Source organism: Halorubrum tibetense, from assembly GCF_055396225.1.
In genome coordinates this window covers 1,335,654-1,560,204 of sequence record NZ_AP043742.1, presented here as the reverse complement: position 1 = coordinate 1,560,204, position 224,551 = coordinate 1,335,654, and the positions used below count along the sequence as shown (strand labels likewise).

General features: G+C 67.2%; 215 protein-coding genes, 4 tRNA genes, 3 rRNA genes, 1 other RNA gene and 3 pseudogenes (2 of these 226 only partly in view). 107 read left to right on the top strand and 119 right to left on the bottom strand.

What is annotated here, in order from left to right; genetic code table 11:
• Positions 1-265, top strand: partial view of an ABC1 kinase family protein gene (locus ACZ5TV_RS07875; protein WP_379782344.1) — the end only. The gene continues 1,409 nt to the left of window position 1, outside the view; the window shows 265 of its 1,674 coding nt (coding positions 1,410-1,674); its start codon lies beyond the left edge, outside the window; the stop codon is at positions 263-265.
• Between the two features lie 48 nt (positions 266-313).
• Here the strand turns inward: ACZ5TV_RS07875 and ACZ5TV_RS07870 are convergent, their stop codons facing one another.
• The 4 genes from ACZ5TV_RS07870 to ACZ5TV_RS07855 all read right to left on the bottom strand — a co-directional run bounded on the left by ACZ5TV_RS07870 (position 314) and on the right by ACZ5TV_RS07855 (position 4,051).
• Complete coding sequence (locus tag ACZ5TV_RS07870) at positions 314-1,465, bottom strand: site-2 protease family protein (protein WP_379782346.1); 1,152 nt, start codon at positions 1,463-1,465, stop codon at positions 314-316.
• Positions 1,466-1,620: 155 nt separating this feature from the next.
• Positions 1,621-1,884 carry a DUF7123 family protein gene (locus ACZ5TV_RS07865; RefSeq protein WP_379782348.1) on the bottom strand — a complete coding sequence of 88 codons (264 nt, stop codon included), beginning with the start codon at positions 1,882-1,884 and terminating at the stop codon, positions 1,621-1,623.
• 378 nt (positions 1,885-2,262) lie between these two features.
• Positions 2,263-3,105, bottom strand: a complete 843-nt coding sequence (locus ACZ5TV_RS07860) for a molybdopterin synthase (RefSeq protein ID WP_464384321.1) — start codon at positions 3,103-3,105, stop codon at positions 2,263-2,265.
• Between the two features lie 88 nt (positions 3,106-3,193).
• Complete coding sequence (locus ACZ5TV_RS07855) at positions 3,194-4,051, bottom strand: 3-hydroxyacyl-CoA dehydrogenase family protein (RefSeq protein WP_379783428.1); 858 nt, start codon at positions 4,049-4,051, stop codon at positions 3,194-3,196.
• A gap of 193 nt (positions 4,052-4,244) precedes the next feature.
• On the opposite strand from ACZ5TV_RS07855, the gene ACZ5TV_RS07850 reads away from it, so the two are divergent.
• Positions 4,245-5,048 (top strand): class I fructose-bisphosphate aldolase, encoded by an 804-nt coding sequence (locus ACZ5TV_RS07850; protein ID WP_379783430.1) that lies wholly within the window; start codon positions 4,245-4,247, stop codon positions 5,046-5,048.
• Positions 5,049-5,051: 3 nt separating this feature from the next.
• Positions 5,052-6,026, top strand: a complete 975-nt coding sequence (locus tag ACZ5TV_RS07845) for a class 1 fructose-bisphosphatase (RefSeq protein ID WP_464384320.1) — start codon at positions 5,052-5,054, stop codon at positions 6,024-6,026.
• Between the two features lie 75 nt (positions 6,027-6,101).
• Here ACZ5TV_RS07845 and ACZ5TV_RS07840 read toward each other — a convergent pair whose 3' ends face one another.
• The 4 genes from ACZ5TV_RS07840 to ACZ5TV_RS07825 all read right to left on the bottom strand — a co-directional run bounded on the left by ACZ5TV_RS07840 (position 6,102) and on the right by ACZ5TV_RS07825 (position 9,090).
• Positions 6,102-6,776, bottom strand: coding sequence for a phosphate ABC transporter permease (locus tag ACZ5TV_RS07840; protein WP_464384319.1), 675 nt, complete (start codon positions 6,774-6,776; stop codon positions 6,102-6,104).
• A gap of 83 nt (positions 6,777-6,859) precedes the next feature.
• Entirely contained in the window at positions 6,860-7,138 is a 279-nt protein-coding gene (locus tag ACZ5TV_RS07835; RefSeq protein WP_379782891.1) for a zinc ribbon domain-containing protein, read from the bottom strand.
• Positions 7,139-7,196: 58 nt separating this feature from the next.
• On the bottom strand, positions 7,197-7,382 hold the full coding sequence (locus tag ACZ5TV_RS07830) for a sensor histidine kinase (RefSeq protein ID WP_379782889.1): 186 nt from the start codon (positions 7,380-7,382) through the stop codon (positions 7,197-7,199).
• Positions 7,339-9,090 carry a PAS domain S-box protein gene (locus ACZ5TV_RS07825; RefSeq protein WP_379782887.1) on the bottom strand — a complete coding sequence of 584 codons (1,752 nt, stop codon included), beginning with the start codon at positions 9,088-9,090 and terminating at the stop codon, positions 7,339-7,341. The genes ACZ5TV_RS07830 and ACZ5TV_RS07825 overlap by 44 nt, the downstream gene beginning before the upstream one ends.
• A gap of 183 nt (positions 9,091-9,273) precedes the next feature.
• On the opposite strand from ACZ5TV_RS07825, the gene ACZ5TV_RS07820 reads away from it, so the two are divergent.
• The 3 genes from ACZ5TV_RS07820 to ACZ5TV_RS07810 all read left to right on the top strand — a co-directional run bounded on the left by ACZ5TV_RS07820 (position 9,274) and on the right by ACZ5TV_RS07810 (position 12,455).
• Positions 9,274-10,803, top strand: a complete 1,530-nt coding sequence (locus ACZ5TV_RS07820) for a DNA polymerase Y family protein (protein WP_464384318.1) — start codon at positions 9,274-9,276, stop codon at positions 10,801-10,803.
• A gap of 48 nt (positions 10,804-10,851) precedes the next feature.
• Complete coding sequence (locus ACZ5TV_RS07815; RefSeq protein ID WP_379780725.1) at positions 10,852-11,397, top strand: NUDIX hydrolase; 546 nt, start codon at positions 10,852-10,854, stop codon at positions 11,395-11,397.
• A gap of 80 nt (positions 11,398-11,477) precedes the next feature.
• A complete protein-coding gene (locus ACZ5TV_RS07810) occupies positions 11,478-12,455 on the top strand; it encodes a CPBP family intramembrane glutamic endopeptidase (protein WP_379780727.1) in 978 nt (325 codons plus the stop codon).
• 5 nt (positions 12,456-12,460) lie between these two features.
• On the opposite strand, the gene ACZ5TV_RS07805 is transcribed toward ACZ5TV_RS07810, so the two are convergent.
• The 3 genes from ACZ5TV_RS07805 to ACZ5TV_RS07795 form a co-directional block, all read right to left on the bottom strand.
• Complete coding sequence (locus ACZ5TV_RS07805; RefSeq protein ID WP_379780729.1) at positions 12,461-12,787, bottom strand: NifU family protein; 327 nt, start codon at positions 12,785-12,787, stop codon at positions 12,461-12,463.
• A gap of 144 nt (positions 12,788-12,931) precedes the next feature.
• The gene (locus tag ACZ5TV_RS07800) at positions 12,932-15,022 is read right to left on the bottom strand and encodes a cation:proton antiporter domain-containing protein (RefSeq protein WP_379780731.1); all 2,091 of its coding nucleotides are present in this window, start codon (positions 15,020-15,022) and stop codon (positions 12,932-12,934) included.
• 82 nt (positions 15,023-15,104) lie between these two features.
• Entirely contained in the window at positions 15,105-15,704 is a 600-nt protein-coding gene (locus ACZ5TV_RS07795) for a 2Fe-2S iron-sulfur cluster-binding protein (protein ID WP_379780733.1), read from the bottom strand.
• A 179-nt stretch (positions 15,705-15,883) separates the two neighbouring features.
• Here ACZ5TV_RS07795 and ACZ5TV_RS07790 point away from each other — a divergent pair, with 179 nt between their 5' ends.
• The gene (locus ACZ5TV_RS07790) at positions 15,884-16,366 is read left to right on the top strand and encodes an RNA-binding protein (protein ID WP_379780735.1); all 483 of its coding nucleotides are present in this window, start codon (positions 15,884-15,886) and stop codon (positions 16,364-16,366) included.
• 30 nt (positions 16,367-16,396) lie between these two features.
• Here ACZ5TV_RS07790 and ACZ5TV_RS07785 read toward each other — a convergent pair whose 3' ends face one another.
• Complete coding sequence (locus ACZ5TV_RS07785; RefSeq protein ID WP_379780737.1) at positions 16,397-16,597, bottom strand: dodecin; 201 nt, start codon at positions 16,595-16,597, stop codon at positions 16,397-16,399.
• 123 nt (positions 16,598-16,720) lie between these two features.
• Here ACZ5TV_RS07785 and ACZ5TV_RS07780 point away from each other — a divergent pair, with 123 nt between their 5' ends.
• Positions 16,721-17,773: a radical SAM protein gene (locus tag ACZ5TV_RS07780; protein WP_379780739.1), complete on the top strand. Its 1,053-nt coding sequence runs from the start codon at positions 16,721-16,723 to the stop codon at positions 17,771-17,773.
• 54 nt (positions 17,774-17,827) lie between these two features.
• Here the strand turns inward: ACZ5TV_RS07780 and ACZ5TV_RS07775 are convergent, their stop codons facing one another.
• The 9 genes from ACZ5TV_RS07775 to ACZ5TV_RS07735 all read right to left on the bottom strand — a co-directional run bounded on the left by ACZ5TV_RS07775 (position 17,828) and on the right by ACZ5TV_RS07735 (position 23,464).
• Positions 17,828-18,166 carry a DUF7116 family protein gene (locus ACZ5TV_RS07775; RefSeq protein WP_379780741.1) on the bottom strand — a complete coding sequence of 113 codons (339 nt, stop codon included), beginning with the start codon at positions 18,164-18,166 and terminating at the stop codon, positions 17,828-17,830.
• Positions 18,167-18,265: 99 nt separating this feature from the next.
• Positions 18,266-18,511, bottom strand: a complete 246-nt coding sequence (locus ACZ5TV_RS07770) for a DUF5816 domain-containing protein (RefSeq protein ID WP_379780743.1) — start codon at positions 18,509-18,511, stop codon at positions 18,266-18,268.
• Positions 18,512-18,618: 107 nt separating this feature from the next.
• Positions 18,619-18,990, bottom strand: a complete 372-nt coding sequence (locus ACZ5TV_RS07765; RefSeq protein WP_379780745.1) for a HesB/IscA family protein — start codon at positions 18,988-18,990, stop codon at positions 18,619-18,621.
• An 88-nt stretch (positions 18,991-19,078) separates the two neighbouring features.
• Positions 19,079-20,356 (bottom strand): histidinol dehydrogenase, encoded by a 1,278-nt coding sequence (gene hisD, locus ACZ5TV_RS07760; protein ID WP_464384317.1) that lies wholly within the window; start codon positions 20,354-20,356, stop codon positions 19,079-19,081.
• A gap of 81 nt (positions 20,357-20,437) precedes the next feature.
• Complete coding sequence (locus ACZ5TV_RS07755) at positions 20,438-20,647, bottom strand: hypothetical protein (RefSeq protein WP_379781854.1); 210 nt, start codon at positions 20,645-20,647, stop codon at positions 20,438-20,440.
• A 30-nt stretch (positions 20,648-20,677) separates the two neighbouring features.
• Complete coding sequence (locus tag ACZ5TV_RS07750) at positions 20,678-21,643, bottom strand: phytoene/squalene synthase family protein (protein ID WP_379781856.1); 966 nt, start codon at positions 21,641-21,643, stop codon at positions 20,678-20,680.
• A 300-nt stretch (positions 21,644-21,943) separates the two neighbouring features.
• Positions 21,944-22,093, bottom strand: coding sequence for an HVO_2523 family zinc finger protein (locus ACZ5TV_RS07745; RefSeq protein WP_379781858.1), 150 nt, complete (start codon positions 22,091-22,093; stop codon positions 21,944-21,946).
• Positions 22,094-22,118: 25 nt separating this feature from the next.
• Positions 22,119-22,763, bottom strand: a complete 645-nt coding sequence (locus ACZ5TV_RS07740; RefSeq protein WP_379781860.1) for a hypothetical protein — start codon at positions 22,761-22,763, stop codon at positions 22,119-22,121.
• A 122-nt stretch (positions 22,764-22,885) separates the two neighbouring features.
• Positions 22,886-23,464 (bottom strand): cysteine hydrolase family protein, encoded by a 579-nt coding sequence (locus ACZ5TV_RS07735; RefSeq protein ID WP_379781862.1) that lies wholly within the window; start codon positions 23,462-23,464, stop codon positions 22,886-22,888.
• A gap of 156 nt (positions 23,465-23,620) precedes the next feature.
• On the opposite strand from ACZ5TV_RS07735, the gene ACZ5TV_RS07730 reads away from it, so the two are divergent.
• Together ACZ5TV_RS07730 and ACZ5TV_RS07725 are read left to right on the top strand one after the other, a co-directional pair.
• Positions 23,621-25,336 carry an Hvo_1808 family surface protein gene (locus tag ACZ5TV_RS07730; protein ID WP_379781864.1) on the top strand — a complete coding sequence of 572 codons (1,716 nt, stop codon included), beginning with the start codon at positions 23,621-23,623 and terminating at the stop codon, positions 25,334-25,336.
• 88 nt (positions 25,337-25,424) lie between these two features.
• On the top strand, positions 25,425-26,582 hold the full coding sequence (locus ACZ5TV_RS07725; protein WP_464384316.1) for a nicotinate phosphoribosyltransferase: 1,158 nt from the start codon (positions 25,425-25,427) through the stop codon (positions 26,580-26,582).
• A 90-nt stretch (positions 26,583-26,672) separates the two neighbouring features.
• Here the strand turns inward: ACZ5TV_RS07725 and ACZ5TV_RS07720 are convergent, their stop codons facing one another.
• Positions 26,673-27,275 carry a TIGR00296 family protein gene (locus ACZ5TV_RS07720; protein ID WP_379783244.1) on the bottom strand — a complete coding sequence of 201 codons (603 nt, stop codon included), beginning with the start codon at positions 27,273-27,275 and terminating at the stop codon, positions 26,673-26,675.
• A 189-nt stretch (positions 27,276-27,464) separates the two neighbouring features.
• On the opposite strand from ACZ5TV_RS07720, the gene rnpB reads away from it, so the two are divergent.
• Positions 27,465-27,829: RNase P RNA component (gene rnpB / locus ACZ5TV_RS07715), an RNA gene on the top strand.
• A gap of 409 nt (positions 27,830-28,238) precedes the next feature.
• Here rnpB and ACZ5TV_RS07710 read toward each other — a convergent pair.
• Complete coding sequence (locus ACZ5TV_RS07710; protein WP_464384315.1) at positions 28,239-29,684, bottom strand: ribonuclease FAU-1 family protein; 1,446 nt, start codon at positions 29,682-29,684, stop codon at positions 28,239-28,241.
• A 106-nt stretch (positions 29,685-29,790) separates the two neighbouring features.
• Between ACZ5TV_RS07710 and ACZ5TV_RS07705 the strand changes: the two are divergent.
• Positions 29,791-30,768: pseudogene (locus ACZ5TV_RS07705) on the top strand (PrsW family intramembrane metalloprotease); the annotation flags it as partial.
• 221 nt (positions 30,769-30,989) lie between these two features.
• Here ACZ5TV_RS07705 and ACZ5TV_RS07700 read toward each other — a convergent pair.
• Together ACZ5TV_RS07700 and ACZ5TV_RS07695 are read right to left on the bottom strand one after the other, a co-directional pair.
• Positions 30,990-31,970, bottom strand: a complete 981-nt coding sequence (locus ACZ5TV_RS07700) for an ROK family protein (RefSeq protein WP_379783078.1) — start codon at positions 31,968-31,970, stop codon at positions 30,990-30,992.
• Between the two features lie 84 nt (positions 31,971-32,054).
• A complete protein-coding gene (locus ACZ5TV_RS07695; protein WP_464384314.1) occupies positions 32,055-32,852 on the bottom strand; it encodes a hypothetical protein in 798 nt (265 codons plus the stop codon).
• A 106-nt stretch (positions 32,853-32,958) separates the two neighbouring features.
• Here ACZ5TV_RS07695 and ACZ5TV_RS07690 point away from each other — a divergent pair, with 106 nt between their 5' ends.
• A complete protein-coding gene (locus ACZ5TV_RS07690; protein ID WP_379779557.1) occupies positions 32,959-33,582 on the top strand; it encodes a histidine phosphatase family protein in 624 nt (207 codons plus the stop codon).
• A gap of 154 nt (positions 33,583-33,736) precedes the next feature.
• Here ACZ5TV_RS07690 and ACZ5TV_RS07685 read toward each other — a convergent pair whose 3' ends face one another.
• Positions 33,737-34,120: a DUF5611 family protein gene (locus ACZ5TV_RS07685; RefSeq protein ID WP_379779555.1), complete on the bottom strand. Its 384-nt coding sequence runs from the start codon at positions 34,118-34,120 to the stop codon at positions 33,737-33,739.
• Between the two features lie 139 nt (positions 34,121-34,259).
• Positions 34,260-35,624: a DUF7093 family protein gene (locus ACZ5TV_RS07680; RefSeq protein WP_464384313.1), complete on the bottom strand. Its 1,365-nt coding sequence runs from the start codon at positions 35,622-35,624 to the stop codon at positions 34,260-34,262.
• Between the two features lie 178 nt (positions 35,625-35,802).
• Here ACZ5TV_RS07680 and ACZ5TV_RS07675 point away from each other — a divergent pair, with 178 nt between their 5' ends.
• Positions 35,803-36,117 (top strand): 2Fe-2S iron-sulfur cluster-binding protein, encoded by a 315-nt coding sequence (locus tag ACZ5TV_RS07675; RefSeq protein ID WP_379779559.1) that lies wholly within the window; start codon positions 35,803-35,805, stop codon positions 36,115-36,117.
• Between the two features lie 150 nt (positions 36,118-36,267).
• Here the strand turns inward: ACZ5TV_RS07675 and ACZ5TV_RS07670 are convergent, their stop codons facing one another.
• Positions 36,268-36,462, bottom strand: coding sequence for a cold-shock protein (locus ACZ5TV_RS07670; protein WP_023499165.1), 195 nt, complete (start codon positions 36,460-36,462; stop codon positions 36,268-36,270).
• A 209-nt stretch (positions 36,463-36,671) separates the two neighbouring features.
• Between ACZ5TV_RS07670 and ACZ5TV_RS07665 the strand changes: the two genes are divergently transcribed.
• The 4 genes from ACZ5TV_RS07665 to ACZ5TV_RS07650 all read left to right on the top strand — a co-directional run bounded on the left by ACZ5TV_RS07665 (position 36,672) and on the right by ACZ5TV_RS07650 (position 40,296).
• Entirely contained in the window at positions 36,672-37,199 is a 528-nt protein-coding gene (locus tag ACZ5TV_RS07665; protein ID WP_379779551.1) for a hypothetical protein, read from the top strand.
• A 132-nt stretch (positions 37,200-37,331) separates the two neighbouring features.
• A complete protein-coding gene (locus ACZ5TV_RS07660) occupies positions 37,332-38,906 on the top strand; it encodes an HTTM domain-containing protein (protein ID WP_379779549.1) in 1,575 nt (524 codons plus the stop codon).
• A gap of 275 nt (positions 38,907-39,181) precedes the next feature.
• Complete coding sequence (locus ACZ5TV_RS07655) at positions 39,182-39,727, top strand: winged helix-turn-helix domain-containing protein (protein WP_379779547.1); 546 nt, start codon at positions 39,182-39,184, stop codon at positions 39,725-39,727.
• A 332-nt stretch (positions 39,728-40,059) separates the two neighbouring features.
• Entirely contained in the window at positions 40,060-40,296 is a 237-nt protein-coding gene (locus tag ACZ5TV_RS07650) for a hypothetical protein (protein WP_379779545.1), read from the top strand.
• 269 nt (positions 40,297-40,565) lie between these two features.
• On the opposite strand, the gene ACZ5TV_RS07645 is transcribed toward ACZ5TV_RS07650, so the two are convergent.
• From ACZ5TV_RS07645 to ACZ5TV_RS07600, 10 genes are all read right to left on the bottom strand, one after another.
• A tRNA-Phe gene (locus tag ACZ5TV_RS07645) sits at positions 40,566-40,639 on the bottom strand.
• A 117-nt stretch (positions 40,640-40,756) separates the two neighbouring features.
• Positions 40,757-40,827, bottom strand: a tRNA-Pro gene (locus tag ACZ5TV_RS07640).
• Positions 40,828-40,907: 80 nt separating this feature from the next.
• Complete coding sequence (locus tag ACZ5TV_RS07635) at positions 40,908-42,767, bottom strand: SLC13 family permease (protein ID WP_379779543.1); 1,860 nt, start codon at positions 42,765-42,767, stop codon at positions 40,908-40,910.
• A 153-nt stretch (positions 42,768-42,920) separates the two neighbouring features.
• Positions 42,921-44,975: a DEAD/DEAH box helicase gene (locus ACZ5TV_RS07630; protein WP_379779541.1), complete on the bottom strand. Its 2,055-nt coding sequence runs from the start codon at positions 44,973-44,975 to the stop codon at positions 42,921-42,923.
• A gap of 140 nt (positions 44,976-45,115) precedes the next feature.
• Entirely contained in the window at positions 45,116-45,646 is a 531-nt protein-coding gene (locus tag ACZ5TV_RS07625) for a 50S ribosomal protein L16 (RefSeq protein ID WP_379779539.1), read from the bottom strand.
• 92 nt (positions 45,647-45,738) lie between these two features.
• Positions 45,739-46,590, bottom strand: coding sequence for an endonuclease NucS (nucS, locus tag ACZ5TV_RS07620; RefSeq protein ID WP_379779537.1), 852 nt, complete (start codon positions 46,588-46,590; stop codon positions 45,739-45,741).
• Positions 46,591-46,660: 70 nt separating this feature from the next.
• Complete coding sequence (locus tag ACZ5TV_RS07615) at positions 46,661-46,813, bottom strand: hypothetical protein (RefSeq protein ID WP_379779535.1); 153 nt, start codon at positions 46,811-46,813, stop codon at positions 46,661-46,663.
• Between the two features lie 182 nt (positions 46,814-46,995).
• Positions 46,996-48,285, bottom strand: a complete 1,290-nt coding sequence (locus ACZ5TV_RS07610) for an adenosylhomocysteinase (RefSeq protein WP_379779533.1) — start codon at positions 48,283-48,285, stop codon at positions 46,996-46,998.
• 71 nt (positions 48,286-48,356) lie between these two features.
• Positions 48,357-49,388 carry a hypothetical protein gene (locus ACZ5TV_RS07605; protein WP_379779531.1) on the bottom strand — a complete coding sequence of 344 codons (1,032 nt, stop codon included), beginning with the start codon at positions 49,386-49,388 and terminating at the stop codon, positions 48,357-48,359.
• 134 nt (positions 49,389-49,522) lie between these two features.
• Positions 49,523-50,842, bottom strand: coding sequence for an amidohydrolase (locus ACZ5TV_RS07600; protein ID WP_464384312.1), 1,320 nt, complete (start codon positions 50,840-50,842; stop codon positions 49,523-49,525).
• 184 nt (positions 50,843-51,026) lie between these two features.
• On the opposite strand from ACZ5TV_RS07600, the gene ACZ5TV_RS07595 reads away from it, so the two are divergent.
• Complete coding sequence (locus tag ACZ5TV_RS07595; protein WP_379780322.1) at positions 51,027-52,220, top strand: LEA/WHy family protein; 1,194 nt, start codon at positions 51,027-51,029, stop codon at positions 52,218-52,220.
• A 68-nt stretch (positions 52,221-52,288) separates the two neighbouring features.
• Positions 52,289-52,666 (top strand): dihydroneopterin aldolase family protein, encoded by a 378-nt coding sequence (locus ACZ5TV_RS07590; protein ID WP_379780324.1) that lies wholly within the window; start codon positions 52,289-52,291, stop codon positions 52,664-52,666.
• A gap of 25 nt (positions 52,667-52,691) precedes the next feature.
• Here the strand turns inward: ACZ5TV_RS07590 and ACZ5TV_RS07585 are convergent, their stop codons facing one another.
• On the bottom strand, positions 52,692-54,314 hold the full coding sequence (locus ACZ5TV_RS07585) for a GTPBP1 family GTP-binding protein (protein ID WP_379780326.1): 1,623 nt from the start codon (positions 54,312-54,314) through the stop codon (positions 52,692-52,694).
• Positions 54,315-54,490: 176 nt separating this feature from the next.
• Here ACZ5TV_RS07585 and ACZ5TV_RS07580 point away from each other — a divergent pair, with 176 nt between their 5' ends.
• Positions 54,491-54,634, top strand: coding sequence for a hypothetical protein (locus ACZ5TV_RS07580; protein ID WP_379780328.1), 144 nt, complete (start codon positions 54,491-54,493; stop codon positions 54,632-54,634).
• A gap of 305 nt (positions 54,635-54,939) precedes the next feature.
• Here ACZ5TV_RS07580 and ACZ5TV_RS07575 read toward each other — a convergent pair whose 3' ends face one another.
• The 4 genes from ACZ5TV_RS07575 to ACZ5TV_RS07560 all read right to left on the bottom strand — a co-directional run bounded on the left by ACZ5TV_RS07575 (position 54,940) and on the right by ACZ5TV_RS07560 (position 57,192).
• Positions 54,940-55,308, bottom strand: coding sequence for a rhodanese-like domain-containing protein (locus ACZ5TV_RS07575; protein ID WP_379780330.1), 369 nt, complete (start codon positions 55,306-55,308; stop codon positions 54,940-54,942).
• A gap of 123 nt (positions 55,309-55,431) precedes the next feature.
• Positions 55,432-56,019 (bottom strand): magnesium transporter, encoded by a 588-nt coding sequence (locus ACZ5TV_RS07570; protein ID WP_379780332.1) that lies wholly within the window; start codon positions 56,017-56,019, stop codon positions 55,432-55,434.
• Positions 56,019-56,588: a magnesium transporter gene (locus tag ACZ5TV_RS07565; protein ID WP_379780334.1), complete on the bottom strand. Its 570-nt coding sequence runs from the start codon at positions 56,586-56,588 to the stop codon at positions 56,019-56,021. The genes ACZ5TV_RS07570 and ACZ5TV_RS07565 overlap by 1 nt, the downstream gene beginning before the upstream one ends.
• 61 nt (positions 56,589-56,649) lie before the next feature.
• A complete protein-coding gene (locus ACZ5TV_RS07560) occupies positions 56,650-57,192 on the bottom strand; it encodes an NADPH-dependent FMN reductase (RefSeq protein WP_379780336.1) in 543 nt (180 codons plus the stop codon).
• A gap of 113 nt (positions 57,193-57,305) precedes the next feature.
• Between ACZ5TV_RS07560 and ACZ5TV_RS07555 the strand changes: the two genes are divergently transcribed.
• The 3 genes from ACZ5TV_RS07555 (at position 57,306) to ACZ5TV_RS07545 (ending at position 59,989) form a co-directional block, all read left to right on the top strand.
• Complete coding sequence (locus ACZ5TV_RS07555; protein WP_379780338.1) at positions 57,306-58,685, top strand: phosphoglucomutase/phosphomannomutase family protein; 1,380 nt, start codon at positions 57,306-57,308, stop codon at positions 58,683-58,685.
• Between the two features lie 197 nt (positions 58,686-58,882).
• Entirely contained in the window at positions 58,883-59,152 is a 270-nt protein-coding gene (locus ACZ5TV_RS07550; RefSeq protein ID WP_379780340.1) for a hypothetical protein, read from the top strand.
• A 93-nt stretch (positions 59,153-59,245) separates the two neighbouring features.
• Positions 59,246-59,989 (top strand): DNA polymerase sliding clamp, encoded by a 744-nt coding sequence (locus tag ACZ5TV_RS07545; protein WP_379780342.1) that lies wholly within the window; start codon positions 59,246-59,248, stop codon positions 59,987-59,989.
• A gap of 70 nt (positions 59,990-60,059) precedes the next feature.
• On the opposite strand, the gene ACZ5TV_RS07540 is transcribed toward ACZ5TV_RS07545, so the two are convergent.
• Positions 60,060-61,361, bottom strand: coding sequence for an O-acetylhomoserine aminocarboxypropyltransferase/cysteine synthase family protein (locus ACZ5TV_RS07540; RefSeq protein ID WP_379780344.1), 1,302 nt, complete (start codon positions 61,359-61,361; stop codon positions 60,060-60,062).
• Positions 61,362-61,570: 209 nt separating this feature from the next.
• Between ACZ5TV_RS07540 and ACZ5TV_RS07535 the strand changes: the two genes are divergently transcribed.
• Entirely contained in the window at positions 61,571-62,809 is a 1,239-nt protein-coding gene (locus ACZ5TV_RS07535) for an SPFH domain-containing protein (RefSeq protein ID WP_464384311.1), read from the top strand.
• A 157-nt stretch (positions 62,810-62,966) separates the two neighbouring features.
• Here ACZ5TV_RS07535 and ACZ5TV_RS07530 read toward each other — a convergent pair whose 3' ends face one another.
• The 3 genes from ACZ5TV_RS07530 to uvrB form a co-directional block, all read right to left on the bottom strand.
• On the bottom strand, positions 62,967-63,542 hold the full coding sequence (locus ACZ5TV_RS07530) for a hypothetical protein (RefSeq protein WP_464384310.1): 576 nt from the start codon (positions 63,540-63,542) through the stop codon (positions 62,967-62,969).
• 35 nt (positions 63,543-63,577) lie between these two features.
• Positions 63,578-64,102: a hypothetical protein gene (locus tag ACZ5TV_RS07525; RefSeq protein WP_464384309.1), complete on the bottom strand. Its 525-nt coding sequence runs from the start codon at positions 64,100-64,102 to the stop codon at positions 63,578-63,580.
• A 106-nt stretch (positions 64,103-64,208) separates the two neighbouring features.
• Positions 64,209-66,263: an excinuclease ABC subunit UvrB gene (gene uvrB / locus ACZ5TV_RS07520; protein ID WP_379782304.1), complete on the bottom strand. Its 2,055-nt coding sequence runs from the start codon at positions 66,261-66,263 to the stop codon at positions 64,209-64,211.
• A 137-nt stretch (positions 66,264-66,400) separates the two neighbouring features.
• Between uvrB and ACZ5TV_RS07515 the strand changes: the two genes are divergently transcribed.
• Both ACZ5TV_RS07515 and hisG read left to right on the top strand, forming a co-directional pair.
• On the top strand, positions 66,401-66,805 hold the full coding sequence (locus ACZ5TV_RS07515; RefSeq protein ID WP_379782306.1) for a hypothetical protein: 405 nt from the start codon (positions 66,401-66,403) through the stop codon (positions 66,803-66,805).
• A gap of 313 nt (positions 66,806-67,118) precedes the next feature.
• Positions 67,119-68,009, top strand: a complete 891-nt coding sequence (gene hisG, locus ACZ5TV_RS07510) for an ATP phosphoribosyltransferase (protein WP_379782308.1) — start codon at positions 67,119-67,121, stop codon at positions 68,007-68,009.
• 14 nt (positions 68,010-68,023) lie between these two features.
• Here the strand turns inward: hisG and ACZ5TV_RS07505 are convergent, their stop codons facing one another.
• Both ACZ5TV_RS07505 and larB read right to left on the bottom strand, forming a co-directional pair.
• Positions 68,024-68,284 carry a GIY-YIG nuclease family protein gene (locus ACZ5TV_RS07505; RefSeq protein ID WP_379782310.1) on the bottom strand — a complete coding sequence of 87 codons (261 nt, stop codon included), beginning with the start codon at positions 68,282-68,284 and terminating at the stop codon, positions 68,024-68,026.
• Entirely contained in the window at positions 68,281-69,060 is a 780-nt protein-coding gene (gene larB, locus ACZ5TV_RS07500; RefSeq protein ID WP_464384308.1) for a nickel pincer cofactor biosynthesis protein LarB, read from the bottom strand. The genes ACZ5TV_RS07505 and larB overlap by 4 nt, the downstream gene beginning before the upstream one ends.
• 187 nt (positions 69,061-69,247) lie before the next feature.
• Here larB and ACZ5TV_RS07495 point away from each other — a divergent pair, with 187 nt between their 5' ends.
• Positions 69,248-69,415 (top strand): DUF1931 family protein, encoded by a 168-nt coding sequence (locus ACZ5TV_RS07495; protein WP_004047560.1) that lies wholly within the window; start codon positions 69,248-69,250, stop codon positions 69,413-69,415.
• 114 nt (positions 69,416-69,529) lie between these two features.
• Here ACZ5TV_RS07495 and rpiA read toward each other — a convergent pair whose 3' ends face one another.
• From rpiA to ACZ5TV_RS07480, 3 genes are all read right to left on the bottom strand, one after another.
• A complete protein-coding gene (rpiA, locus tag ACZ5TV_RS07490) occupies positions 69,530-70,231 on the bottom strand; it encodes a ribose-5-phosphate isomerase RpiA (RefSeq protein WP_464384307.1) in 702 nt (233 codons plus the stop codon).
• A 94-nt stretch (positions 70,232-70,325) separates the two neighbouring features.
• A complete protein-coding gene (locus ACZ5TV_RS07485) occupies positions 70,326-71,453 on the bottom strand; it encodes an ORC1-type DNA replication protein (protein ID WP_379783647.1) in 1,128 nt (375 codons plus the stop codon).
• A 108-nt stretch (positions 71,454-71,561) separates the two neighbouring features.
• Positions 71,562-72,659, bottom strand: coding sequence for a methyltransferase domain-containing protein (locus ACZ5TV_RS07480; RefSeq protein ID WP_464384306.1), 1,098 nt, complete (start codon positions 72,657-72,659; stop codon positions 71,562-71,564).
• Between the two features lie 134 nt (positions 72,660-72,793).
• Here ACZ5TV_RS07480 and ACZ5TV_RS07475 point away from each other — a divergent pair, with 134 nt between their 5' ends.
• Both ACZ5TV_RS07475 and ACZ5TV_RS07470 read left to right on the top strand, forming a co-directional pair.
• Entirely contained in the window at positions 72,794-73,354 is a 561-nt protein-coding gene (locus ACZ5TV_RS07475; RefSeq protein WP_379780056.1) for a TATA-box-binding protein, read from the top strand.
• A gap of 152 nt (positions 73,355-73,506) precedes the next feature.
• The gene (locus ACZ5TV_RS07470) at positions 73,507-73,878 is read left to right on the top strand and encodes a DUF7473 family protein (RefSeq protein ID WP_379780054.1); all 372 of its coding nucleotides are present in this window, start codon (positions 73,507-73,509) and stop codon (positions 73,876-73,878) included.
• Positions 73,879-73,950: 72 nt separating this feature from the next.
• On the opposite strand, the gene ACZ5TV_RS07465 is transcribed toward ACZ5TV_RS07470, so the two are convergent.
• Positions 73,951-76,140: an ATP-dependent DNA helicase gene (locus ACZ5TV_RS07465; RefSeq protein ID WP_379780051.1), complete on the bottom strand. Its 2,190-nt coding sequence runs from the start codon at positions 76,138-76,140 to the stop codon at positions 73,951-73,953.
• A 226-nt stretch (positions 76,141-76,366) separates the two neighbouring features.
• Here ACZ5TV_RS07465 and ACZ5TV_RS07460 point away from each other — a divergent pair, with 226 nt between their 5' ends.
• The 17 genes from ACZ5TV_RS07460 to ACZ5TV_RS07380 all read left to right on the top strand — a co-directional run bounded on the left by ACZ5TV_RS07460 (position 76,367) and on the right by ACZ5TV_RS07380 (position 94,520).
• Complete coding sequence (locus tag ACZ5TV_RS07460; RefSeq protein WP_379780048.1) at positions 76,367-76,963, top strand: PAS domain-containing protein; 597 nt, start codon at positions 76,367-76,369, stop codon at positions 76,961-76,963.
• Between the two features lie 105 nt (positions 76,964-77,068).
• Positions 77,069-77,539, top strand: coding sequence for a histidine kinase (locus ACZ5TV_RS07455; protein WP_379780046.1), 471 nt, complete (start codon positions 77,069-77,071; stop codon positions 77,537-77,539).
• 68 nt (positions 77,540-77,607) lie between these two features.
• Positions 77,608-78,108 carry an amino acid-binding protein gene (locus ACZ5TV_RS07450; protein WP_379780044.1) on the top strand — a complete coding sequence of 167 codons (501 nt, stop codon included), beginning with the start codon at positions 77,608-77,610 and terminating at the stop codon, positions 78,106-78,108.
• 344 nt (positions 78,109-78,452) lie between these two features.
• Positions 78,453-79,484: a DNA repair and recombination protein RadA gene (gene radA, locus ACZ5TV_RS07445; RefSeq protein WP_379780042.1), complete on the top strand. Its 1,032-nt coding sequence runs from the start codon at positions 78,453-78,455 to the stop codon at positions 79,482-79,484.
• 449 nt (positions 79,485-79,933) lie between these two features.
• The gene (locus tag ACZ5TV_RS07440) at positions 79,934-81,616 is read left to right on the top strand and encodes an ammonium transporter (protein WP_379780058.1); all 1,683 of its coding nucleotides are present in this window, start codon (positions 79,934-79,936) and stop codon (positions 81,614-81,616) included.
• A 159-nt stretch (positions 81,617-81,775) separates the two neighbouring features.
• A complete protein-coding gene (hemL, locus tag ACZ5TV_RS07435; protein ID WP_379780040.1) occupies positions 81,776-83,113 on the top strand; it encodes a glutamate-1-semialdehyde 2,1-aminomutase in 1,338 nt (445 codons plus the stop codon).
• A 414-nt stretch (positions 83,114-83,527) separates the two neighbouring features.
• Positions 83,528-84,772: an argininosuccinate synthase gene (locus ACZ5TV_RS07430; protein WP_379780038.1), complete on the top strand. Its 1,245-nt coding sequence runs from the start codon at positions 83,528-83,530 to the stop codon at positions 84,770-84,772.
• 4 nt (positions 84,773-84,776) lie between these two features.
• Positions 84,777-86,249, top strand: a complete 1,473-nt coding sequence (gene argH / locus ACZ5TV_RS07425; protein ID WP_464384305.1) for an argininosuccinate lyase — start codon at positions 84,777-84,779, stop codon at positions 86,247-86,249.
• Between the two features lie 271 nt (positions 86,250-86,520).
• On the top strand, positions 86,521-86,709 hold the full coding sequence (gene lysW, locus ACZ5TV_RS07420; protein WP_379780636.1) for a lysine biosynthesis protein LysW: 189 nt from the start codon (positions 86,521-86,523) through the stop codon (positions 86,707-86,709).
• 41 nt (positions 86,710-86,750) lie between these two features.
• On the top strand, positions 86,751-87,647 hold the full coding sequence (gene lysX, locus ACZ5TV_RS07415; protein WP_379780634.1) for a lysine biosynthesis protein LysX: 897 nt from the start codon (positions 86,751-86,753) through the stop codon (positions 87,645-87,647).
• On the top strand, positions 87,644-88,741 hold the full coding sequence (gene argC / locus ACZ5TV_RS07410; RefSeq protein ID WP_379780632.1) for an N-acetyl-gamma-glutamyl-phosphate reductase: 1,098 nt from the start codon (positions 87,644-87,646) through the stop codon (positions 88,739-88,741). The genes lysX and argC overlap by 4 nt, the downstream gene beginning before the upstream one ends.
• Entirely contained in the window at positions 88,738-89,715 is a 978-nt protein-coding gene (locus ACZ5TV_RS07405) for an acetylglutamate/acetylaminoadipate kinase (RefSeq protein ID WP_379780630.1), read from the top strand. Before argC ends, ACZ5TV_RS07405 begins: the two co-directional genes overlap by 4 nt.
• Positions 89,712-90,839, top strand: a complete 1,128-nt coding sequence (locus ACZ5TV_RS07400) for an aspartate aminotransferase family protein (RefSeq protein ID WP_379780628.1) — start codon at positions 89,712-89,714, stop codon at positions 90,837-90,839. The genes ACZ5TV_RS07405 and ACZ5TV_RS07400 overlap by 4 nt, the downstream gene beginning before the upstream one ends.
• Positions 90,839-92,020, top strand: a complete 1,182-nt coding sequence (locus ACZ5TV_RS07395) for a [LysW]-lysine hydrolase (RefSeq protein WP_379780626.1) — start codon at positions 90,839-90,841, stop codon at positions 92,018-92,020. The genes ACZ5TV_RS07400 and ACZ5TV_RS07395 overlap by 1 nt, the downstream gene beginning before the upstream one ends.
• A gap of 83 nt (positions 92,021-92,103) precedes the next feature.
• Complete coding sequence (gene argF, locus ACZ5TV_RS07390; RefSeq protein ID WP_379780624.1) at positions 92,104-93,003, top strand: ornithine carbamoyltransferase; 900 nt, start codon at positions 92,104-92,106, stop codon at positions 93,001-93,003.
• A gap of 159 nt (positions 93,004-93,162) precedes the next feature.
• Complete coding sequence (locus ACZ5TV_RS07385) at positions 93,163-93,516, top strand: hypothetical protein (RefSeq protein ID WP_379780622.1); 354 nt, start codon at positions 93,163-93,165, stop codon at positions 93,514-93,516.
• 89 nt (positions 93,517-93,605) lie between these two features.
• A complete protein-coding gene (locus ACZ5TV_RS07380; RefSeq protein ID WP_379780620.1) occupies positions 93,606-94,520 on the top strand; it encodes an HFX_2341 family transcriptional regulator domain-containing protein in 915 nt (304 codons plus the stop codon).
• A gap of 344 nt (positions 94,521-94,864) precedes the next feature.
• Here ACZ5TV_RS07380 and ACZ5TV_RS07375 read toward each other — a convergent pair whose 3' ends face one another.
• A complete protein-coding gene (locus tag ACZ5TV_RS07375; RefSeq protein WP_379780618.1) occupies positions 94,865-95,791 on the bottom strand; it encodes a transcription initiation factor IIB in 927 nt (308 codons plus the stop codon).
• A gap of 162 nt (positions 95,792-95,953) precedes the next feature.
• On the opposite strand from ACZ5TV_RS07375, the gene ACZ5TV_RS07370 reads away from it, so the two are divergent.
• The gene (locus tag ACZ5TV_RS07370; RefSeq protein WP_464384304.1) at positions 95,954-96,475 is read left to right on the top strand and encodes a DUF7858 family protein; all 522 of its coding nucleotides are present in this window, start codon (positions 95,954-95,956) and stop codon (positions 96,473-96,475) included.
• 70 nt (positions 96,476-96,545) lie between these two features.
• Here ACZ5TV_RS07370 and ACZ5TV_RS07365 read toward each other — a convergent pair whose 3' ends face one another.
• From ACZ5TV_RS07365 to rnz, 4 genes are all read right to left on the bottom strand, one after another.
• The gene (locus ACZ5TV_RS07365; protein ID WP_464384303.1) at positions 96,546-97,325 is read right to left on the bottom strand and encodes an AAA family ATPase; all 780 of its coding nucleotides are present in this window, start codon (positions 97,323-97,325) and stop codon (positions 96,546-96,548) included.
• Between the two features lie 53 nt (positions 97,326-97,378).
• Complete coding sequence (locus ACZ5TV_RS07360; RefSeq protein ID WP_379781432.1) at positions 97,379-97,798, bottom strand: HIT family protein; 420 nt, start codon at positions 97,796-97,798, stop codon at positions 97,379-97,381.
• Positions 97,799-97,879: 81 nt separating this feature from the next.
• Positions 97,880-98,452: a hypothetical protein gene (locus tag ACZ5TV_RS07355; RefSeq protein WP_379781434.1), complete on the bottom strand. Its 573-nt coding sequence runs from the start codon at positions 98,450-98,452 to the stop codon at positions 97,880-97,882.
• A 135-nt stretch (positions 98,453-98,587) separates the two neighbouring features.
• Complete coding sequence (gene rnz, locus ACZ5TV_RS07350; protein ID WP_379781436.1) at positions 98,588-99,520, bottom strand: ribonuclease Z; 933 nt, start codon at positions 99,518-99,520, stop codon at positions 98,588-98,590.
• A gap of 182 nt (positions 99,521-99,702) precedes the next feature.
• On the opposite strand from rnz, the gene ACZ5TV_RS07345 reads away from it, so the two are divergent.
• The 3 genes from ACZ5TV_RS07345 to ACZ5TV_RS07335 all read left to right on the top strand — a co-directional run bounded on the left by ACZ5TV_RS07345 (position 99,703) and on the right by ACZ5TV_RS07335 (position 102,521).
• Positions 99,703-100,134, top strand: a complete 432-nt coding sequence (locus tag ACZ5TV_RS07345) for an SHOCT domain-containing protein (RefSeq protein WP_379781438.1) — start codon at positions 99,703-99,705, stop codon at positions 100,132-100,134.
• Between the two features lie 59 nt (positions 100,135-100,193).
• A complete protein-coding gene (locus ACZ5TV_RS07340; RefSeq protein WP_379781440.1) occupies positions 100,194-100,499 on the top strand; it encodes a DUF7538 family protein in 306 nt (101 codons plus the stop codon).
• 78 nt (positions 100,500-100,577) lie between these two features.
• Entirely contained in the window at positions 100,578-102,521 is a 1,944-nt protein-coding gene (locus ACZ5TV_RS07335) for an ABC transporter ATP-binding protein (RefSeq protein WP_379781442.1), read from the top strand.
• 44 nt (positions 102,522-102,565) lie between these two features.
• Here ACZ5TV_RS07335 and ACZ5TV_RS07330 read toward each other — a convergent pair whose 3' ends face one another.
• Complete coding sequence (locus tag ACZ5TV_RS07330) at positions 102,566-102,964, bottom strand: DUF5789 family protein (protein ID WP_379781444.1); 399 nt, start codon at positions 102,962-102,964, stop codon at positions 102,566-102,568.
• 115 nt (positions 102,965-103,079) lie between these two features.
• Between ACZ5TV_RS07330 and ACZ5TV_RS07325 the strand changes: the two genes are divergently transcribed.
• Positions 103,080-103,841 (top strand): creatininase family protein, encoded by a 762-nt coding sequence (locus ACZ5TV_RS07325; RefSeq protein ID WP_464384302.1) that lies wholly within the window; start codon positions 103,080-103,082, stop codon positions 103,839-103,841.
• Between the two features lie 32 nt (positions 103,842-103,873).
• On the opposite strand, the gene ACZ5TV_RS07320 is transcribed toward ACZ5TV_RS07325, so the two are convergent.
• Positions 103,874-104,278 (bottom strand): DUF5790 family protein, encoded by a 405-nt coding sequence (locus ACZ5TV_RS07320; protein ID WP_379782514.1) that lies wholly within the window; start codon positions 104,276-104,278, stop codon positions 103,874-103,876.
• A 165-nt stretch (positions 104,279-104,443) separates the two neighbouring features.
• Between ACZ5TV_RS07320 and ACZ5TV_RS07315 the strand changes: the two genes are divergently transcribed.
• Positions 104,444-104,929: a hypothetical protein gene (locus ACZ5TV_RS07315; protein ID WP_379782516.1), complete on the top strand. Its 486-nt coding sequence runs from the start codon at positions 104,444-104,446 to the stop codon at positions 104,927-104,929.
• Positions 104,930-104,970: 41 nt separating this feature from the next.
• Here ACZ5TV_RS07315 and ACZ5TV_RS07310 read toward each other — a convergent pair whose 3' ends face one another.
• Positions 104,971-105,768: an aldo/keto reductase gene (locus tag ACZ5TV_RS07310; protein WP_379782518.1), complete on the bottom strand. Its 798-nt coding sequence runs from the start codon at positions 105,766-105,768 to the stop codon at positions 104,971-104,973.
• A gap of 107 nt (positions 105,769-105,875) precedes the next feature.
• On the bottom strand, positions 105,876-106,790 hold the full coding sequence (gene mdh / locus ACZ5TV_RS07305; RefSeq protein WP_379782520.1) for a malate dehydrogenase: 915 nt from the start codon (positions 106,788-106,790) through the stop codon (positions 105,876-105,878).
• 121 nt (positions 106,791-106,911) lie between these two features.
• Between mdh and ACZ5TV_RS07300 the strand changes: the two genes are divergently transcribed.
• The 3 genes from ACZ5TV_RS07300 to ACZ5TV_RS07290 all read left to right on the top strand — a co-directional run bounded on the left by ACZ5TV_RS07300 (position 106,912) and on the right by ACZ5TV_RS07290 (position 110,830).
• Positions 106,912-107,505, top strand: a complete 594-nt coding sequence (locus tag ACZ5TV_RS07300) for a DUF7474 family protein (RefSeq protein ID WP_379782522.1) — start codon at positions 106,912-106,914, stop codon at positions 107,503-107,505.
• Between the two features lie 62 nt (positions 107,506-107,567).
• Positions 107,568-108,995, top strand: a complete 1,428-nt coding sequence (locus ACZ5TV_RS07295) for an MFS transporter (protein ID WP_464384301.1) — start codon at positions 107,568-107,570, stop codon at positions 108,993-108,995.
• Positions 108,996-109,069: 74 nt separating this feature from the next.
• Complete coding sequence (locus ACZ5TV_RS07290; RefSeq protein WP_464384300.1) at positions 109,070-110,830, top strand: histidine kinase N-terminal 7TM domain-containing protein; 1,761 nt, start codon at positions 109,070-109,072, stop codon at positions 110,828-110,830.
• A 189-nt stretch (positions 110,831-111,019) separates the two neighbouring features.
• Here ACZ5TV_RS07290 and ACZ5TV_RS07285 read toward each other — a convergent pair whose 3' ends face one another.
• The 4 genes from ACZ5TV_RS07285 to ACZ5TV_RS07270 form a co-directional block, all read right to left on the bottom strand.
• Positions 111,020-111,835, bottom strand: coding sequence for an ABC transporter permease subunit (locus tag ACZ5TV_RS07285; protein WP_379782949.1), 816 nt, complete (start codon positions 111,833-111,835; stop codon positions 111,020-111,022).
• Entirely contained in the window at positions 111,832-112,815 is a 984-nt protein-coding gene (locus ACZ5TV_RS07280; protein ID WP_464384299.1) for an ABC transporter ATP-binding protein, read from the bottom strand. Before ACZ5TV_RS07280 ends, ACZ5TV_RS07285 begins: the two co-directional genes overlap by 4 nt.
• 111 nt (positions 112,816-112,926) lie before the next feature.
• On the bottom strand, positions 112,927-115,092 hold the full coding sequence (gene ligA / locus ACZ5TV_RS07275) for an NAD-dependent DNA ligase LigA (RefSeq protein WP_464384298.1): 2,166 nt from the start codon (positions 115,090-115,092) through the stop codon (positions 112,927-112,929).
• Between the two features lie 70 nt (positions 115,093-115,162).
• Positions 115,163-116,359, bottom strand: a complete 1,197-nt coding sequence (locus ACZ5TV_RS07270; protein WP_464384297.1) for a metal-dependent hydrolase family protein — start codon at positions 116,357-116,359, stop codon at positions 115,163-115,165.
• A gap of 137 nt (positions 116,360-116,496) precedes the next feature.
• On the opposite strand from ACZ5TV_RS07270, the gene ACZ5TV_RS07265 reads away from it, so the two are divergent.
• Positions 116,497-118,161, top strand: a complete 1,665-nt coding sequence (locus ACZ5TV_RS07265; protein WP_464384296.1) for an HVO_2922 family protein — start codon at positions 116,497-116,499, stop codon at positions 118,159-118,161.
• 48 nt (positions 118,162-118,209) lie between these two features.
• Positions 118,210-119,091 (top strand): endonuclease/exonuclease/phosphatase family protein, encoded by an 882-nt coding sequence (locus ACZ5TV_RS07260; protein ID WP_464384295.1) that lies wholly within the window; start codon positions 118,210-118,212, stop codon positions 119,089-119,091.
• Here ACZ5TV_RS07260 and ACZ5TV_RS07255 read toward each other — a convergent pair.
• Positions 119,058-119,771 (bottom strand): DUF1028 domain-containing protein, encoded by a 714-nt coding sequence (locus ACZ5TV_RS07255; RefSeq protein ID WP_379782126.1) that lies wholly within the window; start codon positions 119,769-119,771, stop codon positions 119,058-119,060. The two genes, ACZ5TV_RS07260 and ACZ5TV_RS07255, sit on opposite strands and share 34 nt — an antisense overlap.
• A gap of 598 nt (positions 119,772-120,369) precedes the next feature.
• Here ACZ5TV_RS07255 and ACZ5TV_RS07250 point away from each other — a divergent pair.
• The 5 genes from ACZ5TV_RS07250 to ACZ5TV_RS07230 all read left to right on the top strand — a co-directional run bounded on the left by ACZ5TV_RS07250 (position 120,370) and on the right by ACZ5TV_RS07230 (position 129,154).
• A complete protein-coding gene (locus tag ACZ5TV_RS07250; RefSeq protein ID WP_379782124.1) occupies positions 120,370-122,445 on the top strand; it encodes a PrkA family serine protein kinase in 2,076 nt (691 codons plus the stop codon).
• A 35-nt stretch (positions 122,446-122,480) separates the two neighbouring features.
• Positions 122,481-124,880: a kinase anchor protein gene (locus tag ACZ5TV_RS07245; RefSeq protein WP_464384294.1), complete on the top strand. Its 2,400-nt coding sequence runs from the start codon at positions 122,481-122,483 to the stop codon at positions 124,878-124,880.
• The gene (locus tag ACZ5TV_RS07240; RefSeq protein WP_464384293.1) at positions 124,880-126,211 is read left to right on the top strand and encodes a DUF444 family protein; all 1,332 of its coding nucleotides are present in this window, start codon (positions 124,880-124,882) and stop codon (positions 126,209-126,211) included. Before ACZ5TV_RS07245 ends, ACZ5TV_RS07240 begins: the two co-directional genes overlap by 1 nt.
• Positions 126,212-126,263: 52 nt before the next feature.
• Entirely contained in the window at positions 126,264-128,309 is a 2,046-nt protein-coding gene (locus ACZ5TV_RS07235; protein ID WP_464384292.1) for a SpoVR family protein, read from the top strand.
• A gap of 86 nt (positions 128,310-128,395) precedes the next feature.
• Positions 128,396-129,154, top strand: a complete 759-nt coding sequence (locus tag ACZ5TV_RS07230) for a hypothetical protein (RefSeq protein WP_379783360.1) — start codon at positions 128,396-128,398, stop codon at positions 129,152-129,154.
• 67 nt (positions 129,155-129,221) lie between these two features.
• On the opposite strand, the gene ACZ5TV_RS07225 is transcribed toward ACZ5TV_RS07230, so the two are convergent.
• Positions 129,222-129,893, bottom strand: a complete 672-nt coding sequence (locus tag ACZ5TV_RS07225) for an alpha/beta hydrolase (protein ID WP_464384291.1) — start codon at positions 129,891-129,893, stop codon at positions 129,222-129,224.
• Positions 129,890-130,504, bottom strand: a complete 615-nt coding sequence (locus ACZ5TV_RS07220) for a VOC family protein (RefSeq protein ID WP_379783045.1) — start codon at positions 130,502-130,504, stop codon at positions 129,890-129,892. Before ACZ5TV_RS07220 ends, ACZ5TV_RS07225 begins: the two co-directional genes overlap by 4 nt.
• A gap of 118 nt (positions 130,505-130,622) precedes the next feature.
• On the opposite strand from ACZ5TV_RS07220, the gene ACZ5TV_RS07215 reads away from it, so the two are divergent.
• Positions 130,623-131,189, top strand: coding sequence for a metal-dependent hydrolase (locus tag ACZ5TV_RS07215; RefSeq protein WP_379783043.1), 567 nt, complete (start codon positions 130,623-130,625; stop codon positions 131,187-131,189).
• A gap of 64 nt (positions 131,190-131,253) precedes the next feature.
• Positions 131,254-131,415, top strand: coding sequence for a hypothetical protein (locus tag ACZ5TV_RS07210; RefSeq protein WP_379783041.1), 162 nt, complete (start codon positions 131,254-131,256; stop codon positions 131,413-131,415).
• A 74-nt stretch (positions 131,416-131,489) separates the two neighbouring features.
• Here the strand turns inward: ACZ5TV_RS07210 and ACZ5TV_RS07205 are convergent, their stop codons facing one another.
• The 8 genes from ACZ5TV_RS07205 to ACZ5TV_RS07170 all read right to left on the bottom strand — a co-directional run bounded on the left by ACZ5TV_RS07205 (position 131,490) and on the right by ACZ5TV_RS07170 (position 138,859).
• Complete coding sequence (locus ACZ5TV_RS07205; RefSeq protein ID WP_379783039.1) at positions 131,490-131,699, bottom strand: hypothetical protein; 210 nt, start codon at positions 131,697-131,699, stop codon at positions 131,490-131,492.
• A gap of 62 nt (positions 131,700-131,761) precedes the next feature.
• Entirely contained in the window at positions 131,762-132,604 is an 843-nt protein-coding gene (locus ACZ5TV_RS07200) for a hypothetical protein (RefSeq protein ID WP_379783037.1), read from the bottom strand.
• A 90-nt stretch (positions 132,605-132,694) separates the two neighbouring features.
• Positions 132,695-132,770, bottom strand: a tRNA-Cys gene (locus tag ACZ5TV_RS07195).
• A 108-nt stretch (positions 132,771-132,878) separates the two neighbouring features.
• Positions 132,879-133,000, bottom strand: a 5S ribosomal RNA gene (rrf, locus tag ACZ5TV_RS07190).
• Between the two features lie 147 nt (positions 133,001-133,147).
• Positions 133,148-136,067 (bottom strand): 23S ribosomal RNA (locus tag ACZ5TV_RS07185).
• A 231-nt stretch (positions 136,068-136,298) separates the two neighbouring features.
• A tRNA-Ala gene (locus ACZ5TV_RS07180) sits at positions 136,299-136,370 on the bottom strand.
• Positions 136,371-136,545: 175 nt separating this feature from the next.
• Positions 136,546-138,016: ribosomal RNA gene (locus ACZ5TV_RS07175) — 16S ribosomal RNA — on the bottom strand.
• Together the 16S, 23S and 5S rRNA genes with 2 tRNA genes alongside form the textbook arrangement of a ribosomal RNA operon.
• Positions 138,017-138,529: 513 nt before the next feature.
• Positions 138,530-138,859 carry a non-histone chromosomal MC1 family protein gene (locus ACZ5TV_RS07170; RefSeq protein WP_379778731.1) on the bottom strand — a complete coding sequence of 110 codons (330 nt, stop codon included), beginning with the start codon at positions 138,857-138,859 and terminating at the stop codon, positions 138,530-138,532.
• A gap of 258 nt (positions 138,860-139,117) precedes the next feature.
• Between ACZ5TV_RS07170 and ACZ5TV_RS07165 the strand changes: the two genes are divergently transcribed.
• Both ACZ5TV_RS07165 and ACZ5TV_RS07160 read left to right on the top strand, forming a co-directional pair.
• On the top strand, positions 139,118-139,321 hold the full coding sequence (locus tag ACZ5TV_RS07165; RefSeq protein WP_379778734.1) for a hypothetical protein: 204 nt from the start codon (positions 139,118-139,120) through the stop codon (positions 139,319-139,321).
• A 99-nt stretch (positions 139,322-139,420) separates the two neighbouring features.
• Entirely contained in the window at positions 139,421-140,479 is a 1,059-nt protein-coding gene (locus ACZ5TV_RS07160; RefSeq protein WP_379778737.1) for a quinone-dependent dihydroorotate dehydrogenase, read from the top strand.
• Positions 140,480-140,503: 24 nt separating this feature from the next.
• Here the strand turns inward: ACZ5TV_RS07160 and ACZ5TV_RS07155 are convergent, their stop codons facing one another.
• From ACZ5TV_RS07155 to ACZ5TV_RS07140, 4 genes are all read right to left on the bottom strand, one after another.
• Positions 140,504-143,164 (bottom strand): valine--tRNA ligase, encoded by a 2,661-nt coding sequence (locus ACZ5TV_RS07155; RefSeq protein WP_379778740.1) that lies wholly within the window; start codon positions 143,162-143,164, stop codon positions 140,504-140,506.
• Positions 143,165-143,404: 240 nt separating this feature from the next.
• Complete coding sequence (locus ACZ5TV_RS07150; protein WP_379778743.1) at positions 143,405-144,082, bottom strand: class I SAM-dependent methyltransferase; 678 nt, start codon at positions 144,080-144,082, stop codon at positions 143,405-143,407.
• Between the two features lie 83 nt (positions 144,083-144,165).
• Positions 144,166-144,681, bottom strand: a complete 516-nt coding sequence (locus ACZ5TV_RS07145) for a magnesium transporter (protein WP_379778799.1) — start codon at positions 144,679-144,681, stop codon at positions 144,166-144,168.
• A 293-nt stretch (positions 144,682-144,974) separates the two neighbouring features.
• Positions 144,975-145,547 (bottom strand): magnesium transporter, encoded by a 573-nt coding sequence (locus ACZ5TV_RS07140; protein WP_379778746.1) that lies wholly within the window; start codon positions 145,545-145,547, stop codon positions 144,975-144,977.
• Positions 145,548-145,671: 124 nt separating this feature from the next.
• Between ACZ5TV_RS07140 and ACZ5TV_RS07135 the strand changes: the two genes are divergently transcribed.
• Positions 145,672-146,259 (top strand): DUF7090 family protein, encoded by a 588-nt coding sequence (locus tag ACZ5TV_RS07135; RefSeq protein ID WP_379778749.1) that lies wholly within the window; start codon positions 145,672-145,674, stop codon positions 146,257-146,259.
• Positions 146,260-146,316: 57 nt separating this feature from the next.
• On the opposite strand, the gene ACZ5TV_RS07130 is transcribed toward ACZ5TV_RS07135, so the two are convergent.
• Positions 146,317-147,207, bottom strand: a complete 891-nt coding sequence (locus ACZ5TV_RS07130; protein ID WP_379778752.1) for a DUF7089 family protein — start codon at positions 147,205-147,207, stop codon at positions 146,317-146,319.
• Complete coding sequence (locus ACZ5TV_RS07125; protein ID WP_464384290.1) at positions 147,207-147,305, bottom strand: hypothetical protein; 99 nt, start codon at positions 147,303-147,305, stop codon at positions 147,207-147,209. Before ACZ5TV_RS07125 ends, ACZ5TV_RS07130 begins: the two co-directional genes overlap by 1 nt.
• Before the next feature lie 151 nt (positions 147,306-147,456).
• Here ACZ5TV_RS07125 and ACZ5TV_RS07120 point away from each other — a divergent pair, with 151 nt between their 5' ends.
• Positions 147,457-147,966 carry a hypothetical protein gene (locus tag ACZ5TV_RS07120; RefSeq protein WP_379778755.1) on the top strand — a complete coding sequence of 170 codons (510 nt, stop codon included), beginning with the start codon at positions 147,457-147,459 and terminating at the stop codon, positions 147,964-147,966.
• Positions 147,967-148,035: 69 nt separating this feature from the next.
• On the opposite strand, the gene ACZ5TV_RS07115 is transcribed toward ACZ5TV_RS07120, so the two are convergent.
• From ACZ5TV_RS07115 to ACZ5TV_RS07100, 4 genes are all read right to left on the bottom strand, one after another.
• Positions 148,036-149,217 (bottom strand): aspartate kinase, encoded by a 1,182-nt coding sequence (locus ACZ5TV_RS07115; protein WP_379778757.1) that lies wholly within the window; start codon positions 149,215-149,217, stop codon positions 148,036-148,038.
• Between the two features lie 351 nt (positions 149,218-149,568).
• Positions 149,569-150,336, bottom strand: a complete 768-nt coding sequence (locus ACZ5TV_RS07110; RefSeq protein WP_379778760.1) for an OapC/ArvC family zinc-ribbon domain-containing protein — start codon at positions 150,334-150,336, stop codon at positions 149,569-149,571.
• 7 nt (positions 150,337-150,343) lie between these two features.
• Positions 150,344-150,751 (bottom strand): DUF2073 domain-containing protein, encoded by a 408-nt coding sequence (locus ACZ5TV_RS07105; protein ID WP_379778763.1) that lies wholly within the window; start codon positions 150,749-150,751, stop codon positions 150,344-150,346.
• The gene (locus ACZ5TV_RS07100) at positions 150,751-151,392 is read right to left on the bottom strand and encodes an Era-like GTP-binding protein (protein ID WP_379778766.1); all 642 of its coding nucleotides are present in this window, start codon (positions 151,390-151,392) and stop codon (positions 150,751-150,753) included. The genes ACZ5TV_RS07105 and ACZ5TV_RS07100 overlap by 1 nt, the downstream gene beginning before the upstream one ends.
• Positions 151,393-152,259: 867 nt before the next feature.
• On the opposite strand from ACZ5TV_RS07100, the gene ACZ5TV_RS07095 reads away from it, so the two are divergent.
• The gene (locus tag ACZ5TV_RS07095) at positions 152,260-154,152 is read left to right on the top strand and encodes a Cdc6/Cdc18 family protein (protein WP_379778769.1); all 1,893 of its coding nucleotides are present in this window, start codon (positions 152,260-152,262) and stop codon (positions 154,150-154,152) included.
• A 169-nt stretch (positions 154,153-154,321) separates the two neighbouring features.
• Here ACZ5TV_RS07095 and ACZ5TV_RS07090 read toward each other — a convergent pair whose 3' ends face one another.
• The 4 genes from ACZ5TV_RS07090 to ACZ5TV_RS07075 form a co-directional block, all read right to left on the bottom strand.
• Positions 154,322-155,401, bottom strand: a complete 1,080-nt coding sequence (locus ACZ5TV_RS07090) for a S26 family signal peptidase (RefSeq protein WP_379778772.1) — start codon at positions 155,399-155,401, stop codon at positions 154,322-154,324.
• Positions 155,402-155,533: 132 nt separating this feature from the next.
• Positions 155,534-155,830, bottom strand: a complete 297-nt coding sequence (locus tag ACZ5TV_RS07085) for a DUF5808 domain-containing protein (protein WP_379778775.1) — start codon at positions 155,828-155,830, stop codon at positions 155,534-155,536.
• A 53-nt stretch (positions 155,831-155,883) separates the two neighbouring features.
• Positions 155,884-157,689 carry a bifunctional N(6)-L-threonylcarbamoyladenine synthase/serine/threonine protein kinase gene (locus tag ACZ5TV_RS07080; protein WP_379778777.1) on the bottom strand — a complete coding sequence of 602 codons (1,806 nt, stop codon included), beginning with the start codon at positions 157,687-157,689 and terminating at the stop codon, positions 155,884-155,886.
• A 9-nt stretch (positions 157,690-157,698) separates the two neighbouring features.
• Complete coding sequence (locus ACZ5TV_RS07075) at positions 157,699-158,001, bottom strand: 30S ribosomal protein S24e (RefSeq protein ID WP_379778780.1); 303 nt, start codon at positions 157,999-158,001, stop codon at positions 157,699-157,701.
• 132 nt (positions 158,002-158,133) lie between these two features.
• Between ACZ5TV_RS07075 and ACZ5TV_RS07070 the strand changes: the two genes are divergently transcribed.
• Together ACZ5TV_RS07070 and ACZ5TV_RS07065 are read left to right on the top strand one after the other, a co-directional pair.
• The gene (locus ACZ5TV_RS07070) at positions 158,134-158,721 is read left to right on the top strand and encodes a hypothetical protein (RefSeq protein ID WP_379778783.1); all 588 of its coding nucleotides are present in this window, start codon (positions 158,134-158,136) and stop codon (positions 158,719-158,721) included.
• 206 nt (positions 158,722-158,927) lie between these two features.
• Positions 158,928-161,318 carry an amino acid permease gene (locus tag ACZ5TV_RS07065; RefSeq protein WP_379778786.1) on the top strand — a complete coding sequence of 797 codons (2,391 nt, stop codon included), beginning with the start codon at positions 158,928-158,930 and terminating at the stop codon, positions 161,316-161,318.
• A 120-nt stretch (positions 161,319-161,438) separates the two neighbouring features.
• On the opposite strand, the gene ACZ5TV_RS07060 is transcribed toward ACZ5TV_RS07065, so the two are convergent.
• From ACZ5TV_RS07060 to ACZ5TV_RS07040, 5 genes are all read right to left on the bottom strand, one after another.
• Positions 161,439-162,008 carry a GTP-dependent dephospho-CoA kinase family protein gene (locus ACZ5TV_RS07060; RefSeq protein ID WP_379778789.1) on the bottom strand — a complete coding sequence of 190 codons (570 nt, stop codon included), beginning with the start codon at positions 162,006-162,008 and terminating at the stop codon, positions 161,439-161,441.
• A 12-nt stretch (positions 162,009-162,020) separates the two neighbouring features.
• On the bottom strand, positions 162,021-162,218 hold the full coding sequence (gene spt4 / locus ACZ5TV_RS07055) for a transcription elongation factor subunit Spt4 (protein ID WP_379778792.1): 198 nt from the start codon (positions 162,216-162,218) through the stop codon (positions 162,021-162,023).
• Positions 162,218-162,799 (bottom strand): DNA-directed RNA polymerase, encoded by a 582-nt coding sequence (locus ACZ5TV_RS07050; protein ID WP_379778795.1) that lies wholly within the window; start codon positions 162,797-162,799, stop codon positions 162,218-162,220. Before ACZ5TV_RS07050 ends, spt4 begins: the two co-directional genes overlap by 1 nt.
• Positions 162,800-162,949: 150 nt before the next feature.
• Entirely contained in the window at positions 162,950-163,402 is a 453-nt protein-coding gene (locus ACZ5TV_RS07045) for a twitching motility protein PilT (protein ID WP_464384289.1), read from the bottom strand.
• A 1-nt stretch (position 163,403) separates the two neighbouring features.
• Positions 163,404-164,648 (bottom strand): translation initiation factor IF-2 subunit gamma, encoded by a 1,245-nt coding sequence (locus tag ACZ5TV_RS07040; protein WP_379782152.1) that lies wholly within the window; start codon positions 164,646-164,648, stop codon positions 163,404-163,406.
• A gap of 601 nt (positions 164,649-165,249) precedes the next feature.
• Between ACZ5TV_RS07040 and ACZ5TV_RS07035 the strand changes: the two genes are divergently transcribed.
• The 4 genes from ACZ5TV_RS07035 to ACZ5TV_RS07020 all read left to right on the top strand — a co-directional run bounded on the left by ACZ5TV_RS07035 (position 165,250) and on the right by ACZ5TV_RS07020 (position 168,958).
• On the top strand, positions 165,250-165,855 hold the full coding sequence (locus ACZ5TV_RS07035) for a DUF5810 domain-containing protein (protein WP_379782150.1): 606 nt from the start codon (positions 165,250-165,252) through the stop codon (positions 165,853-165,855).
• Between the two features lie 37 nt (positions 165,856-165,892).
• Entirely contained in the window at positions 165,893-166,330 is a 438-nt protein-coding gene (locus tag ACZ5TV_RS07030) for a DUF5809 family protein (protein WP_379782148.1), read from the top strand.
• Between the two features lie 481 nt (positions 166,331-166,811).
• The gene (locus ACZ5TV_RS07025; protein ID WP_464384288.1) at positions 166,812-168,104 is read left to right on the top strand and encodes a glucose-6-phosphate isomerase; all 1,293 of its coding nucleotides are present in this window, start codon (positions 166,812-166,814) and stop codon (positions 168,102-168,104) included.
• 44 nt (positions 168,105-168,148) lie between these two features.
• Positions 168,149-168,958 carry a lysostaphin resistance A-like protein gene (locus ACZ5TV_RS07020; RefSeq protein WP_464384287.1) on the top strand — a complete coding sequence of 270 codons (810 nt, stop codon included), beginning with the start codon at positions 168,149-168,151 and terminating at the stop codon, positions 168,956-168,958.
• A gap of 79 nt (positions 168,959-169,037) precedes the next feature.
• On the opposite strand, the gene ACZ5TV_RS07015 is transcribed toward ACZ5TV_RS07020, so the two are convergent.
• Positions 169,038-170,330, bottom strand: a complete 1,293-nt coding sequence (locus ACZ5TV_RS07015) for a DNA double-strand break repair nuclease NurA (protein WP_464384286.1) — start codon at positions 170,328-170,330, stop codon at positions 169,038-169,040.
• Positions 170,331-170,483: 153 nt separating this feature from the next.
• On the opposite strand from ACZ5TV_RS07015, the gene ACZ5TV_RS07010 reads away from it, so the two are divergent.
• Complete coding sequence (locus ACZ5TV_RS07010) at positions 170,484-172,403, top strand: methyl-accepting chemotaxis protein (protein ID WP_379782959.1); 1,920 nt, start codon at positions 170,484-170,486, stop codon at positions 172,401-172,403.
• A gap of 169 nt (positions 172,404-172,572) precedes the next feature.
• On the opposite strand, the gene ACZ5TV_RS07005 is transcribed toward ACZ5TV_RS07010, so the two are convergent.
• Positions 172,573-172,959 carry a hypothetical protein gene (locus ACZ5TV_RS07005; protein WP_464384285.1) on the bottom strand — a complete coding sequence of 129 codons (387 nt, stop codon included), beginning with the start codon at positions 172,957-172,959 and terminating at the stop codon, positions 172,573-172,575.
• Entirely contained in the window at positions 172,959-173,411 is a 453-nt protein-coding gene (locus ACZ5TV_RS07000; protein ID WP_379781719.1) for a DUF2240 family protein, read from the bottom strand. Before ACZ5TV_RS07000 ends, ACZ5TV_RS07005 begins: the two co-directional genes overlap by 1 nt.
• A 196-nt stretch (positions 173,412-173,607) precedes the next feature.
• On the opposite strand from ACZ5TV_RS07000, the gene ACZ5TV_RS06995 reads away from it, so the two are divergent.
• Positions 173,608-174,594, top strand: a complete 987-nt coding sequence (locus ACZ5TV_RS06995) for an NOG1 family protein (protein WP_379781717.1) — start codon at positions 173,608-173,610, stop codon at positions 174,592-174,594.
• A gap of 140 nt (positions 174,595-174,734) precedes the next feature.
• Here the strand turns inward: ACZ5TV_RS06995 and ACZ5TV_RS06990 are convergent, their stop codons facing one another.
• A complete protein-coding gene (locus ACZ5TV_RS06990; RefSeq protein WP_379781715.1) occupies positions 174,735-176,750 on the bottom strand; it encodes a formate/nitrite transporter family protein in 2,016 nt (671 codons plus the stop codon).
• 123 nt (positions 176,751-176,873) lie between these two features.
• Positions 176,874-178,148, bottom strand: a complete 1,275-nt coding sequence (locus ACZ5TV_RS06985) for a TIGR00341 family protein (RefSeq protein ID WP_379781721.1) — start codon at positions 178,146-178,148, stop codon at positions 176,874-176,876.
• A 181-nt stretch (positions 178,149-178,329) separates the two neighbouring features.
• Here ACZ5TV_RS06985 and ACZ5TV_RS06980 point away from each other — a divergent pair, with 181 nt between their 5' ends.
• Positions 178,330-178,581, top strand: a complete 252-nt coding sequence (locus tag ACZ5TV_RS06980) for a hypothetical protein (protein WP_379781713.1) — start codon at positions 178,330-178,332, stop codon at positions 178,579-178,581.
• 255 nt (positions 178,582-178,836) lie between these two features.
• Entirely contained in the window at positions 178,837-179,727 is an 891-nt protein-coding gene (locus ACZ5TV_RS06975) for a homoserine kinase (RefSeq protein WP_464384284.1), read from the top strand.
• 101 nt (positions 179,728-179,828) lie between these two features.
• Here ACZ5TV_RS06975 and ACZ5TV_RS06970 read toward each other — a convergent pair whose 3' ends face one another.
• Positions 179,829-180,236: a CopG family ribbon-helix-helix protein gene (locus tag ACZ5TV_RS06970; RefSeq protein WP_379781125.1), complete on the bottom strand. Its 408-nt coding sequence runs from the start codon at positions 180,234-180,236 to the stop codon at positions 179,829-179,831.
• Positions 180,237-180,335: 99 nt separating this feature from the next.
• Between ACZ5TV_RS06970 and ACZ5TV_RS06965 the strand changes: the two genes are divergently transcribed.
• The 7 genes and pseudogenes from ACZ5TV_RS06965 to ACZ5TV_RS06935 all read left to right on the top strand — a co-directional run.
• Positions 180,336-181,544, top strand: coding sequence for a GTP-binding protein (locus tag ACZ5TV_RS06965; protein WP_379781123.1), 1,209 nt, complete (start codon positions 180,336-180,338; stop codon positions 181,542-181,544).
• Between the two features lies 1 nt (position 181,545).
• Entirely contained in the window at positions 181,546-182,859 is a 1,314-nt protein-coding gene (locus ACZ5TV_RS06960) for a CobW family GTP-binding protein (RefSeq protein ID WP_379781121.1), read from the top strand.
• Positions 182,856-183,419: a MogA/MoaB family molybdenum cofactor biosynthesis protein gene (locus tag ACZ5TV_RS06955; RefSeq protein ID WP_379781118.1), complete on the top strand. Its 564-nt coding sequence runs from the start codon at positions 182,856-182,858 to the stop codon at positions 183,417-183,419. The genes ACZ5TV_RS06960 and ACZ5TV_RS06955 overlap by 4 nt, the downstream gene beginning before the upstream one ends.
• A pseudogene (locus ACZ5TV_RS06950) lies at positions 183,416-183,679 on the top strand (SAM-dependent methyltransferase); the annotation flags it as partial. The gene ACZ5TV_RS06955 and the pseudogene ACZ5TV_RS06950, both read left to right, overlap by 4 nt.
• Positions 183,680-183,810: 131 nt before the next feature.
• Positions 183,811-184,242, top strand: a complete 432-nt coding sequence (tnpA, locus tag ACZ5TV_RS06945; protein WP_379781116.1) for an IS200/IS605 family transposase — start codon at positions 183,811-183,813, stop codon at positions 184,240-184,242.
• Positions 184,239-185,513, top strand: a complete 1,275-nt coding sequence (locus ACZ5TV_RS06940; RefSeq protein ID WP_379781114.1) for an RNA-guided endonuclease InsQ/TnpB family protein — start codon at positions 184,239-184,241, stop codon at positions 185,511-185,513. The genes tnpA and ACZ5TV_RS06940 overlap by 4 nt, the downstream gene beginning before the upstream one ends.
• Positions 185,514-185,559: 46 nt before the next feature.
• Positions 185,560-185,979, top strand: a pseudogene (locus tag ACZ5TV_RS06935) (cobalt-factor II C(20)-methyltransferase); the annotation flags it as partial.
• A 79-nt stretch (positions 185,980-186,058) separates the two neighbouring features.
• On the opposite strand, the gene pdxS reads toward ACZ5TV_RS06935, so the two are convergent.
• Complete coding sequence (pdxS, locus tag ACZ5TV_RS06930) at positions 186,059-186,967, bottom strand: pyridoxal 5'-phosphate synthase lyase subunit PdxS (protein ID WP_379781112.1); 909 nt, start codon at positions 186,965-186,967, stop codon at positions 186,059-186,061.
• Positions 186,968-187,094: 127 nt separating this feature from the next.
• Here pdxS and ACZ5TV_RS06925 point away from each other — a divergent pair, with 127 nt between their 5' ends.
• Positions 187,095-187,790: a molybdenum cofactor guanylyltransferase gene (locus ACZ5TV_RS06925; protein WP_464384283.1), complete on the top strand. Its 696-nt coding sequence runs from the start codon at positions 187,095-187,097 to the stop codon at positions 187,788-187,790.
• A gap of 500 nt (positions 187,791-188,290) precedes the next feature.
• Here the strand turns inward: ACZ5TV_RS06925 and ACZ5TV_RS06920 are convergent, their stop codons facing one another.
• Entirely contained in the window at positions 188,291-188,863 is a 573-nt protein-coding gene (locus ACZ5TV_RS06920; RefSeq protein WP_464384282.1) for a J domain-containing protein, read from the bottom strand.
• Between the two features lie 92 nt (positions 188,864-188,955).
• Between ACZ5TV_RS06920 and mutS the strand changes: the two genes are divergently transcribed.
• The 3 genes from mutS to ACZ5TV_RS06905 all read left to right on the top strand — a co-directional run bounded on the left by mutS (position 188,956) and on the right by ACZ5TV_RS06905 (position 195,425).
• Positions 188,956-191,778 (top strand): DNA mismatch repair protein MutS, encoded by a 2,823-nt coding sequence (gene mutS / locus ACZ5TV_RS06915; RefSeq protein ID WP_464384281.1) that lies wholly within the window; start codon positions 188,956-188,958, stop codon positions 191,776-191,778.
• The gene (mutL, locus tag ACZ5TV_RS06910; RefSeq protein ID WP_464384280.1) at positions 191,768-193,639 is read left to right on the top strand and encodes a DNA mismatch repair endonuclease MutL; all 1,872 of its coding nucleotides are present in this window, start codon (positions 191,768-191,770) and stop codon (positions 193,637-193,639) included. Before mutS ends, mutL begins: the two co-directional genes overlap by 11 nt.
• A 91-nt stretch (positions 193,640-193,730) precedes the next feature.
• Complete coding sequence (locus ACZ5TV_RS06905) at positions 193,731-195,425, top strand: DNA-directed DNA polymerase II small subunit (RefSeq protein ID WP_379782881.1); 1,695 nt, start codon at positions 193,731-193,733, stop codon at positions 195,423-195,425.
• A 156-nt stretch (positions 195,426-195,581) separates the two neighbouring features.
• Here ACZ5TV_RS06905 and ACZ5TV_RS06900 read toward each other — a convergent pair whose 3' ends face one another.
• The 4 genes from ACZ5TV_RS06900 to ACZ5TV_RS06885 all read right to left on the bottom strand — a co-directional run bounded on the left by ACZ5TV_RS06900 (position 195,582) and on the right by ACZ5TV_RS06885 (position 198,412).
• Complete coding sequence (locus ACZ5TV_RS06900) at positions 195,582-196,211, bottom strand: IMPACT family protein (protein ID WP_379782883.1); 630 nt, start codon at positions 196,209-196,211, stop codon at positions 195,582-195,584.
• A gap of 67 nt (positions 196,212-196,278) precedes the next feature.
• Positions 196,279-196,815: a hypothetical protein gene (locus ACZ5TV_RS06895; protein ID WP_464384279.1), complete on the bottom strand. Its 537-nt coding sequence runs from the start codon at positions 196,813-196,815 to the stop codon at positions 196,279-196,281.
• A gap of 4 nt (positions 196,816-196,819) precedes the next feature.
• Positions 196,820-197,425, bottom strand: coding sequence for a PspA-associated protein PspAB (gene pspAB / locus ACZ5TV_RS06890; protein ID WP_379781385.1), 606 nt, complete (start codon positions 197,423-197,425; stop codon positions 196,820-196,822).
• 81 nt (positions 197,426-197,506) lie between these two features.
• A complete protein-coding gene (locus ACZ5TV_RS06885; RefSeq protein ID WP_379781383.1) occupies positions 197,507-198,412 on the bottom strand; it encodes an MBL fold metallo-hydrolase in 906 nt (301 codons plus the stop codon).
• A gap of 137 nt (positions 198,413-198,549) precedes the next feature.
• On the opposite strand from ACZ5TV_RS06885, the gene ACZ5TV_RS06880 reads away from it, so the two are divergent.
• Both ACZ5TV_RS06880 and ACZ5TV_RS06875 read left to right on the top strand, forming a co-directional pair.
• Positions 198,550-199,485, top strand: coding sequence for an NAD(P)H-binding protein (locus ACZ5TV_RS06880; RefSeq protein WP_379781381.1), 936 nt, complete (start codon positions 198,550-198,552; stop codon positions 199,483-199,485).
• Positions 199,482-200,156, top strand: coding sequence for a DUF7530 family protein (locus ACZ5TV_RS06875; RefSeq protein ID WP_379781379.1), 675 nt, complete (start codon positions 199,482-199,484; stop codon positions 200,154-200,156). Before ACZ5TV_RS06880 ends, ACZ5TV_RS06875 begins: the two co-directional genes overlap by 4 nt.
• Before the next feature lie 72 nt (positions 200,157-200,228).
• Here ACZ5TV_RS06875 and ACZ5TV_RS06870 read toward each other — a convergent pair whose 3' ends face one another.
• Positions 200,229-200,396 (bottom strand): DUF5786 family protein, encoded by a 168-nt coding sequence (locus tag ACZ5TV_RS06870; RefSeq protein WP_379781387.1) that lies wholly within the window; start codon positions 200,394-200,396, stop codon positions 200,229-200,231.
• A gap of 126 nt (positions 200,397-200,522) precedes the next feature.
• On the opposite strand from ACZ5TV_RS06870, the gene ACZ5TV_RS06865 reads away from it, so the two are divergent.
• The gene (locus ACZ5TV_RS06865; RefSeq protein WP_379781377.1) at positions 200,523-201,572 is read left to right on the top strand and encodes a DUF5784 family protein; all 1,050 of its coding nucleotides are present in this window, start codon (positions 200,523-200,525) and stop codon (positions 201,570-201,572) included.
• Between the two features lie 147 nt (positions 201,573-201,719).
• On the opposite strand, the gene ACZ5TV_RS06860 is transcribed toward ACZ5TV_RS06865, so the two are convergent.
• Positions 201,720-202,004, bottom strand: a complete 285-nt coding sequence (locus tag ACZ5TV_RS06860; protein WP_379781375.1) for a DUF5789 family protein — start codon at positions 202,002-202,004, stop codon at positions 201,720-201,722.
• Between the two features lie 134 nt (positions 202,005-202,138).
• Here ACZ5TV_RS06860 and ACZ5TV_RS06855 point away from each other — a divergent pair, with 134 nt between their 5' ends.
• From ACZ5TV_RS06855 to hemB, 3 genes are read left to right on the top strand one after another with little or no spacing between them, the layout of a single operon-like run.
• A complete protein-coding gene (locus ACZ5TV_RS06855) occupies positions 202,139-202,978 on the top strand; it encodes a PHP domain-containing protein (protein WP_379781373.1) in 840 nt (279 codons plus the stop codon).
• A 45-nt stretch (positions 202,979-203,023) separates the two neighbouring features.
• Entirely contained in the window at positions 203,024-203,188 is a 165-nt protein-coding gene (locus tag ACZ5TV_RS06850) for a DUF6757 family protein (protein WP_379781371.1), read from the top strand.
• Between the two features lie 56 nt (positions 203,189-203,244).
• On the top strand, positions 203,245-204,225 hold the full coding sequence (hemB, locus tag ACZ5TV_RS06845; RefSeq protein WP_464384278.1) for a porphobilinogen synthase: 981 nt from the start codon (positions 203,245-203,247) through the stop codon (positions 204,223-204,225).
• Positions 204,226-204,249: 24 nt separating this feature from the next.
• Here the strand turns inward: hemB and ACZ5TV_RS06840 are convergent, their stop codons facing one another.
• Positions 204,250-204,492 carry a ferredoxin gene (locus ACZ5TV_RS06840; protein ID WP_379782627.1) on the bottom strand — a complete coding sequence of 81 codons (243 nt, stop codon included), beginning with the start codon at positions 204,490-204,492 and terminating at the stop codon, positions 204,250-204,252.
• A 96-nt stretch (positions 204,493-204,588) separates the two neighbouring features.
• Here ACZ5TV_RS06840 and ACZ5TV_RS06835 point away from each other — a divergent pair, with 96 nt between their 5' ends.
• Positions 204,589-204,843: a DUF7967 family protein gene (locus tag ACZ5TV_RS06835; RefSeq protein WP_379782629.1), complete on the top strand. Its 255-nt coding sequence runs from the start codon at positions 204,589-204,591 to the stop codon at positions 204,841-204,843.
• Positions 204,844-205,365: 522 nt separating this feature from the next.
• Positions 205,366-207,495, top strand: a complete 2,130-nt coding sequence (locus ACZ5TV_RS06830; RefSeq protein ID WP_464384277.1) for a BspA family leucine-rich repeat surface protein — start codon at positions 205,366-205,368, stop codon at positions 207,493-207,495.
• A 250-nt stretch (positions 207,496-207,745) separates the two neighbouring features.
• Here the strand turns inward: ACZ5TV_RS06830 and ACZ5TV_RS06825 are convergent, their stop codons facing one another.
• A complete protein-coding gene (locus ACZ5TV_RS06825) occupies positions 207,746-208,744 on the bottom strand; it encodes an IS110 family RNA-guided transposase (RefSeq protein ID WP_209486850.1) in 999 nt (332 codons plus the stop codon).
• A 302-nt stretch (positions 208,745-209,046) separates the two neighbouring features.
• On the opposite strand from ACZ5TV_RS06825, the gene ACZ5TV_RS06820 reads away from it, so the two are divergent.
• The 4 genes from ACZ5TV_RS06820 (at position 209,047) to ACZ5TV_RS06805 (ending at position 215,677) form a co-directional block, all read left to right on the top strand.
• Entirely contained in the window at positions 209,047-211,566 is a 2,520-nt protein-coding gene (locus tag ACZ5TV_RS06820; protein WP_464384276.1) for an ATP-dependent DNA helicase, read from the top strand.
• A complete protein-coding gene (gene cgi121 / locus ACZ5TV_RS06815) occupies positions 211,563-212,195 on the top strand; it encodes a KEOPS complex subunit Cgi121 (RefSeq protein ID WP_464384275.1) in 633 nt (210 codons plus the stop codon). Before ACZ5TV_RS06820 ends, cgi121 begins: the two co-directional genes overlap by 4 nt.
• A gap of 544 nt (positions 212,196-212,739) precedes the next feature.
• Positions 212,740-213,327, top strand: a complete 588-nt coding sequence (locus ACZ5TV_RS06810) for an IMP cyclohydrolase (protein ID WP_379781106.1) — start codon at positions 212,740-212,742, stop codon at positions 213,325-213,327.
• An 82-nt stretch (positions 213,328-213,409) separates the two neighbouring features.
• Positions 213,410-215,677 (top strand): S9 family peptidase, encoded by a 2,268-nt coding sequence (locus tag ACZ5TV_RS06805; protein ID WP_464384274.1) that lies wholly within the window; start codon positions 213,410-213,412, stop codon positions 215,675-215,677.
• A gap of 83 nt (positions 215,678-215,760) precedes the next feature.
• On the opposite strand, the gene ACZ5TV_RS06800 is transcribed toward ACZ5TV_RS06805, so the two are convergent.
• The 4 genes from ACZ5TV_RS06800 to ACZ5TV_RS06785 all read right to left on the bottom strand — a co-directional run bounded on the left by ACZ5TV_RS06800 (position 215,761) and on the right by ACZ5TV_RS06785 (position 217,386).
• Positions 215,761-216,168 (bottom strand): helix-turn-helix domain-containing protein, encoded by a 408-nt coding sequence (locus ACZ5TV_RS06800; protein WP_379781102.1) that lies wholly within the window; start codon positions 216,166-216,168, stop codon positions 215,761-215,763.
• A 31-nt stretch (positions 216,169-216,199) separates the two neighbouring features.
• On the bottom strand, positions 216,200-216,439 hold the full coding sequence (locus ACZ5TV_RS06795; protein WP_379781100.1) for a hypothetical protein: 240 nt from the start codon (positions 216,437-216,439) through the stop codon (positions 216,200-216,202).
• 1 nt (position 216,440) lies between these two features.
• Positions 216,441-217,127, bottom strand: a complete 687-nt coding sequence (locus tag ACZ5TV_RS06790; RefSeq protein ID WP_379781098.1) for a DUF5828 family protein — start codon at positions 217,125-217,127, stop codon at positions 216,441-216,443.
• A gap of 97 nt (positions 217,128-217,224) precedes the next feature.
• Positions 217,225-217,386, bottom strand: coding sequence for a hypothetical protein (locus ACZ5TV_RS06785; protein ID WP_379781096.1), 162 nt, complete (start codon positions 217,384-217,386; stop codon positions 217,225-217,227).
• Positions 217,387-217,571: 185 nt separating this feature from the next.
• Between ACZ5TV_RS06785 and upp the strand changes: the two genes are divergently transcribed.
• The 3 genes from upp (at position 217,572) to thrC (ending at position 220,004) form a co-directional block, all read left to right on the top strand.
• Positions 217,572-218,249, top strand: coding sequence for a uracil phosphoribosyltransferase (upp, locus tag ACZ5TV_RS06780; RefSeq protein ID WP_379781094.1), 678 nt, complete (start codon positions 217,572-217,574; stop codon positions 218,247-218,249).
• Between the two features lie 147 nt (positions 218,250-218,396).
• Positions 218,397-218,615, top strand: coding sequence for a DUF7569 family protein (locus tag ACZ5TV_RS06775; RefSeq protein WP_379781092.1), 219 nt, complete (start codon positions 218,397-218,399; stop codon positions 218,613-218,615).
• A gap of 105 nt (positions 218,616-218,720) precedes the next feature.
• The gene (gene thrC / locus ACZ5TV_RS06770; RefSeq protein ID WP_464384273.1) at positions 218,721-220,004 is read left to right on the top strand and encodes a threonine synthase; all 1,284 of its coding nucleotides are present in this window, start codon (positions 218,721-218,723) and stop codon (positions 220,002-220,004) included.
• Positions 220,005-220,029: 25 nt separating this feature from the next.
• On the opposite strand, the gene ACZ5TV_RS06765 is transcribed toward thrC, so the two are convergent.
• Both ACZ5TV_RS06765 and serA read right to left on the bottom strand, forming a co-directional pair.
• The gene (locus ACZ5TV_RS06765; protein ID WP_379781248.1) at positions 220,030-220,836 is read right to left on the bottom strand and encodes an N-acyl homoserine lactonase family protein; all 807 of its coding nucleotides are present in this window, start codon (positions 220,834-220,836) and stop codon (positions 220,030-220,032) included.
• Between the two features lie 127 nt (positions 220,837-220,963).
• On the bottom strand, positions 220,964-222,568 hold the full coding sequence (gene serA, locus ACZ5TV_RS06760; RefSeq protein WP_464384272.1) for a phosphoglycerate dehydrogenase: 1,605 nt from the start codon (positions 222,566-222,568) through the stop codon (positions 220,964-220,966).
• 271 nt (positions 222,569-222,839) lie between these two features.
• Between serA and ACZ5TV_RS06755 the strand changes: the two genes are divergently transcribed.
• Positions 222,840-224,225 carry a hemolysin family protein gene (locus ACZ5TV_RS06755; protein WP_379781244.1) on the top strand — a complete coding sequence of 462 codons (1,386 nt, stop codon included), beginning with the start codon at positions 222,840-222,842 and terminating at the stop codon, positions 224,223-224,225.
• 15 nt (positions 224,226-224,240) lie between these two features.
• On the opposite strand, the gene thpR is transcribed toward ACZ5TV_RS06755, so the two are convergent.
• Positions 224,241-224,551, bottom strand: partial view of an RNA 2',3'-cyclic phosphodiesterase gene (thpR, locus tag ACZ5TV_RS06750; RefSeq protein ID WP_379781242.1) — the 3' portion only. Its footprint extends 304 nt past the window's final position; only the last 311 of its 615 coding nucleotides appear in the window; the start codon falls outside the window, past its right edge; its stop codon occupies positions 224,241-224,243.

Below are 224,551 nucleotides of genomic sequence, written 5' to 3'. Positions count from 1 at the left end.
CCACGTCGAGGTGTCGCTCGACGACGACTCGCGGGTGCTCGACAAGCTCGCGGTGCGGATCGCCTACTCGGTGTTGCTGGCGGTCGGCGTGCTCTCGGCGACGATCCTCTACTCGTTCGCCGACGAGTGGCGGCTCGCCGTCGTCGTCCTCCTCCTCGCCTCGCCGCTGGCGATCGGCCTGTACCGGTCGTTCCGGAAGAAGCGGACGATCCCCGGCAACCCGCAGTTCACGAGACAGGGGATGAAAAAGCAGCGCGAGGACTGACCCTCACACGGTGACGGAAGGGGAGCGCACGTCGGGCGGAGAGGGAGCTCACGTCGACACGACCTGTATCGGGACGAGCAGGAAACACAGCGCGCCGACTGCGAACGTGAGGACGCCGACGAGGAAGCGCGGCCAGCCCAGGCGACGTTCGTCGTCCGGGTTCGCCGGGCCGTTGGCGGCGATCACCATCGCGAACACGCCCCAGAACGCCCACAGGCCGACCGACTCGTTCAGACCCAGCCCGCGCCAGTAGTAGAGGTACGCCGCGATGGCGAACAGGCCGGCGGGGACGAGCGCGGCGAGCGTCTCCTGTCGCGGGCCGGCCATCGCTCGGACCATGTGACCGCCGTCGAGCTGGCCCACCGGGAGGAGGTTCAACAGCGTGAAGAACATCCCGACCCACCCCCCGATGACAACGGGGTGCGTCGAGAGCGTCGGGTCGTCGTAAGTGGTTGGCTGTCCCAACAGGTCGGCGATGAGACTCAACAGGGGTGGGTTGTTGAACCGGATCATCGTCCCGGAGCCGTTGGCGAGCTCGGCCGGGACGCGGATCGGGTCGAGCGACAGGCCGATAGCGGTGACGGCGACGGTCGCGACGAGTCCGGCGATGGGCCCCGCAGCTCCGATGTCGAAGAGCACCTTACGGGAGGGCATCCGTCCCCGCATCCGGATCACGGCCCCGAGCGTCCCGAACGGGAAGACGAACGGGATCACGTACGGCAGCGACACGTCGACGCCGTGGTAGCGCCCGGCGACGTAGTGGCCGAGCTCGTGGACCATCAACACCCCAAGGACCGCGGCGGTGAACGGCCACGCCTGAAGCATCGCGAGCGGGTTCGCGCGGATCTCGGCGAGCGGGACGTAGTACCAGCCGTACGCGCCGACGAACAGCGTCGACAGCACCGTCGTGACGAACAGGACGACGTTCACCCACGGGACACCCTCACGACCGTGGTCGAACGGGGTGACGACGACGACGTGTCCCCCCTCGAGCGTTTCGAGATCGACATCGTAGCCCGCCTCCCGGAACGCAGGGGAGATCTTCCGCAGCAGGGTGCGTTCGGGGATGTACGACTCGCCGACGAACCGGACTCGACCGTCGTCTCGTCGGACCTCGTCGACCCGGAAGAACGTTCGGAGGGACTCCGGACGGGGGACGTCGTCGTCCGCCGACGCCGACCCGTCCTCGCGTGCTGGCATCGTTCCGGGTTAGCCGGCGGCGAGTATAAACCCCGCGTCGCCGGCCGAGAGGGGATCGGGAGTCGGGGCCGTCACCAAGGGGACTGCGGAAGAAGAACGTCGATCGAGGGTCGCAGCGAAAGCGCGTCGATCGGGGACCGTCCGATCCGGCGGGATCAGTTCGCGGGCTCGACTCGCCACGTCGTCGCGCCCGTGTACGACCACTTCTCGACGGTGAGCTCCGTCGCGGAATCCCGGAGCTTCACCATCAGTGCGCCGATCTCCTTCGGGGAGAGGTCGACGTCGTCGGAGATGAACTTCCCCTTGAAGTACATCTCGCCGTCCTGCGCGCGGTCGAGCAGGTACTGTTTCAGCCGCTCTTCCTTGCTCTGAGAGTCGTTCGCGCTGACGTCGGTGGAGGGGGTTGCAGTCGCGCTCATGGTACACTCACCGCTTGTGGACGGAGGGTGTTATAAAGCCGAGACCGTTGGACGGTGTTCGTGAGGATTCAAGCCCTTTCACCGCCGCCGCGACGAAAAAACGTGTCTGACGGACCGTTCAAAACGGTTTCAAAACCGCGTAGATCGTTTACAAAGTGATCTAAGGCCGCGATACTGATATATACGAAAGCAGAAACTAACGCCCGCCAGTACCCGCGATCGAGCCGGAAGGGCGGGACAAAACGGGGGGATCGAGTCGGGCGCGCGCCAGCCGCGTCACGCGTCGGAACCGGCTTACGGGTCGCGCGGGCCGCCCGTAGATCGTACCGCAGCGGCTTACGGGTCGCGCGGGCCGCCCGTAGATCGTACCGCAGCGGCTTACGGGTCCCGCCGGTGGAGCCAGAACTCCTCGCGTTCCGTCGTCTCCTTTTTAAATATCGGCACCTCGTCCTTGAGCCGATCGATCCCGTCCTCGACGGCGCGGAACGCCTCGGGTCGGTGGCCCGCGAGCACGACGACGAACACGATGTCTTCGCCCGCCTCGATCACGCCGGTACGGTGGTGCATCGCGACGTCGAGGACGCCGTCGCGATCGGTGAGTTCGTCGGCGATCCGGTCCATCCGGTCGCGGGCGACCCCCTCGTACTTCTCGAACGCGAGGTGGGTCGTACGGTTGTCGTCGGGGCTGTCTCGCGTACGGACGCGTCCGGTGAACGTCGCGATAGCGCCCGACCGCTCCGCGCGCGGCGACGCTTCGACCCGCCGGACGAGCGTCTCGCGGGTGATCCACGGCTCCGCCGCGTCAAGCGCGTCGACGAGCGCGTCGAGGTCGACGTCGTCCGCGTTCGCCCCGGTCGCGATCACGTCACCGGGCGTGTCCGCGGCGTCGGCGTCGGGACCGAGGAGGACGGTCGGAAGTCGAAGGCGGTCGTACCCGACTGCGACGAGGTAGTCGTGGTCGGGCGCGAGCCCGTCGAGGAGGTCGTCGAAACCGTCGACCACGCCTCGCCCCTGCCAGACGCCGTCCCCGGAGAGCGAGAGGGCGGTGTCGGGGTCATCGGCCGTGGCGGGCGCGGCGGAGTGGTCGGCGGTCGCGCCGACACCGCCGTCGGCGACGGGGTCGTCGTCCGCGCGGACGACCGCGACCCGCCCGTCGAGACGGGCGACGAGTGCCCCGGCGAGCGCGTCGGCGTCGGGACCGCGTATGGAGATCGGTTGCATACCCGAACCCGGGGGGCGAGCGGCTTAGACGTTTCCCGACGGGACGGGCGCTCCGACGGAAACGACACCGAGGGGATCCGCCGCGGACTCAGTCGTACTGATAAAACCCTTCACCGGTCTTCTTCCCGAGGTCGCCGGCCGCGACCTTCCGTTTCACGAGATACGCGGGCTGGTACCGGTCGCCGAGCTCCTCGTGGAGGGTTTCGCTGGCGTCGAGGACGACATCGAGTCCGATGTGGTCGGCGAGCTCGAGGGGCCCCATGGGGACGTTGGTGCCGAGTTTCATTCCGCGGTCGATGTCGCGTTTGCTCGCGACGCCCTCGTCGTACGCGCGGACGCCCTCGTTTATCCACGGCATCAGGATCCGGTTGGTGACGAAGCCGGGTTTGTCGTCGGACTCCCAAGTCTCCTTGCCAAGCGCCTCGGCGAAACCGTGCGCGAAGTCGACGGCGGCGTCGGCCGTGCGCTCGCCCACGACGACCTCGACGCCGTCCATCACCGGAACCGGGTTCATGAAGTGGAGCCCCACGACCGCGCCCGCGCGGTCGGTGGCGCTCGCGATCTCCGTCACCGACAGCGTCGAGGTGTTGGTCGCGAGGACGACCCCCTCGTCGACGACCGCGTCGAGGTCGGCGAAGATCCCTTTCTTGACTTCCATGTCCTCGACCGCCGCCTCGACGACCACATCGGCGGACGCGAGGTCGTCGAGGTCGGTCGTCCCCGTGATCCGCGACCGGATCGTCTCGGGGTCCGCGGGGAGCGCGTCCTTCGCGTTCAGCCGGTCGAGGCTCGATCGGACCTGTTCGAGCCCGTTCTCGACGTACGTCGACTCGATGTCGCGCATCACCACGTCGTAGCCGGCGGTCGCCGCGACCTGAGCGATCCCGTTGCCCATCGTTCCCGCACCGACCACGCCAACCGTTTCGACGTCGGATAGCTCGCGCATGTGCGTCGCTGCCGGGCCGGCGGTGGTAAGTATTGCGAAGCGCGGCATGAAAGATAACATCAGTTGTAGTAAATTATTTTTCGTTATCGACGCCGGCAGCGGGGGGTTCAGGCCGTAACCAGCCGTTTACCGACGAACGATCGGGAGAAACCGACCCCACGCTTTTTTGCTCGTGTGAGTGGAGTAGTAGTCGATGCTTCCCCACGCCACCGACGCGATCTCGCGGGACGGAAAGTCGTTGATCCTCGCGTACGACCACGGATTAGAGCACGGGCCCGTCGACTTCGACCCGAACCCCGACACCGCAGACCCCGAGCGGGTGTTCGAGCTCGCGACCCACGACGCGGTGACGGCGATCGCCGTACAGAAGGGGCTCGCGGAGGCGTACTACCCCGACTACGCGGACGACACGGCGCTCGTCGTGAAGGTGAACGGCACCTCGAACCTCTGGATGGGCGAACCCGACACCCCGGTGAACTGTACGCCGGAGTACGCCGCCGGGCTCGGCGCGGACGCCGTCGGGTTCACGCTGTACGGCGGCGCGAACAACGAGATCGGGATGGCCGAGGAGTTCCGCGAGGTCCAAGAGAGCTCGCGCGAACACGACCTAGGCGTCGTCATGTGGGCGTACCCGCGCGGACAGGGCGTTCGCAACGAGACCGACGACCGGACGATCGCCTACGCCGCCCGGATCGCTCACGAGCTCGGCGCGGACATCGCGAAGGTGAAGTATCCGGGATCCCCCGAGGCGATGGCGGAGACGGTCCGGATGTCCGCGCGGACGAGGGTCGTGATGTCCGGCGGCTCGAAGACGAACGACGAGTCGTTCCTCCGAACCGTCGAGGAGTCGATGAACGCGGGCGCGAAGGGGCTTGCGGTCGGCCGGAACGTGTTCCAGCGCGACAACCCGATCGAGATCCTGGACGCCTTGGAGCTCGTCGTCTTCGAGGGAGCCTCGACCGAGGAAGCGATGGCCGAGACCGGAGCGGGCGAGTAACCGATGTCGGACGGTTCACACGGCGACACCGACGGCAGTGACCCCGTCGTCGAGGCGGTGTTCGACGCGGTCGCGGCGACCGCGCCCGCGATCCGAGACGCGCTGCCGGGGCGGCGCGTCGAGAGCGACGCGGAGAACCCCTCCGGCGAGACGACGCTCGCCGGCGACATGTACGCCGACGAGCTGCTCGGGGAGGCGCTGACAGCCATCGACGGGGTCGGCGCGTACGTCAGCGAGGAGCGCCCGGAAGCGACTGACGCCGGCGAGGGGTACTCGGTCGCGGTCGACCCCCTCGACGGCTCCTCGAACCTCCGGTCGAACAACGCGATGGGGACCGTCGTCGGCGTGTACGAGGGGTCGTTGCCGGCGACCGGACGCGAGCTCGTCGCCGCCGGGTACACCCTGCTCGGCCCGATCACGACGATGGTCGTCGCCGACGAGTCCGGCGTTCGCGAGGAAGTCGTCACTCGCGCCGGCGACGCTGAGGGGGACAGAGGCCACGAAAGCGGCGGAAACGGCGGGGTCAAGGAGGGAGACGGGAGCGAGGAGGGAGACGGGAGCGGGGTGGTTCGGTCGGTCGTCGACGACGACCTCACCCTCCCCGAGGATCCGACCGTCTACGGCTTCGGCGGGCGGGTGCCCGACTGGCCCGACGCGTTCCGCGGGTACGCCCGCGAGGTCGAAGACGAGCTCAAGCTCCGCTACGGAGGGTCGATGGTCGGCGACGTGAACCAAGTCGTGACGTACGGCGGGGTGTTCGCGTACCCGGCGCTCGTGGACGCGCCGAACGGGAAACTGCGGCTCTCCTTCGAGGCGAACCCCATCGCGTACATCATCGAGGCGATGGGCGGGGCCGCCTCCGACGGGACCCGGCCGATCCTCGACGTCGAACCGGACGGCCTCCACGACCGTGTCCCGCTGTACGTCGGCAACGAGGGACTCATACGGCGGCTCGAAGCCGCGCTCGACGGCGAGTAGCACGTTCCGGGTCGAGAGCGGGAGCGACAGGGCGGAAAACGGAACCCGACGACGGTCGTTCCGGCGTCGGCCGGATCAGGCCGGCGTCCCCTCGTCGTCGTCGCTCGCGGTCCATCGTCGCGCGCCGGGGAGGATCCCCGCGAGCTTCGTCACGTAGCCCAGCTTGAACAGCCCGAACTGCGAGAGGACGCCGAGCGCGAAGACCGCGAGGAACGGGATCGCGGTCGGATCGAAGAGGATCGGGTCGAGCGCGAGCTCCTCGGCGGCCGTCGAGAACGCTTCGGGAGTGAGCGACCGGGTCCCGAGCGCCGCGCCGATAAAGGCCGTCGAGACCACGAGAGTCGTCCGCGTGAGCACGAACCCGAAGAGCGCGCCGACGGCGACGCCCGCGAGCGTCGCGCCGACGAGCAGGGCAGTCCCCTCGAATCCGGCCGCATCGGCCGCGTATATCGGGCCGACGGCGAACCGGCCGACGAACCCGCCGACGGTCCCGCCGATGACGAGCACCGCGAACGAGAGCCCGGCGTACGCGAGGAACCCGCCGATCGCACCGCCGAGGAGGACGCCGGCGCCGGAGAGCACCAGCCCGTCGACCGCGATGAGGCCGACGAGGTTCGGGGCGGCGAGGTAGCCGGCACCCGCACCGATCAGGAACCCGGTCAGCGTCACGGCGTACACGGAGACCGCCGCGCCGACGAACGCGAGCAGGAGCCCGGCGACGACGACCCCGATGTCGAGTGGCGTAACCATACGGCCACGTGTGCGGTGGGTGGACTTAAAAGGTCACGACCGAGGCGGGAACGGTGTACGACCGAGCGCGCTCGCCGAGCGGATCACCGCCGACGCCGCCCTGCCTGCCGGTCGATGTAGCGCGTGTAGCCGCCGACCGAGAGCCCGAAGCCGAGGACGACGAGCGTGAAGCCGGCGAGTCTGGTGGTCCCGATCGTCATCACTGTGAGAATGACGCCGAACACGAACGCGAACACGCCGGTCACGACGACGCCCACGTCGAGAAGCGGCGACGGCTGTACCGTCTCACAGTGGGGGCAGAACCGGGCGTCCTTCGGGATCGGCTCGTGGCACTCGACACAACGGACGCGATCGCGGGGCACGGCCGTCGTTGGTGTCGGGGTAACTTATATACTCCAGTCCGGAGTGCCGGAAGTCGGTTCAGCGACTGCCGATGGGGAGTGCCGGCCGGTCGACCCCACGGATCTCGAACCGCGCCCCGCCCGTCTCGGAGTTCGTGGCCCGGATCTCCCAACCGTGAGCGTTGGCGATCTCCTTGACGATGGCGAGTCCGAACCCGGTGTTACCCTCGGTCCCGCTCTTTCCCGGTTCCGAACAGTCCGTCACGGACCTCCTCGGGGACCCCCGGACCGTCGTCCGCGAGGTAGAAACCGTCCTCGAGGTCGCCGACGTGGACCGTAACGCTGTGGCTGTCGGTCGTCTGCCCGTGTGCCAAGCTGTCGTCGGGCTTCGTTCGACCGCTTGTGGACCCGTGCTCGACGCTGTCACCGGACTGCGTCCGGTTGCTCGTGGACCCGTGTTCCACGCTGTTGCGCATGAGGTTCTCGAAGAGGTTCCGGAGTCGTGCGGGGTCCGCGGAGACGGTTCGGTCGGCGAGCACTTCGAGCACCGCGTCACCCGTGTCGACCGTCTCCCAGCTGTCAGCCGCGATCTCGGCGAGTTCGACGGGTTCGGGGTCGCCGACGCTCTCCCCCTCGCGGGCCAGCGTGAGGGTGTGTTCGACGATCGACTCCATCCGGTCGAGAGCGTCGGCCGCGGCGTCGAGGTGTTCGGAGTCCGTCGCCGCACGGGCGAGGTCCACGCGGCCCTGTGCGACGTTGAGCGGGTTCCGAAGGTCGTGGCTCACGATGCCGGCGAACTCGTCGAGCCGTTCGTTCTGCCGCCGGAGCGCCGCCTCGCGCTCCTTGAACGCCGTGATATCCTCTTGGAAGCCGACCCAGCCGGTCACGTCGCCGTCGTCCTCCTCGCGGATCGGGGCGACGCTGACGCGGTTCCAGAACTCGGTGCCGTCCTTGCGGTAGTTCAACAGCTCGACGGTAGCGGGCACCTCGGCGTCGATCGCCTCGCGGAGCCGTTGTACGGGCTCCTCATCGGTGTCCGGTCCCTGAAGGAACCGGCAGTTGACGCCGATCGCCTCGTCGCGGCCGTATCCGGTCATCTCGACGAACTCGTCGTTGACGTACGTCATCGGGTTGTCCGGCAGCGTCGGGTCCGTGATCGTGATACCGACCGGCGCCTCCTCCAACGCCCGGCGTTTCGTCTGGAACTCCTCACGCTCTTTGACCTCCTCGGAGATGTTTCGGAGGATCCCGACGCTCCCGTCGAACTCCTCGCCCTCGTACGGTAACACCGCCATGTGGTCACGACACGGGATCGGGTCTCCCTCCTTCGGGATGATGTCCACGCGAAACCGCTGGAGGTCCGGCCCTGAACTGGACAGGATCGACCCGAGCCGCTCCTCGGCCTCCCGGACGGCCGGGTCGTCCTTTATCAGTCCCGGCTTGCTACCGATGATCTCCTCGCGATCGTAGCCGGTCAGCTCGGCGAACGGCTCGTTGACGTACTCGAACGTTCCCGTCTCGTCGACGACGTAGATCGGGTAGCCGAGCGCCTTCAGAACCGTCGAGTAGCGTTCGGCCGCTTGCTGCGTTCGATACTCCGTCGCAGCCTGATCCACCCGGTTCGCGAGCCGCTGGAGCTGTTCGGGGCCGCCCTTCTGGAAGTAGCCGGTGACGCCAGCGTTGATCGCCCGGCTCGCGATCTCCTCGCTCCCCTTGCCGGTGTACAACACGAACGGGACCTTCGGGTGGTCCTCGCGCAACGCCTCGAAGAGCGAGAGCCCGTTCATCCCGGGCATGTCGTAGTCGCTGACGAGACAGTCGAACGACTCCCCGTCGATCCGCTCCAGCGCCGTTTCCGGGTCGGTCACGCTCGTCACCGACACCGACTCCAGCTCCCGTTCGAAGTACGCCTCGGCGAGATCCAACACCGAGGGGTCGTCGTCGACGTGTAACACGTCGATCCGTTCGCTCATACCGGACACACACGGCGACACAATAAACGCGTATCGGCCCGAGTATCAGGGTTGGATCCGGTCGGCGACGCGACGCCGCCCCGGGCCCGACGACCCCCTGCTCACACGTCACGGCTCCGCCGTCGTTTCACCTCCACTCCGCGTGGCGCGCGCTTAAGGGCACGGCCCACCGATCGGCGACCGATGAACGGCGGGACGCTCCCCGGGATGGACGACGCACACGGGCCGGCGGATAGCGGCCCGGACCGCGTCGTGTTCCACGTGGACATGGACTGTTTTTACGCGTCCTGTGAGCGGTTGCGCGAGCCCGAACTCCGCGGCGAGCCCCTCGTCGTCGGGATGGGGTACGAGCCCGGGGAGACCGCCGGCGCGGTCGCGACCGCGAGCTACGAGGCTCGCGAGTTCGGCGTCGAGAGCGCCATGCCCATCTCCGAGGCGCTCGAACTGCTGCCGCGGCGGGCGGGGGCGGGCGAGGGAACTGGCTGTGAGGCGACGGACGACGGCAAGGAGCCCGGAACGGGGGAGACGGAGCCCGGAACGGGGGGGACGGAGACCGGCCGCTACCGCCCCGTCGATCTCGAGTTCTACGAGTCGGTCGCCAGCGAGGTCAAAGCGGTGTTGCACGACTGCGCCGACGTCGTCCGCGAGGTGAGCATCGACGAGGCGTATCTCGACGTCACCGACCGAACCGCATGGGACGCCGTCGATGCGGGAAACGGGTCGGATCCCGACGGCGACGACGGCCCCGCACCGAGCACCGCGGCGGGGCCGGCCGACGCCCGGACGGTGGCCGAGGGGTACGCGAGACACGTCAAAGACCGGATCGAGCGGGAGGCCGGCGTTCCCGCGAGCGTCGGCGTCGCACCGAACATGTCGGCCGCGAAGGTCGCGAGCGACGCCGACAAACCCGACGGGCTGGTCGTCGTCCCGCCGGGGACGGTGGCCTCGTTCCTCGCGCCGCTGCCGACGGCTGCGCTCCACGGCGTCGGCCCGGTGACGGAGCGGACCCTCGCGGATATCGGGATCGAGACCGCGGGCGACGTGGCCGAGGCCGACGCCGAGACGCTGGTCGCCGCGCTCGGGGACCGCGGACGGCTGCTCTCCCGGCGGGCGCGCGGCGAGGACGACCGGGAGGTGACGCCCCGCGGGCTCCCGAAGAGTCTCTCCCGGGAATCGTCGCTCCCGGCGACCGCGGACGAGGCGACGAAGCGGGAGACGGTGGCCACGCTGGCCGCGGACGTGGCGCGTCGCGCCCGCGACCGGGGCTGTCTCTACCGTACGATCGGGATCAAGGCGGTCGAGCCGCCGTTCGACGTCAACACGCGAGCACGGAGTCTTCCCGGTCCCGTCGACGACCCGTCCCTGGTCGAGTCCGTCGCGCTCGATCTGCTCGACGAGTTCGCCGACGCGCGGGTCCGCAAACTCGGCGTTCGAGTGTCGAAGCTCGACTTCGCCGCGGGCGACCAGGCGACCCTCGAGGGGTTCGCGGAGGAGGATACCGACGGCGAACCGACGGCCGGAGGAGGGACTGACCGACCCGACGGAGCGCCGACCGGAACGCGGCCGACAGGCGAGGAACGGGAGCGAATGACGCTCGCGGACTGGGCTGAGGCGGACGTGGAGACCGGTCTCGACGACGCGACACGGCACGACGAGGAGAGCGGGGACGAACGCCCGGACGGACAGGCGTCGCTCGGCGACTGGTCGTCGTGAGCGCGTCGTGACACCGGGGCTTTAGGTCGCCGGCCACCACGCAGGGGTATGGACGACCTCGTGTGGGAGACGCTCGGCACCGAGATCGACTACCGCTGTCCGGGGTTCGACGTGCGCCGTGACGAGGTACAGTTCCCCGAGGGTGAGACCGACGGCTACCACTACGTCGACGAGCCGCCGGCGGTCGTGGTGCTCCCGTTGACGCCCGACGGCGACGTCGTCGTCATCGACGAGTGGCGTCAGGCGGTCGGCCGAACCAACCGCGGGATCCCCGCGGGGACGGTCGAACCGGAGGACCGCGACGACCTGAAACGAGCGGCCGCCCGCGAGCTGGCCGAGGAGACCGGCTACGAGGCGGACGGCTTCGAGCGACTGACGACAGTCGAGCCCGCCAACGGGGTGACGAACGCGGTCCATCACCACTTCCTCGCGACGGGGTGTGAGCCGACCGCCGAGCGCGACCTCGACGACAACGAGTCGATCGCGGTCGAAACGGTTCCGTACGACGATCTACTAGAAGCGGTGATCGACGACGGGCTCCGTGACGGGCGGGCGGTCACCGCGGTGACCTGGTACGAGTTACTGTATCGATAATCGAGTTCGACGCGGAACGAACACCGGCAAGCCGACGGTGGACGAACAAGCCTTTCACCGAACGACCCGTATCACGACCGATGAGTGACCCCTCCACGGACGACGGGGCCGAGCCGAACGAAACCGGACGGGGAGACGCCGACGCGCCGGACGCGACCCCGACGGCGGACGGATCGGACGGGACCCCAGCGGCGGACGGATCGGGCCGGACCGCGACCTCGGCAGGGGAGGATCCCGACCCGACCACGACCGCCCCGCCGAACGACCCCGAGCCGAGCGCCGTCCCCGACTCCCCGCTTCGTGCGGTGGGGGTTGCCGTCGGGCTCGGCACCCTCGGGATCGCCTTCGTCCTCCTCAGCAGTCTTCTGGTGTTCGGCATCGACGCCGCCGTCGTCGAGCTCCCGCTCGCGGTGAACCTCGGGCTCACGCTGGTGTTGGGACAGTACGTCGCGTTCGGCGGGCTCGCGCTCGCGTACCTGCTGTACCGCGGGTTCGACCGGTCGGGGATCGTCTCGTATCTCGGGATCCGGCGGCCGAGCCTCACTGAACTCGGCCTCGTCCTCGGCGGCTGGGTGGTGATCCTGATCATGGTGGTCTCGATCTCGACGCTGCTACAGGTGATCGGGGCCGAGACGGCCGCGAACCAGAGCGCCGAGCTCGCCGTCCAGAACCCGGCCGTCATCCCGCTACTTATCGCCGCCTCGTTCCTCGTGATCGGCCCGGCCGAAGAGGTGCTGTACCGCGGGATCGTTCAGAGCCGGCTTCGCGAGTCGATCTCGGCCGTTCCGGCCATCGCCATCGCGTCCGCGATCTTCGCGTTCGTTCACGTGATCGCGTTGACCGGGGGGATACAGGGACGGCTCACGACGATCGCCGTCCTCTTTTTCCCGAGCCTCGTGTTCGGCGCGGTGTACGAGTACACCGACAACATCGTCGTCCCGGCGCTGTTACACGGGCTCCACAACGCCGTCCTCTTCACGCTGTTGTACGTCGCCGTGGCGTACAGCGACGAGCTCGAGGAACTCGCGGAGGGCGGGATGGCGCTCCTCCCGGTGTAAGGGGATTAAAAGTGTCCGGCGGACTCCGTCTCGTACTGGAGGTCGCCGCCGCGCCCGCCTTCGACGGTCGAAGCGCCCTGATCGCCGGTCGAGGGGACTTTCACGTGAACCTCGGAGACCTCGTCGAAGTCCATGATGAGGTCGCGACGGATGTTCTCGGCGGTGACGTTCGAGATGCCACAACCGGAGCAGGTACCGCCGAGCTCGACGACGACTTCCCCCGTCTCCTCGTCCGCCTCGCGCACGACGCTCGTCCCGCCGTGCATCTGGATGATCGGCATCTGGCCGACCATCCACTGCTCCACTCGCTCCGCGAGGCTCTTGTCGCTCATTACTCCTCGTACGACGCCGAACCTTTGGAAGGTTCCGGTTTGCCACCGGTTGACTCGACTGAAAGGAACTGTCTCACCGTCGATCAGGAGGGACGCGACCGGTCGCGACCCCCGATGTGATCGGCCACTCGATCTGACGAGCCCTTACTCGATCGTGAGGAAACGAGCGGCGTATCCCGGCTCACCCTGTCGTGGCGTCACCACGATGAACGATCCCGGAGGGAGCTCGGCGAGCTGCTCCGGCAGCGCCGTCAGCCCCGGGTCCCAGCCGACGCTCCCCTGTCGCGGCGAGATCGGGACGACGAGGTCGTTTTCGTCGGTCTCCCGACGGAGTGTGGACTCCAGCTCCGACCAGCCGCGAACGCGTTCGAAGCGCCCCTCGAGCTCGGGCTCGACCATGCCGAACAGCCGTTCGTACTGCCGCTCGTTGCCGTCGACGACGTACACGTGCAGCTCCGCGCCGAGTCGCTCGGCGAGTCGCTTGACGACGTGGACCGCCTCGTAGAACCCCTCGTGGTGATCGACGCCCGGCGGCGCGACAACGAACACCCGCTCGGTCGTGTTGATCGGGTGGCCGAGCCGCGAGACGAGCACCGGAACGGTCGTCCGGCGGAGCACCTGGTCGATGATGCTTCCGAACACCCGGTTACTCAGCGACTGCTGGGCGTCCCACCCCATGACGATCAGCTCGGCGCGCGTCTCCGTGCTCGCGCGGACCACGCCCGAGGCGATACTGTGGTTCACCCGGGTCTCCGTCCGGGCCGGGACCTCAGCGGCGTCCGCGATCTCCGCCGCGCTCTCCAGCCCGGCCTCCGCCTCGGCGACGGCGCTCTCGTCCGTTCCGGAGCCGTCGGGCTGGACCACCGTGAGGAGGTGGACCGGGCTCTCTGGACGCTCGTCCTTGAGGGCGAACGCGAGCTCGAGGAGGTGTCGCTGGCGGTCCGCGTCGGTCGACAACGGCAACAGGATCCGCGGGTCGACCGCGCCCGACTCGCCGGGTTCGACGTCGTCGTCCAGCGCGAGTCGCGTCCCGTACCGCTCCGTGAGCCACGGGCTGACTACCGCCGCGATGAGCATCATCACCACCACCGCGTTGAGCACGTCCGCACCGAACAGCCCCGCGTCGAAGCCGACGAGCGTGATCGCCAGCGCGGCCGCCGCTTGCCCGACCGACAGCCCCGTGATCACACCGAACTCGTTGCGGTCGTACCCCTGTATCGCCGAGACGATCCCCGCTGCACCGACTTTCGAGAGGAACATCGTCGCGACGATCACCACGGCGACGAACAGCGTCCGTGGCCCGTCGAGGATGACGCCGGGGTCGACCAGCATCCCGACGTACAGAAGGAAAAAGGGGACGAACAGCGCGTTGCCGACGAACTCGATCCGGTTCATCAGAGGGCCGCCACGCGAGACGAGCCGGTTCAACGCGATCCCGGCGACGAACGCGCCGAGGATGTCGGAGAGCCCCAACACCTCCGCGAAGCTGGCCGCGCCGAAGATGGCGGCACCCACGAGCAGGAACTCGAAGTAGCTCTCCTGGCTCGTGTTCCGGAAGAACCACCGGGCGATCGGCGGGAGGACGAACCAGATCCCGGCGAAGAGGACCGCGATCGACGCGAACACCTGCCCGAACAGCATGAGCGTCAGCTCTCCGTCGGCCTGTCCGAGAACGATCGCCAACACGACGAGCGCGAGCGTGTCGGTAAAGAGGATACCGCCGAAGACGGCGGTGACCGCCCGGTTCTTCGTCACGTCCAGCCGGTTGACCACGGGATACGCCAGCAGCGTGTGCGAGGAGAACACCGCCGCGAGCAGGAACGACGCCCACGGGTCGAGACCGAGCACGTATATCCCCACGGCGGACCCGACACCGAACGGCAGAAAGAAGCTCGTCAACCCGAACAGCGCCGCGTTCTCCGGTGCCGCGAGGAATCCGCGGAGGTCGAGCTCCAGCCCAACGGTGAAAAGCAAGTAGACGAGTCCGACGTTCCCCAATAAGACGATCGCATCCGTCTCCGCGAGCACGCCGGCTCCGTTCGGCCCCAACGCCGCACCGACGAGAACGATACCGACGATCCCCGGGAGGCCGGCACGCTCGATGAGCAGCGGGGCGACAAGGAACGTCGCCAACGCGATCGCGAACACGATCACCGGCTCCTCGATCGGGACGGTCGGGATCCCGCCAGTCAGCACTGAAAAGAGCAGTACAGCCGAGAACGAAGTGAGAAACATTCGAGGTGAGAACGGGTCGTACGGGAGGGCGTTCGGTCGGTGAACCGTCTCCGAGACGGGTCAGCCGGCTGGCGATCGGTCGTCAGGGAGCCTCGCCGGTTTCGAGGGTGAACGAGTCACGGGGGTACGCGACGCAGGTGAGCGTGTAGCCGTCCTCGAGCTCGGCCTCCTCGAGCATCTGCTGGTTGTCGTGCTCGAGGTAGTCCTCGGAAGGGCCGTCGGTCACTCGACCGGCACAGGAGACACACTGCCCCTGCCGACACGCGTACGGGAGGTCCCAGCCGTGGTCCTCGCCCTGGTCGAGGATCGGCTCGTTGTTCGCGAGCTCGATCGTCTCGCCCTGCTTGGCGAACTCGACCTCGTAGTACTCGATCTCGTCTTCGGGGATGTCGCCGGGGCCGGCGCTCGCCGTGCTCCCGTCCTCCAGTTCGCCCTCGTCACCATCGCCGCCGGCCGGGATCGCGCCGCCGCCACCACCGCCGCCGATCGCGCGGTTACCCGGCTCCGGGAACTCAGTCTCCGGGACGGAGCTCGCACGTCGCTCGTGGATCTCCTCCGAAATGTCCGTCGTGGGCTCCCATCCCGTCCCTTTCAGCAGGCTAAAGAGGACGACCGCCAGCGTCGCGATCACCGCCAGCCCGGGGGCCAGCGGTTCGGCTCCGATCCCCAATGGAGCGTACATACACACGCCTATGGAGAGGTGGTTTAAGGCCGTTTTGATCGGGCCAACGGCCGCCTCCCGTCTGCTCGGGGACGAACAGCGGCCGTACACGCGTCGAACCCGTCGCGGGGCGTCGAGGCGCGACTCGGGTCACGCGAGGGAGCGGTCCCTTTATCGGCGCGCCGACCGAGCGGGCGCGTATGCAAGTGAAATCCCGCCACCACCTCCGAAGCGACGATATCCGCGACATCCGCGAGGCGATCGCGGACCACCTCGGCGTCGACATCGACGGGGAGACGTTCGAGTCCGTCGAGTTCGTCGACGCCGAGTACCAGCTCGTCCTCGTCGACGGCGACCCCGCCGTGTTTTACGTCGATGACGACGAGCCGTTCCTCACCGTCCGCGGCGCGAACAACACGGAACCACAGACGGGCGTCGTCACCGTCGACGCCGGCGCGATCTCGTTCGTCTCCGACGGGGCGGACGTGATGCGCCCGGGGATCGTCGAGGCGGACGCGTCGATCCGTGACGGCGACCTCGTCGTGATCGCCGAGGAGACGCACGGGAAGGTACTGGCGGTCGGGCGAGCGATGGTGGACGGCGACGAGATGGTCGGCGACAGCGGAAAAGTGATCGAGTCGATCCACCACGTCGGCGACGAGCTCTACGAGTTCGCGGCGTGACGGACCAAACGTCGGCGACACACCGAGCGGTCAGTCCTCCAGCTCGAACGCGACTTCGACTTCGGCCTGGTACTCCCGTTCCGGCGCGTTCTTGATCTCGACGCCGAACTCCTGTACCTCCGCCCAGTAGACGTTCTCGAGGGTGTCTTCCGCGCGGTCGATCGCGTCGTCCGCCGCCGCGTCGAAGCTCTCGTCGCTCGTTCCGATCAGCGTGATCTTTTTGAACACCATGGGTTTGGGAGTTGGACGCATGCCACTATAAAACCCACCACGGTTGGACGGGGCGGCAGCCGGGCGCCCCGAACACGTTCGATCCATCACTAAAGGGCGATGAGATCGTAGCTAAACCGACGGATGTTCGACGACCTCGACACGGACCGACGTCCACTCGTGCTCATCTGGGAAGTTACACGGGCCTGCGAGCTCGCCTGCCGGCACTGCCGGGCGAACGCACGCCCCGAACGGCATCCCGAGGAGCTGACGACCGCGGAGGGGAAACGCCTGCTTCGGGAGGCCGCCGCGTTCGGCGACGGACAGCTGGTCGTGCTCTCCGGCGGCGATCCCCTCGCCCGCGACGACCTCCTCGAACTCGTGGCGTACGGGACCGAACAGGGGAACCGGATGACGATCACGCCGAGCGGCACGCGGTCGCTCACGCCGGAGCGCGTCCGGGCGCTGTCCGACGCCGGGATCCGACGGATGGCGCTCAGCCTCGACGGGGCGACCGCGGAGACACACGACGCGTTTCGCGGCGAGCGGAGCTTCGAGGACACGATCGACGCGGCCGAGGCCGCGGCCGACGCCGGCCTGCCGGTACAGGTCAACACGACGGTCTGTGCGGAGACGGTCGACGAGCTCCCGGCGATCCGCGATCGGGTTCGGGAGCTCGGCGCGGTGCTCTGGTCGGTGTTCTTCCTCGTGCCGGTCGGACGGGGGCAGCTGCTCGACCCGATCCCGCCGGAACGCGCCGAGCGCGTGATGACATGGCTCCACGACGTCGACGCGGCGGAGCCGTTCGGCGTGAAAACCACCGAGGCACCGTTCTATCGTCGGGTCGGACTCCAGTCCGATCGGGCCGACGGGGCGCGGCGCGGCGGGATCACCGCTGGGCGTGGCTTTGCGTTCGTGAGCCACGTCGGCGACGTCTACCCATCGGGGTTCCTCCCGAAAGCGGCGGGAAACGTCCGCGATCGATCCGTGACCGATATCTACCGCAACAGCGACCTGTTCGAACGGCTCCGGGACCCGGACGCGCTCTCGGGGAAGTGCGGCGCGTGTGGGTTCCGGACCGTCTGTGGGGGGAGTCGGTCGCGTGCGTACGCACACACCGGCGATCCGTTCGCGAGCGATCCGCTGTGTCCGTACGTCCCGGACGGGTACGACGGAACGCTCCCGACGGCGGACTGACCGCGTCTGGGGACCAGTCGTGCAAAATCGCGTCGGTCGGCGCTCCCCGCCCGCTCAGGGACTGCCGGGAGCGCCTTCCATCACGGCGAACTCCTCGCCGTCGCGCTCGACGCCGATCACCGCCCAGTCGTACGGTGGTTTCAGGTCGGTTAGTCGGTCGCGGAGGTCGCCGGCGTTGTCGTGCCACGTGACGAAACAACGGAGTCGCGGCGTCTCGCCGCCCGCCGCCAGATACGGGTCGAGGTCGTCGGTTTCCATACACAGCGCCGTAACGAGCACGCGGCGCCACTTCCGCTCCGCGACGAACTCGCGTCCGCCGTCGGAAACGGTGTAGCCGAGTTCACGAAAGACGTCCCTGGCCTCCGTCGTCGGGGGGATGCTCGCAGTGGCCATCTGCTCGGCGATTGGTCGCGATCCGTGATAAACTTTCTCACGGATCGCGAGAACCGATCGGTCGTCGAAACCATGGACGATACGCGGCCGGCCGTCGGTTCACTCGTGGGCCGCGTCCCACTCGTCCGGCTTCCGGAGGTTGCCGCACTCGGTACACTGGATCCGGCCCATCGTGTCCATCGCGGTGTCGAGCGAGCCGCAGCTGCCGCACGCGAACCCCCATCGGTCCCGGGCGTCGGCATCGGCAAACACGACGTAAAACGGCCCTTCAGCCCCCCGCTCGGCCAGGCCGCGATCGATGTACACCCGCTCGCCGTCCGCGGTCGTCGACGCGTCCAGTTCCATACCCGACGATAGTCGGTCGAACGACTTAAAAAGAGACACACGGACCGATGTCGTGCCGTCGACTCCGTTCCGGTGATCGTCGCGATGTCCCATCGCCGCCGCGGCCATCAGGTCCGGAACGACTCGCCGCAGCCGCACTCGGAGACGACGTTCGGGTTCTCGACGTGGAAGCCGGCGGCTTGGAGCCCGCTCTCGTAGTCGAGCTTGCTCCCGCCGATGTAGTTCCGGCTGGCGGGGTCGACGAACACCCGTAACCCGTGGTGTTCGACCACGAGGTCGTCGCCTTCCGGCTCCGTGTCGAACCGCATCCCGTACGAAAGCCCGGCACAGCCGCCCTGCTGGACGAACAGTCGAAGCCCGGCCTCACCGGTGTCGAGCCCCTCGCCCTCCAGAAGCGAGAGCGCCTCCTCGGCGGCGGCCGGCGTCACCTCGATCGCGGGGTCGTCGCCGTCGCCTCCCTGGACCGATCCCGTACTCATGTGAACCGATACCGCCCGCAGGATGAAAACCCTGACGCCCGGACGAAACCGCCGACGGTTTCGCGGTTCCGCGAGCGGGTCGCCCCCGTCAGTCGAACCGCTTGCGGACGCTCTCGGCGTGCGCCTCCAACCCCTCCGCCTCTGCGAGCGTCGTCACCGTGTCCGCGATCCCAGCGAGCCCCTCGCGGTCCAGCCGCTGCACCGTCGACGAGCGGAGGAACGTGTCGACGGAGAGCCCCCCGTATCGCCTCGCGCCGCCGTTAGTCGGGAGGACGTGGTTCGGGCCGGCGGCGTAGTCGCCGGCGGCAACGGGGGAGTGGTCACCGAGGAACACCGATCCAGCGTTGGTTATCCGCTCCAAGAGCGCCTCGTCGTCGTCGGCCATGATCGAGAGGTGTTCGGCCGCGTACTCCTCCGTGAACAGGACCGCTTCCGACATCGACCGCGCGTGGAGGACGCCCGACGCCTCGTTGTCGAGCGCGGCCCGGATCGTCTCGGCACGGTCGCGCTCGTCGATCGTCGCCTCGACCGCCTCGGCGACCGACGCCGCGAGGTCGGCGTCGGCGGTGACCGCGACCACGGAAGCGTTGGGGTCGTGTTCCGCCTGTGCGAGCAGCTCGGCCGCGACGAGCTCGGGGTCCGCGGTGTCGTCCGCGAGCACCAACACCTCGCTCGGGCCCGCGAGGAAGTCGATCTCCACGTCGCCCTGCACCTCCGCTTTGGCAGCGGTCACCCACTTGTTGCCCGGGCCAACCACCTTCTGGACGTTCGTCACGGACTCGGTGCCGTACGCCAGCGCCGCGATCGCCTGTGCGCCGCCGACTTGATACACCGCGTCCGCGCCGGCCTCGTGGATCGCCGCGAGCGTGGCGGCCGATATCTCGTCGGCCGGCGGCGTGGCGACCGCGACGTGGTCGACGCCCGCCACCGTCGCCGGGATCACGCCCATCAGCGCGCTCGACGGGTACGCCGCCGCGCCGCCTGGGACGTACACCCCGGCACGGTCGATCGGCCGGAACCGGCGACCCAGCTCCCGGCCGTCGAACGACTCGCGCCAGTCGTCCGGCCGCTGCCGCTCGTGGAACGCCCGGATGTTGTCGGCCGCGTCCCGGATCGCCGCGAGCACCGGGTCGTCGGCGTCGGCCAGCTCGTCGTGCGCCCGAGCGGCCTCGTCCGTGATGTCGAGGTTCCCGACGCTTACGCCGTCGAACTCCTCGGCGAACTCCCTGACGGCGACGTCCCCTTCCTCGCGCACCCGTCCGATTATTCCTCGCACGTCCTCGCGGACCGCCTCGACGCCCGCGTCGCGCTCGAAGAAGGCGCGTCGCTCCGCGGGCGAGAGGTCGGCGACGGCTCGTACGTCCATACGCCCACTCGGCGGCGGACGGAAAAGGGCGTTCCGGCTCGTCCCGGGGGCCGTCCGCGATCGGATCGCTCCGGGCGCGGGTCACTCCAGCGGGCGGAGCCCCACGAGGTCGAGAAACGCGAGGACGACGAGCGCCGCGAGGAGCGCGGCGGCGGTGAAAAGCAGCGGTGCCGAGAGGACGACCGCGAGCTCGTACGGGGCGAGGAGACGGGTCGTTCCACGAACGACGAAAGAGGCGAACACGAGGCCGAACGCGAGGAGGGCCAGCTGAACGAATCGGGCTCTGTCCATCGATTCGGGTCGATCGGGTTGGCGGGGGAATCAGTCGGTTCGGATCGCCGTCGCGTCCGGTGGACTGTGCCCGTGACGACCGTGCTCGCTGTCGAACCCGTGGCTCATCTCGTAAAACACCGCTTCGGGGTCCTTCTTCCACTGCCACTTCCAGCGGGTGCGGACGAGCAGCGAGATCTTGCGGGTGAACGAGAGCGCCGGGGTGGTCGACACCGTGTCGTAGCCGAGATCGCGGATGAGCCGGTGGTGATCGGCGTACAACACCGCCGCCAGCAACACGGCGAGCTGGCAGTCCTCCGGGAGATACTTGATCCCTGCCACTCCCTCCTCGTAGAGCCCTTCGGTCCGGACGAGCTCCTCGCGGATCGCGGCGGCGACGTCGTCGTCGAACTCCAGCTGCAGGATCTGCTCCTCGCTCACCCCGTGTCGGCGAAGCGTCTCCAATGGCAGGTAGATGCGATCGCGCTCGACGACGTCCTCGCGGACGTCCCGCAGGAAGTTCGTCATCTGGAACGCTTCGCCGAGCTTTGTCGCATGGGGGAGCGCGGTCGCCTCGGTCTCGTCGTCGAGACCCATGATCGCCGTCATCATCCGGCCGACCGCGGAGGCCGAGCCGTCCATGTACGCCTCCAGGTCCGCGTACGCCTCGTAGCGATCGGTGTCGATGTCGCTCTCCATCGCGTCGACGAACGCGTGGATGTCCTCGTCGGGGATGTCGTGTTCGGCCCGGACCGACGCGAACGCGTCGAGTACGGGGTCGTCGGTTTCGGTCTCGCCGAGGGCGGCACGACGGAGCCGGTCGAGCTCGGCCCGTTGCTCGTCGGGCGGCGCGGTGTCTTCCGCGTCGACGACCTCGTCGGCGATCCGGAAGAACCCGTACAGCACGTACGTCGGATGGCGGATCCGCTCCGGAAGCAGTCGCGTGGCGACGTGGAACGTCTTGCCGGTACGCCGCTGGATCCGCTTGCTCCGGGCAACCTGTGTCTGCTCTACCATGGTGACCCCTGCATGTCGGTGGGGAGGATCGAGAGCGGGTCGCCCATCATAGGTGATATTTCGGACCGAAGGACTATAACAGTTCTCACATACTGAGTTTCTTCCACCGGCAACTGGGAGAGGAGATCGGTATGTGGCGGCGACTGCACCGGGGCGCGAGGGCGGCCGGATCGCCCGGCTCGGCGGTCTCGGAAGGCTACCGACGGTGGCGACCTCGGATGGGAGGGTGGCGGCCACGTTAGGGGGTGGCGCTGGCGCCTGAGCGCGCGAGCAGCACGGCCCCGGATCGAAACTCACCGATCAGTAGAACGTGTCGCTACAGTCGTACACCACCCCGTGAACCGGACACACGTACTTACAGTGTCGGTGGTTCATCGGGGTCCCACAGCGGGGGCATGGTCGCCCGCCGTGGGCTGTCTCTTCCGCGCCGTCGTCGCTCGGATCGCTCACGCTCACCGCGAGGGCGGCAGGGCGCTTAACCGCTTTCCTCGGCTTCCGGATCGGCGTCGGCCGCCGCCAGCGACTTGTACACGTCCTGAGCGACGGGCTCGGTTCCGAACGGCAGCTCCAACACGCCGCCCCACTCCTCGTCGGTCAGCGCCGCCACCGTGGGAGCGTCGAGGTCGACACGCCGGACCTCGTCGTCGGCGAGCGTCATCGACACGGCGAACCGCTCCGGCTCCGCGGTCGCGCCGGCGTCGGCGAGCCGATCACGGAAGTCGGCCCGCCCGTCGTCCGACAGCGACACGTACACGAGGTGTTCGTCGGAGTCGTCGCCGTCGCCCGCCGCCGCCTGGACGCGGTCGAGGTCCGACGCGTCGAAGAGGAACGGGGCGTCGTCGGTGTCGTCAGTTCCGTCGGTGTCGTCGGTGTCGTCGTCGGTTCCGTTCCCGTCAGCGGGGACGAGTCTCGCCTCGAACGGCGCGTCGGGGTCCACCGGAACGGACGCCGTGTCGCTGTCGGCGGTTCCGGAACCGCCGTCGTCGCCGTCACTATCATCCCCTGTACCGTCGTCGAGCGCCCCACCGTCCGCCACGGTCGCAGCCCCGACGAACCCGACGGAAGCGACGCCGCCGGCGACGCCGAGACCGGCCAGAATACCGCGTCGAGAGAGTTCCATACCCATCGGTCTCGGAAGACTCCACAAAAGGCTTACACGCCGATACTCGCCCGTGATAATCGCTTTGGACGGTTCACCGCGAATCGATCTGCCGATCACTCTACTGCGAGCCGATCTGCCGATCACTCCACCGCGAACGAGACGGTGTCCAAGTCCGTCGTCTCGCCGAACAGCCAGTCGGCGTGATCGACCGCGTACTCGCGGTGGTCCTCGGAGATGTAGCCGAGCGCGTCCGACACGACAACCGGACGGTAGTCCCGGAGGCCGGCGCTACCGGCGGTGTGGAGGACGCAGACGTTCGCGAGCGTCCCGCAGATCAGGAGGTCGTCGACCCCGCGAGCGTCGAGGTACCCCTCCAGTTCGGTCCGGTAAAAGGCGTCGTAGGTGTGTTTCTCGACGACGTGGTCGTCGGGACGAACGTCGAGATCATCGACGAGTTCGGCGTCCCACGACCCCTCGACGACGTGTTCACCCCAGCGGTCGAACTCGTCGTAGTAGTGGGTGTCGTCGAACTGCTCGGGCGGATGAACGTCACGGGTGTACACGACACGAGCGCCCGCGTCGTGCGCCCGAGCGACGAGGTCGGTCACGGGGTCGATCGCGGCCTCGCTCGGCTCGGCATAGAGGCTCCCGTCGGGGTGGCAGAACCCGTTTTGCATGTCAACGACGATCACCGCGGTGGTGTCCGGATCGTACGCCATGCCGCTCGGTTCGGGCGGCCCGAATAAAAGGTCGACTCCGACACACGAGGTCGACTCCGACACGCGACGACGAAATAAAAGGGTCCTACGACGGTGCTACGGCGTGGCGATTCGTGAACGGACAAACTACTTATCCGACCACTCGTAACTGGGGCTATGCGACGGGTTCTCACCCTCTCAGCGGTGGTCGCTGCGACCGTGCTCCTCGTGTTCGGCGCCGCCGGGGCCGCCGGGGCCGTAGCGGCGCCGGGGGACCTCACGACGCCGGAAGCAGGTAACGTCGTCAGCGACGTCGCGGTCGCGGAGACATCAGCGGAGTGTGAGTCCGCGGCCGACAACGAGCTGGTTGGGTGTTGGAACGGGTACCATTACAGCGACGATCTCGACATCGACCAGGGCGACGGCCTGACGGAGGCGGAGCTCGAATCACTCACGTTCCGGAAGATGGCCCGGATCGAGCACCTCCGTGAGCGGCCGTTCGAGAGCGAGGTCGACGTCGACACGCTCACGCGCGAGGAGTTCCAAGCGGACTGGGAGGGTGACGGCGAGGAGACGGACGCCGAAGCCGAGTTCAACCGATGGAACGACGGGGTGTGGAAGGCGCTGTTCGTCGTCGGCGAGGACGAGTCCTCCGCCGAGGCGATAGACTCCGTGTTCGGCGGCGCGGTCGCCGGCTTCTACTCGCCCGCCGAGGAACGGGTCGTGATCGTCACCGACGAGGACGAGGAGCTGCAGATCAGCGGATCGACGCTCGTTCACGAGCTCGCCCACGCGATGCAGGACCAGTACCACGACCTCGGCGACCAGCGATACACGGGTGCGACGCAAGACGCCGACCTCGCCGTCGACGGGATCGTCGAGGGGGAGGTCGTCTACCTCGAGGAGCGGTACGACGAGCGGTGTGACGGGAACTGGACGTGTCTCGGCGAGCCCGACTCCGACGGCGGTGGGGCCGGGGCGGGGGACCTGAACTTCGGGATCCTCCAGACCGTCCTCCAGCCGTACTCGGACGGACCGTTGTACGCGGCCGACCTGTTCGAGGCGGACGGCTGGGACGCCGTCAACGAGACGATGAACGACCCGCCGGAGACTACGTCCGAGGTGATCCACCGTGAACCCGACTACGAGACGGCCGAGATCGCGTTCGAGGACACGGCGACGAACGGGTGGGAAACGTATCCGAACCAGGGTGTCGACGGCGCGGAGACGGCCGGGGAGGCCTCGATGTTCGTGATGTTCTGGTACCAGGCGTTCGAGTACGGGGCCCCGACGCTCGCCGCCGATCGGGAGTCGGCGGTGAACGTCCACCTCGACGTCGACGAGGAGCTCCGGACGCGAACCGCCTACAACTACGCGCACGCCGCGACCGACGGGTGGGCCGGCGACGAGCTGTACCCGTACCGGAACGACGCGGACGACGGGGAGCGCGACGGCTACGTCTGGGTGACCGAGTGGCGGACAGAGGAAGACGCCGCGGAGTTCCACCAGACGTACCTCCGGATGGTCGAACACCACGGCGCGGAGCGGCTCGACGACGGCGTCCTCGACGTCGAGGACGGCGAGTTCCGCGGGGCGTACGGCGTCGAACACGAAGGGACGACGGTGACGATCGCACACGCCCCGACCGCCGACGACGTGTTCGACCTCCGACCCGGTCTCGACCCCACGGAGGCCGAAACCGACGACGGCGACGAGAACGGTGCCGACGACGGGACTGACGGGGACGACGAGACCGACGACGACATCACGACGCCCGGCGAGGCCGACGACGCGGCCGACGACGAGTCGTTCGACGGACAGGCACCAGGGCTCGGCGTCGTCACGGCGCTGGTCGCGTTTCTCGTCGCCGCGCTGCTCGCCCGGCGGGAGTGAAGTGACCGTGGCGGACTGAGTCGGCCGTACGGATCCGCCCGGTGGCGACACGGATGGCTTTTCGTGGTCCCCGGCCGAACCGTTCGGTATGACCGAGTTCGACATCGTCGACGCGGCCGCGATCCGGGACGGCCGGGCGACCGACGCGTACTTCGACCGGACGACCGCGGCGTTGGAGCGTGCCGGTCGGGACCCGCACGTCGTCGCCGAGGTGACCGCCGACCAGTTCCCCGACGGCGAGTTCGAGCTGTTCGCCGGGCTGAAAGACGCGGTCGCGCTGTTGGCGGACCGCGACGTCGACGTCCACGCGATCCCGGAGGGACGGCTGTTCGACGGCGGTCCGGTGATGCGTATCGAGGGGCCATACCTGTCGTTCGCTCGGCTGGAGACGTCGCTTCTGGGCTTCCTCTCGCACGCCTCCGCGATGGCCACCGCCGCGCTCGACTGCCGGGTGGCGGCCCCCGACTCGCAGCTGCTCTCGTTCGGGGCGCGGCACGTCCACCCGTCGATGACGGCCGCCGTCGAACGGTCCGCCCTGCTCGCGGGGTTCGACGGCTTCTCGCACGTCGCGGCGGGCGACCTGATCGGCCGTGAGGCGTCGGGGACGATGCCGCACGCGCTCGCGATCTGTTTCGGGCGGGGGAACCAGGAGGCCGCGTGGCGGGCGTTCGACGAGGCCGCCGACCCCGACACTCCCCGGATCGCGCTGTGTGACACCTACACCGACGAGGTCGACGAGACGCTCCGAGCGGTGGAGACGCTCGGCGACCGGCTCGACGGGATCCGCCTCGATACCACCGGGTCGCGGCGGGGGGACTTCGAACATATCGTTCGCGAGGTCCAGTGGGAGCTCGACGCTCGGGGCCACGACGACGTCGACGTGTACGTCTCCGGCGGGCTGGGTCCGGCGGACCTCCGCGAGCTCCGCGAGTACGTCGACGGGTTCGGCGTCGGCGGCCACGTCTCGAACGCGGACCCGGTCGACTTCGCGCTCGACCTCGTCGCGGTCGACGGCGAGCCGGCGGCCAAACGCGGCAAGCTCTCGGGTGCGAAACAGGCGTACCGGACCGCCGACGGCGGCCACGCGGTCGGGCTGGCCGACAGAGAGGGTCCGGCGGACGCCGAGCCGCTCTTGGAGCCCGTGATCCGCGACGGAGAGATCGTCAACGGAGAGACGTTCGACCTCGACAAGGCGGCGGAGCGGGCACTCGCGGACGCGGAACGCGTCGACTACGGGTCGGCGTGAGATCGGAGACCGCGCGGAGAGTAAGAGTACAACGGGAGAAACGGAACGCCGACGGGAGGAGGAGAACCGCAGCCCGAAGGGATCCCCGGGTTACAGCTCCTCGACCGCGCCGCCGTCGGGGCGCTCGCGGAACACCTGCCCCTCGATGAGCGTCACCATGGTGTCGTCATCCTGCCACGCGTTCGGGGGGAGTTTGGCCTTCCGGCAGGCTCGCGAGAGGAACTCCGCGCCGGACCAGCCGTTCTCGACGGGGACGGTCGGATAGAGCCAGCCGTGGTCGTTCCCACCGTCGACGGCGACGCCGTGGGTGCCGATCTCGAGGTCCTCCAGCGGGTCGTTGGTGAGGACGGTGTTGGAGACGGCGAACACCGAGACGGTGATGTTTTCGAGCTCTTTCGGTTCGACCTCGGAGCCACACGAGTCGCCGGAGGCGGCCTTGATCGCGGCCTCGACGATGGCGTGGCCGAGCTGGTCGGAGTCGTCCCATGCGCCGGCACAGCCGCGCAGTCTGCCCCGACCACGGGTGGATTCGAGGCGGACGAACGCGCCCGTTCTGGCGTAGAACGCCTCGCGCATGCTGCCGGGTTGCTCCCGTTGTCCGTGTCGGACGAACGACTCGACCGCCTCGCGTGCGAGTTCGACCGCTCGTGCCCCGTCGTCGTACGACAGCTGAACGGTCTGTGCCTCGGACATGAAACCTAGTAACACGGCTGACGACTTGAACGCTTCCCTTGGGCGTGAGGATCCGTGATCGACCGATAACCACGGGTTTGAGCCGGTCTCACACGGGTTCAGGCGGGGCCGAACGCGGAACGGTTCCTGACGTATCGATAACCCCGCCGACCGAATCGCTTATTCGCCGGCGGCGGCTACGATCGGCCGGACAGAGGGAGCCCGACTCCCGTGCCCTCGGCATGAGGAAAGTCCCCCCACCGGCCGGACGGGCGACCGGGCACACGCCCGGAGTCGGAGACGGCTGGCGCTGGAACAGCAACGACACCCCCCACCCCGACCGATGAGTCGCGTGTGGTCGCCTCGGCGACCGACGTCGATCGCGGGGTCACCCGCGACCGAGCGAACCGACCCGTAAGGGAAGGGAGTTAACCCGACGAGGGGAGACAGGTGGGGACGGATGGAACGGCGAATCCTCGCCGGTGCAAGTCCGCGGCCATCAGGTAGTCCGGCCACGGCCACGGACGCTTAGCCGAATGTCGGGACGAACCGAAGGGGGCTTACTCCCCTCAGTCCACGCACACCGAAACACGAGGAGCCACGGCCGTGCGCGTCGATATCGTCGTCACCGTCGTCATGGTCGCCCACTTATATACTAGATCGCCGTCGTTGCGAGCGGCACTTTATATACTAGATCGCCGATTTTGCCGACGAGGAGTTTTCGTCCTGTTCAGTCACCGACGGTAGCGGTGAGTTATATACGACAGCACGGGGAGTTCCCCTTATATACGACAGCACCGCGACCTTCGTCGGTTACTTATATACGATCGTGCCGCTATCTCCATCAGAGATCGACCACCGAGATCACTGCCGGGCCGGTCGAGCGGACGGATCGAGTCACCACTGACAAGTATCCGTGTACCCCGCGTCGTGATCCACCGACGGCCGAATCGGGACCCGGGAATCGACCCCGAACCGGTCGCCTCACAGCGCGTTCGTCAGCGCCGACGCCACACTTCGTGCCTTCTCCGCCAGCGGTTCGGGGGTGTCGCCGCGCGACACCGACGCGTCAAGGACGTCGTCGTCGACCCGCTCGACCGTCCCGTCCGGGTGTTTCACCACGTCGACGTGGAGGTCGACGTAGCGGGCCGCGTCCGGGAACACCTCGACGGGCGTACAGACGTTGACGTACGTCCCCTTCACCGTCCCGTCGGCGGCGCGGTACGTCGTCGGATACCACCGGCGACCCTCCGACAGGCTCGTCACCGCCACGTCGCCCGCCTCGCGACGGCCGCCGAGACCGTCGTAGCTCCCGCCCGGACTCATCTCCCGTTCGACGGTGACGCCACCGTCGGCATCGACCTCGGTCACCCTTCCCTCGCCAAGCGTGATGAGCCGGCCGTCCGGCTTCCCGTGTTCGATCCGGAGCGTGTCGCCCTCGGCCGGGCCGAACGACTCGCGAACGACGGTGAAGGGGAAAGCGGCGTCCGGGTCGTCGGGATCGGGATCACACAGCGCCTCCGCGAAGTCGACGGCAGCCGACGCCGAAGCGGAGCCCGCCTTCACGCGGTGGTGTCCCGGCATCGTGGCCTCGACCGTGCGACGGGTGTCGTCGAGCGCGAACCGGGACTCCCGACCGAACCAGACCCAGAAGCCGGCGTTCGGCCGAGCGATCGGGGCGGTCGCCGCCGTCGCGTCGGCGTCGAGAACGCCGGTCTCGCCCGCGGCGTCCGCCAGTTCCTCGGCCGCGTCGACGGCGCGGTCCAGCCCCGACTCCAGCGCGTCCATCCCGGCGTCGAGCGCCGCGGGACCCCACACCGCGCGCCAGCCGTCCGGCGGTTCCACCCCGAGGAGGTCGACCATTCCCGCGAGCTCGCGGGCCGCCTCGTCGTCGCGGACGTCGACGCGGGTCCCCGACCCCGGTTCGAGCGCGACGAGCCCGCCGCCGACACGGAGGGTCGCGTCGAGCTCGGGACGAGGCGACACCCACGGGGCGGCGGACTCGCGCACCTGTACCCGGACCCGGTCTCCCGTCTCGACCCTGGCGTCGACGCTGCCGTACGGGAGGTACCCCTCCGCGACCCCGTTACTGTCCCCGACCACGAGCTCGACGACCGCGCCGCCGCCGAGCGTCTCCGTCACCTCGCCGTCGAGAACCGTTCCGGGCGGCGTGGGATCCGTCCATGCGAGCGTGTCGACTCCGACGTCGGCGAGCAGCGGTCGAAGCGAGGCGACCGCCGCCGGGTCGCCGGCGATGCCGACTCCCTGCCGGTCGGTCGAGGTAGCGATCCGGGCGTCCGGCGGGGCCGTCGGGAACGACTCGCCGAATCGGCGGCGGATCGGCGGGGAGGCGTCGACGACGTCGTGGCCGGCGTCGAGGAGGAGGCGGGTCAGCGCCGTGGTGTAGATCCCGCGGATGCGGACGTTCACGCCGCGACACCTCCGAGGTCGACGCCGGGTCGTGGGTCGAGCTGGACCGTCATGGGGAACGGTTACGACGCCGACGGCTTAAGTCGGATCGAACCGAAGGCGGCGTATGGCATCACGGTCGGACCCGATCGAGGAGGCCGCGGACGACGACCGCGACCTCTACGACATCGCCACCTGGGAGGAGCGGACCTCCTTGGACGGGCTTTCGGTCGCGCTATACTGGCTTCTCACCCGGTCGGCGAAGGCGTTCATCGTGCTGTTGGCCGGGGTCATTCTCCTCGCTATCCTCGCGTCGTTCGGGTTGGGACTCCTCTTCGACCCGGCCGTCGCCGCGCTCGTGGCACTGTCGGCGCTGCCCGCGTTCGGCCTCGCCGCGTACGTGTACGTGTCCGATGCCACGACCGCCGAACCGCTCTCGCTTCTGGTCGCGACGTTCCTGCTGTCGGTGTTGACGGCGACGTTCGCGGCGGTGCTCAACGACCTCGCACGCCCCCTGTTCGCGCCGTTCGGCTTCCTCGGCCTCGTCCTGTTCTTCTTTATTATCGTCGGGCCGGTCGAGGAGACGGTGAAACTGCTCGCCGTTCGGCTGTACGCGTACACCGACTCGCGGTTCGACTCGGTGATCGACGGGGCGGTGTACGGGGCGATCGCGGGGCTCGGCTTCGCCGTCATCGAGAACCTCGTGTACATCGCACAGAACGTCGACCTCGAGGCGCTCACGTTCGGCGTGGCCGCGCTCGGTGCCGGTGACGGGATCGCGGCGCTACGGGCGCTCGCAGGCCCCGGACACGTTATTTACTCGGCGTTCGCCGGCTACTACCTCGGGTTGGCGAAGTTCAACCCGGAACACAAGGGGCCGATCGTCGTCAAGGGGCTCGTGATCGCGGCGACGATCCACGCGCTGTACAACAGCCTCGTCGGCCCGTTCACCGTCGTGATATCGGTCGTCACTGGGATCCCCCAGGTTCCCGCGCTGTTCGTGTTCGTCCTCGGGTTCCAGGGGTTCTTCGGCTACCTGCTCCTCCGAAAGCTCCGGCGCTATCGGGACGTCTACACGGCGACGCGGGGGGACGACACCGACCCCGGCTCGACGACGACGCGGGAGGACGCCGACGAGGCGACCGTCCCGGATCACGACGGCGGGAGCCCGACGAACGGCCGCGACGAGACGAGCGCACGCGACGATCCGCCGACGATCGAGCGAGGCGATGCGGACGGGCGAGTCGATCTCGATGAAGCGGACGGGCGAGTCGATCTCGATGAAGTAGCCGATGTCGACGAACCAGTCGACCCCGACGAGCGAGCCTAAGGAGGTGATTCGACGCGGGACCGGTCGCCGGTACCGCCGGTGAGCGCGCTCGCGAGCGCGCCTTTGACGACGACCTCGTCGCCGAGGTCGGTCAGCCGGATCTCGGGGACGTTGATGAACACCATGTCGGGCAGCTTTTCGCGGACGGGATCAAGCAGTCGGTCGGGGTTGTTGAGCGCGACCGCGCCGCCGACGCTGACGACGAGCGGGGCGTACGCGTGGATCACGTTGGCGATCCCCATCGCGTTCCAGTGGGCGAGCTGGGCTATCACGTGATCGGCGAAGGTGTCCTCTCCGGCCGCCGCGAACACGTCGACCGCGGAGAAGTCGGGATCGTCGATCGGAAGCTCGGTGTCGATAGGGTCCTCTTCGTGGAGCTCGCGGGCGTATTCCGGGATGTTGTTGCCTGAGCAGTACGCCTCCCAGTGGCCGTCGTGACCGCAGCCGCAGGTCATGAACCCGTGCGGGTCGACGGTCATGTGGCCGACCTCCCCGGCGTTGCCGTCCCAACCGGAGAGCACCTCCCCATCGACCGCGACGCCGGCACCGATCCCGGAAGAAACCGTGAGATACACCATGTCATCGGGGTTGCGCTCGGCGTGGAACCGTTCGCCGATCACCCCCGCGTTGGTGTCGTTGTGGAGGTGGACATCGTCCGTGTCGAGCAGTCGCGAGAGCGGGCCGACGAGGGGGATCCGCTCGACTGTGTCCGGGAGGTTGGCGGGCCCCAACACGACGCCGGCCGCCAAGTCGAGCGGGCCGATCGATCCGATGCCCGCGGCGACGACCTCGCTCGGGTCGACGCTGGCCTCGGCACACGCGTTTCGAGTGACTTCGAGGACCGCCTCGGTGACAGCGATCCCGTTCGGGCCGCGAGGGGTTCCGCGCTCGTCGGATCCGAGCACGGTCGCCGTCTCGTCGCCGACGACCGCACGGACGTTGGTCGCGCCGAGGTCGACGCCAACGTAGTAAGCCATCAGCGAACACAGGGTCCCATTGCCACTTAATCGGGACGGTTCCGGTGGGACGGTTGTGGGACGAACGACGCCGAGAACGGGAGATCAAAACGACGGGCGATCCGTTCCGCCCGGTGGGTCGACGAACAGCGGCTCGCCGGGCGGACGGCCGTAATCGACGATCCAGAACCGGTCGTCGTAGACGCCCACGTTCTCGGGTTTCAGCTCGTCGAAGTGGAACGTCCCCGCGTGTGCCGCCAGCGACTCTCGAACCCGGTCGAGTGCGGTCTCCCGTGCGGGTTCCGGCGGCGGAACCGTCGCCCGCGGCATCACGACCCAGTCGCCGCCGTCTTCGGCGTCGACGACATCGCGACTCGCCGCGTCGCTGTCGTCACCGACCGCTACGTCGCTGTCGTCACCGACCGCTACGTCGCTGTCGTCGCGGTCATCCCCTCCCGAGCCGTCCGCGTCGAGGACCGGGAGGAACGGGTGCGAGCCGATCTGATCCCATGTCCGACGTTCCCGTCGGTTCTGTGTACGGCCGTCCCCCATCTCGGCCGAGGGGCCATAGCGCGCCAGCTTCGCGACGAGTCCGTCGTGGTCCTCCGGAGACGTGACGCCGTCGGCCGGCAGCGCCACGGCGACACGGCCGGTACCGACCGCGAGCGCCCTGAGCCCGTGTGCCGTCTCGGCGGCTTCGAGAACGGCGGCTTCCCCCGGAGCCAGACCGCGGAAGTACGTCATCTCCTCCCCCGCGGGCCACGACCACGTCCGGCCCGCGTACTCCCACTCCGTCTCCTCGACCGCGACCGCGGCGAGCGCCTCGCGACGCGCGGCCTGGAGCGACTGCGCGGTCCGCGAGAGCGCCGACGCCAGCGACGGCGACACCGTGGCGTTCCTCATCGGGTCCCCTTGCTCGCGACGACTCAATAGTGTGCCGCCGACGAGACGGAGCCATGTGCGGCTTCGTGAGGGCAATCGGTATGTCCACCCCGGTCGTATTCCACTCGTGAGCACGACGCTGTTCGTCAGACACGGCACGACGACGTGGAACGAGACGGGACGCATCCAGGGCTGGGCCCCCGTGAGCCTCACCGAGGGGGGCCGTGAGGAGGCCGCGGCGGTCGCCGACCACTTGGCCGCCGCACGCGACGTGGACGGACTCGTCACGTCGGACCTCGACCGCGCGGTAGAGACCGCCGAGGCGATCGCCGACGCGACCGGAACCCCGATCGAGACCGACTCACGGCTGCGCGAGCGTGACTTCGGCGTGTTCCAAGGGCTCGAAACCGGCTCCTTCTTCGACGACTACCCGGCGTTCGATCTGCTGGAGAACGGTCACGACGCCGCGGTGGCGACCGCCGATAGCGGCGAGAGCTGGCTCGACGTGCGGAGTCGCGTTCTCGACGCCGCGGCCGATCTGGCCGACCGCGACGGGACGGTCGTCGCGGTGAGCCACGGCGGCCCGATCCGCCTCGTTACCGGACACCACCGAGGGCTCGACCCCGAGCGGGCACTCACGGAGCTCGCCGTCGACAACTGTTCAATCACCGAGATCGGCGCCGGCTCGGAACCAGACGCCGAGGGGGAGCGGTCGCTCGTGCGATCGAATGCGACGCCGTTTCGGGAGTGAGTGAGGGCGGGAGCGTTTGGGGAGCGAGCGAACGCGACCGATCGGCAGCATCGAAAGGCCGGGCGGCGGTGAGAGACGGCGAAAGAGACAGCGGGGTCGGGACGGGAGCGGGCAATCCGGACGAGCGTTTGCCTAAGACGGTATCAGAGCCCGATCAGTAGTCGGGGGCGTCGTCCTCGACTTCGCGTTTGAGCGAGTCGCGCCGGGACTTCGCGTCGCGACCGGTCGCCTCCAGGAGGAACTCGTTTTTCGCGTCGACGGCGTCGGCGGCGGCGTCCGCGTTCCCCTCAGCGATGACGTCCTCGGCGGGACGCTCCTCGAAGTGGACCGCGAGCTTGTCCTTCTTGCCGCTATACGCCGCCGCCCCGGCGAGGATCCGATCGAACACGGGGTTATCGGGATCCTCGACCACGTACAGGTCGTGGCCGTTGTGTTCTTCGGTTCCAGTGACTTCGCCGAAGTACTCCTCGATCGACCCCTTCAGGTCGGGCATACGGTCGTCGAGATGCTCGCCGCGGCGCATCTTGTACTCCTTCATGTCGCGACCGTTCGACAGGAGCCCCTAAACCAGTTTCGTCACGGGCGGGTCGGCGGACATCGGCGTTTCAGAAACGCTACAACCGGATCGGTAGATGAAAAGCGGAGGGGCCGTAGAGCGACTGCGCGGCGATCCACTCTCAGATCGGTCGTTCGTCGATGTAGCCACGCTTGCAGTCGGGACAGATGTCGCCGGGACGCAGCGAGTTCCCGTCGATCTCCCTCGTCATCCCACACGCCGGACAGTAGTACTCGGATGCGACCGGTGCCTCGGGACGCTCGAAGTCGGGGCTGTCCCCGTGGGCGATCCCCGAGCCGGCGTCGGGCGACGTCCCGTCCGCGTCGGCGTCGATGTCACGCGAGCTCCGGTCGTCGGACGCTGTCGAGGCCCCGCTACCGGTCCCGGTGGCGATGCCGTCGTCCGGCGCTTCGACGTACTCGGTGTCCGGGTCGGACTCGGCCGTCGGGTCGGCGGGTTCGGGAGTGAGCCCGCCGCCGAACTCGACATCGGCGTCGCCACTGCCGCCGACTTCGGCGCTGAACCCCTCGTCCTCCCCGCGCTGTTCTGGCCAAGGGGTGTGATCCCCGCCGCCCGTCGACCCGTCGTCCGTCTCCGCGTCGTCCGTCTCCGCGTCGTCCGCCGGCCACGCGCCGTGGGCTCTATCCCCGTCGTCGGCCGTGGTATCGTCGTCGAGGATCACGCCGTCGTCGTCCTCGGCGCTCGTCTCGCCGCCCGTCGCCGCCTCCGAGCCCGCGGCGTCGGACTGGTTGTCGGCAGCGGCAGTCGCCCCAGTCTCGGTGGCGGCCGTTCGCGCCGTGTCATCGGAGCCGTTCGAGTCGATCAGCTCGGCGTCCTCATCGTCCGCCGCGAGATCCGAGGCGGAGTCGGAGTCGGAAGCGGAGTCGGCGGCCGCCCCGGACGTGGGATCGGTGGCCGGCTCCGAGGCGGAACCCGCCGCATCGACAGACGACGCAGACTCGGCAGCGTCGGCCGGATCGGTCGGTTCCTCGTCGATCGGTTCCTCATCGGTTGGGTCCGGATCTGTTGGCCCCGGATCGTCGTCCAGGATCACCGCGTCGTCTTCAACGCCACTGGCAACGTCGTCGGCCGTCCGGTCGAGGTCTGGTGTCTTCGAGACATCGACCCCGTCGCCAGCCGCGATCCCTCCGGAACCTGTAGCATCGACGGCGTTCCCGGTATCACCGGCATCGCCGGTATCGCCGACATCGCCGGCATCGCCGGCAGCTGCTGTACCCGTCTCGGCCACAGCGCCCGTCGCCGTCTCCGTCGCGCCCCTATTCGTCCCTTCGTCGCCCGCCGCGTGGTCCGCGAGCTGTTCGATCGTCGTGACTTCGGTGTTCTCGCTTACGACCTGTGTCTCGCCACAGCGGCTACAGGTCTTCACCTCCCTGACGGTCGTGACGACTTCTCGGCCGTCCTCCTCCCGTTCCTTTTCGATCTCAGGCTCGGAGAAATCGTGTCCGAGCAGACACCTGAGTCCCATTACACCCCTCTGCGGTGCCGAGGGTAAAAAACGCCCCGTCGCTGTCGGACGCTCGGCACACGCGAACCGGGCGGGCGATATGGAGCGTGACCGGGCGGCCGGCACGGAGCGTGACCAGGCGGCCGTCCCGACGGACAGACGCCAGCACCTATGTGGCTCCATCGCGTACCGGAGCCACATGCCGACCGTATACTACGAGGGCGAGGAGATCGAGTGTGAGGAAGGTGCCGTGTTGCGCGACGTGCTTCGGGAGGCGGGTCTCTCCGTGTACAATGGGAAGTCCGAACAGTTCAACTGCCGGGGGATGGGTTCGTGTGGAACCTGTGCCGTCAAAGTCGAGGGAGAAGTGAGCGAACCGGGCAAAAAGGAGAAGGCCCGGCTCTGGTTCCCACCACACCACCCCAGCCACGACGTCCGACTCGCGTGTCAGACGCGCGTCAAGGGGGACGTCACGGTGACGAAGGGGCGCGGCCTCTGGGGTCAGCACGTCTGAGCGGAACGATCGTCCCCGAGAGACGGACCCGTCGCTCGAAGCGTGGATAACTGCCCGGGACGGACCGAAGTCCGAACCGCGGGAAAGAACTCGTTTTCGCGTGTCAGAGTCGCCGCCGGCGTGAACCGGACCGACCCACCTGGTTCCGGATTACTGCCGAACGACGTTCGTCGCGCGGGGACCCTTGGGCGAGGACTCGATGTCGAACTCGAGCTCCTGACCCTCTTCGAGGTCCGGACCGCCAACGTCCTCCATGTGGAAGAACACGTCGTCGTCCTCGTCCTCAGTCGAAATGAAACCGTAGCCGCCAGTGTCGTTGAAGAAATCAACCTTGCCTGTCGCCATTGCAATCGTACAAACGGGCGTTTCGGGCATAAGACTTGCGAGTGTACAGTTACCACGGGTATCGGTGGACGATCGTTTTTCGGTACTGTCAGAATATCTCGCATCCGTGAACGGACAGTCGGTTGGACGAACCGATACCGACCGAACAGTCGGTTTTTGTCCGGTGTGGTCACGGCGGGTTTATCCGGGCGGCCGACCGAACCGGAGTCGTGTTCCGACCCATCCGTGAAAACGGCCCGGCACTCTTGGTGCCGGCCGCGTGGACCGTCGTTGCCGGTGCGGTCGCCGGGATCGTTTCCGAACACGCTCTGTTCGTCGCGCACGTCGTGATGAGCGCCCTACTCGTCGGGTTCGTCGCGGCATCCTGGAACGAGATGTCGTCAGGGACGCTCCGCGCGTGGAAGCTCGTTATCCTCGCCGGAACGCCGGCAACGATCGCGGGCGTGCTCGGCTTTCTCGCGCTCAACGGGACGATCGGGCTCCCCGCCGAGCCGCTCCTGGCGCTCGCGCTGTATGCGTGGATCCTTCTCCCGGCCGTGGGACTGATATACACGGGACGACGCGCGGAGGAGACCGCGCTGGCCTACGACGTCGGTGGAGTCTGCTCGCTGGCGGGGGCGGTCGGGGTGACGCTCGCGGCGGCCCCGATCGAGGTCGTCGCCGGGATCGGCGTCGTCGGCGTCGGACAGACGATGGGGATCGTCGCGGCGACCGTCGTGGAGTCACGGGTCGAGTGATCGCAGACGGAGGAGAGGACAGCCGGAGAGTCAGGATCCACGAGATGACTGAAACGACCGCCGTAGCCTCCAACAAATATACATACGCGCTGCTCGTGGCTCGACGCACTCAGCCGAATCGCTGACGGACCGATGGTATCAGGATCCCTCACTACCCCCGTCGCCCGTGTCTTCGACGCCTGTACGCAGCTATGGCTGCGCGCCGAACCCGTCCGCGACCGGGTCCGCGCCCGGTTCACGGTCGACGCTCGGTCGCTAGCGGCGATCCGGATCGCGCTCGGGTTGATCCTGATCGTCGACCTGGTACACCGGTTCGGGTCGATCGAGATGTTCTACACCGACAACGGAGCGTACCCGTTCGCCGCCTACGAGCTCACCTACACGCAGTACAACGGGCTCTCGGTCCACGCGCTCTCCGGTGACCTCTGGTTCCAGCAGTTGCTGTTCGTCGTCGCCGCGCTGTTCGCGGTCGCGTTCGTGTTGGGGTACCGAACGCGGCTCGTCGGCGTGGTCTCGCTCGTGTTGCTGTTCTCGCTTCACGCGCGCAACCCGGCGGTGCTCAACGGCGGTGACCGGCTCCTTCGCGTCCTGCTGTTCGTCGCGCTCGTGACACCCCTCGGCGAGCGGTGGTCGATCGACGCGTTGCGCCGCGGCTCCGCCCGGCGGACGGTGGCGAGCTTCGGGACCGCCGCGCTCCTCGTCCAACCGCTCGTCGTGTTCACCGCGAACGCGATCGAGAAACACGGCGGCGACACCTGGTACGCCGGCGAGGCGCTGGGGATCGCGCTCGCTAACGACGTGATGACGGTGTATCTGGGCAACGTGCTCGTCGACTACCCGCCCGTGCTCACCGCACTCAACTACGCGTGGGTGACGCTGCTCGCCGGATCGGTCGTCTTCCTCCTGCTGCCCGTCGGGCGCGTTCGGGCGGTGACCGCGCTCGCGTACATCGTCGCGTTCCTCGGGATGTTGACCGCGATGGCGGTCGGGATGTTCCCGCTCGCGCTCGCCGCCTCGGTACTTCCGTTCCTCCCGGCGGTCTTCTGGGACACGCTCACCCGGTACGTCCCCGACCGCTGGGCGGCTCGGCTCCCCGACGCCGCCACCCTCGGACCGCTTCGGAAGCAGCCGGTCGAGCACCGACTCCTCGACCGCCTCCGAAACGAGGGGTACGAAGAGGTCTCGTCGTACGCCGTGGCGTACGGTCGCTCGCTCGTGACCGTCGTCGGGTTCCTGGTTCTCGTGTGGATCCTCGTGTTCGCCGGGAGCAACGTCTCCGGCTACGACGTGCCGGACGAGATCGACCACAGCCACGTCGACCAGCAGAGCTGGGGGCTGTACGCGCCGGACCCCTCCACGACGTACAGCTGGTACGTCCCCCAGGTCGACCTCGCGAACGGCTCTAGCATCGACGCGCGAACCGGCGGCGAGGTCGATCTCGACCGGCCGCCCGACGCCTCCGCCGAGTACGACACGTTCCGCCACCGGAAGTTCATGCAGGCCGTACGCGACTCCGACGGAGGGAGCATCTCGCAGGGGTACGCCGACTGGATGTGTCGACAGGCGAGCCAGAACTACGACGTCGACGCCGAACACATCCGCGTCTACCGGCTGATCCAGTCGAGCCCCGTCGACGGAGCGTTCGAGGACGAACCCAGACGGCAGATGGCGATCCGGACCGACTGCGCGGACGCGGCACCCGAGTGACCAACGTCTCCCGTGAGAGGACCTCGAATGTGGAACAGATGAAGGAACACTGCCGCCTCCCGGATCGTGAACCACTCTCCACGAAAAAACGGTTCACGTCGAACCGAACAGTTCGATGAGCTGCGAAACGCTACACGGCATGACCACTCCCGTACAGAAACGGCCTGTCGCGTTGATCTACCCCAAAGTCGAGATGGTGACTGTGAGAGGATCGAAACAAACGCAATAATTTGCGGGGAGATAGAATTATTACGCACAAGTGACTACTTTGGCGTATGTCGCCCGAAAGTGTGTCCGGGGACGAACCGGAGTGGGAGAGGACGTGGAAAGGGCACGCCTCGGCGTTCGACCGGGTGAAGTCGGTCACGATGACGCTTTCGGAGTCCCGACCCGCCTCTTGGATCGCTGAAGAGGCAGCCGTCTCTCCGAACACCGCGCGGGACCATCTGCGTCGACTCATCGATCTCGGTGTCGTGATGGCAACCGAGCAGGACGGAGTCCGCCACTACTATCCGGATCCACTGTACACACGACTTCGAGACGTCCGGGAGGTACTCGAAGGCACGACAAAACGGGAACTCGCAGAGCAGGCAGCGGCGTTGAAAACGGATATCGCGGAGTGGAGCGCCGAGTATGACGCGGACTCCCCCGACGCACTCCGTGAACAAGCAGCCGTGGACGACGTCCCTGCCGAGATGGCATACGAACTTACGCGGGCAGCAAGCGATTGGGAACTCGCCCGGTATCGGCTCTCGCTCGTGCAGGACGCGATAAAGAACTACGACAGTTGGACGTCCGACCCGTCGTCGATCACCGCATGACCGGCGACCGGGGCACGCCGAGGAACCGGTCCGGCAACAGCGCCTCCCGGCGTGTTTCTCCTGACTCCTCCCGAGGACGTGTTCGCTTCGATGGGGGTTCGGATCGGGGTCGTGATCGACACCGCATTTTGCGCGAGTTACGTGGCGAACTGGCGCGACACTCTGCCGTTCGATCCATTGAGGGGGAACCACCGGACGAGTACCGGGAAGTACGGGCCACGCTCGATCCATCGTGGTTCGGTCGCCCGGCAGAGACCGCGTCTCTCCGGGTGACGTGGGTCCCGAATCCGTCACCCAGTCCCGAAGCGTCCGACCGGACGAACGATGCCTGGATGCGGACCCCGATACAGGCGTACTACACCCTCCATTACGGCGAATCGGATGGGCTCGACTGCGGGTTCCACTGTGAACCGAACCCCCACGTCGATGGACTACTGCACTATCAGGAACGCGATGATACGAACGACGCGTACACGTACGAGCCGGTCTCGTTCGATACACGCTCGGTATCCGGGCTCCTGTGGGAGATGATGGACGCGCTCGCCGACCGGCTTGACGACTTTGAGTGACGCCCATACCGATCGGTTGCCGAAACGACGCGCGGTTCGAACGGCCTCTGTTCAAAACCTAGAAGATCTGACTAGTTCCTACTGCACACACGCAAAGCTCGCAGGCATTTGAACCGTGAGTATGATGCCGCCTCCCGGATTTGAACTACCGAAAGGCTCGCTGTCGCTCGCCTTTCGACTCCCCGCTCGCTCCGCTCGCGAGGACGGGGACAGTTCGATCTTCAGTCGAATTCGAAAGCTCTTCGAATGAAAATCGCGTAGAAACCGGATGCCGCCTCCCGGATTTGAACCGGGGACAGCTCGATCTTCAGTCGAGTGCTCTCCCAGTCTGAGCTAAGGCGGCTCGCACTCGCATCAACGCCGATTCGAGACAAAAGGATTTCGAAAGACGGCGGTCGGCTGGGGGATTCGAATCCGACGCACGGCTGCGGCGCTCGTCAGGGTGATCGCGCCACAAAAGTGGGACCGCCCGGATTCGAACCGGGGTCACGGGCACCCAAGGCCCGAAGTATACCACTAACCCACGGTCCCGCATCGGTACATACCCGGATGCAGCGGTAAAACGTTTCGTTCGGCGACGGGAAGCGGTGCCGGGACGGCTCGGAGGCGGGTTAGACCTCCCAGAAGTACACGATCCCGAGCGTGGTCACCACGGTGAGGACCAGCTGGAGCGGCGCGCCGAGCCGGAAGTAGTCGGTGAACTTGTACCCGCCCGGTCCGTACACCATCAGGTTCGTCTGGTAGCCGATCGGGGTGAGCATCGCGGTCGAGGCCGCGAACGTCACCGCGAGCACGAACGAGAACGGGTCGGCCCCGATCGCCTCCGCAGTGTCGATGGCGACGGGGATCATCAACACCACGCTCGCGTTGTTGCTGACGACGTTCGTGATCAGCGCGGTGAACAGGTAGAACGCGCCCAACACGACCACGGTGTCGAGTCCGACCGCGTTGACGACGATAACGCTCGCGAGCCACTCGGCCGCGCCCGTACGCTCCATCGCAACGCCGAGCGGGATCAGCCCCGCGAGGAGGAAGATGACGCTCCAGTCCACCGAGGAGTACACCTCGTTCGGCTTCACGCACCCGGTCGCAACCATCGCGACGATCCCGCCGAGCGCGCTCACGAGGATCGGGAGGATATCGAGCGCCGCGAGTGCGACGACGCCGGCGACGATCCCGATAGCGAGCGGTATCTTCTCCGTCCGGAAGTCCGGGCGGGTGAGCCGCCCGCCGACGACGAAGTCCCGGTCGTTGCTGAAGCGAGTGATCGTGTCCTCCGTCGCCTGTAACAGGAGGGTGTCGCCGGCACGGAGCCCCCGCTCGTCCATGCGGGCGTGGATCACTTTTCCGCCCCGACGGATCGCGAGGACGGTCGCGTCGTAGCGGTTCCGGAAGTTCAGGGTCTCCAGCGTCTCGCCGATCAGCGGGGCCTCCGGAGAGATGACGACCTCGACGAGGTTCTGTTCGGCCTCCGCTTCGATCGCGTCGTCCTCCGTCGTGAGCTGCTCCTCGCTCACGTCCGCGTCGGGCGCGAGGTCCAGTCCTTCGGCGTCGACGAGCGACATGAGGCTCCCGCGGTCGGTCCGCAACACGAGCACGTCCCCCTCGCGCACCTGTTTTCGCGCGAGCGGCTCCGTGAACACCTGGTCGTCACGGACGAGCTGGACGATGTCGGCGTCGACGTCGAGGCTCTCTAGACACTGATGGACCGTCTTGCCGACGAACGGGGAGTCACCGCGAACGACCACCTCGGTGAGGTACTCGGTCATCTCGAACCCCTCGATCAGCCGGTCGTCCATCCGGATCCGCTCGGGGAGGAGGTACCGGCCGACCGTCGCGAGGTACACCCCACCGGTGAGGAGAACGATGACCCCCAGCTGCGTGAACTCGAACATCGAGAACGGCCGGTCGAGCAGCCGCGCGGAGACGTCGGACGCGAGGATGTTCGTGGAGGTGCCGATGAGTGTGAGCATCCCGCCGAGCATCGCCATGAACGAGACGGGCATGAGCAGCTTCGACGGGGAGACACCCGTCTTCTCGGAGATCGCGTTCACCATCGGGATCATGATAGCGACGACCGGGGTGTTGTTGATGAACCCGGCCGTCCCGCCCGACAGACCGAGCACCGCGAGCAGCTGTTTGAACGGGCTGTCCCCGAAGCGATCGGCGATCCACGCCCCGATCTTGTTTATCAGTCCGGACTGGCGTATCCCCTCGCTGAGGACGAACATCGCGAGAACCGTGATCGTTGCCGAGCTCGAGAACCCCCCCACCCCGGTGGCGGCGTCGACCTGCGTCCACGGCTCCAACACGATCAACACCACCATCACGCCGATCGCGGTGATGTCGATCGGCACCGGCTCGGCGACGAAAAACACGAGTGCGAGCGCGATGATAGCAAAGATCACGAGGATCTCTGTCGTCAAGGGCGGGACCGTCGTCCCGACCGCCAGTGCGCCGAGAACGACCATACGAGACAGGGCATCCGGACGACGAAAAGGGTTGAGGTATGTCCCGCGTCCCCTCGGGCCGCGCACATATCACTCCGCGATGAGCTCGAGACGACCGTCACGATCGGTCACTTAGCCCGGATGATCGTGGACCGGTCGTGGCGGCCGCGCCGGCTACCCCTCGTCGTCGCGCAGTTCGAGGTCGGCAACGACGTCATAGGGGTCCGTCCCTTTTCGAATCGCGTCGAGGATGAAGAACGCCTCGTCGGGCGCGAGGAAGTGTCGACACACCGCCCGGCCGAGCGGGGTCGGGGAGAACCCGTCGATGAACTGCCACTCCAAGAGTTTCCCGATCGCGTGTTTGGTGGGGACCTCGCCGATCATCCGATCGTTGAGTCGTTTGGCCTTCTTGCCCGCGACGACGATGTTCGCCAGCGTTTCCTCGACGGCCGCCGTCTCGTCGTAGTGGGTTGAGACGTCCTCCATCTCGCCTTTCAAGAGGGTGAACGCGACCTCGTCTTCGGTCCGGTCCATGGAGTTGTGGTACACCGCGTCGGGCTCGACGAGGAGATAGACGCGCCCGCGGTCGTGGTAGTCGGGACGACCGGCCCGCCCGAGCATCTGTGAGAACTCCTGGACGGAGAGCCACTCGATCCCCATCGCCAACGAGTCGAAGATCACCTGCGAAGCGGGGAAGTCGACGCCGGCCGCCAGCGCCGCGGTGGTGACGACCGCCGACAGCTCCTGGTCGCCAAACATGCGTTCCACCTTCTTTCGGCGACCGTAGTCGAGTCCGGCGTGGTACGGCGCGGAGTCGTATCGGAGCTTCCGGCTGATCTCGTGACACCGGCGGCGGGAGTTCGTGAAGACGATCGTCTGGCCGCGATACCCCTTCGAGGATTTCGTGTCGAACTCGCGTTTGACGAGCTTGTCCGCGATCTGCGCTTTCTCGCGGCCGTCCGCGAACGTGACGTGTCGTTCGATCGGGACCGGCCGTTCCTCGAACTCGATCAGCGTCGCCCGAAGGCGCTTCGCGAGCCACTCAGGGTTGCCGACGGTCGCCGAGAGATAGACGAACTGGGTGCCGTCGTACCCCGAATGGGTCTCCATCCGGTTCTCGCTGTAGTATTTGAGTCGAGAGATCAGCCCGTCGAGGCGGTGACCACGTTCGCCCTCCTTGAGAGTGTGAACCTCGTCGATGACGACGGTCCCGACATCACCCAAGTCCTTCCCGGTCCGGAGGGCGTGGTCGATCCCCTCGTAGGTCCCGACGATCACGTCCGCGTTCGGGTCGAACCGGTTGCCGTCGTCGGCGATCCGGGAGGAGCCGACCCGGATCGAGACGTCGAGCAAGTGGCCGTACCGGTCCTCGAAGTCCTCGTGTTTCTGGTTGGCGAGTGCGACCAACGGCACGAGGAACAGCAGCTTCCCGTCGCCGCGTAACGCCCGGTCGATCCCCGCGAGCTCACCGACGAGCGTCTTCCCCGTCGCCGTGGCGCTCACCACGAGCTGGTCGTCGCCGTCGAGCAGCCCGTTCCGTACGGAAAGGCTCTGAACGGGGAGGAGCTCCTCGAACCGGCCCTGGAGGTGGTCTGCCAAGTCGGGGTGGAGGTCGAGCTCGTCGGTTCGAACCGCGGTCACGTCGTCGACGTTGGCCGACACCTCGTCGAACTTCGTGAGGTCGGGGTCGAGCCCGCCCGACAGCAGGTTGATGATCCGGTCGAGGTCCTTCGACTCGTACAACAGCTCCTCGAGCCGCTCCTCCGCCGCGCCCGTGAACTCGCCTTTGTACGACAGTTCGCGTTCGAGCTCGCGGCGGGCGCAGTCGGGACAGACGTGTTCGTCGTTGTGTTCGATCGCGGTCTCCGACGTGATCGGCCCGTAGCGGCCGTCGTTCGCACAGCGGCGGCATGTCCGGACCGTCATCGCCTCCAGCTGATAGCCGTCGAGCATCGCTTCCAGCCGGCTCCGTCCCTCCGACGAGGTTTGCTGGGAGATCCGGATCCGCTCGGCGGCCCGCGCGAGCTCGACGAACTCGTCGGGTCGGCGGGGATGGTCCTCGCCGTCACGGACCACGCGGAACTTGCCCGGGCGGGGGCCCGCCGAGGTGTCCTTCAACTCGAGACGCCCCCGAAGCACCCGGGTTCCGTCCCGGTTCGCGACTACGGTGTAGTCGCTCCGCGCCTCGTGTAAGAACAGCGTCTCGACCGCTCCCAGCTGCTGTGACACTGGTCGCCGGTACGTCGTTCGGGTATTTCAGGGGTTCGACTCACGGGACCGCACCTCGGCGCGGTCGGGACTGTTCGGGCGATATCGGGAGAGCGGGGTGAGAACCGAGAAAGAACCGAACGCGTCTACGCAGCGAGCGGTTACGCGACCAGTAGCTTCTCGCCGCGCTCGACCGTGATCCGGCACGGCGGAGAGAGCTTGTTGTACGCGCGTCGGAACGCCTCCTTCACGACGGGGGCCTGCTCGACATCGCAGTACGCCGTGAACACGACGTCGCCCTTGTCGAGCCGGGCGGCCGTCCCGACGGGCTTGCCGAACGCCTGACGCATTCCGTCGGAGACACGGTCCGCGCCCGCACCGGTCGCCTGCTTGTTCTCGCGGATGACTTGGTGGGGGAACTTGCGGAGGGTCATCTTGTAGTTGCCCTCGCCGAGCTCCTTGATCAGGTGGCGGTTCGCCGATAGGCGCGCGCTCTCAAGCGAGCCGTGGCGGATCTGGAGCTCCTCCTCGACGCGGAGACTGATCTGGACGGGGTAGTCGTCCGGCTCCGCGGAGAGGTCGCCCATGTTGTGCTGTGCGATCTTCGAACCGGGGATCCCGGTGATGTACTCCCGCCGGGTGTACGACGGCTTGTCGATCTCCCGGTACATGGAGGCGGGTTTGTCGGACATGGTTACTTGTCCGATGTAGCCGCCGCTGCGTCAATAAACCCGTCGATACCGCGACGGAAGCGACTACGCGTCGGGACGCACCGCCGCACCCCTCACTTCCCCCCAGTCGCCTCGAGCGCGACGTGCTCGAAGCCCCGGTCGGCGAGCCGTTCCGCCGCCCGATCCGTTATCGAGGGGGCGACGAGCACACCGCGGACGCGGGGGGCGTCCGAGCCGTCTGCTACATCCGAGCCCGTCGAACCGTCTAGCCCGTCCGAACTATCCCTCCCGTCCGAACTATCTCTTCCATCCGAACTATCTCTCACATCCGAACTATCTCTCCCGTCTGGATCCGCCCCGAGTTCCTCCCGGAGGGCCCGGACGTACCGCGCCAGCTGCCCGACCGCGTCCGGCCCCACCCGCCGCCGTTTCAGCTCGACGACGACCGGCGTTCCGTCGGCGTCGACGCCGAAGACGTCCATCGGGCCGGCGCTGGAGGGGCGCTCCGTCTCCCGCGGCTCGAACCCGTCCTCGATCAGCGACGGTCGTTCGAGGATCCGGGTCCGGAGATCCTCCTCGCTGCCGTGAAGCGTGAGGTCGCGACCGCCGGTGACGGGCATCGCCGACAGCTGATGGACGTCCGAGAACCGGACGAGCAGGGTCTCGTCGGGGTTCTCTCGGGTCGACGTGACCCGGAGACGACCCTCGCGGACCGTCGCGCGGTGTTCCGATCCCGGGGGCTGCCAGTTGACCGGCGTCCGGCCCTCGTCGGTGTGGACGAGCGCCGCCCCGTCGGGTTTCAACAGGAGGAGCCGGTCGCCAGCACCCAGATCCGAGGCGGCCCGGCCCTCGTAGGAGACGGTACACCGGCCGAACACGCTTATCAGGTCACCGCGGTCGAACGCCGCCTCCAGCTCCCACAGCGCCTCGCGGTGGCTCGGGTCGTGGAGGCTCGTGACTGTCACGGTCGAAGTACGCGGTCGGGGGACAAAAACCGTGTGTCAGCCACGTGTGGCGGTGTTCGACTCACGATCGCTACTCGTCGCCGCGTCGTGCGACGACGATACCGGCGACGAAGAGCGCGACACCGATCCCGAACGCGGCGACCCGGATCGTCGTGTCGGATGCGAGGATCCCGACAAGGAGCATGACGCCGAACCCGGCGTGAAAAACGGCGGTGAGGTTCATACGTATCGTATGGGTGGGAGCCACAAAAGCCGGTCGAACACACGAGACACGGAAAAGGCGGGAGGGAACGAACGTCCGGGACGGGACGAACGCCGAAAGCCGAACGAACGTCCGGGACGGGACGAACGCCGAACGCAAGCGGTCAGTGCTGGTCGACCGGACGACGCTCGGGTCCTTCGCGATCAGGTCCCGTGTTCCCAGCTGCCCATGTACTCGCGCTGCTCGTCGGAGAGGGAGTCGTGGGCGACGCCCTCGGCGGCGAGTTTGATCTCGGCGACCTCGCGGTCGAGGTCATCCGGAACGTCGTGAACGCCGGGTTCGTACGCCTCGCCGTTCGCCGCGAGCTCGCGGACGACGACGGCCTGGACGCCGAAGCTCTGGTCCATCACCTCGACCGGATGGCCGAGTGCGATGGGCGCGGCGAGGTTGACCAGGCGACCCTCGGCGAGCACGTTGAGCACGCGACCGTCGGGCATCTCGAACCCCTCGACGCCGTCGCGGGCTTCGAACCGATCGACGGCGAGGTCGTCGAGCTCCTCGAGGTTGATCTCCACGTCGAAGTGGCCGGCGTTGGCGAGCAGGACGCCGTCGGACATGACCTCGAAGTGCTCGCGGGTGATCACGTCGCGGTTGCCGGTCGTGGTGACGAACACGTCGCCCTTCTCCGCGGCCTCCGCCATCGGCAACACCTCGTACCCCTCCATGTGGGCTTCGAGCGCTTTTCGCGGGTCGACCTCACAGACGATCACGTTGGCGTTCTGACCCGCAGCCTTCTTGGCGACGCCCTTCCCGCAGTAGCCGAACCCGCCGACGACGACGTTTTTGCCCGCGAACGAGAGGTTCGTCGTCATCGCGATGGTCGCCAGCGAGGACTCGCCGGTGCCGTGAACGTTGTCGAACAGCCGCTTCATCGGCGTGTCGTTGACGGCGAAGACGGGGTAGTGGAGCTCCCCCTCGTCGTCCATCGCGCGCAGGCGGTGGACGCCGGTCGTCGTCTCCTCCGCGCCGCCGACGATGGAGTCGATGAGTTCGGGATACTCCTCGTGGACGAGCTTCACCATGTCCATCCCGTCGTCGACGGTGATCGTCGGCTCGTGGGCGACGACCGCGTGCATCGCGTCGTAGTACTCCTCGTCGCCGACGCCTCGCACGGCGTAGGAGGTGATCGAGTCGTGCTCGTTCAGCGCCGCGGAGACGTCGTCGTGGGTCGACAGCGGGTTGCACCCGGTGATCGCGACCTCCGCGCCGCCGTCGGCGAGCAGCTCGACCAGGTTCGCCGTCTTCGCCTCGACGTGCATCGCCATCGCGATCACTTCGCCGTCGAGGGGCTGTTCCGCGACGAACTCCTCGCGCAGTGACTCCAGGATCGGCATGTGCTGAAGCGCCCACTCCATCTTACGCCGGCCCTCCTCGCGGGCCGTCTCGGGGTCCGATAGGTGCTGTGTGACCGGTGGATACGTGCTCTCGCTCATACCCATATGTTCGCTCACCGCGCACTAAACGCTGCCGACACGGGCGGGAGCAGCGGAGCCGTGACGGCGGTTCAGTTACCCGGCGGACCGTTGCCGTTACCCGCGCCGTTCCCGGGGCCATTCCCGTCGTCCGCACCGTTGCCGTTGCCCGCGCCGGTCCCGTCGTGCGCGTCGCTCCCGTTACCGGAGCCACCGCTCCCATCGGGAGCGTCGCTCGCCTCGGTTCCGGCATCGGAGCCGTCATCGGTCTCCTCGGCGTCAGTGGCATCGTCGCTTCCGTTACCGGTGTGATCCGGGGGCCCCTGGCCCGCATCGCTTCCGTTACCGGCGTGATCCGGGGGCCCCTGGCCCGCACCGCTTCCGTTACCGGCGTGATCGGGGGCGTTACCCGGATTGTTCTCCGTCACGTGATCGGAGACCGCCGCGCCGATACCGCCAGCGCGGTCGTCAAAGGACGCGATGAACTCACGGACGAGCTGGCCGAACGACGCCGGCTCCTCGTCCGCCGCCGCGATCAGTTCGGCGGTCGTCGACGCGGTCGCACCCTCGGACGCCGCGGTCACGTCGACTGTGACGTTCGTCTCGGGGACCGGAAGGTCGACCGTGCCGTTCGCGTCGGTACTGTAGTTCCCGACGCCGGCGTACGTCGCGTTCTCGTCGACCGTCTCGACCGTGACCGACGCGTTCTCGACCGTCTCGTTCCCGTCGGTCACCGTGACGATCGGGTCGTCGTCCGCCCCGTCGACGGCGACATCGAGGTCGATCGGCGCGGTCAGGTCGACTGTCGTCGTCGCCGTCTCGTTCTCGTACTCGGCCGTGATCTCGACGGTCACGTCCTCGTCGGCAGCGGGGAGGACGACGGTACCGTTCTCGGCGGTGACGTACGTCTCGTTCTCACCGGCGTAGGAGGCGTTCTCCTCGACCGTCTCGACGGTCACCTCGGCGTTCGCGACCGCGGTGTCGTTCTCGGTCACCGTGACGGTCGGTTCGTCGTCGAGGTCGTCGACCGTGACGGAGAGTCCGCCGTCCGCGGCCGCGACCCCGGCCGCCGCACCGAGCGCGACGACCGCGATCAACAGGACGTGTATCGTTCGTGTTCGCATGACGGTCGGGACACGGGGTGTGACTTACCTAAAAGGGGAAGTCGGTTAAGCCGGATTACGGCCGATTCATCCCGGTTCGTCCCGGCTAAACCGCACCGAGACGACGGGAGGACGGGACGGTGCGCGATCCGTGGTCACTTGCCGTCTTCCGCGCGGGCGACGGCGTCGGCCGCGGCCGCGGCGGCCCGCTCGCGGACGGTCTCGACATCGAACGGGAGGACCTCGCGGTCGCGCATGAGGACCCGGCCGTCACACACGGTGTGTCGCACGTCGCTCCCGCGCGCGGCGTACGCGAGGTGTGAAACGGGGTCGTGAACGGGCGTCAGGTGAGGCGCGTCGAGGTCGACGACCGCGAGGTCGGCCGCCGCTCCTTCGGCGATCCGGCCACCGGGAAGCCCGAGCGCGTCCGCGCCCGCCGCGGTCGCCATCTCCACGACCGCCTCAGCGGGCACCGCGCTCGCGTCCTCGGCGGCGAGCTTACCGATCATGGCGGCGTCGCGCATCTCGTCGAACAGGTCGAGGTCGTTGTTCGAGGCCGCACCGTCGGTACCGAGCGCGACCGTGACCCCCGCCTCGCGAAGGCGTTGGACGGGGGCCATCCCGCTCGCGAGCTTCATGTTCGAGGCCGGACAGTGGACGACGGCCGCCCCCGACTCGGCCAGCAGGTCGATCTCCGTGTCGTCGACGTGGACGCCGTGTGCGAGGAAGGTCGAGTCGTCGAGCGCGCCGAGGTCGTCCGCGTACGCCAACGGGCGCTCGCCCTGCTCCGCGACGATCGGGTCGACCTCGTCGAGGGTCTCGTTGGCGTGGAGGTGAACTGGAACACCGGCCTCGCGGGCGTCCGCGATCCCCGCACGGAGGTGATCCTCGCCCACGGTCGTCAGCGAGTGGGGCATGAACGCGGTACGGATACGCCCGTCGGCCGCGCCGTCCAGCTCCGCGGCGACCCGAAGGCTCTCCGCTACGTCGGCGGCCGCCGCCTCCTCGTCTTTCCCGACCGTGACGACGCCGTGTCCGAGACGAGCGCGCAGGCCCGCGCGGTCGACGACGTCGGCCACGCGGTCCATCGCGAAGTACATGTCGGCGAACGCGGTCGTTCCCGACCGGATCATCTCGACGACGCCGAGCGCCGCCCCCGCCTCGACGTCGTCCGGGGAGAACGCGCCCTCGACCGGCCAGATGTCCTCTCTGAGCCACGTGTCGAGCGGTTTGTCGTCGGCGTACCCCCGCAGGAGCGTCATCGCGACGTGGGTGTGCGCGTTGACGAGCCCGGGGATCACGAGCGACCCCTCGGCGTCGAGCGTCTCGGCCGCCGCACCGGCCGCGTCGGCGACCTCGTCGGGGGAACCGACCGCACGTATCGTTCCCGCATCGCGGTCGATCAGGACGTCCGCCCGCTCCACGCGGCCGTCGGGGCACAGGACCCGGCCGCCGGTGACACACAAGGAGTTCATACGGTTCGATCCCGGCACGCCCACCAAACACCTTCGGTTCGATCCCGACACAGCCGCCAAACGCCTTCGGTTCGATCCCGTGTCGAACAGCCCCGACGCGGCGTGGGCGTCGTGAGTGTCGGTTCCAGCGTCCTGTTAGCGATCCAAGCAACACGGTTTTTAGATGCGACCGAAACACACGGGTATGAATTTCGGCAGCGTCGGGTCCGCGCTCGTCGCGAGTAAGCTCCGAGTCGCGCTCGTCGGCCTCCTCGTCGTCGGCGCGGCCGTCGGTGGCGCGCTCGCGCTCGGCGTTCTCGGTGCGCCGAGCGTCATGGCCGTCGACAACACGTTCGGCGACGTGACGGAGGAGACAACGGTTATCAAGACGGATCTCGTCGTCTCGAACCCGAACCCGATCGGCGTCGGTCTCGACGGCGTCTCGGTGAACTATACGGTGTCGATGAACGGGATCGAGATGGCTCACGGCGAGCGCGAAGGCGTCAGCGTCGCGAGCGGGAACTCGACGATCGACCTCGAAACGGCGCTCGAAAACGAGGCGATCCCGCCGTGGTGGACCAGCCACGTCCGGAACGACGAGCGGACCGTCGTCGCGATCGACGCGACGGTCTCCTCGGAGCTGCTCGGACGGAGCGCATCGTTCGAGCGCGAACACGAGATAGAGACGGACGTGATCGGCGCGTTCGACTCCGAGGAGACCCGCCCGGTGAACGCCGACAGCCCGCTGACGAGCGACCCCGTCCTCTACATCAACGAGACCCGTGGCGAGTGGGGGGCGGTCACCGACGACGAGATGCCGATCGACATGGCGTTCGTGGTGTACAACCCGAACCTCGAACCGTACGTGATCACGGAGCTCGGCTACGACGTCACGATGAACGACGTCGAGATGGGGTCAGGCGCGACCGAACGGGAGTACGTCATCCCCTCGCATAGCACGGAAACCGTCGCACTGACGACCGTTCTCGATACACCGCGGCTCGACGATTGGTGGGTGACACACCTCGACGAGGAGATCAACGGACACCAAGTGAGCGACCTCCGGATCGAGTTCTACGCCGTGATCGAGCTCCCGACAGGCGACGAGCTCACGGTCCCGCTGGACGAGCTCACCTACGAGGAGACCATCGAGACCGATGTCTTCGACGAGGGAGGCGAGGTCGGCGAAGCGGCCGAGTCGGGTGGCGACGGAGAAGCGGACGACGAAGGGACCGATGACGGCGATGGAAGCGACGACGACACGGGAAACGACGACGACAGCACTGACGGAAGCGACGACGACACCGACGGAAACGACGACGACAGCACCGACGGAAGCGACGACGACACGGGAGACGATGACGACGATGACGACGGCGGCCTACTCGCGATGACGTGACCTCGACCGCGACGCCCCCACGCCGGTCGTCTCCGAACCTTCTTACGCCGACGACACCCCGATTCGGTATGGCAACCGATGCACAGCAGGCGTGTTTCGAGGCCGGGATCAAGTTCGGCTCGCTGTACCACCAGTTCGCGGGGACGCCGGTGAGCCCGTCCAGCACGCGGAGCCTGGAGACCGCGATGGCGGAGGCGATCGAGAACCAGCCGTTCTGTGAGTCGGTGACCGTCGAGATCCACGACGACCGCGTCGCGGACGCGATCGACCACGAGAACGGGTACACGGAGCTCACGGGATCGCTGATGGACGTCGAGATGCGGATCGACCACGAGGGCGTCGTCGTCGACACGCGGATGACGATGCGGGACGGCTACCCGCTGATGGAGCTGGTGTCGGTCGACGCGGACGGGTCAGCGGGTGCGGACGGGTCGGGAGGGCGGTGAAACACCTCGAGACGGAGCTATTCCATCACTCCACGTCGCGGACGGTGCCGACCCCCTTGCTCGACCCCTCGCGGAAGACGAACCGTTGACCCTCCTCCACCAGGTACGGGCGGAACTTGAACCGGAGGCGGGCGCGACCGGTGTCGCCGGGGAGCAGTCGTCCCTCGTCGGGATCGAACACCGCGGCCTCCGAGAGCGTCTCGAGGTGGACCACCGGCTCGTATCCCGCCTGAATGCGCGTGGGGTGGTTGAGCACCATCACCTCGGCGTCGAACTCCCGGACCGGCGTGGGGTCGGCGTCACGCGGGACGAGCGCCATCCCGCGTTCGATCTCGGCCTCGTCGACCCCTTTGAGCGCGATGCCGACGATCCGGCCGGCAGTCGCCTTGTCGACTCGGTGGTAGTGCATCTCGATCGAGCGGACTTCCACCTCGCGGAACGAGCCGTCGGCCATCGGCCCCAACAGGAGCTCGTCGCCGACTTCGACCGTCCCGGAGTTGACCGTTCCGGAGGCGACCGCGCCGACACCCGTCACCTTGTAGCTGCGGTCGATGTACATCCGGAACGTCTCGCGTTCGGGGGTCGCCCGCTTCGGGAGCGACTCGAACAGGCGGTCGAGCGTGTCGATCCCCTCGCCGCTCACCGCGCTGGTCCGCAGGAGTGGAACGACGCCGTCGCCGACCTCCGCGACCGCGACGTCGACGCCGTAGCGGTCGACTAACAGCGGGGTCTGGCCGGCGTCACGCAGGGTCGACTCCACCTCGCGTTCGACCGCCGCGAGCCGCTCGTCCGAGACCGCGTCCGCCTTCGTGATCGCGACGATGGTCGGCAGCTCCGTCGCGAGCAGGATCCCGAGGTGCTCTCGGGTCGTCTCCGTCGGCCCGTCGTCGGCGGCGACGACGAGCAGCCCGTAGTCCAGCTTCTGGCCGACGAGCCCGCGGATCGTCGTCCGGAGCCACGGCTCGTGGCCGACCGTGTCGACGAACGAGACGAGCCGGTCGGCCTCCTCGACGATCCGCGCCCGATCCGACTTCCGATGCGGGTTGTCCATCCGGACCGGCTCGTCGGCGTCGTCCGCGAACCCGTACACCGCGTACGAGAGGTCCGCGGAGAGGCCGCGTTCGACCTCGTGGGGCTGGACGTCGAGGAATCCGCGAGTCCCGCCCTGGCCGTCGTCGGCGCGACCGGTGACGAGCGTGCCGACGAGCGTCGACTTGCCGTGGTCGACGTGGCCGGCCGTGCCGATCACGAGGTGGTCGTCGTCCGTCTCGAACATCCCTCCTTCGCGGACGGTGGCGAGGCCGACGAGTCCCGCGTCGTCGCCGTTGCCGTCCGCGCCCGCGCTCCACGTCTCCACGTCGGCGATGTGGGCGTCCGCCTCCTCGGCCAAAAGCGAGAGGACGTCCATCGTCTCAGAGAACGACTCCGGGGCGACACCGGCCAGCCCGCCGTCGTCGGTGACGCCGAGGACGTAGGTCGCCTCGCCGTCGCCGGAGAGGACGCGGTGGCGCAGCTGGGCGACGAGCGACTCCATACGGCCGTCCGCCAGGTGTACCTCGCGAGTGAGTCGCTCTTTGAACTCGATCGCGCCGCCGTCGCGTTCGCCGCGCTCGATGGCCCGCCGTAACGCGGACCGGTCAGCGCTCATACCCGTTTGTACGCGACAGCCGGGCTTAACGGTTTTCGTGGTAGCACCCCCCACGTGTACGGACCGCTGTGGGGCCGCAAGCCGGGGCGGGAGCGAACCAGTTTCGCTCCGCGGATTTCCGTCTCTGGTCTCATATATAACCGAACAGATATCCCAATACGGACCTGACACAGCGTATGGTTCCCCTCCTCGTTCCCGGCGGTTGGTTCGGATCACTGATCCTGATCCTCGGAGTGTTCATGATCGTGGCTTCGTTTTATATTCTTTATAAGCTGGTGCAGGGTTTCGAAGCGTTCGCAGACGGCTGGAGGAAAAGTTAGCCAGCAGCGCCGTGGATTGGGGACTGAAACCACGGAATACGCCTGAACGGAACGTCAACGGATCAGGGGGTTCTTTTATACACAGTTACGAAGACGGTGGCGCGCCGGTTCGCGTCTTATAAAGCGCGAACCGACCGCGAGGGCCGCGACGAGCGCTGAAACCGCGAGTCGCAAGGCTGGGGAGGTGTGAGGTGCGGTGCTGTGCGGGGCGGGACAGGGCGACTTAAACGGGAATACGGCGGCTTCGTCGCCGACGACTGGAACGTTAGAGAGCTTCACCGCGCCGGCAACTGCTCATAAACCAATCACCGAAGTTTCCACCACAGCGACCGGATCTTGTACCCCAGCGACCCCGTTTGATACCCGTTCCAGCCGCTCATCCCGCCGGCGAGCGTCGTCGCGTCATACCCCTGTTCGTCGAGGAAGCGCGTCGCCCGCTTCGCGACGATCCCCATCTTACACACCACGACAACCGCCTCGTCGTCCGGGATCTCACCGAGACGCTTCCGGAGCCCGGAGTCGTCCCCGCGTTGGAGGCCGGTGTACACGGGAACGTTGTGGCTCCCCTCGATAGCGTCCGCGGCGTAGTCGTCTTCCGGACGGATGTCGAGGAGGAACGGCCGGTCGCCGGCGTCGAGACGCTCGTCGAGCTCGTCGGGACGGATCCTACTCATCACACGTATATTGTAGTATACATACAAAACCGTGGCGTTTCGTCCGGGAGCGCGAGGGGTCGGAGCCGAACCGGATCGAACCGCGGCAACGGGAAGAACCGACGCTCGGACCTCAACGCCGGATCAGATCGCCGGCAGCCACCACGCCGAGACCCCGATGAATATCACCATCCCGAACACGTCGACGACGTTCGTCACGATGGGGATCGTCGTATCGTCCGGGTCGATCCCGAGCCGATAGGAGCCGTACGTCGCCGCGAAGCTGAACACGACCGCGATCACCGCCACCGACATACCGCTTATAAGCGAGATGACGAGCAGGTCGGCGAGGGCGAGCGCCTCGATCGCGCCGATGACCTGACCGATCGCCCACGCCCCGATCGCGAGGGCGGTGAAGATCGTCACCGCGAGCCCGAACACGGCCCCGACGTTGGCCCACAACACCCGATCGCGGACGTCGAAATCGGTCGTCCCGAGATGCATCCGCGTCGAGAGCCGCGAGCTGAGGATCGCGCCGAGGTTCCCGCCCATATCGACCATCGTGGGGACCATCACCGCGAGCAGCCCGTATCGCTCGAGCAGCTCCTCGGCGTCCTCGAGCGTGATCCCCGCCCAGAGGACGATGACGGAGAGGACGACCAGAAGCGGGAAGGTGTTGGTCACGATCTGTCGCGTCTCCCACGATCCGAGCGATCCGCTTGGAACCACCATCAGAGGATCACCTCGACGACCGCGACGGCGAGAAAGAGGAACGCCATTCCGAACACGTCACCCAGCGTGGTGACGATCGGCCCGACGAGGTTGTCGGGGTCGTAGCCCGCCTTGTACCCGGTGAAGATGAGCAGAAGGAGCCCGAATATCAACACGACGGACGTGAGCACGCCGGCGATGAGCATGATCCCGACCAGTTCGCCGAGCGCCGCTGATTCGCGCCCGAGGAGCGCCAGTGCGCCCCAGGAGATGAAGCCGATGACGATCGAGATGCCGATCCCGTTGATGAAAGAGGCGAGCACGGCGTTCACGAGCCGTTCGTTCCGCTCGAACCGCGGCTCGATCAACCCCTGATGGAGGCCGCTGGCGATCCGGCCGCCGAGCGCGCCGTACACGTTCCCGCGCGTCGCGAGAAAGACGGGGACCATCACGAGCAGCCCGGGGAAGCGTTCGACGCTCTCGAGCATTCCCTCGAGAACGAGCCCGGCGAACAGGCCGCCGGCCAGTGCGATACCCAGAACCGGGAGTGTCTCGCGGTAGATCGACCAGAAATCGCGGCGGACACTCATGGGAGCAACTGATCGAATTTTCGCTTAAAAGTACCGGAAGTGACGACCGTTCCCGAGCGTCTCACCCATGTGTCTCTGGAAGCCGTTCGGCGTGTTCGAGGACCATCCGTCCGAGCCGTTCGGTGCGGTCCCGTAGGGAGTCGTCGTGAAACGTCCCGTCGTCGGCGATGGCCGAGGACGCGCCGCGGATCCCGACTTCGTGGGGGACGACCCAGGCGTGAACGTTCCGGAACGTCGACCGGAGGTGTTCGAGCGTCCCGCCGTAGGAGCCGCCGCCGGCGGTCGTCAGGAGGCCGACCGCCGTGTACTCGTACTCCTCGGAGCCACAGAAGTCGTGGAAGTTCTTGAACGTCGACGAGTAGGAGCCGCGATACACCGGCGAGCCCGCGATCACGCCGTCCGCCTCACGAACGAGCCGCGTCAACCGTTCGCTCTCGCCCTGTTCGTCCTCGTCGGGGTGGTATAAGGGGAGGTCGACGGCCCCGAGGTCGATGAGCGCCGTCTCCGCACCGGCCTCGGCGGCCGCGTCCAGCGCGACCCGAAGCGCGGCCCGCGTCGTGCTGTTCGCCCGCCGGCTGCCGGAGATCGCAACGATCCGCGTCATACCCGATTCTCGTGTGGGGCTGACAAAAGCGCGGCGAGTTCCTGCTCGGGGAGTTCCATCAGATATCGACGATGACACCGCCCATTATGGTTCCAGCCGTAGAGGGTGCGCGTATGGACCGGATCTCCTTCGGGACCGACGGCTGGCGAGCAACGCTCGACACGTTCACCGACGACCGCGTTCGGATCGTCGGCCAGGCGGTCGCGGACCACCTCGACGCCGCCGGCCACGACGACCCAGTCGCTGTCGGCTACGACGCGCGTGAGACGAGCGAGGGGTTCGCCGAGAGCCTCGCCGAGGTGCTCGCCGGCAACGGGTTCGACGTGCTTCTCCCCGAACGCGACGTACCGACCCCCGTGATCGCTTACGGGATCGTTAACGAGGGCCTCTCCGGAGCGTGTATGGTGACGGCCTCACACAACCCGCCGGAGTACAACGGCGTGAAGTTCATTCCGAGCGACGGCGCACCGGCGCTCCCGGCAGTGACGGAGGACATCGTCGACCGCCTCGCGGAGCCCGACCTGCGCCCCGAGGCGGAGCGAGGGGTGATCCGACGACACGATTTCGTTTCCGCACACGCCGCGGCCGCTCGCGAGCTCGTCGACGCCGACCTCGACGGACTCACCGTGGCGTACGACGCGATGCACGGCAGCGGCCGCGGCGTCACCGACGCCCTCCTCGAGTCGGCTGGCGCGGAGGTCCGGCGGCTCCGCTGTGACCGCGATCCCACCTTCGGCGGGGAGTCACCAGAACCGAGCGCGGAACACCTGAGCGAGCTCGAAGCCCTCGTCACTGACCCCGACAACGGGATCGACCTCGGCGTCGCCAACGACGGCGATGCCGACCGGATCGCGGTGGTGACGCCCGATCGCGGCGTACTCGACGCTAACCTGTTTTATGCCGCCTGCTACGACCGGCTGTTGGAGACCGACAGCGGCCCCGCGGTTCGGACCGTCTCGACGACGTTCCTCGTCGACCGGATCGCGGAGGCACACGGTCAGGAGGTGTTCGAGACGCCGGTGGGCTTCAAGTGGGTCGCCGAGGCGATGGGGGAACACGACGCGCTGTTCGGCGGCGAGGAGTCCGGCGGGTTCTCGATCCGCGGACACGTCCGCGAGAAGGACGGCGTGTTGATGTCGCTGCTCGCGGCCGACGCGACGACCGCGGAACCGTTCGACGCGCGCGTCGACCGGTTGCTCGACGAACACGGCCACATCGCGGCCGGAAAGGTGTCGATCGACTGTCCGGACGACCGGAAGGCGGGCGTGCTCGACGAGCTCGAGGACCACATCCCGGAGTCGGTCGACGGGCACGCGGTCGCGAAGGTCGTCACCCTCGACGGGTTCAAGCTCCTCTTGGAGAACGGGTCGTGGCTGCTCGTCCGCCCGTCCGGGACGGAACCGAAGCTCCGAGTGTACGCGGAAGCCGACGCCGACGAGCGCGTCGAGTCGCTGTTGGTCGAGGGGCGTGAGCTCGTCGAACCGCTGGTCTGAGACGCGCCGGATCGACACTACCGGATCGACACCGCCGGATCGACGCTGTCGAGTGACGACCGGCGCGGCTGTCGGGGTCGTCGAAGTCGTCCAAAAACGCGTCGAGTACGTTTTACTTTCACCCTGCGTCTGACTCGATTATATACGACGTACGTGCGTAGCCGACGTCGTGGTCGGGCGGCGGCCACGTGGTGACCATGATTCACGACCCAGGACGGCCGTCGAAGCGGCCGTGCCCTCCGAAAGACACGAACGAGAACGACCGGAACACGGACGGCGACGAGGTCGACAGCGACGAGGACGACGGCGAGCGTGGCGGGGCCGACATCGACCGCGACCACGAGGACGGCGGCGCTAACGACGATGACGACGAGTCCTGTCCGGATCGGCGGACCGCGTGGCTTCGACTCGCTAGGGCGGTCCTGCTCGTGATCGTCGCGGTGGCCCGGCTCGTCCGGGCGCTGTGAGCGTCGCGCCGGCGTCGATCAAGTATTCGTCGCCGGTCACCTCGGCATCCGATTGGGTGCCTTTTTAGGGGATACCGCCCTAGCCGAACGTATATGTTCAAGGCCATCGTGAGCGCGTCGACGCTACAGGACGCGCTCGATTCGGTGAGCGTGCTGGTCGACGAGTGTAAGATCCGCCTGAACGAGGAGGCGCTCTCGATCCGCGCCGTCGACCCCGCCAACGTCGGCATGGTCGATCTCACCCTCGAAGCCGCCGCGTTCGAGTCGTACGACGCCGACGGCGGCGTCATCGGCGTCAACCTCGCCCGGCTCGAGGACATCGCCGGCATGGCTAACTCCGGTGACCTGATCCACCTCGAACTGGACGAGGAGACCCGCAAGCTGCATATCGAGACGGACGGCCTCTCGTACACCCTCGCGCTCATCGACCCCGACTCGATCCGCCAGGAGCCCGACATCCCGGATCTCGACCTCCCCGCAGAGATCGTCGTCGAGGGCGCACAGCTCGACCGCGGGGTCAAAGCCGCGGACATGGTCTCGGATCATATCCGCCTCCGCGTCGACGAGACCGACGAGGCGTTCTTCATCGAGGCCGAGGGCGACACCGACGACGTCGACCTCGAACTGACCCGCGAGGACCTCATCGCGCTCACACCCGGCGCGGCGGACTCGCTTTTCAGCCTCGACTACCTCAAGGACATGAACAAGGCGATCCCGGGCGACGCCGAGGTCACGATCGAGCTCGGCGAGGAGTTCCCGGTCAAGCTCCACTACAGCTTCGGCGAGGGGCTCGGCCAAGTGACGTACATGCTCGCGCCGCGCATCCAGAGCGACTGAACCCCGGACGACGCCCCCGTGAGGGACGCGCTCTAGCGTCCCCGGACGACTCGGACGCGTTCTTCGACACCTACTCCGTCGCCGCCTCGATCGCGGCTTCCAGATCCGCCACGACGTCCGCCGGGTCCTCGATCCCGACCGAGAGCCGTACCATGTCGCCGGTGACGCCGGCAGCCTCCTGTTCCGCCTCCGTCAGCTGCTGGTGGGTCGTCGAGGCGGGGTGGATAACGAGCGTTTTCGCGTCGCCGACGTTGGCGAGCAGCGAGGCGAGCTCCGCGTTCTCGACCGTCCCCTTGGCGGCCTCGTAGCCACCCTCCAGCCCGAACGTGATCATGCCGCCGTAGCCGCCATCGAGGTACTCACTGGCTTCCGCGTGTGTCTCGTGGCTCTCCAGTCCGGGGTAGTTCACCCAGGCGACGTCGGCGTGCTCGTCGAGGTACTCCGCGACGATCGCGGCGTTCTCACAGTGACGGTCCATCCGGAGGGGGAGCGACTCCGTCTGCTGGAGCGTGTTCCACGCGTCGAACGGCGACTGCTGATCGCCCAAGTCGCGCAGGCCGCGGGTGACCGCCGCGAAGGTGAACGCCGCGTCGCCGAACGCCTCGACGAAGTTGATCCCGTGGTATGCGGGATTGTCCTGTGCGATCTCCGGGAACTTCTCGGGGTACTCTCCCCACGGGAAGGAACCGCCGTCGACGAGAACGCCACCGACGGTCGTGCCGTTGCCGGTGAGCCACTTCGTCGTGGACTCCCAGACGAGGTCCGCGCCGTGATCGAGCGGCCGGCACAGATACGGAGTGGCGAACGTGTTGTCGACGAACAGCGGGACACCGTGGTCGTGGGCGATATCGGCGATCCGCTGGATGTCGGGCGTGACGAGGGCCGGGTTCCCGATCGTTTCGAGGTGGACGTAGGCGGTGTCCTCGTCGATGGCGTCGGCGTACCCCTCGTAGTCGAGCGGGTCGACGAACCGCGTCGAGATCCCGCGCCGCTCGACGGTGTGGGTCAGGTACGTGTAGGTGCCGCCGTACAGGGCGGACGAGGAGACGATGTTGTCGCCCGCGCTCGCGAGCATGAACGTCGCCAGGTCGAAGGAGGCCATCCCAGACGAGGTGGCGACCGCGCCCACCCCGTTCTCTAGGGAGGCGATCCGCTCCTCCAAGGCCGCGTTCGTCGGGTTCATGATCCGGGAGTAGACGTTGCCCGCCTCCTCGAGGGCGAACAACCGTGCGGCGTGTTCGGCGTCCTCGAACTCGTAGGAAGTGGTCTGGTAGATCGGCGTCGCCCGAGCACCGGTCGCCGGGTCCGGGCTCGATCCGGCGTGGACGCTTCGCGTGTCGAACTCGTGGGACGTCTCGCTCTCGTCAGTCATACGTTGGCCTCCGCGCGCCGACGGGTTAAATCCGCCCGCCATCGACAGACGCTGCCGAAGGCTCGGACACGTGTGCAGACGTCGACCCGACACGGGGCGAACACTGACGGACGCGGAACGCGGCATCCGGGCGGGCGGCGGATAGCGCAAGCCGCCTGAGCAGGCGAACTCGTGCGAACTGTTAACGTCGTTGAACCGTAACTCCGTGTATGGGAACACGAGGTCCGCAAGACGACCCTCCGGAGCTCGGGGATCTGGCCGGCGAGATCCCGGACGCCGTCTGGCAGTACACGGCACTAGCCGTGGCGCTGCTCGTCGGCGTCGTCGTGTTGAGCCAGAATCTCTTCCTCGGCGTCGGGGTGTTGGCGATCCTGCTCGCGCTGGTCACGCTCGCGAGCGCGGTCGAGATCGTCGACGCCTATGACAAGGAGGCGCTCACCGTCTTCGGCGAGTATCGGGAGCTGTTGGAGCCGGGCGTCCATCTCGTTCCGCCGTTCGTGTCGCGGACGTACGCGTTCGATATGCGGACACAGACGCTGGACGTGCCGCGACAAGAGGCGATCACGCGGGACAACTCGCCGGTGACGGCGGACGCGGTCGTGTACATCAAGGTGATGGACGCGAAGAAGGCGTTCTTGGAGGTCGACGACTACAAGAAGGCCGTCTCGAACCTCGCACAGACCACCCTTCGTGCCGTCCTCGGCGACATGGAACTCGACGAAACGCTCTCCCAGCGCGACCGGATCAACTCGAAGATCCGCCGCGAGCTGGACGAGCCGACCGACGAGTGGGGGATCCGCGTGGAAGCCGTCGAGGTTCGCGAGGTCAACCCCTCCCAAGAGGTTCAGCGGGCGATGGAGCAGCAGACGTCGGCGGAGCGTCGTCGTCGGGCGATGATACTCGAAGCGCAGGGGGAACGCCGCTCGGCGGTCGAGCAGGCCGAGGGTGACAAGCAGTCGAACATCATCCGCGCACAGGGTGAAAAGCAGTCGCAGATCCTCGAAGCGCAGGGTGACGCCATCTCCACCGTGTTGCGGGCCCGCTCGGCGGAGTCGATGGGCGAGCGCGCCATCATCGAACGCGGCATGGAGACCCTCGAAGAGATCGGCAAGGGCGAATCCACCACGTTCGTCCTCCCCCAGGAACTCACCAGCCTCGTGGGCCGATACGGCAAGGCGCTCTCCGGCTCCGACGTCCAGGAGATGGAGGGGTTAGAGAGCAAGGCGTTCGACGAGGAGACGGAACGGCTCCTCGGGCTCGACGACATCGAGGCGTCGCTCGAACAGCTCAACAGCGTCGCGGACGACGACCTCCGGACGGACGAGCGCCGCGATTCCGACACGGCCGCCGACGCCGCAGCCGCCGCCGATGCCGCAGCCGCCGACCTCGACCGCGAGGCGGACCGTGACATCGAACTGGAGTCGGAATCGGAACGACCGGGGCGGTAGCGCGGAGCCCGGCAGCGGCTACCAGTCTGGCGAGCCGCCGGACTGATATCCGTCACCTGCCGTTCGAAGGGGTTCGTTTGAGCTGAGATCGGCCGCTTCCGGCATCCACGGGAACGGGGTTGCCGTGCCGGACGCTCCATCCATCTCGGGCTGAGGGTCAAGGTCGCCACGTGTCGTCCACGATCAGCAGTACGGCGACCGCCGCGACCCCGCCGATACCTCCCGTGACGAGCGGCAGCGCCGCGGCCGACGCGGTCGCGACCGCGGCGAGTAACAGTCCAGCGGCGGCGAGCAGCGCGACGGTGTCCCCGGTTATCGCTGCGCGGACTACGGGTGCGACGGTTGCACCGACGACCGTGCCAGCGACGACCGCACCAGTATGGCCGTCGAGCGCGACGACGATCAACTCGGTTCCGGCGGTCAAGACCGCCGGGTCGGTGAGGCTCACACCGAAGACGAACGCGGCGAGGACGCCGACCGCGGGGGCGGCAAACGCGCCGCGTGCGGAGAGCTCGGCGCCGACCAACGCGGCGACTCCCGCGGTCAACAGGACGGACCCGGCAGCGAGCAACGCCGGCGTGAGCACGAACGAGAAGGGCGACGGCACGAGCGCCGTCGGCGATCCGGAACCCACCGCCGGGGCGATCGCGGGCGTGAAGCGGGCCGCGAGGACGAGTAGGGCGGCGGCAGCGACGAGGAGGGCAATACTGAGGAGGCGGCGAGGCGGGTTCATGTGAGAGACAAGCGTATCGAAGGACAAGTCCCTTTTCAGATCGTGACACCGACGCGGTCGCCCTCGACGGAGACGACGACCCGGGCGGGCGGACCGCGAGCATCGGTCAGGCGTACCAACAGGGTCTGGATCGCCGGGTCGTCGTCGCCCGGCCGGTGGCCGACCTCGTCGACAGCGACCCGAAGCGAGCGGTCCCCGATCCGGTTCACCGATCCGAGTCGAAGGTCGACGCCGGGCGCGGTCAAACGCTGTGCGACGACGAGGACCGACTCGCCGCCGTCGTCGAGGAACGCGGTCCCGTCGGCGAACGACCGTGCCGCCGGGGCGTCGGACCGGAACACCCCGCCGGCCTCCCCCGCGGACCGGATCGAGACCGCGTGTGTGACCATCCCCGCGGGGCGAGCCCGAACGCTCTCGGCGGCGACGAGCGGGTCCTCGGGGACGTACCGGCTCCGGACGCCGAGGTCCCGCGGCGTCGACGCCGCCAGGTCGTGGACCCGATCGGTACACCCCGCGGTCGCGACGGCGAACGTACCGGCGACGACCGCGCGGCGGCGCATGGGTACCGGTCCGTCAGTTGCCGATAAAAACCGCCCGGGCCCGTAACCGCGACTGATAATCGGCGTCGAGGGCGAACGGGAGGGGAAGGACTGCCGGGCGGGACGGTTACTCGTCGATCATCGGGGCGGGCACGCCCTCGTCGTCGCCGTCCAGCTCGAACGCGCGACGGAGCTCGGCGATCCGGTCGCGGATATCGGCGGCCAGCTCGAACTCGAGGTTGCTCGCCGCCTCGTTCATCCGGTCTTCGAGCGCCTCGATCCGCGCTTCCGCCTCCTCCTCGCTCTCGACGTCGCCGACGCTGACCGAGGAGGTGTCCGTCTTCGACCCGGGGAGGTTCGTCTCGCCGACCGGTTTGTCGATGGTTTTCGCCTCGTACCCGTGCTCTTCGTTGTACGCCAACTGGATCTCGCGGCGGCGCTGGGTCTCCTCGATCGCGGCCTCCATCGAGTCGGTGGTCCGGTCGGCGTAGAGGACGACCTCGCCGTTGACGTTGCGGGCGGCCCGCCCCATCGTCTGCACGAGCGTCGTCGTGGAGCGGAGGAACCCCTCCTGATCGGCATCGAGGATAGCCACGAGGCTCACCTCCGGGATGTCGAGCCCCTCGCGAAGGAGGTTGATCCCGACGAGCACGTCGATGTTGCCGAGTCGGAGATCGCGGATGATCTCGTGGCGCTCCAAGGTGTCCGTCTCGTCGTGCATGTACGCGACGTCGACGCCGGCCTCCTCGAAGTACTCCGTGAGGTCCTCGGCCATCCGTTTCGTGAGCGTGGTGACGAGGACGCGCTCGTCGCGCTCGATCCGCTCGTCGACGCGATCGAGGAGGTCCTCCACCTGCCCGGTCGCCTCCCGAACCTCCACCTTCGGGTCGACGAGGTGGGTCGGCCGGACGATCTGTTCGACGATCCGGTCCGAGGTCTCGCGCTCGTAGTCGCCGGGTGTCGCGGAGACGTAGAGGGTACGATCCGTCTTCTCCTCGAACTCCTCGAAGGTGAGGGGCCGGTTGTCGTACGCGGTGGGGAGCCGGAACCCGTTCTCGACGAGCGAGTCCTTCCGCGATTTATCGCCCTCGTACTGGCCTTTTATCTGGGGGATCGTCTGGTGGGACTCGTCGACGACGGTGAGGAAGTCGTCGGGGAAGTAGTCGAGGAGGGTGTACGGCGCGTCGCCCGACTCGCGGTCATCCATGTGGACGGAGTAGTTCTCGATCCCGGAGCAGTAGCCCGCCTCCCGGAGCATCTCGATGTCGAACGTCGTCCGTTCCTCGATACGCTGAGCCGCGACGAGGTCCCCCTGTCGCTCGAAGTACCTGACGCGTTTTTCCATCAGGTCCTCGATCTCAGCGATCGCCTGCTCCAGCTTCTCGTCGGGGATCGAGTAGTGCTCGGCGGGATGGAGCATGACCGCGGGCTCGTCGCTTACGACCTCGCCTTTCATCGGGTCCACCTTCCGCATCCGGTCGATCTCGTCGCCCCACAGCTCCACCCGAACCGCGTACCGGCCGTACATCGGATAGATCTCGACGGTGTCGCCGCGCACGCGGAACGTACCCTGCGTGAAGTCCACGTCGTTGCGCTCGTAGTTCAGGTCGACGAGCCGGGCGAGCAGCTCCTCGCGGCCGACCGCCTCGCCGACCTCTAGGCGGAGCGCCATCTCCCGGTAGTTGGCCGGGTCGCCGAGCCCGTAGATCGCGGAGACCGAGGCGACCACGATCACGTCGTCGCGGGTGAGAAGCGAGCGCGTCGCGGAGTGGCGCAGGCGGTCGATCTCCTCGTTTATCGACATCTCCTTGTCGATGAACGTGTCCGTCTGCTCGACGTACGCCTCCGGCTGGTAGTAGTCGTAGTAGGAGACGAAGTACTCGACCGCGTTGTCCGGAAAGAGCTCCCGGAACTCCTCGTACAGTTGGGCCGCGAGCGTCTTGTTGTGCGCCAACACGAGCGTCGGCTGGTCGAGCTCCTCGGCGACCCACGAGACGGTGTTCGTCTTTCCGGACCCCGTCACGCCGAGTAGCGTCTGTTTGTCCGCGCCCGACTCGAACTCCTCGACCAGGCCCTCGATCGCCTCCGGCTGGTCGCCCGCAGGCTCGAACGGGGCGTCGACGCGGAGCGGTCGGTCGACGGTCGGACGGTCCTCCGAGAGGGGGGAGTCGGCGTCGCTCACGATACGCGTCGTTGGCGGCGGAGACACTTGAGCGGCGCGGCTACGTTGGTGACTGCGGCGAGATCGGTCTCGCGCGGACGGTTCCGCTTTCTCCCGACGGGGGAAGACCGATTACCGATCGGGCTGAACGCACATCCGTGTCCCTCCTCACACCGGCCGTCGCGTTCGGCGCCGCCCTCGTCCTGTTCGTCTGGCTCGCGTCCGGCGTCTGGGTCAACTTCGACGCCCACGCACGCGGGAGCGACTATCCGGCCGTTTGGGGCGTTCTTGCGCCCCTCTCGGGAATCATGTTGTTCTACTACCTGCTGTGGTGGCGTCGCGGACGGTCCCGCGAGTACCCGCCGTCTCGGTGGGAGCGAGCCGCCGCCGTCGTCGTCGTCGCCGGTCTCGGCGGACTGGTCGTCGGGAGTCTCGTGTCGCCGCCGGATCCGGCCTCGCAGTTGACCACCTGGCCGGTCGCGTTCGCCGGCTGTCTCCCCGTCGCGTACTGGGTGGTCAGAAAGAGGTTTGGCACGGTCGAGAGTGTGTCTACCGGTCGTTGAGGTGGACCCTCAAAAGTGTCAGTCGTTCACTTATAAACTGATGACGTTGGATCGACGGTGAATGCCTCCAAAGCCCCAGCCGCGAGGATGCCCCTTTGAGTCCCACCCGACCGCAACCGCACCGCACAGCCTCACGCCTCCCCAACCTCGCGGCTCCCTTCGGTCGCCGCGTCCCTCGCGCGTGCGACTCGCCCCCGAAGGGCGCTCGTCGGCACGCGCCACCGCATCGATCGTTTATAAGCGATCTCGCGACGACGCTCGTCACCGCTCCCCGGACGAAAACGTTTCCCCGCCTCCCCGCGACTTCCCGCACATGCGCATCGCCGTCCCCAACAAGGGCCGCCTACACGAGCCGACACTCTCGCTTCTGGAACGAGCCGGGCTCCACGTCGAGGAGACCGCCGACCGCCAGCTGTACGCCGACACCGTCGACCCCGACGTCTCGGTCCTTTTCGCGCGCGCGGCTGACATCCCTGAGTACGTCCGTGACGGCGCGGCCGACCTCGGCGTCACCGGGCTCGACCAGGCCGCGGAGTCCGGCGGCGTCGTCTCGTCCGCGAGCGAGGCGGGCGACGACGACCTCGTCGACCTGCTCGATCTGGACTACGGCTCCTGCAAGCTCGTCCTCGCCGCGCCGGAGGACGGCGACATCTCGACCGTCGACGACCTCGTCGGCAAGACGATCGCCACCGAGTTCCCGAACGTCACCCGAAACTACCTCGACCGCGTGGGCGTCGACGCCGACGTGGTCACCGTGACGGGCGCGACCGAGCTTACCCCGCACGTCGACATGGCCGACGCCATCGTCGATATCACCTCGACGGGGACGACCCTGAAGGTGAACCGCCTCGCCGTGATCGACGACGTGCTCGACTCCTCAGTCCGGCTGTTCGCGCGCCCCGACGTCGTCGACGACCCCAAAGTCGAGCAGGTGCTGACCGCCTTCGAATCCGTGCTCGCCGCCGACGGTCGGCGTTACCTGATGATGAACGCCCCCAAGGAGCGGCTCGACGAGGTGAAAGACGTGATCCCCGGGCTCGGCGGCCCGACGGTGATGGACGTCGAGGCCGACGAGAACGGCAACGGGATGGTCGCGGTCCACGCGGTCGTCGAAGAGCGCGACGTGTTCGCGACGATCACGGAGCTGAAAACGGTCGGTGCGAGCGGCATCCTCGTCACCGAGATCGAGCGGCTGGTGGAGTGACCGCAGTCGCCCTCCTACTCCTCGCCGACCAGGCGTTCCTTCTCCCGTCGCGATAGCGACTTGATCGCGTGCTCGCGGGACATCGCCGCCGACCGCGAGTCGAACGACTCGACGTGTCGCAGCGTCACGGGGGTTCGCCCGCGAGTGTATTTCGCCCCCTCGCCCGCGTCGTGTTCCGCGACCCGTCGGTCGACGTCCGTGGTGTACCCCGTATAAAAGGTGCCGTCCGCACACTCGAGCACGTAGACGTGGTGATCGGTCGCGCTGCCGGTCATGCCCCGTCTATCGTGCGGGCGATCAACCCCGCCTGTGCGCCGGCGACGAAGCCGGCGTCGACGTTCACGGTCGTGAGGACGGTACACGACTGGAGCGCACCCGACAGCGCCGCCGCGCCCGCGCCACCCTCGCCGTACCCCGTCGACACCGGAACCGCGATCACGGGCGCGGCGACTAACCCCGCGACGACAGTGGGGAGCGCCCCCTCACGGCCGGCCGCGACGACGATCACGTCCGCCTCGCGGATCCTATCGATCTGGTCGAGCAGCCGGTCGAGGTTGGCTACACCCACGTCCGCGATCCGGTCGACCGACGCGCCGACCTCGCGAGCGACGAGGGCCGCCTCGCCCGCTACCGGCGCGTCGGCGGTTCCGGCGGCGACGACCGCGACCGTGGCGTCGAGCGCGGGCGGCTCGAATCCCGCCGCGTGCGCGACTACAGTCCGGGTGGTTTCGTCCGTCTCGACGGTCGCGTCCGGGGCGGCGTCGGCGAGCGCGTCCTGAACCGCAGCGGCGTGCTCGGGGCTCGTCCGCGTCACGAGCGCACGCCCGGTGGTTTCGAGGGCGGTCGTCGCCAGCGACGCCACCTCCGCGGGTCGTTTTCCCTCCGCCAGCACCGCCTCCGGGATCCCGCGGCGACGCTCGCGATCGGCGTCGAACCGCCCGGACTCCGTGGTCACGTAGCCCGCTAACCGGGACTCCGCCTCATCGACGTCGATCTCGCCGGCCGCGAGCGATTCGAGTGTGTCGCGCGCGCCGGATCGCTCCTCTCGCATACCGATCCGTCCGTGCCGCAGGGGTTCGTAGCCGTCGATCCGCGCCGCCGACCGACCGGATCGGGAGGGTACCGACAAAAGACTTAAATACAGCGCCGAGAGGAGACCCCCGTGAACCGCCAGCACGGCGTCCCTCGCGGGGGAATTCAGGAACTCTTATTAACTATCGCGGGATACTGCCGATCGCATGGCAGACCTCATTGTCAAAGCGGCAGTCAAGGAAGCGCTGGACGACAAGAACGTCGCTTCGGACTTCTACGACGCGCTGGACGACGAAGTGGACGAGCTGCTCGAAGACGCCGCACGCCGCGCCGAGGCTAACGACCGGAAGACGGTCCAGCCGCGCGACCTGTAAGGCGCTCAGTCCTGCCGTTTTATTTCGACGCGCTCCCCGGCGAGCGGCCGCCACGTCGCACGAGCGACGGAGGCCCGAAGACGGCTGATGTGAGTCGTGAGCGTCCGGTTCGGATCACGGGCGTTCGATCCGGATCCCGTCGGCCGTCCCGATGTGGATCTCGTCGGCGAGGTCGACGAACAGCCCGTGTTCGACGACGCCCGGGCTCGTCGACAGCGCCGTCGCGAGCCGCTCTGGGTCGTCGATCTCCCCGAAGTCGCAGTCGAGGACGAGGTTCCCGTTATCGGTGACGACCGGGCCGTCCTTCCGCTTGGCGCGACGGAGCACCGGGTCGCCGCCCAGCTCCCGTACCGCCGCCGCCACGGGCGAGCGCGCGGCGGGGAGCAATTCGACTGGAACGGGACGGTCGAGAGTCGCCGACAGCTTCGAGGGGTCGGCGACGACGAGGAACCGATCGGCGGCCGCGTCGACGATCTTCTCGCGGGCGTGTGCGGCCCCGCCACCCTTTATGAGATCGCCGCCGGCGACCCGGTCCGCCCCGTCGACGGCGACGTCGATCCCGGGGGCGTCCGGGCCGACCACCTCGTCGAGGTCGAGGAGGGGGATCCCTGCGTCGAGCGCGAGCTCGCGGCTCGCGAACGACGTCGCCACGCCGCGAACATCGAGCCCGGCGTCGATCCGGTCCCCGATCTCCCGGATCGCGTGGGCCGCCGTCGACCCCGTTCCGAGCCCGACAACCTCGCCGTCGGCGACCGCGTCGGCCGCCGACTCGCCGGCTCGTCGCTTCGCCGCGTCGCTGCCGCCGCTCGTCTTCATGCGTACGGGTGTGAGCGGCGGGGTTGAAAAGGCGTCGTACGGTCCACAAACGGGATCGATCGGACGAGCGACTCCGTCCCCGACGACCGCCCGCTCACTCCAGCCGATCGAGGACGGCGTCGGCGTCGTACGCCAGGGAGAGCTCCCGGGATCGACCACGCCCCTCGACGTCCGCATACTCGGCGTCGATGACGCCCAGCTGGTCCAGCTTGTTGATGATCTCGGAGTAGCGGGTGTAGCCGAGGTCGGTCTCCTCGTGGAACGCCTCGTACACCGGGCCCGCGCGCTCGCCGTCGTTCGCGGCGAGCACCCTGACGAGGGCCTGTTCCGACTCCGAAAGGCCGCGAAGCGACCGCGAGAGGTGGACGTGTTTGGACTTGTCGTAGGCGTCTTCGACGTCGTCGGTGGTGATCGTCCGCGAGGCGCGCATCTCGGCGTTGAGTCCGGCCCGCCGAAGGAGATCGATCCCGACGCGGAGGTCGCCACTGTCCGCGGTGAGGTCGGCGACGCGCTCCAGCTCGGCGTCGCCGATCACGCCCTCGTGGAAGCCGCGTTTCGCGCGCTCGCCGAGGATGTCGTATATCTCCGTGGCGTCGTACACCGGGAAGTACACCTCCTCGGGCCGAAAGACCGACTGGACTCGGGTGTCGAGGTCGTCTATCACGTCGAGCGAGAGGTCCGAGGAGACCACGATCACCCCGATCTTCGCCCCCGAGTGGGCCTCGTGGGCACGCAACAGCGAGTACAGCGAGTCCGACGCCTCGTTCTCGTAGAAGAGGTAGTTCACGTCGTCCAGCGCGACGACGAGTACTTCGTCCTCCTCGACGAGTCGGTCCGTGATCTGACCGAACAACTTCTTAAATGAGATCCCGGACGAGGGCGGCTCGTACTCGAATATCCCCTCGAATAGCCGGGAGAACACCGCGTATCGCGTCGAGTCGACCTGACAGTTCACCTGGACCGTCCGCACCTCGGTGCGGGCGCGCAGCTCCGAGAACAGCTTCTGGACCGCGGTGGTCTTCCCGGTCCCCGGCGGGCCGCGAACGACCGTGTTCAGCGGTCTGGATCCACGGACGGCCGGGCGCAGGGCGTACTTCAGGCTCTCTAACTGGCTCTCGCGGTGGCGGAACGTCTCGGGGACGTAGTCGATCTCGAACACCGACTCGTCGCGGAACACCGACTCGTCCCACGAGAGCATGTCGTCGTCGGCGTCCCCGGGCATGGAGGAACCACCTCGCGCCGTCCACTTAACCGTTGCCCGCGCCCTCGGCGGAAGTGAAAACAGCCGGTACTCCCGTCAGGATGCGGTATGAAGTGCGCTCCGGTTTCACTACCGGGTCGGTCCTGGCGGTGCCTGTCTATCGCCGAGAGCGTCGGTTCCGCCGGTGTCATCCCTCCTGTCCCCCGTCCGGCGTACCACGAGCACGTGTCTGGTGAGCGATCGGTGGACGCGGCGTTCGAAGGCGGCGTCAACCCGCCACCCGGCCTCGCGGGCGGGGGCGCGCCAGTCGCGGTCGGCGATCAGCACGGCGCGCGGGGCGACCCGGGCGGCCTCCGCGAGCGCGCCGCCGACGAGGTCGGCGAGGGCGTGTCCGGCGACCTTGGACTGTCGGCCGTACGGGGCGTCGAAGACGACGCCGTCGACTGCGTCGTCGACGAGGGGCAGGTCGGTCGCGTCGCCGCGGGCGACCTCCCAGGTCGGGTCGGGGCTGGGAACGTACTCGCGAAGGTTCTCGCGGGTCCCGCGGACCATTTTCTCCTGTGCGTCACAGGCGATGACGTCGCTGCCGACCAAGCCGGCTTCGAGCGGGAGCCCGCCGGTGCCACACATCGGGTCGAGCAGCACCCGACCCGGGGCCGCGCCCGCGAGGTTGACGTACGCTCTCGCGTCCGCGGGCGCCATACTCCCCGGCTGGAAGAACGGGCGGTCGGTCGGGTCCGGGGCGAACTCGCGACGGGCTTCCCGATCGACCCATCCCAGCGCGCACACGGCCCCGTCTTCACCGTCCGCGCCGGCGACCGCGTCGTGGTCCGGCCGACGCCCCTCGGCGAACAGCGCGCGTAGGACGTGATCGGGGTCGTCGAGATCGACGTCGAACCCGCGGTCGACGAGGACGCCCCCGAGCGCACGCTCCGCCTCGGCGGTCGAGACGGTCGTCGTGTTCCGAACGTTACGGGCGCGGACCGCCACGCTCCCCTCGCGGTCGATCGGGGCCGCTCGCAGGGCCGCGACCGCGCTCGCGAGGTCGGCGTCGGTTCGGGCGACGGCCTCGTGGGCTGCACGGGTGTACGCGAGGTCGACGACACCGGTCGCGACGCTCCCGGCACGCGCGACCCCCGGAGCGAGCAGTTCGACACCGGTCGCGGCGGTCGACGCCTCGTAGGCGGCGAACGCGTCGGTTTCGCCGGCCAGTTCGAGCCAGTACACGGGACTCCGTCCGGCCGCCCGCCGCATGAGCGTAGCGGATCCGAGCGACGGAACACGGCGGGACCCCGTGAGACGGGACGGTCGGATCGGTGCCGACAACCTTTTTACTCTTTTAAATCAGTATTTATGTAGTGATGGCCGATCCGAAGGATACGATCTCGATAGAGAACGTCGTTGCCTCGACCGGGATCGGACAGGAGCTCGATCTCCAAAGCGTCGCGATGGACCTCGAGGGGGCCGACTACGACCCCGAACAGTTCCCGGGACTCGTCTACCGGACCGCGGAGCCGAAGTCCGCGGCGCTGATCTTTCGATCCGGGAAGATCGTCTGTACCGGCGCGAACTCCACCGAGGCGGTTCACGAGAGCCTCGGGATCGTCTTCGAGAAGCTCCGGGCGCTACAGATCCCGATCGACGATGACCCCGAGATCACGGTCCAGAACATCGTCACGTCGGCCGACCTCGGCGAGAGCCTCAACCTCAACGCGATCGCGATCGGACTCGGACTGGAACACATCGAGTACGAGCCCGAGCAGTTCCCCGGGCTCGTGTACCGGATCGACGATCCGGACGTGGTCGCGCTGCTGTTCGGCAGCGGGAAGCTCGTGATCACCGGCGGTACCGACCCCGACGACGCCCGCGAGGCGGTGGACGTCATCGTCGAAGAACTGGACGGACTCGGCTTACTGGCCTGACTCGCGGGCGCGATCGACGCCGAACACACAGCGAACGCCACGTCCAGACGAACCCCGCCCGACCCAGCGAACGCCATGAGTCCCGTCGGACGGCCGTAGCCGGACCGGACCGATCCCGCGGTCCCTTTTAGGTCGTGGCACGTACCACCGGTATGTCCGTGGTGACCGCACAGACGGCGACGCCGACGGCGGTGTTGGGAACGACCGTCCTGTTCGCGCTGTTCCTCTCGCTCACCGCACACCTCGCCGCCCGCAACGTCCTCGATGGGGCCGATCCGCGACGGGCGCTGTACGTCGGGCCGCTACCGGCGGTCGTCGGGGTCGTCGGCGGCGCGTTCGCCATCCCGACCGCGGTGACGGTTCCGGTCGCGCTCGCGATCGACGCCGCGATGTTCCGCTGGAGCTATGAGATCGAGAGTCGTCGAGTACTCGCCGCCGTGACAGCCGTCCACGTCGTCGTGACCGTGCTCCTCGGCGTCGTCCTTGGCGGGATCACGCTCCTACTCGCGACCAGGCCGGGATAACCGTCGTTCCGGCGGTTGCCCCGCCCACGACGAGGTACGGCGACCGCGGGTTTCGGAATCGCCGGTCACGACTCACGGCGTCGGCGGATCACCGTCGTAGGCGTCGTGGTCGCCGTAGAAGTTCAGCATGGCGAACTTCAGCTTCTCCGGGTCGACGTCGAGTAGCTCCTCGCGCTCCTCGGGCGGGAACGCGCCCCGGACGGAGTATTTCCCCATATCCGCGGTCGTGTATCGGCGATCAGCGAGGATCCGGACGCCGAAATCGTCGGGGCCGCGGACAACGCGGCCGACTGCCTGGCGGGTCTTCCGGATCGTAGGGATCTCGACGGCGTACGCCCATCCCGGATCGCGGGCGCGGTCGCGGTCGGCGAACGCCCGGTCGTACGCCTCCTGGACCGCTTCCATCCGGTCCGAGAGGTGCGGATACGGCACGCCGACGACGACGACCGTCCGGGCGTCGTCGGCGTCGAAGCTCACGCCCTCCGCGAGCGTCCCCCACAGCGAGGTGAACAGCGTCCCGTTCTCGCTCGCGACGAACTCCCGTCGAAGCCGCTCCTCGTCCGTGCCCGAGCCGTCGAGAAACAGCGATCCGAGATCCGCGTCGGCGACCCCGGAATCGCCGCCGAGTCGTTCGTAGTACCGCTCCGCCTCGCCGTACGACGGAAAGAAGGCGAGCGTGTTCCCCGGGGTGAACCGGATCGCGTCGCGTAACAGGCCGGCGACCGCTTCCTGCGTCTCGGGGTCGTTACGTTCGGACGCGAACAGCGGCGGGATATCGACCGCGAACGTCCGTCGGTTCCTCTCGGGGTACGCCATCCCGTACGCGAGCGTGGCGACGTCCTCCAGTCCGAGCACGTCCTCCGTCACGTCGAACGGGCGGAGCGTCGCGCTCATCAGGACTGAAGCCGCGACCTCGTCGAACAGCGCCGACGTGACCGACCGCGGGATACAGGTGTACAGCTCCGCGCGGCCGTACACCTCGTCCGTCCCGGCGTCGCGGCGCACCGAGACGACCGGGTACTGGCCGAGTGCGGTCCCTTCCTCCATCCACGTCGCGACGAACCGGGCCGCCTGGAGGGTGGCCGACTCCTTTCGGCTCGTCGTCTCGCCCTCACGGTACTGTCGTTCGTACTCCTCGTCGAGCGCCCCTCCGAGCTGGACGGCGAGCTCGGTCTCGGTATCGATCCCCCGCCCCGCGTACCGGTCGAGGAACGCCATGGTGAGATCGTCGCGGCGGTTGTCGTTGGCGACGGAGACGTCCTCCCAGTTCTCTCCGACCCCTTCGCGCGCGCCGAAACCGAGGGCGTCGTCGTACGTGTCGACGAGCGCGTCCCGGAACGCGGTGAGCACGTTCTCGGCGGCTGCCGCGCGGGAGTCGTCGCTGTCGGCGAGCTCTTCAACCGCCGAGTCGAGCGTGTTCTCCGTGAGCGTTCGAGTCGCGTGCTCGCGGGCGGCGTCCTCGACGTTGTGCGCCTCGTCGAACACCGTGACGATGTCGGCGGGATCACGGTCGATCCAGCGGAAGAACTGCTCGCGGATGTTCGGGTCGAGGAGATGATGGTAGTTACAGACGACCAAGTCGACGCCCTCCATCCCCTCTTTCAACAGCTCGTACCCACAGAGGTCGCGCTCGTCGGCGTACGCGTACACGTCGTCGGGCGTGCGGACGTCCTCGAACAGCCACCCGAAGAACTCGTCGGTGTCGCGGGTGAGGTTGTTGTGATAGTGCTCACACACGTTCGCCGTCTCGAACTCGTCGAGCTCGCCCTCGACGTCGTCGAGCTCCTCCATGATCGCTTCGCGGGCCTCCGCAGCCCCCGCATCGCCCTCGCGACTCTCCGCGAGCAGCTCGCGCTGGCGCGCTTCCAGCTCGGCGACATCACGTTCGGTCTCGACGAGGTCACGGGTCGTATCGCGGAGTGTCTGACACTCCTGATAGTCGACGTCGATGTGACACATCGACGACTTCCCTTTGAACACGACCGCGCGGATCGGCTCGGTGCGGGTGATCGCCCGCGCGTCCTCGACGAACTGTCGCATCTGCTGGTGGACGTTCGTCGTGATGACGACCGTCCGATCGTGTTCGCGCGCGTGATCGAGCGCCGGCACGAGCGCCGAGAGGGTCTTCCCCGTCCCGGGCGCGCCCTCGAACAGCACGTCCTGGCCCCGGTCCAGGGCGTTGGCGATGCGGTCCATCGCCTCGCGCTGGTTCGGGTACGGCTCCTCGTACGGGAAGAACCGAAGATGCGACGACTCTGACACGGGTTCCGGTTCGTCGTCACCGCTCAAAAGGAGTCGGGTACCTCGGCGGAAGTGGAACGTGGCGGCCCTCCTCGTCGCTGGGGTCGGCCTCGGTCGCCGGGACGACGGCTCCGACCCGAGTCTCGTCGCCTGACCGTGGCGGAACGCGATGGACTCCGTCGCCGACTATGGGCGAGCGGGAGACGAGAACACGTCCGGTTATACGATGTCAGCTCCAAGGAGTCCCGTGGACGACTCCCCTGGGCCTCGACCGGAGTTACGTGCGGCGCTCGAAACGACACTCACCGCGGACGTCGGGTCGTTTCGTGAGACGGTCGACCGGCTCGGGACGGAACACGGATTCGGCACGGAACAGCTCACCACGACACCGGACACGTTCGATCCGAAAGGGGGCGTCACGGGCATGTCGGTTCGCGACCGGGAACTCGTGTGGCGTGCCTGGACGCTGGAGGCCGCGCCGATCGGGGTCGTACTCACCGGCCCGGCGTACCAGGACAATCCGGTGGTATACGCGAACCGCGCCACGTGCCGGCTCACCGGCTACTCCTTGTCGGAGTTGCGGGGCGGGAACCTCCGGCGACTACAGGGCTCTCGAACCGATCCCGATCCGGTCGGGACGCTTCGGGAAGCGATCCGCGGCTGGAGCAGCGTCACGGTCGAACTATATAATTACCGTGCCGACGGCACCCCGTTCGTCAATCGGGTCTCGATCGTTCCCGTTTCGGACGCCGACGGAACCGTGCAACACTGGTTCGGGTTACAGGCGGCCGTCCCGGACGAGGAGAGCGCGTCCGGCGTCCGTGTGCCATGTTCTCGCGACTAATCCCTTTGATTTGAAATTTAGAGTATATAAACTCTGGTGACACCGGTGTTACCAGCGCACGACCGAGGTAGGTATTCATGCCGACCCGGCGAGCTCCCAGCCGTTATGGCAACCGAAACCGCGACGGCAGCGAACGTATCGACGGAAACGGGCGACTGGCAGGCCGGCGTCGCCGGCGGACTGGTCGGGGGACTCGTGTTCGGTGCGATGATGTCGGTGATGACACCGCCCGTACTGGAGATGGGGATCCCGGCGATGTACGGGATCGAGGGTCCCGCCGGCGCTATCGGGTGGGCGATCCACATGTCCCACGGCGCGGTCATCGGGCTCGGGTTCGCGGCGATCGCGGGCCTGAAGCCGGACGTGAGCGAGTCGATCGGAACGAGCCTCGGCGTCGGCGCGGGCTACGGCCTCCTCGTCTGGGTCGCGCTCGCGGTGGTCGTGATGCCGATCTGGCTGGGCGCAGTCGGGTTCGGCGGCGCGCCACCGCTCCCGAACATCGGCGTCGAAAGCCTCGTTGGCCACGTCGTCTACGGCGTCGTCCTCGGCGGCGTCTACGCCGCGGTCGCGAACTGAGCGCCGCCGTACACGCCGGTCCGTCACCCCGCTTTTTAACCGGTCACGGCGTAGACGAGTAGCAACGAATGTTCGACGAGATCCTAGAGAAGTTCGAAGGATCACCAAGCCAGCAGGCCGTCATCAGACTGTTCTTGGAGCGCGGATTCTCCGTCAACGAGGAGGGACGGGTCGTTTCGGGCGGGATCGAGATCCCGTACACCGGGATCGCCCGCGAGCTCGACGTCGATCGGCGCGTCGTCGACTCGACGACGGACGCGATCCTCGCCGACCCCGAACTGAAACGGATCTTCACCAACATCTCTTCGGTGCCGAGCCTGATGGATCTGGCTCCCGTCCTCGATCTGACCGTCCTCACGATCGAGGTGGCGTCCGCCGGGGAGGCCGGGATCGTCGCCGAGGTGACGGGGATCCTTGCGGACCACGGCGTCTCGATCCGCCAAGTGTTGAGCGAGGACCCGGAGTTCACCGACGACCCCAAACTGTACGTGATCACCGACGCGGACCTCTCCGGGGAGCTGCTCGTCGAGATCCGGGAGCTGTCGTACGTTCGCCGCGTAGGCTTCTGATCGCGGGACGGTCCCCGCGTCGAAGGAGGCCGACCGTTTGGAACGGGTACCGACTCGTCGTCCGGTTTCGGGTCCCGACCGTCGTTCGGTTCCGTGTCTAGCCGTCGCTTCGCGTCTCCCCGTTGCCTCGCCTCTTCCCGTCGTTCCGCGGATTACCGTCGCTCCGCGGATTCCCGTCGCCTTGGCTCTTCCCGTCTTCAGTTTCGCGCCGAGACCGATCGGCGGAACCGGTGTGGTGCCTTATGAACGAAGACGAGCCAATCGAGGACGTCGACGGGTGAATTTTTACTTTCACTAGGGTGTTAACCAGGCTTTATATCCGAAGGGGAACAACGGTCGTGTACATGCCAGAAGACGAACTCGAGGACCTTCCCGGAGTCGGCCCCGCGACCGCGGACAAACTCGTCGAAAACGGATTCGAGAGCTACCAGTCGATCGCCGTCGCGAGCCCCGGCGAGATGTCGAACACGGCCGACATCGGCGAGTCCTCGGCCGCCGACATCATCAACGCCGCCCGTGACGCCGCCGACGTCGGCGGCTTCGAAACCGGCGCGACCGTGCTCGAACGCCGTCAGGAGATCGGCAAGCTCTCCTGGCAGATCGACGAGGTCGACGACCTCCTCGGCGGGGGTATCGAGACCCAGTCGATCACCGAGGTGTACGGCGAGTTCGGGTCAGGGAAGTCGCAGGTGACCCACCAGATGGCCGTCAACGTCCAGCTCTCGAAGGAAAACGGCGGCCTCGAAGGCGGCTGTATCTTCGTCGACTCCGAGGACACGTTCCGGCCGGAGCGGATCGACGACATGGTCCGCGGCCTCGATGACGAGATCCTCGCCGACGAGATGGAGCGGCGCGAGATCGAGGGGACACCGAGCGACGAGGAGGCGATGGAGGAGCTGGTCGCCGCGTTCCTCGACCAGATCCACGTCGCGAAAGCGTTCAACTCCAACCACCAGATCCTCTTAGCGGAGAAGGCGAAGGAGCTCGCGGGCGAACACGAGGAGAGCGAGTGGCCCATCCGGATCGTCTGTGTGGACTCGCTCACCGCCCACTTCCGCGCGGAGTACGTCGGCCGTGGCGAGCTCGCCGACCGCCAACAGAAGCTGAACAAACACCTCCACGACCTGATGCGGATCGGCGACCTGTTCAACACCGCCATCCTCGTCACCAACCAGGTCGCCTCGAACCCTGACTCCTACTTCGGCGACCCGACACAAGCGATCGGCGGAAACATCCTCGGACACGCCTCCACGTTCCGGATGTATCTCCGGAAATCGAAGGGGAACAAGCGGATCGTCCGTCTCGTCGACGCGCCGAACCTCGCCGACGGCGAGGCCGTGATGCGTGTCGAGGGTGCCGGCCTGAAACCGGAGTAGTCGGGATCGCGGAACGAGCGACGCGTCGTGAGAAACGCTTTACGAACGTCAATTTCCGCCGATATCGCTTGAGACACCCGATATCGCCGGTTTCGAACCGTGTACGCGATATCGGACGCACCGCCGATTGCAATTTTCGCCAGTAATCGGCGCGCCCGGAGTCGAGCGGGCCGATATCGAGTAGTCTGGCAGTAATTGACGGGAAGACAACAACACGTTCGTCCGGTTTTATCGCAACTATTGCCGGATCGTCGTCGGGAGAACGACCTTATATACCATCCATCCATCCTTATATTGGACGAGTTCAGTATTATTAGGTCTCTTTGTTGTGAAACCCAACTCGAACGTTTATATATTCGTATTCCCCGCAGTCGATACGTGATTCAACACATGAACACGAGCGAAACTGGCTGTCTAGAAGACATGCGTTCAGTTGAGGTGGTGTGGTCGTGACGACCGGCGTACTGGCGACGGTGGACCCGAGCGTCCTCGTGGAGGGGATCAACCTGATGTGGGTCGCCGTGGTCTGTTTCCTCATCTTCTTCATGCACGCTGGCTTCGCGATGCTGGAGGCAGGGCAGGTGCGTGCGAAGAACGTCGCGAACCAGCTGACGAAGAACTTACTGACGTGGGGTGTCGGGATCATCGTCTACTTCCTGATCGGCTTCGGTATCGAGGGGATCATTGGGGGCGGCGGCGTCTCCGTCGATGCACTCACGGCCGCCCTGACGGCGTCTGACGCCGGCTGGATCGGCTGGTTGTTCGGTGCCGTCTTCGCGATGACGGCAGCGACCATCGTCTCCGGTGCGGTCGCCGGCCGTGCGAAGCTTCGTGCATACGTCGCGTACGTGATCGCCATCTCGGCGATCATCTACCCGGTCGTCGCGGGGATCACCTGGGGCGGCGGGTTCCTCGCCGACCTCGGCTTCACGGACTTCGCCGGCGGCATGATCGTTCACGGTGTCGGCGGTATCGCCGGCCTGACGGCGGCGTACATGCTCGGGCCGCGCATGGACCGCTACGCCGAGGACGGTTCAACGAACGTCATTCCCGGACACTCGATGACGTTCGCGGTGCTCGGAACGCTCGTGCTGGCGTTCGGCTGGTACGGGTTTAACGTCGGGACGACCGCGACCGTCTTCGCGGTCGAGGACGGCGCGCTCACGCTCGACGGCTTCGCGGTGGTCGGTCGCGTCGCGATGGCGACGACGGTCGGGATGGCCGCCGGCGCCATCGGGGCGGCGATCGGGTCGCTGTACCTCACGAAGAAGGTCGACACGCTGTACGTCGCGAACGGGCTCCTCGCCGGGCTCGTCGCGGTCACCGGTATCGCCGACCTCGTCACCTGGTGGGGCGCCATCCTGGTCGCGCTGATCTGCGGCCTCCAGCTCCCCCTCGTCTTCGAGTTCGTCTCCGACAAAATGAAGATCGACGACGTCTGTGCGGTGTTCCCGGTCCACGGCTCCGCGGGCGTCATCGGCGTCTTGGCGCTTCCGTTCGTCCACGTCAACGGCTTCTCCATGGACCTCCTCGTCTCGCAAGTCATCGGGGTCGTCGTCATCACCGCGTGGACGGTGCTCGCGACGGGGGCCGTCTTCGGGGCGTTCAAGGCCGTCGGGCAGGCCCGCGTCACTCCTGAACACGAACGCGACGGGCTTGACGTCAGCGAACACGGCGTCGATACGTACCCCGAGTTCGGCAAGCCGAGCGTCGCGACCGACGGCGGCTCCTCCGTCGTCGACACCACCGAGGGCTCCCCGCGCGCCGACGGCGGCGAGGAAGCCGGCTCCGAGATCAAGATGGTCACCGCGGTCGTCCGTCCGGACAAGCTCGGAGCGATCAAACAGGCGCTCGCGGAGATCAACGCGCCCTCGCTCACCGTGACGAACGTCTCCGGTCGCGGGAGCCAGCCCGCGAAGAAGGGGCAGTGGCGCGGCGAGGAGTTCACGGTCGACCTCCACCAGAAAGTGAAAGTCGAGGTCGTGGTCGCCGACATCCCGGCCGACGAGGTCGCCGAGGCGATCGCCGACGCCGCCAAGACCGGCGAGCCGGGCGACGGAAAGGTGTTCATCCTCCCGGTCGAGGACGCCATGCAGGTGCGGACCGGGGCGACCGGGCCGGAGGCGGTCTGAAACACGGTCGAATCCACTGCCCGCGTGATCGGGGGGATCGACGCGAACCGAATAACGCGAACCGAATAACGCGAACTGAACGACGCTCGCGATCGGCGTCGAACCGCCCGGGCGACCGGGTTGCCAACGACTATTATTCCGGCGACGCAACCGACGCACATGGATCACGAACGCTCCCGTGAGCTGTACGACCGGGCGCTGTCGGTCATGCCGGGCGGAGTCAACTCCTCGGTCCGTGCGACGATGCCGCACCCGTTCTTCATCGAGCGGGGCGACGGCGGCCACGTGATCGACGCGGACGGTAACCGATACATCGACTGGGTGATGGGGTACGGCCCGCTGTTGTACGGCCACGAGATGCCCGATCCCGTCTCGGCGGCGGTCCAGTCGCACGCGGCCGCGGGCCCGATGTACGGCGCGCCAACGGAGATCGAGGTCGAACACGCGGAGTTCGTGGCGCGGCACGTCCCGAGCGTCGAGTCGATCCGGTTCGTCAACTCGGGGACGGAAGCGACGGTGTCGGCGGTCCGACTGGCGCGCGGGTACACGGACCGCGACAAGGTCGTGATCATGCAGGGCGGCTACCACGGTGCACAGGAGTCGACGCTCGTGGAAGGGACGCCCGAGAGCCACCACCCGTCGACGAAGGGGATCCCCGAGTCGTTCGCCGAACACACCCTACCGATCCCGTTCAACGACCCGGAGGCGGCGAAGGCGGTGTTCGCGGAACACGGCGACGACATCGCCGCGGTGCTCGTGGAGCCGATCCTCGCGAACACCGGCATCGTGATGCCCATCGACGGCTACCACGGGACGTTGCGGGAGCTGTGTGACGACCACGGGTCCCTGCTGATATTCGACGAGGTGATCACCGGGTTTCGGGTGGGGGGGCTCGGCTGTGCACAGTCGAAGTTCGGCGTCACGCCGGACGTGACGACGTTCGGCAAGATCATCGGCGGCGGGTTCCCGGTGGGCGCGATCGGCGGCCGTGCGGAGATAGTCGAGGAGTTCACGCCCGCGGGTGACGTGTTCCAGTCCGGCACGTTCTCCGGACACCCGGTCACGATGGCGGCCGGAAAGGCGTACCTGGAGTACGCCGCCGAGAACGACGTGTACGAGCACGTGAACCGGCTCGGGCGGCAGCTCCGTGAGGGGATCACGGAGATCTGCGCCGACCGCGCTCCGGAGTACACCGTCGTCGGGACCGACTCGATGTTCAAGACCGTGTTCACCCGGGAGGCCCCCGACGACGACGCCGACTGTTGTATGAGCGGCTGCCGGCAGGACCCGTCGTGTTCGCGGTACGAGTCGTGCCCCAAGACGGGGGCCGACGTCGCCGCCGCGGAGACGGATCGGTGGGAGCGCGTGTTCTGGCAGGGGATGAAAGACGAGGGCGTGTTCCTGACCGCCAACCAGTTCGAGTGTCAGTTCACCTCGTACGCGCACACCGAGGCGGACGTCGAGCGGACACTCGAAGCGTATCGAGCGGTGCTCTGACCGCCCTGGTCGTATCCCGAACGCCCGGACAGGCCCGTGCGCTTGCCGGCCGGCCGGATCGGCGGCCGGCGGCGCGATCGGGTTCGAAACCGTGACACGGGAAGGCGTGTGACGGAACGTTTTTATACGACTGATCAGTTATGTGTTCGTAATGACCGCGGCGGCTCGTCCGGCGGCCACGCTCTTCCGAGGCCGACGAGCCCCGCGACCGCGACGAGGCGTCCGACCGCGACCGGTTTCCGGCGCGGCGCGACGACCGGCCCCTCGAGGCCACTAACTTCACTTCCCTCGTCGCGTTCGCGCCGTTTCGTTCCGTAGAGTCACTGCTGTGTCCGTCGGTAGCGTCGTCTCTGCCAATTCTTTTCAATTACTAGATCGACGAATTTAAGGTCGTAAGCGTACTGTACTCTCGTAATGGCAAGCGTTGCACTCGCGTTCAGCGGGGGGCTCGACACCACGGTTTGTGTACCACTACTGAAAGAGGAGTACGGCTACGACGAGGTGATCGGCGTCAACGTCGACGTCGGACAGCCGACCGAGGAGTTCGACGAGGCGGAGGAGACCGCCGAGGCGCTGGGGCTCGATCTCCACGTCGTCGACGCGAAAGCGGAGTTCGCGGACCTGTGTTTCGACGCCGTAAAGGCCAACGCGACGTATCAGGGCTACCCGCTCGGGACGGCTCTCGCGCGCCCCGTCATCGCGGAGGCGATCCTCGGCGTCGCCGAGGACGAGGGGTGTGACGCGATCGCACACGGCTGTACGGGCAAGGGGAACGACCAGCTCCGGTTTGAGGCGGTCTGGCGTGGTTCCGATCTCGAAGTGATCGCCCCTGTCCGCGAGCTCGGGTTGACGCGGGAGTGGGAGATCGAGTACGCCGCCGAGAAGGAGCTGCCCGTCGAGGCGGGCGACGGTGGCGTCTGGTCGATCGACGAGAACATCTGGTCGCGCGCGGTCGAGGGCGGGAAGCTGGAGAACCCGAACTACGAGCCGCCCGAGGACATCTACGAGTGGACCGCCGAGCCGGAGGGGGAGACCACCATCGAGATCGAGTTCGAGGAGGGCGTCCCCGTCGCCGTCGACGGCGAGGCGATGGACCCCGTCCCGCTCATCCAGTACCTCAACGAGTACGCCGGCGGCTACGGGATCGGCCGCACCGACGTGATGGAGGACCGCATGCTCGGGCTGAAGGTGCGCGAGAACTACGAGCACCCGGCCGCGACGGTGCTGCTCACGGCACACGGGGCGCTCGAGGACCTCGTGTTGACGAAAAACGAGCGCTCGTTCAAGAAGGGGATCGAACAGGAGTGGTCCGAGAAGGCGTACCAAGGGTTGGTGTTCGCGCCCGTCGTCGACGCGCTCGACGCCTTCGTCGACGAGACGCAGGACGTGGTGACGGGCACGGCCACGGTGAAGGTCTCCGGCGGCAACTGCCGCGTCGTCGCTCGCGACTCCGAGTACGCGGTGTACTCCGAGGAGATGGCCTCGTTCAACACCGAGGACGTCGCCGGCATCGCCCAGTCGGACGCCACGGGCGTCGCGAAGTACCACGGGCTCCAAGAGCGTCTCGCCAACGACGTGAAAGCGAACGTCGAGCGGCCCGAGCTGACGACGGACGGGGGTACCGGAGCCGACGACGCGACGAACGAAACGAGCGAGTAACCACATGACCAGCGACGATCCCGGTACGGCCGTCCGCCGCGGTCGCTTCAGCGGCGGCCCCGCCCGCGAGTTCATGTCGAGCCTCGACGCTGACGAGCGAATCTTCGCGGCCGACCTCGCGGTGGACCGCGCGCACGTAGTGATGCTCGCCGAGCAGGGGATCGTCGACGACGCGATTGCGGGCGAGATCCTCGCCGCGCTCGACGACGTGGAGGCTGCCGGTCACGGCGCGCTTCCGGACGGCGAGGACGTCCACGAGGCGATCGAGACCGCAGTTATCGACCGCGTCGGCCCGGACGGCGGGCGCATGCACACCGCCCGCTCGCGGAACGACGAAGTAGCGACTTGTATCCGGTATCGGCTGCGCGGGGACGTGCTGGACGCGGTCGCGGCGACGCTGACGCTGCGCGAGGCGCTGCTGTCGGTCGCCGGTGAGCACACGGGAGCCGTGATGCCCGGCTACACCCACCTCCAGCCGGCCCAGCCGACGACCGTCGCTCACTACCTGCTCTCTTATGAGGGGGCGATCGCCCGCGACACGGAACGCCTGCTCGGCGCGTACGAGCGGACGAATCGGTCACCGCTCGGCGCGGCCGCGTTCGCGGGGACGCCGTTCGATATCGATCGCGACCGCACTGCCGAGCTGCTCGGGTTCGACGGGGTCGTCCGCAACTCGATGGACGCCTCGGCCGGCCGGGACTTTCTCGCCGAGACGACGGCGGCCCTCGCCACGCACGCGACGACGCTCTCGGGGATCGCGGAAGACCTGATCGTCTACGCGAACAAGGGGTTCTTGGAGCTGTCGGACGACTACTCGTCGACGTCTTCGATCATGCCGCAAAAGAAGAACCCGGACCCGGTCGAGCTGGTCCGTGCCACGGCCGGCACCGCGACTGGAGAGCTGACCGGATTGCTGACGACACTGAAGGGGTTACCACGCGCGTACAACCTCGACTTACAGGAGGCGACGCCGCACGCGTGGACCGCGGTCGATTCCGTGAGCGACGCGACGGAAGTCGTCGCGGGCGCGGTCGCGACCGCCGAGTGGGACGAGACGACGCTCGCGGACGCCGCGGGCGACGGGTTCTCGACGGCGACGGGGATCGCCGACCTGCTCGCGATGAGCGGCCTCCCGTTCCGGACGGCACACGAGATCGTCGCGACTGCCGCCACGTCGATAGCGGACGGCGACGACCCGGAAACGGCGGCCGCAAAAGTTGACGACGCCGCACGAGAGGTATCCGGTGAGTCCCTCTTCGAGCACGTGACCCGTGCGGACGTGGAACGTGCACTCGACCCGACCGCCAGCGTCGCGAGCCGCGACTCCGTCGGCGGCCCCGCCCCTGAGGCGGTGAGCGACGAGCTCGCCACGCTCGATGGGCGACTCGATGCCGACCAAGCCGGTCTCGCGGACCGGCGCGAGGCGCTGGCGGCCGCGGCCGACGATCTCGATGCGGAGGTGGAGAAGTATGTGTGACCGCGCCGACGACCGCGACGTGGGAGCGTGGGGAGCCGTCCCCGGCGGGTGCCACACGGACCGACCACGGCGACCGATCCCGAAAACGGTCGGCTCGGTCCCGGGCCGACCGCCGTCCCCGTTCGGGGACAATACATAACTGAAATCTTATATCAGATTTCGCATTGGCGGTTTAGGGCGCTTTTGCACCGTTAGAGACTACTTTACGTAGTGTAAGTAATAATATGAGTTCGAAGGGTTTAACCCGGTCGGGCGTGGAGTAGAACGTACGATGACGACTGACACCGACCCACTGTTCGCCGAAGACCCGATCACGGGCGAAGAGATCGAGCTGCCGGCCGACGTCGAGGTCGGCGAGATCATCGATAGCCCGGTCACCGGGACCGAGCTCGAGGTTATCTCGCTGGACCCCGTCGTGCTGGAAGAGGCGCCCGAACTCGAGGAGGACTGGGGAGAGTAGATGGTGACGAGCCACGCGGTCGCGACACGCGAGTGGTCGACATGCACATAGGGATCCTCTACTCGCGCATCCGCCGCGACGAGAAGCTGCTGCTCACCGAGCTCCGTGACCGCGGTCACGAGGTCGAGAAGATCGACGTGCGCCGCGAACGGTTCGGTTTGGAGTCGACCACCGCGGCGGTCGACGACCTCGATCTGGTCGTCGATCGCTGTCTCTCGACGAGCCGCTCGCTGTACGCGACGCGGTTTCTCGACAGCTACGGTGTGCCGGTTGTGAACTCGCCGGAGACGGCCGACGTATGTGCCGATAAGGCGAAGAACTCCTTGGCGCTCGCGGAGGCCGGGATCCCCACGCCGGAGACGGAAGTGGCGTTCACGAAGGAGTCGGCGATGGAGGCGATCGAGTCGTTCGGCTACCCGTGCGTACTCAAACCGGTCGTGGGGTCGTGGGGCCGGCTGATGGCGAAGATCGACACGCGCAGCGCCGCCGAGGCGATCCTCGAACACAAGGAGACGCTGGGTCACTACGAGCACAAAGTGTTCTACATCCAGGAGTTCGTCGACAAGCCGGGACGCGATATCCGTGTGCTCGCGACCGACGGCGACCCCGTCGCCGCGATGACGCGCTCGTCGGACCACTGGCTCACGAACGCCGCGAAGGGCGGCGAGACGAAGTCGTTCGAGCTCGACGAAACCGCGCTCGACATCGTGGAACGGGCGTCGGCGGCGGTCGGCGACGGTCTCCTCGGCGTCGACCTGATGGAGGTCGGCGGCGCGGGGTCGAGCCGGTACACGGTCCACGAGATCAACCACACGGTGGAGTTCAAAGCGCTGAACGAGGCCAGCGAGGTCGACGTCCCGGCGAAAGTCGTCGACTGGCTGGAGACGAAGGCCGCGGCGGGAACCGACGACGCCGATTCGGACGAGGTCGTGGTATGACCGGTGAGGGAACCGCCGCCGACCCGGACTCACCCGTCGGCGAGGCCACCACCGAGACGTACACTGCCAGCGTTATCGGCGGAACGGGCTTCACGGGCGGCGAGCTGTTGCGGATCCTGGCGGGCCATCCGAGCTTCGAGGTCGTGCAGGCGACGTCGCGGTCGGCCGACAACATGACCGTCGGTCGCTCGCATCCGAACCTGCGCGGGCTCGATCTGCGCTTCTCAAGCCCCGAGGAGCTCGAACCGGTGGACGTGCTGTTCTCGGCGACGCCGCACGGCGTCTCGATGGAGCGGATCGACGAGTATGTCGAGACCGCCGACACCGTCGTCGACCTCTCCGCCGACTTCCGGCTCCCGGAGGCCGCGCTGTACGACGAGTGGTACGACGGCCACAGCGCGCCGGAGTACTTAGAACGCGCCGAGTACGCGCTCCCCGAGATCAACCGGGAGAACCTCCCGGGGGCCGATCTCATCGCCGGGGGCGGCTGTAACGCGACAGCGACGATCCTCGGGCTCAAGCCGCTCGTGGACGCCGGCGTCCTCGGCCCCGAGACGGGCGAGGTCGTCGTCGACGTGAAGGTCGGGTCCTCGGAGGGCGGCGCTGGCGGCGGTGCGGCCTCCTCACACCCCGAACGGTCGGGTGTCGTGCGGCCGTACGCGCCCACCGGCCACCGCCACGAGGCGGAGATCGAGGCGTATCTCGGCCTCTCCGTCTCCTTTACCGTTCACGCGGTGGATATGGTGCGGGGCGCGAGCGCGACGTGTCACGTCTTCCCCGAGGAGCCGGTCTCGAAGGGGGACCTGTGGGGGGCGTACCGCGGCGCGTACGCCGACGAGCCGTTCATGCGGATCGTGTCCGGCAGCGGCGGCGTGTACCGTTACCCCGAACCGAAGTCCGTCGCGGGGACGAACCACGGCGAGGTCGGTTTCGAGCTCGACCCCGGTAACCGCCGTGTCGTCGTCTTCTCGGCTATCGACAACATGACAAAGGGATCGGCCGGACAGGCGGTCCACGCGGCGAACGTCGCGCTCGGGCTGCCCGAGACCGCCGGGTTGGAGTTCGACGGATTACATCCCGTGGGGTCGCCATGAGCGGGGACACGAACGTCGACGCCGACCCCGATGAGCTCGTCGATAACGGCAGCGACACGGACGCCGGAGCCGTGACCGGGGACGAGCCTCCGGTCGTGGTCAAGATCGGCGGCGCGAAGGCGGTCGACCCCGCCGGGGCGGTCGGCGACGTCGCCCACCTCGCCGCCAACGGGCGTCGGGTCGTCGTCGTTCACGGCGGCTCGACCGTCGTCGACGAGACTATCGAGCGGCTCGGGATGGAGCCCGAGTACGTCGAGTCCGCCTCCGGTGTCACCGGTCGGTTCACCGACGCGGAGACGATGGAGGCGTTCACGATGGCGATGGCCGGCACGCTCAACACCGAGCTGACGGCGCTGTTCCGCGAGGCCGGCATCGACGCGGTCGGGCTGAGCGGCGTCGATGGCGGGCTCCTCTCGGGGCCTCGGAAGTCGGCTATCCGCGTGATCGAGGACGGAAAAAAGAAGATCCGGCGCGGCGAGCACTCCGGCCGGATCGAGTCGGTGAACGCCGACCTCCTCACGGGGTTGCTCGCCGACGGCTACACCCCCGTCGTGTCGCCCCCGATGGAGGGGACGGAGAGCGATGGCGGCGTCACACCCGTCAACACCGACGCGGACCGGGCAGCCGCCGCCGTCGCGAGCGCGCTGAACGCCGACCTCGTCCTGTTGACGGATGTCGCCGGCGTGTATGCGGACCCCGAGGACCCCGACACGCTGATCGAGGCGGCGACGACGCCCGACGAACTGGCGGCGGTCGAAGCCGCCGCGGAAGGGTTCATGGGCAAGAAGATAATGGCCGCGAAGGAAGCGCTGTCGGGAGGCTCCGGGCGTGTCGTCGTCGCGGACGCCAACGTCAACGACCCGATCGTCGCCGCGCTCGGCGGCGCTGGAACGACGATCGAGCGGTCGGCGCTCGGGGAGGCGGCGAACGAAAGCGACGCGACCGTCGAGACCGACGGAGGTGATCCCGCGTGAGCGGCTTCGTCTTCTCGGAGAAACCGATCGAGATCGCCAGCGGCGACGGCGTCACGGTCACCGACACGAACGGGACCGAGTACCTCGATTTCGGCGCGAGCTACGCGTGTACCCCCGTCGGACACTGCCACCCGGAAGTCGTCGACGCCGCGACGAGCCAGCTGGAGGATCTCATGTACGTCCAAGCGTCGTACCCACACGCGGCGCGGACAGCGCTGTACGAGCAGTTGTCCGAGGCCGGCCCCGTCGACGTCGACAACGTCTGGCTCTGTAACTCGGGGACCGAGGCCAACGAGGCCGCCCTGAAGTTCGCCCGGCACGCGACGGGTCGCGAGAAGATCGTCGCGACGAAACAGGGGTTCCACGGCCGGACGATGGGGGCGCTCGCGACCACTTGGAAGACGAAGTACAAGCAGGGGTTCGAACCGCTCGCCGGCGGGGTCGAGTTCGTCGACTACGGCGACATCGATGCCATGCGGGAGGCGATAGGCGAGGAGACCGCCGCGGTGATCATCGAACCGCTACAGGGCGAGGGCGGGATCAATCCCGTCTCCACGGAGTACCTGCAGGCGGTTCGCGTCGCGACGGCGACAAACGGGACGGCGATGATCCTCGACGAGATCCAGACCGGACTCGGCCGCACCGGGTCGCTGTGGGCGGCCGACAACCATCGCGTCGTGCCCGACATCCTGACGACCGCGAAGGGACTCGGCAGCGGGTTACCGATCGGCGCGACGCTGTGTCGCGACTGGATCGCCGAGAACTGCGGGAACCACGGCTCGACGTTCTCGGGCGGTCCCGTCGTCTCGGCGGCGGCAGGGGCGACGCTCGATGTCATCGAGCGCGAGGGGCTCCCCGAACACGCAGCCGAGGTCGGCGCGTACCTCCGCGAGGAGCTCGAGGAGCGCCTCGGCGACGACATCCGCGAGGTCCGTGGCGACGGCCTGATGATCGGAATCGAGGTGAAACGCGGCTCGAACCGCCTGCTTCGCGATCTGGCTATCGACCATCAGATCCTCGCGTTGCCCGCGGGCCGGACCGTGCTGCGTCTGCTCCCGCCGCTGACGATCGAGCGCGAGCACGCCGACGCGGTCGTCGGCGCCATCGAAGAGGTGGTGGAATGATGTCGACCGAGACGGAGCGCGAATCGGACGCGGTCGACACGGAGGATTCGGCGACCGCGTCGACCGCTGACGAGTCTGCGGCGGCGGGTACCGACGTCGTCGCCGGGGGAGGCTACCCCGCAGCGTGTGACACGCCGGCTCGAAAGCTGCTGTACGACATGGTCTCCATCCCGTCACCATCGGGTGAAGAGGAAGAGGCCGCGAAGCGGCTCGTCGACTTCTTCGAGGCCAACGGCCGGGAGGCGTGGATCGACGAGGTCGGCAACGTTCGCGCACCCGCGGACGACGCCGTTCTCCTCACCTCGCACGTCGACACGGTACCGGGAGACATCCCCGTCGAAGTCACGCCGGCCGCCGAGGACGACCCGATCGGCGAGCCCGGCGAGCCCGTGCTCTGGGGGCGGGGAACGGTCGACGCTACCGGCCCCCTCGTCGCGATGGCGGTCGCAGCGGTGCGGACGGGCGTCTCGTTCGTCGGCGTCGCCGGCGAGGAGACGAGCTCGCGTGGGGCGCGCTTCCTCGTCGAGGACCGCGACGCGCCCGAGACCGTCGTGAACGGCGAGCCGTCCGGCTGGGACGGGATCACGCTCGGCTACCGGGGGTTCCTCGCCGGGACGTACGTGAACACCAGCGAGTCCGGGCACAGTTCGCGGCCGGAGCCGAACGCCATCCAGCACGCGATCGACTGGTGGCACGACGTGGAGGAGACGTTCGATCCCGACGACCCGGACACGCCGGTGTTCGAGCAGGTGACGGCGAAACCCGTCGACATCGACGGCGGGCTCACTGACGACGGGCTGGCCGTCGAGGCGACGATGGACGTACAGCTGCGCGTCCCTCCGGACCGGACCGTCGACGAGATCCACGAGCTCGCCGAGGCGCAGCTGACGACCGGATCGGTCCACTGGAAGGAGCCGATCCCGCCGGTAATGGAGAGCCCGCGGACGGCGCTGGCGCGGGCGTTCCGCGTCGCGATCCGGAACGCCGGCGGTGACGTTCGGCTGATCCGCAAAACCGGAACCAGCGACATGAACCTCTTCGCAGCCGCCTGGGACTGTCCGATGGTGACGTACGGTCCCGGCGACTCCGACCTGGACCACGCGCCGGACGAGCGGCTGCCACTGTCCGACTTGGACCGCGCGACGACCGTTCTGAGCGACGTCTGCCGAGACCGACGGTAGGCGTCGCGGCTCCGCCGCGGCGCGCGTTTTCGACATCGAACGCTCACACGTAACCGTACACGACGACACATCCACCGACACCAATGCCACTCGCCACCGACGACTTCCTCGATATCGACGACGTGACGCCCGCCGAACTGGACGCGCTGCTCGACCGCGCTGCCGCGATGAAGGCCGGGGAGACGGCTCCCCGACTCACGGACGCGACGCTCGGGATGATCTTCGAGAAACCCTCGACGCGAACCCGCGTCTCCTTCGAGACGGGGATGACGCGGCTGGGCGGCCACGCGATGTTCCTCGGGCCGGACGACATCCAGCTCGGTCACGGGGAGCCCCTCCGGGACACCGCCCGGGTGCTCGGCCGCTACGTCGACGGCGTGATGGCCCGGCTGTTCGACCACGAGGACGTCGAGACGCTCGCCAGGAACGCCGACTGCCCCGTGATCAACGGGCTCACCGACGAGGCACACCCCTGTCAGACGCTCGCCGACCTCCTGACGATCCGGGAGACGGTCGGCGAGGACGCCACGGTCGCGTGGGTCGGCGACGGCAACAACGTCGGACAGTCGTTCGTCGTCGGCGCCGCGATGGCGGGGATCGAGGTGTCGGTGGCGACCCCCACGGACTACGGGATGGACCCGGACGTGTTCGAGCGGGCGACTGCCTTCGGCGCGGAGGTGGAGCCGACGACCGACCCCGCGGCCGCCATCGACGGCGCGGATATCGTGTACACGGACGTATGGATATCGATGGGACAGGAGGACGAGCGCGCGGAGAAGCTCGCCGCCTTCGACGGCTTCCAGGTGAACGCCGACCTGCTCGACGGCACCGACGCGAAGGTGATGCACTGCTTGCCCGCCCATCGCGGCGAGGAGATCACCGACGACGTCCTGGAGTCCGATCGGGCGCTCGTGTGGGACCAGGCGGAGAACCGGATGCACGCACAGAACGCGCTGCTCGTCGAGCTGCTCGGTGACGCGTAGCCGGCGACGGGGTCGTTCCGCTCGCGGCCGCGCGGACGCGGATGGCAGGCGTTCCGTCGGCCGTTCCGGAAGGGATCGAAACGCGGTACGACTGTCGATCGCGACGAGAGGCGACCGCGTCTGCCGTCCTTTTATACGGTTCCTCGTGAACGATCCTCCATGCCGATCCCGTTCATCGGATCGATCGTCGCGTTCGTCGTCGCTCTGCTCGTGGGTGGGCTCGCCATCTACCTCAGCGCTCGCTTCGTCGTCGACGTCAACGACTACAGTCACGCCGTGGTCACCGCGCTCCTCGGCGCGCTCGGCTGGGCGCTCACGTCGTGGGTCCCGCTCGTCGGCCCGGTCATCGCGCTGGTCGTGTGGGTCGGCGTTATCAACTGGCGGTACCCGGGTGGCTGGGTGAAGGCGGCCGTCATCGGCGGCGGCGCGTGGGTCGCCGCGCTCCTCGTGCTTCTCGTCGTCAACTCTATCTTCAGACTCGGTATCGGCGCGTTCGGCGTTCCAGGCGTTTAACTCTGGACGGCCACCGGCTCGACCGTGCGCTCGAACGCGTCGGTCGGGCGAGTGGTGTCTTTTATATCGGTTCGGTCGATGTGAAACTCATGGACGTCACGGCCCCCCGCGTGTCCGAGCGTCGCGTCCACATCGTACCGCTGGGACACGAACGCGACCGCATCGTCGAACCCCTCCGCCGTCACCGTGCCGACGTCGTCTACCTCCTCGCGGACGCCCCCGATCGCCCAGGCGAGCGTGGTGCCGTCGATTTCGACGTCGACTTCGACGACCCGGGGGCGACCCGGGTCGACCCGAACGCGCTGACCGACTACCAGCGTGACGCTTGGGAGACCCTCGACGAGTTCGCCGAGGTCCGGGCGCTCCCCGTCGAGCTCGCGGACGTGTACGACGTGTTGGGGGTGACGACGACGGTCGCCGCCCGACACGGGGCGGGCGACGGCTCCGGCAGCGGCCGGGGCGGTCACACGACCGTACACGACAGCGATCGGAACGGACACGGAGGGAACCGGACCGGACGCGACAGGCTGTTCGCGAACGTGTCGACCGGACCGCGGGTGGCCGCAGTCGGGGTCGCGATGGCGTGTATGATCGTCGGCGCGCGCCCGTACAGCGTCGAGCCGGAGACCCACCACCACGACGTGCGGGAGGAGCCGCTCACCGCGGGGGTCGAGCGGACCGTCGACCTTCCGTTGTACCCGATGGACGCGCCCACACACGACCAGGTCGCCGTCCTCGGCCGGCTGTACGAGCGATCGAACGAGGACCGAACGACGGACAAGTGGAACCTGATCGAGTGGGCGCGCGGTCGCGAGCTCGCGTTCCTCAAGGAGGCCGGCGAGAGCCGCACGGCGAAGTACCGGGCCCTAGAGACGCGAGTGCTCGACCCGCTCCGCGACCGGGGATACGTCGAGCTCGAACCGGTCGGGCGGTCGGACACGGTGCATCTGACGGGAATCGGCCGACGCGTTTTCTTCGCGTTCCAACACAAGCTCGACGAGTAAGCGCCGCTCGAGCTACGCTGAACGCTGGGAGCCGCCCGAATTACGCTGAACGAACGTCTTATTCGTTCGATACGGATTGTACGGTTTGTCCGGATTGTTTACGACTAAGGTAGAACCGGGAACCGTCCCTGTGTTCAGATGCGTGACGTCGGGAGGCGGCCGCCGCCCTCCATCGGCTCTCGATCGGCCCTCCATCAGCCCTCCGCCGGTCCCTCCGGACGCGACGGTCCCCGTTGACGCCCGTCGCGGTCGCTTCCGGCGTCACGAGACGGCACTCGCCGTCGAGGCGGTCGACCCGACGTGTTCGTCGAGATCGTTCATTCCACCACGTAGGTCAGGCGCGTTCACTCCTCGCTCGTCAGATCCACGTACGTCCGGCGGATCGTCACGGGCGTCACGTCGGCGACGTCCGCGGCGTCCTGTTGGGTGCACTCGGTGTCGTGTTTGCGAGCCGCGGTGTACAGACAGGCGGCGGCGACGCCGACCGGATTCCGACCGTTCGCGATCCCCTCCTCGACGGCGCGGTCGGCGAGCTCGCGTGCACGGCGCTCGACGGCCGAGGAGCAGCCGAGCTCGGAGGCGAACCGGGCGAGGTACTCGACGGGCGAGGTGGGCCCGATCGGAAGACCGAGCTCGCGGTTCATCGCGTCGAACGCCGCCCGGTGTTCGGCCTCGCTCGCTTTGGCCGCCGCACAGACCTCGTCGACCGTGCGGGCGATGTCGGCGGTCCGGCAGGCGACGTACACGCAGGCACATGCGAACCCCTCCAGCGAGCGACCGCGGAGGAGGCTCTCCGACTGGGCGGAGTCGAACAGCGTGCAGGCGGTGTCGCGGATGCTCGTCGGGAGCTCGAGCGCGCCGGTGAGTCGGCGGATCTCCGTGTAGGCGTACACCTTGTTGCGGTCGCGTTTCGTGGCTATCCGGGCGCGGTTGTGTTGGGTGCGCATGCGGGCGAGCCGTCGACGCTTGCGACCCTTGACACGGGTCGAGCGACCGATCTCCGTGGAGAGTCCGCGGTCGTGACGCGAGCGTGTCAGCGGCGCGCCGGTACGTTTCGGGTTCGTGTCGTCGTCCGCGAACGACCGCCACTCGGGGCCATGGTCGATGCGGTCGGCCTCGACGACAAGTCCGCACTCCGTACAGACCCGTTCCGCGCTCTCGACCCGGGTCCGACCGGAGCACTCGGGGCACTGGTCGACCGTATCGATCTGGGTGGCGTCGGTGGTCTCGGAGCGGTTCGAGCGGACGTGGGTCGGACGTGCCTGACTCATCACAACTGAACCTCGGTCCCGATGCCTTACTTAAACCCCGGTGGATCGGGGGGTGATCGGCCGGATCGCCGCGCTTGGACCGACCGGTTATCGGTCGGTGATCTGCCGTCGACCCCGACGGAGTACGGTGGTTTTATGACCAGGTGGGTGGCATCGGATGGCATGACGTTGTCGGATATCGCGGCCGGATTGGAGGTGACGACGGTCCAGCGTGACCGGGGGGTCGTCGTCGCGGACGACACGGAGACGCCGCTCGTCGACCGGCTCCGCGCACACGAGAACGCGCTGCCGTGTACGGCGGCAGCGACCGCGACGCTGGTGGACGCATACACCGCGGGGCGGAGTGTCGCCGACACCGCCGAAGAGGCGGGCGTGACACCGATGACGGCCGCGAAGGCGCTCCATCGCTGCGGCGTCGACGGCGTCTGTCCGCTGGCACCGACGCGCCGCGGGGTCGTCCGCGACTGGCTCGACGGGCGGATCTCCCGCCGGGAGGCGGTCGCGCTCACCGGGGGAGACGGCGCGGACTTCGCGCTCGCGGCGTACATGGAGACCCACGACCCGATACCGGCGGCGGCGAACGCGGTGGAAGCCGCGGTCGCCGGGTCGTCACCGCTCGGTGGAGCGCTCGGTTCCACGGATCCCCTCGGGGATGCCGTCGGCTCGCCGGACGACCTCCGCTAGGCGACGGTCGTGAACGGTCCGGTCGGTAGACGGTGAGCGCGGGAGAGGGAAGACGTCGCGGTCGGAGTTCTCAGTTCCGGAGCCGCTCGAAGAGCCCCGCATCCGCGAACTCGACGTCGACACTCGTGTCGAACAGCCGCGCGTAGCCGTCGACCATCGCTTCGGCGTACGCCATCGATCCGTCCGCGACGACCGGGGCGGCCGCCACCGCCGGGTCCGTCGGCGGAAGGACGACGTCCGCGTCGTCGAGCGCCGCGTCGGTCTCCGTGTCGATCCCGCGCCGTACCGCGACGCTCGCATCGACCGTCGTGCCTACGTCGGCGATCCGGCCACGGAGCCGTTGGAGAGCGTCAACGCCGTGTGGCGTCGCCGGCCGAACCGCGCCGACGCGGTCGACGGACGTGACCGCGGCGACCGCCTCGTTCGAGGCGACCGGCGAGGTATCGACGACGACGGCGTCGTAGCCGGTCGTGGCCTCGTCGATACGCCGTTCGAGCTTCCGGGCAGCCTCGGCGGTCTTCGCGCGAGCGACCCGCTCGAACGGGGCACGGGCGGGTATCAGATCGACCTTCCCGGAGAGGTCGTTCAGCTGGTCGGCGGCAGCACCGTCGCCGGCGAGCGTGTACGTGGCGGCCGACAGCGACACGCCGGCGTCATCCGTAATGAGGGCAGTGAGGTCCGTGCCGATACGGTCCCGGACGTACTCCGAGAGTCCCTGAGTGGTAAACGCGGCGTCGATCACGGCTACGTTGCGGCCACCGCGGGCACCGATCGCCGCCAGCTCGACGGCCGTGCGTGTCGTCCCCGCGCCGCCGGTCGCCCCGACCAGCGCGAGCGTCGTCGCATGCATACCCACGTACTCGTGGATCCGCGCTTAACTCTGTTGAACGAGGTTCGAAGCCGTTATCCGGCGATATCGGCAGCGATGGCGTCCAGCTCGTCCTCGGAGAGGTCCGGCCGATCCCCGCCGACCGCGTGGAGGGGAGCGCCCCCGTCGCCCTCGAATCGCGGGATGACGTGGACGTGGACGTGCGGAACCTCCTGACCGGCCGCCGCACCGTCGTTGATCCCGACGTTAGCCGCGTCGGCGTCGACGGCGTCCTGCACGCGCGGCGTCAGCTCGGCGACGACGTCGAAGAGGTCGCTCGCGAGCGCGGAGTCGAGATCGCCGACGTGTCGGGCGTGTGCTTTCGGGATCACGAGCGTATGGCCCGCCGCGAGGGGGTTCGCGTCGAGGAACGCCAGCACGTCGTCGGTTTCGTGGACCGTTCGTGCCGGGATATCGCCGGCGACGATCGAACAGAACACACAGTCATCGGACATACGCGAGGGGTCGGTGCCGCGGCGTATCAAGGTTTCCCGGCGGGCGGTAACGCCGGAAAGGGCCCGACCAGCGGGCGGCGGTCACTCGCCGTCGGAAACGGCCGGGTCGTCGTTCGGTTCCGCGGAACCGTCGTCGACGTCACCCCTGACCGTCCCGCCGACGACGAGCGCGGCCCCGATGATCACGAGGTTCTTGATGATGTACTGCCCCTCGACGGTGAGCTCGTGCGGGAAGGTGACGAAGACGACCTCCGGAAGGAGGACGACCGGCAGGAACGTGCCGGGCATCTGGAGGAACAACAGCAGGATCCCGACGCGGATGAGCGGACGGTACAGGAGACACAGTCCGATCAGTACCTCCCAGACGCCGAGGATCGGGACGAACACGTCGGGCGGGACGACGTACACCGTCGCGGAGACGAGCTCGGCGGCCGGGCTCCCGCCGATCACTTTCAACCCGCCGAACCAGATGAAGACGACGCCGAGCGCGACGCGGAGCGCCGGGATCCCGAGCCGGTCCATCTGTCGAGCGATCTCGCGGTCGAGACGGTCGAGCCGCGCCTGCAACGTGTCTCCCGGCTCCGCGCCTCCCGGCTCCGTGTCTCCCGGCTCCGTGTCAGCTGCATCGCCGTCGGCGGTCTGTGGGGCGGGCATCAGCTATCACGATCCATACGCCTCCAACACGCAAAAACCCACGTTACGGGACTAAAACATGCGAAATCAGCAGTTCGATCGTGAGGAACCGAACGGTGGTGGCCGGGGAGCCCAGCGAACGTCCTCCAGTCAGGCTCACTCCCCAGTGTCGGGGTACGGGACCTCGATCCGGTCGCCGTCGTCCGGGAGCAGACACTCGCCGTCGAAGGCGTCCCGAGCGTCACGGAGGATCGGGGAGGCGTCGCCGGCGTATCGCGAGGAGACGTGGACCAAGGCGAGCCGCTCGACGCCCGCGCGGGCGGCGACCCCTCCCGCCTCGCGACCGGTGGAGTGGGCAGTGTCGCGGGCGCGGTCGGCCATGTCATCGGCGAAAGTGGCGTCGTGAACGAGCAGGTCCGCGCCCTCGGCGACCTCGACCGTCCGTTCACGGGGTCGGGTGTCCGCGGTGTACACGAGCGTGCGGCCGGGTCGCGGCGGACCGACAACCTGATCTGACTCCACGACCGTCCCGTCGTCGAGCTCGACCGACTCGCCGGCGTGAAGCCGGCCGAACGCGGGACCGACGGGAACGCCGAGCGCCTCCGCCTTCGGCCGATCGAAGCGACCCGGACGGTCGTCCTCTTCGAGGACGTACCCCTGTGACCGAGTCCGGTGTGTCGTCTCGAAGGCACTGACGGTGTAGCCGTCGCCATCGAACGTGACCTCGCCCGGAGCGACCTCTTCGATCCGGATCCGGAAGGCCGGGTCGTGACCGACCGCGTGAACCAAGTCGTGGAGGTCGTCACGCGTGCCGGGCGGACAGTGAATCGTCAACGGATCCTCGCGGTCGTTGAACCCGAGCGTCTGAACGAGCCCCGGGATCCCGAGGACGTGGTCGCCGTGGAGGTGTGAGACGAACAGGTGGTCGATCCCGAAGCCGGTCCCGTACCGCATTATCCCCCGCTGGGTGCCCTCGCCGCAGTCGAACAGCAGGCGGTCGCCCTCGCGGTTGACGAACAGCGCGCTCGGCGCGCGTTCCACGGTTGGAACAGCGCCGCCCGTACCGAGGAACGTGACGCGAAGGGACATGGCCGGGTTTCGGGGCGGAATTTATAAACCGGTGTCGATGACGGCGTCGGGGCCACGGACCGAGTCGTCGACGCGAACGCCATCGCCGACGGGGTCCGACCGGCGGCAGTGCGAGGTGATCGGGGGCCAACGAAACGGCCTGCGGCGGTGGTTTTTATATCATCCGTGTGGGTCGATCGGCCATGGTCCGGCTCTCCGACGGGGTCCGTCGAGACCCGGAAGACGCGGTGTTCGCCCTCTGTTTCGCCGCGACGATCGTGTTTGCCGCACTCGGGTGGTGGAGTGCGGCGGTGACCGCATTCGCGCTCGGTATCGGGGGCGCGATCGTGATCGACGCCCTCTGGCCTGACGGCTTCGCGAGGGACACCGGCGAGAGGGACACAGCCGCGAGCGACACCGAGTCGACCGCCGACGCGCTCGACACCCTCCGGGACCGATACGCCAGCGGAGACCTGGGTGACGAGGAGTTCGAGCGGAAACTGGAGGCGTTACTGGAGACCGAGACGCCCGACGGCGCGCGGCGGCGGGTCGAACGTGATGCGGACGTGGTCGAGAGGGATTCGGGATCGATAGAACGCGATGCGGAGCCGGGAGATCGGATCCGAGAGGACTGATGTGCCCCTCGACGACCCGTCGGCGACACCGACATGTGCCCGCCGCCCCCACTGCGATCATGAACGATTCGATCGCTGCGCTCGTTCAGCAAGACGGGTGGCGGGCGGAGGGCGATGCGGCACGTGTCCACTACGACGGCGGGGGCGACCGGTTCGCCGTCGAATACTACGCCGGAGCCGAGACGGTGCTCTACTGGACGGTCCCGAACGACACCGGTGTGACCGAGGCGAGCGACACGGACGCGGGAGCGGGAACGGCCCATCCGGTAGCGCGCGCGAGCGTTCCGAACCCCCTTCGAGAGCGGATCAGGCGGGATCTCTCGGCTGCAAACGTCGATCCGGCCGTCGAGAAACGGGAGATCTGAGGTGTCTCCGGCAAGGCGTGCCGACGTATTTCGGTTCGAAGGAAACATACTTGCGGCACCTCACATGTGTGAACGGTAATGAGTAGCATCGACTGGGAGAAAGACGACCCGTTCGAGGAACAGCGGGACAAGATCGAGAACCCGATGAAGCGGCTGTTCGTCGTGTACGGGCGGGACTACCTGTTCCCCGTCAGTGTCGGCATCTTCGCCAGCGTCTTCGCTCGGCTGCTCGACCTCCTCCCACCGCTCATGTTAGGTATCGCCATCGACGCGGTGTTCCGCGAGGAAGCCGTGTTCAGCGAACAGATCCCCCTCGTCCTCCTCCCGGAGGCGTGGCTGCCGGCGACACAGACCGAGCAGTTCTGGTTCCTCATCGCCGCCATCGCCGGGGCGTTCTTCTTCGGCGCGGCGTTCCACTGGGTCCGTAACTGGGGGTTCAACGCGTTCGCTCAGAACATCCAACACGACATCCGGACGGACACGTACGACCAGATGCAGCGGCTCAATATGGACTTCTTCTCGGATAAACAGACCGGGGAGATGATGTCCATTCTCTCGAACGACGTGAACCGTCTCGAGCGGTTCTTGAACGACGGGATGAACTCGATGTTCCGGCTGTCCGTGATGGTCGTCGGGATCGGTGTCCTCCTGTTCTGGATCAACTGGCAGCTCGCCTTGGTCGCGCTCCTCCCCGTCCCGCTCATCGCCGGGTTCACGTACATGTTCATCAAGATCATCCAGCCGAAGTACGCGGAGGTCCGCTCGACCGTCGGGAAGATGAACTCCAGGCTGGAGAACAACCTCGGCGGCATCCAGGTGATCAAGTCCTCGAACACCGAGGATTACGAATCGGATCGCGTCGACGACGTCTCCTACGACTACTTCGACGCCAACTGGGACGCGATCGAGACGCGGATCAAGTTCTTCCCCGCGCTCCGCGTGCTCGCGGGTATCGGGTTCGTGGTCACGTTCATCGTGGGCGGGTTGTGGGTGTTCCAGGACACCCCGCCGGGCCCGTTCACCGGCGAGCTCTCGGTGGGGATGTTCGTCGTGTTCATCCTCTACACGCAGCGGTTCATCTGGCCGATGGCGCAGTTCGGCCAGATCATCAACATGTACCAGCGCGCCCGCGCCTCCTCCGCGCGGATCTTCGGGCTGATGGACGAACCCTCGAAGCTGGAGCAGAACCCCGACGCCACGGAGCTCGTCGTCGACGACGGCGAGGTCGTCTACGACCACGTCACGTTCGGTTACGACGACGAGACGATCATCGAGGACATCGACTTCACCGTGGAGGGCGGCGAGACCCTCGCGCTCGTCGGCCCCACCGGTGCCGGCAAGTCGACGGTTCTCAAACTGCTGTTACGGATGTACGACGTCGACGAGGGGGCGATCCGGATCGACGATCAAGACGTCAGCGACGTCACGCTGCGGTCGCTCCGCCGCTCGCTCGGCTACGTCGGCCAGTCGTCGTACCTGTTCTACGGGACGGTAAAGGAGAACATCACCTACGGGACGTTCGACGCGACCGACGAGGAGGTGATCGAGGCCGCGAAAGCCGCCGAAGCACACGACTTCATCCAGAACCTCCCCGACGGCTACGACACGATGGTCGGCGAGCGGGGCGTGAAGCTCTCCGGCGGCCAGCGCCAGCGCGTCACCATCGCCCGTGCCGTGTTGAAAGACCCCGACATCCTGATCCTCGACGAGGCGACCTCGGACGTGGACACGGAGACGGAGATGCTGATCCAGCGCTCGCTCGACCGGCTCACCGAGGAGCGGACGACGTTCGCAATCGCCCACCGGCTCTCCACGATCAAGGACGCGGACACGATCCTCGTGTTGGAGGGCGGTGAGATCGTCGAGCGAGGGACACACGACGAGCTGCTGGAGAACGAGGGGCTGTACGCCCACCTCTGGGGGGTCCAAGCCGGGGAGATCGACGAGCTGCCACAGGAGTTCATCGATCGAGCACAGGAGCGGACGGCCCGAGTGCTAGAAGAGGCAGAGGACGACGACTGACCCGGGTCGGGTCGGGACACCCAACTCGAATCGGTTCGGCCGTCTCAGACGGAGGTCTGACTCCAGTCTCCGGGACCGTCGGTCCCGTCGCCGCCGTCGTCGCTCCCGTCGCCCGGCTCTTCACCATGCGCATCGTCGTGCTCCTCGCGTCCGTCTCCAGTGCCCTCGCTTCCGTCAGGCGACGATCGACCCTCGACGGCCGCCGGCTCGAGCGCGTCGAGGACCGCGTCACGGACCTGTCGCGGATCGCGAAACGTCGCCGCGTCGGCCTCCTGTAACACGGCGGAGAGACGGTCACTGCCGTCGGCGTGTTCGAGCTCGAAGCCGCCGTACTGTTCTATCAGCTCGGATCGGGTCACCGGATAGCTGTGTTCGCGGAGCGCCGGCTTCAACGGACCGAACGCCACGCCGTACACGGTGTTGGAGTCCTGCTCATCCGTCATACACCTCCCCTCAACGGGGAACGGATTAATTCCCAAGGTCGAGACTGCGACGTTCGGCGGGTGGCACCCAGTCTTGGACCGCCGGCTATACGACGCTCGCCCATTGAAGGGGGGTATGCGACTCGCGGACGCAACCTGGACCGACGTGCGGGACGCCGACGTCGACGTCGCGTTTCTCCCCGTCGGCAGCACCGAAGGACACGGCCCGCACGCCCCGCTGGGCACGGACACGCTGAACGCGGTCGCCGTCGCCGAGGCGGGCGCGGCGGCGTACGGAACGGACGAGGTGGACGGGATGGACGCCGATGGTGAGGCCCTCGTCGGCCCGCCGATTCCCGTCGGCGTCGCGGAGGAGCACCGCCGGTTCGACGGGACGATGTGGGTGAGTCCCGACACGTTCCGGGCGTACGTCCGGGAGGCAGCTGCCTCGCTGCCGGCTCACGGTATCGACCGCGTCGTGTTCGTGAACGGTCACGGCGGCAACGTCGACGCGCTCGCGGAGGTCGCCCGCCGGTTCTCACGAGACCCGACACACGAGGGGTACGCGGTGGCGTTCACCTGGTTCGACGCGGTCGGCGAGCACGGAAGCGACATGGGTCACGCGGGCCCGCTGGAGACGGCGATGTTGCGGGCGGAACACCCCGAGATGGTCCGCGAGGACCGCGTAGAGGCCGCTCGCGACGGCGGGGCCGACCACTGGGGTGAGTGGGTCTCCGGCGTGAACCTCGCTCACGACAGCCACGAGTTCACGGACAACGGCGTCGTCGGCGACCCGACCGCGGGCGACGCCGAGCGTGGGCAGGAGCTGGTCGCGCTCGCGAGCGAGGCGCTCGCGACGCTGGCGGCGGCCGTGGTGGAACGCGAAACGAGGAGATAAGATCCCCTCGCGGTCGTAGACAGCGGGATCGGCTACTCGTCGTCGCCGTCGGCGGCGTCCTGGAGCGCGCCGCGGATGGCGGGGACCGTCCCGGTGAGCGAGGACACTTCCTCGGCGGCCGACTCGATGTCGCCGACGAGCGACTCCAACTCCGTTATCTCCGCCTCGAGGTCCTCGGCGTCCTCGAAGGCGTCCGCGCGTTCGCCGAGCACGTACGCCTTCTTCGCCGAGCGGACGTGTTCGAGCGCGTCGCCGGCGTCGAGCGCCGACTTCAACCCGTTGAGCGCGCCGAGCACGTTGTCCGCGTCGGTCGTCCACACGGCGTCCGGGTCGGGGAGGGCGTCGCGCGCGGCCGCGAGGTGCTCTTCGACTTCGGCGCGGGTCTCCTCGGCCGCCTCGCCGAACAGGTCGTCGTCGTCGAACGTGGACTGACTCATGTCCGACCCGTCGTGCCGACGCCGTTTATACCCGAGCCCGGAAGTGAAAGTGAAATCGGAGGGTTACGGCCTCCCGTGAGGGGATTACTCCGAGCACGTCGATCAGTTTCGACTCGGTCCCGATCGCCGCCGATACTTATCCCTGTCGGGGGCAAACGGGGTCGTATGCCCTCCACGAGCAGACGTACCCTGATCGCCGGATCGCTCGGCGGGCTCGTCGCGGCGGTCGGCGGCGGTATGGCGTGGACAGCCTACGTGACCCGAGAACACGTCCGGTTCCGTCCGCTCCGCGCGGTGAACGAGTCCGACGAACCCGCCGAACTGGTCGTCACCGTCGTCGACGAGTCCGGCGACGCGGACGACGAGGTACACGAACCGACCCTCGCACCCGCAGGTGAGACGGGACACACGGCGACGCTCCGCGGGCGGTCGGTGTCGTATCCGGCCCCCTACGGAGTTACCGCCCGGTCGGGACGCGAGTCGGCGGGAGGTGACGGGGACGGGAACCGCGAGCTCGACCTTCCGAACGCCGAGATCGTCGATCGGCACCCCGAAATTGGCTGGGGCTCCGATGACGTCCGCGTGACCGTCGTCGTCGAGGTGGACGGGACGCTGTCGGCACGGGTCGGGGAGCCGCGCGAGCGGTACTGAGTCGACTCGCCGAGCGATCCGGCCGGGCGATGGTCAGGCTCTCAGTTCCACGGAGCCTCCTCGAAGTCGACGACGCGCTCCTCGCGATCGATAGCGTCGATCCGGTCGATGTCCTCGGCATCGAGTTCGAGCTCTCGTGCGGCCCAGTTGGCCTCGACGTGGTCGTGGGAGGCGGCCTTCGGGATCGGCGCGACACACTCCTTCGAGAGCAGCCACGCGAGGCTCACCGCGGCGGGGGTCGTCCCGTGTTTCGCGGCGATCTCCTGGATCGTGTCCACGTCGGCGACGCGGTTGCGGGCGATCGGCGAGTACGCAACGAGCCAGTGACCGTGCTCGCGAGCGAGCTCGTGGAGCTCGTCCTGCCAGCACAGCGGGTGACACTCGACCTGATGGGCGAACACCTCGTGGTCGAGTCGATCGATCGCCTCCGTCAGCTGGTCGGGGCGGAAGTTCGAGAGCCCGATCCGGTCGACGACGCCCTCGTCGACGAGGTGGTCGAGGGCGGGAAGCGTCTCCTCAGGGTCGTAGCTGTGGATCGGCCAGTGGACGTACAACAGATCGATCGAGTCGGTCCGAAGCCGGTCGCGGCTCTCCTTTGCGGTCGCGATCGCGTCGTCGTACGAGAGGTTGTCCGTCGAGAGCTTCGTCGCGACGAACAGGTCGTCGCGGTCGACCGCCGATCGCTCGACCCCGTCGGCGACGTACGACTCGTTGTCGTACCCCTGTGCGGTGTCGATGTGGCGGTAGCCGGTTTCGATCGCGTGGGCGACGCCCGAGGCGCACTCCTCTGGGTCCTCGAGCTTGTACGTGCCGTAGCCGAGTCTGTCGAAGGTGCTCATGGATCGGGATACCGCGCCAGGGACCAAAAAACGGGGGCAGTTCGAATGAGCCTAACCCCATTTCGGGTCGAACGTACCTGCTCGACCCTCGCTTCCTCCACCCTCGCCTACTCGATCTTCGCGTACTGCTCGGATAACTTCTCCGCGGCCTCGTCGAGCAGCTCCGACTCGTACTCGTCGAGCTCCCACTCGACGACCTCCTCGACGCCATCCGATCCGAGCTTCGCGGGAACGCCGAAGGCGGTGTCCTCGTAGCCGTACTCGCCGTCGAGCACGACCGAACACGGGAGCACTTCTCCGGTGTCGTTCAGGATCGCCTCGACGGTGTGGGCGACGCCGGTGGCGGGGCCCCACTGCGTGGCACCCTTCCGGCTGATCACGTCCATCGCCGACTCCTGGAGGTCTGCGAGGATCGCCTCCTTCTCGTCGGCGTCGAACGTCGGGTCGCGACCGTCCACGCGCACCTTCGAGAAGACGGGGGCCTGCGCGTCGCCGTGCTCGCCGAGGATCGTCGCCTCGACGTTCTTGACCGGCGCGTCGAACCGCTCCGAGAGGACGTACCGGAAGCGCGCGGAGTCGAGCCGCCCCCCGAAGCCGACCACCTGGTGGCGGTCGCGGTCGCCGACCTCGTACAGGTGGCGGTTGAGGAGGTCGACCGGGTTCGAGGTGGTGACCGTGACGAACTCGTCGTTGTGCTCGGCGAGCGACGAGCCGATGTCCTCCATGATCGGCGCGTTGTCGCCGGCGAGGTCGATCCGGGTTTGGCCCTCTTTGCGCGGGATTCCGGCCGTGATCACGACGACGTCGGAGCCCGCGGTGTCCGCGTACTCGCCCTGCCGGACGGTCGTGTTGGAGTCGTAGGCGATGCCGTGGTTCGTGTCGGCCGCTTGGCCGATCGTCGTCTCACGCTGGTCCGGGATGTCGACGAAGACGAGCTCGTCGACCACGTCGCGCAAGGCGAGGTTGTAGCCGGCCGCGGCTCCGACAGTCCCCGCCGCGCCGATGACGCTGACTTTTGTCATACCGTGTGGATCCGCGACCGGGCGGCGAGTAAACGTTTCGGAACTGCCGATTGCGGCCGTGAGATCGGCCGCCGGCCGCGTCGCGAAAACCCTAACTCCCGCCGGCGCACACCGTGTCGTAGTGCCGACGTTCCGTTACCCGTGTCCCGGCTGCCGGACCACAAACAGCCTCCACGACGCAGACTGCGAGTTCGAGGGAGTGAGCTGGCCGACGGTGGAGAAGGCGTACACCGACCTCCTCGCCGTGCTCACCGCCGAGCCGGAGGGGATCACCGAGTCGGCGCTCCGAGAAGCGGTCGCCGGCGAGTGGGACGGGCTCCACAAGGCCGCGCTCGGGACGCTGGAGCGTGAACAGCGCGTCGTCCGCGACGACGACCTCCTCAGGCTGCTCACCGCCGCGGAGTTCAAAGAGCGCGTCTCGGAGCCGACCCGCGAGCCGATGCGGACCGTGTACGAGCACGGGTCGGTCCCCGGCTGTCACGACAACGCCGTCTTCGCGATGATCGCGTGGTACGAGATGGTCGGGCTCTCCTGGCCGGAGACCCGGGAGAACGTGATCGGTTGGTTACGGGAGTCGGGCGCGTGGGACCGCGGCGGGTTCGAGGAGTCCTCGCCCGCGGAGCTCGTCGACTCGAAACGCCACGTGTACGACCAGGGGTACGGCTGGAAGGAGAAGGGTAGGGCCGCAAAAGGCGTCATCGAGCGACACGTGTGAGCGGCCGGGGAGCCAGCCGACTCATCCGGCCGGTTTAACCTCACGCGCATCGTTTCGACACCGTGACACACCCCGAAGCGGGGGCGGCGTCGATCCAAGGCGAGGAGCCGTCGCCGACGGACGCGAGCGACGGACGAGCACCCGCGGTGTCGAACCCGCGGCGCGCGCTCGCCGTCGTTATCGGCGTTGTGTTCATCGACTTGGTCGGGTTCGGGATCGTGATCCCGATCTTGCCGTTCTACGTCCGGTCGCTCGGCGTCAGCGACGCCTTCATCGGACTGCTCGCGGCGTCGTACTCGCTCGCACAGTTCCTCGCCGCCCCGACGCTCGGCCGGCTCTCGGACCGGATCGGCCGCCGGCCCGTCCTGCTCGCGTCGCTCGCGGCGGCCGGCGTCGCGTGGGTCGCGTTCGGCTACGCCGGGGAGTCGGGGGCGCGCTTCGGGACGGTCGCGGCCCTCGTGACGCTGTTCGCGTCGCGGACGTTCGCCGGCGCGATGGGCGGAAACATCGCCGCCGCACAGGCGTACGTCGCCGACATCACTCCACGCGACCGACGAGCGGGGGCGCTCGGACTGGTCGGCGCCGCGTTCGCGCTCGGGTTCGTCTTCGGGCCCGCGATCGGTGGGCTGCTCGCGGCCGACCCGGTCGTCGCCCGCGCGGACGCGCTCCTCCCGTCGTTCGTCCCCGCAACGCCGTACTCGCTGCCGAGCTTCGCCGCCGCGGGAATGAGTTTCCTCGCCGTCGCCGTTGGGTTCCTGTTCTTGGAGGAACCGAAGCGAACACGCCCCGTCTCCGACGCCGCCCCGGGGTCGCCGATCCCGCCGCGGCGGACGGTCGTCGGCCAGTTCCGCGAGGCGATCTCGTCGGTCGCACTCAGACCGCTCACCGTCGCGTACTTCGTCGTCGCCGTCGCGTTTGCGGGCGTCCAGGTGATGTTCATCCCGTTCGTCGCCGACAGCTTCGGGTACGACGCGACCGCGGCCGCGCTCCTCCTCACGTACGTCGGGGTCCTCGGCGTGATCAACCAGGGCGTTCTCGTCGGCCGGCTCTCGCGGGTCATCCCCTCGCGAACGCTCGTCGCGGGCGGCGGGGTGATCCTCGGGGGTGCGCTCGTCGCGATCCCGCTCACGGGCGTCATCGACCGCCTCGCCGGGGACGTAACCCTCGGCGGGCCGGCGTGGTTCACGCTCCCGCTCGTCGCGCTGCTCGTCGCGCTCGCGGGGCTCTCGCTCGGGAACGCCCTCGTGAACGTCTCGCTCGCGACGCTCGTCTCGGGGGCGGCCAGCGACGCCGAGCAGGGGGCCGCGTTCGGCGTCACACAGGGCGCGTCGAGCCTCGGTCGGACGGTCGGACCGCCGGTGATGGCGGTGCTGTACACCGTCGCGGTCGCCGCCCCGTTCCTCCTCGGCGCGCTGTTGCTCGCCCCCGTGGTGGCCGCGTTCGCTCGCCGAGAGGAGTCGAGCGGTGACCGGACGGGACCGGCCACGTAAGCGGACGAACGGGTGCGATCCAGACCGCGGGACCACGACAGGTTTACGCCGCGGGTCGCCGTCGTACCCCGTGTATGGTTCTCGACGCCGTCCCGGCGTGGCCCGCGATCGGGTCGATCGCCGGCGGGGCCGGCGCGATCGGCCTGGCGTGGGCGATCCGCCGCCATCGGGGGCGGCCGGGCGTCGACTGGTTCCTCGGCGTGTTCGCGGCACAGACGGTGTGGTGTCTCTCTTACGGGATCGGGCTGCTCGTCGCCGACCCGACGCTCCGGGCCGTCCTGGAGGCGTCGACGTGGCTCGGGATCCTCTGGACGGGTATCGCCTTCCTCGGTTTCGCGCTGGAGTACACGGGGCGGAGCGACGTGGTTCGGAGCCGCCTGTTCGCGGGCGTGGTCGGGTTCGGCGTCCTCTCGACGCTGATACTCGCGACGAACCCGCTCCACGGGGCGTTTTGGACGGGGTTCCGGGTCGACCCCGTCTTCGGCGTCGCGACGGTGTCGTACGCGTTCGGCCCCTGGGCGTACCTCGTCGTCGCCGTCGAGACCGTCCTCGTCGCCAGCGCGGTGTTCCTCCTCGTGGACACGCTCCTCAGCTATGGCCCGCTCTACCGCCGCGAGAGCGCTGCGGTCGCGATGAGCTCGTTGCCGCCGGGGTTCGCGCTCGTCGCGTGGATCCTCGAGCTCGGACCCGTGCCGCAGCTGCAGCTGGCCCCGATCCTGTTCGTCCCGCACGTCCTGCTCGACGCGTACGCGTTCAACCGTGCCGAGATGTTCGACCGGCACCCGACGACGAGCCGGGCCGCCGAGCGCACCGCGATCGACGACCTCGCGGACCCGATCGTGGCGCTTTCGCTCGACCGGCGGGTGGTGCGGCTCAACCCGGCGGCCGAGTCGCTGCTGGGGGTCGGCGCGGAACAGGCGCGCGACCGACCATTCGACGCGTTCCTCGACGTCGCGATCGACGTGGAGAGCGGCGACGCGGATGGAGGCGACAACGAGATCACGGTCGGCGTCGGCCCGCGACGCCGGACGTTCGCGGTATCGACCGCGGCACTGACCGACCCCGAGGGGACCCACGTCGGCTACACGGTCGTCTTCTCCGACGTCACCGAACGCGAGCGCCGCAGACAGCAGCTGGAGGTGCTCAACCGGATCCTCCGGCACAACCTCCGTAACGACGCGGGCGTGGTGGCCGGCTACGGCGACCTGCTCGTCGAACGGCTGGAGGACCCCGAGCTCGTTCGGATGGCGGACGCCATCGACCGGCGGGCGGGCGCGCTCGCCGCGCTCGGGGAGAAGGCCGGAACGGTTGAGACGCTGCTCTCGGACGGCGACCCCACGACGGTCGACGTTCGCGAACTCGTGAGCGACGTCGTCGACGACGCCCGCGAACGGGCCGGAGAGGACGCCGTCACGCTCGCCGTCGAGGGAACCGACGCGGAGTGGGTCGCGTCCCTCCGTGCGGACGCGCTCCAGGCGATCGTCGCGAACGCCGTCGAGAACGCCGTCGTCCACCACGACGGTCAAGGGACCGAGCGCGCGGACGGCGGGACGTGGGTTCGGGTGACGCTCCGGCGGGAGGACCGCGGGGACGCCGCCGAGTTCGTCCTCGTCGTCGACGACGACGGTCCCGGGATCCCCGATCACGAGGTGCGCGCGGTCGAATCCGGGCGTGAGACCGCGCTCGAACACGGTTCCGGGCTCGGGCTGTGGGTGATCGAGTGGGCGGCCGGGGCGCTCGGCGCGGACGTCGAGTACGCGACACGGGAGCCGCGGGGAACCCGCGTGACGGCCCGGGTGCCACTTATAAATGATGAGGCGGGGGCGGACGACTGACACGCCGGGTTGACGGCGGGCTCACCGGGGGACGGACAGCCAGCGTCGCCAGCGGCCGCTTATCAATCGGCGGCAGGGATCGGCTCCGGATCGCCGCTGCCGAGTGCGTATACACCCGCGCAGTCGACTGTCGGCGCTCTCCCTTATCAATAGTGCATAAATCGACACCACCGATCCGCCCGCGGCGACTTATAAGTCGTCGCTGTCGAACTTCAGGAGTCCCGCGAGCGGCGGCGCGAGGGTCCAGAACACGAGCATCGCGGCCGCCGACACCTGCTGTGTCGCCGTCTCGCCGGCGAACAGCTGGTCAGCGAGGAACCCGTTCGCGAGCGCCTCGATCCCGGTCGTCGGGTTCGCCACGTCGAGGAACGTCCGGATCTGTTCGGCGGAGGCGGGGAGCCGCGCGACGACCCCGTCGAGCGCGCCGAGGACCTGTCCCGTGATCAGCCCCCACAGCAAGACGAACACCGCGTACACCGTGATTCCGGCGATCAGCGCGCGCTGCTGGGTCGGCATGGCGGCCGAACAGCCGACCGCGATGGAGACGAAGACGACGCCCAGCACCGCGGCGAATATCGTGTAGCCGAAAAAGGCCCCGGCGTTGAACGTCACGGGGATGACGATCAACACGAGCGCGGGCAGGAGGAAGCCGGCGAGGATCGCGAGCGCGATCGCCGCGCCGCGACCGATCACCTTGCCGAAGACGACGTCCGCCCGGGAGTGCGGCAGCGAGAGCAGCAGTTTCAGCGACCCGGACTCCCGCTCGCCGCTCACCGCGTTGTAACCGACGACGATCCCGACGAGTGGGACGAGGCCGGTGACCAACACGGGCCCGACAAGACTGCTCAACAGGAGCTCCGTCGCGAACTGGTCGGCCTCGCCTTGCGGACGGACGATGTAGGCGAAAAGCGAGACCAGAAGCGAGAACAGCGCGACGAGGATAACCATCCCGCGCGACCGCACCGTGTCCTGGAAGTCCTTGTCCGCGACCGCGAGGAGGCTCACGCGTCCACCTCCTCGTCCGCGTCGGTTGCGGAATCGGGACCCGCCGCGGATCCCGGCGCATCTCCCTCCGTGTACGCCAAAAAGAGGTCCTCGAGCGACGCTTCCCGGGTATGGAAGTCCTGGACGTCGACGCCAGCGTCCGCTAACGCCGCGATGACACCGGTCTTGACCCCGCTCTCGCAGTTCACGACCAGCGTGTCACCCGCACCCGACCCGTCAGCGACGGTTTCGACGCCGGAGACGCCGGCGAGCGCGCGGACGGCATCGACGGCCGGATCAGCGGCGGCGTCGACCTCGATCTCCAGCGTCTCCTCGCCGCCGACGGCGTCACGGAGCCCGTCGATGGAGTCCTCAGCGACGAGCTCGCCGTCGCGGAGGATCCCGACACGGTCACAGACGGCCTCGACCTGTCCCAACACGTGCGAGGAGAAGAAGACGGTCGCGCCGCGGTCGGCCTCGGCCTCGACGATCGCGCGCATCTCCTTCGCGCCCGCCGGGTCGAGCCCCGAGGAGGGCTCGTCGAGGACGAGCAGGTCCGGTTCGCCGACGAGCGCCATCGCGAGCGCGAGCCGCTGGCGCATCCCCTTCGAGTAGTCGCCCGCCTTTCGGTCGGCGTCCTCGCGGATCCCGACCCGGTCGAGGAGCGCGTCGGCGTCGGCCTCGACCTCCTTCGACCGGATCGCGAACTCGACGTGTTTCCGGCCCGAGAGCCGGTCGTACACCGAAAACCCCTCGGGGAGGACGCCGGTCCGACGGCGGATCGCGACGCTCTCCGCCCGGGCGTCCCGTCCGAGCACCGTCACCGTCCCCTCGGTCGGCCGGACGAGGTCGAGCAGCATGTCGATCGTCGTCGACTTGCCGGCCCCGTTCGGCCCGAGGAAGCCGTACACCTCCCCCTCCTCGACGGTGAGATCGAGGTCCCGCACCGCGGTGGCTCCGGGGAACTCCTTGGTCACCCCGCGCAGCTCGATAGCGGTCATACCGTCCGTTCCGCCAGCCGGCGGATAAAGGGTTGTGGCTCGGGAGAACGGGGGCGGCCGGGAGCCGCCAAGCGGGGCCGAAGAGGTGGGAACGACGGGAGGCAGCCACCCCTACGCCGGCGGCCAGTCGATCCCGTTGTCGGCCAGCAGATCGGCGAACGCCGCCTCGTCGAGGACGGGCACGTCGTTCGCGTCGGCGTCGTCCCGCTTCGAGCGCCCGGGGTTCTCGCCGGCGACGAGGTAGTCCGTGTTGCCGGAGACGCTCGACGTGGCGTTCGCGCCGGCGCGTTCGACGAGCGCCTGTGCGTCACTTCGGGGGACGGACAGCGACCCCGTGAACACGAACGTGAGCCCGTCGAGCGGGGCGAACCCGTCCTCGCCGTCACCAGTGTCTCCGACCGGTTCGGGCTCGACCGCGCGCTCGCGGAGCCCCCCGATCGCCGCTCGGTTCTCCGGCGCGTCGAGGAACGCCCGTATCGACTCGGCAACGGCGGGGCCGACGTCGTCGACCTCGCGGAGCGCGGCGGCGTCGGCGTCGAGCACCGCGTCGAGCGAACCGAAGTGTGTCGCGAGCGCCCGCGCCGTCGTCGCGCCCACGTCGGGGATCCCCAGACCGGCGAGGAACCGGTCGAGCGGCGGGTTCCGGGCGTCGTCGAGGGCCGTGATCAGGTTCTCTGCGCTCGTCTCTCCCCACCCCTCCAGCTCGACCAGCGCCGGGACGGTCAGGTCGTACAGGTCGGGCAGCGACTCGACGAGGCCGGCCTCGCGGAGCTGTTCGACCCGCTCCGGCCCGAGCCCCTCGATGTCGAGCGCGTCACGGCGGGCCCAGTGTTCGACCGCCCGTTCCAGCTGTTCGGGACAGCCGAGCCCGCCGGTACAGAACGCGAGCGGCCCGTCCCGTTCGACGGGTGCGTCACACACCGGACACGTCTCCGGGAACGCGTACGTTCCCTCGGAGCGTTTCTCGACCACCTCGGGGACGTACGGGATCACGTCGCCGGCGCGGTAGATCCGCACGCGGTCGCCGACGTTCACGCCGAGCGCCTCGATCTCGGCGGGGTTGTGGAGCGTCGCCCGCGAGACGGTGACGCCGCCGACGTCGACGGGGTCGAGCTCCGCGACGGGAGTCAACCGCCCCGTCCGGCCGACCTGGACGGTGATCGCTTCGACGGCGGTCGTCGCGGTCCGGGGCGGGAACTTGTAGGCGAACGCCCAGCGGGGCGCGCGGGAGGTCGAACCGAGCGCCTCGCAGGCGGCCCGGTCGTCGACTTTGATCACGACGCCGTCGACCGCGTAGTTCAGTCGGTCCCGGGCGTCGAGCACCCGATCGCGGTAGTCGATCGCCCCGTCGATGTCGTCGACGACCTCGATCCGGTCCGTCCGCGGGAGCCCGAACGCGTCGAACGCGTCGAACTGGCCGCGGTTTGTGGCCGGACGAGTGGCGGTCGACGCGCTCGACGCGGACCCCGCAGCGTCACTCCCGTCTTCCCACGCCAACACGTCGAAGAAGAAGACGTCGAGCGGGCGCTCGGCGACGACCGCGGGGTCGAGCTGGCGGAGGGTCCCGGCGGCGGCGTTGCGGGGGTTCGCGAACGGCTCCTCGCCGCGCTCGACGCGCTCCTCGTTGTGCGCCTCGAACGCGTCCCGCGGCATGTACACCTCGCCACGGACCGCGAGGGTGTCGGGCGGGTTCCCGCGCAGGCGACCCGGGACGGTCGGGATCGTCCGCACCTGTTCGGTGACATCGTCGCCGCGCTCGCCGTCGCCGCGGGTCGCCGCCCGGGCGTAGACGCCGTCCTCGTAGACGACTTCGACCGAGAGCCCGTCGAACTTCGGCTCACAGACGTACCGAACGTCGGCGGGGTCGAAGCCGGCCGCGTCGAGACCGGACCGGACGCGTTCGTCGAACTCCCGGACCGCCTCGGCGGTCTTCGCGTTGTCGATAGAGCGCATCGGGGCGACGTGTTCGACCGTCGCCAGCTCGTCGAGGGGTTCGCCGCCGACCCGACGGGTCGGGGAGTCCGGAGTCCCGAGGTCGAACTCGCGTTCGAGGGCCGCCAAGCGGTCGAACAGCCGGTCGTACGTCGCGTCCTCGATCAGGGGGTCGGCGTCGACGTAGTACCGGTGATCGTGTTCGCGGATCGCCGCCCGAAGCAGCGCCGTCTGCCGCTCGGCCGCCTCCCGCGACAGCTCCGCGACCGGCTCGAAGTCGGTCGGCGGCTCCTCGACGTAGGGGTTCTCCTCGGGGTCCGCGTGTCGCGTCGACGAGCTCGTCATCGACCGATACTTGATCCGCACCGGATTAAAACGGCACGAAGGAGTCCCGGATCGGGGAGGCGGACGCGTATCAGACGACCCGATCACCGCCGAGGAACACGGCCTCGGGGTCGCGCCACGCCCCGGCGTCCGCGTTGGGGTCGGCGTCGAGAACGACGAGATCCGGGCGGTACCCCTCCGTGACCCGACCGACATCGTCGAGTCCGAGGAGGTCGGCGGCGTTGACGGTGGCGGCTTCGAGCGCGTCGGCGGGGGAGAGCCCGTACTCGACCATCAGCGAGAGCTCCGCCGGGATGTCGCCGAAGTAGTTGAACGGGGTTCCCGCGTCGGTCCCCATCGCGATCGGAACGTCGGCGTCGAGCGCATGTTCCCAGGCGTCGTCGAAGCGCTCCGCGGCGTCCTCGGCCTTCGCGACCGCGTCGGCGGGGATCCCGGCCTCGGTCCCGTTCTCGACGATGCCGTGGAGGGCGCTCGCCGTCGGCACCCAGTACGTCCCCCGCTCGGCCATCATTTCGGCCGCCTCGCGGTCCATGAACGTCCCGTGTTCGACGCTCGTTATCCCCGCCTCGACCGCGTTCTTGATCCCCGCCTCGCCGTGGGCGTGTGCCGCCGTCGGCGTGTCCGTCGGCGCGGCCGCGTCCGTGAACGCCGCGAGCTCCGCGGGCGTCAGCTCCGGCGCGCCGGTCACCGCGCCCTCGGTGAGCACCCCGCCGGTCGCCATACACTTGAGCACGTCCGCGCCCGCCTTCAGCTGCTCGCGGGCCGCCTTCCGGACCTCGGCCGGGCCGTCCGCCTCGCGGCCGAACCAGTTGCCGTGGCCGCCGGTCATGATCACGTTCCGGCCGCAGGCGACGACGCGCGGGCCGACGAGCACCCCGTCGGCGACCGCCTCGCTCGCGTCGATGGCGAGCGTGCCGCGCGCGCCGAGGTCCCGCACGGCCGTGACTCCGGCCTCGGCGGCCGCCCGCAGGTTCCGTGCCGCCCGGTAGCTCGCGGTGTAGTCGCTGTCGGCGGTGGCAGTGGCGACATCCGGCCGCCCGTCCATCATCAGGTGGACGTGTGCGTCGATAAGCCCCGGCGCGATCACCCGCCCCGAAACGTCGGTTTCGGTCGGTTCGGTGGCGTCGGTCGCGGTATCGTCCCCCTCGAGGGCGGCGTCAACCGCAGCCGGGTCGCCAACGGCGACGATCTCGCCATCGGCGATCGCGACGTCGGCCGCTCTGGTCCCGTCCACGTCCGCGACCCGTCCACCACGAAGCACGTGCATACCGGAGGACGGGACGGTCAAAGCGTAAAAGGTAGGGTAGCGGAACGCTCGACGCCGCTTCCGGCGGAGACGGGCCGGAGATTGTGGTTTGACAACTACCCACATATATATCCCCCGCCGGCGTGAGTGCTCCGAACATGGGAGACACGAAACCGAACGGTCCACTCGCGGACCTATATGAGGGACGTATCGGGACACCGACCACCGACGACGAGGTACAGGGGTACTGGATCTTCTCGCTCGGAGTGATCCTCGGCGTGCTGGGTGTCGTCGTGTTCGCCCTTACCGACCCGCGGACGACCGCACGGGCAGTCGGCTACGCGCTGGTCGCGCTGTCGCCGCCGACCGTGATGATCGGTGCGATCGTCCGGTTCCCGCTGAAGCGATCGGCGACGACGCTCGGCCTCCTCGGGGGGCTGCTCACGCTCGCTGCGGTGGCGTACTTCTTCGTCGTCTTCCCCGACGGCTGGTCGCGCTCGACCGGCAACGAGGTCGTCAACGCGCTGTACGCTGCCGGGATCGTCGTGATCGGCCTCGCGGGGACGATCGTGCCGCTCATAACCGATCCCGTTCGGGACGACTACGAGCGGATGCAGGCCGAGACGGCGTCGACTGCCGCGGAGCGCGACGAGACCGCCACCGAGCTGGAGGAGGCCCGGTCCGAGCTCGACGCGACCGCCGCCGACCTAGCCGACGCCGAAGCGCGAGCCGAGGAGCTGGGAGCCGAGACGGAGGCCGCGCGGGCGGAGACGGCCGCGCTCCGCGAGAGCAAGGCGCGGTTCGAGCTGTTCGAGGACGCGAGCGGCAAGCCGCGCTGGCGGCTCCGCCACCGCAACGGCAACGTGATCGCCACCTCCGGGCAAGGGTACAGCAGCCGTGGAAAGGCCCAGCAGGGACTGCACAGCGTCCGGCGAAACGCGCTCGGTGCCGGGTTGTTACGGATCGAGACCCCGGTCGCGGAGGCCGAGGCGGTCGCCGACGACGACGGCCCGGAGCCCGAGGACGCCGCGGAGCCGGACGTCGCCGTCCCGAGCGACGACGAGGAGATCGCGAGCAAGGCGACGTTCGAGCTGTTCGAGGACAACGCCGGCGAGTGGCGCTGGCGGCTCGCACACGACAACGGCAACGTGATCGGCGACTCCGGCGAGGGGTACGCCTCGAAGTCGAACGCGAAACGTGCGCTCGGCCGGGTTCGGGAACACATCGCCGCCGCGGACTACCTTCGCGTCGATCCGGCCGCCTACGAGCTGTTCCGTGACAACGCCGGCGAGTGGCGCTGGCGGCTCATCCACGAGAACGGGAACATCCTCGCCGACTCCGGCGAGGGGTACTCCTCGCGCTCGAAGGCGCGTCAGGGGGTCGAGAGCGTCCGGTCGAACGTGAGCGACGCGCCGGTGAAAGACCTCGACGACGACACCGGCGGCGAGGGCGACGGCACGGGAAGCGCGAACGCGACGTTCGAGCTGTACGAGGACAACGCGGGCGAGTACCGCTGGCGGCTCCGCCACCGGAACGGGAACATCATCGCCGACTCCGGCGAGGGGTACGCCGACAGGAGCGGCGCGAAAGACGCGATCGAGCGGGTTCGCGGGTACGGGCCCGACGCCGACGCGCTGGACGTCGGCAACGCCGCCTTCGAGATCTACGAGGACGCCGCCGACGAGTGGCGCTGGCGGCTCCGTCACCGCAACGGCAACGTCGTCGCCGACTCCGGCGAGGGGTACGCCTCGCGCTCGGGCGCCGTCGACGGCGTGACGAGCGTCAAGCGGAACGCGCCGGGTGCCGGCGAGGAGACCGTCTGAGACGCGGCGGTCGCGCCTTTTAATCCGGTCGGCACCGACTGGCCGACAATGAGCCGGATCCGGGTGCTGAGCTACAACGTTCGGTACGACAACCGCAGCGACCACCACGACGCGTGGTACGCGCGCCGCGACGGCGTGATCGACCTGGTTCGGTTTCACCGGCCGGACGTCGCCGCCTTCCAGGAGCCGCTCCCCGCCCAGCGAAGCGACCTCCGCGAGGGGCTCGACGAGTACGCGTTCGTCGGCCGTGGCCGCGAGCCCGGCGGCGACGGCGAGGGGTGCCCGATCGCCGTCCGCACCGATCGCTGGCGGGTCGTCGACGACGGGACGTTCTGGCTCTCGGAGACCCCGACGGAGCCGTCGTCGGACTGGGACGCCGCACACCCGCGGATCGCGACGTGGGCGAGCGTGGAGCCGAACCCGTCCCCGGAGGGGCCCGTCCGCCCCGGCTCCGGACCGCTCCTCGTCGTCAACACGCACTTCGATCACGTGAGCCCGCGGGCTCGTCGGGAGTCGGCGCGACTGCTCGTCGAGCGGGTCGGGGCGCTCGCCGGCGACGGCGAGCCGGACGGGAGCCGGGAGCGGTCGGTCGTGTTCGTCGGCGACCTCAACAGCACGCCAGGATCGGAGCCACACCGGATACTGACGGGACGCGACGAAAGCCACGAGCGAACGGACGACCGGGTCGACCTCCGTGACGCCGTCGCCGACGCCGACGTCCGACACGGCCCGACGACGACCGTCACAGACTTCGTGCGGCTCATCGACGACCGGCGGATCGACCACGTGCTCGTCTCGCCCGACATCGAGTCGGAGGCCGTCGCGACGCTCGCCGACCGCGACGACCGCGGGCGCTACCCCTCGGATCACCTGCCGGTGCTCGCCCGCCTCCGCCGTCACTCCGCGGCGTCGATGTCGTCCTCCTCGTAGGCGTCGGCGTACCGCTCCATCACCGCCTCGTAGCCGCGTGTCGCCGTCTCGAACGTCTCCCGGAGGTCGGCGATCGGCGTCTCCGTGGCGTCGACGCGGAGGTCGTTGTAGTACGGGTCGGCGAGCTCCCCCTCCTCGGTGTTCGTCACTCGCAACGCCGCCGACTGGACGACGAGGTCCTCGCGTTTGTCACCGCCGGCCGCGTGGCCGGCCGCCAGCGCGTCTATCAGGCGCTCGGCGAGCGGAGCGTCGCCGTGTGCGGCCGACTCGTAGGCCGCGGCGGTGTCGTCGATCACGTCCTCGCCGGTGAGCAGGTTGCCGGCGACAGTGAAGTTCTCACCAACCGTGTGGCCGTACCAGTCGTGACACTCCTCGCCGGAGAACGCGAACGTGCCGTCGGCGTCGACGCCGTGGAGCTGCCGCTGTTCGCGCCCCTCGTCGGCGTTGAGCAACGCCTCGAGCGCGTCGTCGACGGCGAGTCCGTCCCCGAGGTACTCGATCCCCTTTCGGCCGAGCTCGACGTTGACGAGCGACTGTGTCGCGACCGCCCCGTCCGGCGAGACGAACGGGCACAGGGTGCCGACCCCCGGGAGCCGGGTGGTGACCGCCACGCCGAACCGGCACTGATCGGTCCCGTCGTCGTCGGTGTACCGCTCACGAACGCAGATACTGAACGTCACGTGCGACGGTGTGGACGGCGGGCGCAAAAGGCTACGTTCCGGGGGTGTCGTTTCCGGTTCCGGTCCACGCCTCCGTGACGGCTCGGCCGGGGCCGGGGGAGGAACGGAACGGTCGCCGAGCGGCTGCCCCGAGTCGGGGACCGGAACCGGGTACCGAGGCGGTCGTCGACGACGCTCGGTGGCCCAGTCGACCGACGTGGTCGGCGTCGGCAGTCGAAGGAGACGATCCAACGACGAGAACCGGATTGTACTGCCGATTCGGTGGTGGATATTTAAACCCCAGTGAAGAGTTCGAACCGGGTCGCCGTCGTGATCGCATCCGGGCGGGCGATCTGGCCAGTATGAATGACGGTAACGTGCGACACACTTATGAGTGTGAATCCCTGCCATACATATAGCCTCGGATACGGGCCGGAACGACGGTCATCCGCGTGCTGGTCCCGGAAGGTGTGTCGGTCGCGGCGTCAAGGGAGATGGCTCAGGCCGGTGAGCCACGCGTCCGTCCTCGGCGTTGAGCAACGCCTTCCCGCCGCCGGAAACGCGGCCGGAGGGTCGACGTGGCGGGTTCGGTCGGCATCGTCTCCGAGATCACCAACCCATGTCAGAAAGACAGACACTCGAACGGATAAGCGAGGCGTATCGGACGTCCGTCCCCGACGACCTTCGGGAGGCGCGATCGTTCGACTGGTACCTCGAAACGCTGTACGACGACCCGCGTATCGCCCGAAACGCACACCAGCGTGTCGCCGACATGTTCGACCACTACGGCACACGCTACGACGAGGAGGCCGGCGTCGTCGAGTACGCGCTCGCGGCCGACGACCCGCTCCACGACGGGGCGAACGTGTTCTACGGCCGGGAGATCCACGAAGCGATCCACGAGTTCGTCAACAAGGTGAAATCCGGCGCGCGCGGGCTCGGCCCGGAAAAACGGATCAAACTGCTGTTGGGGCCGGTCGGCTCCGGGAAGTCGCATTTCGACTGGCTCACGCGTCGCTACTTCGAGGCGTACACGCGCGACGACGCCGGCCGGATGTACACGTTCCGGTGGGTGGACCTCTGTTCGGTCATCGGGGATCAGGACCCCGGCGACGACACCGTCCGGTCACCGATGAACCAGGACCCGTTGGTGTTGCTCCCCAAAGAGCAGCGCGCGGGCGTCATCGACGCGCTTAACGAACGACTCGACGCGCCGTACACGCTCCGAAACGAGCAACACCCCGACCCCGCCTCGGAGTTCTACCTGAACGAGCTGTTGGCGCACTACGACGACGACCTACAGGCGGTGTTGGAGAACCACGTCGAGGTGATCCGGCTCGTCGCCGACGAGAACCGCCGGGAGTGTATCGAGACGTTCGAGCCGAAAGACAAGAAGAACCAGGACGAGACGGAGCTCACCGGCGACGTCAACTACGCCAAACTGGCCGTGTACGGCGAGTCGGACCCGCGCGCGTTCGACTACGCCGGCGCGTTCTGTAACGCGAACCGAGGGCTGTTCTCCGGCGAGGAGCTGTTGAAGCTCCAGCGGGAGTTCCTCTACGACTTCCTCCACGCCTCCCAGGAGAAGACGATCAAGCCGAAGAACAACCCCCGGATCGACATCGATCAGGTGATCGTCGGCCGCACGAACATGCCGGAGTACCGCGAGAAGACCGGCGACGAGAAGATGGAGGCGTTCAACGACCGCACCAAGCGGATCGACTACCCGTACGTGTTGGAGTACGAGAGCGAAGCCGAGATCTATCGGAAGATGCTCGCCAACGCCGACGTGCCGAACGTCGCCGTCGAACCGCACACGCTGGAGATGGCCGGGCTCTTCGGGGTGTTGACCCGACTTGAGGAGCCCACCGACGAGACGGTGGGCCTCGTCGAGAAGGCGAAGGTGTACAACGGCGAGCTGGAGGACGACGAGATCGACCGCCGGAAGCTCCGGGAGGACGCCGCCGAGTCGGCGGAGATCCGCGAGGGGATGGAAGGCGTCTCCGCCCGGTTCATCGGCGACGAGATCGCCGAGGCGATCATGGACTCGACACACCGCGACCGCTCGCACCTCTCGCCGCTGTCCGTCTTCGACCACTTCGAAGCGAACCTCGACGGGCACGGCTCGATCGCCGCCGACGACCTCGATCGGTACGAACGGCTGCTCGACACGGTTCGGGAGGAGTATCGGGAGCGGGCGATCGAAGACGTGCGACACGCGTTAGCGTACGACATTGATGAGCTCCGGCGGCAGGGGGAGAAGTATATGGACCACGTGATGGCGTACATCGACGACGCCACCGTGGACGACGAGCTCACAGGCCGGGAGACGGAACCCGACGAGACGTTCCTCCGTGCGGTCGAAGAGCAGCTCGACATCCCCTCCGATCGAAAGGACGACTTCCGGCAGGAGGTGTCGAACTGGGTCTCCAGACGCGCCCGAGAGGGGCGGGATTTCGACCCGCAGGACAACGACCGGCTCCGCCGTGCGCTCGAGCGCAAGCTGTGGGAGGACAAGAAACACAACATCAACTTCTCGGCGCTGGTCTCGGCGACGGACCTCGACGACGAGGAGCGAAGCGCGTGGGTCGACGCGCTCGTGGAACGCGGCTACTCCGAGGACGGGGCGGCCGAGGTGCTCGAGTACGCGGGCGCAGCGGTCGCCCGCTCCGAGATGGAAGGTGACGGGGACTGAGCCATGACCGATCCGACAGCGGGGGTGCCCGACCGATGAACGACGGCGACCCCGACGGCGAGGCGTTCAGTCGGATGGCCGACGAGACGCTCAGAGAGGCGTACGACCCACCGATGAGCCTCGAAGCCTACGTCGACCGGGTGCTCGCGACCCCGGCGGCCGCCGCCTCCGGCGCGCGGTACGTGCTCGCGGCCATCGAGTCACAGGGGACGCGCCCGGTCGTCGAGCGCGGCGAGGAGCTGGATCGCTACCGGTTCTTCGACGACCCGTTCAATGACGGCGAGCACGCCGTCCTCGGCAACACGACCGCGCTGAACGCCTTCGTCGACGACCTCCGGGCGGCGGCCGCGGGCCGTGGCAACGACGAGAAGATCACCTGGATAGACGGGCCCACCGCCACGGGGAAATCCGAGTTCAAGCGCTGTCTGGTGAACGGCCTCCGCGAGTTCTCGAAGACGGACGCCGGGCGGCGGTACACCGTCGAGTGGAACGTCACCGGGACTGGCGGGGGGTCGCGGTCGCTGTCGTACGGGAACGGCGGCGACGCTGGCGAGTGGTACCGGAGCCCGGTACAGAGCCACCCGCTCTCGGTGTTCCCGCCGGAGACCCGGAGACGGATCGCCGACGCCGTCGAGGCGGGGACGACCTACCCGATCGCCGCGGACGTCGAACTGGACCCGTTCAGCCGCGAGGCGTACGACCACCTGGAGTCGATGTACCGCGAGGAGGGGCGACGGGACCTCTTCTCGGCGGTCACCGACAGGGACCACCTGCGCGTGACGAGCTACGTCGTCGACGTCGGGCAGGGGATCGGAGTGCTCCACGCCGAGGACGACGGAACCCCGAAGGAGCGGCTCGTCGGGTCGTGGATGGGCGGGATGGTGCGCGAGCTCGGCTCGCGTGGCCGGAAGAACCCGCAGGCGTTCAGCTACGACGGAGTGCTCTCACAGGGGAACGGCGTCGTCACCGTCGTCGAGGACGCGAGCCAGCACGCGGACCTGCTCCGCCGCCTCCTCAACGTCCCCGACGAGAACCGGGTCAAGCTCGACAAGGGGATCGGGATGGATATCGACACCCAGCTGATCATCGTGTCGAACCCGGACCTCGACGCCGAGCTCGACCGACACGCCGAGCGGGAGGGTGCGGACCCGCTCAAGGCGTTGAAGCGGCGTCTCACCCGCCACGAGTTCCGCTACCTCACGGACCGACGGCTGGAGGCCGCGCTCCTCCGCCGGGAGATCGGCGACCGGGACGCGATGACCGCGGTCGGCGTGGGGGCGGACGGGAGCGACACCGTCCGGACGGGGTCGGCCGACGCGAATCGAAGCGACGCGAGCGAGACCGTCCGCGCGGCGCTGACGACGACGGTTCGCGACGACGACGGGCGGACGAGAGAGCGGGAGCTGGCACCGCACGCGATCGGCGCGGCCGCGCTGTACGCCGTGGTGAGCCGGCTCGAAGCCGAAAACCTCCCGGCGTCGCTCGACCTAGTGGAAACGGCACGGCTGTACGAGACGGGCGAGCTCCGGCGGGACGACGAGGTGATCACCGCGACCGACGTCGCGTTCGGGACCGATGACGGCCGAACCGGGATCCCCGTCACGTACACCCGAGACGTCATCGCCGACCTCCTGAACGCCGAGAGCGACCGAAGCCATCCGGCGCTCCCGGTCGAACGCGTCGTCACCCCGCGGGACGTCCTCGACGGGATGCTCGATGGCCTAACCGACGCCCCGGTGTTCTCCCGGGCCGAGGTCGCGGAGTTCGAGAGCCGGTACGCCCCGGTACTCGAACGCGTTCGGGAGCGCCAGCGGAGCGACGTCGTCGGCGCCGCGCTGGCCGCAGAGACCGTTCCGACGGACACCGTCGCGGAGTACGTCGAACACGTGTACGCGTGGGACGCCGAGGATCCGGCGGGGACGGACCGGGAGTCGGAGTCGCCGGACCCGCTCGTCATGAAGGTGTTCGAGACGGAGTCGCTCGGGCGGTTCGACGAGGAGGACTACCGCGGAACGGAGCCGACCCCTGCGGTCGCCGAGTTCCGCCGAGAGCAGGTGATCCGTGCGCTCACCAGGTACGCGTGGCGGAACCGGGGAGACGAGTTCAGCGTCGACGACGTCGACCTCGGGGAGATCCCGGAGCTGAAAGCGGTGTTGGAGGCGAAGGAGCTAGCGGACCTGAAACGGCGGTTCCCGGCGCTCGACCCGGCCGAATGGGGCGATCCGCCCGCGGACACCGAAACCGAGCGAGTGAAAGCCGCGACGATCGAGCGCATGGTGGACCGCGGGTACAGCCGGGCGTCCGCCGAGCTGACGAGCCGCGCCGTGATGCGTGACGTCCGCGAGGAGTGGGCGGCGCTGGCGGCCGACAGCGACCGCGACGACTCCGACGGACACGGCGGGTCGCCCGCGGCGTTCGACGGGGGTGGTCGGTGATGGGGCTGCCCGAGGACCGGAAGCGGTTCCGCGAGGTCGGCGACGCCCGTCGCGAGGACCTCACGGAGTTCATCAGCCACGGCGACCTCGGCGGGTCGGACCCCGATCGGGTACGGATCCCGATCAAGGTTGTCGACCTCCCCTCGTTCGAGTACGACCGCCGGGACGCCGGTGGGGTCGGCCAGGGCCAGGGCGGACAGCCCCAACCCGGCCAGCCCGTCGACGCCGACCCGGGCGACGACGACGGCGACGAGGGAGAGCCCGGCGAGGACGGCGGCGAGCACGAGTACTACGAGATGGATCCGGAGGAGTTCGCCCGCGAGCTCGACGAGGCGCTCGGGCTCGACCTCGAACCGAAGGGGAAACGCGTCGTCGAGGAGACGGAGGGCGATTTCACCGACACCGCCCGCGCCGGCCCGAAGGGCTCGCTCGACGTCGACGAGTTCTTCAAACGCGGACTGAAGCGCTACCTCGCGACCGATTTCGACGAGTCGTACGTCCGGGAAGGGCTGTTCGTCGACGGCGCGGGGGTCGACGCCGTCTTCGAGTGGGCGCGCGAGTCCAACGTCCCGGTGTCGCGGGCGTGGATAGCCGACGCGGCCGCGGCGCTCGAAGCCGAACGCGGCGAGCCGGTGGCCGCGTTGGACCGATGGGCGTCGTTCGCGGCGCTGGAAGCCGAACTCGACCGCGAGCCGGTCTCCCGGCGGATCCGGCGTGACGGGCTCGACGCCGTCCCGTTCCGCCCGGACGACGAGCGGTTCCGGCATCCGGAGGTGATAGAGAAGCGCGAGCGGAACGTCGTCGTCGTCAACGTTCGCGACGCGTCCGGGTCGATGCGGGAGACGAAACGCGAGCTCGTCGAGCGGGTGTTCACGCCGATGGACTGGTATCTCACCGGGAAGTACGACGCCGCCGAGTTCCATTACGTCGTTCACGACGCCGAGGCGTGGGAGGTCGACCGCGGGGAGTTCTTCGGGGTCCAGTCCGGCGGCGGGACGCGTATCTCTAGCGCGTACGAGCTCGTCGAGGAGATCCTCGAGGCGTACCCGTACAGCGAGTGGAACCGATACGTGTTCGCCGCCGGCGACTCAGAGAACGCCGGCACCGACACGAAAGAGAACGTGATCCCACGGATGCAGTCGATAGACGCGAACCTCCACGCGTACGTCGAGACACAGCCCGGGGGGTCGGCGACGAACGCCCGCCACGCCGACGAGGTGGAACGAGCCCTCGGAGACCGGTCGAACGTCGCCGTCGCGCGCGTCGAACGACCGGCGGACGTAACGGACGCGATCTACGAGATACTCAGCACGGAGGCGGAGGAGGAATGACCGACCGAAACGGCGGCGACCGACCGACGGAACGAACGACGGTGACCCGGAGATGAGAGACGACAGACTCGAAGCGAAACGCGAGGCGGAAACGCTCGACGAGCCGGCGACGGAAGCGCGGAACCTCGCCGAACGGCTCGGGCTCGACCCGTACCCGGTTCGATACTGGGTCGTCGATCACGACGAGATGAACGAGCTCATCGCCTACGGCGGGTTCCAACGGCGGTACCCGCACTGGCGATGGGGAATGAACTACGAACGGCAGCGCAAGAAGGACCGGCACGGGTTGGGAAAGGCGTTCGAGATCGTCAACAACGACGACCCGAGTCACGCGTTCTTACAGGAGTCGAACACCGCGGCCGACCAGAAGGCGGTGATAACCCACGTGGAGGCGCACGCCGACTTCTTCGCGAACAACGAGTGGTTCGGGCTGTACGCCGACCGCGGGGCCGACGGGCCGAACGCGGCCGCGCGACTGGAGCGGAACGCCGACCGGCTGGCGGCGATCGGGCGACGGGCGGACGTCGACCGCGACGAGGTCGAACGGCTGATCGACGCGGTAACCGCGCTGGAGGACACGATCGACCAGCACAGCCCGGTGGACGCCAGCCGGAGCGAGAACGGCAGTACCGGCGACGAGGGCACGGAGGGTCCGCAAGCGGAGCTGGAAGCACGAATCGAGGAGCTCGGCCTCTCCGAGGAGGTCAAGCGTGACGTGTTCGACGACGAGTGGCTCGACGACCAGGCGGACGGGGTCGAACCCGAATCCCCTCGCCCGGACGTGCTCGCGTTCCTCCGGGACCACGGGAAGCGGTACGACCCCGAGACGGGGAAGGCCGTCGACCGCGAGCCGTGGGAGACCACCGTCATCGACGCGATCCGCGAGGAGGCGTACTACTTCGCCGGCCAGAAGGTGACGAAGGTGATGAACGAGGGATGGGCGACGTACTGGGAGTCGCTCATGATGGGTGGCGAGGGGTTCGCCGGTCCCGACGAGTTCCTCACGTACGCGGAACACATGTCACGGGTGCTCGGCTCACCGGGCCTCAACCCGTACAAGCTCGGGTTCGAGCTGTGGACCCACGTCGAAGTGCGTGCGGCGCGACGTGACGTGATCGACAAGCTGCTCCGCGTCGAGGGGGTGACACCGGAGAACTTCCACTCGCGTATCGACCTGGAGGCGGTACGGTCGGCGCTCGAGCCCGACCCGGTCATCGCGGGTGCGGGACCGGCGACGCTCGACGAGCTCGGTGAGCTCGCCGCGACGGGCGACCCGCGCGTCGACGCCGAGACGGTCGACCGCGCGCTGTCCGTCCGTGCCGGCGACCGCGACCCCGAAGCGGGCCCCGACATCGAGCGATACCCCTGGAAACTGCTCACGTACGAGGGGCTCGCCGAACGACACTACGCGCTCTCGCGACCGGAGCATCGCGGGGCCCTTCGGAACGTCCCGCGGACGACGCTCGAAGAGCGGGCGCGATACATGTTCGATGTCGATCGGTACGAAAGCGTCGAGGCGGCGCTCGAAGACGTCGATCGAACCGCCGGGTGGGACCGGATGTACGAGGTGCGTGAGAGCCACAACGACGTGACGTTCATCGACGAGTTCCTCACCGAGGAGTTCGTCCGCGAACGGAACTATTTCACCTACGAGTACAGTCACGCAGGCGAGGGGTTCCGGGTCGCGAGTGTCGATGCCGGCGACGTGAAACGCAAACTCCTCTTACAGTTCACCAACTTCGGAAAGCCGTCGATCACGGTGCTCGACGGGAACTTCAAGAACAGAGGGGAGCTGCTGTTGGCCCACCAGTACAACGGGATCGCGCTGGACGAGGCGACGGCGAAAGCCACGTTGAAACGGGTGTTCGAACTGTGGGGTCGCCCGGTGAACCTAGCGACGATCCGTACCGAGTACACGGACCGGGAGGTCGAACGGGCCCGACGAGACGGTCGGGAGCCCGATGGCACCGAGGTCGGCGTCCGGTTCCAGTACGACGGGGGAGCGGTGACCGAACACGACCTCGATCCCGAAATCGAATCCCGGATCGCCGCCGACGAGATCGATTACGACACGAAGCCCGAGGACTGGTTGGCCTGAGTCGGCGAGTCGTTTCGACCTCTCGGACGCGATCGTGGGGTGTTCACGGTGCCGGAGTTATATCCCTAGAGGACGAACCGGATCCCATGAGCGCTCCGGGAGGCGGGACGAGTGGCGAGAGCGACCACCGGCCCCCGGTCACCAGCGTCGACGCGACGGATCCCCCCGACGGGATCGAGGCGGACCTCCCGCTCGCGTTCCCCGAACGGGACCCCGGAGCCCTCGATGACACCACGGAGCTGTATCTGATGGGGCGACACGCCGCGGACGACGGGAGCGTAACGGTCCAAGTCCTCGGGTGGGAGCGCGACGGCGACGCCGTGAACGTCGAGTACAGCTTGCCGACGGGAGAGCGTCGAACCGACCGATATCGCTGGCCGACGGCCGGGCAGTACGACGAGAGCGACTTCGTCGCGCTCGTCCGCGGGCTCGGCTACGCGCCGGGCGCGGCAGAGCACGTCGCCGGGGAGTTCGCCCGAGCACGACAGGAGAACGGTCGCTGGCGGATCGTGACCGGCAGACGGACGCGAACGAGTGAGGAGAGAGACGATCGACCGAAACGGGCGAACGGGGACACGCCGCGGGACGACCAACGGCTCGACGGGACGCGTCGGGAAGGGTCGGACTCCCAGATCGCGCGGACGGTTCGCCGCCGTCTCGACGGGGTCGACCCGATGAACGTCGGCATGGTCTCCGTCGGGCTCGTGTTCCTCTCCGTCCTCCTGCCGGCGAGCATCGCGATCGTGACCGGTGGAGTCACTGCCCCGGTAGCGGCCCTCGGCGCGACGTTGTTCGCCGTCGCGATCGCGGCGCTGTGGCTCTCGATCGTCGTTGCGGCCACGTAACTGGGTCGTCTCGGCGTGGATCGCCGGAGGGTCGAAGAACAGCGCGTGAGGGGAGGAACGGTGCCGCCTACAGCGCCGACACCAGTGCCGTCACGCGTTCCGTCTCGTCTTCGTTGATCCCGTGACCCATCCCCTCGTAGATCCGTGTCTCGACGTCGGCACCGAGCGCCGATAGGACCTCGTCCGTCACGTGAACACGCTCCTCCGGGATGTGTGGATCGACGTCGCTACAGCCGAGGAACGCCGGCGTTCCGGCGAGTGGATCCGCCTCGTCGCCCGCGACGTAGTCGCCGATAGCAACCGTTTCGCCGATCAACCCGCCGCTCAGGGCAGCGAGCCCACCGTACTCGCGTGGCGTGCGCGCGACGAACTCGCTCGCGAGACACGCGCCCTGTGAGAATCCGGCCACGAGGACCCGTTCGGCGTCGATCCCGGCGTCGGTCGCCGTTCGAACCGCGTTCCCGACCGCGGCCAGTCCCGACGACCGACCGGGCTCGTTCCGCTCAACTGGCGCGAGAAACGAGTTTGGATACCAGGTGTTCGCGGCCGCCTGCGGGGCCAGCAGCGCGACGGAGTCGCCGGCGATCGACTCGCCGAAGCCGAGGATGCTCCGCGCCGTCGCACCCCGTCCGTGAACCAGCACGACCGCCGTGTCGGCCTCGGCGACCGGCGCGCCGGCGGCCCCCAACGTCCGGTCGCCGTGCGGGTCCTCGCTCCCGTGCGGATCACGACGGCTCATACGCCCACGCCGGCGTCGGCGTCCGGGAGGTCGTGTTTCTCGACGGGGAGCCCCAGCTCCTCCAAGGCCGCCTCCATGTGGCGGTCCTGGGCGAAGTCGGCACCGTCAGCCTCACGAAGCCGCTGTGCGGTCGCGAGCACCTCGCCCTTGCGGTCGTTCGGGATCTCGTATTTGTCCGCTGAGAGCTCGATGACGAGGCCGTTGTTGTCCTGGGTGTAGATCGAGTGGAAGATGCCCCGGTCGAACACGTTGTACCCCTTCCCCGCCTCCTCGAGCGCACGCATGATCTCCTCGTACTCGTCGGGCTCGACGCTGAAACAGAGATGGTGGACCGAGCCGGTCCCCGGCCGCTGACCACGTGCGGACGGGCGGTCATCGCTCACGAAGAACGTGAGGATCCGGCCGTCGCCGGTGTCGAAGAAGAGATGCGTCTGTGAGGGGTCGTCCAAGTTGGGCTGGCGCAACACGAGCGGCATCCCGAGGAGGTCTCGATAGAAGGCGATCGTGTCGGCCTCGTTGCTTCCCCACACCGTAATGTGGTCGGTTCCGGTGGTGTGGAACGGTGCGTCCGGTCGGTCGTGGGTCACCGGCGCTTCGGATTCCTCGCTCATACCTCGTCTTACATCCCTGACCGCATAAATCCGGGAGAGATCGGGAGGTGATCGGCTGACATGGGTGTTATCGCCCCCGAGCACGGCGTTTATGATCCGTGAGCCCGTTCGTTCGCCCATGATGCTCCCGACACACGTGTTGGTCGGGATGGCACTGGCGACGCCGGTCGCGGTCGCGGTTCCCGAGCTCGCCGGCAGCGTCGTCGCCGGCGCGGTCGTCGGAAGCGTTCTCCCGGACGTAGATGTCGTCGCCCGACACCGACGGACCCTCCATTTTCCCAGCGGGTACGTTCTCCTCGCCGTTCCGACCGTCATCGTCGTGCTCGTCTGGCCGTCGACGGCGACCGCCGCCGTCGCTACCGCTACCGTCGCTGCCGCGGTACACTCCCGGATGGACGCCTACGGCGGGAGCTACGAGCTCCGACCGTGGGAACGAACCACCGACCGTGCCGTGTACGACCACGTCCGGGGCGAGTGGCGACTCGCGAAGCGATCGATACGGTACGACGGCTCTCGGTCCGACCTCCTCCTCTCGTTCGCCGCCGCGACACCACCGCTCGTCCTCCTGGACGGGACGTACCGCCCGCTCGTCGGGGGTGCGCTCGCCGTCGCGGTCTCGTACACGCTGCTCCGGCGTCGACTCCCCGACGTCGTCGACGACGCCGCCGATCGCCTTCGCGGCTAGGTCGTGGGAAGGTTGGATGGTGAGCGATGAACGCCTTTTAGCCGGTGGACCCCACACCAGAACCATGGAGATACTACTTCACGCGGGCCATGAACATCCGGCAACGCTGTGGATCGCCGTGTCGGCCGTCCTGTCCTTCGTGCTCGGCGTCGGTGTCGGCGCGTTCGGCGTCAGTTCGGCGACCCTTTCGAACGAACAGTCCGCCGGCGGCGGCGAAAACGAATAGATCGGGCCAAGCGTATCTAGCGAGCTGAATCCGGCGACACGGTAACGGCGTGCGACCCCGACTCCCGCCAAGCGTTACTCCCGCTGCCAGACTTCGGGGGCGACCCCGAGACGCCGAACCACGAGCGGATAGCCGAAAGCGATAACGGCGACGATAAGCAGGGACTGCCAGAACGCGAGTTCGCCGACCGTGTTCTCGACGAGCGCGAACACGACGAACACGACGACGAGGATCACCCCCCAATGCGGTGCCAGCTGACGGACTTTCTCCGTAGTCGAAGTCATACGCACGCTCCGCGTGCGAAACGGTAGTGCGTGTCGATCCGGGAACGGAACCGGTGAACGGTTCAGTACCGCGACGGCATGAACGCGACAGCGACCAGCACCAGTGAGGAGAGAACACTGATGATGAGCACGCGCCACAGCCCGTCGTTCTGCTGATCGAACCGCTCGATATCTGCCAGCTGTGCGTCATAGGCGTCGATGTCCGTCGACAGCGTCAGCGTCGAGTCGTTCGGGAAATGTGCGATGAACTCCGTCTCGCCGACCGTCACCGTCGACTCCTGTGCCACGTCTATCGTCGTCGTCTGCGGTCCCATCCACCCGATCACGACCTCGTCAGGGGTCACCGAATCCACGGCCACCGTGGTGTCCGCGTACGCGAACTCATCAGCCACGTCGTACGTTCGCTCCTCGGGTGCCGGGAAGTACTCGTCGGCCGGCACGAGTCGGGACTCGCCCTCCTCGTCCGTGATGACGACGAACTCCTCGCCGTCACGGTCGACCGTCTCGTTGTCGGCCGTGTCGTCTTCAGCCAGTATCGCCTCCCGATCGAGCACCTCGATGAGCGTGAACGAATCCGGGTCGTCGCCAGTGATCCGCACCTGCCACTCACGCTCGTCGACCTCAACAGTCGACTCGTTCGCCCACGTCTCGGTCTGTTCGACGACTTCCTCGCGTTCGATCTGTGCCGTGATCTCGTCCTCCTCGTCGTCCTCACCCTCCGTCACCGTGATCCCTGAAACGAGGTACTCCTCGCCATCGACCACGAACGTGTCGCCCTCCGACAGCTCGTAGTCCGGGTTGTCAAGGGAGACCTGCGGGTCCTCCGCCGTCACCACGAGGACGCCGGCCACGCTCGCGACGAGCAGAAAGAGCGCCACGTATACGGCTACAGCGCGTCGTTGCATGCTTCGTCTGTGGGTCACCCCCCGTATAACGGTTACTAACGAGTAGTGATCCGGAGCGCGTTGCGTCGACGGGACGGGACAAGAATAAGAAGCCAAGGGCCGGATTTGAACCGGCGTTGGGCGGCTCTGCAGGCCGCTGCGTCTGACCGAACTCTGCCACCTTGGCGCGTTCGAACGTACCCACGTGGAGCGTTTAAGCCTAGCGGTCGGCTCTGTAGATATGAAAAAAGCCCACGGACATCGGTCCGTGGGCTTTGTGTTCCGCGTATGAATGGGTGGGCGGCGAACCGCGGTTCCCAGAGGCTCGCGCACTCCAGTACTTCCCGGTACGCTGGTGGGCTTAACTTCCGTGTTCGGAACGGGTACGGGTGTTTCCCCACCGCTATGGCCGCCCTTACGCCGACTCTCGGAATCGAACCGAGACTCTCCGTCTTGAACAGAGAGACTCCTGTGTCGGTGGTCCCGGTCTCTCGACCGGACTACCGTGTTTACGTGCGATCCAGTTACCGCCTGAACTCATGCGAGTGTGGAAGCCAGTCAACCTATGACTGTGGCTTCGGTCTGTTAGTGCTCGTGGACTCAACGCCTCGTTGCCTCGACGCGTACATCCCGAGTCTATCTAACTCGTCTTCTACGAGTGACCTCTACGGTACTTCTTTTCCATGTGGGTTTCGAGCTTAGATGCGTTCAGCTCTTACCCCGTGTCGCGTGGCTACCCGGCATCTGCGCTCTCGCACAACCGGTACACCAGTGGCGACCAAACGTAGTTCCTCTCGTACTATACGTTCGTTCACGTCAAGTACCACAACACCCCCAATAGATAGCAGCCGACCTGTCTCACGACGGTCTAAACCCAGCTCACGACCTCCTTTAATAGGCGAACAACCTCACCCTTGCCCGCTTCTGCACGGGCAGGATGGAGGGAACCGACATCGAGGTAGCAAGCCACCCGGTCGATATGTGCTCTTGCGGGTGACGACTCTGTTATCCCTAAGGTAGCTTTTCTGTCATCTACGGGCCCCATCTCGGAGCCTCGTAGGTTCGCTAGACCACGCTTTCGCGTCAGCGTCACTCGTTGGGAATGACACTGTCAGACCATCTTGTGCTCTTGCGCTCTTCGCCGGATTCCCGACCCGGCTGAGATGATCTTCGGGCGCGCTCGATATCTTTTCGAGCGCGTACCGCCCCAGTCAAACTGCCCGGCTACCGGTGTACTCCTCCCGGAGTGAGAGTCGCAGTCACCGACGGGTAGTATTTCAATGTTGTCTCGGTGGCGTGCTGGCGCACGTACCTGTGTAGTGACTCCTACCTATGCTGCACATCGGCGACCACGTCTCAGCGACAGCCTGCAGTAAAGCTCTATAGGGTCTTCGCTTCCCCTTGGGGGTCTCCAGACTCCGCACTGGAACGTACAGTTCACCGGGTCCAACGTTGGGACAGTGGCGCTCTCGTTTATCCATTCATGCAAGCCGCTACTGAAGCGGCAAGGTACTACGCTACCTTAAGAGGGTCATAGTTACCCCCGCCGTTGACGGGTCCTTCGTCCTCTTGTACGAGGTGTTCAGATACCCGCACTGGGCAGGATTCAGTGACCGTACGAGTCCTTGCGGATTTGCGGTCACCTGTGTTGTTATTAGACAGTCGGAGCGCCCGAGTCACTGCGACCTGCTCCGTCGAGAGCAGGCATCCCTTCTTCCGAAGGTACGGGACTAACTTGCCGAATTCCCTAACGTCGGTTCTCCCGACAGGCCTTGCCTTGCGCTGGCAGTGTACCTGTGTCGGATCTCGGTACGGACATCGTGCTCGTCTTTTCACGGGCCCTATGTACGGCTGACTTGCGCTATCTCACGTTTCGCTCGCTTCGTGCCGTGACGGCGTCCACGAGCTTCCATGATTTGACCGGGCGAAAGCCCGGCTCAGCGTTCCACACGGCGTCGACTTTTATTGCACGATGGCACTGGAATATTAACCAGTTTCCCGTTGATGCAGTCGAGTTGCGGTGCATCTTAGGACCGGCTGACCCTCGGCTGATTGGCAGTGCCGAGGAACCCTTACACATCAGGCCGTCGAGGTTCTCACCCGACTATCGCTGCTACTGTGACCAGGATTGTCGTTACTGAACGGTCCACACGAGTTCTCACCCGTGCTTCCATCCGGACAGTACGCCGACCTACGCGGTTGCCCTGTTACGGGCACGGCCAGGTCTCGGTGGTAGATTTGAGCCCCGATCATTTTGGGCGCCTCAAACCTCGGCCGGTAAGCTGTTACGCTTTTCTTAGAGGGTAGCTGCTTCTAAGCTCACCTCCCGGCTGTTTAGGGCTTGAGACCACCTTCGAATCGCACTTAATCTACACTTTGGGACCTTAACCCGGCTCTGGGTTGTTCCCCTCACGGTACACAGGCTTACCCCGCGCACCGGACTCCCTTCGTCTACAGCGCCTGCGGGTTTGGAGTTCGACAGGATGGCCGACTCCTCTCGGAGGCGGGTCATCCAATCGGTAGCTCTACCCCGCGGGCTACCTCGGAAGAGGTCATGCTTCGACATGTTTCGGTCGGAACCAGCTGTTGCCAGGCTCGATGGGCCTTTCACCCCTATACACGAGTCACGAGAGGATATTGTAGAATACCAACTCTAACAGGCCTCCACGTGGCTTTCGCCACGCTTCACCTTGCTCGCGTATAGATCGCCTGGTTTCGGGTCGTACCCACATGACTCCCCGCGCTTGAACACGGTGGCCCTCACACAAAGTGCTGCGGCCGTATCGGTTTCCCTGCGCCTTCCTCGGTTCACGAGTTAGACTCGCCATGTAAGTACACTCCCTGGGTCGTTTTTCAAAACGCACGACACGACGCCGGCTCGTCTCTTTTCCTACTAGAGAATCGCTTCTCGGTCGTTTCAAGAGACGCCTTGTACGCCCTGTCGCTCGATCGCCAACTGATTTCAGGCCCTATTGCACCGCCCTTCTCGGGGTGCTTTTCAGCGTTCGCTCACGCTACTTGTTCGCTATCGGTCTCGAGGAGTGTTTAGCCTTCCCAGGGGATGCCTGGGGCGTTCACAGAGGATATCCGACCCCTGCTACTCTGGTATTGACGCCAACGGTACTGTCTCATTCTACGGGGTTGTCACCCTGTTTCACGCTCCGTTCCAGGAGACTTCGAATGAGAGCTCGCGTTTTGGTTGTCAACCCGAACACCACATTGGTCCGAAGACCTTCGGTTTGGGCTGTGTCGCGTTTACTCGCGGTTACTGACGACATCGCTGTTGCGTTCTTGTCCTTCCCTTACTGAGATGTTTCAATTCAGGGAGTTCCCTATTGCGCGTGGCAATTGTTAGACGGATTCCGATTCGGAGATCTCGTGTTCTTTCCCTCCATGCGGGTCCCACGAGCTTTTCGCAGCTTGGCACGTCCTTCATCGGCTCTCGAGCCGAGCCATTCACCAGCTGGCACAGTAGCCAGTAGTGTGTCAAGTGACTATAATGTCACCCGACTGTATATGGTTTACTGACGTTCCACGAACTCGGATGAGTTCAGTGGACGTCTGGATCGCACGTATACACGGTCGTCATCGAATCACCCTGGCGGGGTGTTCGTCGAACCCTTCCCATCCGCGGTTTCCCGGGATGGTGCATCGGTCGTCTATCCCAACCGAGTCGCGTCTCCCACTTAAGGGGACGGATTCGCGTCGGGGGACATGGACTCACTGGGATTCGAACCCAGGGCATCCTCCTTGCAAGGGAGGCACTCTACCGCTGAGCTATGAGCCCACCTTCCCTTGCGGGAAGGGGTGGTGGTCGGTATGTGTCGTGTGTAGTGTGAGCCGTGGTAGTTCGTAGGTGTCCGGAGCGGCGGTGACGTGGACGTGGACCGTGCGAATGAGTAGTGACCGTCGTGGTGACGGTCGAAAGGTGAGCTCACCCGTGTGGGTGAGTCTCGGGTCTGTGGAGGTGATCCAGCCGCAGATTCCCCTACGGCTACCTTGTTACGACTTAAGCCCCCTTGCGAAGCCCAGATTCGACGCGTGGAACGCGCCTCATCCGGACCTCACTCGGGTGCTTTGACGGGCGGTGTGTGCAAGGAGCAGGGACGTATTCACCGCGCGCTTGTGACACGCGATTACTACCGAATCCAGCTTCATGTGGGCGAGTTGCAGCCCACAATCCGAACTACGATCAGGTTTCTGAGATTACCGTCTCCTTTCGGAGTAGGAACCCTTTGTCCTGACCATTGTAGCCCGCGTGTTGCCCAGCACATTCGGGGCATACTGACCTACCGTTGCCCGTTCCTTCCTCCGTGTTGGCCACGGCAGTCTCCTTACTGTCCCCAACCACTTCGCAGTGTTGCTGGCAAGTAAGGATGCGGGTCTCGCTCGTTGCCTGACTTAACAGGACGCCTCACGGTACGAGCTGACGGCGGCCATGCACCTCCTCTCTGTGGCTCGTGGCGAGGTCATCAACCTGACCGTCATTACCACAGTCGATGCTGGTGAGATGTCCGGCGTTGAGTCCAATTAAACCGCAGGCTCCTCCGGTTGTAGTGCTCCCCCGCCAATTCCTTTAAGTTTCATCCTTGCGGACGTACTTCCCAGGCGGCCTGCTTAGCGGCTTCCCTACGGCACAGCACCCACTCGTAGTGGGAGCCACACCTAGCAGGCATTGTTTACGGCTAGGACTACCCGGGTATCTAATCCGGTTCGAGACCCTAGCTTTCGTCCCTCACTGTCGGATCCGTTCTCGCGACGTGCTTTCGCCATCGGCGGTCCGTCCAGGATTACGGGATTTCACTCCTACCCCGGACGTACCCGTCGCGCCTTCCGGTCCCAAGCCGTGAAGTTTCCACCGGACGTCCACCCGTTGAGCGGGTGGATTTCCCGATGGACTTTCACGGCCAGCTACGGACGCTTTAGGCCCAATAAGATCGGCCATCACTCGGGCTGCCGGTATTACCGCGGCGGCTGGCACCGGTCTTGCCCAGCCCTTATTCGGACACCTCCCTAGGGTGTACAAAAGCGTAGGCTCTATGCCTACGCACTTGGGATCCCCTTATCGCACTGTCGTGCAGTGTAAAGGTTTCGCGCCTGCTGCGCCCCGTAGGGCCCGGAATCTTGTCTCAGATTCCGTCTCCGGGTTCTCACTCTCATGACCCGTACCGATTATCGGCACGGTGGGCCGTTACCCCACCGTCTACCTAATCGGCCGCAGCCACATCCTTCGGCGCCGGAGCGTTTGACGCACTCGCCATTCCAGGGTGAGTGCGGGATGCACTATTAGCCTCAGTTTCCCGAGGGTATGGTGCTCCGAAGGGTAGTTTGGCCACGTGTTACTGAGCTATTCGCTACGAGTCTGAACTCGTGCAACTAGCATGGCTAAATCGGATCCCAATAGCAATGGCCTCCGGCAGGATCAACCGGAATGAATACCCTCGCGCCTGATTCCCGGTGCGAGGGGGGTTATGTTGGCGGGTGTTGACGTAGTGTCAACACACCATTGCATGGTCCAATATGGTGTCCAGTGTCACCGGCGTTCCGGATGACACCGAACTACCAAGGCTCACATCAGATCCCCTCTTATGCCGGAGCACAGGGGGCGAGATCCTCATCCTTCGCGGACCTGAACGTTGTCCGGCATGGGTTATAAACCCATCGGACTCGTTTCGGTCCAGCGAAACCGGGCCGGGTTGAACGGCCCGAGTTCGCGGTGCGTTCTTCGCATTAGTCCGAATGCCCGGGTTGTACTTAACCCCGTCGAACTACCACCGCCACGTCATGCGGTTTCATGCCGGGGGCGACGGTCGATGAGAACCGGGTGGCTGATCGCCGCTACGACCGGAAGACGTCTCCTCCGGAGAGGGCACATTCGAGTTCTGGACTCGACACTCCCGGTGTATGAAAAGAAGGCAGGACGGGGTGGAGCGGCGATCGGTCCGGCTACTCGTCGTCGAGGTACTCGATACCTTGTTTCGAGACGTTCGCCTTCGTGATATCGTCGAGGTCATTGAGCCAGAAGTCGTCGTCAGCCTCGTCGACCTCCGGCGCACTGGCTTTCCACGCCCACCCCTCGTACTCGTGGACTTTTTCCGTCCCTTTCTCCCGTAGTCTGATCGTCGTTCGCTCCGCCTCCTCTTCGGAGGGGCCCGGTTCGAGCGTTCGAGCCGCCTTGAGTGCGGCCTGTCGCGGCATGTTTCCGGAGAACTCGCTCGGTTCCGACCCGTCCTCCTCCCGGAGGGCGAAGTTTCGCTTACCGTCTTCACGTACCATGGTTTTACCTCCATGCCAAACCAGCACACAGTGTGTAATAAATATATCGGGGAAATGAAAACTGGACGGTACATGACTTATAAATGATGGCGCCAGAAACCGTGGATTCGGTAATCGGTAGCCCGGCAAAGCAGCGAGCTTGGGACGGATCGTGGAACCGGTTCGGGTACTGGCTAGCCCAGCGCGTGAGGGGAGTCAGGAACACCGTAAACAACACTTATATGTCTGCTGTCGCGAAGTGCGAGCCATACAACCGCGATGGTTCGTAAAAAGAAGCTCAGCCCGAGTGGCGCCAAAGACGAGGACGGGGAGTATCATAACGTCCACGTGAACCTCCATGAGGACGAACTCGCGGTGGCGGGGATGGAGATCGGCGACGAGGTGTTCGTCCGTGTTCGCGACGGGAAAATAATCATCCAGAAGGCGGATTCGAACCCCGAACAGCTCGAACACGACTTTTAGTCCGGTGGTCGACAGAGTACCCTCGACTCGACGACGAGAGTACCCGTTTCTTCCGGTGTAGTCGGCGGATTGATTGGGGTCCGTGACGAGATCCGAACGATGGGCGTATACGATCTCCTGAAGCCGGCACTGTTCGCGGTTCCGCCGGAAACGGCACACAACGCGGTCCACCACCTGTTACGCGGCGTACAGGGAACGCCTGTTTCGGCGGCAGCTCGGAAGCGATACGTCGTGAGCAACGAACGGCTGGAGACGACCGTGTTCGACACCGCGTTCCCGAACCCGATCGGCGTCGCTGCCGGGTTCGACAAGAACGCCGAAGTTCCGCGGGCGCTCGCCGCGCTCGGGTTCGGTCACGTCGAGGTCGGTGGCGTCACGGCCGAAAAGCAGCCGGGGAACCCGCGGCCACGCCTCTTCAGGCTTCGTGAGGACGAGGCGTTGATAAACCGAATGGGGTTCAACAACGAGGGAGCCGACCGCGTCGGGGATCGTCTCCGCCGGAGCCCCGCGGCTGACGTCCCCGTGGGGATCAACATCGGCAAGTCGAAATCGACGCCGCTAGCGGAAGCGGCGGACGACTACCGCTACACCTACGAACGCGTCGCGGAACACGGGGATTACTTCGTTGTCAACGTGTCGAGCCCGAACACGCCCGGGCTTCGAGAGCTACAGAACCGTGAGGCGCTCGAACGGATCCTCGGGAGCCTTGCCGACGCCGGAGCCGCCCCACTGTTGGTCAAGCTCTCCCCGGATCTACCGGAGGCAGCGATCGAGGAGGCGCTCGCCGTCGTCGATGAAGTCGGGCTCGATGGAGTGATCGCGACCAACACGACGACGTCGCGTCCCGAGGGACTTGCCAGCCCGAACCGCGCCGAGCGGGGTGGCCTCTCGGGGAAGCCGATCGAGGACAGTTCGACGGAGCTCGTCCGGTTCGTCGCCGAACGGACGGACGTTCCGGTCGTCGGCGTCGGTGGGATAGCCAACGCAGAGGGAGCCTACGAGAAGATCCGCGCAGGGGCGTCGGTTGTCCAGCTGTACACCGCACTCGTGTACGAGGGACCGGGCGTCGCCCGTGACATCAACCGCGGGCTTATCCGGCTGCTCGACCGCGACGGATTCGACACCGTCGAGGACGCCGTGGGCGCGGACCTGGAGTAAGCTCTCGGTCCAGTCCGGGCGAGTTTACTCGTCGTCGACGATGACCACGACGTCGTCGGCGTCGAGCAGTTCACCCGAACCCGCGTACTGGCGTGCCTCTTCGACCGCAAACTCGTCCGCTTCGAGGGTCACGTCCGCAACGTGGAGGCGGTCACCGTCGATCTCGTAGTCGTCGCTCGCGAGCGCGGCCTCGATGTCGCCGACGCGGTTCCCGTGTTTGGGACCAACGGTGGCGTAGTCGAGGTCGATCCCGGTGACGACGGTCTCGATTGGCGCGTCGGCGTCGGGATGGACTCGGAGGTTGTCGACGTGCATCACGCCAGTGATATCGGCCTCGAAGCCGCGGATGTCCGCGTACACTTCGACAGTGTCGAGCTCGGCGTTGAGTGGGAGCTGATTCTCGCTTTTATATCGACGGAGAGCGCCGACGACAGCCATCGCCGCGACACCCGCATCGTGGTCCGCGTCGGCGCCAACAGGTTCGGGCCAGTCGGCGAGATGGACGGACTCGCTCGCGGCGGGGTTGACAGTGATATCGTCCGGCGAGTCCGCCACGCGCTCTGCGTACATGTCCTGCCACAGCTCCTCAGTGACGTGTGCGAGCGTCGGGGCAAACGTCTTCAAGAACCGGCGATGGGCGGTCCGAAGCGTGTACGCCGCCGAGTCGTCCGCACGCTGTTTGGCGATCTCGAGGTAGTCGTCACAGAACGTGTTCCAGAAGAAGCCCCGCAGGTCGTCACGAGCCTTCGAGAACTCGCGGTTCGCCAGTCGGTCGGTCAGAGTGTCGAGCTCGCGGTCGAGCTCCGCGAGCAGCCATCGGTCGAGCTCGCGGAGGCCGTCGTCGGGCTCCGGCGGGAACGGCTCCGGCGCGAGCGACTCGACGAGCTTGGAGGCGTTCCAGAGCTTCCGGATGAGTTTCTCGCCCGCCCGGAGCCCCTTCTCCTGATACGGGAGGTCGTCGCCGATGGCCGACCCGGTGGCCCAGTAGCGGGCGGCGTCGACGGGATACTTTTCGAGGACCTCATCGGGCGCAACGATGTTCCCCTTCGATTTGGACATCTTCTCGCGGTTCTCGTCGAGCACCATCCCGTTGATCATCGTGGATTCGAACGGGACCTCGTCGGTGTGTTCGTAACACTTGATGACGGTGTGGAACAGCCAGAAGGAGATGATGTCGTGGCCCTGCGGACGGACGTCCATCGGGTATATCTCCGGGCGCTCCATCGTGAACTCCCCCGCCTCGTCGTTCCAGTCCCAGCCCGCGTTGATGAGCGGGGTGAGCGAGGATGTCGCCCACGTGTCCAGCACGTCGTCCTCGGGGACGAACGACTCGCCCCCACACTCGGGGCACACATCGACTGGTGGGTCGTCAGCGAGGGGGTCGACGGGGAGATCAGCCTTCTCGGCGACGACCTCGTGGTCACAGTCGGCACAGTACCAGACGGGGAAGGGGATCCCGGAGGAACGCTGCCGCGAGATGAGCCAGTCCCACTGGAGCCCTTCGACCCAGTGTTTGTACCGGGTGAACATCTTGTCAGGGAACCACTCCATATCGCGGCCAGCCTGAAGGTACTCCTCGCGTTTATCTAGGACCTCGATGTACCACTGCTCGGTGACGAGGAATTCGACCCCGGTACCGCACCGCTCGTGGACGTTGACGGTGTGGGAGATCTCCCATCGGTCCAACAGCGCGCCGGCGTCGTCGAGATCGGCGACGATCGCCTCGCGGGCCTCCGATGCGTGGAGTCCCTCGTACTCGTCCGCGACCGCAGTCATGTGCGCGGACTCGTCGATGGCGACACGGAGGTCCAGATCGTGTGCCTGGTACCACTCGATGTCGTTCTGGTCGCCGAAGGTACAACACATCACGATCCCGGACCCCGTCTCCATGTCGACGCGGTCGTCGGCGATGATCGGGACTTCATGGCCGAACAGGGGGATCTCGGCTGACTCGCCGACCAGAACCTGGTTGTCGTCGTCCTCTGGATGAACGAAGACAGCGACACAGGCGGGCAGGAGTTCGGGGCGGGTCGTCGAGATCGTGAACGTCCCGGGGATGTCACGGCCGGCGTCCGCGACGCCAAACTCGATGTCGTGGAAGTGTGAGTCCTGTTCGTCGTCTTCGGTTTCGACCTGTGAGATGGCGGTCTCACACTCGGGACACCAGATCGCTGGCGCTTCCTGACGGTACTCACGACCCTGCTCGTACAGGTCGATGAAGGAGAGTTGGGAGACACGCTGGACCTCGGGAGAGATCGTCTGATAGGTGTTGTTCCAGTCGATGGAGAGGCCGACCCCCTGCATCTTCTCGGTGAACTCGTCCTCGTACTGCTGGCACACCTCCCGAGTCTTTTCCTGGAACTCGTGGCGGTCGTAGTCCTGATGGCGGATGTCGAGCTCGCGCTCGGCGAGCCGTTCGGAGGCGATCCCGTTGTCGTCGTAGCCGAACGGGTAGAACACCTCGCTGTCGTACATCCGGTGGAACCGGGCGACGACGTCCTGCAGGATCGAGCCGTATACGTGGCCCCAGTGGAGGCTCCCCGAGACGGTCGGCGGGGGCGTGTCGATGGAGAAGGCGGTGTTCGGATCGACGGGCTCGTCGGGGTACGCGTACGTCTCCTCGTCGACCCATCGCCGCTGCCAGTGCGGCTCGGCGGTGTCGGGGTCGTACTCTCCGCTGGGCATTATCGGGTAGGGTTTTCTGCGGTTCCCCCTTAACGGCCTCGGTTGTGCGGGAACGGACCGCACGACGACACGGCACCGAGCACAGAGACGACCGAGCACAGGAACGGCAGAGCCCCGAGTCCGACGATCCCCCGGCCCGCTCGCGGTCGTCTCGGGAGCCGATCACTCCTTATAAGCGTTCCAAGGGAGGGCTGCGCGCCGGGAAGTCGTCACCGGCGGCCAAGGCACGTTTCCGACTGATCAGGGCGCGACGCCGACCGTCAGCAACGTCCCCCACGTCCGATATCGGTCGACCATCGCGTCGCGGCTCTCCCAGTCCTCAGTCGGGAACGACTCTGCGGGCGGGATCTCGATTTCGCGGTCGGGGATCGCGTCCTGTTCGGCGACGTACAGTCCAGCGTCACGGAACGCCTGACGGTACTCCGCGCGGTCCCACAGCGTCATGTCGACGGAGATGTTCTCCTGCCACTCGTGGGTGTGTTCGCTCTCGGCGAAGTAGTTCACCGCACAGTAAAACGTCCCCCCGGGCGCGAGCACGCGACGGACCTCTTCCAACGTGTGATTCGGGTCCGCGGCGTAGTAGAAGGCCTCCATCGAGAACACGTGGTCGATCGAGTCGTCGGCGAAGGGGAGCGCGTCGAAGTCGCCGACGACGTAGCCGATCGCGTCGTCGTCGGTGTAGCCCCGGGCGTTCCGAGCCATCTCCGGTGCGCCGTCGAGCCCGTACCCGCGGCCCACGTCGCGCTCGCGGAGCGCTCGAAGTGCGTAGCCGGAGCCGGTTCCCAGGTCGAGCACGGTGTCGCCCGCCTCGACTGGCATGCGCGCGAGGACGTGTTTCGCCGTGTGCCAGTGCCGGTCCTCCATACCGCGGTCCTTCCCCGACGTCGCCCACTCGTCGAACTCCGCTCTAACGCTCATACCGGGGAGACGAACGGTGGGGTCAAAACCGGATCGACCGCGAGGAGCCAAGGGCCAACGCGAACGTCACCGCATGAACCGAGTCACACAACGACCGTGACGACCCCGAACAGGATCAGGACCCCGAGCACGTCACAGACGTTCGTGACGACCGGGATCGTCGTGTCGTCGGGGTTGAGCCCGATCCGGTAGGAGGCTTCGACGGAAACGACGCTCGCGACGACGACGAGGACCGCGAGCAGCATCCCCGAAACGAGCGAGATGAGGAGCACGGAACCGAGCGCGAGCGCGCCACCGAGTGCGAGGCCGATCGCCCACGCCGCGACTCCGACGACCCCGAAAACGGTTCCAGCCAGCGCGAACACCGCGCCCACGTTGGCGCGAACCCCCGGATTCGAGAGGCTCGGCTCGTACGTCCCGAGGTACAGCTGTGTCGTGAGCCGCGAGCACATGATCGATGCGAGGTTGCCGGCGGTTCCGATCTGAACCGGGACCAACACGAGCAGTGCGGGGTACTGCAACAGCGTTTCCTCGAATCCCTCCAGCACGCTCCCGGACACGAGTTGAAGCACGGAAAGGGCCGCGAGGAGCGGGACCATCGTCCAAACGATTCGGCGGATCGCCCACTCGTCGACGCCGGGCGACTCCGTCGAGGCCGTCTCCGCTCGCGTGGGTTCGATCGGTTCCTCCGGGATGGGCCGGGTCACGTCCTCAAGGATGTCCTCGAGCGTGTCGCCGACCCCCACGGCGATCCGAGTGGTATCCGTCGTCGGCGGATCGCTTGCGGGGTCGGACTCGGAACGAGGGCGATCCGAGTCCGGGGGCTGATTCGGGTCGGTATCGCGGGGACGATCCGAGTCCGGATCGGACGGGGGGTTCGAGTCGGGGTCGCTCACACGATCACCCCGACGACGTAGATCCCGACGAGGAGAAAGAGGATACCGAACACGTCCCCGAGCGTCGTCACGACCGGACCGATCACGTTGTCAGGATTGAGTCCTCGACGGAACCCGAGGAAGATGACCGTGATGAGCACCGAGAGCATGAGCACCGCCGAGAGGAACCCGGCTATCACCATGATGCCGACGAGCTCGACGAGGTTCCCGCCACCCCCGAACAGGAACAGGGTGAAGTAGGTGATCACCGCGATGAACACGGAGACCGCCATCCCGTTGATGAACGAGGCGACGATGGCGTTCGTGAGGTGGCGGTCGAGCTCGAACCGGGGCTCGATCAACCCCTGGTGGAGCCCCGTCGAGAGACGAGCACCGAGCGAGCCGTAAACACCGCCACGTGTGGCGAGAAATGCTGGCAGAAGAAGGAGGATCCCGGGGACGCTCTCGATACCGTCACGCATGGACTCGGACCCGAGGATCGTTCCCGCGAACAGTCCCGCGATCAAGCTGACGAGGATGACGGGAAGCGCCTGCCGATACACCTCTCGTGCAGTTTCGTGTCCGGTCATTCGGCTGTCTCAACGGCCGGGTGTGTCAAAAGCCGTCCGGGAGGAGACGACCTCGTGACCCGAGATGTTCGTCGGGGAGCGCCCAGCCCCGCACCGTTAAGTCGATCCGGCGGTTGCCACGAGTATGGAGTACACGCTCGCGGTCGAGAACGGACCCAAAACGATCCCCGGCGGCACGGGACTCCTCCTCGTTCACCCGAGCATCGGCGAGACGGACCGGATCGACACCGACTTCTTGAAGACCGACACCGACGCGTTCCTCGTGGTTTCGACTCGAACGACCGCCCGCGAGGTCGAACAGAAGCTGGAGTACTACGACGTCGACGAGGGGAAAGCGACTATCCTCGATACGCTCTCCGTCGAACGCGGGTACTCCCGGCGGTCGAGCGACGACGTGTACTACGTCTCCGCGCCGGACGACGTGGAGGGAGTCGTCGATCGTGTCGGTCGGTTCCTGAAAGAAAACGACGGAAAACGCCGAGTGTCTGTAGATTCGCTTACTGAAATGGCATACTACGCCGACGACGACGCGGTGTACGAGGCGGCCGCCGAGATCCTCGATCTGTTGGACGAACACGACGCGGTCGGCATCTTCCACCTCTCCGAGGAGGTCCACGAGGTCGCGACCCTCGACCGGTTCCGCGACTTGTTCGACGGCGTCATCGATCTCGACGAGGACGGAAACGTGACCGTCGAGCTGCCCTCAGCGTAGCGTTCCGGGATCGGTCGGAACTGACAGTCGGATGTCTGGCCGCGACACGGTCGACCGCTACGTGTCGGTCAGCGATTCGAACGTCTTCTCCGCCCACGTCACCGCGTAGGGCGCTCCGCGATCGCGGTACGCGCTCGTGTCGAGCGCCGAGAAGGGGGCGGGGAGGTCGAGCCCGTGTCTGACCGCCGAGCACGCGTACTCGGTAGCGGCCGGAAACGCCGTCTCCCCGCGTGCAACCTCGCCCGCGAGTTCGGGGAGCCGCCCTTCGAGACGCTCGCCCGCGTCCATCCAAGCGTCGTACAGTCGGGGGAACTGCTCCTCCCAAGACGCGAACACCGGTCGCGTGTGGAGACCGATCCACGCGTCGAACAGCGCGGCCCCGACCTGATATACGTCGTTCGGGCCGAATCCCGTCCGTGTTTCGCCCGGTTCGGGGTCCGGCCGCCGAACCGCGGCGTCGAGTGCGGGATACTGCGGACCGAAGAACGGGAGGAACGTCTCCGGAACGCCGGGATCGGGCACCCCGTCGGACCGGGTGGATGAGGGGGCGGAAGATGAGATAGACGCCGGTGTCGGCTTGAGACCGATCTGGACGAGTCGGTCAGCGATGAGGAACGCAAGGAAGTCGTCAGGCGTCCCTTCGGCTCGCCGTTTCACCAGCATGGCGGGTGGGTCGGTCTGCGTGGTTCGAATAACGGTTCCACCTCCGGGCAGTCCGACAGTAAACGTTGGTCCCGCGTACGCGCGTAGACGATCAGGGACCGTTTCCGGGAGCCACTCCGCCGGAGCTGAGGCCGGTTCCAACCCGTCGACGAACAGCCCGAGGTCCTCTGCTACGGTGGGTGGGATCGTCTCGAAATCGGACGCGACATCGATCACCGGTGAGCCCGGGGCGTGGCGGTCACGGACCCGTTCCAAGTCGGTGTCTAGCTCGCGTACTGAGAACATTATGCGAGAGCGCCGAAGACGTACGAGAGGATGATGAGAATCGACAGGGCGGCCGACACGCCGACCGTTCCGAGAACGACCTTGGTTGCTTTGCTCATAAACGAGTCGTGGACACCGACCTGTTAAATTCATTCGGTCGTCGTCAAGGCAGTTCCCTCCGGTCCGAGTATGGATGAGACACGGCAGCTCGAGATCACCGCTCCTGCTCGCGGGGTCCGGATTTATACGTCTCGGTGAGATAACGGAGGTATGCGTATCCGCGACGCCCTCGAATCGGATGCGGCCGCGCTCGCGGACCTGACTGGCCGTCCCCACGACGTGGTCGTCGATCTCGTTCACGATCGGTCGGTTCGCGTCGCCGTACGCGGACCGGAAACCAGGGGGTCGAACGGTGAAAGTCGGGAAGAGCAGACGACAACAGCTGGGGACGAACACAGTGGCTCCGACAGCGACGCCGACAGCGGCGACCACAGCGACGCCGACAGCGGCGACATCGTTGTGGGATTTCTCGCGTTCGATGCGGGTTCGGAGGTCGTCAACGTCACCGACTTCGGGGGAACGGAAGAGGCGGTTCGCCGCCTGTTCGAGGAGCCCCGTCGGTTCGCTGAGAGGGAACGAATGGACGTCGACGTCGTGGTTCCGAACGACGACGAGGATCGGATCCGGATCGTCGAGGCCGCCGGGTTCGAAGCCTATGGAGCCGGACCGCGGTTCGACGGTGGTGACACCACCCGGTTTCGGCTGGATATCGGGGAGTGACTCGATAGTGGGGGAGAGACAACGTGGGTCGTGACGAGTGAGAAGCGGGGTGGGTTTACGGGAACCGAGTCAGTCGAACCGCTGTTGGACGATCTCAAGCGCTCGTTCGCGGTCGTCCCAGTCGACGAACACGGCGACGGAGGTCGCGCTGGTGATCAGGTCGATGATGTTGATCCCGGAGTCCGCGAGCGGGCTGATGATATCCTGAATGACGCCGGACTGGTTCGGGAGCTCGCCGCCAGTCACCCGTATCACCGCGATCGGGTCCGCGACGGTGACCGACGAGAGCGCCTCGTCGGCGACGACGCCCTCGTGGAGGAGGGCCTCGGCGCGTTCGGCGATGTCGACATCAACGTAGAACGTGACGGAGTCCATCCCGGACGCGACCGCGTCGATGTTGATCCCCTCGTCTCGAAGTGGGTCGGCAAGTTCGGAGAGGATCCCGGGTCGGTTCCGGATCGCACGCCCCGCGACGGTGAGACAGGCGAGCGGCGTCTCGCGCATATCGATGAGGCTCTCGAACTGCCCTTCGATCCGTGTACCGCCTCGTAACAGGTCTCCGTGCTGGTAATGAACCACCCGAACCGCGAGGTTCTCGTTTTTATACGAGAGCGCCGAGGGAGCGACGACCTCCGCCCCGCGGAACGACAGGTTTCGGAGTTCGTCGACCGTGATCCGTCCGACGTTCCGTGCCCCCTCGACGACACGGGGGTCACCCGTCATCACGCCTTCGACGTCCGTGACGATAACTACCTCGTCGGCGTTCATGTAGTTGCCGAGCATGACGGCGGTCGTGTCCGACCCGCCCCGACCCAGCGTCGTGACGTTACCGTCGTGGTCCTCCGCGAGAAACCCCGTAATGATCGGAACGACGCCATCGAGTCTGTCGGCGAGGATCCCGGCCCGTCGACGAGTTTCCTCGACGTCGACCTCGCCGAGCTCGTTGGTGATGACCGGCCAGTCCGGGTGGCCGGGTTCGAGAAACACCGCGTCGATGTCGCGAACAGCGAGTGCGGCTTTCAACATGCGGACGCTCGTCCGTTCTCCCATCGAGACGATCTCCGCACGGTCCTCGTCGTTCGTCTCGAAGGTGATGTCTTCGAGTAGATCGTCCGTAGTGGATCCCATCGCGCTAGCGACGACGGCGATCTCGTGACCCGCGTCGACCGCGTTGGCGACCGATTCGGCTGCCCGCTCGATCCGGTCGCCGCTACCGAGACTCGTCCCACCGAACTTCGCGACTACGCGCATATCGCCTCCGATACGGGTCGGTCGGGAGCCGATGCGAACTGACCCTGAGTCGATACGGACTGACCACGAGTCGATATTGATCGGCCACGAGTCGATATTGATCGGCCACGATCCGTTATGATGCGGGTAAGAGACGTACGAGCTGAGCTGAGAGAGGCCCGAGACTCGGTGGGCGAAGTCGTCCAGTGAACACTGAGCATGGGGTTCCGTAGTTGAGGGTGGCGGATAACTGTGTCCACTTCGACAATGGTCGCCGTCCACATCACCGCCCAAACATCAGGGAGTGATACGGGAAGTAGTACAGAAAGTGGTAGGACGAATCCGAGTCAAGATGTAGACGAGGCCTTCGTTTTATTCGTCCGAAACGCCCCACGCATCCGGCATCTCGATAACGTATCTCCCGTCTTCTTGAAGCGAGATGATGTACTCCTGACGGTCGTACAGTTCCATGAGGTTGAGCTCGTACTGTCCCGGACTGACGATCCTGATGCTCTCGAACTGTTCGTTGAGTTCGTGGCGGAGTTCGTCGACATCGGGACGGGGTGCAGTTTCGTTGTCTACCTCGGAGGGGTCGGGACCCGCAACGTCTTGGCTCGCCCGATCGAGCTCGTCGGGCGTCACTACATCCGATCGTGCGCTTGCCTGTGCGGTGTCCTCGGTTCCGTCGTCCCGAAGCTGCTCCGCGTCCGTTGCGGTGTTGCTGGTATCCGAGTCGCCCGATTTTCTCTTCGGCTCGTTCGAGTCCCGATCAGTAGAGGAAGGGGAGGACGCGGTGACCGGAGAACTTCCATCACGGTCGCTAGTCGTCGGCGGTTCACGAGCCGGCTCCGACTCGGTGTCGTCACGGTCGGGTTGATCCGGGGTGGGTTCACTCGTGGTGGGTTGATTCGGGACGGGTTCGTTCGTGGTGGGTTGATTCGGGACGGGTTCGTTCGTGGTGGGTTCGTTCTCTTTCACCGATCCTGGCTCAGACCCTTCAGTCTCGGCCGTTTTCTCGCTTTTCGCTTTATTACGAGGCCGGAACTGGAACTTGTTTCCGCCACAGTCCGGACATCCGGAAAGCATCTCCTTGGAGCCGTCAGGGAACGTTCGACCGCACTCGATACACTGGTGTGGCATTTGTGTGTTACTTCCGGGAGACGAGCGTGCTGATGAGATTTTCGTCCTTGTGGAGGGTTTCGATCCGGTTAGCAGGACCGATAACCGTGAGCTTCTGTGTGGACTCCCGCCCCATCAGCTTGTCCAGGAAACTCTGACTGTTCGCATCGGGCTTCGGGTAGGTCTCGATCTCGATCCCGGTGAAGTCGTCGGGACTGATCTCGGTCATCGTGACCTCGATGAGCTTCGATTCCTCGTCGGGCGAGAGGCCCTCCTCAAGGATGACGATGTTGCCGTCGCGGACGCCATCGAGGATGAGCCGGATCTTCTCCATGCTCGTGAGCCCCTCCATCCGGGCCCCGCTTATCATGTCGATACGGACGCCGTTATCCACGGGATCGCCGTTCTCGTCGACGTCTGGGGTCGCACCCGGCATTATCCGAAGTACTCCGCGATCTTCGTGTACACTTCGTCCATGTTCTCGCCTTCGAGCGCCGACAGCGGTATCGTCTCGTGTTGCGGGAAGGCGTTCGCGATCTGCTGGACGTCCGATTCCGGGAGATCCGTCTTGTTCGCGAGGATAAGCGCCGGGAGGTCCTGTGACTCGATGATCCCGATGAGCATGGTGTTCACCTGTGTGAACGGGTCCGTCGTCGAGTCGAGCACGTAGATGACGCCATCGACGTCCTCTCGGAGCCAGTGCATCGCCTCAGCGACCCCTTCGGTCGCCTCGCGGGAGCGGCGAACGGCGTCCTCCTTCTCCATGTCGTGATCGAGGAACTCCTTGTAGTCGACTTTCGTGGTGACACCCGGCGTGTCCACGATGTCGATCGTTACTTTCCGGCCGTTCCGCTCGATCTCGACGTTCTCCTTGCGGCGAGCCCGCCTCGTTTCGTGTGGAATGTGGCTCTCGGGCCCGACGGCGTCGCCGGTCCAGTCGCGTGCGATACGGTTCGCGAGGGTCGTCTTTCCGGCGTTCGGCGGTCCATAGATCCCGATCCGTTTCGGTTCGGAGTCCGTGAACAGGCCGTCGGTGACCCGTGATATGCTATCTCTGAGGTTCGTTAACAGTCCCATCCTGACCTCCACTAGTGTGGTGTGTTCCCAGACGCCTCGTACGTCATCGTACGATCTTAGGCGTATGCGGGTATATCGGGGAGTCCACACCGCTCTCACTTAAGAACTGCGTCAGACAGGGTTTCTGGTGGATGACATCCTCACGGGTCGATGACATCCTCACGGGTCGATGACATCCTCACAAGATATCACTTCGAAAGGTCAGTCCGGAAGATCGGTCAGGAGCCGAGGAACAGTGCGCGTCTAGCTCGGTCCCCTCCCCCACCCCTTCGTTTCGGGTGGAGAGCAGCGGAGGCGGGGCGGAGAGCTGTCGTTCTTTGACCGAAGTGTCACCTACGGATAAGTAGAACAGATAATATCAAACAGCAAGAGTAGAATTAATATTTTAGGGTTTGTCGAGGGTACTGTTTGTTCTTTTCTATAATAAAACTACTGCTATACAATAACCGGTTTGACCCCTCCCCTACCTACGCGCGTTCCACACGAAACGAAGGGGTGGGGGGGTGACGAGGTCAACCGCTCGCTACAACCGGTTACGAACGAGATAAGATCCCGATACCCAGTCACGTCTACGATAACCTCTCGGTACCCGACATCCCGCCACCACCGTTTCACTTCCACTCTCCTCTCGGTACCTGGCACGTAGCAGTTAGACAGCGACGGTACCGGTCGAAACGGGATCAATAGCTGACACCTTCGTATCGCGTCCGTAGAGGAACACTTTAGTAGCACCTCTTCATCTGGTTCGACTGCATCAAGTGGACTTTCCCACACGCCCAAAACAGTCATCGGTCGGTATTAACGACTGCTCAACGGGTTCTTCGTGCTACTGTGTGGGATATTCCACCCGAAACAAGGGGGTATGACATGGACGAGGGTGAACACACAGCCGAGACGACCGGAACCGATGACAGTAGCGATGACAGCAGCGATGATGTCGTGAACGAGCAACAGGAGTCGGAACCCGGCGGAACCACATCCGATGATCCCTCTCGTTCATCCAACGAGCCGGCTGACGATCACGTGGTCGCTAACGATCCAGCACCTTCCGACGATGGAGAATCTTCGGAGTCTCTTCCCACGAACACCTCTTCGTCTTCCATCGATCATTCTGAGCTTCAACGTGAGCATTCCAGCGCTGATGGCCGCTCTCTTGATGAGGTATCCCCCAGCGATACTGAGAATATCACCACCAATACTACTAACACCAACACCACCAACACCGCCAACACCGCCAACACCGCCAACACCACCAACACCACCAACACCACCAACACCGCCGACACTACCAGCGGTAACGACACTAACCTCGGGAGTAGCGGTCGCGACCGTTCCTCCCCCGATGTCGACCTCGACGGGGTCGTCCTCGACGACGACAACCAGGGTCTGTTCGATGACCTCCTTTCCGGCGAACCGATCTTCGAGAACAAGGAGGTCCTCCGTCCGTCGTACACGCCCCACGAGCTCCCCCATCGTAACGACCAGATCAACCGGATGGCGACGATCCTCGTCTCCGCGCTCCGCGGGGAGACCCCGTCGAACATCCTTATATACGGAAAAACTGGAACGGGAAAAACGGCCTCCGCGAAGTTCGTCTCACAGGAGCTCGAATCGACGTCACAGAAGTATGACGTCCCCTGCGAAGTCGAGTACATTAATTGTGAGGTAACCGACACCCAATACCGCGTCCTCGCGCAGCTCGCCAACACGTTCATCGAAAAGAACCAGGCGGTTATCGAGGAACGGATCGAGCGCTATGAGCGACTACGATCGAGCGCGAGCGAGGACCCGAGTGCGCTCGAACAGACCGAGTTCTCGTCGACTGAGGCCATCGAAGAACGTATCGAACGCCTGCAGGAGGACGCCGACGAGATGGAAGAAGTCCCTATGACGGGGTGGCCGACGGACCGCGTGTACACCACGTTCTTCGACGCCGTGGACTATCACGAACGCGTCGTCGTGATCATGCTTGACGAGATCGACAAGCTCGTCGAAAAGAGCGGTGATGACACCCTGTATAACCTCTCTCGGATGAACTCGGAGCTGGACAACTCCAGGATATCCATCATGGGGATCTCGAACGACCTGAAGTTCACTGACTTCCTCGATCCACGGGTCAAATCCAGCCTCGGCGAGGAGGAGATAGTCTTCCCCCCGTACGACGCGAACCAGCTCCGTGATATCCTCCAACACCGCGCGGACATCGCGTTCAAACCCGACGCGCTCACCGACGACGTGATCCCATTGTGTGCGGCCTTCGCAGCACAGGAGCACGGAGACGCCCGGCGTGCGCTCGACCTCCTCCGGACGGCCGGCGAGCTCGCCGAGCGCTCGCAGGCGGAGATCGTCGCCGAGAAACACGTCAGACAGGCCCAAGACAAGATCGAACTCGACCGCGTCGTGGAGGTCGTCCGAACGCTTCCCACACAGAGCAAGATAGTTCTATTTGCAGTTATATTACTCGAAAAAAACGGCGTCCACAATATCAACACCGGCGAGGTGTTCAACATCTATAAGCGGCTCTGTGAGGAGATCGACGCGGACGTACTCACACAGCGACGTGTCACCGATCTCATCAGTGAGCTCGATATGCTTGGGATCGTCAACGCGGTCGTCGTCTCGAAGGGGCGATACGGTCGGACGAAGGAGATGGGGTTGTCAGTTCCCGTCGAGGAGACCGAGGCGGTCCTGCTCTCCGATTCCCGGCTCGGCGATATCGAGAACGCACAACCGTTCGTCCAGGCTCGCTTCGATAACTGACTCCCCGGTCGTATCGACGTTGGTCGACTCGATCCCGATCGTATCGAGGCATCTCCCGCTTCGTCGCTACCAGCGCTCACAGCCGTCACGTTTGAACTCGCCACGTTCGAGTTCGTTATCCCACACACTTCGGCACTAACTTACACAACCCCTTGGTTTCAGGTGGAACTCACGTTCGTACGGAGATCGGAGCGTGGTCTACGAGGAGCGAACCGGACGAAGTGAGCTCGATCGACGAAGTGAGCTCGATCGGGGTGGTGGTCAGGAGATCACCGATCTCTACCTGTCCGGTCGTGATCAATCGCACGTATCCGAGGTACGGGACGCGAAGCCGGGCGACGCCAGTTATCCACTCCTCCGCAACGGGTTCTGCTAACCCGTTTGCTTGGTCATACTCGCTGTTGTTGTCGCCGAGGGTGACGTATCCGTCCCGTGGTGCCGGGCAGTGTCGGAGCTCCTCACAGCTGTTCGCGCTGTGGTACTCGGGATCGGCTCGTTCGTACCAGTTTTCCCCCTCCTCGACGTGGAACATCGCCCGATGGATTATCGGCGACGCCTGTCTCCCGGGCGGTTGGAAAATAACCACCGACCCGTAGTCGTCGAAACTCCGGTAGTCGGCCTCCTGTCCGATCTCGTGTGTAACGACGCCGGCGTCGTTGTCCGCCGCGTCGGGTGCGAACCGCCCGGGCTCCGTGACGAACACGAGGTCACCCACGTCCATGTTCGGCTCCATGCTGCCGGATTCGACGGCGACCATCGGCGGCCACACCCCGCTGAGCCCGAACAGAAGCAGGCCGATCAGGAGAACGACCGCGACGCTGGAGAGCATTTCCCGGATCCACATAAGCGGCCCGTCCATGTCGTGACGGAACCGGTACAGGAACCCTCGATCATCGTGCGGATCGTCGGATCCCACCCTTTCGGGTCCAGTATCTACATCGGTGGGTGCTCCAGCCGACACCCCGTTCACTTCGGTCGTCCCGTCGTCCTCGTTCGTGTCGACCGGCTCGTCCTCGTTCGCGTCGACCGGCTCGTCCTCATTCGCGTCAACCGGCTCGTCCTCGTTCGCGACAACCGGCTCGGTTCGGTCAGTCGATCTGCCCTGATCTGTCGATTCGCTCCGGTCCGCGGTCCCGTTCTCGGTCACGGATCCGCCGCCGGTCTCGCCGTCGCTCACGTCGTCAGAGGGTGATTCGTCCGCCTCGGCCGGCGTGTTCGGGTCCGATGCCGACCGATCCTCGGGGTCCATCGTGGCGGAGTTAGCGGCTTCCAGTGATAAGTCTCCGGGTCCATGATCGTGGTGAAAAACGTCCGCGAGACGGGTCGCGCGCTCGAATCAGCAGTCGTCGGATCAGCAGTCGTCGGATCAGCAGTCGTCGGATCAGTCGTCGTCGACGATCACTTCGACGGGGCCGTCGTCGGCTTCCGCGTCCGCCGCCCCGTCGCCGCCGCTTGCCGCCCCGGAACTCTTCTGTTGGTAGTACAGCCCTCCGGCGACCGCGAGAACGACCCACGAGCGCCAGTTCGCGAGGTTCAGGGTGTAGCCGATCCCGAACGGCTTCTCGACTAACATTCCCTTCCCCGGCTGCCAGTACGACGAGAGCAGTCGGCCGAGGCTCGGTCGTTCGAAGTTGTACGGGATCCCGAGTATCTCTCCCGATGACGGTTTCTCGTCCATACGTGTCCGGTCGCGCGCCGGGGATATAAATCGTGGCGACGCTTGCCGCCCGTTCAGCGATACCGGCCGCGGTCCCTGATCTCCCCGAGCCTGTCGAGAACCGCGTCCTCCCCGACCGATCCGTACCCCTCCTCGAACGCCTCGATAAGCGGCTGGGGATCCGTTGCGGTCGCGTTCACCGACCCTTCGAAGACGTGGAGGTCCATCGCGTGGTCCTCCACGTGGCCCGAGTGGTACCCGAGCCCGAAGTCGATCAGCACTGGATCCGGTCCCGTGCGGCCCCCGGTTCGACCGACCCGGACGTTTCGAGTCGTCGGATCGCCGTGGACGATCCCCGCGCGGTGTAACCGCGCCAGGTACGTCCCCACCGCACGTGTCACCTGGCGGGGGTCTTTCCCGTCGATGTTCACGCCGCAGTCTCCCGATTTTCTATCACCCGACCCGCCGCCATCACTCGACCTGGTGATGTCGACCGCGAGGTCGCGGTCGCCGACGTACTGGAGCGTTATCGTCGCGTCCGGCACGTCGACGTCGTGGACGAGTGGGGTCGGGACGCCGGCCCGTCTCGCTTCGCTCGTCAGTCGAGCCTCGGAAACGGTTCGGTCGCGGCGGAGCGACCGGTCCAACGCCGGATGACGGTAGCGTTTCGGCACGCGCCGCTTTCGGACGCGAGATCCCCGCTCATCCGGGTCGCCGACGTCTCTTCCGAACCGCTCGTCCGGCCCGCCGACATCTCCTCTTGAGCCCTCGTCTGGTCCGCCGACTTCGTCCGAGACCGCCCCGGCGATAACGTCGACCGTCGCTTCTGCGCCACGACCGTCGCTCGGTGCGCCGTGAACGACGGACGACGTATCGTCCCGCCAAGTGACCGGCACGTCGTCGGGACGGAAGTTCGGGTCGATAGACGACTCGGCGATCCGTAACGTGTCGCCGGCCGCCGCCATCTTCGCACCCAGGATCGCGATCATCCCGGCGTTGTCGCGGAGGTACGGCGGATCAGGGGCGTAGAACGACGCACCTCGGGAGTCACACATCGTTTCGAGCATCTCACGCAGGCGATCGTTCTGTCCGACCCCCCCGCCGAGAACCAGTTCGTCGGCCCCCGTCAACGACAACGCGCGCTCCGACACTTCGACGAGGGTTCCGAACACGTGTTCCTGCAGCGAGAAACAGATCTCTTCGATGGGCTCGCCGTCGTCGTACGCGTCGTTGGCGGCCGAGCTGATCCCCGAAAACGAGAAGTCCATGCCTTTGACGACGTACGGGAGGTCGAGCAGGTCGCCGCCGTCGGTTCCCGCGGTCGCCTCGGCCGCGGCCGATTCGACTTTCGGGCCGCCTGGGTGGCTCCATCCCACGTGTCGGGTGAACTTATCGATCGCGTTCCCGACGCCGGCGTCCATCGTCTCACCGAGAACGCGGTAACGTCCGTCGTGATAACCCAGCAGGTGTGCGTTCGCCCCCGAGGCGTTCAGGCAGACGGGGTTCTCGAACCCGGACTGGTGGCGACCCACCTCGAGGTGGGCGACCATGTGGTTCACCCCGACCAGCGGGACGTCGAGCGTCCCGGCCAACGCGCGCGCCGCGGTTCCGACCACCCGGAGACACGGACCGAGGCCCGGCCCGCGCGAGAACGCGACCGCGTCGACCCCGTGCTCCGATCCTTCCACGTCGGCCCCCGAAAGCACCGTATCGACGACCTCGGGGATCGCATCGGCCATGTGTTCGGCGGCCTCCCGCGGGTGAATGCCGCCGCTCTCCGGTTCGTATGGGTTCGATTCGATACGGGTAGTGTCGGTCCCGGTATCGTGGAGCGCGGCGCTCGCACACCACGCTGTTCCTTCGATACCGAGAACGCGCATCCGACGCGCTTAGGCCTCTTCCGCGCCGTCGTCCGCGCCGATCTTGTTCCGTTCCAGCATGTAGTCCTGTTCGACGTCAAGCGCGTGAGCCGCCGACTCGTACACCTTCGCGTAGCCGACCGTCTTTCGCATGCCGAACTTCGTGTTCAGCTCGTGGACGACGACCTCCTCGGAGCCCTTATCGAGCTTGGCCGCGAGCGAATCGCGAACCGAGAGGCGGGAGGGAGTCGCCTCCTCGTGGGTCGTCTCGAATCGGATGTCCGTCCGGTGCAACATTGGGTTCTCCTCCTCGGAGATGATATCGACGTCCATGGTTCAGTTACGTGTACTACCCCCCGAACGCTGTAAAAGGATTTCGAAGCGTTCAGCGCTCGCCCGCCGACACGGATGCCGCCGTCCTGTACAGGGTTTAGGTCACTCGAACCCGAAAGAACGAACGTAACAATGAACGACCAGATGGACAGCGAGGACGACCCCTTCGTCGAACCGAGTGATCGCTCGCGGTACGAGCTGATGCGGGCGAAACACCTCATGGTCCCCCTTTCCGCCGCACGGAAGGCTCGCTGGTGCGGCTACCTCTTGTTCGTCGCTGCGTTGGCCGCGCCGATCGTGTTCACGCTCCCCGAACCGATCGTTGAGGCCCAGTTCACCGGTGATCCGATCCGGACCCCGCTCGGTGCCGCCGCAGTCGCGTCCTTCGGTGTCCTCTGTCTCGCGCTCGCCGGGATCGGGTTGGGGCTGCTCGCTCGAATGAAAACGGGAGACCCTCCCGAGTCACGCGTTTGGACCCTGATAGGCCTCGAGGACGCCCTCACGGGGATCGGCTTTATTACCGGATTCTTGGGTGTCGTCACCGGAGTCGGCATCCTCGCGATCGGTCACACCGGCGTCGAACGGACCGCGTGGTTCGCGGACATCGGCGTCGACCCATATCTCACGTTCGGTTCGGTTCCGGTCACGCCGCTCGCGACGAGCGCGCTCGCGCTCGTCGCGGCCGTGGTCGTCGTCGGGCTCTCGCTTTCGGCGGAGTGAGCGGCGTCGAGCCCCCCGACCCATACTCGTTAGACTGGAGGCTAAGGCAGCTACACCCCGTACGGGGTAACGATGTTACACTACAACTCCGAGGTCGGTCGGATCGGAGATCGACCGTCCAGATCGTGTCGTCGTGGCGCTGACACGTCTCCAATCTGGTCGACCGCAGGGAACGAACACGAGATCGTCCGTCAGTTCAAACGACTATGCCATCCGGGCTGAAACGCGACCTCGGGCTGGCGGAGACGACCGCCATCGCGGTCGGCGCGATGGTCGGGTCCGGGATCTTCATCCTCCCGGGTATCGCGTATGTGTATGCCGGCTCCGCGGCGGTGCTCGCGTTCCTGATCGCCGCGGTGCTCGTCCTCCCAGCGGCGTTGTCGGCGGCGGAGATGGCCACGGCGATGCCCGAAGACGGGGGCCCATACCTCTTCGTCGAGCGGGGGATGGGCCCGCTCCTCGGCACGATCGCGGGTGTCGGCACGTGGATCATGCTGTCGCTGAAGAGCGCGCTCGCGCTCGTCGGGGGCGTCCCGTATCTGGTGTACGTCGAACCGTCACTCGCCGAGCTGATCACGTTCCTCGCGGTCGGGCTCGCGCTGTTCTTCACCGTGGTCAACCTGGTGAGTGCCGAGGGATCCGGCAAGCTGCAGTTCGGGATCGTCGCCGCGCTGTTCGCCGCGCTCGCGTGGCTCATCGTCGCCGGAGTTCCCGATATCCAGCCGGCAGCGACTGAGGGTGCGTTCGACCCGGGAACCGAGGGGATCCTCGCGGCGACGGCGGTCGTGTTCATCTCCTACGCCGGCGTGACGAAGGTCCCGGCGGTCGCTGAAGAAGTGAAAAACCCCGGCCGCAACCTCCCGCTCGCGATGGTCGGCGCGCTCGCCATCGTCGCCGCGCTGTACGCGGCGGTGGTGTACATCACGGTCGGTGTCCTCGACATCCCGGCCGCGATCGAAGCCGGTCAGCTCCAGTCCGACGGCGAGGGTGCGGTCATCGCGCTCGTCGCCGACGAGGTGCTCGGTCAGGTGGGTGTCGTCGCCATCGTGATCGCGGCGATCATGGCGCTCGCCTCTACCGCGAACGCCGGTATCCTCGCGGCTTCCCGGTTCCCGCTCGCGATGGCGCGGGACGGGGTGTTCCCGTCGTCGCTGGAGGAGGTGAGCGAACGGTTCGGCACTCCGGCGAACGCGGTCGCGCTCACCGGGCTCGTGTTGATGGTTCTCGTCGCGGTGTTCCCGATCCAGGCGGTCGCCTCCTTCGGGAGTGCGTTCCAGATCTTGGTGTTCATCCTGTTGAACGTCGCCCTCGTCGGGTTCCGGGAGGGAGCGGTCGACGACTACCGGCCGGCGTTCCGTGCGCCGTTGTACCCCTGGCTCCAGCTGTTCGGGATCGTCGGGGGCGGCTACGTCCTCTTCCAGCTCGGGCTCGTCCCGGCGCTCGGCGCGCTCGGGATCGCGGCGCTCGCCGCAGTCTGGTATTTCGTCTACGCGCGGAGCCGGATCGACCGCGAAGGCGCGGCCCGCGATGCCGTCAGGCGAAGCGTGGCGGATCGGGCGGTCGAGCGTACCCGCGAGCTGTTCGACCGGGGGGAACCGGCCGACGTGCTCGTCGCGTTGACCGAGGGAACGAGCGACGCCGCTGCCCGCGACATGACCCGGATCGGTCTCGATGTCTCGCGACTCCGCGGCGGGACCGTCGATCTGGTTCGGTTCGAGTCACACCCGCACCGGGTGTTCACAGCTCACACCGATCGGGTCGAGCCCGCGGAGTCGCCGTTCCACCAATGGTCCGATGACGACGGGGAGGCCCCGTCGTGGTTCACCGACCGGCCCCGGGCTGACGGTGCGGTCGAAGTCGACGAGTCCGACGATCCGCGGTCGACGGACCTCGCCACGGAGTCGGACGTCGCCGATGTCGAGCTCCCGCTCGAACCCCTCCGCCCCGACGACCCGGACCGGGGGCGGCTCCGTCGCCACGTCGTCCACACCGAGGACGCTCCCGAGTCGGTCGCGGAGTACGCCGCCCACGAGAGTCACGACCTCGTCCTTCTCGAACGTCGATCGGAAGAGCTTCACCGCCGACTCGTCGGCGGGGAGACCACGCGAGTCCTCCGCGAGGTCCCGTGTGGCGCGGCCGTCATCGAGGACCGCGATTTCGACGGGGCCGACGAGATCGCGGTCGTCACTCAGCGCGGCGCGTACGACCCGCTCAAACTGCTGGTCGCGGACGCCCTCGCCGAGGAGACGGGTGCGAGCCTGACGCTTCTCCAGCCGATCCCGTCGGACGCGCCCGACACCCGCCGACAGGCGGTCGAGGACTACCACCGCGAGCTCGTCCGGATCTGTACGGTTCCGGTCGACTCGCGCGTGCTCGAAACCGACGACCCGATCGACGGCCTCGTCCGGTTCGCGGAGCCCGCCGACCTGCTCGTCACCTCGGTCGAGAGCCGCGGCCTCCTCGGCGACCTGTTCGGACGTCCGGGCGACGAACTCGTCGATCGCGTCGACTGTACCGCGGTGATGGTTCAGCCGGCGGACGAGCAGCGCGCCGGACTGGTCCAACGGCTCGTGTTGAACCGGCTGTTCGGGACGTAGCACCCGTCGAAAATCGCCGCCACAGTCGTTCTCCCCTTACGCTCACTCACTCGCGGTTCGCCGTTCGCGGTTCTTCGCGCCCGCCGGCCACGGCGCGTAACGCTCAGTCACGCGTGACGCTCAGTCGTCGCCGATCCGGAGCCGCTCGAACGCCTGCTCCACGTCGCCGTCGAGCCGCTCGAACAGCGCACGCGCTTCCGCGCGGGACTCGGGCGTCACCGCGACGTGCACCATCCCCTCGCCGGGTTGCCCGTAGACGACGGTCCCGCCGACCGGGGTCGCGACGATCGCGGGCAAGGCAGCCAGGTCCTCCTCGCCGTCGACCTCGATCACGACGGGGTCGGGGTCGACCAGCGCCGCGGACAACGCCTCCAACAGCCCCTCGCTGAGCGTTGCAGCCGGGTTTTCGACCGTTATACGGCGCTCCTCGGCCCCATCGAGCGCGTTCGCGATCTCGGTCCGAACCGCCTCGCGTTCGGTTTTCCCGTCGACGAGCGCGACATCCGGAACCCGTCCCGCCTCCCGGAGGTGATAGGTGACGACATCGCCGACCGCCACGATCGGAGCGTCGGGGGTACCGTACGTCCCGCGGGTCTCGGCCGCAGCCGCCAACAGCGTATCCGGATCGGTCGTCACCGGACCCATCGGTTGCTTGAACGCGTCCCGCAGGCTATCTGGAAGGGTCAACACGGGTGGCCCCGATCACCGGACCTTCAGCGCGTACGAGCCCGCCTTCGAGACGTTCATCTCTTCGGCGATCTGGCTCTCCTCCGGCTTCGTGATGATGACGTACCCGGCCCAGTCCTCGGTCAGTGAGGAGGAGCCACAGCTCTCACACGTCTGCGCGTCCGGGTCGTTCACGTAGTGACACTCCCGGCACGCGAGCCGATCCTCCGCCATCAGTCGTCCTCCGCGGCCGCGCCGGACTCCGCGCGTCGCCGCCGGTCGCTTTCGAGCCAGTCGTGTTTGCCGAGCCCGGGCTGTTTCGCGGTGAGACCGATCTTCGAGTCACGCGGGTTGCGCTCGTCGACGCTCTTGGTGACTACGCGGACCCGAACCGCGTCGTCGACGCCGAGCGTCTTGTCCGAATCCGAGGACGCGAGCTGCTGGTTCGCCCCGTCGAACGTGAGGTACTCGTCGGTGATCTGTGAGACGTGAAGCAGGCCGTCGACCGGGCCAATCCCGACGAACGCGCCGAACTCGACCGTCTCGACGACCGTCCCGTCGATCACTTCCTGCATGTCCGGATCGAACGTGAGCGCGTCGAACTCCGCCTCGTAGTAGACGCCGGGACGGTTGTGTAACACCGCCCCCTCGCCGATGTCGTGGACCTCGATAACGCTCACGACGCTCCCGACCTCCTCGTCCATCCGTCCTTCCAGTTTGTCCTGTAGCAGGGCTTTCACCCGTTCGTCGGTGACGTCCGCCAGGTGCTTCGGCGGGACCTCGACCGTATCCTTGAGTCGAACTCGTTTGTACATGTGCGTGTGGTGTGGTTGTGATCGCGTGTGTCCGTCGTTCCGTTCGTCGCGCCGCCCGCGTCCCCGTCTCCGGGGTGATCCGTCGTTCCGTGCCGCCCGCCTCTTCGGTCGCGCGTTCCCGGCCGGGGACGCCCTCCCGGTCCGTGTCCGCTATGGTTCCGTTATCGCCAGTGTGTTCCGCCCCCTTAAACAGATTACTGGTGTGTCCGCGTCCAGCACCCGTTCGGTGAGGGGTCGGTCGTTCGTCACGACGAAGTCGACGCGCCCCGTCACCGCGAGCGCGACGAGGGCGTCGTCCGCGTAGGTGTCGTCGTCGGCCGCGTAGGTGTCGTCGTCGGCCGCGTCCGTGTCTTCCACGTCCGCGTCGTCGACGCCGACCGTCCGCGCCCGCCCCGCTAAGTCCGCCCCGACGCTCGCCGCGGTCGCGGCCGTTCCCGCGCCCGACGCGAGCCCGTCCAGCTCCGACCGCACGGCGGCCGGAACGACTGCCTCGTAGGTCCCGAGGAGCCGGTCGAGCTCCTCGAACAGCCGAATGTTCGCCTCGACCGGGGCCATCAGCGCACTCGTGTCGAGCGCGACGACGGGCGTCGAGGTGTCGGTCACGCTACGACAGCGTCCCGACGCCGATGAGTCGCCACCGCGCGCCGACGCGTCGGTTGATGGCGATCTGCGCGCCGGCCTCCGCACACACCGGCCGCTTGAGGCGCACCTCACACTCGCCGTCGCGAGCGCTCGTCACGGCCCCGACAGTGGTCGCGGTGCCGACGGTCAACATGAGCGGCTCGCCCGTCGTGATCTCCTCGATGTCGCTCTCGCCGCTCTCGTCGTCCTCTTTCCCGACGACGCGGTCGAGCAGATCCACTTGCATCTCGAACTCGTGTCGCGTCGGCGGGAGCGTCCCCGGTTCGCCGGCGACCTGCCCCGCGAGCGCGTCGCCCTTCGTCAGACTGGGGTCGAGGCCGGTTCCGACGCCGAGGAGGCCGCCCGGGCGGGCGATATCGACCTGCTGGGAGCCGGCTTGGAGCGACCGAACGCTCGTTTCGAGCGGCCGCCACTCCGTCTGCCCCTCCTCTTCGACCTGTCGCCCGGGCCGGATCTCTAAGCCGTCGCCGACCTCCAGCTGCCCGTCGACGAGCGAGCCGCCGACGACGCCGCCTTTGAGCTCGCTCGCGGTCGCGCCCGGCCGGTTGATGTCGAACGAGCGGGCCGCGTACATCCGGGCGCTCTCGTCGGGGTCCCGATCCGGTGTCGGGATCTCCTCCTCGATGGCCTGTATGAGGAGGTCGAGGTTGACCTCCTGACCGGCCGACACCGGGACGATCGGGGCGTCCTCCGCGACGGTACCGTCGACGAACTCTTGGATCTGCTCGTAGTTGTCGACGGCGCGGTCGCGGTCGACGAGGTCGACCTTGTTCTGCGCGATGACGATGTTATTGATCCCGATGAGATCGAGCGCCATCAGGTGCTCTTCGGTCTGTGCCTGCGGTACGTCCTCGGTCGCGCTCACGACGAGCACGGCACCGTCCATGATCGACGCGCCCGAGAGCATCGTCGCCATCAGCGTCTCGTGGCCCGGCGCGTCGACGAACGAGACGGTGCGTAGGACTTCGCTCGTCGAACCGTCCGCACACTCCTCGTCCGTGGTGTAACACTCGGGCTCGTCGACGCCGGGACAGCGGCGGAACGTCGCGTCCGCGTACCCGAGTCGGATCGAGATACCGCGTTTCATTTCCTCGCTGTGCTGGTCGGTCCACGAGCCGGACAACGCCTGGACGAGCGTCGTCTTCCCGTGGTCGACGTGACCGACGAGACCGATGTTCACCTCCGGTTGTGTGTTGGCTTCAGTCACTGTTGGACCTCCTAACGGAGTAGTCTTACCGGAAATTCGCCCCGTGCGAGTGATAAAGTTGCTGTTATAGCCGCGAGAAACGCGCACGCGAGCGCCGGCGGATCCGTCGATCGGAAGGCGGGAATCCGACGGAGGAGACGAGAACTACCGTGTGACATCTACCCACGACTAAAGTCGTGGGCTTCCCACGCCCGTTGCGCTGGTTTGGGAACGTACGTTTGCGACCCGACACGCCGATGGGAGTGCCACGCCCCCGTTACTCCTATCCTGTGACAGATTCGGAGTTATCTGATTATTTACGTCGGTTGAAGCGTCCGAAGGCTTACTTTTTGATGAGGCAAACACCAAGTCAACTACCAGTTCCCGGACAATCGTTCACGATGGCGGTACCCATCGCAACGACAAACAGAGATACGAAGTGTGGGCAGTCAAACCTTTGGACTACGGCGTTTTGAGAACCGTTCGGCGATTCATCCCACGGCTAAAGTCGTGGGTTTTCTCGCCTAATCTCTATAAACGAACCACGTCACCGCCGTCGTCGCCGTCACCGCCGTCATCGTCCGACGCCGCTTTACGCCTCACTCACGAACCCACGCTCGACATGGGATACGCGTGTCCGGTCTGTGAGACGCCCCAGCGCGACGGCGAGCACCTCGCCCACCACCTCGCGTTCACGGCGATGCTCCACGGTGACGACCACGAGACGTGGCTCGACGAGCACGTCCCCGATTGGAGCGGTCGCGATCCGCCGGGGCTCGCCGAGGCGGTCACGGAACATGCTGCCGAAGCGGAGTACCACGAGGTGTTCGAAGACACCGTCGATCGGAGCCCCGGTCGGCCCGATGTCGCTTCCGGCAGCCACGACCACGGACACGGGCATGGACACGACCACGGGCATGGACACGACCACGGGCATGGACACGACCACGGGCATGGACACGACCACGGACACGACCACGGGCAGGCTGCCGATTCCCGCACCCCGCTCCGTGATTCCGATCCCTCGGAGCTGGATCCGGAGGCAGCGGCCGCGGTCCGGGAGGCGCGCGAACTGACTCGGGAGATGTACGCGGACGGGGCGGACGGGGCGGACGAGGAAGGCGTAGCCGACCCCGACGAGACCGACGAGGCGCGTGGGGCGGACGGGACGGTCGATTCCACCGCCACCGACGCCACCGACGCCACCGACGACCGCCCCGACCCGTAACACAACGCCCTTTTCGGTGGATCCCTCACTGCCGCGTATGAGAACCCGAGGCCCGTTCGCCCCCACGACCCGGTCGGAAGCGCTGGAGCGCTACGAGGACGCCGGCCCGGCCGCCCAAACCGTCGTTCGGGAGACGGCGAAGGCGATGGAGTTCGGCGCGGACGAGTACGACGAGCGCGTCCGTCCCGAGGTCGTCGAGACCGCCCGCGACGCGATCTTCGCCGAGCTGTTGGCGGTCCACGTCGGCACCGAAGCGGAGTTCGACGAGTGGCTCTCGACGTCCGACTACGACGAAGCGGACGTGACGCGGCTCGGCGGGGAGCGCGTCGACAACGTCGCGTGGCATCCGATCCCGTTCGCCGAGACGGTGATCGCGACGACGTTCCAGGACGGCGAGGACGCGGCGGTGAGCACCCTCCGCCGGAACGCGTTCGGCCGGGTGTATCGCGAGGAGTTCTACGAATCCGGTCGGTGATCGGTTTATAAGGGCATTCGAGCGTTCGAGCGTTCGAACCGTCTCTGAGTCGTCTTGCCAGTGCGGGAACCCAGCCGTATCCTCTTTTTCGGTCCGATCGGTGGGCTATAAGTGACGTATCCGCGGACCGGTTCGCCGAGCGGGACCTCACGCCTCCCCAGCCTCGGTCGCGGGGCGACGCGAGGCCGCACCGCACCATATCGTGTCGCCCCGCGACCTCCCTCGCACGCGCCGCGGACTCCCGTCGGTCGTCCGCGGATCGCGCGCGCCACCGCATCGCAACACACGGATGAGAACACGGATAGATCTGAGTATATAAACTGTGGATCGGCGGTATATAAGCCGCTGTCGCGACCTGTGACGACGGGAGCCGTCGATGGTGGGTTTCGCTGCTGACGGGAGCCGCCGATAACGACGTCCGCGGTCGATGTCGGGCGGCGCGTAACCCATACTTAAGTCGCCCTCGCCCGCTCGTTCGTTCATGAACGTCGACATCGGCAACGCGCTCGGCACGACGCCGGGACTCACGGAGGACACGCTGGAGCGACTCGACGGGCGGGTCGCGGACGCACACGAGCGGATCACGGCCGGGATGGTCGACGACGAGTTCGGCTACGCCTCGTTAAACCTCCCCGAAACGGCGGACCCGGACGCGATCCGCGCGGCGGTCGCGCCCTTCGATGACCCCCACGCGGTCCTCACGGTCGGCATCGGCGGGAGCGCGCTCGGGGCCGCGACGCTCGCGGACGCGCTCGAAAGCGACGTGGACGCCTACTTCCTCGACAACGTCGACCCCGACCACGTCCGGGCGCTGCTCGCCGACCTCCCGCTCGAAGACGTCGTCGTCAACGTCGTCTCGCGGTCGGGAACCACCGCCGAGACGCTCGCCAACTTCCTCGTCGTCCGCGAGGCGATGACCGACGCCGGCGTCGACTGGACCGAGCGTACCCTCGTCACCACGGGCGAGGCGGGGAACCTCCGACGACTCGCCGAGGACCACGACCTCCCCGCGCTCGACGTACCCGAGGGGGTACCCGGGCGCTTCTCGGTCCTCTCGACGGTCGGCCTCGCGGTCGCCACGCTCCAAGGCCACGACATCGAGGCGGTGCTCGCTGGGGGGCGTGACGGGATGGACGCGCTGTCTGGGTCGCTGTTCGAGTCCCCGGCGTACGCCTACGGCGCGACTACGTACGCGCTCGCGGAGCGCGGCGCGCTCACGAACGCGGTCATGCCCTATGCGGAGTCGCTGGAGACGTTCGCGGAGTGGTTCGCCCAGCTGTGGGCCGAGAGCCTCGGCAAGGACGGGCTCGGCCAGACGCCCGCCCGCGCGCTCGGCGCGACCGACCAGCACTCCCAGCTCCAGCTGTATCGGGCGGGCCCCCCGGACAAACTCGTGACGCTCGTCCGGCCGACGGAGCGGGCGACGACCCCGATCCCCGAGACGGAACTGGAGGGGCTCGCCTACCTCGGCGGCTCCTCGCTCGGTGACCTCCTCGACGCCGAGTTCGACGCCACGGAGGCGAGCCTCGCCGCCGCCGGCGTCCCCAACCTCCGCGTGGAGATCGATCGCGTCGACGAGCGGAACCTCGGCGAGCTCCTGTACGGGATGGAGGCGGCCTGCGTGCTGTACGGCGAGCTGGCGAGCGTCTCGACGTTCACCCAGCCCGCGGTCGAATGGGGGAAGAACGCGGCCCGAGGGCTGCTCGGTGGCGGCGAGTTCGCCGAGGCCGAGGCGGTCGACGACAAACGCGAGCTCCGGGTCGAGTCCCGCTGACCGGGAGCGGTGCGCCTAACTCCCCCTGTTCCCTACGTCCGCCGATGAGCGACGACGGTCCCGACGGCTCCGGCGGCCACGACAGCTCCGGCGGCCACGACGACACCGCTGTCCCCGATGCCGCCGCCGGCCACGACACCCACGACCCGCTTCGCCGCCTCCGTCGACTGGCGAGCGCGCTGTTCGCCGTCCTCCTCGCCCTCCTCGTCGCCAGCGCGGTCACCCAACCGGCCTCGACGCTGGCGGTCCGAGCCGGCCTCGTCGTCGAGGGCGGCAACGGGTGGCAGCTGCTCCGGACCATCGTCCAGTTTGGCGGGTTCCTCCTCGCGGCCCTCGCGTATCTGGCGATCACCGACGAGTGGGATCTGTTTCGCCTCTCGCGGCTCTCGCGGCGCGACGCCGGGCTCGTCGTGAGCGTCGCGGTCGCCCTGCTCGTCTTCCAGTACGCCGCGCTGTTCGGACTCCAGCTGGCCGGGCTCGGCACCGCACGGAACCAGGCGACCGTTCCCGGCGGCGACCCGATCATCTACTACCTCGCGATGATCGCGGTGTCGCTTCTCGTCGTCGGCCCAGTCGAGGAGCTGCTGTTCCGCGGGGTCGTTCAGGGGGGGATCCGCCGGGCGTTCGACGCCCTCCCCGCGATCCTGATCGCGAGCCTGCTGTTCGGGCTGATCCACCTCCCCGGCGTCGACGGCTCTCCCGCAGAACAGTGGGCGTACGTCGGTATCGCAGCCACGCTCGGCTGTGTGCTCGGACTCCTCTACGAGCGGACCGACAACGTGTTGATCCCTGGGCTGGCCCACGGGCTCTACAACGCGATGATCTACGTCGTCCTCCTCGTCGACAGTCTGTAACCCTGGATCGGCGTCCCGGCTGCCGGATCGGCGTCCCGGCTGCCCAGTCCCCGTATCGGACACCACGGGGACCGCCGGCTCAGTACTGCGCTTTTCCCCAGCGGTGGTCGTCGTACGTCGCCTGCTGGTCGCTGTCGAACCGCTCTTCGAACTTCCGGCGCAGCGCCGCCTTCTCCGTCGTCGAGATCCGCGCCAGCTCGTCCGCCTTCCCGACCGCCGCCGGCGGCCCGCGTGTCGTCGCCACGTCCGCGAGCACCTGCCGGGTGAGCCGCTCGCGGGTGGCGTCCTCGCGCGTGAACGCGTACGGCGCTTCCAACTTGTACGTCACGTCGGTTCGCGGGTCGTAGACGACCATGAACGTCGGCTCGTACAGTTCCGCGTCGAGCCGGCGCTCGATCCCGAGCGCGTCGCTGTCGGCCGCCATCGTCCGGTCCGCGCCGCCCCGGCTGTGGAACCACGTGGTGAACGTGAGCGCGTCCTCGACCCGCGCGTCGTCGCCCTCGTCGCGATCCGCGCTCGCGCCGACGCCGGCCGTGTCGCCGGCTCCCTCGCGCCGCTCCAACAGCCGCGTGAACAGCGCGGTGTCGTCGGGCCACGGCGACTCGAACCCCTTGCGGTCGAGCGACCGGACGATCGTCCGGCTGGAGGGGTTCTTCACGAACCCGGCGAGCGGTACGTCGCGCTCGACGAACCGCTCGACGAGCCGGACGTACTTCTCGACGACCGCTCGCGGCTTCGCCTCCCGCGCCAGCTCGCCGAGCTCGGGGTCGCGGTCCTGCCACGTGAACAGCTCCTTCGGGTATATCGGCCCGTCGAGCACCAGCAGCTCGTCCACCTCGTCGGCGTGATCGAGCGCGTGGGTCCCCTCAGCGAGGTACAGCGCGAGCGCGTGGACGACCCCTTCGGCGTACCGGTTCACGCGCGGGGCGTGGAGCACGCGCTGGCGGGTGTGACCCGCGTCGCGCTCGGTCCACTCGCCGTCGAAATCGGCGGTCGAGTCGCCGGCGTGCACGGTCGCGACGATCGTCCGGTCACGGTGAAGGTCGAGGTCCGTCGGGTCGGCCGCCATCGCCGCGTGTGCGACGTCGACGACGAGCCCGTTCTTGAACGTCGTGGGGTTGATCGTGCCCGAGTCGAGCCCGTGGACCGTTCCGAAGGGTCGCTCCGCGAGGGCGACGTCGTCGATCGGGGCCAGCCCCCGCTCGTGGTCGGCGACGGGCTCGACGACGACCCGCCCGTCGCGGTAGAGCTCGGGGAGCCACTCCGTCCAGACCTGCCCTGCGAGGTCCTCGTGGTCGGTGGTGTCCACGTCGCCCGCGATGCCGTACGCGAGCCGCGCGATGTTCTCGACGTGGATCGGATCGAGGGTCACGAGCGTACCGTGTCGCGGCTCGAAGTAAAACCGTCCGGCTCAGCTCGTCGATCCCACGTCCCCGTATGAGACGTCCGCTTGCCACCTGAGAGTACAGTATCTGATAATCGCAACTGAGGATTCATACGTTCCGGAGAGAGACCTGCGATAATCATGAATATCACTGACCGCGCGTCCGGTCGCTTCAGCGGCCTGTTCGAGTCGATCCCTGACGGGAGTAAGATCGACGCGGAAACGTGGACTCGCCGGCATCGGATCATGCTCGTCATTTCGGCGCTGCACATCCCGTTCCTCGTCGCGCTCGGGCTGCTCGAGGGTCCGGAGCCGATATCGGGAGCGACGTTGCCCGCGATCGCGACGACCGAGCTGGTCCTGTGGGTCGGGGTTATCGGGGTGTTGACTGCTGTCGCGGCGGTTCCGATGCTACCGCGGCGGGCCCGAGCCGGAGCGATCGCGCTCGCGTTGACATGGGCGTCGACGGTGCTCGTCTCCTTTTCGGGCGGATTCATCGAGGCGCACTTCCACTACTTCGTCGCCGTCGTCTGGCTGGCCATGTACGAGGACTGGGTGCCGCTGGCGATCGGCGTGACCGTCGTCGCGGCGACACACCAGCTGTTCTCGGTGCTCGAGATGGGGATGATGTTCAACCACGAGCCGGCGATGCAGAACCACGGGTTCTGGGCGAACGTTCACGCGGTGTTCGTTCTCGCCGGCGTCGCGGGGATCCTCCAGCTGTGGTCCTCGATCGAATCGTCACGGCGCGACATCGAGGAGCAGCTCGCGGAGATCGACGCGAAATCGGCGGAGATAGACCAGCTCGAGGAACAGCGCGCGGAGATCGAGAACGCCCAACAGGAGATCAAAGCCCAGAAAGACGAGATCGACGCGGTGAACGAGGAGCTCGAGCGAAAGGCGGCCGATTTCTCGTCGGTGATGACGCGGGCGGCCGACGGCGACCTGACGGCCCGGATGGACGCCGACACCGACGCCGAGGCGATGGAACGGATCGGCACGGCGTTCAACGAGATGATGGACGACATCGAGGCGACGATGGGCGAGATCCAGTCGTTCGCCCACGAGGTGTCCGACGCGAGCAGTAAGGCGATGGAGGGGGTGGACACGGCCGAGGGGCTCAGCGAGGACGTGACCGAGTCGATCGCGGAGATCGCGGACGGGGCCGACGAACAGCGGGAGATGCTCGCGCAGGTGTCGAGCGAGATGAACAACCTCTCGGCGGCGATAGAGGAAGTCGCATCGTCGACGGAGACGGTCGCCGACGCCGCCCAGCAGACCACCGCGATCGCCGACGAAGGCGAGGAGACGGCCGAGGCGGCGATCGACAGCGTACGGGAGTCCCAGGCGGCGATCGAGTCCACGGCGGAGAACGTCAGACACCTCGACGAGCGGATGGACGACATCGGCGAGATCGTCGACCTGATCGGCGATATCGCCGAACAGACCAACCTCCTCGCGCTCAACGCGAACATCGAGGCCGCACGCGCCGGCGGTAGCGGTAACGGTGCGAGTGACGGGTTCGCCGTCGTCGCCGACGAGGTGAAACAGCTCGCCGAGGAGACGAAGGAGGCGGCCGAGGAGATCGAGGCGTTGATCGACGGGACGCAGGCCCAGACTGCCGCGACGGTCGAGGAAGTCAACACGGCCAGCGAACACATGCAGGACGGCGCGGACGCCGTCCGCGACACGGCGGACGCGTTCACGAAGGTCGCCGACAACGCCGCCGAGACCGACGAGGGGATCCGCGAGATCAGCAACGCGACCGACGACCAGGCCGCCAGCACCGAGGAAACGGTGTCGATGGCCGAGGAAGTGGCCGGGATCAGTCAGGCCACCGCCGAGGAGGCCGACGACGTCTCGATGGCAGCCGCCGACCAGCTGTCGGCGATGTCGCAGGCGACCACCGAGGTCGGGTCGCTCGTCGATCAGGCCGAGCGGCTCCAGCGGCTGCTCCGACGGTTCGATGTCAGCGACAGATCGGGTACGGACGGATCGGGTGGCTTCTCGGCGTCGCCGTCGGGGAACCGCGCCATGGGCGACGGCGGTCGAAGCGACTGATATCGCTGCCCGGGCGAACCACGACCCCGTTTCGTCCGGTTGTTTTCCTCTCTTTCCTCTCTCCTCTCTCTCTTCTCTTTCCTCTCTCTTCTCTTTCCTCTCTCCTCTCTCTCTTCTCTTTCCTCTCTCCTCTCTTTTCCCCTTCTCCGGTGTTCCCGCCGCGCTCCGCCTATTCGACGTGTTCGAGGAGCGTTTCGAGCGTCGGGAGGGCCCGTTTCACCTGTGCGCCGCTCTCGACGAACACCAGCGTTCGTGGCGGCCGAACCGCTTTCGGCCTGACGCGCAACCCCGCCGCCGTGGCGGCGTCGGCGGCGGCATCCGGCGCGACTCGGACCTCGATCCGGACCCGATCAGGGTGGACGTACACGTCGGCGAGCCGCGTCGCCGGGTCCCGCTCGGACGCAAACCCGTACGCGAGCGCGCCGTCAGGCGTCGGTTCGACGTCGGGGTCGGCGTCGGTCACGTCCAGCGCGCGGAGCCGCCCCCGGTCGCCGGTCACCTCCGAGGCGAGGAGTTGTGCGATCCGGACCCCGTCTGTCAGCCGCTCCTCGACCATCACTCGCCCCCCGCGAGCTCCGCGCGCACGTCCTCGGCGAGCCGGTCGACCGCCGCTCCCTGCTCTTTCGCGTAGAGGACTGCCGCCGCCTCGATGGTGATCGCGAGCGCCCGCTGGCGCTCGTTGATGGCGGCGACTGCGCGCTGCTTCTCGACGCCGGCGTCGACGATGGCGTCGAGGGCGGTCTCGAACGTCGACTGCTCGCGTAACACCTCCTCGGACGGGCGGAACTCCTCGGGGACCGTTACGTCAGCCGGGTCGAAGCGGGCCACGAGATCGCCGTCCTCCTCCTCGACGAGCCCGCGCCCAACCGCCACGTCGACGAGGCGCTTCGCTTGGTCGGGAGAGAACCACTCGCGCTCCAGCGACAACGCAACCACGAACTCACCCTCGCCGAGCCGCTCCGTCGCGTGCCGCTGGAACGGGGCGGCCACGGTGGCTTCGAGGCTCATGTCCGAACGGGGGCTACCGACCGGGGTAAACGTACCGGAGCGGGACGGGACGACGCGGTCGGACACCGGTGGACGGTCGAGCAGTGACGGACGGTCGAACGGTTGCGGACGGTCGAGCGCTGCGGTCCGTGCGGAGCCGTGTCGCGGCGGGCGGGAAACGGACGCGCTTATACGCCTCGGCCGGGTACGCCGGGGTATGATATTCGAGGGCCTCCCGACGACCCCCCGCTCGGAGGAACTCGTCGACAAGGCGTTCTCCCGGGCCGCACGCGCGGGACGCGCCAAGCGCGGCCACGAGGCCCAGGAGTCGATGCTCCGGACCGCCGGCAACGTCCTCTCGGACAACTTAGAGAACGTCGTCGTCTCCTGGCCGGATTTCGGCTTCGACGTCGACCCGTTCTACTACGAGCTCGCCGACGCGATCGTCGACGTCGACCGGCTCCGACAGGCGCTCTCTCAAGTGATGTGGGCGAGCCGGCAGATCGAGGAACTCCGCGACGAGTACACGACCAAGATCCGCAATTCCGACGTCGACACCGCCCGGAAACACCGAAAGCAGGCGTTCGCTCGGATGGCGGACATCATGGACCAGATCGAGGATGATCTCCGCTACATCGGCGACTCTCGCGACGACCTCCGTGACCTCCCCGACATCCGCCCGGACGAGCCCGCGATCGTCGTCGCCGGCTACCCTAACGTCGGCAAGTCCTCGTTCGTGAACCGCGTCACGCGCGCCTCGAACGAGATCGCCGAGTATCCCTTTACGACCCGCGGCGTTCAGGTCGGCCACTTCGAGCGCGACCGCGTCCGGTACCAGATCGTCGACACGCCCGGCCTCCTCGACCGGCCCGAGGAGGAACGGAACGACATCGAGAGGCAGGCCGTCAGCGCCGTCTCCCACCTCGCCGACGCGGTGCTGTTCGTCCTTGACCCCTCCGGCGACTGCGGCTACCCCCTCGACGTGCAGCTCGAGCTCCGCGAGGAGGTCCGTGCGCTGTTCGACGAGTCGATACCGCTGATCACGGTCGCGAACAAACACGACCGGTTCGACGCGGTTCGCGCGGAGGCCGTCGACGCGACGATGAGTATCACCGAGGACGAGAACGTCGAGCACGTCCTCGATATCGTCGTCGACGCGGTCGACTACGACGCCGGGTTGCCGACGCGGGACGCCGAGGAGTAGCTACCGATTTCGTGTCGTCCGGTCCGGTTTCATCCCTCCGGATCGTCTCGTGTCGTCCCCCCGGTTTCGCGTCGAGCGTCCTGGCAGTTTGGAGTCGGCCGCTCGTTACCCCGCACGACAGCTCCGGCTGCCGACCCGGACTATTTCGTGTTCCGCTCTCCGCCGTCGTCCCCGTCATCGTTGCTGTCGCTCCAATTTCCGGTCGGTTCCGCTTCGTCGCTTTCGCCTCGGTCCTCGTGATCGGCGATCACCGCCTCTTCGGTCGGGTACTCGTCGCCGTCGGGGTCGTCCGTCCGCGTCGCGGGCGCATCGGTCGCCTCTGCCACCTCGCTGCCGGGGCGCTCCTCCCCCACGGATTCGACGTCCGTCGTCGCCCCGGTCTGCCGTCGGCCGCCGCCGAACAGCCGCTCACGGAGCGAGCGGCGTTGCGGCCGCTCCGCGAGTAACAGCGAACAGTCGATATCGTCGATGATGTCCAGATGGAGGGCGTTCGAGACGAGCCGCGAGAGAACGCCTTTCTCCGTCGCTCCGATGACGACGAGCGTGTTCTCCCTCGCCGCCTCGACGATCGCCGTCTCGACGTCGCCGCCGTCGTCGACGATCCGGTTCGCCTCCTCGAGGTCGTGCTCCGCCGCCCACGAGGCGAGGAACGCCTCCCCCTCCGAGCGGTCCGCCGCGTCGTCGACGACGTGGAGGAGCGTCACCTCCGCGTCCGCGGTCCGCGAGAGGGTGCTCGCGACCTCCGCGCTCAGCGCGGAGTCCGGCCCGCCGGCGGTCGGAAGGAGGATCCGGGAGGTGTCGAACTCGCGGTCGTTCAAGATCAGGAAATCACAGGGGAGCTGGTTCGTCAGCTCGTCTATCGGCCGCTCCGCGCGTGCGGCGCTCCACAGGTGGTTGTCGCTCCACCCCATCAACACGGCGTCCGGGCGGGTCCGTTTGGCCATGGTGAACACCTCCTCGAACGAACGGTGGGAAACGACGGTCGAGCTCGACACCTCGACGTCGTATTCGCCCGCGGTCTCCCGGAGCGCCGTCAGTCCCGATTCGGAGACGTCGACGACCTGTCCGGAATCTCGCGACACGGACATCCGTCGTGGTGCCTGCACGACGTGGACCATGTGGACGTGTCCGTCCTCGTGATCGCTCGCGATCCGGCTCGCGAGCTCCACGATGGGAGCGTCCGTTCGCGGGTTCGTCACCGGGACCATCACGCGATACCCCTCGTCGGCGAACAGCGTCGCCTCCGCGGTGTTGAGGATGGGGACGTACGAGCGGCCCGCTGCCCGTCCGAGCAGCCACTCCGGAACGGAGAGCCGGCGAGACATCCCTTCGAACCGGGCGTTCTCCAGCCGCTCCTCGCTCGTGTGGAAGTAGTTCACCAGCGTGACGAGGACCACGCCGCCGGCGGTGTTGCCGAGCAACACCGGTAACACGAACTCCACCATCCCCACGTAGAGCCCGAGTGTCCCGACGAACATCAGGAACAGGGCCTCCGTGAAGGAGACGACGACGTGATACAGGTTCCCGAGCGGGATCGCGAGGAACGCCAGATACACCACGAGCGTTCGGGTCACGGTGTCCGTCGTCGCGAAGCCGACCCAGACGACGCCGGCGACGATGAGACCGGCGATGGCGGCCTTGAAGAACAGCGCCCACCAGTCCGTGTCGACACCGGACTGTGAGATCGACATCGCGACGTCCATCACTTCCGGCGAGAAGACGCCCGTATACGCCAACACGACCGCGCCGAACGCGCCGCCGACGAAGTTCCCGGCGAGCACGATACTCCAGTGTCGAAGCAGGGTCGGGAAACTGGCGAGCCGCTCCAGCGTCAGTGCGACGGGCGGAAGCGTGTTTTCCGTGTACAGCTGGTACCCGCCGATGATGATGTAGATGAACCCGAGCGGGTACAACAACACGCTCAGTATCGGGTGACCGTTTGTCGCCTCCGTCATCGAGGCGTACAACAGGAACGTGATCGTGATCGCGAGCCCCGCCGCGATCCCGCTGAAGAACAGCTCCCGGCCGCCCGAGGTCACTTCCTCGTCGGCGGCGGCGATGATACGCTGGAACACTTCGTCCGAGGAGAAGCGATCTCGAACGGCCTCGCCGACCGCCGGTGCGCCGCTCCGGGACCGCTCGACTACGTCCCGCATCGAGTCGTCGGGTCGTTGCTGATCGCTTACTGGAGTACCGAGCGTCCCCCGAGTAAAAATGGGTTGGCCTTGCCACGTGCTCGCGTCGCCACGCTCAGTCCCCCGACGCTCGGGCGGTCGCGTTCACGCCCGGTCGACCGTCATCACGCGCACCTCCACGTCCACGCGCTCGCCGGTCACCGCCTCGATCCGCGTGTCGAGTCGGCCCGCGATCCCCTCGACGGCCGTCCCGGGTGGTGCGCCGACCGTGACAACGACCCGGTCCGTCGAGAGCGGCGGCACCGTTCCGGTCCGCTGGACGTCCAGATCCAGCAGCTCCAGCTCGTCGTCGATAGCCGCCAGCTCGTCGTCGACAGCGTCCCGTATCTCGGCCTCGGCAGTCGAGGCGATGTACGTGTCGTAGGTCACCCCGCCGAGGAACACCGACAGGATCCCGATAGCGACGACCAACACGGTGACGCGTTTGATCAGCGCGGCCCGCGCTTCGTCCTCGCGGAACCACTGTTGTGGGCGGTACCCGTTGTACCACAACACCACGAGCGCCGAGAGGTTGATCGAGAGCACGTTCACCGCCACGATCACCCCCGCCCCGATCACGAGCCGGGGGATCCCGAAGGCGATCCCGATCCCGACCGCAGCCGCCGGCGGGATCAACGCGACCGCGATCATCACGCCGACGAGCGTCGCGGAGACGCCCGTCATCAGCGAGACGATCCCCGCCACGCCGGCCCCGATCGCCACCGCGAGCACGAGCACGTTCGGAGCCAGCCGTTCGGCGACCTCCGCGAGCTCGAGCGGGTCGAGCCCCGGCGGAACCAACGCGAGCGACCGCAAAGCGGCGGCGAAGGCCGTCGCGGCGATGACCGCGACCGCCACCCCGATCACCTGCATCCGGACGCCCCGCCGAAACATGGACTCGTCGTCGACGACGGTGCCGATCGCGGCCGACATCGCGGGCCCGATCAGCGGCGCGATCACCATCGAGCCGACGACCGTCGCCGGTGAGTTCAACAGCAGTCCGGCGGTGGCGATCACCGCCGAGATGACGGTCATGAGGACGTACGTCCGCATCCCCGACGCCAGGTCGGCCGCCTTGGCCTGGAGCTCCTCGCGGGAGATCCGGTCTTCCGCGCGCTCGGACTCCGCGGCGTACTCCGCTTCGAGCGCCTCGAACCGCCGTGATATCACCGTTTCGGCGTCGACGATGACGGTGTAGGTCCGATCATCGATCCCGGCCTCCCGGAGCCGTTCGAGAACGGGTTCGACCGCCGCAGTCGGAAGCGGGAACGTCGCCACCGCGGTGTACTCGCGTCCGCTCGTCTCGTCGGTGACGACGTAGTCGACCCCTTCCTCGTCGAGGGCGCGGACGACCGCCGCGCGCTTCCCCGCCGGGATCATCACTTGTACCAGTCGCACGGTCCGTGGTCGACACGGTACGGCTTATACCTCGGGGATCGGGGGCGGGCACACGACCGTCCTCAAACCCGGTCTCCCCTACAGGCGGTGTGATCCCGTCCATCTCACCGTCCCCACGTGAAACGGAACTTTAATGCGCGAATCCCACGGACTCCCGGATGAGATGCTATCGCCGCTGACCATCGACGCGTTCCTGCTCGATTACCACCTCGGGCACGTCCTGCTGCTCGCGTTCGTCGTCTCGCTTCTGGGCGCGGCCCCGTTGAAGTCCCAGAGGGTGATCGCCGCCGTCGTCATGGGCTTCGGCGCGATCTTCCTCATGGCACCGTTCACGACGCTCCCGGCGGTGTACGTTCTCTTCGGCATCGGGCTCGCCGTCGTCGGTCCGCTGTTGTGGACCACGGCCGACTCGTAACCGCCCCCTCGCTCCGCGTCTTCTCCGTTCCCTTCGCTCCGCGTCTTCTCCGTTCCCTTCGCTCCGTGTTTCCTTCGTTCCCTTCGCTCCGCGTCTTCTCCGTTCCCTTCGCTCCCCGTTTCCTTCGTTTGTCCCGCTCTCAACGCCGCGCCGATCGACGGTCCACCGCGCGTTGCCTGCGGCCCGTTACCGGTCTTCCGTTGCCCGTTTTGTTCGATCCCGCTCCTTTTTGACGCCCCGGAGTGAGTCACTCGCATGGTCACGGTACGGGCACCTGCGACGAGCGCGAACCTCGGGAGCGGCTTCGACGTGTTCGGCGCGGCGCTCTCACGCCCGGCCGACGTCGTCACCGTCGAGCGCGCCGACCGGACCACGATCGAGGTGACCGGCGTCGGCGCGCAGTACATCCCGGAGGACCCCGACGCCAACACCGTCGGCGCGGTCGTCGAGGCGCTCGACGCGCCCGCCCACATCCACATCGACAAGGGCGTCCGCCCGGCGTCCGGGCTCGGCTCCTCGGCTGCCAGCGCGGCCGGCGCGGCGGTCGCGCTCAACGAGCTGTACGACCGGGGACTCTCCCGACACGAGCTCGTCCCCGTCGCCGCCGAGGGCGAGGCGGTCGTCTCCGGGGTCGCCCACTCGGACAACGTCGCCCCCTCCATTCTCGGCGGGTTCACCGTCACCACCGCCGACGGGACCACGGCGGTCGACGCCGCGGTCCCGCTCGTCGTCTGTCTCCCGGACGTCGCCGTCTCGACGCGGGACGCCCGCCGGGTCGTCCCCGAGACGGCCTCGATGGACGACCTGGTCGCCACCGTCGGCAACGCCGCCACCCTCGCGGTCGGGATGTGTCGGTCCGACCCCGAGCTCGTCGGTGCCGGGATGTCCGACCCCGTCGTCACCCCCGAGCGCGCCCGCCTCATCACCGGCTACGACGCGGTTCGGGAGGCGGCGTTCGACGCCGGCGCGACCGGCGTCACCGTCAGCGGGGCCGGCCCTGCGATCGTCGCCGCATGCCGGAAGGACCGCCGACGGGCGATCGCCGCCGCCATGCTCGACGCCTTCGCCGATGCCGGGATCGAGGCCCGCGCGTACCAGACCCGCATCGGTCGCGGCGCGACCGTTCTCGCGGACCACGAGCGCTGACGGGGGACGAACGAAGAGGAGTAGCGACGCAGAGCGATGGGGGAGCGGTGACGGGAACCCGGGGGCCTCCGGTCGCGGTAGTCGATGGGTGCGCCGACCGGTTATGCGATAGCCCGTTCGGTCGACTCTAGAACCGAGTATTCGACCGTGTTCACGCCGTTGACGGCCCGGATCCGGGCCACGTACGCGGAGATCGTGTCGATGGACCCCTCGACGACGAACAGCTCGAGACAGGCCCCGCCGGCGTGGCTGTGTACGCTCGAGGTCACGAGCTCAGCGTGTGCGTGGCGGAGCTCCGAGAGCGACGCTTCCGCGGTCGAATCGTGCTCGAACCGTGCGGCGATCATACACGCGACCTCCCCGTCGAACTCGGCCATGTCGAACTCGTCGATCAGCCCACGTGCGCCCTCCCGAACGGCCTCGCTTCGCCCGCTGTAGCCGTGATCCTCGATGAAGTCGTCGAGCTCGTTCAGGAGACTCTCGGGCATGGAAACGCTAACGACTGGCATACGCTCGATCGGCCGCCTTCGTTGATAGGTGTTGTTATGATCAATTAGTTATTTCGTAATAACTAACAACTTTATACTCTCAGTTACTAACTATTCGTGATGAGCGACACTATTCCAGTCACGGTACTGTCCGGCGCGCTCGGCGCGGGCAAGACGACGACGCTGAACCACGTGTTGACCGCGGACCACGGCTACGAGGTCGCGGTCCTGATCAACGATATGGGCGAGGTAAACGTCGACGCCGACCATATCGAACAGCAGTCGGAGCTCTCACAGACCGACGAGGAGATCATCGAGATGTCCAACGGCTGCATCTGCTGTCGGCTCCGCGGCGACATGCTCGAGGCGGTCGGCGCGCTCGCAGAGAACCGCGATTTCGACTACCTGCTGATCGAGTCGTCGGGCATCTCCGAGCCGATCCCAGTCGCACAGACGTTCGTACTCGGCTACGAGGACGCCGACTACGACCCGACCGAGGACTTCCACCTCGACACGATGGTCTCGGTCGTCGACGCCCACGCGATGTACGAGGGGTTCGACTCGGGACGCGCGCTGGCCGACGACGACGCGGCCACGGGAACGGACCGGGTCCCCGAGGAGGTGCTCATGGACCAGATCGAGTTCTGTGACGTCCTGCTTCTCAACAAGTGCGATCTCGTCCCCGACGACGAGCTCGACGAGATCGAGGCCGTTCTCGGGACGTTACAGCCCCGCGCCGAGGTCGTCCGAACCGAGTTCGGACGCGTCGAGCCGTCGACGATCCTCGACACCGGCCGGTTCGACTTCGAGGAGGCGAAACGCTCCGCCGGCTGGCGACACGAGCTCGAACACGGCCATCACCACGACGACGCCGCCGCCGAACACGGCGTCGAGTCGTTCGTCTTCCGGGCGGACCGCCCGCTCCACCCGGAGCGGATCGCGGAGCTCTTCGAGAACCTCCCGTCGGCAGTCATTCGTGCGAAGGGGTTCTTCTGGTCCGCCGGCCGCGAGGACGTCGCAATGGGACTCGACAAGGCCGGGCAGTCGGTTCGCGCCGGGCCGAAAGGCCGGTGGATCGCTACCCTCCCGCCACAACAACAGCAGCGATACCTCCAGACGATGCCGGATCTCGAAGAGGAGTGGGACGACCGCTGGGGCGACCGTGGTGTCGAGCTGGTGTTCATCGGCCGCGAGTTCGATCGGTCGGAGCTCGAAGCGTGGCTGGAGGATTGCCTGTTGACCGACGAGGAGCTGAACGAGAACTGGGATCGGTATCCCGACCCGTTCGGCGACGAGGACCAGCGGGAGCTGGCGCTCGCCGACGACTGAGATGACGGTTCCCGTTACGGTACTGTCCGGGACGCTCGGTGCGGGCAAGACGACGCTGCTGAACGATGTTCTCTCCGCGGACCACGGTCACGAGGTGGCAGTCCTCGTCAACGACATGGGCGAGATCAACGTCGACGCGGAGCTGGTACGGCGTCGGGTCGAACGGACGGGCGAGACCGTCGAGCTCTCGAACGGCTGTATCTGTTGTGGCATGCGGGGGGAGTTCGAGTCCGCGATCATCGATCTCGCCCTGAACCACGAGTTCGACTACCTCCTCGTCGAACCCTCCGGGATCTCCGAGCCGGCACCCGTCGCTCGGCAGTTCGTCGCCGGCCACGCCTCCACGTTCTACGACGTCAGCAGCGTCACGACCGTCGTCGATGCGCGACGGTTCTACGACACGTTCCGAACGGGTGGCGTCGAGCGTCGCGACGACACGGACGCGGGTGATCGCCCGCTCTCCGAGCTCGTGCTCGACGGCGTCGAGTTCTGTGACACCCTCGTCATCAACAAGACCGATCTGGTGACCGACGCGGAGCTGGACGAGGTCCGTGAGATGATCCGAGCGGTGCAGCCGGCGGCGACGATGTTCGAGACCGCGTTCGGCCGTGTCGATCCGGCTGACGTCCTCGGAACGAGTCGGTTCGACCCCGAGGCGGTCGCCGGCTCCGCGAGCTGGAGGCGAGCGCTCGATCACCATCGGGCACACGGCGGCTCGACGGACGACGGCGCGGGTCACGCCGGTGACGACCCCGAGCACGGCGATGGGTCGGACGATCACGCCCCCGAACGTGGAAGCGAGCCGGGCGATCACGACCAGGAGTCCGACGATCACGACCACGATGACGAGCCGGGAGATCACGACCACGAGCATCCGCCGGCAGTGTACGGGATCGACTCGTTCGTCTACCAGCGCAGACGGCCGATGCATCCCGGACGTCTCGCGGACGCCGTCGCCGACCTCCCGTCGAGCGTCGTCCGTGCGAAGGGCTACCTCCACGTCGCCGGCCGGGGTGATCACGCGCTCACGCTCTCCCGGGCGGGCCAACGGACCCGCGTCGAGGTCGCCGGCCGGTGGATCGCTTCCCTCCCAGACAGCCATCGGGAGCGCTACCGACGCGGTCGATCGGTGGACTGGGACGACCGATACGGCGACCGGAAAACCGAGCTCGCGATAATCGGCCGCGACGTCGACAGAGACGCGGTCGTGACGCTCCTCGACTCGTGTCTCCTCACGGATGCCGACCCGGATCCCGAAACCGAAGGGCTCGCCAACCCGTTCCCGAACGAGGACGGGACGGCGGTCCAGCTATGAACGACGACCTCCCCAGCCCCGCGGATCGGCGTGGAGTCGACGAGGACGGCCACGCGGTCGTCGACCCGCTGTGTGTCGCCGTCGTCACCGTCTCCTCGTCGCGAACGCTTGAGGACGACCCGGGCGGCGACGCCGCCGCAGCGCTGATACGCGACTCCGAAAACCGGGTGACCGCCCGCGAGCTGGTGTCCGACGACTTCTCGGCGATCCGTGGAACCGTGGACCGGCTGGCGGGCCGCGACGACGTCGACTGTGTCGTCACGACTGGCGGCACCGGGATGACCATCGACGACGTGACGCCCGCCGCCTGTTCGGGGCTCTTCGAGCGCGACATCCCGGGGTTCGGCGAGTGCTTTCGACAGGTGTCCTACGAGGAGATCGGCCACCGAGCCATGGCGTCTCGGGCGACCGGCGGGATCGTGGCCGGCACGCCCGTGTTCTGTCTCCCGGGGAGCCGAGCCGCCGTCCGAACGGGACTGACGGCGCTCGTCCTGCCCGAAGCTCCGCACATCGCCGGCCTCGCGACGCGACACCGGTTCGACGACGAGGGTGAACCGTGACGCTGTACGGTATCGGGCTCGGCCCGGGCGACCCCGAACTCCTCACCGTTCGCGGTCGTCGGCTCCTCGAGGCCGCCGACGTGGTTTACACGCCCGGCCGCCTCTCCCGTCGTGTCGCCGGGTCGTACGTCGACGACGAGACGCTGAGCGACCTCGAGTTCCCAATGACCCGTGACGAGGACGAGCTTCGGACCGCTTGGAAGTCGGCGGCTGACACGGTCGCGTCGACCGCCCGCGACGAGCAGGCGGCGTTCGTTACGGAAAATTCGAGGCGAAAGCCTCGCCCTTCAGGGCGGGGATGAAGCCGACCAATAGTATTCAACCGCCAACGATGGCACGGGCGGGGTTCCAATGTGATCTTTAAGGCGTCCGACCGTCATAGTATACATAGATGGTAAAGAGTACCCGTCACGCGAAATACGAACTCTACTACCACATAGTGTTCGTGCCGAAATCGGGCGGGACCGAAGGTCCCGCTGACCTCGCGGAACAGGGTTCCGCTCAGTATCGGCGTTCGTACCTGACGGGGAAGACGAAGGAACGTCTCGAAACCATCTTCGCGGAAATCTGTGAGGACAAGGGCCTCGAACTGGCCGAGTGCGAGGTCATGCCCGACCACGTACACCTGTTCATCGGGAGTCCGCCGAAGAACGCCCCGTCACTCATCGTCAACTGGGTCAAGGGCATCTCGGCGCGGAAGTACAATCAACGCTACGACGACCGCGTGAAGTGGACTCGTTCGTACTACGTCGGTACGGCGGGTAGTGCCTCAAAGGGCGCTGTCGAACAGTACATCGCTGAACAGGAAGGTGGCGACGAATGAAGCGCGTCAACACCTTCGAGGTGGTTCCACAGACCGAGAACGACAAAGAGTGTCTTCTGCGGCTACTCGACGCCTCTGCCTCCCTGTGGAACGAACTGACCTACGAACGTCGTCAGAACTACTTCGGTGACGGCGACGTATGGGACACCTCCGAGTACCGTGGACAGTACAACGGTGTCGTCGGAAGCGCGACTGTCCAACAGGTCACGCGCAAGAACAGCGAAGCGTGGCGGTCGTTCTTCGCCCTCAAGGAGAAAGGCGAGTACGCCAACCCACCGTCGTACTGGGGCAACGAGGAAGACGGACGCGAACTCCGCACCTACATCCGATGCAACCAGTACACGATTCAGTGGGGCAAGCGTAGCCGTCTCGAAATCCCTGTCGGGCAAGAACTGAAAGACGAATACGGACTCGGCTACCACGAACGACTCCGCCTCGAAGTCCGAGGCAACCCGAAGTGGGACGGCAAACAAGGTCGTCTGGAACTTGAGTACGACGAAGTGAGCGACACGTTCAGGGCTTTTCAACCAGTCACCGTACCTGATTCTCGACTGGATTCACCACTGGCTTCTCACGAAGCCGCCCTCGACGTTGGCGCAAACAATCTCGTCGCCTGTTCCACGACTACTGGGAACCAGTACCTCTACGATGGACGCGAGTTGTTCGGACGGTTCCGCGAGACGACTGACGAAATCGCCCGCCTACAGTCAAAACTCCGTGAGGGGCGCTACTCCTCGAATCGGATTCGACGGCTGTACCGACAGCGGACGAAGCGCCGTGACCACGCACAGAACGCGCTGGTACGTGACCTCGTTGAACGGCTGTATGACGAGGGCGTGGCGACGGTGTACGTGGGCGACTTGACCGACGTGCTGAAAACGCACTGGTCGGTCAGGGTGAACGAGAAGACACACAACTTCTGGGCGTTCAAGAAGTTCAGCCACCGTCTCGCGTGTGTCTGTGAGGAGTACGGTATCTCTCTCGAAGCCGAGTCGGAAGCGTGGACGAGTCAGACGTGTCCCGAGTGTGGCGACCACGAGGAGACGGTTCGCCACGAGGATACGCTGACCTGTCCATGTGGCTTCGAGGGGCACGCCGACCTCACGGCGTCAGAGACGTTCCTTCGAGAAAACAGCGATAGCGAAGTCAGGCCGATGGCACGGCCCGTGCGATTCGAGTGGGACGACCACGACTGGTCGGGGAAACCATACCCTCATGAAAGTCCCAAAGAAGTGCGCACGAACCCGCAAGTTGCCTCCGTGGGTCGGTAGCCGAACCCCCAACGGAGGAATCCTCGCGCCTCAGCGCGGGGAGGATGTCAAGCTCGGCGACCCAAACGTGTACTCGACGTTCGGACACCTCCGACGGGCGCTCGACCGGTTCCACCCGGCGGTCGCCGTCGAGGTCGTTCCGGGCGTCTCGACGGTGACGGCCTTCACCAGCGCGTTCGACGTCGAGATCACGGTGGGGTCGGAGCTGACGCTCCGGGAGGCCGCGGACGGCGACGCCCCGGCCGGCCCCGACCGGATGGTGCTGTTCAAGGTGACCGACGTGCCGACGACACATCGGAAACTCGTCAACGCCGGCTACGACGTCGTCTACGGTCGTCGGCTGTTCATGTCTGACGTGGAGACGACTGTGACTCGGGATCCGTCGACGCTCGCCGACCGGGACTACTACACGGTCGCGTACGCGGAGAAATCGGAGGTAGACGACGGACACTCGCTGTTCGCGTGACCGTCTCTCGTGGGCGTCGACAGGCGTGTCCTCTCGGCGAGTCGACGACCCCGTTCAGCCGGATACGGTGTCCCGCAGCTTAGACGCCGCGACCCTGCAGCTTCTCCTCTTCGGGCATGTCGGCGTTCGACTGGCCTTTCATCCCCTTGCCGGTGCCGCTGGCGATCCGCGCGAGCTCGTCGGCGTCGTCCCAGTTGTTGACGGCCTCGACGATCGCCTCGCCCATCCGGACTGGGTCCTCCGCGCCGAAGATCCCGGATCCGACGAAGATGCCGTCACAGCCGTGGTACATCATGAGCGCGGCGTCGGCGGGCGTCGCGATCCCGCCGGCCGCGAAGTTGACGACCGGGAGCCGGCCGGCATCGGCCGTCTCGTGGACCAGGTCGCGCGGCGCGCCGTGCTCGCGGGCCCACTTCTCGCGCTCCTCGTAGTTGAGACCGGTGAGCGTCCGGATCTGGTGTTTGATCGTCCGCTGGTGTTTGACGGCCTGGTTCACGTCGCCGGTGCCGGCCTCGCCCTTCGTCCGGATCATCGCCGCGCCCTCGTGGATCCGCCGGAGCGCCTCGGGGAGGTTCCGGGCCCCACAGACGAACGGCGACGAGAAGTCGCGTTTGTCCGTGTGGTACTCGTCGTCGGCGGGGGTGAGCACCTCGCTCTCGTCGATCATGTCGACGCCGAGCGCTTCGAGGATCTCCGCCTCCTTGCGGTGGCCGATCCGAGATTTACCCATTACCGGGATCGACACCTCGTCGATCACCTCGGGAACACGCTCCGGGTCCGGCATCCGTGCGACCCCGCCGCGTTTGCGGATGTCCGCCGGCACGTTCTCGAGGACCATCACCGCGACCGCGCCGGCGTCCTCGGCGATGCGGGCCTGTTCCCGGTTGACGACGTCCATGATGACGCCGCCCTTCTGCATCCGCGCGAAGCCGCGCTTAACCAGTTCGGTCCCCCGCTTCAGCTCCTCCAGATCCGTTGCCTCTGGCATGTCGATCGGTAGGGTCGCCGGCCACTTAACGGGTCGCTTTCGGCGGGGCGAACGTCGATAGCGCCGGTTCCCGGATCCGCAACGCGGGACCACAAACGCGAAGTCGATCCGCGTTCAGGGTCGACGTATGGTTACCGGTGCCGTCATCGCCGGCGGACGCTCGACCCGGTTCGGCGACGCCGACAAGTCCGTCGCCGAGCTCTGCGGGGTGCCGATGATCCGGCGGGTCACGAATCGGCTCGCTGGCGTCGACGACCCCGTTCCGCCGGGCGCGGCGCGGGCCGCCGGGGGTGATCCGGTGGTGGACGACGTGGTGGTGAACTGCCGCCCCGACCAGCGCGACGCCATCGGGGCGGCGATGGAGGGGGTCTCGCTCCCGATCCGCTGGGCGATCGACGACGACACCGACCAGGGGCCCGTGGCCGGGATCCAAAACGCGTGCCGGGCAGCCCCCGGCGAGTACGTCTTCGTCGTCGCCTGCGACATGCCGTTCGTCGATCCGGCGTTCGCCGCGACGCTGCTCGCGGACGCCGCGGGTGAGACCGCGCTCCGCGCCCGTCCCGCCGACGCCGCGGTCCCGCGGCTCGACGACCGCTGGTTCCAGACCACGCAGGCGGTGTACCGCGCCGAGCGGATGGCCGACGCCTGCGACCGCGCGCTCGCTCGCGGCGACCGGAAGATCCTCGACGTGATCGAGACGCTCGACGCCGTCGTCGTCGACGATGCGACGATCCGTGACCGGACGACGGAACGGACGTTCACCAACGTCAACACGCGCGACGAGCTCGACGAGGCGGCGGCGTTCTTGGGGGAGTATTTATAGCGAGTACATCCCAACCCCGTGTTACGACCTCGGTATGTCTCGTCGATCGTCTCCCCCCGTCGAAAGGATTGGCCCGTGAGCTGGACCTTCACACATCCGGAGGTAGCGTTCTGTCCTGCGTGTGGCCAGTCGCTGACTTCTCGGCAGACAGCTGATGGTCCTCGGCCCTACTGTACCGGCTGTGCGGTGACGATATATCGGAACCCGACCCCCTTGGCCCGCGCCACCCTCATCGGCGATGACGGGGTGTTCCGCGGCGCGAGCGGTCCACGCCGAGGGAACTATGCGCGCACGCGATGACGCCGAAGCGGTTCGGTTTTGGTCCCGTGATGAACTCCGAACTGACCCTCCGCTCGTCCGCGCTTCCGGTGTCGAACAGCTACTCGAAGCGCTAGACCGGCTCGCGCCCCGTAGCGACAACTGATTTCGCCGTGTGGACCCGTATTCCATCTCTCATCTGCAGTGTCCACGCGGTTGCTCGTTTCAGGTTGATATCGTTCTCAGTCCGTCAAGACCTCGTAGGCGCGGTTCAACTCCTTGAACGCGTCCTCGTTCCCGTTTTCCCCGTCCGGGTGGAGCCGTTTGGCGCGCTCGCGATACCGCGAGCGGATCGTCTCGCGGTCGGCGGTCCGATCGAGGTCGAGCGTCTCGTACGCCTCGCGCTCGGACATCCCGTTCGTCGACGGGGCGCGGTCCCGCGGGTCGCGGCCGCCTCGACCGCCGACCCCGTACGCCGCGCCTCCCCCGGCACCGCCGACGCCGCCCCCACGCCCGCCGGTCCCTCGTCCGCGTGCACCCGCCCCGGCCGCCCGATACGCGTCGCGTCGGTTCTCGGCGGCGCGGGCGCGCTGTCTCGCCCGCTCGCGCTCCGTCGGCCCGATCCGGTCCGCTTCGACCCGCATCCGATCGTGGAGCCGGCCGCTCGCGTGATACCACAGCAGGTACGCGGCGGCCCCGAACGGGAGCGCCACCGCGAGGAGGACGGGGTTGACGACGATCCCGGCGACGACCAGCAGGGCCGTCAGCCCGATGAACGTCGCCGCCAGTCCGACGAGTATCGTACGGTTCGCCACGCCTCCGATCACGGCCTCCACGGTTGTAAGGCTCTCGGGGGTGAAACGACCGGTCCGCACCGTTTATGTCCGCGGCCGACCCGGTTGAAGGTATGTCACCGCCCGACCGGGAGACGGTCACGGGGCTCCCGCCCGGGATCGCGGCGGCCCGCGAGGAGCTCACGCCGATGCTCTCGCAGTATGCCGACCTCTGTGCCGCCCACGAGGACGCGCTCGTGCTGTTCCAGGTCGGCGACTTCTACGAGGCGTTCTGTGAGGCCGCCGAGACGGTCGCGCGGGTCTGTGAGGTGACGCTCACCGAGCGCACCGACTCGACGGGCGAGTACCCGATGGCCGGGATCCCCATCGACAACGCCGCCCCGTACCTGGAGGCTCTCCTCGACGCGGGGTACCGCGTCGCGCTCGGCGATCAGGTCGAGGACGCCGAGCAGGCGTCGGGGCTCGTCGACCGCGCGGTCACCGAAGTGATCACGCCGGGCACGGTCGTCGACGACGACCTCCTGGAGTCGGGGGCCGCCAACTACGTCGCCGCCGTGGCACGCGGCGCGACCGAGAAACGCGGTACCGACCCGCCCGATCCGGCCGTCGGCCTCGCTGCCGTCGACGTCGCCACCGGCGAGTGTCTCGTCACCGCCGGCGATCCCGAAACCGTCGTCGAGGAGCTGGAGCGGCTCGCTCCCGCGGAGCTGCTCGTCGGCCCGGACGCGGGTGACGTCGTCCCCACCGTCCGCGACTGGACGGTCCACCGTCACGACCCCGACGTGTTTGCACGCCGGACCGCCCTCGACCGGCTCGACCCGTACGTTCCTGCCCCCGAGCGCCGGTTCGACGGCGAGGCCGAGCTCCGCGCCGCGGGCGCGGTGTTGGCGTACGCCGAATACACACAGGGGGACGACGGCCCGCTGGAGTACGTCTCGCGGGTCCGCCGGTACGATCCGCGTGACCACCTCCGGCTCGACGCGGCCGCCCAGCGTAGCCTCGAACTGTTCGAGAACCGCGGCCTCGGCGCGAGCGACACGCTGTTCGACGTCCTCGACGTGACGAGCTGCGCGCTGGGACGCCGGTGTCTGGAGCGGTGGCTCCGCCGTCCGCTCGTCGACGCCGACGCGATCCGCTCGCGACACGACGCGGTCGCGGAGCTGGCCGACCGGACGCTGGTGCGTGAGGGGATCGCGGACGCGCTCGCGACCGCCTACGACCTCGAACGGCTGGTCGGGCGCGTCTCCCGCGGCCGTGCCGACGCCCGCGACCTCCGGTCGCTTCACGCCACCCTCGCGGTCGTCCCCGAGTTGAAGGCGACGCTGGCGGAGCCGCCGCCGGACGCCACGGACGATCCCGGGGCGAGCGAGGACTCGCTGCCCCGCACCGACCATCTCCGTGACCTCCACGAGCGTCTCGACGAGATCGCCGCCGTCCGCGAGCTGATCGACGACGCGATCGCGACCGACCCGCCACAGGAGATCACCGAGGGCGGGGTGATCCGCGACGGGTTCGACGCCGACCTCGACGGGCTGCGCGCCACCGAGCGCGAGGGGCGCGAGTGGGTCGCCGACCTGGAAGCGCGCGAACGCGAGCGAACCGGGATCGACTCGCTGTCGGTGGGGCACAACCAGGTCCACGGCTACTACATCGAGGTGACCGACGCCAACCTCGACCGGGTTCCGGACGACTACCGCCGCCGACAGACGCTGAAGAACAGCGAGCGCTACTACACTCCCGAGCTGAAGGAACGCGAGGAGACGATCGTCGGCGCCGCGGAGCGCGCGGACGCCCTCGAGTACGAGCTGTTCGTCGACGTCCGCGAGCGCGTCGCCGAGGCGACGGAGCGGATCCAGGCGCTCGCGGACGCGCTCGCCGAGCTCGACGCCCTGGCGTCGCTCGCGGCGGTCGCGGTCGCGAACGACTACGTCCGCCCGACGGTCATCACGGAGCCCGACGCCGGGATCCGGATCGAGGGCGGCCGGCACCCGGTGGTCGAGCGAACCGAGGACGCCTTCGTCCCCAACGACGCGGACCTCCCCCGAGGGAGCGTCGCCGTGATCACCGGCCCGAACATGAGCGGCAAGTCGACGTACATGCGGCAGGTCGCGCTGACGGTCGTGCTGGCACAGACCGGATCGTTCGTCCCGGCGCAGGCCGCCCGGCTCCCCGTGCTCTCGCGGGTGTTCACGCGGGTGGGTGCGTCGGACGACATCGCCGGCGGCCAGTCGACGTTCATGCGCGAGATGAGCGAGCTGACGGGGATCCTCCACGACGCCGGCCCCGATTCGCTCGTCCTGCTCGACGAGGTGGGCCGCGGGACCGCCACCACCGACGGGCGGGCGATCGCCCGCGCGGCCGCCGAGTTCGTCCACGACGAGCTCGGCGCGACAACCCTCTTCGCCACGCACTACCACGGGCTCACCGACCTGGCCGCCGACCGCGAGCGCGTGTTCAATCTGCATTTCTCCGCCACCCGCGAGGACGGCGACGTGACGTTCCTCCACCGCGTCGTCCGCGGGGCGTCCTCCTCGTCGTACGGCGTCGAGGTGGCCGAGCTCGCTGGTGTTCCCCGACCGGTCGTCGAGCGCTCGCGCGAGCTAGTTGCCGCCGACGAGGGTTCCCCGACCCCGAATGGAAGTGAGCCGGTCCCCGACGACATCGACGGTGACACTCCCCATGACGTCCCGCTCCGCGAGTTCCTCGCCGAGGATGACGACGAGGGGGGACCGGGCGCGTCGTCGGCGGACGATCGGACCGCGCCGTCGGCGGACGATCGGACCGCGCCGTCGGCGGACGATCGGACCGCGCCGTCGGCGGACCTCCCGCCCGATGTCGCCGAGACCCTCCGCGACCTCGACCTCGCGCGGACCACGCCGATCGAGGCGCTGAACGCCTTACACGACCTCCAGAACCGCCTCGACGATGACGAATAACGACTCCCTCGACGGCGACGTGGACGACGCGACCGGATCGCCGCCGACGTGCTCCACTGCCGCCACCGACGCGGCGGTCCGCCGGCTCGACGCCGCCACCGTCGACCGGATCGCCGCCGGCGAGGTGATCACCCGACCGGCCCGCGTCGTCGCCGAGCTCGTCGACAACGCGCTCGACGCGGACGCCTCTCGGGTCGAGATCGCGGTCGACGGCGATGGAACCGACCGGATCCGTGTCGACGACGACGGGGTCGGGATGTCCCGCGCGGACGCTCGCCTCGCCGTGGAGCGGCACGCGACGAGCAAGCTCGCGCCCGACGGCGATCCGGTGGGCGTCGACTCGCTCGGCTTCCGCGGGGAGGCGCTCGCCGCCATCGCCGACGCCGCCCGCCTCGAACTGACCACCAACGACGGGGACGCGGTCGGCTCCCGAGTCGTCGTCGACCCCCGAAACGGGGCGAGCGGGAACGGGACCGACGGCTCGCACGGACCGGACCCGGACGTCTCCGACGCCGGCCGCGCCCGTGGGACGACCGTCGTCGTTCGCGACCTGTTCGCAACCCGGCCGGCTCGCCGGGAGGCGCTCGCAGGGGCGCGCGCCGAGTTCGCACGGATATCGGCGCTGGTCGCCGATTACGCGCTTGCGAACCCCCATGTCGCGTTCACGCTCGAACACGACGGCTCGACGACCCTCACGACGCCGGGAACCGGCGTCACGGACGCCATCCTGGGCGTGTACGACCGTGAGACGGCCAGCCGATCGACCGAACTGTCGGCGAGCATATCGCTCGACGACGACTGCGAGGCCGCGGCGGACGGGTCCGTCGCGGTGACTGGTGCGCTCGCGTACCCGTCGGTCACGCGGGCCTCGCGCGACCACCTCCGCGTGTCGGTGAACGGCCGCCCGGTCCGCCACGACCGGATCGCTGGCGCGGTGCGGGCGGGCTACGACCGCCTGCTCCCGGACGGCCGCGAACCCGTCGCCGTCGTCGACGTCGCCGTCCCGCCCGAGCGGATCGACCCGAACGTCCACCCGGCGAAACGGGAGGTGGCGCTCCGTGACGCCGACGCCGTCGCCGACGCGGTCGAGTCCGCGGTCGCCGACGCGCTCACCGGGGCCGATCTCCGACGACGGGCGGACGTGGCGACCGACCTCGACACGGCGCTCGACCCGGTCGGCGAGGCTGACGGCTCGCGCTCGGCGGCATTCGCGGACGCGGAGCCGATCGGGACGTTCCGCGACCTGTACGCGCTCGTCGAGTCCGGCGACGAGCTCCTCGTGATAGACGTCCACGCCGCCCACGAGCGGGTGAACTACGAGCGGCTGGCCCGCGCGTTCGCGGACGACCCCGTGCCGACGGCCGAGCTCGATCCGCCGGCGACGGTGTCGCTGTCGGCCGGCGAGACGGCCGCCGCGGAGGCGTACGCAGACGACCTCGCGGCGCTCGGCTTCGCCACCGAGCCGTTCGGCGGCGGGACCCTCCGGCTCCGCTCCGTCCCCGCCCCGTTCGGCCGTACCGCTGACGCCGAGGCGTTCCGAGACGCGCTGGCGGCGGTGTCGAACGGCATTTCGGGTCCGGCCGGCGCATCGGGGCCAGACGGCAGGTCGGGACCGAATGGTGGATCGGTGTCGGACGGGGGAGCCGGTGGCGGCGGCCGCGACGCCCGGGACCGGCTCCTCGTCGACCTCGCGTGTCACCCGTCGCTAAAACGGGGTGACGCGATCGACGAGGACGGGATCCGTGCGCTGCTTGCCCGTCTCGGAGAGTGTGAGCGTCCCTTCGCGTGTCCGCACGGTCGCCCGACGGTGCTCTCGGTTTCCGAGTCGACGTTCGCCGCCGGCTTCGAACGGGATCGGTGACCGCGGGTGAGAGTCGAAGGGGTCGCCGTCTCCGCTCCGACTACTCCGCTGCTCCGGAACCGTTTTGGCTCGCACCGCCGTCCCTCCGCACGTGCCGCTGGAGTCGAACGCCCGGATCGTCAGCGAACTGGCCAGCCGCGGCTACAACGCCGAGCGCGAGGCGGTGACCGTCCTCGCCGGCGCGGACCGTCCGATCGAAACCCTCGACGCCGTCGTCGACCACGCGCCCGACGACGCCCTCCGGATCACCGTCGAACACGTCCGCAGCGTCCTCGACGAGATGTCCGCGCCGGCCACCCCCTCGGACGTCGCGGTCGATCCGACTCCCACGACCGCTGATCCGGAGTCCGCGACGGCCGACTCGGAACCCGCGACGGGCGACCCCACACCTGCGACCGTGAACTCGACCCCTTCGGCCACGGAACCGGCCGGAGAGGCGGTCGAAAACGGTAGATCTCCAGTTGAAACGAAGGGGTCGCCGGGGGCCACCGCCGTCGACGAAGCGACGCCCCCGACCACGGACGCACCCGGCACGGAACCGGGATCGCACGCCGCCGCCGACCACGACCGGGACCCGTCCCGTCGCGAGCTCGAGATCGCCAACGACATGACCGGTCACAGCACCGGAACCGGCGAGTACGACGACTTCGTCCGGACGTTCCGCGACCGCTACGAACGGCTCTCGAAGCTGCTCCGCGGGCGGGTCAACCACCGGCCTGCGGAGGCGATCGCGGACATGCCCGGCGGGAGCGAGGCCGCCATGATCGGGCTCGTCAACGACGTCCGCTCGACGAAATCCGGTCACTGGCTCGTCGAACTCGAGGACACCACCGGAACGTTCCCGGCGCTGATCATGAAGGACAAGGGGCTTGCCGACGTCGTCGACGAGATCCTGATGGACGAGTGTGTCGCCGTCGACGGCACCCTCGCCGACGATTCCGGGATCCTCTTCGCCGACTCGCTCCACTTCCCCGATATCCCGCGAACCCGTGTCACGGGTGGGGCCGACCGCCACGTCCAAGCGGCGCTGGTCTCCGACGTCCACGTCGGCAGCGACGAGTTCATGGCGGACGCGTGGAGCCGATTCACCGACTGGCTTCACACGCCCGAGGCGGAGCCCGTGGAGTACCTCCTCCTTGCCGGTGACATGGTCGAGGGCGTCGGCGTCTACCCGAACCAGGACGAGGAGCTCGACGTCGTCGACATCTACGACCAGTACGAGGTGTTCGCCGAGTACCTCAAGGAGGTCCCCGCCGACACCGAGATCGTGATGATCCCCGGGAACCACGACGCGGTCCGCCTCGCGGAGCCACAACCCGGGTTCAACGAGGAGCTCCGCTCGATCATGGACGTCCACGACGCGCGGATCGTCTCGAACCCCGCCACGGTGACCGTCGAGGGCGTCGACGTACTGATGTACCACGGCGTCTCGCTCGACGAGGTGATCGCCGAGCTCCCCGAGGAGAAGGCGAGCTACGACGAGCCCCACAAGGCGATGTACCAGCTACTGAAAAAGCGTCACGTCGCCCCGCAGTTCGGCGGACACACCCGCGTCGCCCCCGAGGACCGCGACTACCTCGTGATCGAGAACGTTCCGGACGTGTTTCACACCGGCCACGTCCACAAGCTGGGTTGGGGGAAGTACCACGGCGTGCTCGCGGTCAACTCCGGCTGCTGGCAGGCACAGACCGACTTCCAGAAGTCCGTCAATATCGACCCGGACGCCGGATACGCCCCGATCCTCGACCTCGACACGCTGGATATGACCGTCCGGAAGTTCACCTGACCCCACCGTTTATCGTCGATACCGCGACCACTCCCTCCGTGACGTAGCCGTCGCCCGCGACGCACTGGACGGGAGCGCGACGCCCCGTCGCGGACGGTCCGATTCCGCGTCGCCTGCTCGCCACTCGATCGACGCTAGCGCCACCTCTCGCCGGGATCAGTCGATCTCGACCCGCCCGCTCGTCGCGTCGTTGAGTCGCTCGACTAGCGGTTCGATCTCGTCGAGCGGTACCCGTAGTTCGAACCGCACCCGCTCGTCGTACTCGGCGTCGAACTCGACTCCCGACGACTCGATCACTCCGCGAACGGTCCCGGAATCGTCGTAGCCGGTCCGCACCGCGAGCCGGCGGTGCGGTCGTTCCTCGATCACGCCCGCGTCGTCGACCGCCTCTTTGACAGCCCGCGAGTACGCCCGGGCGAGTCCGCCGACGCCGAGGTTCGTTCCCCCGTAGTACCGCGTGACGACGCAGACGACGTTGCGGATGTCGCGCTGCTGGAGGACGTTCAGCGCTGGCTTCCCAGCCGAGCCGCTCGGCTCCCCGTCGTCGTCGCTGTACTCCCGGAGCATCACGTCGGTGCTGGGCGTCCGCTCGGACGCCTCTCCAGCCGGAACCCGGTACGCTGGGACGTTGTGCGTCGCGTCCGCGTACTCCGCCTCGACGGTTTCGATGATGGTCTCCGCCTGCTCGACCGTGTCCGCCGGCGCGGCGTGTCCGAGGAACTCCGAGCCTCGAACCTCGAACGTCGCTGTCGCGTGCTCGGCCACCGTGCGGTAGGTGTCGCTCACTGGTCGTGGGTCGGCCGGCGGGCGGTTAAGTCGTATCGGTCGGTTCTACCGTCGCGCTCCGTTCGGTTCAGCCGTCGGAGTTGGGCGTGTCGGTGTCCCGGTCCTCCGTGGTGTCCGTCTCGCTGTCGTCCGGTTCACTCTCGCCCGTGCGCACACGCCGGCGTTCGACGACCACGCCCGTCGGCGGTGCCTCGCGGTAGAGCGCGAGGAACGCGACTACGCCCACCGTCTCCGCGGCCTTCCCGACGATCGCCAACGGGTCCGCCGCGAGCGCGGCAGTCGTCTCCGCGCCGTGCCACCCCGCGTATCCGACGAGAAACGCGGTCAGCGTTCCCGCGCCGAGCGCGTACAGCCGCCGGTACTCGTCCGCCTTCAGCGTCGCTGCCGCGACGAGAACCGTGAAGACGGCCGCGAGGACGAACACGTACGGTCGCGGGTCGGTCGGGTCCGCCAGCCGTGGCCACGCCCACAGCAGGTGGACCGCCGCGCTCAACACCGCTGTCTGCGCAGCGACGGCCCGGAGGATCCGCTTGTGGCCGGCGTCGCGGGTGCTGCTGCCGATCGGTTCGTCGGACGCCGCCGCCGGTGTCGACCCGTCGCTCATCCGCTCACTCCCACGGGTGTCGGCCCGGCGCGTCCGGCCACAGCGGGTACCAGTAGGACTCGTCGTCCTCGATACCGAGCTCGCCGTCAAGTACCGACTGGAGTTTGAACTCCACCCGCTGGTTTCGGCTGTTCGACCCGTCGGGCGCGAACGGGTAGTACGCCCCGCGCCGGAACGAGTAGATCCAGTAGGCGGGGCCGTCGTCGTCCTCGAAGCCGAAGACGGCCGCGAGGAGCCGGGAACCGAATCCCTCCTCCATGAACTGGTCGGCCGCGAAGTGGATGCTGGTGACGAGGTCTTCGGGGTCGTCGTCTTCGAGGACGAACCAGTGGTAGCCGTGGTCGTCCTCGTGACGGTGAAAACCGGTCCCGGTCTCGACTTCGCCGGCTTCAAGGATCTCCTCGACGGTGCTCACGGCCTCGTCGAAGCGGGTACTGTCGACGCCGGAGAAACACAGCGCCGCCTCGCCGCAGTTGTCGTAGCCGAGGTCGGCTTGCATCGTCATGTACGCTGTCGACATCCCGAAGAGGTCCTCCGGGTCGGCTTCGCGGGTCGCGCCGGTTTCGGCGTTCGTCCCGAGTACGGCCCGGATCGTATCGAAGATGCCCATTCGTTGTCCGCCCTACGTGGCGTGGGGTTTAGGGCGTTTCTACCTCGGTTCCATTCCGGATGCTTTCCTCTCGCCCCCGATTCACTCCTCGACCCGGTCGAGATACGTCAACACGCCTCGAGTGTTCAGGCTCGCGTCCGCCCGCGCCCGCTCCGGATTCCAGAACTCCACGTCCGTGCTCGACGACTCGAAACGCTCGACGACCGTCTCGTCGTCGAGTTCGCTTCGCTTCGCTCGAACCGCTTCCACCCACTCGACGTAGGCGCGTTTCGCCTCGCCGATCAGTGCGTCGTCGTACTCGCGGGGGCCGAAGTGGCCGAAACAGAGATACTCGGGCTCGAGGTCGGCGATCGTTTGGAGGTCCCGGAGACACTGGTCCAGGTCGAACTGCGGCGGCGGCGTCGTCTGTCGGACGGTGTCGACCTCGGGGACGTAGATCCCAGCGGCGTCGGCAGTGAAGACGACGTCCGCGTCGGGGTCGTGGTACACCGCGTGGTGCGGCGCGTGTCCGGGGGCCTCGTGGACGACGAGCGAGCGGTCGCCGAGGTCGACCCGGTCGCCGTCGGCGAGTCCGGTGATCCGGGCTTCGGGTATCGGCTCCGGGTCGTCGTAGTATCGCCACTGGTCTTCGACCGCGGACTTCGTGCCGGCGACGAGCGCCTCGGGGTCGACGAGGTGACGGACTCCTCGTTCGGGAACGAGGACCTCGGCCTCGGGGTACCGCTTCGCGAGGTGGCCCGCCCCGCCCGCGTGGTCGAGATGGGCATGGGTCGGGAGGATCCACGCGAGCTCGTCGCGCCCGATCCCGATCTCGTCGAGCGTCTCGAACAGCGCTTCGCGGTTCGCCCCCGTCCCCGTATCGATCACGACGGGCTCGGCCGCGTCGTACACGTACACGGAGCCGTACTCGTCAGTGTCGAACATCCCAGTGTCGTGGACGTACAGGTCGGGAACGCCGCGGACCGGTTCGAACTCGCCAGCGTGCATATCGGACCGACGACGGGTGGGTGCTTTTAGGGATCGGTCGCTGGCAATCGTCGTGTCTGGTCTATCGGCAGTCATCGTGTCCGGTCTATCGGCAGTCCGTGCCCGGGGCTTATGGTCGTCCCGGCCGTGTGAACCGTATGCGCGTTCTCGTTACCGGCGCGACCGGGTTCGTGGGATCCCGGCTCGTCCCGACGCTACTCGACCGCGGTCACGAAGTCGCCGTCCTCGTTCGCGACGCCGACGGCTACCACCCGCCCGAGGGCGTTCACGTCGTCGAGGGCGACCTCCTCGAACCGGAGACCCTCCCCCCCGCCTTCGAGGTCGACGGCGAGCCGGTCGACGCGGCGTACTACCTCGTCCACTCGCTGGACGGCGGCCCCGGCTACGAGGAACGGGACCGGAACTGCGCGCGAAACTTCGCCGACGCGGCGTCCGAGGCGGGCGTCGACCGCGTCGTCTATCTCGGCGGGCTCGGTGAGGACCGCGAGGACCTCTCCGAACACCTCCGGTCGCGCCGCGAGGTGGAGGAGATCCTTGGCGAGGGGACGTACGCGCTCACGACGCTTCGGGCCGCGATCGTCATCGGGGCTGGCAGCGCGAGCTTCGAGGTGATCCGCGGGCTCGCGGGTCGGCTCCCGGTGATGGTTACGCCCAAATGGGTCGACACGCTGTGTCAACCGATCGCGATCGACGACGTGATAGGATACCTCTCCGGCGTCCTCGATGTCCCCGAGACGGCCGGCGAGACCTACGAGATCGGCGGGCCGGAGGTGCTGACGTACGCCGAGATACTCCGTCTGACCCGCCGTCAGTTCGGCCACGGGCTCCGGATCGTTCGGGTCCCCGTTCTCAGCCCCGGGCTCTCCGCCCGCTGGCTCCGGTTGGTCACGGACGTGAACCCGTACCTCGCGCGGTCGCTCGTCGAGGGACTTCGGAACACCGTTATCGTCGAGGACGACCGGATCCGCGAGCTGGTGCCGGTGGAGTCGACTCCCTTCGAACTGGCCGTCGCGCGAGCGCTCGACGACGCTGCCCCGACCACGGTTGCCACCGAGGGGGAGCGGTCGGCGTGAGCCGACAGTACGGCGAGACGTGGGTGTACGAGAGCCTGGTGAGCGGCGTCCCCGGCCTCGAGGTGTCGCGGACGCTCGCGGTCGCGATCCAGTTCGTGATCTTCCAGGCTGGGGTGCTCGCCCTCGGCTGGTACTACGACCTGTGGAGCGCGGTGATCGCGGGGACCGCCGCGGTCGTCGTCGCGGCGATCGGGAGCGTCGAAATGCACCGTCTCGGCGAGAAGAACCGGCTGCTGTCGACCCCGCCCGCACACAAACGGCTCCTCTTCGGGTCGAGTATCGAGATCGTGTTGGGCGTGCTCGCGTTCATCGCGCTCGTGACGTACCTGTTCGTCTGGAACGGCGCGCTCATCGACCGGCTGTTCGGCCCGAACCCGCCGGTGCCCGTCGTCTATCTCACGCTGTTGATCCTCTGGGATCTCACCTACCGGATCGGCACGTCGTGGTGGAGCGCGGTTGTCGCGCTCTGGCGGGCGGTCCACATCGACCTCTCGCCGTCCGACGCCGCGAGCGTGCGCCGGCTCGACGCGGAGAACATCGGGTTCTCCGTGCTTCAGCTCGGCCTCGTTCCGTTCCTCCTCGAGGAACCGGTGCTGCTCGGCGCGGTAGTTGGCCACGTGCTCGCGGTCGCGGTCGTCTGTACGGCGGCGATACTGCTCACCGACGTGTGAACGGCGGCTGCGCATCCGTCGGGATCGAAGCAGGAGAGTCGCGACGCCGCGCCGGAGTCCCGACACGCGGCGTCAGTCGTCTTTCAGCTCCTGAAACGTGTCGAGGAGTGCCTCCGCGGAGTCGCCGGAGTCATAGGTGAGCGACCCGGAGTACTCCGGCCGCTCCGCGTCGAAATCGGCGTCGACGACGCCCGTCTTCTGCTCACGACGCTCGTGTTCGTCCTCGTCATAGGCACCCATTGACATGGTACAGCCTCACTTGGCATCTCCTATTTATATAGCTGTCGCCGACCTATCGCTCCTGATATTCGTGGACTCCCGCCGCGGCGTCGAAACCCCTTAGCCCGCCGGCACGGTAGCGGGCCTGTGGCACAACCGCTCCGATTCAGGCGCGCACCCGGTGGCTGGGACCTCGGCCGGGTTCGCTCACGGATCGAACGCCCGCTCGACGATAACCTCGGTGCGGCGGCCGGCGACCCGTGGTTCGCCCCGCCGCCAGCCTACGAGGCGCGCCGGTTCGACATGGACGACGGGTCGATGGCGCTGTTCTGCTGGACCGACGACGACAGCGACCCGCCGGCCGGTGCGGGGGGCGGTCCGGTCGGGTACTGGCTCGGCAACACGGAGACGCCGAGCGAGCTCTGGCGGACGGAAAAGTACGGCTTCGACGAGGTCCCGTATCCGGTCTCCCGCTGGGCTCAGCGGGAGCTGCTCGCCGAGCTCCACGACGACGAGCCGTGGCTCGCCGACTACCCGCACGTCTCGTGGTTCTTCCTTCCCGTCTTCTGTTCGAAAGACGGCTCGTCGACGACCCGGGCCTTCTTCCGCGACCACGCCGCCGGGTTCCCGGACGCGACGCGCGAGGAGGGAACCGGCTACGTCGAGTCCCTACTCCGACCGGGGATCCTCGACGATTACCGCGAGACGATGGCGGGCAAGCTCGGCACGTCGACGTCGATGGACCTCGTTCGGATGAGCGCGACGATCGCGGAGTTCACCGCCGCGAGCCTGCTCTCGCGGGCGGGGTACGAGGTCACCCCCGAGATCGAGGTCACCACCGGTCACTCGCTCGATTTCCGGGCGGCCGACCCCGACACCGGGGCCGCCTCGCTCGTCGAGGTGACCCGTCCACAGCCGGTCGCGATGCGGTCGGCGAACGACCCTGTCGCCGCCGTCCGCGACACCGTCGAAACGAAGACGAGCGGTCAGCTCGAAGCGCACGGCGGCGGCGCGACCCTGCTCGTCGACTGCAGCTCCTTCCCCGACGACGACTGGGCCCGCGTCCGGTCCGCGAAGCCCGCGGTCCGGCACAAGCCGGCGATCGTCCTCCGGACACGTCCGGACGGCCGGACCGAGGGGTACCGGAAGGGGTCGATCCCGCTCGACCTGTCGGCCGTCATCGAGTGGGTCGACTGAGCGGTTCGTCACCGCTGTCAGGGGCTTCCCGGTCGCCTCGGCCCGGAGATCGTCCTGCCGGTCGGCTCCAGTGGATCGTCCTGCCGATCGGTTCAATCAGCCGTCAGTAAAACCGAGGAATACGTCCGCTCGGGTCCGCGCGGCCGCTCAGAACGAGACCGGCTGTGGTCCGTCCTCGCCCGCCGTCGCGGGGTCGCGGTCCGAGTAGAACCGTCGGCCGACGCCGCGATGACAGACGCCCGCCCGCAGCGTGTCGATCACTTCGTCCGGGGCGTCGAACGTCTGCTCGCCGAACCGTCCGAGCACATCGCCGAGCCGCTCGGAGCCGTCAGCGAGCTCTACGGTCGCGTTTCCGTGAGCCGCGATGATCTCCTCCGAGGTGGTCGGGAACTGGTGCCGTTCGATCCGGTCGTCGACGCCATTCAATCGCATCAACAGATGAAAACACGCGATGGTTCTTAATGATTTTCCATGTATAACCTTAGTCGGGGAGTACTCCTTATATTGCCTATTATCAGGTTCCGCTCGACCGCGGATCCTTAGTGACTCGCTCGCGAACGGCGGGTATGACCGCCGCCGACCCCGTCGTCGCCGACCTCCACACCCACACGACCGTCTCGGACGGGACGCTCTCGATCGAGGAGGTCCCCGCGGCCGCACGCGAGGCGGGCCTCGACTGGGTCGCCGTCACCGACCACGATCGGATCCACCCCGGGCTCGAGTCTGCGGTGGTCGAGCGCGAGGGAGTCCGGATCGTTCGCGGGATCGAGCTCCGGGTCGACGCGGGCTTCGAGCGCCTCGACCTTCTCGGCTACGGCGTCGAACACACCGAGGCGCTCGACGCCGAGATAGACCGACTTCAGACCGACCGCCAGGAGCGTGGCGCGCGGATCCTCGCCCGCGTCGAGGACCAGTTGGGAATCGATCTGGACGTGACGCCGCGGCCCGGGCTCGGTCGACCGCACATCGCCCGCGCGATCGACGAGTCGCCCGCGCCGTACGACTACACCGACGCGTTCGACGAGCTGATCGGGAACGACGGCCCGTGTTACGTCGCCCGCGACGTGACGCCCCTCGATCGCGGCGTCGAGCTCCTCTGTGAGGCGTGTCCGATCGTCGGACTCGCCCACCCCTTCCGCTACGACGACGTCGACGCCGCCCTCGACGTCGCTCGTGAGTTGGATGCGGTCGAGCGATTCTACCCCTACGGCCGATCGGTCGACACGGCGCGGATAGACCGCGTCACGGCCGCGGACGACCTGCTTGCGACCGGCGGAAGCGACGCGCACGAACGAACACTGGGCGAAGCCGGACTGACCGCGTCGGCGTTCGCGCCCGTCCGCGACCGGCTCCCGGATCCCGCCCCACAGGCGGATACGCACGACGAGCGGCCGACGGACGACTGACACGACGGGAACAGCGTTAACTCCCGGGCTCACCGAACTTCGAGTATGCGGTGTCACTACTGCGATCGGGAGGCGGCCTTCGAGGCCGAACAGGCCGGCGTCGTCGTCGGACTGTGCACCGACCACTTCCGTGAGCGCGTCGAGGAGCTGGCCGAGGACGACGGGTTGGCGGCGCTCAGCGACCGGATCGACGTCGAGTCCTCCGAGTGATCGCGTCCCGCCCCGCGAACGAATTATAAAAGACGGCCCGGCGCTAACCGCCGGGTATGTACCCGCCCGACCGGCCACGCCGGCTCCGCACCGACGGGATCCGTCCGCTCGTCAGCGAGTCGTCGCTGTCGGCGTCCGACCTCGTTGCGCCCGTCTTCGTCGACGCGACGACCGACGAGCGCGTCCCGATCGAGTCGATGCCGGGCCACGAGCGCGTCCCCGTCGAGGAGGCGGTCGCCCGCGTCGAGGAGGTCCGCGAGACCGGTGTCGAGGCCGTGATCCTCTTCGGGATCCCGACGAGCAAGGACGCGACGGGAAGCCGTGCATACGCCGAGGACGGTGTCGTTCAGCGGGCAATGCGGGCGATCACCGCCGACACGGACGCGTACGTGATCGGTGACGTCTGTCTGTGCGAGTACACCGATCACGGCCACTGCGGCGTCGTCGAGTCCGACGCGGCGACCGACCCGCGCCTCACGGTGCGGAACGACGAGACGCTCGACCTGCTGGCACGGACCGCGGTGTCGCAGGCCGACGCCGGCGCGGACATGGTCGCGCCCTCGGCGATGACCGACGGACAGGTCGGAGCGATCCGCGAGGCGCTCGACGACGCCGGCCACGAGAGCGTGGCGCTCATGAGCTACGCCGCGAAGTACGAGTCGGCGTTCTACGGCCCGTTCCGCGACGCGGCCGACGGCGCGCCGGCGTTCGGCGACCGCCGCCACTACCAGATGGACCCCGCGAACCGCCGCGAAGCGCTCCGCGAAGCCCGCCTCGACGCCGAGGAGGGCGCGGACGTGCTCATGGTGAAGCCCGGCCTCCCGTACCTCGATATCGTCGCCGACCTCCGCCGCGAGTTCGACCGACCGATCGCCGCCTACAACGTCTCCGGCGAATACGCGATGCTCCACGCCGCCGCCGAGAAGGGGTGGCTGGACCTGGAGGCGACCGCCCACGAGTCCCTGCTGTCGCTCAAGCGCGCGGGCGCGGACCTCATCGTCACCTACTTCGCCGAGGAACTCGCCGAGCGCTTATAAGGGATCGAGTCACGATCCGGCCGCTCACACTACCTGCTCGCCGTCGTCGTCGTACACCTCGATGGCGTCGACGGGGCAGGCTCGCGCGGCGAACTTCGCGTCCAGCTCCTCGCCCTCGGGCACCGCTACCTCGAAGACGTCCGGCTCGGTCTCCTCGCTGCCCGCCAGGTCGGCTTTCCCGTCGTTCAGGTCCTTCTCGAACGCGTCCCACTCGGCGACGCACTGGTACATCCCGATACAGGTGTCCCGGTCGAACCTCACTCGCATACGGCGGCTACGTCGACCGGGTACAAAGCGATGGCGACGGTGGAGAGGCGCGGCCGGTTCCCACTATTTAAGCCTCGCGCCCGCCACGCTCCGACGATGACCGAAGTCTGGTTAGTCGACCGGCAGTTCGACTCGAAGGGACTCGTTCGGCTGACGTACGCCACCGAGGACGGCGAGCGCGTCCACACGAAGGAGCTGGCCGAACAACGGCTCGTCACCGGCGACGGAGTCACTGCGGGCCGCGATGTCGAGGAGCACGCGCTCGGCGAGACGGATCCGGCGGATGTCGAGCGGTTCGCGACGGAGGCGTCGCGGATGGCGGCCGACCACGACCTCGACGATACGGTGTGAGGGGTCTTCAGATTATATAGTATTTAAAACCCAATCGCCAGCGCGGGTTGTCGGTGATCGCGCTCCGGACCGAGCGGATTGCGATTGCACCGCACCGCGCTGCACCGCGCCGCACCTCGGACCTCCCCAGCCTCGCGGTTCGCGCTCTCCGAGCGCTCACCGCGTCCCTCGCGGGCCGCTCGCGCCTTATAAAGACGCGAGCGAGCGCGCCACCGCGGGGCGACGGTATTGTCGTAGTGACGGTGGTGTCGTGGCGATTACGTGTCAAGTCTCGTGACCGCGTCCGTGGGCGCTCCTCGGCTGCGGCTCTGCTGAAATTCTCAGATGGTGATAGATTTCGTGGGTCATGCGAGATACAGAGGATGTATCCTGTACGAAGATCTGGTCATATAGTCCACCCGCCGTGATCATCGAGTGTCAGAGTTCGGGACCGCCGCTGGGTCGACGGCGTCGAGCCGCGTCAGCGAGCAGTAACCTGTCTGGTTTCCAAACATTTATGTATTACCGCTAACAGGATTTGGCATGTCCGAGAGGTTACGCAACCAAGACAACGATCAGCGCCTGCTCCGTCGACGGCGCGTGCTCGGTGCTGTAGGCGTCGGATTGACCGCCGCAACCGCCGGCTGTGGGAGCAACGATGACGACGACTCGGAAGACGACACTGGAAATGAACCACAGTCCGACGACCCGGACAACGACGAAGAAGACGACGCCACCGACGAAGGGGAGGACGACGACGAAAAAGACTCTGACGACGCCACGAGTGTGGTGCTGCCACCGGATAGTTCCGAACTGTTCGAGTCTGGCGAACTGCAGGAACATAATTTTGCTGAGAGTTCATTCACCGAAGATGATGTAGGAACACCGGTTAGCGAGGTTGACTTGCCCAACGCAGACACCAGCAGCGTCGAAAACATGGAGTGGATGTTTGGTATTGCGGCATCATTTGATCAAGATATCAGCGGGTGGGACACCAGCAGCGTTGAAAACATGGAGGTGATGTTTGGTGGTGCGGCATCATTTGATCAAGATATCAGCGGGTGGGACACCAGCAGCGTCGAAAAAATGAATTTCATGTTCGCTGGTGCGCTGTCGTTCAATCAAGATATCAGCGGGTGGGACACCAGCAGCGTTGAAAGCATGGAGGGGATGTTCAATGGGGCGGAGTCGTTTGATCAAGATATTAGCGCGTGGGACACCAGCAGCGTTGAAAGCATGGAGGAGATGTTCAATGGGGCGGAGTCGTTTGATCAAGATATTAGCGCGTGGGACACCAGCAGCGTTGAAAATATGGGTGCGATGTTTCGAGAGGCGGAGTCATTTGATCAGGATATTAGCGCGTGGGACACCAGAAACGTCGAAACCATGGAGAGGATGTTCGAGAGTGCGAGGTCGTTTGATCAGGATATTAGCGCCTGGGACACCAGCAGCGTCGAAGACATGAGCGCGATGTTCCATGAGGCGGCGTCGTTCGATCAGGACATCGGGAACTGGGACACCAGCAGTGTCCAAGCTATGGGGGCGATGTTCCTTCTATCAGAGTCGTTTGATCAGGATATTAGCGCCTGGGACACCAGCAGCGTCCAAGGCATGGATTCGATGTTCTCGGGCGCGTCCTCGTTTGATCAAGACATTGGGGACTGGGACACCAGCAGCGTCGAAAACATGAGTTCGATGTTCTCGGGCGCGTCCTCGTTTGATCAAGACATCGGGGACTGGGACACCAGCAGCGTCGAAAACATGAGTTCGATGTTCTCGGGCGCGTCCTCGTTTGATCAAGACATCGGGGACTGGGACACCAGCAGCGTCGAAAACATGGAGGGGATTTTCCAAGAGGCGGAGTCGTTTGATCAAGATATTAGCGCGTGGGACACCAGCAGCGTCCGATTGATGCGTAGCATGTTCCAAGGTGCGTCATCGTTTGATCAGGATATCAGCGGGTGGGATGTTGAACAAATCCCCGAACAACCACCCAGATTTGATGACGGTGCGGGGTTTGAGGGTGAGGAAGCGAAGCAACCGGACTGGGGTACCCCCGAAGGCGTGGGTGTGGTCTTGCCACCGGACAGCAGCGAACTGTTCTGGGGGGGCGAACTTCAGGAACACAACCTTGCCGAGAGTTCATTCACCGAAGACGATATTGGGAGACGGATTAGCGAGTTTGACTTGACCAATGCAGACACGAGCAGCGTCGAAAACATGCGTGCGATGTTCACTCTTGCGGTGTCGTTTAATCAGGATATCGGTGGGTGGGACACCAGCAGCGTTGAAAACATGGAGTCGATGTTTGGTGGTGCGGCATCATTTGATCAAGATATCAGCGGGTGGGACACCAGCAGCGTCGAAAACATGGATATCATGTTTCGGGAGGCGGAGTCGTTTGACCAGGATATTAGCGCGTGGGACACCAGCAGCGTTGAAAATATGGGTGCGATGTTTCGAGAGGCGGAGTCATTTGATCAGGATATTAGCGCGTGGGACACCAGAAACGTCGAAACCATGGAGAGGATGTTCGAGAGTGCGAGGTCGTTTGATCAGGATATTAGCGCGTGGTGTGTTGAACAAATCACACAAAAACCAGACCATTTCGATGATGGGGCCGAGTTTGAGGGCGACGAGGAAAACCAACCAAACTGGGGCGACCAGTGCTGAGTGAGCGCTCTGCATTCAGCACGCGGTTCTTGTCAGAGCCGAAGGATTTCACCTATGGAAACGCTGCTACCCGGGCAAACCACGCCTAGCGACAAAATGATTACGCCGTCTAGGGATCTGCTGTTTTCACAGCCGGTAGGCGGCCAGAACGTGTCTGCGGTGCGGTCGCTGTCTGGCGATAGCTGACGCTCATGGAGGGCCTCGGCTGGCCACTGAGGGCCGCCCGTTCGGCGGCCCTCAGGTCCTTCGTCTATGCGGTCACACCGGGTGGATCGTACGCTTCTCCCCGATCAAGCATGTGGTAGATCGATACCAGCATCTTCCGAGCTGCTGCCACAATCGCTTTCTGTGAGTTCTTTCGGCTTGCTAACCGGTCGTAGAACCGACTCAGATACTCATCATTACTGGTATGAACTGCGGTGTTTGCTGCTTGAACGAGTAACCATCGCACACGCCCTGATCCACGTTTTGAGATGCTCCCTTCGATCCGCGAGTCACCTGACTCGCGGATCACCGGGTTCAATCCCACGTAACTGACGACCTCCTTGTCACCGTCAAACCGATCGATCCCACCTAACTCCGCGTAGATCGTCAGCGCAGTGTAGTAACTCACACCGGGAATCGTCATTAGCAGCTGGGTCTCCTTCAGAGACCCAGCGCGCTCTTCGATCGTCTCATCGAGCTTCTGAATCTCTTCGGTGAGCGACTCGATCAGGTCGAGGTACGACTCAAGCAACGTATCGAACGGCGTCGGGATCGAGAGTCCCCGCAGGGACTCTCGTCCCTCTACGGTTAGCGGTTTCACGTCCTCAGTGATGCCGTGATCGGAGAGGAGCCCATGAATCTTGTTGGCGTACTTGGTACGGTTTTCGACCAACGTCTGTCGCCCGCGCACGAGTGCGCGGGCTTCCCTGACCTCCTCGGTCGGAACGTAGCTTTCAGGCACCGAATTTAACCGGAGCATCCGCGCGAGTTCTTTGGCGTCAACGCGGTCGGTTTTCTTGTCGGTGTCTGCGATCTGGTTGATCTTTTTGGGATGAGCGACGGTTACATCCAAGTGTTCCGACAGCGTATCGTGGATGTGGTAGTAGTTGGAGGTCGCCTCAAGCACGGCTTGTGCGCCGGCGTATCGCTGGGCGAGGTCGTCGAGGTTCGCGTTCTCGACGCGAACCTCTTCGACGATCTTCCCAGCCTCATCCATCACTGCCACCTGTGCGTACCGTTTGTGGACGTCGATTCCGAGGTACATGGTTTGTTCACCCGGGACGCCAGTGCGTGAAGCAGAGATTCACCTATTCGGGCTTTCCCGGATGCCGCGGGGCGCGGCATCCGGGCTGTAACGCCCATGACTCGACTTCTTTCGCACACGGACCAGTCAACAGAACGTGCTCTGTGGCACGTGAAATCCGTCGGTCTCTTGCGCCCCATATCTTGTTTCACGTTCTCATGGAGTAGCAGCGTTTCCATCGAGTCAACAGAGCCTCGGCAGTTTATATACTCCCGCTCGTCGGTTCCGACGGGTTAAATCGGATCGGGAGTTAACTACCGGTAATGCAACCGAGTTCGCTCTCCGGGCTCCCCGCCGGCGTCGGCGAGGCGCTCGAATCGGAGGGCGTCGCCGAGCTCTACCCGCCACAGGAGGCCGCCGTCGAGGCGGGCGTTCTCGACGGCGAGAGCCTCGTCGCGGCCGTTCCAACGGCGTCGGGCAAGACGCTCATCGCCGAGCTGGCGATGCTGTCCGCTATCGAGCGCGGCGGCAAGGCCTTATATATCGTCCCGCTGCGAGCGCTCGCCAGCGAGAAGAAGACCGAGTTCGAGCGATGGGAGGAGTTCGACGTGACCGTCGGCGTCTCGACGGGGAACTACGAGTCGGACGGCGAGTGGCTCGGCTCCCGCGACATCATCGTCGCCACGAGCGAGAAGGTGGACTCGCTGATCCGCAACGGCGCGCCGTGGATCGACGACCTCACCTGCGTCGTCAGCGACGAGGTCCACCTCGTCAACGACGCGGGCCGCGGCCCGACGCTGGAGGTGACGCTCGCGAAGCTGCGGAAGGTGAACGCGGGGCTCCAGACGGTGGCGCTGTCGGCGACGGTCGGCAACGCGGACGTCATCGCCGACTGGCTCGACGCCGAGCTCGTCGAGTCGGACTGGCGACCGATCGACCTCCGCACCGGCGTTCACTTCGGGAACGCGATCAACTTCGACGACGGGAGCCAGCGCGAGGTGCCGGTCGACCGCGGCGAGGACCAGACGGCGCGGCTCGTCGCGGACGCGCTCGACACCGAGGAGGACGGCCAGGGCGGCTCCTCGCTCGTGTTCGTCAACTCCCGTCGGAACGCCGAGTCGGCCGCCCGGAACCTGACCGACGTCACCGGCTCACGGCTCACGACGGACGAGCGCGACCGACTCCGCGAGCTCGCCGCGGAGGTTCGTGGCGTCTCCGACACCGACACCGCCGAGGACCTCGCCGACGCCGTCGAGCAGGGAGCGGCGTTCCACCATGCGGGGCTGGCGAGTGAGCACCGAAGCCTGATCGAGGACGCGTTCCGCGACCGGCTGATCAAAGTCATCTCCGCGACCCCGACGCTCGCGGCCGGCGTCAACACCCCGGCCCGCCGGGTGGTCGTCCGGGACTGGCGGCGCTACGACGGCGAGTTTGGCGGGATGAAACCGCTTGATGTCCTCGAGATCCACCAGATGTGCGGGCGGGCGGGTCGCCCCGGGCTCGACCCGTACGGCGAGGCTGTGTTGCTCGCCAACGACGCCGACGGGATGGAGGAGCTGTTCGACCGGTACGTCTGGGCGGACCCCGAGCCGGTCCGGTCGAAGCTCGCGGCCGAACCCGCGCTCCGGACCCACGTGCTCGCGACGGTCGCCTCCGGATTCGCCGCGACCCGACAAGGGTTGCTCGACTTCCTCGATAACACCCTCTACGCGACCCAGACGGACGACGAGGGGCGGCTCGCGGCGGTCACCGACACCGTGCTCGAGTACCTCGCCGTCAACGAGTTCATCGACCGCGAGTTCGCCGACGGGACGGAGCGGCTATCGGCGACGGGGATCGGCCACACCGTCTCCCGGCTCTACCTCGACCCGATGAGCGCCGCGGAGATGATCGACGGCCTTCGCGACGCGCGCGCCTCACGGGAAGCGGGGGCTGCCGCGGACGCGATGCCTGCCGACTCCGGCGCGTACGAACGGGTGACTCCGGAGGCGGACGGCGACGAGCCCGGGTTCGGAACGTACCGCCCGGCCGGGGACGGGGACGACGGTGACGAACGAGGGCCTGACGAGAACGAGGCGGACGGCGACCCGAGCGAGGCGGACGGCGACCCAAGCGAGGCGGACGGTGACCCGGACGACGCGAACCCCGAGCTCACCCCGCTCGGCCTCTATCACCTCGTGAGCCGGACCCCCGATATGTACGAGCTCTACCTCAAGTCGGGCGACCGTGAGACGTACACCGAGACCTGTTACGAGCGCGAGCACGAGTTCCTCGGCGACGTCCCCTCCGAGTACGAGGACGTCCGCTTCGAGGACTGGCTCGCAGCGCTCAAGACCGCGCGCCTGCTCGAAGACTGGGCCGACGAGGTGGACGAGGACCGGATCGCCGAGCGCTACGGCGTCGGCCCCGGCGACATCCGCGGGAAGGTCGACAGCGCGGAGTGGCTGCTCCGCGCGGCCGAGACCCTCGCGAGCGACGTGGACGGGGTCGACGGCGACGCGGTTCTGGCGGTTCGCCGCGCCAGAAAGCGGGTCGAGTACGGCGTCCGCGAACCCCTCCTCGACCTGGCCGGCGTCCGCAACGTCGGTCGCAAGCGCGCCCGCCGGCTGTACGAGGCGGGGATCGAGACGCGTGCGGACCTCCGCGAGGCCGACAAGTCGGTCGTGCTCGGCGCGCTTCGCGGCCGGGAGAAGACCGCGGAACGGATCCTCGAACACGCCGGCCGCGAGGACCCCTCGATGGACGAGGTCACTGCCGACGCCGCGGCCTCCGCGGCCGCGACCGCCGGGAGCAGCGGCGGCGACGGCGGTAACGGCCAGTCCAGCCTGGGTGATTTCGGATGACTGGACCCGACGCGGGCGAGGACGCCGGGCCTGTAGACGGCGTGAACACGGACGACTCGAACACGGACGACGCTCAGCGCTCGACCGCTCCGGCCCCTCGCCCCGACTGTCGACTGGTCGAGGGGCGGCTCACGGTCGACGATCTCGACCGCTTCCTAGCGCGTCTCGACGCGGTCGGGACGGCGACGGGAGCGGTCGTGCAGGCGTTCGACGCGGACTACGTCGTCGACGCTCGCCACCTCCGCCGCGCGACGCGGCTCGCGGCCCGCGCCATCGCCCGCGAGACGGCGGTCGCTCGCGATCCCGGCGTCGAGATACTCCTGTACGCTGCCGGTCGCCGACAGATCGACCGGGCGCTCCGGATGGGCGTCTCGCTCGGCGAGAACCGGGTCGTCCTCGTCGCCGCCGACTTCGGCGACGTCCCGAACGCGGCGCGCTCGTCGGCCGACCTCGACGCGGCCGTCGATCGGCTCTCCTCGGCAGTGACGTCCGAACCGACGCTCGGGCGGTTCGACGAGCCGTCGGTTCGCGAGTACTACGATATCACCGACCGCGAGCTCGCGGCGACACTCGGCGACCTGCCGGCCGTCGTCCACGAGCGCGTCGCGCTGCTCGACGTCGAGAAGTGAGGGCATCCGCTTGGCGGGTCGGCTAACAGCGAACCTGCTCCCGCGTGTTCTCCGTCGAACGTACACCCCTTCGCTTCGCCTCCAAACCGATAGACGTGACGGGGAGATAGTTCCACCTGAAAGAATAACTCGATGCGAACTCCGACGTTTACCAGTCGAAGGTCGTCGACCGATCGACACCGGACCGAAGAATAGTCCATCCTGGATTCGAACCAGGGTCGAAGCCCCCAGAAGGCTTCAGGATTGGCCACTACCCCAATGGACTGTGCGCATCATCGGTACTCCGTGCGTGTTTGTAAGCGTTGCGCGTCACGCTCGCCGTGACACTTGATCACAGCCTCCGACGGGGGTCCGTTCACGCCGCCTGTTCACTCACACCGTTCGTGCCGTTCACGCCGTCCGTGACGTTCGCTGTCCGTGCTGCTCGTTGTCCGTGCCGTCCACATCGCCCACATCGTCCACACCACGTACCTTGCCCGTTAAAACGATCGCCGAACGTGGATCGATCGATGCGTTTTAGCGGTTTCACTAACCAGCTCCGTGTATGTACCTTGGACGGTTCGTCGTCGTCGCACCCGGCATCGGCGCGTATCGCGTCTCCTCCCGCTCGTTCCCGAACCGCCGTGTGGTCGCCCGCGACGGGACGCTGACGGTCGCACCGACGCCGGACGCCCCTCCGACCGACAATCCGTACGTCTCCTACAACTGCGTTCGCGCGATCGAGACACCGGCTGGCGAGTCATTGGCGGTCGTCGGCAACGGATCGCACGTCGACCCGATCGCGGAGAAGGCGGCGCTCGGCTATCCCGCTCGTGACGCGCTCGCAACCGCGCTGCTCTCGCTCGACTTCGAGAAGGACGACTACGACACGCCCCGGATCGCCGGCGTCGTCGGCGCGGACGCGGCGACGATCGGGATCGTCCGTCGTGACGCGCTGCTCGTCGACTCCGTCGACTCGCCGACTCTCGTCGCCACCTACGAGAAGAACGCGCCCGAACCGTACGACCTCATCGCGACCGACGCCGACGCGGCCGCGACCGAGCTCCTCGGAGCCGAGTTCGAACACCCGGTGTGTGCGGCGGCCGCGACCGTCGACGACGACGTCTCACTGGCGTTCGACAACGGGAACTGACCCGCCGGCGCTTGACGACGGGGATCGACCCGCCGACTTCCGGCTCCCGACGGCTTTTGAATCCGGAGGATGACGGAGCCGTATGGAACGCGTCACAGCGGCCGCGTATCACGACATCGCGAAGCCGGCGGACCCCCGGATCTCCCCGGACGGCGACCGGGTCGCCTTCCTCCGCCGACAGCCGAACGGCGATGACACCTACGAATCGACGGTGTACGCCGTCGACGCGGACGGCGAGAGCGATCCCCGCCGGCTCACACTCGCGGAGGGCGTCGACGCCGAGCCTCGGTGGGGCCCCTCCGGCGACCGGCTCGCGTTCACCTCGACACGCGGAGCCGACGACGACCGTCAACAGTTGTGGGTCCTCCCGACCGACGGCGGGGAAGCCCGACAGGTCACGGACGTCGTCGGCGGCGTCTCCGGGATCGCGTGGTCGCCCGACGGCGACCGGATCGCCTTCACCCAGTCGGTCACCGCCGCGGACCGCGAGGCGGACCGAGACCTGTCGGTTCCCGAGGAGTACGAACCCGAGGAGCACCCCGACCCGCGCGTGATCGACCGGACGGTGTACCGATCCAATCAGTCATACTTCGACGGTCGCCGACCGGGCGTGTACGTCGTCGATGCCGACGCCGTCGTCGATGGGGTCGCCGCTGATGGGGTCGCCGCTGATGGGATCGCCGCCGACGCCACGGGAGGAACCGCGGGCGAACGACCGGGAGACGATGACGGAGGACGAGCGAACCACCCCGATGACGACGCTGGCGAGTCGTCGGCCGTCGTGCGCGTGACCGACCGCGACGCCGACTTCGCCGCACCGGAGTGGGGTGACCCGAACACGCTGTACTACACCGAGTCGGTCGGCGAGGATCCCGACGACTCCTACGAGATCGCGATCCACGCCCACGACCTCGCCACCGATACGGTCGAACGCGTCCACACCACCACCGGCTGGGGCGCGTCGCTCGCGGCGACCGCGGACGGCCGCGTCGCGTTCACCCACACCGACCCCGACCAGGCGTCGATGAACCAGAGCGATCTCCACCTCCTCGACCGCGCGAGCGACGAGGTCCGATCGCTCACCGACGGGCTCGACCGCGGCTTGGGGTACGAGGCGAGTCCACAGTGGGGCCCCGACGACGAGGCGCTCTACTTCGCTACCCCTGACGAGGGCCGGACGGCGCTGTGGCGCGTCCCCGCGGACGGCAGTGCCGACCCGGAGCGTCGCTTCCGTCGCGGCGCGGTCGCGGGGGCGACCGTCGGCGGTTCGAACGCGAGCGACGAGGGTAGCCTCGCGGTCGCGCTCAGCGAGTGGGACCACCCCGGCGACGTGTTCCTGTTCGACGCCGGAGACGAGGAGACGACTCGACTGACCGAGTTGAACGCGGGGTTCCTCGCCGACCGCTACGTCGGGGAACCGGAGGAGATACGCTTCGCGTCCGACGGTGTCGAGATCCAGGGGTGGGTGCTCACACCACCCGGGTTCGACCAGACGGACGCCTCGGTAGGCACCGGTGATGACGGGGACGGACGTGAGACCTACCCGCTCGCGGTCGAGATCCACGGCGGTCCCCACGCCATGTGGACGACTGCGGGAACGATGTGGCACGAGTTCCAGACGCTCGCCGCCCGCGGCTACGTCGTGTTCTGGTCGAACCCGCGCGGCTCCGCCGGCTACGGCGAGGCGTTCCTGCAAGCGATCGAGCGCGATTGGGGCGACGTGACGCTCGCGGACGTGGAGACTGGCGTCGACACGGTGCTCGAGGACTACCCGATCGACGAGGAGAACGTGTTCGTCACCGGCGGCTCCTTCGGCGGCTTCATGACGGCGTGGGCGGTCGGGCGGAGCGACCGGTTCCGCGCCGCCGTCGCCCAGCGCGGCGTGTACGACCTCACCGGATTTTACGGCTCGACCGACGGTGCGTACAAACTGCTGGAGGGCGACTTCGACACCGTTCCCTCCGCCGAACCCGGCTGGCTCTGGGAGCAGTCGCCGACCGGCCACGCCGACGCGGTCGACACCCCGACCCTACTGATCCACTCCGAGGACGACACGCGAACCCCGATCTGTACGGCCGAACTGTACCATCGCATCCTCCGGAAGAACGGGGTCGACACCCGGTTCGTGCGGTACCCACGTGAGGGCCACGAGCTGTCTCGCTCCGGCGAACCCGCCCACATCGTCGACCGGATCGAGCGTATCGTTCGCTGGTTCGACGGCTACTCGGATCACCACGACGCGCCGCGGGCGCTCGACCGGCCGGAGGACGACGGGCTCACCGCGGGCGAGGACGAGGACGGGGACGAGAAAGCGGGCCCCGACACGACGGAGCCGGACCGCGCCGACTAACCCGCGACGCTCGACGCTCGGCGAGCGGCGAGCGGCGATCGTTCCGCAACGATCGAAGCCTGAGGACTGACGCCAGAGGGCCGCTACTCCGTGTTATCCGGGTCGAACCGCGAGATCGACTCGTGTACTCCTTCGACCCACTCGTCGAGCGCCTCGTGGAGCATCTGTTTCGCCTCCGGCACGGGAACCGCGGTGTACTGATACACGTACCCTCCGGAATCGAGGAGGCGACGGCGGCGCTCGATCAGCCCCTTCTCGCGAAGCGTCGACAGCGACCGGTTCACGTTCGATCGGTCCCTGTCGAGCGCGTCCGCGAGCTCGCTCACGGTGCTTCCCGGGTAGTCGAGAAGCGTCAGGTACGTACGGCTCTCGTGGTCCCGGACGCCGAACACACAGGAGAGGACGTGGTCGAACGGGGGTGAGATGTCGCCGACGAGGTCGTCGATGTCGGGCTGCTCGCCGTCGGACCGCTCGCTGTCTGACTCGGCCATACCCCCACGTTGGCGGTGTCGAGGTTAAAGCTCAGTCCTCCGCGGCGTAGCCCATCCGAGCGAGACAGCCGCGCATCTCCGACTCCTCGGTGTGTCGATGGAGACTCGTCGGCGTGTCACAGTGGTACGTCTCCCCGTCGTACCGGAGCACCACGTCCTGGACGGAGCCGGCGACCTCGACGCCGATGAGTACGCGGTGACCCGTCTCCAATAGGTCGATGATCTCGTCGGCGGTGTGCTCGCCCGCCTCGATCCGCACCGGTCCGCCCATCTCAGGTCATCGTCGACTCCGGGCCGCCCTCCTCCTCGGGCGGTTCGACCCCCTCGGCCGCCGCGACGTCCTCGGTCCGCTTCTCGGTCTCGACGTGCCATCGGTCGATCTCCGACTCGTACTCCTCGAGGATCGATCGCACCTCGTCTTTGAGCTCGTCGTCGTTGACGTTCACCTCGAACTCGAACGTCTCCCCGTCGTCGCCGCGACCGACCTCGGTGACGTTCGCGCTAACCAGCTCGTTGTCGAAGTAGTACGGCGCGACCTGCGTCATCACCTTCCGGTACACCGTGTCCTCGACCTTCCGGATCGCCTTCCGGCCGGCGGAGTCGGCGGCGCGCGCGACGTGGTCGATCGACTCGCTCCAGCGCTCTATCGCCCCTTCGGTGTCGTCGTCTTCGACCTTCTCGTACGACTCCGTGAGCTTCTCGCCGGCGGTCTGGAGGTCGTCGCCGGGGGTCTTTCCCGCCTTCTCGCCGTTCCCCTCGCTCACCGAGGCCTGTTCGGCGGTCTTCTCGGAGACGTCCTCGTCGATCCGTTCGTGCGTCTTCGGGCGCCAGTCGTCGAACTCGTGGAAGGCGTCGCCGTCGATGTCGGCCTCCCGGAGCGCGAGCGTGATCCGCTCGCCGTGCTCGACGATGTCGCCCCAGTCTCCGCGTTGTTTGAACCCGGAGATGCTCTCTTCCATTGGTTGTCGTCTGGTACGTAACGGACGAGTATAAGTTCCCCCGTCCGTGTATCAGGCGCGATAGCACGCCACGTCAACCGTGCGTCCTCTCGATCGGCTACTCGTCGACGGGCTCCGGCTCGTTCCCGGTGTCCGGGCTCGGCTGGTGGGTCTCGTCGCCGAGAGCGAGCCAGACCATGTACAACATTGCGACGACCATCAGGAGGGTCGCCATCGATCCGACGATACCGACGGCGGAGACGGATACGAGGTCGAACATGCCTGCGGGTGAGCGATGCGACCGTATCAACGTATCGGCTCGTCCCGACACCTCCGCGTGATCAGGTCGATGCCGACGCGTGATCAGGTCGACGCTGACGCGTGATCAGGTCGATGCCGACGCGTGATCAGGTCGACGCCGATGCGTGATCACCTTTTAAGACGCCCGCGGACCCCCCTCCGGTAATGACGATCGAAGACCGAGACGACGCCTATCTCGTCACGCATGCGCTGGCGAAGGACACCCTCTCGCGGCTCCGTGACGTCTCGACCGAGCAGGTCGCCTTCCGAAAGGGGCTGGTGAAGCTCGGCCGGATCTGCGGGTACGAGATCATCGACGGCGCGATGGGAACCGAGTACGTGCCGGTTCGGACGCCCCTCGCCGAGACGACCGGCGAGCGCGTCAAGGGGATGGACGATGTCGTCATCGTCAACGTGCTCCGGGCGGCGACACCGTTCGTCGAGGGGCTGTTGAAGGCGTTCCCCCGCGCGAAACAGGGCGTCATCTCCGCCGGTCGCGACGAGGAGGCCGGAATGAACGACGACGGCGAGTTCCCGATCACTATCGACTACGTGAAGCTCCCGGAGATCGGCCCGGACGACACCGTGATCGTCGCCGACCCGATGCTCGCGACGGGGTCGACGATGTGTGCCGTCCTCGAGCATATCCTCGCCGAGGCGGACGATTACGAGGACTTGTTCGTGCTCTCCGCCGTCTCCGCGCCCGACGGACTCGTCCGTGTCGGCGAGGAGGTGCCCGACGCGGACCTGCTGACGGTCGCCATCGACGACCACCTCGACGAGGACGGGTTCATCGTCCCCGGGCTCGGCGACGCCGGCGACCGGGCGTTCCGGACGACGTGAGCGGAACACGCTCCCGACCCGGCCGTCATACCGATGTGATGGCCATACCGATTTGATCGTCACACCGACTCGGTCGTCGCACCCGAACTCCGCGGTCCGCGGCCGCCCGTGGCGTGTTTTTAAGGGATCCGCCCACGAGCGGTCGGTATGAGCGACGCGCCGACGACCGACCCCTGTGAGGCCTGTGGCGAGCCGACGACGGACGCCCTCGCGCGCACCGTCCGGCTCAGCGTCGACCGGGCGAACATCGACACTCAGCGGCTCTGTCCCGAATGTTTCGCCGATTGGATCGACCGGTACCAGACGGAGATGAGCGGCACCGACGACGCCGACGGCGGCTCCGACTCGGAGATCATCGTCGACTGAGCGGCCGTCGGTCCCGCGGCTGGCGACGCCTACTCCACCGCCCGCGGCTGGCAACGTCCGACCCCATCGCCCGGCTTAAGAGGCGGCGCAACCGACGGTGACACAATGAGCCTCGCCATCGACGCCGCCGCCCCCGATGTCCCGGCCTGTGCGGACGACGGGACCTGGCTCGCCTGTATCGCTTGCGGCGAGACGTTCGCCCCGTTCGAGGATGTCCGGTACACCTGCGACGAATGCGACGGTCTGCTGGAGGTCCGTTACGACGACCCGCCCACGTTCGACGAGTTCGGCGCGGGCGCGTCCACCTCGGGTCCCGACCGCGGCGTCTGGCGCTACCGCGAGGCGCTCCCGTTCGACCTCGGCGTGACGCTCCCCGAGGGCGGCACCCCACTCCACCGCGTCCCGCGGATCGAGGAGGCGGTCGGTGTCGACGCGCTCCGGATCAAACACGAGGGGATGAACCCCACCGGCTCGTTCAAGGACCGCGGGATGACCGTCGGCGTCCGCGTCGCGAAGGAGCTCGGCGTCGACGCGCTCGCGTGTGCCTCCACCGGGAACACCTCGGCCGCGCTCGCGGCCTACGGCGGTCGCGGCGGCATGCAGACGCTCGTCCTCCTGCCGCAGGGCAAAGTCGCGGCGGGGAAGGTCGCGCAGGCGAGCCTTCACGGCGCGCGCATCCTCGAAGTCGACGGCAACTTCGACGCCTGTCTCGACATCGTTCAGGAGCTGGCGGCGCGCGGCGAGGCGTACCTGCTCAACTCGCTGAACCCGTTCCGCCTGGAGGGCCAGAAGACCATCGGCTTCGAGATCTTAGAGGAGTTCCACGCCGACTACGGCACGTATCCCGACCGGATCGTTCTCCCGGTCGGCAACGCCGGGAACACGTCGGCATTATATAAAGGGTTCCGCGAGCTCGTCCAGGCAGCCGCGCTCGATGTCGACGACGTCCCGAAGCTGACGGGCGTTCAGGCCGAGGGTGCCGCGCCGATGGTGGAGGCGATAACGGAGGGGAACGACGAGATCCGTCGCTGGGAGGAGGTGGAGACCCGCGCGACCGCGATCCGCATCGGCAACCCGGTCAACGCGCCGAAGGCGCTGCCGGGGATCCGCAACACCGGCGGCACCGCGGTCGCCGTCAGCGACCCGGAGATCACGGCCGCACAGGCGCACCTCGCGAGCGAGGGCGTCGGCGTCGAGCCCGCCTCCGCGGCGAGCCTCGCGGGGCTGAAGAAGCTCCGCCGCGCGGGGGTCGTCGACGCCGACGAGCGCGTCGTCTGTTTGACCACGGGACACCTCTTAAAAGACCCCGAAGCGGCCTACGAGGCGGGCGGCGACCCCGAACCCGTCCCGAACGACGTCGACGCGGTCGTGGAGCACCTGCGGGACTGACCGCGTCGACGGCGTTTCTCGGCTCTCAGACTCCCCACCCCGGGCGCATCGACTCGAACTGGTCGGCGTCGTGACCGAACACGACCGCTGCGTCGTGTCGGCGCTCGATCGACTGCAGCCGCCGGAGGCTCTCGCGCCACTCGGTTTTCCCCCACAGAAGCGGCCCGCCGAGCGGCACCTCCGCCTCGTAGTTGGCCCGCATGTACGCTTGATCGCCGGCGAACACGAGCGTGCCCTCGTCGTCGAGATGGAGCACGGAGCCGGTCAGCCCGGGGGTGTGACCGGGCAGGCGGACGAACTCCAGGTCGGTGAAGTGCTCCTCGTGGTCCCGGTAGAGTGGCCGCCAGTTCAGGTCGTGATCGAAGTCAGAGAGCAGGTAGCCGCCGTCGTCCGCGCCCACCTTCGCATCGTAGTAGGCGAACTGTAGCTCCTCCTCGTGCGCATAGATCGGGGTGTCCGTGCCGGCGAAGAACTCCAGCCCGCCGGCGTGGTCGATGTGGAGGTGGCTCACGAACACGGCGTCGATGTCCTCGACCGCGTAGCCGGCGGCCGCGAGGTCGTCGTCGAGGCGATGATCGCTCGCGTCGTACGGATCGAACGCCTCGACGAGGTCGTCGGGCCAGTGCCCGTCGGCGGCGTCGTGGTGTGAGCCGGTGTCCCAGAGGATCGTTCCCTCCGGGTGGTCGATCACGAGGTTCCACACGGGGATCTCGCCGTAGTCGCTGTCGGGGTTCGGCTCCTCGCGGGTGGCGAGGACGTGCCCTTCCAGCATGTAGTTCATGTCGCATCGGATCCCTCCGCGATCGATGACGTGGACCTCGGCGTCGACCATTTCCGAGTCGTTCTCTAGCGGCGGCGATAACGGTTCGGGTCGGCTCGGGTCGGGTCGGCCCGCCCCGACGGCGGTCTCCGGCGTTGAACGATCGTGCGCGTCGGAGAAAGAGCCGCGTATCGGCGGACTACGCCTCGTGTCGTTCGTCGGCGTCGTCGAGGGTGATCTCCGTCACCTCGACGATCCGATCGTCGCCGAGCAGGGCCTCGATCGCCTCCTGGGGGACGGCCTGGTCGAGGTTGTAGACCGTCAGCGCCTCGCCGCCACGGATCTCGCGGCCGTTGAACATCCCGGCGATGTTGACGTCGTGGTCGCCGAGGACGGTACCGATGAGCCCGATGACGCCGGGCTCGTCGGTGTTGCGCGCGACGAGCATGTGGCCGTACGGGACCGCGTCGACGCGGAACCCGTCGATCCGGACGATACGCGGGTCCTCACCCGCGAACAGCGTCCCCTCGACGCTGAGCGAGTCGTCGCCGTTGTGGACGGTCACCCGCACGATGCTCTGGAAGTCGTCGGTCTGTCGGGTTTTCGACTCGGTCACCTCGATACCGCGCTCCTCGGCCAGGCGTGGGGCGTTCACCGCGTTCACCTGCCACTCCAGCGGCTCGAACACGCCCTTCAGCGCCGACGCCGTGACGAGTTCGATGTCCTCGGCGGCGATATCGCCCTCGTAGCTCACCTCGATACTCGTGATCCGGCCGTCGAGCAGCTGGGCAGCGACCTTCCCCGCGGTCTCCGCGACCGCGATGTACGGCTCGATCCGCGGGAATGCGGTCTCGTCGACGGAGGGCGCGTTGAGCGCGGTCAACACCGGTTCGCCGTTGAACGCCGCGATCACGGCCTCCGCGGTGTCGACGGCGACGTTCTCCTGGGCCGCCTCGGTCGACGCCCCCAGGTGTGGCGTGAGAACGACGTCCTCGACGTCGAGCAGCGGCGAGTCGTCGGAAAGTGGCTCCTCCGCGAACGAGTCGAGCGCCGCGCCCGCGAGGGTACCGTCCGCGACCGCCGCCGCGAGTGCGTCCTCGTCGACGATGCCGCCGCGGGCGCAGTTGATCAGGTAGCCGCCCTCCAGCTGGGCGAGCTCCTCCTCGCCGATCATCCCCTCCGTCTCCGGAAGCAGCGGCGTGTGGATCGTCGCGAAATCGCCGCGGCCGAGCGCCTCGTGGAGGTCCTCGACGAGGTCGGCACCCAGCCGGTCGGCGCGCTCCTCGGAGATGTACGGGTCGTAGACGACAAGATCCATCCCCAGCGAGTCGAGCCGCTTCGCGACCTCCTGGCCGACGCGACCGAGCCCGACGATCGTGAGGGTCTTGTTGTTCACCTCGGTGCCGAGGAACTCGCCTTTCGCCCACTCGCCGCCCTTCAGTCGGCCGTGTGCCTGTGGGATCGAGCGTGCGACCGCGAACGTCATCGCGACGGTGTGTTCGGCGGCCGCGCGCACGTTCCCCTCCGGCGCGTTGGCGACGATCACGCCGTGGTCGGTGGCGGCCTCGATGTCGATGTTGTCGACGCCGATGCCGGCCCGCCCGACGATCACGAGCTCCTCGGCGGCCGCGAACACTGCCTCCGAGACGTCGGTCCCGGACCGCACGATCAGCGCGTGAGCGTCGCTAACGGCGTCCAACAGCGCGTCGCCTTCGACGTCGTAATCCGTCACAACCTCGTGGCCGGCCTCCCGTAACCGATCCAGACCGGGATCGGCTATCGGGTCCGTGACGAGTACTTTCATGTCCGTATCGACCGGCGGCGCGAGGTTAACGCTTTCCTCATCGCGCCGTTTTGCCGGTCGACGTGCCGCGGTGTCGCCGCCATATTCGATACACGATCGTGGATCTCATACCCCTCTGTTTCGGGTGGAAACCCTCTGTTCGTGGGTATCGACCGCGCTGCGCTCGTGGCTGTGGTCGGTGTTCCGTCCGTCGCCGATCGAGCCCCGCTCCTCGGTCCTCGACGGCGATCGCCGCCGGTACACCCTTTCGGGTCCGGAATGATGGGGGCACATGGACCTCACGCTCACGCTGCTCGGGGCGGTCGCGATCGTCGGGCTGACCGCGATCAGCGGCTTCTTTTCCAGCTCCGAGCTCGCCGTCTTTTCGGTCGCGAAACACCGCGTCGACAGCCTCGTCGCCGAGGGCGTCCCCGGCAGCGCGGCGCTCGCGACGCTGCGGGAGAACCCGCACCGCTTCCTCGTCACCGCGCTGGTCAGCAACAACGTGGCGAACATCGCGGCCGCCTCCGTCGCCACTGCGGTGCTCGTCCAGTACCTGCCGGCGGGACAGGCCGCCACCGCCTCGACCGCGTTCACCTCGTTTTTCGTCATCGTCTTCGGCGAGATCGCGCCGAAGTCGTACGCGGTCGCGAACGCCGAGAAACACGCGCTTCGGGTGTCGCGGCCGGTCGTCCTCGCCCAGCGCGTCCTCCGGCCCGTGCTGTTCGTCTTCGAGGCCGCGTCGGGACTGGTGACGCGTGCCGTCGGCGGCGACACCGCGATCGAGTCGTACGTGAGCCGCGAGGAGATCGAGACGCTCGTGCTCTCCGGCGAGGAGGGCGGTGCCCTCGACCCCGAGGAGGGCGCGATGATCCGCGGCGTCCTCGACATGGAGGGCACTCGGGTCACGGCGGTGATGGTTCCGCGGACCGACATGGTGGCCGTGCCCGACACCGCTACCCCGGCCGAGGCTATCGAGCGGGCGGCGACCGAACACGTCACGCGACTCCCCGTCTACGGCGAGAACCGTGACGACGTGGTCGGAATCGTCGACGTGCGCGACGCGATCCGCGCGAACGCCGCCGGCGACGACCTCGCGAGCGCGACCCGTGAGGTGACGTTCATCCCCGCGTCGAAGCCGGTCGACGAGCTGTTCGCGGAGATGCGTGACGACGGCCATCGGATGGTGATCGTCGTCGACGAGTTCGGCGCGGTCGTCGGGCTCGCGACGATGGAGGACGTGATCGAGGAGGTGGTCGGCGAGCTCGTCGGCCGTGGCGAGACGGAACACGTCCGGGTGACGGACGCCGGGACCGCCACCGTCAGCGGCTGGACGACGGTGACCTACCTCAACGAGAGCCTCGGGATCGCCCTCCCCACCGCCGGCGAGTTCGAGACGGTCGCCGGACTGATCACGGAGGCGCTCGGCCGGCTCCCCGAGGAGGGCGACCGCGTCGAGTTCGGCGATGTCGCGTTGATCGTCACGGCGGCGACCCCCACTCGGGTCACACGAGTCCGGGTAGAACACCCGGTCGCGGCGCCCGGAGCGGCGCCTCCCGACGGATCGAGGAAGAGCACCGGCGACGATGCCGACTCCGACGGCGAGGCTGCCTCCGATGTCGACTCCGACGGCGAGGCTGCCTCCGATGCCGACACCGGCGCGACCGACGAGCCCTGATCCGGGGTCGACCGCTCACTCCAACTCGACCGTCTCGACCGTCTCGTACACCGGCCCGTCGGCCGTCAGCGTTGACTCGACGAGCCGAACCTCCCTCACGGTGAACGAGCCCACCTCGGGGTCCCGATCGCGAACCGCTCGCTGGACCAGCTCTTTCCCGCGGGCGTCCCGCATCCGGCCGAGCGTGACGTGTGGGGTGAACTCGTGGTCCTCGGGATCGACCCCGAGCGCGGTCGTCTCCGCCTCCAGCGACTCGTGGAGCCGGGTCAGATCGGCGCTTCCCGCCTCGATCCCCGCCCAGACGACCGAGATGTACTCCAGCGAGG

Excerpts from the sequence above, each read along its gene's own strand:
- ACZ5TV_RS07740 (WP_379781860.1), bottom strand. The coding sequence starts at position 22,763 with ATGGAACTCTCTCGACGCGGTATTCTGGCCGGTCTCGGCGTCGCCGGC.
- ACZ5TV_RS07730 (WP_379781864.1), top strand. The coding sequence starts at position 23,621 with ATGCGACGGGTTCTCACCCTCTCAGCGGTGGTCGCTGCGACCGTGCTC.
- ACZ5TV_RS07050 (WP_379778795.1), bottom strand. The coding sequence starts at position 162,799 with ATGTACAAACGAGTTCGACTCAAGGATACGGTCGAGGTCCCGCCGAAG.
- ACZ5TV_RS06825 (WP_209486850.1), bottom strand. The coding sequence starts at position 208,744 with ATGTACCTCGGAATCGACGTCCACAAACGGTACGCACAGGTGGCAGTG.
- ACZ5TV_RS07270 (WP_464384297.1), bottom strand. The coding sequence starts at position 116,359 with ATGCACGTGCTTCGTGGTGGACGGGTCGCGGACGTGGACGGGACCAGA.
- spt4 (WP_379778792.1), bottom strand. The coding sequence starts at position 162,218 with ATGGCGGAGGATCGGCTCGCGTGCCGGGAGTGTCACTACGTGAACGAC.
- ACZ5TV_RS07795 (WP_379780733.1), bottom strand. The coding sequence starts at position 15,704 with ATGTACGCTCCATTGGGGATCGGAGCCGAACCGCTGGCCCCCGGGCTG.
- ACZ5TV_RS06990 (WP_379781715.1), bottom strand. The coding sequence starts at position 176,750 with ATGCGGGACGTAGTCGAGCGGTCCCGGAGCGGCGCACCGGCGGTCGGC.
- pdxS (WP_379781112.1), bottom strand. The coding sequence starts at position 186,967 with ATGCCAGAGGCAACGGATCTGGAGGAGCTGAAGCGGGGGACCGAACTG.
- ACZ5TV_RS07550 (WP_379780340.1), top strand. The coding sequence starts at position 58,883 with ATGATTCACGACCCAGGACGGCCGTCGAAGCGGCCGTGCCCTCCGAAA.
- ACZ5TV_RS07075 (WP_379778780.1), bottom strand. The coding sequence starts at position 158,001 with ATGGACGTCGATATCATCTCCGAGGAGGAGAACCCAATGTTGCACCGG.
- ACZ5TV_RS07250 (WP_379782124.1), top strand. The coding sequence starts at position 120,370 with ATGTCAGAAAGACAGACACTCGAACGGATAAGCGAGGCGTATCGGACG.
- larB (WP_464384308.1), bottom strand. The coding sequence starts at position 69,060 with ATGCGAGAGGAGCGATCCGGCGCGCGCGACACACTCGAATCGCTCGCG.
- ACZ5TV_RS07570 (WP_379780332.1), bottom strand. The coding sequence starts at position 56,019 with ATGGTGGTTCCAAGCGGATCGCTCGGATCGTGGGAGACGCGACAGATC.
- serA (WP_464384272.1), bottom strand. The coding sequence starts at position 222,568 with ATGAAAGTACTCGTCACGGACCCGATAGCCGATCCCGGTCTGGATCGG.
- ACZ5TV_RS07685 (WP_379779555.1), bottom strand. The coding sequence starts at position 34,120 with ATGAAGGAGTACAAGATGCGCCGCGGCGAGCATCTCGACGACCGTATG.
- ACZ5TV_RS06955 (WP_379781118.1), top strand. The coding sequence starts at position 182,856 with ATGAACGACGACCTCCCCAGCCCCGCGGATCGGCGTGGAGTCGACGAG.
- ACZ5TV_RS07785 (WP_379780737.1), bottom strand. The coding sequence starts at position 16,597 with ATGGTGTTCAAAAAGATCACGCTGATCGGAACGAGCGACGAGAGCTTC.
- ACZ5TV_RS07870 (WP_379782346.1), bottom strand. The coding sequence starts at position 1,465 with ATGCCAGCACGCGAGGACGGGTCGGCGTCGGCGGACGACGACGTCCCC.
- ACZ5TV_RS07495 (WP_004047560.1), top strand. The coding sequence starts at position 69,248 with ATGGCAGACCTCATTGTCAAAGCGGCAGTCAAGGAAGCGCTGGACGAC.
- tnpA (WP_379781116.1), top strand. The coding sequence starts at position 183,811 with ATGGTAAAGAGTACCCGTCACGCGAAATACGAACTCTACTACCACATA.
- ACZ5TV_RS07110 (WP_379778760.1), bottom strand. The coding sequence starts at position 150,336 with ATGCCACACCAGTGTATCGAGTGCGGTCGAACGTTCCCTGACGGCTCC.
- ACZ5TV_RS07325 (WP_464384302.1), top strand. The coding sequence starts at position 103,080 with ATGCGACTCGCGGACGCAACCTGGACCGACGTGCGGGACGCCGACGTC.
- ACZ5TV_RS07610 (WP_379779533.1), bottom strand. The coding sequence starts at position 48,285 with ATGAGCGAGAGCACGTATCCACCGGTCACACAGCACCTATCGGACCCC.
- ACZ5TV_RS07450 (WP_379780044.1), top strand. The coding sequence starts at position 77,608 with ATGTTCGACGAGATCCTAGAGAAGTTCGAAGGATCACCAAGCCAGCAG.
- ACZ5TV_RS07155 (WP_379778740.1), bottom strand. The coding sequence starts at position 143,164 with ATGCCCAGCGGAGAGTACGACCCCGACACCGCCGAGCCGCACTGGCAG.
- argF (WP_379780624.1), top strand. The coding sequence starts at position 92,104 with ATGCCACTCGCCACCGACGACTTCCTCGATATCGACGACGTGACGCCC.
- ACZ5TV_RS07225 (WP_464384291.1), bottom strand. The coding sequence starts at position 129,893 with ATGAGCCGTCGTGATCCGCACGGGAGCGAGGACCCGCACGGCGACCGG.
- ACZ5TV_RS07125 (WP_464384290.1), bottom strand. The coding sequence starts at position 147,305 with ATGAGCAAAGCAACCAAGGTCGTTCTCGGAACGGTCGGCGTGTCGGCC.
- ACZ5TV_RS07525 (WP_464384309.1), bottom strand. The coding sequence starts at position 64,102 with ATGCGCCGCCGCGCGGTCGTCGCCGGTACGTTCGCCGTCGCGACCGCG.
- ACZ5TV_RS07360 (WP_379781432.1), bottom strand. The coding sequence starts at position 97,798 with ATGTCCGATGACTGTGTGTTCTGTTCGATCGTCGCCGGCGATATCCCG.
- ACZ5TV_RS07010 (WP_379782959.1), top strand. The coding sequence starts at position 170,484 with ATGAATATCACTGACCGCGCGTCCGGTCGCTTCAGCGGCCTGTTCGAG.
- ACZ5TV_RS06765 (WP_379781248.1), bottom strand. The coding sequence starts at position 220,836 with ATGGTCGACGCCGAGGTCCACGTCATCGATCGCGGAGGGATCCGATGC.
- ACZ5TV_RS07580 (WP_379780328.1), top strand. The coding sequence starts at position 54,491 with ATGGTTCCCCTCCTCGTTCCCGGCGGTTGGTTCGGATCACTGATCCTG.
- ACZ5TV_RS06985 (WP_379781721.1), bottom strand. The coding sequence starts at position 178,148 with ATGATCCCGGCGGGGAAGCGCGCGGCGGTCGTCCGCGCCCTCGACGAG.
- ACZ5TV_RS07470 (WP_379780054.1), top strand. The coding sequence starts at position 73,507 with ATGTCCGTGGTGACCGCACAGACGGCGACGCCGACGGCGGTGTTGGGA.
- ACZ5TV_RS07085 (WP_379778775.1), bottom strand. The coding sequence starts at position 155,830 with ATGGACGAGAAACCGTCATCGGGAGAGATACTCGGGATCCCGTACAAC.
- ACZ5TV_RS07780 (WP_379780739.1), top strand. The coding sequence starts at position 16,721 with ATGTTCGACGACCTCGACACGGACCGACGTCCACTCGTGCTCATCTGG.
- ACZ5TV_RS07720 (WP_379783244.1), bottom strand. The coding sequence starts at position 27,275 with ATGTCCGAGGCACAGACCGTTCAGCTGTCGTACGACGACGGGGCACGA.
- ACZ5TV_RS07575 (WP_379780330.1), bottom strand. The coding sequence starts at position 55,308 with ATGAGTAGGATCCGTCCCGACGAGCTCGACGAGCGTCTCGACGCCGGC.
- ACZ5TV_RS07755 (WP_379781854.1), bottom strand. The coding sequence starts at position 20,647 with ATGGACAGAGCCCGATTCGTTCAGCTGGCCCTCCTCGCGTTCGGCCTC.
- ACZ5TV_RS07590 (WP_379780324.1), top strand. The coding sequence starts at position 52,289 with ATGGCAACCGATGCACAGCAGGCGTGTTTCGAGGCCGGGATCAAGTTC.
- ACZ5TV_RS07655 (WP_379779547.1), top strand. The coding sequence starts at position 39,182 with ATGTCGCCCGAAAGTGTGTCCGGGGACGAACCGGAGTGGGAGAGGACG.
- ACZ5TV_RS07355 (WP_379781434.1), bottom strand. The coding sequence starts at position 98,452 with ATGCCCGCCCCACAGACCGCCGACGGCGATGCAGCTGACACGGAGCCG.
- ACZ5TV_RS07625 (WP_379779539.1), bottom strand. The coding sequence starts at position 45,646 with ATGTCCGACAAACCCGCCTCCATGTACCGGGAGATCGACAAGCCGTCG.
- ACZ5TV_RS07545 (WP_379780342.1), top strand. The coding sequence starts at position 59,246 with ATGTTCAAGGCCATCGTGAGCGCGTCGACGCTACAGGACGCGCTCGAT.
- ACZ5TV_RS07565 (WP_379780334.1), bottom strand. The coding sequence starts at position 56,588 with ATGAGTGTCCGCCGCGATTTCTGGTCGATCTACCGCGAGACACTCCCG.
- ACZ5TV_RS07700 (WP_379783078.1), bottom strand. The coding sequence starts at position 31,970 with ATGGCTTACTACGTTGGCGTCGACCTCGGCGCGACCAACGTCCGTGCG.
- rpiA (WP_464384307.1), bottom strand. The coding sequence starts at position 70,231 with ATGAAGACGAGCGGCGGCAGCGACGCGGCGAAGCGACGAGCCGGCGAG.
- ACZ5TV_RS07035 (WP_379782150.1), top strand. The coding sequence starts at position 165,250 with ATGGGATACGCGTGTCCGGTCTGTGAGACGCCCCAGCGCGACGGCGAG.
- ACZ5TV_RS06840 (WP_379782627.1), bottom strand. The coding sequence starts at position 204,492 with ATGCGAGTGAGGTTCGACCGGGACACCTGTATCGGGATGTACCAGTGC.
- ACZ5TV_RS07670 (WP_023499165.1), bottom strand. The coding sequence starts at position 36,462 with ATGGCGACAGGCAAGGTTGATTTCTTCAACGACACTGGCGGCTACGGT.
- hemL (WP_379780040.1), top strand. The coding sequence starts at position 81,776 with ATGGATCACGAACGCTCCCGTGAGCTGTACGACCGGGCGCTGTCGGTC.
- ACZ5TV_RS06925 (WP_464384283.1), top strand. The coding sequence starts at position 187,095 with ATGGTTACCGGTGCCGTCATCGCCGGCGGACGCTCGACCCGGTTCGGC.
- ACZ5TV_RS07810 (WP_379780727.1), top strand. The coding sequence starts at position 11,478 with ATGAGTGACCCCTCCACGGACGACGGGGCCGAGCCGAACGAAACCGGA.
- ACZ5TV_RS06970 (WP_379781125.1), bottom strand. The coding sequence starts at position 180,236 with ATGCCAGTCGTTAGCGTTTCCATGCCCGAGAGTCTCCTGAACGAGCTC.
- ACZ5TV_RS07265 (WP_464384296.1), top strand. The coding sequence starts at position 116,497 with ATGGGAGACACGAAACCGAACGGTCCACTCGCGGACCTATATGAGGGA.
- ACZ5TV_RS07240 (WP_464384293.1), top strand. The coding sequence starts at position 124,880 with ATGGGGCTGCCCGAGGACCGGAAGCGGTTCCGCGAGGTCGGCGACGCC.
- mdh (WP_379782520.1), bottom strand. The coding sequence starts at position 106,790 with ATGACAAAAGTCAGCGTCATCGGCGCGGCGGGGACTGTCGGAGCCGCG.
- ACZ5TV_RS07800 (WP_379780731.1), bottom strand. The coding sequence starts at position 15,022 with ATGTTTCTCACTTCGTTCTCGGCTGTACTGCTCTTTTCAGTGCTGACT.
- ACZ5TV_RS07405 (WP_379780630.1), top strand. The coding sequence starts at position 88,738 with ATGAGCGGGGACACGAACGTCGACGCCGACCCCGATGAGCTCGTCGAT.
- ACZ5TV_RS07115 (WP_379778757.1), bottom strand. The coding sequence starts at position 149,217 with ATGCGCGTAGTCGCGAAGTTCGGTGGGACGAGTCTCGGTAGCGGCGAC.
- ACZ5TV_RS07245 (WP_464384294.1), top strand. The coding sequence starts at position 122,481 with ATGAACGACGGCGACCCCGACGGCGAGGCGTTCAGTCGGATGGCCGAC.
- ACZ5TV_RS07235 (WP_464384292.1), top strand. The coding sequence starts at position 126,264 with ATGAGAGACGACAGACTCGAAGCGAAACGCGAGGCGGAAACGCTCGAC.
- ACZ5TV_RS07000 (WP_379781719.1), bottom strand. The coding sequence starts at position 173,411 with ATGAGCCTCGAAGCCACCGTGGCCGCCCCGTTCCAGCGGCACGCGACG.
- ACZ5TV_RS07660 (WP_379779549.1), top strand. The coding sequence starts at position 37,332 with ATGGTATCAGGATCCCTCACTACCCCCGTCGCCCGTGTCTTCGACGCC.
- ACZ5TV_RS07005 (WP_464384285.1), bottom strand. The coding sequence starts at position 172,959 with ATGGTCGAGGAGCGGCTGACAGACGGGGTCCGGATCGCACAACTCCTC.
- ACZ5TV_RS07845 (WP_464384320.1), top strand. The coding sequence starts at position 5,052 with ATGTCGGACGGTTCACACGGCGACACCGACGGCAGTGACCCCGTCGTC.
- hisG (WP_379782308.1), top strand. The coding sequence starts at position 67,119 with ATGCGCATCGCCGTCCCCAACAAGGGCCGCCTACACGAGCCGACACTC.
- argH (WP_464384305.1), top strand. The coding sequence starts at position 84,777 with ATGACCAGCGACGATCCCGGTACGGCCGTCCGCCGCGGTCGCTTCAGC.
- ACZ5TV_RS06855 (WP_379781373.1), top strand. The coding sequence starts at position 202,139 with ATGACCGCCGCCGACCCCGTCGTCGCCGACCTCCACACCCACACGACC.
- ACZ5TV_RS07375 (WP_379780618.1), bottom strand. The coding sequence starts at position 95,791 with ATGAGTCAGGCACGTCCGACCCACGTCCGCTCGAACCGCTCCGAGACC.
- lysX (WP_379780634.1), top strand. The coding sequence starts at position 86,751 with ATGCACATAGGGATCCTCTACTCGCGCATCCGCCGCGACGAGAAGCTG.
- hemB (WP_464384278.1), top strand. The coding sequence starts at position 203,245 with ATGTACCCGCCCGACCGGCCACGCCGGCTCCGCACCGACGGGATCCGT.
- thrC (WP_464384273.1), top strand. The coding sequence starts at position 218,721 with ATGAGCCTCGCCATCGACGCCGCCGCCCCCGATGTCCCGGCCTGTGCG.
- ACZ5TV_RS06965 (WP_379781123.1), top strand. The coding sequence starts at position 180,336 with ATGAGCGACACTATTCCAGTCACGGTACTGTCCGGCGCGCTCGGCGCG.
- ACZ5TV_RS07230 (WP_379783360.1), top strand. The coding sequence starts at position 128,396 with ATGAGCGCTCCGGGAGGCGGGACGAGTGGCGAGAGCGACCACCGGCCC.
- ACZ5TV_RS07585 (WP_379780326.1), bottom strand. The coding sequence starts at position 54,314 with ATGAGCGCTGACCGGTCCGCGTTACGGCGGGCCATCGAGCGCGGCGAA.
- ACZ5TV_RS07210 (WP_379783041.1), top strand. The coding sequence starts at position 131,254 with ATGGAGATACTACTTCACGCGGGCCATGAACATCCGGCAACGCTGTGG.
- ACZ5TV_RS07770 (WP_379780743.1), bottom strand. The coding sequence starts at position 18,511 with ATGGAACTGGACGCGTCGACGACCGCGGACGGCGAGCGGGTGTACATC.
- ACZ5TV_RS07145 (WP_379778799.1), bottom strand. The coding sequence starts at position 144,681 with ATGGTCCCGCTCCTCGCGGCCCTTTCCGTGCTTCAACTCGTGTCCGGG.
- ACZ5TV_RS07205 (WP_379783039.1), bottom strand. The coding sequence starts at position 131,699 with ATGACTTCGACTACGGAGAAAGTCCGTCAGCTGGCACCGCATTGGGGG.
- ACZ5TV_RS07200 (WP_379783037.1), bottom strand. The coding sequence starts at position 132,604 with ATGCAACGACGCGCTGTAGCCGTATACGTGGCGCTCTTTCTGCTCGTC.
- ACZ5TV_RS06885 (WP_379781383.1), bottom strand. The coding sequence starts at position 198,412 with ATGCACGCTGGCGAGTTCGAACCGGTCCGCGGCGTTCCCGACCTGTAC.
- ACZ5TV_RS06790 (WP_379781098.1), bottom strand. The coding sequence starts at position 217,127 with ATGGAAGAGAGCATCTCCGGGTTCAAACAACGCGGAGACTGGGGCGAC.
- ACZ5TV_RS06830 (WP_464384277.1), top strand. The coding sequence starts at position 205,366 with ATGTCCGAGAGGTTACGCAACCAAGACAACGATCAGCGCCTGCTCCGT.
- ACZ5TV_RS06850 (WP_379781371.1), top strand. The coding sequence starts at position 203,024 with ATGCGGTGTCACTACTGCGATCGGGAGGCGGCCTTCGAGGCCGAACAG.
- ACZ5TV_RS06860 (WP_379781375.1), bottom strand. The coding sequence starts at position 202,004 with ATGCGATTGAATGGCGTCGACGACCGGATCGAACGGCACCAGTTCCCG.
- ACZ5TV_RS07095 (WP_379778769.1), top strand. The coding sequence starts at position 152,260 with ATGGACGAGGGTGAACACACAGCCGAGACGACCGGAACCGATGACAGT.
- ACZ5TV_RS07090 (WP_379778772.1), bottom strand. The coding sequence starts at position 155,401 with ATGGACCCCGAGGATCGGTCGGCATCGGACCCGAACACGCCGGCCGAG.
- ligA (WP_464384298.1), bottom strand. The coding sequence starts at position 115,092 with ATGACGAGCTCGTCGACGCGACACGCGGACCCCGAGGAGAACCCCTAC.
- ACZ5TV_RS07825 (WP_379782887.1), bottom strand. The coding sequence starts at position 9,090 with ATGAGCGAACGGATCGACGTGTTACACGTCGACGACGACCCCTCGGTG.
- ACZ5TV_RS07025 (WP_464384288.1), top strand. The coding sequence starts at position 166,812 with ATGAACGTCGACATCGGCAACGCGCTCGGCACGACGCCGGGACTCACG.
- ACZ5TV_RS07150 (WP_379778743.1), bottom strand. The coding sequence starts at position 144,082 with ATGAGCGTTAGAGCGGAGTTCGACGAGTGGGCGACGTCGGGGAAGGAC.
- ACZ5TV_RS06895 (WP_464384279.1), bottom strand. The coding sequence starts at position 196,815 with ATGAGCGACGGGTCGACACCGGCGGCGGCGTCCGACGAACCGATCGGC.
- rnz (WP_379781436.1), bottom strand. The coding sequence starts at position 99,520 with ATGTCCCTTCGCGTCACGTTCCTCGGTACGGGCGGCGCTGTTCCAACC.
- ACZ5TV_RS07370 (WP_464384304.1), top strand. The coding sequence starts at position 95,954 with ATGACGTTGTCGGATATCGCGGCCGGATTGGAGGTGACGACGGTCCAG.
- ACZ5TV_RS07605 (WP_379779531.1), bottom strand. The coding sequence starts at position 49,388 with ATGCGAACACGAACGATACACGTCCTGTTGATCGCGGTCGTCGCGCTC.
- ACZ5TV_RS07735 (WP_379781862.1), bottom strand. The coding sequence starts at position 23,464 with ATGGCGTACGATCCGGACACCACCGCGGTGATCGTCGTTGACATGCAA.
- ACZ5TV_RS07595 (WP_379780322.1), top strand. The coding sequence starts at position 51,027 with ATGAATTTCGGCAGCGTCGGGTCCGCGCTCGTCGCGAGTAAGCTCCGA.
- ACZ5TV_RS07540 (WP_379780344.1), bottom strand. The coding sequence starts at position 61,361 with ATGACTGACGAGAGCGAGACGTCCCACGAGTTCGACACGCGAAGCGTC.
- ACZ5TV_RS07860 (WP_464384321.1), bottom strand. The coding sequence starts at position 3,105 with ATGCAACCGATCTCCATACGCGGTCCCGACGCCGACGCGCTCGCCGGG.
- ACZ5TV_RS06810 (WP_379781106.1), top strand. The coding sequence starts at position 212,740 with ATGTACCTTGGACGGTTCGTCGTCGTCGCACCCGGCATCGGCGCGTAT.
- ACZ5TV_RS07320 (WP_379782514.1), bottom strand. The coding sequence starts at position 104,278 with ATGAGTCAGTCCACGTTCGACGACGACGACCTGTTCGGCGAGGCGGCC.
- ACZ5TV_RS07340 (WP_379781440.1), top strand. The coding sequence starts at position 100,194 with ATGAACGATTCGATCGCTGCGCTCGTTCAGCAAGACGGGTGGCGGGCG.
- hisD (WP_464384317.1), bottom strand. The coding sequence starts at position 20,356 with ATGGACGTACGAGCCGTCGCCGACCTCTCGCCCGCGGAGCGACGCGCC.
- ACZ5TV_RS07070 (WP_379778783.1), top strand. The coding sequence starts at position 158,134 with ATGAACGACCAGATGGACAGCGAGGACGACCCCTTCGTCGAACCGAGT.
- lysW (WP_379780636.1), top strand. The coding sequence starts at position 86,521 with ATGACGACTGACACCGACCCACTGTTCGCCGAAGACCCGATCACGGGC.
- ACZ5TV_RS06785 (WP_379781096.1), bottom strand. The coding sequence starts at position 217,386 with ATGTTCGACCTCGTATCCGTCTCCGCCGTCGGTATCGTCGGATCGATG.
- ACZ5TV_RS07385 (WP_379780622.1), top strand. The coding sequence starts at position 93,163 with ATGCCGATCCCGTTCATCGGATCGATCGTCGCGTTCGTCGTCGCTCTG.
- ACZ5TV_RS07220 (WP_379783045.1), bottom strand. The coding sequence starts at position 130,504 with ATGAGCGAGGAATCCGAAGCGCCGGTGACCCACGACCGACCGGACGCA.
- ACZ5TV_RS07170 (WP_379778731.1), bottom strand. The coding sequence starts at position 138,859 with ATGGTACGTGAAGACGGTAAGCGAAACTTCGCCCTCCGGGAGGAGGAC.
- ACZ5TV_RS07290 (WP_464384300.1), top strand. The coding sequence starts at position 109,070 with ATGGTTCTCGACGCCGTCCCGGCGTGGCCCGCGATCGGGTCGATCGCC.
- ACZ5TV_RS07855 (WP_379783428.1), bottom strand. The coding sequence starts at position 4,051 with ATGCGCGAGCTATCCGACGTCGAAACGGTTGGCGTGGTCGGTGCGGGA.
- ACZ5TV_RS07485 (WP_379783647.1), bottom strand. The coding sequence starts at position 71,453 with ATGCCCGGGGACGCCGACGACGACATGCTCTCGTGGGACGAGTCGGTG.
- ACZ5TV_RS07635 (WP_379779543.1), bottom strand. The coding sequence starts at position 42,767 with ATGGTCGTTCTCGGCGCACTGGCGGTCGGGACGACGGTCCCGCCCTTG.
- ACZ5TV_RS06835 (WP_379782629.1), top strand. The coding sequence starts at position 204,589 with ATGACCGAAGTCTGGTTAGTCGACCGGCAGTTCGACTCGAAGGGACTC.
- upp (WP_379781094.1), top strand. The coding sequence starts at position 217,572 with ATGACGATCGAAGACCGAGACGACGCCTATCTCGTCACGCATGCGCTG.
- ACZ5TV_RS07535 (WP_464384311.1), top strand. The coding sequence starts at position 61,571 with ATGGGAACACGAGGTCCGCAAGACGACCCTCCGGAGCTCGGGGATCTG.
- ACZ5TV_RS07820 (WP_464384318.1), top strand. The coding sequence starts at position 9,274 with ATGAACGGCGGGACGCTCCCCGGGATGGACGACGCACACGGGCCGGCG.
- ACZ5TV_RS07560 (WP_379780336.1), bottom strand. The coding sequence starts at position 57,192 with ATGACGCGGATCGTTGCGATCTCCGGCAGCCGGCGGGCGAACAGCACG.
- ACZ5TV_RS07775 (WP_379780741.1), bottom strand. The coding sequence starts at position 18,166 with ATGGCCACTGCGAGCATCCCCCCGACGACGGAGGCCAGGGACGTCTTT.
- mutL (WP_464384280.1), top strand. The coding sequence starts at position 191,768 with ATGACGAATAACGACTCCCTCGACGGCGACGTGGACGACGCGACCGGA.
- ACZ5TV_RS07260 (WP_464384295.1), top strand. The coding sequence starts at position 118,210 with ATGAGCCGGATCCGGGTGCTGAGCTACAACGTTCGGTACGACAACCGC.
- ACZ5TV_RS07310 (WP_379782518.1), bottom strand. The coding sequence starts at position 105,768 with ATGAGCACCTTCGACAGACTCGGCTACGGCACGTACAAGCTCGAGGAC.
- mutS (WP_464384281.1), top strand. The coding sequence starts at position 188,956 with ATGTCACCGCCCGACCGGGAGACGGTCACGGGGCTCCCGCCCGGGATC.
- ACZ5TV_RS06880 (WP_379781381.1), top strand. The coding sequence starts at position 198,550 with ATGCGCGTTCTCGTTACCGGCGCGACCGGGTTCGTGGGATCCCGGCTC.
- ACZ5TV_RS07160 (WP_379778737.1), top strand. The coding sequence starts at position 139,421 with ATGGGCGTATACGATCTCCTGAAGCCGGCACTGTTCGCGGTTCCGCCG.
- ACZ5TV_RS07475 (WP_379780056.1), top strand. The coding sequence starts at position 72,794 with ATGGCCGATCCGAAGGATACGATCTCGATAGAGAACGTCGTTGCCTCG.
- ACZ5TV_RS07530 (WP_464384310.1), bottom strand. The coding sequence starts at position 63,542 with ATGAACCCGCCTCGCCGCCTCCTCAGTATTGCCCTCCTCGTCGCTGCC.
- ACZ5TV_RS07430 (WP_379780038.1), top strand. The coding sequence starts at position 83,528 with ATGGCAAGCGTTGCACTCGCGTTCAGCGGGGGGCTCGACACCACGGTT.
- ACZ5TV_RS07865 (WP_379782348.1), bottom strand. The coding sequence starts at position 1,884 with ATGAGCGCGACTGCAACCCCCTCCACCGACGTCAGCGCGAACGACTCT.
- cgi121 (WP_464384275.1), top strand. The coding sequence starts at position 211,563 with ATGACTGGACCCGACGCGGGCGAGGACGCCGGGCCTGTAGACGGCGTG.
- ACZ5TV_RS06940 (WP_379781114.1), top strand. The coding sequence starts at position 184,239 with ATGAAGCGCGTCAACACCTTCGAGGTGGTTCCACAGACCGAGAACGAC.
- ACZ5TV_RS06975 (WP_464384284.1), top strand. The coding sequence starts at position 178,837 with ATGGTCACGGTACGGGCACCTGCGACGAGCGCGAACCTCGGGAGCGGC.
- radA (WP_379780042.1), top strand. The coding sequence starts at position 78,453 with ATGCCAGAAGACGAACTCGAGGACCTTCCCGGAGTCGGCCCCGCGACC.
- ACZ5TV_RS06820 (WP_464384276.1), top strand. The coding sequence starts at position 209,047 with ATGCAACCGAGTTCGCTCTCCGGGCTCCCCGCCGGCGTCGGCGAGGCG.
- ACZ5TV_RS07615 (WP_379779535.1), bottom strand. The coding sequence starts at position 46,813 with ATGAACCTCACCGCCGTTTTTCACGCCGGGTTCGGCGTCATGCTCCTT.
- ACZ5TV_RS07120 (WP_379778755.1), top strand. The coding sequence starts at position 147,457 with ATGCGTATCCGCGACGCCCTCGAATCGGATGCGGCCGCGCTCGCGGAC.
- ACZ5TV_RS07135 (WP_379778749.1), top strand. The coding sequence starts at position 145,672 with ATGGAGTACACGCTCGCGGTCGAGAACGGACCCAAAACGATCCCCGGC.
- ACZ5TV_RS06755 (WP_379781244.1), top strand. The coding sequence starts at position 222,840 with ATGGACCTCACGCTCACGCTGCTCGGGGCGGTCGCGATCGTCGGGCTG.
- ACZ5TV_RS07380 (WP_379780620.1), top strand. The coding sequence starts at position 93,606 with ATGGACGTCACGGCCCCCCGCGTGTCCGAGCGTCGCGTCCACATCGTA.
- ACZ5TV_RS06805 (WP_464384274.1), top strand. The coding sequence starts at position 213,410 with ATGGAACGCGTCACAGCGGCCGCGTATCACGACATCGCGAAGCCGGCG.
- ACZ5TV_RS07680 (WP_464384313.1), bottom strand. The coding sequence starts at position 35,624 with ATGGGACTCAGGTGTCTGCTCGGACACGATTTCTCCGAGCCTGAGATC.
- ACZ5TV_RS07080 (WP_379778777.1), bottom strand. The coding sequence starts at position 157,689 with ATGCGCGTTCTCGGTATCGAAGGAACAGCGTGGTGTGCGAGCGCCGCG.
- ACZ5TV_RS07505 (WP_379782310.1), bottom strand. The coding sequence starts at position 68,284 with ATGACCGGCAGCGCGACCGATCACCACGTCTACGTGCTCGAGTGTGCG.
- ACZ5TV_RS06870 (WP_379781387.1), bottom strand. The coding sequence starts at position 200,396 with ATGGGTGCCTATGACGAGGACGAACACGAGCGTCGTGAGCAGAAGACG.
- ACZ5TV_RS07030 (WP_379782148.1), top strand. The coding sequence starts at position 165,893 with ATGAGAACCCGAGGCCCGTTCGCCCCCACGACCCGGTCGGAAGCGCTG.
- ACZ5TV_RS07790 (WP_379780735.1), top strand. The coding sequence starts at position 15,884 with ATGCAAGTGAAATCCCGCCACCACCTCCGAAGCGACGATATCCGCGAC.
- ACZ5TV_RS07100 (WP_379778766.1), bottom strand. The coding sequence starts at position 151,392 with ATGGGACTGTTAACGAACCTCAGAGATAGCATATCACGGGTCACCGAC.
- ACZ5TV_RS07130 (WP_379778752.1), bottom strand. The coding sequence starts at position 147,207 with ATGTTCTCAGTACGCGAGCTAGACACCGACTTGGAACGGGTCCGTGAC.
- ACZ5TV_RS07020 (WP_464384287.1), top strand. The coding sequence starts at position 168,149 with ATGAGCGACGACGGTCCCGACGGCTCCGGCGGCCACGACAGCTCCGGC.
- ACZ5TV_RS07365 (WP_464384303.1), bottom strand. The coding sequence starts at position 97,325 with ATGCATGCGACGACGCTCGCGCTGGTCGGGGCGACCGGCGGCGCGGGG.
- ACZ5TV_RS07165 (WP_379778734.1), top strand. The coding sequence starts at position 139,118 with ATGGTTCGTAAAAAGAAGCTCAGCCCGAGTGGCGCCAAAGACGAGGAC.
- ACZ5TV_RS06960 (WP_379781121.1), top strand. The coding sequence starts at position 181,546 with ATGACGGTTCCCGTTACGGTACTGTCCGGGACGCTCGGTGCGGGCAAG.
- ACZ5TV_RS07805 (WP_379780729.1), bottom strand. The coding sequence starts at position 12,787 with ATGAGCGACAAGAGCCTCGCGGAGCGAGTGGAGCAGTGGATGGTCGGC.
- ACZ5TV_RS07840 (WP_464384319.1), bottom strand. The coding sequence starts at position 6,776 with ATGGTTACGCCACTCGACATCGGGGTCGTCGTCGCCGGGCTCCTGCTC.
- ACZ5TV_RS07330 (WP_379781444.1), bottom strand. The coding sequence starts at position 102,964 with ATGACGGATGAGCAGGACTCCAACACCGTGTACGGCGTGGCGTTCGGT.
- ACZ5TV_RS07315 (WP_379782516.1), top strand. The coding sequence starts at position 104,444 with ATGCCCTCCACGAGCAGACGTACCCTGATCGCCGGATCGCTCGGCGGG.
- ACZ5TV_RS07280 (WP_464384299.1), bottom strand. The coding sequence starts at position 112,815 with ATGACCGCTATCGAGCTGCGCGGGGTGACCAAGGAGTTCCCCGGAGCC.
- ACZ5TV_RS07395 (WP_379780626.1), top strand. The coding sequence starts at position 90,839 with ATGTCGACCGAGACGGAGCGCGAATCGGACGCGGTCGACACGGAGGAT.
- ACZ5TV_RS06800 (WP_379781102.1), bottom strand. The coding sequence starts at position 216,168 with ATGGCCGAGTCAGACAGCGAGCGGTCCGACGGCGAGCAGCCCGACATC.
- ACZ5TV_RS07600 (WP_464384312.1), bottom strand. The coding sequence starts at position 50,842 with ATGAACTCCTTGTGTGTCACCGGCGGCCGGGTCCTGTGCCCCGACGGC.
- ACZ5TV_RS07725 (WP_464384316.1), top strand. The coding sequence starts at position 25,425 with ATGACCGAGTTCGACATCGTCGACGCGGCCGCGATCCGGGACGGCCGG.
- ACZ5TV_RS07065 (WP_379778786.1), top strand. The coding sequence starts at position 158,928 with ATGCCATCCGGGCTGAAACGCGACCTCGGGCTGGCGGAGACGACCGCC.
- ACZ5TV_RS07815 (WP_379780725.1), top strand. The coding sequence starts at position 10,852 with ATGGACGACCTCGTGTGGGAGACGCTCGGCACCGAGATCGACTACCGC.
- ACZ5TV_RS07750 (WP_379781856.1), bottom strand. The coding sequence starts at position 21,643 with ATGGTAGAGCAGACACAGGTTGCCCGGAGCAAGCGGATCCAGCGGCGT.
- pspAB (WP_379781385.1), bottom strand. The coding sequence starts at position 197,425 with ATGGGCATCTTCGATACGATCCGGGCCGTACTCGGGACGAACGCCGAA.
- ACZ5TV_RS07105 (WP_379778763.1), bottom strand. The coding sequence starts at position 150,751 with ATGCCGGGTGCGACCCCAGACGTCGACGAGAACGGCGATCCCGTGGAT.
- ACZ5TV_RS07215 (WP_379783043.1), top strand. The coding sequence starts at position 130,623 with ATGATGCTCCCGACACACGTGTTGGTCGGGATGGCACTGGCGACGCCG.
- ACZ5TV_RS07850 (WP_379783430.1), top strand. The coding sequence starts at position 4,245 with ATGCTTCCCCACGCCACCGACGCGATCTCGCGGGACGGAAAGTCGTTG.
- ACZ5TV_RS07455 (WP_379780046.1), top strand. The coding sequence starts at position 77,069 with ATGGCAACCGAAACCGCGACGGCAGCGAACGTATCGACGGAAACGGGC.
- ACZ5TV_RS06995 (WP_379781717.1), top strand. The coding sequence starts at position 173,608 with ATGATATTCGAGGGCCTCCCGACGACCCCCCGCTCGGAGGAACTCGTC.
- ACZ5TV_RS07555 (WP_379780338.1), top strand. The coding sequence starts at position 57,306 with ATGGACCGGATCTCCTTCGGGACCGACGGCTGGCGAGCAACGCTCGAC.
- ACZ5TV_RS06980 (WP_379781713.1), top strand. The coding sequence starts at position 178,330 with ATGCTATCGCCGCTGACCATCGACGCGTTCCTGCTCGATTACCACCTC.
- ACZ5TV_RS07765 (WP_379780745.1), bottom strand. The coding sequence starts at position 18,990 with ATGAGTACGGGATCGGTCCAGGGAGGCGACGGCGACGACCCCGCGATC.
- ACZ5TV_RS07345 (WP_379781438.1), top strand. The coding sequence starts at position 99,703 with ATGGTCCGGCTCTCCGACGGGGTCCGTCGAGACCCGGAAGACGCGGTG.
- ACZ5TV_RS06775 (WP_379781092.1), top strand. The coding sequence starts at position 218,397 with ATGAGCGACGCGCCGACGACCGACCCCTGTGAGGCCTGTGGCGAGCCG.
- ACZ5TV_RS07650 (WP_379779545.1), top strand. The coding sequence starts at position 40,060 with ATGCGGACCCCGATACAGGCGTACTACACCCTCCATTACGGCGAATCG.
- ACZ5TV_RS07695 (WP_464384314.1), bottom strand. The coding sequence starts at position 32,852 with ATGAGGAACGCCACGGTGTCGCCGTCGCTGGCGTCGGCGCTCTCGCGG.
- ACZ5TV_RS06795 (WP_379781100.1), bottom strand. The coding sequence starts at position 216,439 with ATGGGCGGACCGGTGCGGATCGAGGCGGGCGAGCACACCGCCGACGAG.
- argC (WP_379780632.1), top strand. The coding sequence starts at position 87,644 with ATGACCGGTGAGGGAACCGCCGCCGACCCGGACTCACCCGTCGGCGAG.
- ACZ5TV_RS07140 (WP_379778746.1), bottom strand. The coding sequence starts at position 145,547 with ATGACCGGACACGAAACTGCACGAGAGGTGTATCGGCAGGCGCTTCCC.
- ACZ5TV_RS07335 (WP_379781442.1), top strand. The coding sequence starts at position 100,578 with ATGAGTAGCATCGACTGGGAGAAAGACGACCCGTTCGAGGAACAGCGG.
- ACZ5TV_RS07675 (WP_379779559.1), top strand. The coding sequence starts at position 35,803 with ATGCCGACCGTATACTACGAGGGCGAGGAGATCGAGTGTGAGGAAGGT.